General features: G+C 52.3%; 215 protein-coding genes and 1 pseudogene (1 of these 216 cut by a window edge). 103 read left to right on the top strand and 113 right to left on the bottom strand.

Going from position 1 to position 230,686, the window contains the following annotated elements; genetic code table 11:
- Positions 1-230: pseudogene (locus DHN43_RS17630) on the bottom strand (FMN-dependent NADH-azoreductase); the annotation flags it as partial.
- 130 nt (positions 231-360) lie between these two features.
- On the opposite strand from DHN43_RS17630, the gene DHN43_RS17635 reads away from it, so the two are divergent.
- The gene (locus DHN43_RS17635) at positions 361-1,239 is read left to right on the top strand and encodes a LysR family transcriptional regulator (protein ID WP_256387184.1); all 879 of its coding nucleotides are present in this window, start codon (positions 361-363) and stop codon (positions 1,237-1,239) included.
- Between the two features lie 60 nt (positions 1,240-1,299).
- Here the strand turns inward: DHN43_RS17635 and DHN43_RS27085 are convergent, their stop codons facing one another.
- Both DHN43_RS27085 and DHN43_RS17645 read right to left on the bottom strand, forming a co-directional pair.
- A complete protein-coding gene (locus DHN43_RS27085; RefSeq protein ID WP_159096922.1) occupies positions 1,300-1,596 on the bottom strand; it encodes a hypothetical protein in 297 nt (98 codons plus the stop codon).
- A 118-nt stretch (positions 1,597-1,714) separates the two neighbouring features.
- Positions 1,715-2,062, bottom strand: a complete 348-nt coding sequence (locus DHN43_RS17645; RefSeq protein ID WP_208981801.1) for a hypothetical protein — start codon at positions 2,060-2,062, stop codon at positions 1,715-1,717.
- Positions 2,063-2,906: 844 nt separating this feature from the next.
- On the opposite strand from DHN43_RS17645, the gene DHN43_RS17650 reads away from it, so the two are divergent.
- Both DHN43_RS17650 and DHN43_RS17655 read left to right on the top strand, forming a co-directional pair.
- Positions 2,907-4,475: a Re/Si-specific NAD(P)(+) transhydrogenase subunit alpha gene (locus DHN43_RS17650; RefSeq protein ID WP_108819494.1), complete on the top strand. Its 1,569-nt coding sequence runs from the start codon at positions 2,907-2,909 to the stop codon at positions 4,473-4,475.
- 18 nt (positions 4,476-4,493) lie between these two features.
- Positions 4,494-5,882 (top strand): NAD(P)(+) transhydrogenase (Re/Si-specific) subunit beta, encoded by a 1,389-nt coding sequence (locus DHN43_RS17655; RefSeq protein ID WP_108819495.1) that lies wholly within the window; start codon positions 4,494-4,496, stop codon positions 5,880-5,882.
- A 90-nt stretch (positions 5,883-5,972) separates the two neighbouring features.
- Here DHN43_RS17655 and DHN43_RS17660 read toward each other — a convergent pair whose 3' ends face one another.
- The 3 genes from DHN43_RS17660 to DHN43_RS17670 all read right to left on the bottom strand — a co-directional run bounded on the left by DHN43_RS17660 (position 5,973) and on the right by DHN43_RS17670 (position 8,264).
- Positions 5,973-6,368, bottom strand: a complete 396-nt coding sequence (locus DHN43_RS17660; protein ID WP_063306914.1) for a hypothetical protein — start codon at positions 6,366-6,368, stop codon at positions 5,973-5,975.
- Positions 6,369-6,552: 184 nt separating this feature from the next.
- Positions 6,553-7,443 (bottom strand): DUF5666 domain-containing protein, encoded by an 891-nt coding sequence (locus tag DHN43_RS17665; RefSeq protein ID WP_108819496.1) that lies wholly within the window; start codon positions 7,441-7,443, stop codon positions 6,553-6,555.
- A complete protein-coding gene (locus DHN43_RS17670; RefSeq protein ID WP_063287624.1) occupies positions 7,443-8,264 on the bottom strand; it encodes a DUF6502 family protein in 822 nt (273 codons plus the stop codon). The genes DHN43_RS17665 and DHN43_RS17670 overlap by 1 nt, the downstream gene beginning before the upstream one ends.
- A 152-nt stretch (positions 8,265-8,416) precedes the next feature.
- Here DHN43_RS17670 and DHN43_RS17675 point away from each other — a divergent pair, with 152 nt between their 5' ends.
- Genes DHN43_RS17675 through DHN43_RS17685 form a run of 3 tightly spaced genes read left to right on the top strand, consistent with a single transcriptional unit; the run spans position 8,417 to position 12,158 of the window.
- On the top strand, positions 8,417-10,054 hold the full coding sequence (locus DHN43_RS17675) for an amino acid adenylation domain-containing protein (RefSeq protein WP_108819497.1): 1,638 nt from the start codon (positions 8,417-8,419) through the stop codon (positions 10,052-10,054).
- Positions 10,054-11,367 carry a hypothetical protein gene (locus DHN43_RS17680; RefSeq protein ID WP_108819498.1) on the top strand — a complete coding sequence of 438 codons (1,314 nt, stop codon included), beginning with the start codon at positions 10,054-10,056 and terminating at the stop codon, positions 11,365-11,367. The genes DHN43_RS17675 and DHN43_RS17680 overlap by 1 nt, the downstream gene beginning before the upstream one ends.
- 2 nt (positions 11,368-11,369) lie before the next feature.
- Positions 11,370-12,158 (top strand): enoyl-CoA hydratase-related protein, encoded by a 789-nt coding sequence (locus DHN43_RS17685; protein WP_108819499.1) that lies wholly within the window; start codon positions 11,370-11,372, stop codon positions 12,156-12,158.
- Positions 12,159-12,216: 58 nt separating this feature from the next.
- Here the strand turns inward: DHN43_RS17685 and DHN43_RS17690 are convergent, their stop codons facing one another.
- Entirely contained in the window at positions 12,217-13,116 is a 900-nt protein-coding gene (locus DHN43_RS17690) for a LysR family transcriptional regulator (protein ID WP_108819500.1), read from the bottom strand.
- Between the two features lie 130 nt (positions 13,117-13,246).
- On the opposite strand from DHN43_RS17690, the gene DHN43_RS17695 reads away from it, so the two are divergent.
- The 3 genes from DHN43_RS17695 to DHN43_RS17705 are packed head-to-tail and all read left to right on the top strand — an operon-like array spanning position 13,247 to position 14,940.
- Entirely contained in the window at positions 13,247-13,792 is a 546-nt protein-coding gene (locus DHN43_RS17695) for a carboxymuconolactone decarboxylase family protein (protein ID WP_063296063.1), read from the top strand.
- Between the two features lie 51 nt (positions 13,793-13,843).
- Positions 13,844-14,308: a nuclear transport factor 2 family protein gene (locus DHN43_RS17700; protein ID WP_108819711.1), complete on the top strand. Its 465-nt coding sequence runs from the start codon at positions 13,844-13,846 to the stop codon at positions 14,306-14,308.
- Between the two features lie 14 nt (positions 14,309-14,322).
- Positions 14,323-14,940, top strand: a complete 618-nt coding sequence (locus DHN43_RS17705; protein ID WP_108819501.1) for a pyridoxamine 5'-phosphate oxidase family protein — start codon at positions 14,323-14,325, stop codon at positions 14,938-14,940.
- Between the two features lie 95 nt (positions 14,941-15,035).
- On the opposite strand, the gene DHN43_RS17710 is transcribed toward DHN43_RS17705, so the two are convergent.
- Positions 15,036-15,977 (bottom strand): LysR substrate-binding domain-containing protein, encoded by a 942-nt coding sequence (locus DHN43_RS17710; protein ID WP_108819502.1) that lies wholly within the window; start codon positions 15,975-15,977, stop codon positions 15,036-15,038.
- Between the two features lie 143 nt (positions 15,978-16,120).
- Here DHN43_RS17710 and DHN43_RS17715 point away from each other — a divergent pair, with 143 nt between their 5' ends.
- The 7 genes from DHN43_RS17715 to DHN43_RS17745 all read left to right on the top strand — a co-directional run bounded on the left by DHN43_RS17715 (position 16,121) and on the right by DHN43_RS17745 (position 22,419).
- Positions 16,121-16,636, top strand: a complete 516-nt coding sequence (locus DHN43_RS17715) for a TRAP transporter small permease (protein ID WP_108819503.1) — start codon at positions 16,121-16,123, stop codon at positions 16,634-16,636.
- Position 16,637: 1 nt separating this feature from the next.
- The gene (locus DHN43_RS17720) at positions 16,638-17,936 is read left to right on the top strand and encodes a TRAP transporter large permease (protein WP_057461316.1); all 1,299 of its coding nucleotides are present in this window, start codon (positions 16,638-16,640) and stop codon (positions 17,934-17,936) included.
- Between the two features lie 95 nt (positions 17,937-18,031).
- The gene (dctP, locus tag DHN43_RS17725) at positions 18,032-19,036 is read left to right on the top strand and encodes a TRAP transporter substrate-binding protein DctP (protein WP_108819504.1); all 1,005 of its coding nucleotides are present in this window, start codon (positions 18,032-18,034) and stop codon (positions 19,034-19,036) included.
- Between the two features lie 147 nt (positions 19,037-19,183).
- Positions 19,184-19,513, top strand: coding sequence for a (2Fe-2S)-binding protein (locus tag DHN43_RS17730; protein WP_063298897.1), 330 nt, complete (start codon positions 19,184-19,186; stop codon positions 19,511-19,513).
- Positions 19,506-20,921, top strand: a complete 1,416-nt coding sequence (locus tag DHN43_RS27575; RefSeq protein ID WP_108819505.1) for an FAD/NAD(P)-dependent oxidoreductase — start codon at positions 19,506-19,508, stop codon at positions 20,919-20,921. The genes DHN43_RS17730 and DHN43_RS27575 overlap by 8 nt, the downstream gene beginning before the upstream one ends.
- On the top strand, positions 20,918-22,033 hold the full coding sequence (locus DHN43_RS17740) for an NAD(P)/FAD-dependent oxidoreductase (RefSeq protein WP_108819506.1): 1,116 nt from the start codon (positions 20,918-20,920) through the stop codon (positions 22,031-22,033). Before DHN43_RS27575 ends, DHN43_RS17740 begins: the two co-directional genes overlap by 4 nt.
- 35 nt (positions 22,034-22,068) lie before the next feature.
- Positions 22,069-22,419: a RidA family protein gene (locus DHN43_RS17745; RefSeq protein ID WP_063287611.1), complete on the top strand. Its 351-nt coding sequence runs from the start codon at positions 22,069-22,071 to the stop codon at positions 22,417-22,419.
- 44 nt (positions 22,420-22,463) lie between these two features.
- Here the strand turns inward: DHN43_RS17745 and DHN43_RS17750 are convergent, their stop codons facing one another.
- Positions 22,464-23,072, bottom strand: coding sequence for a TetR/AcrR family transcriptional regulator (locus tag DHN43_RS17750; RefSeq protein ID WP_108819507.1), 609 nt, complete (start codon positions 23,070-23,072; stop codon positions 22,464-22,466).
- A 284-nt stretch (positions 23,073-23,356) separates the two neighbouring features.
- On the opposite strand from DHN43_RS17750, the gene DHN43_RS17755 reads away from it, so the two are divergent.
- The 4 genes from DHN43_RS17755 (at position 23,357) to DHN43_RS17770 (ending at position 26,671) form a co-directional block, all read left to right on the top strand.
- Positions 23,357-23,725 carry a hypothetical protein gene (locus tag DHN43_RS17755; protein WP_108819508.1) on the top strand — a complete coding sequence of 123 codons (369 nt, stop codon included), beginning with the start codon at positions 23,357-23,359 and terminating at the stop codon, positions 23,723-23,725.
- A 131-nt stretch (positions 23,726-23,856) separates the two neighbouring features.
- Entirely contained in the window at positions 23,857-24,534 is a 678-nt protein-coding gene (locus DHN43_RS17760; protein WP_108819509.1) for a response regulator transcription factor, read from the top strand.
- The gene (locus DHN43_RS17765; protein WP_108819510.1) at positions 24,527-25,933 is read left to right on the top strand and encodes a sensor histidine kinase; all 1,407 of its coding nucleotides are present in this window, start codon (positions 24,527-24,529) and stop codon (positions 25,931-25,933) included. Before DHN43_RS17760 ends, DHN43_RS17765 begins: the two co-directional genes overlap by 8 nt.
- Positions 25,934-26,026: 93 nt before the next feature.
- Positions 26,027-26,671, top strand: a complete 645-nt coding sequence (locus DHN43_RS17770; RefSeq protein WP_063287606.1) for a DJ-1/PfpI family protein — start codon at positions 26,027-26,029, stop codon at positions 26,669-26,671.
- A 54-nt stretch (positions 26,672-26,725) separates the two neighbouring features.
- On the opposite strand, the gene DHN43_RS17775 is transcribed toward DHN43_RS17770, so the two are convergent.
- From DHN43_RS17775 to DHN43_RS17785, 3 genes are all read right to left on the bottom strand, one after another.
- Positions 26,726-28,717 carry a copper amine oxidase gene (locus DHN43_RS17775; RefSeq protein ID WP_108819511.1) on the bottom strand — a complete coding sequence of 664 codons (1,992 nt, stop codon included), beginning with the start codon at positions 28,715-28,717 and terminating at the stop codon, positions 26,726-26,728.
- A 116-nt stretch (positions 28,718-28,833) separates the two neighbouring features.
- Positions 28,834-29,802, bottom strand: coding sequence for a helix-turn-helix domain-containing protein (locus DHN43_RS17780; RefSeq protein WP_108819512.1), 969 nt, complete (start codon positions 29,800-29,802; stop codon positions 28,834-28,836).
- 274 nt (positions 29,803-30,076) lie between these two features.
- The gene (locus DHN43_RS17785) at positions 30,077-30,970 is read right to left on the bottom strand and encodes a LysR substrate-binding domain-containing protein (RefSeq protein WP_108819513.1); all 894 of its coding nucleotides are present in this window, start codon (positions 30,968-30,970) and stop codon (positions 30,077-30,079) included.
- A 155-nt stretch (positions 30,971-31,125) separates the two neighbouring features.
- Between DHN43_RS17785 and DHN43_RS17790 the strand changes: the two genes are divergently transcribed.
- On the top strand, positions 31,126-32,103 hold the full coding sequence (locus DHN43_RS17790; RefSeq protein WP_108819514.1) for a TDT family transporter: 978 nt from the start codon (positions 31,126-31,128) through the stop codon (positions 32,101-32,103).
- On the opposite strand, the gene DHN43_RS17795 is transcribed toward DHN43_RS17790, so the two are convergent.
- Positions 32,100-32,975, bottom strand: coding sequence for a MurR/RpiR family transcriptional regulator (locus DHN43_RS17795; RefSeq protein WP_063287601.1), 876 nt, complete (start codon positions 32,973-32,975; stop codon positions 32,100-32,102). The two genes, DHN43_RS17790 and DHN43_RS17795, sit on opposite strands and share 4 nt — an antisense overlap.
- A gap of 162 nt (positions 32,976-33,137) precedes the next feature.
- On the opposite strand from DHN43_RS17795, the gene DHN43_RS17800 reads away from it, so the two are divergent.
- The 7 genes from DHN43_RS17800 (at position 33,138) to DHN43_RS17830 (ending at position 41,110) form a co-directional block, all read left to right on the top strand.
- Positions 33,138-33,968: an N-formylglutamate amidohydrolase gene (locus DHN43_RS17800; RefSeq protein WP_108819712.1), complete on the top strand. Its 831-nt coding sequence runs from the start codon at positions 33,138-33,140 to the stop codon at positions 33,966-33,968.
- A complete protein-coding gene (locus DHN43_RS17805; RefSeq protein ID WP_063287600.1) occupies positions 33,968-34,477 on the top strand; it encodes a TRAP transporter small permease subunit in 510 nt (169 codons plus the stop codon). Before DHN43_RS17800 ends, DHN43_RS17805 begins: the two co-directional genes overlap by 1 nt.
- Positions 34,474-35,799, top strand: a complete 1,326-nt coding sequence (locus DHN43_RS17810; RefSeq protein WP_108819515.1) for a TRAP transporter large permease — start codon at positions 34,474-34,476, stop codon at positions 35,797-35,799. Before DHN43_RS17805 ends, DHN43_RS17810 begins: the two co-directional genes overlap by 4 nt.
- A gap of 139 nt (positions 35,800-35,938) precedes the next feature.
- The gene (locus DHN43_RS17815) at positions 35,939-36,994 is read left to right on the top strand and encodes a TRAP transporter substrate-binding protein (protein ID WP_057461334.1); all 1,056 of its coding nucleotides are present in this window, start codon (positions 35,939-35,941) and stop codon (positions 36,992-36,994) included.
- A gap of 131 nt (positions 36,995-37,125) precedes the next feature.
- Positions 37,126-38,523, top strand: coding sequence for a glutamine synthetase family protein (locus DHN43_RS17820; RefSeq protein ID WP_108819516.1), 1,398 nt, complete (start codon positions 37,126-37,128; stop codon positions 38,521-38,523).
- 35 nt (positions 38,524-38,558) lie between these two features.
- On the top strand, positions 38,559-39,941 hold the full coding sequence (locus DHN43_RS17825; RefSeq protein ID WP_108819713.1) for an aldehyde dehydrogenase family protein: 1,383 nt from the start codon (positions 38,559-38,561) through the stop codon (positions 39,939-39,941).
- 5 nt (positions 39,942-39,946) lie between these two features.
- Positions 39,947-41,110 (top strand): iron-containing alcohol dehydrogenase, encoded by a 1,164-nt coding sequence (locus tag DHN43_RS17830; protein WP_108819517.1) that lies wholly within the window; start codon positions 39,947-39,949, stop codon positions 41,108-41,110.
- A gap of 78 nt (positions 41,111-41,188) precedes the next feature.
- On the opposite strand, the gene DHN43_RS17835 is transcribed toward DHN43_RS17830, so the two are convergent.
- The 8 genes from DHN43_RS17835 to DHN43_RS17870 all read right to left on the bottom strand — a co-directional run bounded on the left by DHN43_RS17835 (position 41,189) and on the right by DHN43_RS17870 (position 50,231).
- Entirely contained in the window at positions 41,189-42,994 is a 1,806-nt protein-coding gene (locus tag DHN43_RS17835) for a M24B family metallopeptidase (RefSeq protein WP_108819518.1), read from the bottom strand.
- 26 nt (positions 42,995-43,020) lie between these two features.
- Positions 43,021-44,022: an ABC transporter ATP-binding protein gene (locus DHN43_RS17840; RefSeq protein ID WP_108819519.1), complete on the bottom strand. Its 1,002-nt coding sequence runs from the start codon at positions 44,020-44,022 to the stop codon at positions 43,021-43,023.
- On the bottom strand, positions 44,019-45,014 hold the full coding sequence (locus DHN43_RS17845; protein ID WP_108819520.1) for an ABC transporter ATP-binding protein: 996 nt from the start codon (positions 45,012-45,014) through the stop codon (positions 44,019-44,021). The genes DHN43_RS17840 and DHN43_RS17845 overlap by 4 nt, the downstream gene beginning before the upstream one ends.
- Positions 45,014-45,889 carry an ABC transporter permease gene (locus DHN43_RS17850; protein WP_108819521.1) on the bottom strand — a complete coding sequence of 292 codons (876 nt, stop codon included), beginning with the start codon at positions 45,887-45,889 and terminating at the stop codon, positions 45,014-45,016. Before DHN43_RS17850 ends, DHN43_RS17845 begins: the two co-directional genes overlap by 1 nt.
- Positions 45,886-46,827 carry an ABC transporter permease gene (locus DHN43_RS17855; RefSeq protein ID WP_063297141.1) on the bottom strand — a complete coding sequence of 314 codons (942 nt, stop codon included), beginning with the start codon at positions 46,825-46,827 and terminating at the stop codon, positions 45,886-45,888. The genes DHN43_RS17850 and DHN43_RS17855 overlap by 4 nt, the downstream gene beginning before the upstream one ends.
- A gap of 186 nt (positions 46,828-47,013) precedes the next feature.
- On the bottom strand, positions 47,014-48,591 hold the full coding sequence (locus tag DHN43_RS17860) for an ABC transporter substrate-binding protein (protein WP_108819522.1): 1,578 nt from the start codon (positions 48,589-48,591) through the stop codon (positions 47,014-47,016).
- Between the two features lie 413 nt (positions 48,592-49,004).
- A complete protein-coding gene (gene maiA / locus DHN43_RS17865) occupies positions 49,005-49,640 on the bottom strand; it encodes a maleylacetoacetate isomerase (RefSeq protein WP_063298883.1) in 636 nt (211 codons plus the stop codon).
- Between the two features lie 90 nt (positions 49,641-49,730).
- Positions 49,731-50,231: a MarR family winged helix-turn-helix transcriptional regulator gene (locus DHN43_RS17870; RefSeq protein WP_208995480.1), complete on the bottom strand. Its 501-nt coding sequence runs from the start codon at positions 50,229-50,231 to the stop codon at positions 49,731-49,733.
- A gap of 310 nt (positions 50,232-50,541) precedes the next feature.
- Here DHN43_RS17870 and fahA point away from each other — a divergent pair, with 310 nt between their 5' ends.
- The 12 genes from fahA to map all read left to right on the top strand — a co-directional run bounded on the left by fahA (position 50,542) and on the right by map (position 61,200).
- Positions 50,542-51,810: a fumarylacetoacetase gene (gene fahA / locus DHN43_RS17875; protein WP_108819523.1), complete on the top strand. Its 1,269-nt coding sequence runs from the start codon at positions 50,542-50,544 to the stop codon at positions 51,808-51,810.
- Positions 51,811-51,824: 14 nt separating this feature from the next.
- Positions 51,825-52,775, top strand: a complete 951-nt coding sequence (locus tag DHN43_RS17880) for an MBL fold metallo-hydrolase (RefSeq protein WP_108819524.1) — start codon at positions 51,825-51,827, stop codon at positions 52,773-52,775.
- Positions 52,776-52,802: 27 nt separating this feature from the next.
- Positions 52,803-53,297, top strand: a complete 495-nt coding sequence (locus DHN43_RS17885; protein WP_108819525.1) for a hypothetical protein — start codon at positions 52,803-52,805, stop codon at positions 53,295-53,297.
- A 42-nt stretch (positions 53,298-53,339) separates the two neighbouring features.
- A complete protein-coding gene (locus DHN43_RS17890; RefSeq protein WP_108819526.1) occupies positions 53,340-54,956 on the top strand; it encodes an FAD-dependent oxidoreductase in 1,617 nt (538 codons plus the stop codon).
- Positions 54,953-55,174 carry a DUF2783 domain-containing protein gene (locus tag DHN43_RS17895; RefSeq protein ID WP_063287586.1) on the top strand — a complete coding sequence of 74 codons (222 nt, stop codon included), beginning with the start codon at positions 54,953-54,955 and terminating at the stop codon, positions 55,172-55,174. The genes DHN43_RS17890 and DHN43_RS17895 overlap by 4 nt, the downstream gene beginning before the upstream one ends.
- Positions 55,175-55,193: 19 nt before the next feature.
- Positions 55,194-55,736 carry a VOC family protein gene (locus DHN43_RS17900; RefSeq protein ID WP_057461348.1) on the top strand — a complete coding sequence of 181 codons (543 nt, stop codon included), beginning with the start codon at positions 55,194-55,196 and terminating at the stop codon, positions 55,734-55,736.
- A gap of 88 nt (positions 55,737-55,824) precedes the next feature.
- Positions 55,825-56,874 (top strand): TRAP transporter substrate-binding protein, encoded by a 1,050-nt coding sequence (locus DHN43_RS17905; protein ID WP_063293428.1) that lies wholly within the window; start codon positions 55,825-55,827, stop codon positions 56,872-56,874.
- 35 nt (positions 56,875-56,909) lie between these two features.
- The gene (locus DHN43_RS17910) at positions 56,910-57,383 is read left to right on the top strand and encodes a TRAP transporter small permease (protein WP_057461350.1); all 474 of its coding nucleotides are present in this window, start codon (positions 56,910-56,912) and stop codon (positions 57,381-57,383) included.
- Positions 57,384-57,387: 4 nt separating this feature from the next.
- Positions 57,388-58,704: a TRAP transporter large permease gene (locus DHN43_RS17915; protein ID WP_063287583.1), complete on the top strand. Its 1,317-nt coding sequence runs from the start codon at positions 57,388-57,390 to the stop codon at positions 58,702-58,704.
- 159 nt (positions 58,705-58,863) lie between these two features.
- Positions 58,864-60,114 (top strand): NAD(P)-binding domain-containing protein, encoded by a 1,251-nt coding sequence (locus tag DHN43_RS17920; protein ID WP_108819527.1) that lies wholly within the window; start codon positions 58,864-58,866, stop codon positions 60,112-60,114.
- Positions 60,115-60,217: 103 nt separating this feature from the next.
- Positions 60,218-60,424, top strand: a complete 207-nt coding sequence (locus DHN43_RS17925) for a ParD-like family protein (protein WP_057461352.1) — start codon at positions 60,218-60,220, stop codon at positions 60,422-60,424.
- Positions 60,421-61,200, top strand: coding sequence for a type I methionyl aminopeptidase (map, locus tag DHN43_RS17930; protein ID WP_108819528.1), 780 nt, complete (start codon positions 60,421-60,423; stop codon positions 61,198-61,200). Before DHN43_RS17925 ends, map begins: the two co-directional genes overlap by 4 nt.
- A gap of 114 nt (positions 61,201-61,314) precedes the next feature.
- Here map and DHN43_RS17935 read toward each other — a convergent pair whose 3' ends face one another.
- The 5 genes from DHN43_RS17935 to DHN43_RS17955 form a co-directional block, all read right to left on the bottom strand.
- The gene (locus tag DHN43_RS17935; protein ID WP_063303113.1) at positions 61,315-62,022 is read right to left on the bottom strand and encodes a glycosyltransferase; all 708 of its coding nucleotides are present in this window, start codon (positions 62,020-62,022) and stop codon (positions 61,315-61,317) included.
- A 281-nt stretch (positions 62,023-62,303) separates the two neighbouring features.
- Entirely contained in the window at positions 62,304-63,158 is an 855-nt protein-coding gene (locus DHN43_RS17940; protein ID WP_108819529.1) for an isocitrate lyase/PEP mutase family protein, read from the bottom strand.
- Positions 63,159-63,175: 17 nt separating this feature from the next.
- Positions 63,176-64,447 (bottom strand): TRAP transporter large permease, encoded by a 1,272-nt coding sequence (locus DHN43_RS17945; RefSeq protein ID WP_108819530.1) that lies wholly within the window; start codon positions 64,445-64,447, stop codon positions 63,176-63,178.
- A 9-nt stretch (positions 64,448-64,456) separates the two neighbouring features.
- Positions 64,457-64,963, bottom strand: a complete 507-nt coding sequence (locus DHN43_RS17950) for a TRAP transporter small permease (RefSeq protein WP_108819715.1) — start codon at positions 64,961-64,963, stop codon at positions 64,457-64,459.
- Between the two features lie 178 nt (positions 64,964-65,141).
- Entirely contained in the window at positions 65,142-66,131 is a 990-nt protein-coding gene (locus tag DHN43_RS17955; protein WP_063287577.1) for a TRAP transporter substrate-binding protein, read from the bottom strand.
- Positions 66,132-66,698: 567 nt separating this feature from the next.
- Here DHN43_RS17955 and DHN43_RS17965 point away from each other — a divergent pair.
- Together DHN43_RS17965 and DHN43_RS17970 are read left to right on the top strand one after the other, a co-directional pair.
- The gene (locus DHN43_RS17965; RefSeq protein WP_108819532.1) at positions 66,699-67,844 is read left to right on the top strand and encodes an NAD-dependent epimerase/dehydratase family protein; all 1,146 of its coding nucleotides are present in this window, start codon (positions 66,699-66,701) and stop codon (positions 67,842-67,844) included.
- 18 nt (positions 67,845-67,862) lie between these two features.
- Positions 67,863-68,924 (top strand): glycosyltransferase family 4 protein, encoded by a 1,062-nt coding sequence (locus DHN43_RS17970; protein ID WP_108819533.1) that lies wholly within the window; start codon positions 67,863-67,865, stop codon positions 68,922-68,924.
- Here DHN43_RS17970 and cyoD read toward each other — a convergent pair.
- The 5 genes from cyoD to DHN43_RS17995 form a co-directional block, all read right to left on the bottom strand.
- Positions 68,893-69,192 carry a cytochrome o ubiquinol oxidase subunit IV gene (gene cyoD / locus DHN43_RS17975; protein WP_063287574.1) on the bottom strand — a complete coding sequence of 100 codons (300 nt, stop codon included), beginning with the start codon at positions 69,190-69,192 and terminating at the stop codon, positions 68,893-68,895. The two genes, DHN43_RS17970 and cyoD, sit on opposite strands and share 32 nt — an antisense overlap.
- A 9-nt stretch (positions 69,193-69,201) precedes the next feature.
- Entirely contained in the window at positions 69,202-69,810 is a 609-nt protein-coding gene (gene cyoC, locus DHN43_RS17980; protein ID WP_057461360.1) for a cytochrome o ubiquinol oxidase subunit III, read from the bottom strand.
- Positions 69,807-71,804, bottom strand: coding sequence for a cytochrome o ubiquinol oxidase subunit I (gene cyoB / locus DHN43_RS17985; protein ID WP_108819534.1), 1,998 nt, complete (start codon positions 71,802-71,804; stop codon positions 69,807-69,809). Before cyoB ends, cyoC begins: the two co-directional genes overlap by 4 nt.
- Positions 71,798-72,724, bottom strand: a complete 927-nt coding sequence (cyoA, locus tag DHN43_RS17990; protein ID WP_208995481.1) for a ubiquinol oxidase subunit II — start codon at positions 72,722-72,724, stop codon at positions 71,798-71,800. The genes cyoB and cyoA overlap by 7 nt, the downstream gene beginning before the upstream one ends.
- A gap of 169 nt (positions 72,725-72,893) precedes the next feature.
- Positions 72,894-73,319: a nuclear transport factor 2 family protein gene (locus DHN43_RS17995; protein WP_063319964.1), complete on the bottom strand. Its 426-nt coding sequence runs from the start codon at positions 73,317-73,319 to the stop codon at positions 72,894-72,896.
- 358 nt (positions 73,320-73,677) lie between these two features.
- On the opposite strand from DHN43_RS17995, the gene DHN43_RS18000 reads away from it, so the two are divergent.
- Entirely contained in the window at positions 73,678-75,066 is a 1,389-nt protein-coding gene (locus DHN43_RS18000; protein WP_108819535.1) for a cytochrome P450, read from the top strand.
- 93 nt (positions 75,067-75,159) lie between these two features.
- Positions 75,160-76,881: an amidohydrolase gene (locus DHN43_RS18005; protein ID WP_108819536.1), complete on the top strand. Its 1,722-nt coding sequence runs from the start codon at positions 75,160-75,162 to the stop codon at positions 76,879-76,881.
- A 58-nt stretch (positions 76,882-76,939) separates the two neighbouring features.
- On the opposite strand, the gene DHN43_RS18010 is transcribed toward DHN43_RS18005, so the two are convergent.
- Positions 76,940-77,716, bottom strand: a complete 777-nt coding sequence (locus tag DHN43_RS18010; protein ID WP_108819537.1) for an alpha/beta hydrolase — start codon at positions 77,714-77,716, stop codon at positions 76,940-76,942.
- A gap of 143 nt (positions 77,717-77,859) precedes the next feature.
- The gene (locus tag DHN43_RS18015) at positions 77,860-78,369 is read right to left on the bottom strand and encodes a hypothetical protein (protein WP_108819538.1); all 510 of its coding nucleotides are present in this window, start codon (positions 78,367-78,369) and stop codon (positions 77,860-77,862) included.
- Positions 78,370-78,647: 278 nt separating this feature from the next.
- On the opposite strand from DHN43_RS18015, the gene DHN43_RS18020 reads away from it, so the two are divergent.
- The 4 genes from DHN43_RS18020 to DHN43_RS18035 all read left to right on the top strand — a co-directional run bounded on the left by DHN43_RS18020 (position 78,648) and on the right by DHN43_RS18035 (position 83,468).
- Positions 78,648-79,739, top strand: coding sequence for a patatin-like phospholipase family protein (locus DHN43_RS18020; RefSeq protein ID WP_208995482.1), 1,092 nt, complete (start codon positions 78,648-78,650; stop codon positions 79,737-79,739).
- Complete coding sequence (locus tag DHN43_RS18025; RefSeq protein WP_108819539.1) at positions 79,736-80,635, top strand: alpha/beta fold hydrolase; 900 nt, start codon at positions 79,736-79,738, stop codon at positions 80,633-80,635. Before DHN43_RS18020 ends, DHN43_RS18025 begins: the two co-directional genes overlap by 4 nt.
- Positions 80,636-80,658: 23 nt before the next feature.
- On the top strand, positions 80,659-82,212 hold the full coding sequence (locus tag DHN43_RS18030) for an MFS transporter (protein WP_108819540.1): 1,554 nt from the start codon (positions 80,659-80,661) through the stop codon (positions 82,210-82,212).
- A gap of 299 nt (positions 82,213-82,511) precedes the next feature.
- A complete protein-coding gene (locus tag DHN43_RS18035) occupies positions 82,512-83,468 on the top strand; it encodes a serine hydrolase domain-containing protein (RefSeq protein ID WP_208995483.1) in 957 nt (318 codons plus the stop codon).
- Positions 83,469-83,477: 9 nt separating this feature from the next.
- Here DHN43_RS18035 and DHN43_RS18040 read toward each other — a convergent pair whose 3' ends face one another.
- From DHN43_RS18040 to DHN43_RS18085, 10 genes are all read right to left on the bottom strand, one after another.
- Positions 83,478-84,659: a pyridoxal phosphate-dependent aminotransferase gene (locus DHN43_RS18040; RefSeq protein ID WP_108819542.1), complete on the bottom strand. Its 1,182-nt coding sequence runs from the start codon at positions 84,657-84,659 to the stop codon at positions 83,478-83,480.
- Positions 84,660-85,030: 371 nt separating this feature from the next.
- The gene (locus DHN43_RS18045) at positions 85,031-86,347 is read right to left on the bottom strand and encodes an HlyD family type I secretion periplasmic adaptor subunit (protein WP_108819543.1); all 1,317 of its coding nucleotides are present in this window, start codon (positions 86,345-86,347) and stop codon (positions 85,031-85,033) included.
- Complete coding sequence (locus DHN43_RS18050; protein ID WP_108819717.1) at positions 86,340-88,112, bottom strand: type I secretion system permease/ATPase; 1,773 nt, start codon at positions 88,110-88,112, stop codon at positions 86,340-86,342. The genes DHN43_RS18045 and DHN43_RS18050 overlap by 8 nt, the downstream gene beginning before the upstream one ends.
- Positions 88,113-88,143: 31 nt before the next feature.
- Positions 88,144-88,497 carry a hypothetical protein gene (locus tag DHN43_RS18055; protein ID WP_057461372.1) on the bottom strand — a complete coding sequence of 118 codons (354 nt, stop codon included), beginning with the start codon at positions 88,495-88,497 and terminating at the stop codon, positions 88,144-88,146.
- 1,032 nt (positions 88,498-89,529) lie between these two features.
- Positions 89,530-90,843, bottom strand: coding sequence for a TRAP transporter large permease (locus DHN43_RS18060; protein WP_057461373.1), 1,314 nt, complete (start codon positions 90,841-90,843; stop codon positions 89,530-89,532).
- Positions 90,844-90,848: 5 nt separating this feature from the next.
- Positions 90,849-91,382 carry a TRAP transporter small permease gene (locus DHN43_RS18065; protein WP_057461374.1) on the bottom strand — a complete coding sequence of 178 codons (534 nt, stop codon included), beginning with the start codon at positions 91,380-91,382 and terminating at the stop codon, positions 90,849-90,851.
- A gap of 61 nt (positions 91,383-91,443) precedes the next feature.
- A complete protein-coding gene (locus DHN43_RS18070) occupies positions 91,444-92,424 on the bottom strand; it encodes a TRAP transporter substrate-binding protein (protein ID WP_063287563.1) in 981 nt (326 codons plus the stop codon).
- Positions 92,425-92,457: 33 nt separating this feature from the next.
- The gene (locus DHN43_RS18075) at positions 92,458-93,699 is read right to left on the bottom strand and encodes an NAD(P)/FAD-dependent oxidoreductase (RefSeq protein WP_063287562.1); all 1,242 of its coding nucleotides are present in this window, start codon (positions 93,697-93,699) and stop codon (positions 92,458-92,460) included.
- Positions 93,696-94,835 (bottom strand): enolase C-terminal domain-like protein, encoded by a 1,140-nt coding sequence (locus DHN43_RS18080; RefSeq protein ID WP_063287561.1) that lies wholly within the window; start codon positions 94,833-94,835, stop codon positions 93,696-93,698. The genes DHN43_RS18075 and DHN43_RS18080 overlap by 4 nt, the downstream gene beginning before the upstream one ends.
- 5 nt (positions 94,836-94,840) lie before the next feature.
- The gene (locus DHN43_RS18085) at positions 94,841-96,532 is read right to left on the bottom strand and encodes a thiamine pyrophosphate-binding protein (protein ID WP_063297104.1); all 1,692 of its coding nucleotides are present in this window, start codon (positions 96,530-96,532) and stop codon (positions 94,841-94,843) included.
- Between the two features lie 206 nt (positions 96,533-96,738).
- Here DHN43_RS18085 and DHN43_RS18090 point away from each other — a divergent pair, with 206 nt between their 5' ends.
- From DHN43_RS18090 to DHN43_RS18120, 7 genes are all read left to right on the top strand, one after another.
- A complete protein-coding gene (locus DHN43_RS18090) occupies positions 96,739-97,437 on the top strand; it encodes a GntR family transcriptional regulator (protein ID WP_063303110.1) in 699 nt (232 codons plus the stop codon).
- Positions 97,438-97,522: 85 nt separating this feature from the next.
- The gene (locus DHN43_RS18095; RefSeq protein ID WP_108819544.1) at positions 97,523-98,284 is read left to right on the top strand and encodes an aspartate/glutamate racemase family protein; all 762 of its coding nucleotides are present in this window, start codon (positions 97,523-97,525) and stop codon (positions 98,282-98,284) included.
- A 3-nt stretch (positions 98,285-98,287) separates the two neighbouring features.
- Complete coding sequence (gene proC / locus DHN43_RS18100; RefSeq protein WP_063306952.1) at positions 98,288-99,118, top strand: pyrroline-5-carboxylate reductase; 831 nt, start codon at positions 98,288-98,290, stop codon at positions 99,116-99,118.
- A 126-nt stretch (positions 99,119-99,244) separates the two neighbouring features.
- Positions 99,245-99,619, top strand: coding sequence for an ArsR/SmtB family transcription factor (locus DHN43_RS18105; RefSeq protein WP_108819545.1), 375 nt, complete (start codon positions 99,245-99,247; stop codon positions 99,617-99,619).
- Entirely contained in the window at positions 99,612-100,118 is a 507-nt protein-coding gene (locus DHN43_RS18110) for an SRPBCC family protein (RefSeq protein WP_108819546.1), read from the top strand. The genes DHN43_RS18105 and DHN43_RS18110 overlap by 8 nt, the downstream gene beginning before the upstream one ends.
- A gap of 282 nt (positions 100,119-100,400) precedes the next feature.
- Entirely contained in the window at positions 100,401-102,110 is a 1,710-nt protein-coding gene (locus DHN43_RS18115; RefSeq protein ID WP_108819547.1) for a methyl-accepting chemotaxis protein, read from the top strand.
- Positions 102,111-102,258: 148 nt separating this feature from the next.
- Positions 102,259-103,293 (top strand): agmatine deiminase family protein, encoded by a 1,035-nt coding sequence (locus tag DHN43_RS18120; protein ID WP_108819548.1) that lies wholly within the window; start codon positions 102,259-102,261, stop codon positions 103,291-103,293.
- A 32-nt stretch (positions 103,294-103,325) separates the two neighbouring features.
- Here the strand turns inward: DHN43_RS18120 and DHN43_RS18125 are convergent, their stop codons facing one another.
- The 6 genes from DHN43_RS18125 to DHN43_RS18145 form a co-directional block, all read right to left on the bottom strand.
- A complete protein-coding gene (locus tag DHN43_RS18125; protein ID WP_063287552.1) occupies positions 103,326-103,967 on the bottom strand; it encodes a LysE family translocator in 642 nt (213 codons plus the stop codon).
- Positions 103,968-104,126: a hypothetical protein gene (locus DHN43_RS27090; protein WP_159096924.1), complete on the bottom strand. Its 159-nt coding sequence runs from the start codon at positions 104,124-104,126 to the stop codon at positions 103,968-103,970.
- Between the two features lie 251 nt (positions 104,127-104,377).
- Positions 104,378-105,232 (bottom strand): class I SAM-dependent DNA methyltransferase, encoded by an 855-nt coding sequence (locus tag DHN43_RS18130; RefSeq protein WP_108819549.1) that lies wholly within the window; start codon positions 105,230-105,232, stop codon positions 104,378-104,380.
- Between the two features lie 254 nt (positions 105,233-105,486).
- Complete coding sequence (locus DHN43_RS18135) at positions 105,487-105,777, bottom strand: SCP2 sterol-binding domain-containing protein (RefSeq protein ID WP_063301284.1); 291 nt, start codon at positions 105,775-105,777, stop codon at positions 105,487-105,489.
- A gap of 116 nt (positions 105,778-105,893) precedes the next feature.
- The gene (fghA, locus tag DHN43_RS18140) at positions 105,894-106,730 is read right to left on the bottom strand and encodes an S-formylglutathione hydrolase (RefSeq protein ID WP_108819550.1); all 837 of its coding nucleotides are present in this window, start codon (positions 106,728-106,730) and stop codon (positions 105,894-105,896) included.
- A gap of 129 nt (positions 106,731-106,859) precedes the next feature.
- Positions 106,860-107,969 carry an S-(hydroxymethyl)glutathione dehydrogenase/class III alcohol dehydrogenase gene (locus DHN43_RS18145; RefSeq protein ID WP_108819551.1) on the bottom strand — a complete coding sequence of 370 codons (1,110 nt, stop codon included), beginning with the start codon at positions 107,967-107,969 and terminating at the stop codon, positions 106,860-106,862.
- A gap of 260 nt (positions 107,970-108,229) precedes the next feature.
- On the opposite strand from DHN43_RS18145, the gene DHN43_RS18150 reads away from it, so the two are divergent.
- Positions 108,230-108,676 (top strand): hypothetical protein, encoded by a 447-nt coding sequence (locus DHN43_RS18150; RefSeq protein WP_108819552.1) that lies wholly within the window; start codon positions 108,230-108,232, stop codon positions 108,674-108,676.
- Here DHN43_RS18150 and DHN43_RS18155 read toward each other — a convergent pair.
- From DHN43_RS18155 to DHN43_RS18165, 3 genes are all read right to left on the bottom strand, one after another.
- Positions 108,660-109,724 (bottom strand): YeiH family protein, encoded by a 1,065-nt coding sequence (locus tag DHN43_RS18155; protein ID WP_108819553.1) that lies wholly within the window; start codon positions 109,722-109,724, stop codon positions 108,660-108,662. The genes DHN43_RS18150 and DHN43_RS18155 overlap by 17 nt on opposite strands.
- Positions 109,725-109,885: 161 nt before the next feature.
- Positions 109,886-111,088: an MFS transporter gene (locus DHN43_RS18160; protein ID WP_208995484.1), complete on the bottom strand. Its 1,203-nt coding sequence runs from the start codon at positions 111,086-111,088 to the stop codon at positions 109,886-109,888.
- 133 nt (positions 111,089-111,221) lie between these two features.
- A complete protein-coding gene (locus DHN43_RS18165; protein ID WP_108819554.1) occupies positions 111,222-111,536 on the bottom strand; it encodes an ArsR/SmtB family transcription factor in 315 nt (104 codons plus the stop codon).
- A gap of 143 nt (positions 111,537-111,679) precedes the next feature.
- Here DHN43_RS18165 and DHN43_RS18170 point away from each other — a divergent pair, with 143 nt between their 5' ends.
- The gene (locus tag DHN43_RS18170) at positions 111,680-112,525 is read left to right on the top strand and encodes an alpha/beta fold hydrolase (RefSeq protein WP_108819555.1); all 846 of its coding nucleotides are present in this window, start codon (positions 111,680-111,682) and stop codon (positions 112,523-112,525) included.
- A gap of 226 nt (positions 112,526-112,751) precedes the next feature.
- Positions 112,752-112,982, top strand: coding sequence for a VOC family protein (locus DHN43_RS27450; protein ID WP_244306823.1), 231 nt, complete (start codon positions 112,752-112,754; stop codon positions 112,980-112,982).
- 51 nt (positions 112,983-113,033) lie between these two features.
- Here DHN43_RS27450 and DHN43_RS18180 read toward each other — a convergent pair whose 3' ends face one another.
- The gene (locus tag DHN43_RS18180) at positions 113,034-113,825 is read right to left on the bottom strand and encodes a cyclase family protein (RefSeq protein WP_108819556.1); all 792 of its coding nucleotides are present in this window, start codon (positions 113,823-113,825) and stop codon (positions 113,034-113,036) included.
- Positions 113,826-114,045: 220 nt separating this feature from the next.
- Positions 114,046-114,606, bottom strand: coding sequence for a TetR family transcriptional regulator (locus DHN43_RS18185; protein WP_108819557.1), 561 nt, complete (start codon positions 114,604-114,606; stop codon positions 114,046-114,048).
- A 209-nt stretch (positions 114,607-114,815) separates the two neighbouring features.
- Here DHN43_RS18185 and DHN43_RS18190 point away from each other — a divergent pair, with 209 nt between their 5' ends.
- From DHN43_RS18190 to DHN43_RS18200, 3 genes are all read left to right on the top strand, one after another.
- Positions 114,816-115,280 (top strand): DUF1348 family protein, encoded by a 465-nt coding sequence (locus DHN43_RS18190; RefSeq protein ID WP_063287541.1) that lies wholly within the window; start codon positions 114,816-114,818, stop codon positions 115,278-115,280.
- Between the two features lie 207 nt (positions 115,281-115,487).
- On the top strand, positions 115,488-116,027 hold the full coding sequence (locus DHN43_RS18195) for a pyridoxamine 5'-phosphate oxidase family protein (protein ID WP_108819558.1): 540 nt from the start codon (positions 115,488-115,490) through the stop codon (positions 116,025-116,027).
- A gap of 50 nt (positions 116,028-116,077) precedes the next feature.
- Positions 116,078-116,308, top strand: a complete 231-nt coding sequence (locus DHN43_RS18200) for a tautomerase family protein (RefSeq protein ID WP_057461399.1) — start codon at positions 116,078-116,080, stop codon at positions 116,306-116,308.
- 93 nt (positions 116,309-116,401) lie between these two features.
- On the opposite strand, the gene DHN43_RS18205 is transcribed toward DHN43_RS18200, so the two are convergent.
- From DHN43_RS18205 to DHN43_RS18220, 4 genes are all read right to left on the bottom strand, one after another.
- Positions 116,402-117,613 carry a mandelate racemase/muconate lactonizing enzyme family protein gene (locus DHN43_RS18205; protein ID WP_108819559.1) on the bottom strand — a complete coding sequence of 404 codons (1,212 nt, stop codon included), beginning with the start codon at positions 117,611-117,613 and terminating at the stop codon, positions 116,402-116,404.
- Positions 117,614-117,655: 42 nt separating this feature from the next.
- A complete protein-coding gene (locus DHN43_RS18210; RefSeq protein ID WP_108819560.1) occupies positions 117,656-118,450 on the bottom strand; it encodes a FadR/GntR family transcriptional regulator in 795 nt (264 codons plus the stop codon).
- 306 nt (positions 118,451-118,756) lie between these two features.
- The gene (locus DHN43_RS18215) at positions 118,757-121,240 is read right to left on the bottom strand and encodes a GcvT family protein (RefSeq protein WP_108819561.1); all 2,484 of its coding nucleotides are present in this window, start codon (positions 121,238-121,240) and stop codon (positions 118,757-118,759) included.
- A gap of 105 nt (positions 121,241-121,345) precedes the next feature.
- Complete coding sequence (locus DHN43_RS18220; RefSeq protein ID WP_063306967.1) at positions 121,346-121,903, bottom strand: helix-turn-helix domain-containing protein; 558 nt, start codon at positions 121,901-121,903, stop codon at positions 121,346-121,348.
- Between the two features lie 326 nt (positions 121,904-122,229).
- Here DHN43_RS18220 and DHN43_RS18225 point away from each other — a divergent pair, with 326 nt between their 5' ends.
- On the top strand, positions 122,230-123,291 hold the full coding sequence (locus tag DHN43_RS18225) for an NAD(P)/FAD-dependent oxidoreductase (protein WP_108819562.1): 1,062 nt from the start codon (positions 122,230-122,232) through the stop codon (positions 123,289-123,291).
- Between the two features lie 63 nt (positions 123,292-123,354).
- On the opposite strand, the gene DHN43_RS18230 is transcribed toward DHN43_RS18225, so the two are convergent.
- Positions 123,355-123,810, bottom strand: coding sequence for a type III secretion system chaperone (locus DHN43_RS18230; RefSeq protein ID WP_108819563.1), 456 nt, complete (start codon positions 123,808-123,810; stop codon positions 123,355-123,357).
- Between the two features lie 26 nt (positions 123,811-123,836).
- Positions 123,837-125,870, bottom strand: a complete 2,034-nt coding sequence (locus tag DHN43_RS18235; RefSeq protein WP_108819564.1) for a hypothetical protein — start codon at positions 125,868-125,870, stop codon at positions 123,837-123,839.
- 381 nt (positions 125,871-126,251) lie between these two features.
- Here DHN43_RS18235 and fabI point away from each other — a divergent pair, with 381 nt between their 5' ends.
- From fabI to DHN43_RS18260, 5 genes are all read left to right on the top strand, one after another.
- A complete protein-coding gene (fabI, locus tag DHN43_RS18240; protein WP_057461408.1) occupies positions 126,252-127,016 on the top strand; it encodes an enoyl-ACP reductase FabI in 765 nt (254 codons plus the stop codon).
- Between the two features lie 19 nt (positions 127,017-127,035).
- Positions 127,036-129,315: a DUF3141 domain-containing protein gene (locus DHN43_RS18245; protein WP_108819565.1), complete on the top strand. Its 2,280-nt coding sequence runs from the start codon at positions 127,036-127,038 to the stop codon at positions 129,313-129,315.
- 9 nt (positions 129,316-129,324) lie between these two features.
- Positions 129,325-130,707 carry a bifunctional enoyl-CoA hydratase/phosphate acetyltransferase gene (locus DHN43_RS18250; protein WP_108819566.1) on the top strand — a complete coding sequence of 461 codons (1,383 nt, stop codon included), beginning with the start codon at positions 129,325-129,327 and terminating at the stop codon, positions 130,705-130,707.
- The gene (locus DHN43_RS18255) at positions 130,704-131,867 is read left to right on the top strand and encodes an acetate/propionate family kinase (protein WP_108819567.1); all 1,164 of its coding nucleotides are present in this window, start codon (positions 130,704-130,706) and stop codon (positions 131,865-131,867) included. Before DHN43_RS18250 ends, DHN43_RS18255 begins: the two co-directional genes overlap by 4 nt.
- Before the next feature lie 75 nt (positions 131,868-131,942).
- Positions 131,943-132,425: a GNAT family N-acetyltransferase gene (locus tag DHN43_RS18260; protein WP_108819568.1), complete on the top strand. Its 483-nt coding sequence runs from the start codon at positions 131,943-131,945 to the stop codon at positions 132,423-132,425.
- A gap of 9 nt (positions 132,426-132,434) precedes the next feature.
- Here DHN43_RS18260 and DHN43_RS18265 read toward each other — a convergent pair whose 3' ends face one another.
- Entirely contained in the window at positions 132,435-133,334 is a 900-nt protein-coding gene (locus tag DHN43_RS18265) for a LysR family transcriptional regulator (protein ID WP_108819569.1), read from the bottom strand.
- Positions 133,335-133,437: 103 nt separating this feature from the next.
- Between DHN43_RS18265 and DHN43_RS18270 the strand changes: the two genes are divergently transcribed.
- From DHN43_RS18270 to DHN43_RS18285, 4 genes are all read left to right on the top strand, one after another.
- Positions 133,438-134,043 (top strand): NAD(P)H-dependent oxidoreductase, encoded by a 606-nt coding sequence (locus DHN43_RS18270; protein WP_063293377.1) that lies wholly within the window; start codon positions 133,438-133,440, stop codon positions 134,041-134,043.
- Between the two features lie 681 nt (positions 134,044-134,724).
- A complete protein-coding gene (locus DHN43_RS18275) occupies positions 134,725-135,762 on the top strand; it encodes a helix-turn-helix domain-containing protein (RefSeq protein ID WP_108819570.1) in 1,038 nt (345 codons plus the stop codon).
- A 405-nt stretch (positions 135,763-136,167) separates the two neighbouring features.
- Positions 136,168-137,121 (top strand): N(4)-(beta-N-acetylglucosaminyl)-L-asparaginase, encoded by a 954-nt coding sequence (locus DHN43_RS18280; RefSeq protein ID WP_108819571.1) that lies wholly within the window; start codon positions 136,168-136,170, stop codon positions 137,119-137,121.
- Positions 137,118-137,843 (top strand): copper homeostasis protein CutC, encoded by a 726-nt coding sequence (locus DHN43_RS18285; RefSeq protein ID WP_108819572.1) that lies wholly within the window; start codon positions 137,118-137,120, stop codon positions 137,841-137,843. Before DHN43_RS18280 ends, DHN43_RS18285 begins: the two co-directional genes overlap by 4 nt.
- A gap of 65 nt (positions 137,844-137,908) precedes the next feature.
- On the opposite strand, the gene DHN43_RS18290 is transcribed toward DHN43_RS18285, so the two are convergent.
- The 5 genes from DHN43_RS18290 to DHN43_RS18310 all read right to left on the bottom strand — a co-directional run bounded on the left by DHN43_RS18290 (position 137,909) and on the right by DHN43_RS18310 (position 143,375).
- Entirely contained in the window at positions 137,909-139,030 is a 1,122-nt protein-coding gene (locus DHN43_RS18290) for a polysaccharide biosynthesis/export family protein (RefSeq protein WP_208980577.1), read from the bottom strand.
- Positions 139,031-139,293: 263 nt separating this feature from the next.
- Entirely contained in the window at positions 139,294-139,674 is a 381-nt protein-coding gene (locus DHN43_RS18295) for a RidA family protein (RefSeq protein ID WP_063293372.1), read from the bottom strand.
- Positions 139,675-139,687: 13 nt separating this feature from the next.
- Positions 139,688-140,542 (bottom strand): pyridoxal kinase PdxY, encoded by an 855-nt coding sequence (gene pdxY / locus DHN43_RS18300; RefSeq protein WP_108819573.1) that lies wholly within the window; start codon positions 140,540-140,542, stop codon positions 139,688-139,690.
- A gap of 72 nt (positions 140,543-140,614) precedes the next feature.
- A complete protein-coding gene (gene mtr / locus DHN43_RS18305) occupies positions 140,615-141,892 on the bottom strand; it encodes a tryptophan permease (RefSeq protein ID WP_108819574.1) in 1,278 nt (425 codons plus the stop codon).
- Between the two features lie 82 nt (positions 141,893-141,974).
- A complete protein-coding gene (locus DHN43_RS18310) occupies positions 141,975-143,375 on the bottom strand; it encodes a tryptophanase (RefSeq protein ID WP_057461422.1) in 1,401 nt (466 codons plus the stop codon).
- A 1,245-nt stretch (positions 143,376-144,620) separates the two neighbouring features.
- Here DHN43_RS18310 and DHN43_RS18315 point away from each other — a divergent pair.
- Positions 144,621-147,044, top strand: coding sequence for an AAA family ATPase (locus DHN43_RS18315; protein ID WP_108819575.1), 2,424 nt, complete (start codon positions 144,621-144,623; stop codon positions 147,042-147,044).
- A 479-nt stretch (positions 147,045-147,523) separates the two neighbouring features.
- On the opposite strand, the gene DHN43_RS18320 is transcribed toward DHN43_RS18315, so the two are convergent.
- Positions 147,524-148,627: a helix-turn-helix transcriptional regulator gene (locus tag DHN43_RS18320; RefSeq protein WP_108819576.1), complete on the bottom strand. Its 1,104-nt coding sequence runs from the start codon at positions 148,625-148,627 to the stop codon at positions 147,524-147,526.
- A 761-nt stretch (positions 148,628-149,388) separates the two neighbouring features.
- Here DHN43_RS18320 and DHN43_RS18325 point away from each other — a divergent pair.
- The gene (locus DHN43_RS18325; RefSeq protein WP_108819577.1) at positions 149,389-150,999 is read left to right on the top strand and encodes a virulence protein; all 1,611 of its coding nucleotides are present in this window, start codon (positions 149,389-149,391) and stop codon (positions 150,997-150,999) included.
- Here DHN43_RS18325 and DHN43_RS18330 read toward each other — a convergent pair.
- The 7 genes from DHN43_RS18330 to DHN43_RS18360 all read right to left on the bottom strand — a co-directional run bounded on the left by DHN43_RS18330 (position 150,960) and on the right by DHN43_RS18360 (position 160,644).
- Positions 150,960-152,492, bottom strand: a complete 1,533-nt coding sequence (locus DHN43_RS18330; RefSeq protein WP_159096932.1) for an ArnT family glycosyltransferase — start codon at positions 152,490-152,492, stop codon at positions 150,960-150,962. The two genes, DHN43_RS18325 and DHN43_RS18330, sit on opposite strands and share 40 nt — an antisense overlap.
- Positions 152,493-152,782: 290 nt before the next feature.
- Entirely contained in the window at positions 152,783-154,930 is a 2,148-nt protein-coding gene (locus DHN43_RS18335; RefSeq protein ID WP_108819579.1) for a 3-hydroxyacyl-CoA dehydrogenase NAD-binding domain-containing protein, read from the bottom strand.
- Between the two features lie 11 nt (positions 154,931-154,941).
- Positions 154,942-156,150, bottom strand: coding sequence for an acetyl-CoA C-acetyltransferase (locus tag DHN43_RS18340; RefSeq protein WP_108819580.1), 1,209 nt, complete (start codon positions 156,148-156,150; stop codon positions 154,942-154,944).
- 70 nt (positions 156,151-156,220) lie between these two features.
- Positions 156,221-157,804: an AMP-binding protein gene (locus DHN43_RS18345; protein WP_108819581.1), complete on the bottom strand. Its 1,584-nt coding sequence runs from the start codon at positions 157,802-157,804 to the stop codon at positions 156,221-156,223.
- Positions 157,805-157,900: 96 nt separating this feature from the next.
- Positions 157,901-158,518, bottom strand: coding sequence for a TetR/AcrR family transcriptional regulator (locus DHN43_RS18350; protein WP_208987780.1), 618 nt, complete (start codon positions 158,516-158,518; stop codon positions 157,901-157,903).
- A 137-nt stretch (positions 158,519-158,655) separates the two neighbouring features.
- Positions 158,656-159,183 (bottom strand): hypothetical protein, encoded by a 528-nt coding sequence (locus tag DHN43_RS18355; RefSeq protein ID WP_108819582.1) that lies wholly within the window; start codon positions 159,181-159,183, stop codon positions 158,656-158,658.
- Positions 159,184-159,624: 441 nt separating this feature from the next.
- A complete protein-coding gene (locus DHN43_RS18360) occupies positions 159,625-160,644 on the bottom strand; it encodes a LacI family DNA-binding transcriptional regulator (RefSeq protein ID WP_208995486.1) in 1,020 nt (339 codons plus the stop codon).
- Between the two features lie 263 nt (positions 160,645-160,907).
- Between DHN43_RS18360 and DHN43_RS18365 the strand changes: the two genes are divergently transcribed.
- From DHN43_RS18365 to DHN43_RS18380, 4 genes are all read left to right on the top strand, one after another.
- Entirely contained in the window at positions 160,908-161,711 is an 804-nt protein-coding gene (locus DHN43_RS18365; RefSeq protein WP_108819584.1) for a TIM barrel protein, read from the top strand.
- A gap of 103 nt (positions 161,712-161,814) precedes the next feature.
- On the top strand, positions 161,815-162,732 hold the full coding sequence (locus DHN43_RS18370) for a sugar ABC transporter substrate-binding protein (protein ID WP_063287514.1): 918 nt from the start codon (positions 161,815-161,817) through the stop codon (positions 162,730-162,732).
- Between the two features lie 169 nt (positions 162,733-162,901).
- A complete protein-coding gene (locus tag DHN43_RS18375) occupies positions 162,902-164,440 on the top strand; it encodes a sugar ABC transporter ATP-binding protein (RefSeq protein ID WP_199914833.1) in 1,539 nt (512 codons plus the stop codon).
- Positions 164,441-164,498: 58 nt separating this feature from the next.
- A complete protein-coding gene (locus tag DHN43_RS18380) occupies positions 164,499-165,512 on the top strand; it encodes an ABC transporter permease (protein ID WP_063287512.1) in 1,014 nt (337 codons plus the stop codon).
- A gap of 124 nt (positions 165,513-165,636) precedes the next feature.
- Here the strand turns inward: DHN43_RS18380 and DHN43_RS18385 are convergent, their stop codons facing one another.
- The 15 genes from DHN43_RS18385 to DHN43_RS18455 all read right to left on the bottom strand — a co-directional run bounded on the left by DHN43_RS18385 (position 165,637) and on the right by DHN43_RS18455 (position 182,544).
- The gene (locus tag DHN43_RS18385; protein ID WP_108819586.1) at positions 165,637-166,698 is read right to left on the bottom strand and encodes a Gfo/Idh/MocA family protein; all 1,062 of its coding nucleotides are present in this window, start codon (positions 166,696-166,698) and stop codon (positions 165,637-165,639) included.
- Positions 166,699-166,830: 132 nt separating this feature from the next.
- Positions 166,831-167,916, bottom strand: coding sequence for an ABC transporter ATP-binding protein (locus DHN43_RS18390; protein ID WP_063302868.1), 1,086 nt, complete (start codon positions 167,914-167,916; stop codon positions 166,831-166,833).
- Between the two features lie 11 nt (positions 167,917-167,927).
- Positions 167,928-168,779 (bottom strand): carbohydrate ABC transporter permease, encoded by an 852-nt coding sequence (locus tag DHN43_RS18395; RefSeq protein WP_199914834.1) that lies wholly within the window; start codon positions 168,777-168,779, stop codon positions 167,928-167,930.
- Positions 168,780-168,788: 9 nt separating this feature from the next.
- Complete coding sequence (locus DHN43_RS18400) at positions 168,789-169,727, bottom strand: carbohydrate ABC transporter permease (RefSeq protein ID WP_063293356.1); 939 nt, start codon at positions 169,725-169,727, stop codon at positions 168,789-168,791.
- Complete coding sequence (locus DHN43_RS18405; RefSeq protein WP_208995501.1) at positions 169,727-170,986, bottom strand: ABC transporter substrate-binding protein; 1,260 nt, start codon at positions 170,984-170,986, stop codon at positions 169,727-169,729. Before DHN43_RS18405 ends, DHN43_RS18400 begins: the two co-directional genes overlap by 1 nt.
- 28 nt (positions 170,987-171,014) lie before the next feature.
- The gene (locus DHN43_RS18410; protein WP_108819588.1) at positions 171,015-172,178 is read right to left on the bottom strand and encodes a PLP-dependent transferase; all 1,164 of its coding nucleotides are present in this window, start codon (positions 172,176-172,178) and stop codon (positions 171,015-171,017) included.
- Positions 172,175-172,900 (bottom strand): FadR/GntR family transcriptional regulator, encoded by a 726-nt coding sequence (locus DHN43_RS18415; protein WP_057461439.1) that lies wholly within the window; start codon positions 172,898-172,900, stop codon positions 172,175-172,177. The genes DHN43_RS18410 and DHN43_RS18415 overlap by 4 nt, the downstream gene beginning before the upstream one ends.
- Before the next feature lie 328 nt (positions 172,901-173,228).
- Positions 173,229-173,714: a hypothetical protein gene (locus DHN43_RS18420; protein ID WP_063293354.1), complete on the bottom strand. Its 486-nt coding sequence runs from the start codon at positions 173,712-173,714 to the stop codon at positions 173,229-173,231.
- Between the two features lie 214 nt (positions 173,715-173,928).
- Positions 173,929-174,366 carry a glyoxalase superfamily protein gene (locus tag DHN43_RS18425; RefSeq protein ID WP_108819590.1) on the bottom strand — a complete coding sequence of 146 codons (438 nt, stop codon included), beginning with the start codon at positions 174,364-174,366 and terminating at the stop codon, positions 173,929-173,931.
- 192 nt (positions 174,367-174,558) lie between these two features.
- Positions 174,559-175,710, bottom strand: coding sequence for a DSD1 family PLP-dependent enzyme (locus DHN43_RS18430; protein ID WP_108819591.1), 1,152 nt, complete (start codon positions 175,708-175,710; stop codon positions 174,559-174,561).
- A 97-nt stretch (positions 175,711-175,807) separates the two neighbouring features.
- A complete protein-coding gene (locus tag DHN43_RS18435; RefSeq protein WP_108819592.1) occupies positions 175,808-178,207 on the bottom strand; it encodes a transketolase in 2,400 nt (799 codons plus the stop codon).
- A gap of 192 nt (positions 178,208-178,399) precedes the next feature.
- Positions 178,400-179,455 (bottom strand): AbrB family transcriptional regulator, encoded by a 1,056-nt coding sequence (locus DHN43_RS18440; RefSeq protein ID WP_108819593.1) that lies wholly within the window; start codon positions 179,453-179,455, stop codon positions 178,400-178,402.
- Between the two features lie 26 nt (positions 179,456-179,481).
- Complete coding sequence (locus tag DHN43_RS18445; RefSeq protein WP_063287503.1) at positions 179,482-180,999, bottom strand: tripartite tricarboxylate transporter permease; 1,518 nt, start codon at positions 180,997-180,999, stop codon at positions 179,482-179,484.
- A 9-nt stretch (positions 181,000-181,008) separates the two neighbouring features.
- On the bottom strand, positions 181,009-181,494 hold the full coding sequence (locus DHN43_RS18450) for a tripartite tricarboxylate transporter TctB family protein (RefSeq protein WP_063287502.1): 486 nt from the start codon (positions 181,492-181,494) through the stop codon (positions 181,009-181,011).
- A gap of 66 nt (positions 181,495-181,560) precedes the next feature.
- Complete coding sequence (locus tag DHN43_RS18455; protein WP_057461446.1) at positions 181,561-182,544, bottom strand: tripartite tricarboxylate transporter substrate binding protein; 984 nt, start codon at positions 182,542-182,544, stop codon at positions 181,561-181,563.
- 108 nt (positions 182,545-182,652) lie between these two features.
- Here DHN43_RS18455 and DHN43_RS18460 point away from each other — a divergent pair, with 108 nt between their 5' ends.
- The 9 genes from DHN43_RS18460 to DHN43_RS18500 all read left to right on the top strand — a co-directional run bounded on the left by DHN43_RS18460 (position 182,653) and on the right by DHN43_RS18500 (position 192,459).
- A complete protein-coding gene (locus DHN43_RS18460; protein WP_057461447.1) occupies positions 182,653-183,318 on the top strand; it encodes a response regulator transcription factor in 666 nt (221 codons plus the stop codon).
- Positions 183,315-184,700 (top strand): sensor histidine kinase, encoded by a 1,386-nt coding sequence (locus DHN43_RS18465; RefSeq protein ID WP_108819594.1) that lies wholly within the window; start codon positions 183,315-183,317, stop codon positions 184,698-184,700. The genes DHN43_RS18460 and DHN43_RS18465 overlap by 4 nt, the downstream gene beginning before the upstream one ends.
- Positions 184,670-185,707: an ABC transporter substrate-binding protein gene (locus DHN43_RS18470; RefSeq protein ID WP_108819595.1), complete on the top strand. Its 1,038-nt coding sequence runs from the start codon at positions 184,670-184,672 to the stop codon at positions 185,705-185,707. Before DHN43_RS18465 ends, DHN43_RS18470 begins: the two co-directional genes overlap by 31 nt.
- A gap of 107 nt (positions 185,708-185,814) precedes the next feature.
- Positions 185,815-186,294: a GNAT family N-acetyltransferase gene (locus DHN43_RS18475; protein ID WP_108819596.1), complete on the top strand. Its 480-nt coding sequence runs from the start codon at positions 185,815-185,817 to the stop codon at positions 186,292-186,294.
- Positions 186,295-186,503: 209 nt separating this feature from the next.
- Positions 186,504-187,736 (top strand): MFS transporter, encoded by a 1,233-nt coding sequence (locus DHN43_RS18480; RefSeq protein ID WP_108819597.1) that lies wholly within the window; start codon positions 186,504-186,506, stop codon positions 187,734-187,736.
- Positions 187,737-188,329: 593 nt separating this feature from the next.
- Positions 188,330-189,409 (top strand): glycosyltransferase family 4 protein, encoded by a 1,080-nt coding sequence (locus tag DHN43_RS18485; protein ID WP_108819598.1) that lies wholly within the window; start codon positions 188,330-188,332, stop codon positions 189,407-189,409.
- Positions 189,402-190,541: a capsular polysaccharide export protein, LipB/KpsS family gene (locus tag DHN43_RS18490; RefSeq protein WP_108819599.1), complete on the top strand. Its 1,140-nt coding sequence runs from the start codon at positions 189,402-189,404 to the stop codon at positions 190,539-190,541. Before DHN43_RS18485 ends, DHN43_RS18490 begins: the two co-directional genes overlap by 8 nt.
- Complete coding sequence (locus DHN43_RS18495) at positions 190,541-191,521, top strand: glycosyltransferase family 8 protein (RefSeq protein ID WP_108819600.1); 981 nt, start codon at positions 190,541-190,543, stop codon at positions 191,519-191,521. Before DHN43_RS18490 ends, DHN43_RS18495 begins: the two co-directional genes overlap by 1 nt.
- Positions 191,518-192,459: a glycosyltransferase family 8 protein gene (locus DHN43_RS18500; protein ID WP_108819601.1), complete on the top strand. Its 942-nt coding sequence runs from the start codon at positions 191,518-191,520 to the stop codon at positions 192,457-192,459. The genes DHN43_RS18495 and DHN43_RS18500 overlap by 4 nt, the downstream gene beginning before the upstream one ends.
- Positions 192,460-192,941: 482 nt before the next feature.
- On the opposite strand, the gene DHN43_RS18505 is transcribed toward DHN43_RS18500, so the two are convergent.
- The 5 genes from DHN43_RS18505 to DHN43_RS18525 form a co-directional block, all read right to left on the bottom strand.
- Entirely contained in the window at positions 192,942-193,580 is a 639-nt protein-coding gene (locus tag DHN43_RS18505; RefSeq protein WP_159096934.1) for a TetR/AcrR family transcriptional regulator, read from the bottom strand.
- Between the two features lie 296 nt (positions 193,581-193,876).
- The gene (locus DHN43_RS18510; RefSeq protein WP_108819603.1) at positions 193,877-194,650 is read right to left on the bottom strand and encodes an ABC transporter permease; all 774 of its coding nucleotides are present in this window, start codon (positions 194,648-194,650) and stop codon (positions 193,877-193,879) included.
- Positions 194,643-195,371 carry an ABC transporter permease gene (locus DHN43_RS18515; RefSeq protein WP_108819604.1) on the bottom strand — a complete coding sequence of 243 codons (729 nt, stop codon included), beginning with the start codon at positions 195,369-195,371 and terminating at the stop codon, positions 194,643-194,645. The genes DHN43_RS18510 and DHN43_RS18515 overlap by 8 nt, the downstream gene beginning before the upstream one ends.
- 51 nt (positions 195,372-195,422) lie before the next feature.
- Entirely contained in the window at positions 195,423-196,190 is a 768-nt protein-coding gene (locus DHN43_RS18520) for a transporter substrate-binding domain-containing protein (protein ID WP_108819605.1), read from the bottom strand.
- A gap of 14 nt (positions 196,191-196,204) precedes the next feature.
- On the bottom strand, positions 196,205-196,993 hold the full coding sequence (locus DHN43_RS18525; protein ID WP_108819606.1) for an ABC transporter ATP-binding protein: 789 nt from the start codon (positions 196,991-196,993) through the stop codon (positions 196,205-196,207).
- Positions 196,994-197,102: 109 nt separating this feature from the next.
- Here DHN43_RS18525 and DHN43_RS18530 point away from each other — a divergent pair, with 109 nt between their 5' ends.
- The 6 genes from DHN43_RS18530 to DHN43_RS18555 all read left to right on the top strand — a co-directional run bounded on the left by DHN43_RS18530 (position 197,103) and on the right by DHN43_RS18555 (position 203,974).
- Positions 197,103-197,900, top strand: a complete 798-nt coding sequence (locus tag DHN43_RS18530) for a dimethylarginine dimethylaminohydrolase family protein (RefSeq protein WP_108819607.1) — start codon at positions 197,103-197,105, stop codon at positions 197,898-197,900.
- A 1,165-nt stretch (positions 197,901-199,065) separates the two neighbouring features.
- Positions 199,066-199,974: a glycine betaine ABC transporter substrate-binding protein OsmF gene (osmF, locus tag DHN43_RS18535; RefSeq protein ID WP_108819608.1), complete on the top strand. Its 909-nt coding sequence runs from the start codon at positions 199,066-199,068 to the stop codon at positions 199,972-199,974.
- An 11-nt stretch (positions 199,975-199,985) separates the two neighbouring features.
- Complete coding sequence (locus DHN43_RS18540; protein WP_108819609.1) at positions 199,986-201,155, top strand: ABC transporter permease; 1,170 nt, start codon at positions 199,986-199,988, stop codon at positions 201,153-201,155.
- On the top strand, positions 201,152-202,096 hold the full coding sequence (locus tag DHN43_RS18545) for an ABC transporter ATP-binding protein (RefSeq protein ID WP_108819610.1): 945 nt from the start codon (positions 201,152-201,154) through the stop codon (positions 202,094-202,096). The genes DHN43_RS18540 and DHN43_RS18545 overlap by 4 nt, the downstream gene beginning before the upstream one ends.
- The gene (locus DHN43_RS18550) at positions 202,083-202,820 is read left to right on the top strand and encodes an ABC transporter permease (RefSeq protein ID WP_199914835.1); all 738 of its coding nucleotides are present in this window, start codon (positions 202,083-202,085) and stop codon (positions 202,818-202,820) included. The genes DHN43_RS18545 and DHN43_RS18550 overlap by 14 nt, the downstream gene beginning before the upstream one ends.
- Positions 202,821-203,197: 377 nt before the next feature.
- Positions 203,198-203,974: a cyclase family protein gene (locus DHN43_RS18555; protein WP_208995487.1), complete on the top strand. Its 777-nt coding sequence runs from the start codon at positions 203,198-203,200 to the stop codon at positions 203,972-203,974.
- Positions 203,975-204,022: 48 nt separating this feature from the next.
- On the opposite strand, the gene DHN43_RS18560 is transcribed toward DHN43_RS18555, so the two are convergent.
- Positions 204,023-205,240: an MBL fold metallo-hydrolase gene (locus DHN43_RS18560; RefSeq protein ID WP_108819611.1), complete on the bottom strand. Its 1,218-nt coding sequence runs from the start codon at positions 205,238-205,240 to the stop codon at positions 204,023-204,025.
- Between the two features lie 345 nt (positions 205,241-205,585).
- Between DHN43_RS18560 and DHN43_RS18565 the strand changes: the two genes are divergently transcribed.
- Positions 205,586-207,217, top strand: a complete 1,632-nt coding sequence (locus DHN43_RS18565; protein ID WP_108819612.1) for a hypothetical protein — start codon at positions 205,586-205,588, stop codon at positions 207,215-207,217.
- Positions 207,218-207,233: 16 nt separating this feature from the next.
- Here the strand turns inward: DHN43_RS18565 and DHN43_RS18570 are convergent, their stop codons facing one another.
- Positions 207,234-207,827 (bottom strand): TetR/AcrR family transcriptional regulator, encoded by a 594-nt coding sequence (locus tag DHN43_RS18570; RefSeq protein ID WP_108819613.1) that lies wholly within the window; start codon positions 207,825-207,827, stop codon positions 207,234-207,236.
- Positions 207,828-207,995: 168 nt separating this feature from the next.
- Between DHN43_RS18570 and DHN43_RS18575 the strand changes: the two genes are divergently transcribed.
- From DHN43_RS18575 to DHN43_RS18590, 4 genes are all read left to right on the top strand, one after another.
- Entirely contained in the window at positions 207,996-208,358 is a 363-nt protein-coding gene (locus tag DHN43_RS18575) for a hypothetical protein (RefSeq protein WP_108819614.1), read from the top strand.
- Positions 208,355-209,260: a phytanoyl-CoA dioxygenase family protein gene (locus tag DHN43_RS18580; RefSeq protein ID WP_108819615.1), complete on the top strand. Its 906-nt coding sequence runs from the start codon at positions 208,355-208,357 to the stop codon at positions 209,258-209,260. Before DHN43_RS18575 ends, DHN43_RS18580 begins: the two co-directional genes overlap by 4 nt.
- A 4-nt stretch (positions 209,261-209,264) precedes the next feature.
- A complete protein-coding gene (locus tag DHN43_RS18585) occupies positions 209,265-209,597 on the top strand; it encodes a DUF962 domain-containing protein (RefSeq protein WP_063293560.1) in 333 nt (110 codons plus the stop codon).
- A 167-nt stretch (positions 209,598-209,764) separates the two neighbouring features.
- Complete coding sequence (locus DHN43_RS18590) at positions 209,765-210,139, top strand: hypothetical protein (RefSeq protein WP_108819616.1); 375 nt, start codon at positions 209,765-209,767, stop codon at positions 210,137-210,139.
- A 123-nt stretch (positions 210,140-210,262) separates the two neighbouring features.
- Here the strand turns inward: DHN43_RS18590 and DHN43_RS18595 are convergent, their stop codons facing one another.
- Positions 210,263-211,771, bottom strand: a complete 1,509-nt coding sequence (locus DHN43_RS18595; RefSeq protein WP_108819617.1) for a malonate--CoA ligase — start codon at positions 211,769-211,771, stop codon at positions 210,263-210,265.
- Between the two features lie 203 nt (positions 211,772-211,974).
- Between DHN43_RS18595 and DHN43_RS18600 the strand changes: the two genes are divergently transcribed.
- Positions 211,975-212,715, top strand: coding sequence for a class I SAM-dependent methyltransferase (locus DHN43_RS18600; RefSeq protein WP_108819618.1), 741 nt, complete (start codon positions 211,975-211,977; stop codon positions 212,713-212,715).
- Positions 212,716-212,717: 2 nt separating this feature from the next.
- On the opposite strand, the gene DHN43_RS18605 is transcribed toward DHN43_RS18600, so the two are convergent.
- The 4 genes from DHN43_RS18605 to DHN43_RS18620 form a co-directional block, all read right to left on the bottom strand.
- Positions 212,718-213,332, bottom strand: a complete 615-nt coding sequence (locus tag DHN43_RS18605; RefSeq protein ID WP_108819619.1) for a LysE family translocator — start codon at positions 213,330-213,332, stop codon at positions 212,718-212,720.
- An 83-nt stretch (positions 213,333-213,415) separates the two neighbouring features.
- A complete protein-coding gene (gene sigJ, locus DHN43_RS18610) occupies positions 213,416-214,291 on the bottom strand; it encodes an RNA polymerase sigma factor SigJ (protein ID WP_108819620.1) in 876 nt (291 codons plus the stop codon).
- Entirely contained in the window at positions 214,291-214,722 is a 432-nt protein-coding gene (locus DHN43_RS18615; protein WP_108819621.1) for a carboxymuconolactone decarboxylase family protein, read from the bottom strand. Before DHN43_RS18615 ends, sigJ begins: the two co-directional genes overlap by 1 nt.
- Positions 214,723-214,828: 106 nt before the next feature.
- Entirely contained in the window at positions 214,829-215,332 is a 504-nt protein-coding gene (locus DHN43_RS18620; protein ID WP_108819622.1) for a GNAT family N-acetyltransferase, read from the bottom strand.
- A 269-nt stretch (positions 215,333-215,601) separates the two neighbouring features.
- Here DHN43_RS18620 and yghU point away from each other — a divergent pair, with 269 nt between their 5' ends.
- Positions 215,602-216,468, top strand: a complete 867-nt coding sequence (gene yghU / locus DHN43_RS18630; RefSeq protein ID WP_057460868.1) for a glutathione-dependent disulfide-bond oxidoreductase — start codon at positions 215,602-215,604, stop codon at positions 216,466-216,468.
- Between the two features lie 103 nt (positions 216,469-216,571).
- Here yghU and DHN43_RS18635 read toward each other — a convergent pair whose 3' ends face one another.
- On the bottom strand, positions 216,572-217,036 hold the full coding sequence (locus DHN43_RS18635; RefSeq protein ID WP_159096936.1) for a hypothetical protein: 465 nt from the start codon (positions 217,034-217,036) through the stop codon (positions 216,572-216,574).
- A gap of 214 nt (positions 217,037-217,250) precedes the next feature.
- Between DHN43_RS18635 and DHN43_RS18640 the strand changes: the two genes are divergently transcribed.
- Complete coding sequence (locus DHN43_RS18640; protein WP_108819624.1) at positions 217,251-218,786, top strand: YjjI family glycine radical enzyme; 1,536 nt, start codon at positions 217,251-217,253, stop codon at positions 218,784-218,786.
- Positions 218,758-219,624, top strand: coding sequence for a YjjW family glycine radical enzyme activase (locus DHN43_RS18645; protein ID WP_108819625.1), 867 nt, complete (start codon positions 218,758-218,760; stop codon positions 219,622-219,624). The genes DHN43_RS18640 and DHN43_RS18645 overlap by 29 nt, the downstream gene beginning before the upstream one ends.
- Here the strand turns inward: DHN43_RS18645 and DHN43_RS27635 are convergent.
- Both DHN43_RS27635 and DHN43_RS18655 read right to left on the bottom strand, forming a co-directional pair.
- On the bottom strand, positions 219,615-220,070 hold the full coding sequence (locus DHN43_RS27635; protein ID WP_108819626.1) for a DUF4268 domain-containing protein: 456 nt from the start codon (positions 220,068-220,070) through the stop codon (positions 219,615-219,617). The genes DHN43_RS18645 and DHN43_RS27635 overlap by 10 nt on opposite strands.
- 100 nt (positions 220,071-220,170) lie before the next feature.
- On the bottom strand, positions 220,171-221,079 hold the full coding sequence (locus DHN43_RS18655; RefSeq protein WP_108819721.1) for a helix-turn-helix domain-containing protein: 909 nt from the start codon (positions 221,077-221,079) through the stop codon (positions 220,171-220,173).
- A gap of 125 nt (positions 221,080-221,204) precedes the next feature.
- On the opposite strand from DHN43_RS18655, the gene DHN43_RS18660 reads away from it, so the two are divergent.
- Positions 221,205-222,032, top strand: a complete 828-nt coding sequence (locus tag DHN43_RS18660; protein ID WP_063319869.1) for a cysteine hydrolase — start codon at positions 221,205-221,207, stop codon at positions 222,030-222,032.
- A 110-nt stretch (positions 222,033-222,142) separates the two neighbouring features.
- A complete protein-coding gene (locus DHN43_RS18665; RefSeq protein ID WP_108819627.1) occupies positions 222,143-222,625 on the top strand; it encodes a hypothetical protein in 483 nt (160 codons plus the stop codon).
- A 36-nt stretch (positions 222,626-222,661) separates the two neighbouring features.
- Here the strand turns inward: DHN43_RS18665 and DHN43_RS18670 are convergent, their stop codons facing one another.
- The 9 genes from DHN43_RS18670 to DHN43_RS18710 form a co-directional block, all read right to left on the bottom strand.
- Positions 222,662-223,417, bottom strand: coding sequence for an SDR family oxidoreductase (locus DHN43_RS18670; protein ID WP_108819628.1), 756 nt, complete (start codon positions 223,415-223,417; stop codon positions 222,662-222,664).
- 101 nt (positions 223,418-223,518) lie between these two features.
- A complete protein-coding gene (locus DHN43_RS18675; RefSeq protein WP_108819629.1) occupies positions 223,519-223,998 on the bottom strand; it encodes a type III secretion system chaperone in 480 nt (159 codons plus the stop codon).
- A gap of 166 nt (positions 223,999-224,164) precedes the next feature.
- Positions 224,165-224,803, bottom strand: coding sequence for a hypothetical protein (locus tag DHN43_RS18680; RefSeq protein ID WP_108819630.1), 639 nt, complete (start codon positions 224,801-224,803; stop codon positions 224,165-224,167).
- Positions 224,804-224,899: 96 nt separating this feature from the next.
- Positions 224,900-225,751, bottom strand: a complete 852-nt coding sequence (locus DHN43_RS18685; protein ID WP_208987785.1) for an ABC transporter permease — start codon at positions 225,749-225,751, stop codon at positions 224,900-224,902.
- Positions 225,751-226,671 carry an ABC transporter permease gene (locus tag DHN43_RS18690; protein ID WP_108819631.1) on the bottom strand — a complete coding sequence of 307 codons (921 nt, stop codon included), beginning with the start codon at positions 226,669-226,671 and terminating at the stop codon, positions 225,751-225,753. Before DHN43_RS18690 ends, DHN43_RS18685 begins: the two co-directional genes overlap by 1 nt.
- A 53-nt stretch (positions 226,672-226,724) precedes the next feature.
- A complete protein-coding gene (locus tag DHN43_RS18695; RefSeq protein ID WP_108819632.1) occupies positions 226,725-228,092 on the bottom strand; it encodes an ABC transporter substrate-binding protein in 1,368 nt (455 codons plus the stop codon).
- A 31-nt stretch (positions 228,093-228,123) separates the two neighbouring features.
- Positions 228,124-229,170, bottom strand: coding sequence for an ABC transporter ATP-binding protein (locus DHN43_RS18700; protein WP_108819633.1), 1,047 nt, complete (start codon positions 229,168-229,170; stop codon positions 228,124-228,126).
- Between the two features lie 371 nt (positions 229,171-229,541).
- The gene (locus tag DHN43_RS18705; protein ID WP_063303067.1) at positions 229,542-230,441 is read right to left on the bottom strand and encodes a sulfotransferase domain-containing protein; all 900 of its coding nucleotides are present in this window, start codon (positions 230,439-230,441) and stop codon (positions 229,542-229,544) included.
- Positions 230,442-230,621: 180 nt separating this feature from the next.
- Positions 230,622-230,686, bottom strand: the 3' portion of a protein-coding gene (locus DHN43_RS18710; RefSeq protein ID WP_108819634.1) for a lysozyme inhibitor LprI family protein. Its footprint extends 418 nt past the window's final position; 65 of the gene's 483 nt are visible here — the last part of the coding sequence; the start codon falls outside the window, past its right edge; it ends in the stop codon at positions 230,622-230,624.

Raw genomic sequence — 230,686 nt, forward strand, 5'->3', positions numbered from 1 at the left:
GACAGRGMCAGTCCAGCTTGTTGCGCTGGCGTCTGAGCTGCCTTGGGATCATGGAAGCTTTGGAAAATGCTGTGATCCAGATGGGGGATCGGGTCTTTGCTAAAGTCCCGTTTTATGTGCCGCATTCCCACAAATCTGGAGAGCAGCGCATCGGTCATTGTGTTGGAGAGCTTTGAGGACTGAGCGTCCTGATCTTGCATGCTTGCGTTGATTTGCAAAAGAGTTTTCATGAGCTAATTCTCTTAGAAATAAAGTTGGGTGCCCCCCTGTTGGATGCCGGAGGAGCCCAAGTTGCATAATCGACTTGATGAATGGTACAAAACGAATAACTAACGAATTTATCAATAGATTGGATAGACTGTGCCGAGCCTTGAGCAATTGAAGATGTTCATTGCAGCTGCAGAAACCGGCAGCTTTTCTGCTGCTGGCCGGACGATAGGCAAAGGACAGTCAGCCGTCAGCACCGCCATTGTGAACCTTGAGATTGATCTGGGTTTTGAGCTTTTCGACCGCTCGACCCGCAAGCCTCAACTCACTGAGGATGGTGAGCGTATGCTGACCTACGCCCGTGCCGTGCTGATGCAGCTGGACAACATGACCTGCGCCGCGCACAGCATTTTTGAAGGAGAAGAGGCCAGCGTGAGGCTTATGCTTGACGATGCTCTTATGCTGCCTTCCTTAAGCAAAATCCTGATTGAGTTTGGCAAGAAGTTTCCAGCCACGCGGATTGATTTACTGTCCAGTGTCAGCCCTGAAATTCCGGGAATCATCGTTCAAGGTACAGCTGACATTGGCCTCATGTTTTCCGGCGGGACCGTTCAAAAAGGGGTAGAGCAGATGTTCATCGGCAATCTGCCGTTTGTCTCAGTCAGCCATCCCAGCTATCCGCTTACCCAGCTCGCTACAATCGGCGCAAACGAGTTGCTCTCTCACAGACAGCTTCTCTTACGCAGCCCTCAAGGAAGTGTGCTGGACCAGTTTCCTGCGCTTTCAACACAGCTCTGGTACGCAACAAGCTTTCACACAATTCGCGAGCTCGTTCTCCAGGGTGTTGGTTGGGCCTATCTGCCTGAGCATCTGGTCAGCACATCCATCGCCTCCGGCCAATTGGCCCGACTGAACCTGCGCTTCGAGCACAAACTCTGGAGCCCCCCGGTCGAATGCATCAAACCCAAACACACCCGCATGGGCCCCGCCGCCTCATGGCTGTTTGATAACATCAAGAATGTTTTGTCCTGAGGACTGGGAGTTGGGCTGCTGATGGCATTCACGATAAGAGAACGTTCATATCCACCCCGTCTATAAATGGCCATTAACATAAAGCTCTAAAAGCGCAAGCAATGTTGCATAGAACCAAATCAAAAATAGGATGCCAAGCGTATATAAAATGCCAATTGTTATAAGTTTCGCATAAACGCGCCTATAGGTGAAATCATGCCTGCCCCAGAAAACAAGAGTGAGGGCAGCGAGCTTATGGTCCTTGACGAAAGAGTGCCTTCGCAGCAGGTCATATTCGGGCTCCCGGGTGATCTTGTAAAAGGTGTAGAGGCTACCGATACAGATCAGGAAGATGCCGATATAGAGAGCAGCGTCCATTTCTTGGTTTTCCCCTTGCAGCCGATTGTCTCCGAGAGACTATTCGTCGAACACATTCCGTTCAAACAGAATGCCACGTGCTTGGAGGAGGGGGATTAGTTCTTTCTCAGATCAGAGATTATAAGGGTAATCGGCCAGTCATATAGAAGTAAATGAAATCCAGAAGATAAAAATAGCCCAATATCCCGAACAGGGCGCCAAACGCATGAACAAGACCAATCTTAGCCAGTTTCACATAGGCTGGCTTCAGTGCAGGCTCCTTCTTGTACCAAAATGCGGGCAGCAGGAAGATGAAATTCAGATTGCGCGCGAGGTTGCGCTTTCTCAGCTCTTCGTATTCTGGCCTCTGCCGGATCTTGTGAAACGAGTAGATAGTTCCAGCGAAAATCACGATTAATCCGATGTACCGTAAAGCATCCATCATCTGATTTGTCTTATGCCCCTCAGCAAGCCAACTTATGCCCATGCGGTGAAGCGCCGTAGCGTTGGTCTTTTAATTTGGTGAAGGGCGCCCTTAGCACGTATGCAAAGAACAATCATCAGCAAAGTGTGGCCTGTCAGGGTACAGCGGTGAGAACCTACCGTGATGGAGTGGTACGCCACCTTCCTGAAGACCCATTCCAGCTGGATTTCACATAGCAACGCATAAAAACGCAAAATCGCGCAAAGAAACGCACAGAATAACGCAAAGGCGGAAAGTGGCTTTCGTGAATGGGTGAAGGGGCAGCTTCTATGTCAGGTTGTCACATGCGCCAAAGTGATAAGCTGGTATATCTACCTGTAACTTCAGACTGAGACATAAATATATTTCAGTTAATCTTCCACTTTAGGCATAGTTTTCCTCTGCGCGGCCTAAGAGCAAATGCAAGTATAAACCCCGATAATCTGCATGAAATGCGGTTTATACTCACCTTCGCTCTTATATATGTGAACTATATTGAGATTCATTCAATTTCACTTATCCACCTCGTTCTTTAGTTTGAGCTCAAACACTTGGGTAAAGGTGATCAACTGTCGTTCAGATAGGGCTTTACCCTACTGGGATTTGAACGAGGTCCATTTTAAAGATGAAGGGATTTTCGAAGTTTTTAGGAGAGACTTGCAGTTTACGCAAAGGAGCTTAACCTGCCTTTCGAGCAAGATTGGTCAAAGAGATTCCTTTGGTCGGTTCGGTAAAGTTTAGGGCCTTTGGTGCATTGCACAAAAACGATACCAGCGCCTACGCTGGGAAAGAGAATAAAAAACGATTGGAACAGTTGGTAACGAGCGATTTCTGCTGGAAACCTATTTAACAGGCAAGAGGTTAGAACATGATCATAGGGGCTGCCAAGGAAGTCCTTGACGGGGAACGTCGGGTCGCGTTGACGCCGGACAGCGCCCAACAGCTGCAAAAGCTGGGATATGAGTGCGCTATTGAATCCGGCGCCGGTGAAGCTGCAAACTTCTCTGACACAGATTATAAAGATGCTGGCGTAAAGGTTATCGCAGATGCAAAAACGCTCTGGGAAACCGCTGATATTGTCATCAAGGTCCGCCCGCCCGAAGCGTCTGAACTGGAACTGACACACGAGGGACAAACCCTCATCAGCTTCTTCTGGCCAGCGCAAAATGGTGAGCTTCTTCAGCAGTTTGCCGATAAAAAGGTCAACGTGCTGGCGATGGATATGGTGCCGCGTATCTCGCGCGCACAGAAGATGGATGCTCTGTCATCCATGGCCAACATCGCTGGTTACCGCGCTGTTATGGAAGCTGGCAACAACTTCCCGCGCTTCTTCACCGGCCAGATCACCGCTGCCGGTAAAGTGCCACCAGCCAAAGTGCTCGTCATCGGCGCTGGCGTTGCAGGTCTTGCCGCAATTGGCGCCTCAACCTCTCTTGGCGCGATCACCCTTGCGTTCGACGTTCGCCCGGAAGTGGCTGAGCAGGTCGAATCCATGGGTGCTGAGTTCGTTTATCTGGACTTTGAGGAAGAGCAGCAGGACGGCGCCTCCACTGGCGGCTATGCCTCTGTTTCTTCTCCAGAATTCCGCGAAGCGCAGCTGGCGAAATTCCGCGAATTGGCACCAGATGTTGACATCGTCATCACCACAGCGCTGATCCCAGGCCGCGATGCGCCTGAGCTCTGGACCGAAGACATGGTCCAGTCCATGAAGCCGGGTTCTGTGATTGTTGACCTTGCTGCTGAAAAAGGCGGCAACTGTAAACTGACCAAGATGGACGAGAAGATTGTTACCGAAAACGGCGTCACCGTGATCGGTTATACTGACTTCCCATCCCGCATGGCAACGCAGTCCTCCACGCTGTACGCGACCAACATCCGTCACATGATGTTTGATCTGACCCCTGAGAAGGACGGTCAGGCCAATATCAACATGGAAGACGATGTTATCCGCGGTGCAACGGCAACCAAAGACGGGGAAATCACCTTCCCACCGCCTAAGCCGAAGATCGCTGCAATTGCTGCTCAAAAGCCAAAGGCACCTGAGAAAACCCCAGAGGAACTCGCGCTTGAAGAGGCTGCTGCTGCCAAAGCTGCCGGTCGCAAACAGCTCGGTCTTCTGATTGGCGGTGGTGCTGTTATGGCGTTGATAGGTGCCTATGCGCCTGAAAGCTTTATGCAACACTTCATCGTGTTTGTCCTCGCAGTGTTTGTTGGCTTCCAGGTGATCTGGGGTGTGGCTCACTCCCTGCATACACCGCTTATGGCTGTAACCAACGCAATCTCCGGCATCATCATTTTGGGCGCCGTGTTGCAGCTTGGCTCTGGCAGCTGGATCGTCTGGTTCCTCGCTGGCATCTCGGTGCTGATTGCATCGGTCAACATCGTCGGCGGGTTTATGGTCACGCGCCGTATGCTCCAGATGTTCAACAAGTCTTAAGCGGGGGAGGGAAGCATTATGTCTATTGGACTTCAAACCGCCGCTTATATTGCGGCAACCGTACTCTTCATCCTGTCTCTGGGCGGTCTGTCCAATCAGGAAAGCGCAAAACGCGCTGTTTGGTTTGGCATCGTCGGTATGGCACTGGCTGTTCTTGCAACAGTATTTGGCCCTGGTGTTGATCTTACAAGCCCAGCCGTTTTGATCATGTTGCTTGTGACTGTAACCGTTGGCTCCACTGCTGGCGTGATTGTGGCTCAACGCGTTGAAATGACTGGCATGCCGCAGCTTGTGGCAGCTCTGCACTCCTTCGTGGGTCTGGCTGCTGTGTTCATCGGCATCAACTCAGATATCGCTCCACCAGCAGGTTTGGCAGGCGCGGAGCTGGTTATCCATGAAGCTGAAATCTTCATCGGCGTCTTCATCGGTGCTATCACCTTCACCGGCTCCATTGTCGCTTATGGCAAACTTGCAGGAAAGATCGGCGGTAAGGCACTTCTGCTGCCGGGTCGTCATGCTCTCAACGCAGGCTTGCTCATTCTCGCAGTGATCCTGATGTTCATGTACATGAACCACGCAGGTTCCTGGACGCTCTACCTGATGACCCTGATCGCCTTCTTCATCGGTTGGCACATGGTTATGGCCATCGGCGGCGCTGACATGCCCGTTGTTGTTTCCATGCTGAACTCCTACTCCGGTTGGGCAGCAGCGGCGACAGGTTTCTTACTTGGCAACGACCTGCTGATCGTAACAGGTGCTCTGGTTGGTTCTTCCGGTGCAATCCTCTCTTACATCATGTGTAAGGCGATGAACCGTCACTTCGTCTCCGTTATTCTTGGCGGCTTTGGTACCACGACGGGTCCAGCGCAGGAAATCGAAGGCGAGATGGTTGCAACTGATACGGACTTCGTAGCCGAGACACTCAATGATGCAGATAGTGTCGTTATTGTACCAGGTTACGGCATGGCCGTTGCACAGGCGCAGCAGTCTGTTTCTGAGTTGACCAAGCGTCTGCGTGCCAAAGGCAAAAACGTCCGCTTCGCAATCCACCCGGTTGCCGGCCGTCTGCCAGGCCACATGAACGTGCTGCTCGCTGAAGCGAAAGTGCCTTACGATATCGTTCTGGAAATGGATGAGATCAACGATGACTTCCCTGATACGGATGTTGTCATCATCATTGGCGCCAATGACATCGTGAACCCGGCTGCTCAGGAAGATCCAAACTCACCAATCGCTGGCATGCCAGTTCTGGAAGTTTGGAAAGCCAAGCACGTGTTCATCTCCAAACGTGGTCAGGGTACCGGTTACTCCGGCATCGAGAACCCACTGTTCTACAAAGAGAACTCCCGCATGTACTACGGCGATGCGAAGAGTTCCATGAACAACCTACTGAGCAAAATCAGCTAGTTTGATTTCTTGATAAAAACGATAAACCCCGGAACGTGAGGAACGTTCCGGGGTTTTCTTTTCTTGCAATGCCTCTGCAAATGGCACTACCTATTTTACGTTTATCTTATAGGTATCGGTAAAGTAATTCATCTGGCTACCCTGAACATACTTAGGCATTGAATACCTAGTCTTAAATGTATCCTTGCCGTGATAGCCTTTCTTCGGGGTGTATACAACAACGACAGCGTTAAACTTCTTTCCGTAGCAACGTTGCCCTTTAGGAGGGTTGTACGTTGTTCTGCGGATTTCAACGCTTCCATGCTTGGGCGCAACTTTGACCTTTACTTGAGCAATTGGACCTGAGGTACATTGGTTTTGGTTATAATAGACATGTCCGTTGACAACGGACGCTTTGCGCGCGGCGACATCGCGCGAATGTGTCTCCGCAGCCGCTGTGCTTAGACCAGTAATCAAAAAAACTGCTCCAACAAAATACTTGATCATCTCAGTTCCCACCTAATTCAGTTGTCAATGCTCCAGTTTTCAAGCCTTGTAGGCAGAAGGAACAAAAGAAGCAAAGAGTCTGTAGCTACTTATTAATCAGCTAGAACAGTATGTGGTAGATATACGCAAGTATATAATATTTGTCAGGAACGCGTAGCCGTTTAGCCACGCGTTCCCGAGACGGCTACTGACAGCCAAGCTTCTCCAGTAATTCAGGATCTGCTGCTTTGGTCGGGTCACTTCCAAGCTCGCCATCATACCCACACACAACCACTTTGGCTGTTTCGTCGATCATGTCTGGTTGGTCTGTGAAGGCCACCATGCCGGAGCCGAGCAAGGTGTAAAGACCGGTCGAGTTTGGCGGAGACAAGTAGCCTTCGGCCTGAACCAACCCGACTTTTCCATCAAAGATCCCAGCCTCTAATGACGTCGCGCGGATGCTGCCAGCTTCAGGTATCCCTATGACACGGATAACATCACCGGACTGAACGTGTTGCGGAATAATGCCTGCAATCAACGTGTTACCGATCTGTGGAACATTGCTTGCGCCAACAGAAAGGTTGCTGCCGATGATGACTGCGGACTGGCGGGGTGGAACCACCTCAACGCGTGTTGCAACCACATCTTCATCTTGCCACAGACCGCTGATCGCTACCCAGTCCCCTTGTTTCACCGTGGTCGCGATGGCCACTGGTACGTGAACGAACGTTCCCATAATCTCAAAGGTTCTGCCTGTCTCATCTGACTTCACTTCAGAAACAGGCCCGATGATCGGCACAATTCTGCGGATACTCTTAGCTTCCCAATTTGAGCCAGTCAGAGCAGCAACAACGGCAACCGTATCTCCCGGTACCAATTGCGAGGCCGTCAGAGGGCCAAGTTCATTCTTGACTGGCAGATCCGGAGGGAAGGTGACGCGTTGATCATTTACGATAATGCTGCCGAGACGCGTAATCGTGCCGACAATGCCAGTCCCCAAAATACCGCCTTCACGCTCTTCTTCTGCGTGGCCTGCTGCTGGAGCGATCAGAAAAGTGGATGCTATTAAAGCGGAAAGTGTGTGCCTCCAAACCATTACGCAGCAGCCTCATCTGATTTTGGCTTTTTTTTTGGAAGGACGTAGGCCCCAAAGGCAAAACGGCCATTGGCGGTCTGTTCCGCATCATTCATTTGCATCTCCCGTGCCAGAGCGTTGACTTCTTCCAAAAGCATCTGGGCCTTCTCTTGCGTCAACCTGTTCAGAGTCTCCACTGACTCCTCTGACAAATGCGAATAACGCAGGATTCGATCAAAATTGAGAGCTTCTCCCTGAGGGGCAATTAAGTTGTGGGTAGCGGCCGAAAGGTGCGTCGAAAGTGTCGCCTGATAGGCAGCAACTTGTTCGGCACTTCCAGGTGCGGGCAAAAGGGCGTGAGTCAATAAACGATAAAATCCGTCATCTAATTCCGTAACGACACCTTGCTCAATGAGAGCCTCAAGAACGGTTCCCGGCGCCATATCAGCGCGTGTGAGGCGAACCAGCTCGTCAAAACCAGGCTCCTTTTCGCTGCCTTGCCGCGGCAAATTCCGGGGCGTTCCTTCTGCACTTTGAAACTCTGGAGCCGTTGCCCAATAACTGATTGCAAGGGCCGTCGCATTGACGGATTTCTTGAGAGAACTGCCGTTTTCATCAGATCGTAACCGTTTGACATCCTTACGGTGAATGCCGGTCTTAAGGCTGACGCGGCTATCGGTCGTCTTACCGGGATTTTCCTCAATAGCGGCCTGGAGCAGGGCCCGTTTCAGTGCCTCGGTCGCTGGCCCGATTGTGACGCCACGCGCCACCATCGCTTTTGCCAATGGGGCAAGAAGCGCTGTGAGGGCGGTCTCAAAAGGGTCTGTTTGCTCGGGACTCATTTCCGTTTCCTGTGCTGTCCAGTTCTCTAATCATTACACCAGAATTTTTCATCCTACGAATTCGTTACTGCTTGTTGAACACTTGTTATACTCAAATGGGAATTTTTCCCATTATCTAGAATGAGTGATTATCACCATAAGAGGGACTCGCCATGCGGGATATTGCTGCAGATTATCTAAATGACATTCGGCCAGTGTTTCCGGCCATGCCAAAACTGACAGGAGTTGCGCCACGCAATCCACTTCTGTCGGCATTGAGCGATTTTGATCAGGAACGTTTTCTGGATTTTGGATGGGGACCAGAAAACGCTCCACGCTTTCCAACTATCATTTCCGCAATGAACCACTTTATGGCTGCGCAGCCAAATGCCGTCGCAGCTGAGTATCAAGATCAGGAGATCAGCTACGGTGAGTTGAATGACGCCGCGAACCGGCTCGCTCACACCTTGGCACAGCACGGCGTAAAGAGAGGGGACGCCGTTTGCCTGTACCTGCATCGTTCCATTCCAATGCTGGTCGGCATCGTCGCAGCTCTTCGTGTAGGTGCTGCATATATTCCACAGCATGTGGGCGTCGCTCCTGAAAAGGCATTGAACCACATCGCAGCAGTGACCGGTGCGCAAGTCATTCTAACGCTGCGCAGCCTTAAAGATCAGGTGCCGGTTGCAGAGGGCCAAACTCTTATCGCGATTGAAGATGTAATCGAGGATGAAACTCTGCCGGCCACGCCACTAGAGGGCGAACAACATAAAGCACAGCCGGACGATCTGTGCATGATCCTGTTCACCTCTGGCACTACAGGCGTCCCGAATGGCGTTCAGGTCACCCACAAGAACCTATGCAACATTTTGCAAACCAGCCCTGGTGATCTTGGCATGCGTCCGGGGTTGCGGGTGGGTCAAATTCTTTCGATCGCATTTGATATGGCGGCTTGGGAAACTCTTGGTGCTGTTTCAAACGGCGCTACGCTGGTTATTCGCGGCAAAAGCATTCAGGAAACAGCCGAAAAGGTGGACGTGCTGATTGCAACACCGTCAATCCTGAACTCGCTTGATCACAGCCGTTGCCAGCAGGTGCAAACTGCTGCTGTTGCGGGAGAACCATGCCCAAGACCTCTTGCAGACACTTGGAGTAGCTTCTGCCGCTTCTACAATTCTTGCGGACCAACAGAAACCACCATCATCAATACAGCCGAACCGCATTATCCGGGAAAGGAAATCCTATCCATTGGACGTCCGACGCCTAACAACACGGTTTATGTTCTGGATGAAAACCTGCGCCCCGTTGCCATTGGCGAGAAGGGCGAAATGTGGGCTGGTGGTGATTGTGTAACTGCTGGATACCTTGCCAATCCCGAGCTTACGCTTGACCGTTATCGACCTGACCCATTCCGTCCCGGTCACATGATGTTCCGTACCAAAGACCTTGGTCGCTGGACCAACACAGGTGAGCTGGAGCACTTTGGGCGGGTTGATGATCTGGTGAAAATCCGCGGTTTCCGTGTGGAGCTGGATGGCGTTTCCAACACATTGGAAGCCACGGAAGGCTGTGATCAGGCGGTCACGCTCAAGTTCGACAGCCGTAATCTGGTCGCCTTCATCAGTCCGGCGAATGTGTGCACCAACACTGCGGCCCAGTCCGTGAAAGACAAACTTCCTTATTATTGTAGTCCAACACTGATCCTTTCTATGGAGGAGTTGCCTCGCACACCACGCGGGAAGTTGGACAAGCGCCTGCTTTTGAAGTTGGCACAAGACCATATTGACGCTCAGGGTGTGGAGTTAAATTAATGACTATTGAAGCAACAACTGCCGAAACACGCAGTTACAACTGGCGACGTATTACGCGCCATCCATCCTTGATGGAATACAACCGACTGGTGATGCTGGTCGCCGTGGTTAACATCGCAGTCTTCATCGCTGGTTTACAGGACGGACGCTGGTTTGCTGAAACCGGCTTTGCTCTTGGTGCTATTGCAGACATGGCGTTGATCAACCTGTCACTTGGCATCCTGATCCGTCAGCAAAGGGTGGTCAACGCCTTGTTCTGGATGGCAACCCGCATTCCAACCAGCTGGCCGCTCTGGCTTCGTTGGGGCGCTGGCAAGGTGTTCCACTTTGGAGGGCTTCATTCCAGCAGCACTGTGTCCGGCACAATCTGGTTTGGCTTCCTGCTTTACGCCATGGTGGCGAACCGTATTGAAGGGGCTGCGTTGCCGTCAGACCAAACGCTAGCTCTCAGCGGGGCGATGGTCTCGTTGATGGTCTTGCTGATCGTCACGGCACAAGGAGGTTTCCGCGCGCGCCATCATAACACCTTTGAGAAGGTGCACCGTTTTGTTGGTTGGACAGTGCTTGGCCTGTTTTGGGCACAGACTGTTTCTATCACGCAGGATACTGGTGGCATTCTAATGGAAACTCCAGCGTTCTGGATGCTCTGCCTCATCACACTGTCCATCGTCTCACCATGGCTGTCGTTGAAGCGTGTCAAAGTGGACGTGGTGAAGCCCTCTAACCATGCTGTTTTGGCAAAGTTCGATTATGGCGACACGCCATTCCCGGGCAGCTCAAACGCAATCAGTCACACACCATTTGGCGAGTATCACGCGTTTGCGAACATCCCTTCGCCGAAAGAGACTGGGTATCGTCTCGCTATCAGTCGGGCAGGAGACTGGACAGGAGACTTCATTGAAAACCCGCCAAGCCATGTCTGGGTGAAGGGCATCACCACCTCTGGTGTTGCGCGTATCGAGGTGTTGTTCAAGAAGGTGGTTTACGTCGGCACTGGTTCTGGCATTGGTCCTATTGTACCGCATCTGCTCGCAGGTGACGTGCCGAACAAGGTGATTTGGTCCACACGCAACCCACGTAAAACCTATGGTGATGCTTTCGTTGACGAGATTGAAGCAAGTACCGAGAATCCGGTGATTTGGGATACGGATTCTCAAGGAAAGCCTGATCTGACCGCATTAACTCTGAAAGCGGTTGAAGAGAGCGGTGCAGAGGCTGTTATCGTGATTTCCAACCAGAAACTGACCCGCAAACTCGTTCATGACATGGAAAGCTTCGGCATTCCTGCTTACGGCGCAATTTGGGATAGCTGATCATGTATGAAACCATTGAAACATCTGTCGAAGGTCGCGTTGCAACCATTCGCTTCAATCGGCCAAAAGCGCTGAATGCACTTAACTCCCAGGTTCTGGAAGAGGTGCTGGATGCGGCAACCAAGTATGATGCAGATCCTGCCATCGGGTGCCTAATTCTGACTGGTAATGAGCGAGCCTTTGCAGCTGGTGCTGATATCGCAGAGCTCAACGTGCAGGATTATGCCAGCATGTACGCCAGCAACTTTTTCACCGGATGGGATCGTTTTGCAGCGCTTCGCATCCCGAAGATTGCAGCAGTCTCCGGCTATGCCTTGGGCGGCGGCTGTGAGGTCGCCATGATGTGCGATATCATTTTGGCGTCAGACACGGCTAAGTTTGGCCAGCCGGAAGTGAAGATCGGCTGTATTCCAGGCATTGGTGGGTCTCAGCGTCTGACTAAGTTGGTTGGTAAAGCACGCGCAATGGATCTCATCCTCACGGGCCGCATGATTGATGCGCAAGAGGCTTACGACATGGGTCTCATCAGCAGAAAGATCCCTGCTGATGAACTGATGACCGTTGCGAATGAGACTGCAAAAACCATAGCGGGATATGCGCGGGACATCACTATGATGGCACGGGCCTGCGTAAATGCGGCGGATGAAAACTCGTTGGAAAATGGCATCCGCTTTGAGCGGCAGATGTACCATGCCTTGTTTGGCTCATCTGCCCAGAAAGAGGGTATGGCCGCGTTCCTCGAAAAGCGACCGCCAAACTTCAATGAGCAAGCAGAGCTGGAAGACGCTTAACTAAACGAGAGACGCCCGGATACAACATCAGCTTTCCGGGCGTTTCAGCTCTTAAGCATCAGTCACCGATAAACGGATTGTCTCGCAAGCGCTCAGCAGCGAAGTCCACGAAGGAACGCACTTTTGCGCTGGCACGGCGGCCTTCCATATAAACGATGTGGACTGGAAGCGGCTCAGGCTCATAATCCTCCAGCGCCAGCTGAAGCACACCGTTCGAAACGTCTTTCGCCACCTGATAGGACAGCAATCGGGTAATGCCGGCCCCACCTGTTGCTGCCTGAATAGCTGCGCAATTGTGGTTGCAGCGCAAATGCGGGTTAATCTTCACCACTTCGGCCTTCTCTCCAGCAAACTTCCAATGGTTGCTCGTTTCAACCGATGTCGGCTGGATGATCTTGTGCTCGGCAAGGTCTGACGGTGTTTGCGGGGTGCCGTGCTCGCTAAAATACGTTGGTGAAGCACAAATTACGCGGCGGATGCTGCCCACGCGGGTGGCATAAAGCCCGGAATCCTGCAGATGCCCGATACGGAACGCTACGTCCAGATTATCTTCCACCATATTGACGATACGGTCGTAGAACTCGGCATTGGCAGTCACTTCGGGGTAGAGGTCGAGGTACTCTGTGATCAGAGGGATGATGTACTTCTGCCCAAACAGTATGGGCGCTGTGATGGAAAGCTCTCCGATCGGCTTGGCATAGCTGCCGCTTACAAACGCTTCTGCCTGTTCGACGCTCTCCAGAATGCCTTTTACATCGCAAAGATAGTGCCGGCCCGCATCCGTCAGGCGGACGTGGCGCGTGGTTCGGTTGAATAATCTTGTTCCGAGAGATTGCTCCAGCCGGGCAATGGAGCGAGTGACGGCAGGAGCTGAAAGGCCAAGCTTTTTGCTGGCTTCCACGAAGCTTTCCCGTTCAGCCACTTCTACAAACACCTGCATTGTTTCAAGCTTATCCATTTCAATCCCACAATCACGCTCATTTATTGCGCTGAGTGTAATAGTGAATTGCACAGAAGCCCAATTATTTCCTTTCAAACATTGGTTACATGAAGACCATCATCCGATTTCAAAAAATGGAGATAAAATAATGTCACGCATTCCTACCCCATCTTCCATCGAAGCCGCTCCTCAGGACTCCCAGGCTTCCCTTCAGGCCGTCAACTCTCAGCTCGGCTCCGTGCCAAACCTGTTCCGAATTGTTGCTAATAGCCCGCAGGCGCTGGAAGGTTACCTCGGTTTGAACGGCGCGCTCGGCAAAGGAACACTGCCAGCCGCTACGCGTGAGCGTCTCGCATTGGCCGTTGGCGAGCAGAATGGCTGTAACTACTGCCTCTCCGCGCATACTTACCTTGCATCCAACCTTGCCAAGCTCTCTGCTGATGAAATTGCCAAGAACCGCCGCGGCAGTTCTGAAGATGCGAAAGCAGCGGTTGCTGTCGAGTTTGCTGTCGCAATCGTCAAAAACCGCGGAAAGGTTTCTGATGCGCAGGTGCAGGCTGTACGCGACGCTGGTTATTCTGATGCGGAACTCGTTGAGATTGTTGGACATGTCGCTCTGAACACGCTGACCAACTACATGAACGAAGTATTGGGAACCGAAGTTGACTTCCCTGCTGTTAAAGAACTTGCCTGACACCACGGGCGGGTGGAGCCCAATCCACCTGCCACCCTTCCGGAGATCGTCATGACCAGACCACCACTCCCTCCATTCACACGGGAAACAGCCAGCATCAAAATCCGTGCGGCGGAAGATGGCTGGAACTCTAGAGATCCGCAAAAGGTAGCTCTGGCCTACACGCCAGACTGCCAATGGCGGAACAGAGCAGAATTTGTAACTGGACGCCCTGAGATTGAGCAGTTGCTCACTCGCAAATGGACCCGAGAGCTCGATTACCGCCTTATTAAAGAGCTATGGGCCTTTGAGGGAGACCGGATCGCGGTTCGCTTTGCCTACGAGTATCATGACGACTCCGGACAGTGGTTCAGAGCCTACGGCAATGAAAACTGGGAGTTTGCAGAGGACGGCCTCATGAAGCGCCGGATTGCAAGCATCAACGAGCATCCGATCACACCAGAGGACCGCAAGTTCCATTGGCCGCTGGGTCGCCGCCCTGATGATCATGCAAGCCTGAGTGATCTGGGTCTGTAACTGGAGGAAACCCCATGTATTCCAGTGATATTGCCTTCACTCCCACAGTGAAAGCGATCCAGAGCCGCAAAGGCTCCCGACGCGGCTATGCCAGCATGGAAGAGGGCGGTGGTTGGAAAAACGAAGTAACAGAAGAGTTGGCGCGGTACATCGCCGATCAGCGCAGCATCTTTCTGGCAACGTCCAATGCTGATGGCCAACCCTATATTCAGCATCGCGGAGGACCAACCGGGTTCCTTAAAGTGCTGGACAATCGCCACCTAGGATTTGCGGATTTTCGCGGCAACCGTCAGTACATCAGCCAGGGAAATCTGGAGGATAATTCCAAGGCCTTCATATTTCTAATCGATTACGTGCAGAAGACGCGGATCAAGATCTGGGGCACAGCTAAGGTCATTGAGGATGACCCGGACTTGATTGAACAGCTAATGGACTACGATCAACCCTATCCTGCAGCGCCAGAGCAGGCAATTATCTTCAGTGTTGATGCATGGGATGCCAACTGCCCGCAGCACATTCCAGTGCGCATCGACGCAGATTGGGTCAAATCCGCTCTGGAAGAAAAAGAACAGAAGATCGCTGAACTGCAAGAGCAGATCCAGAAGCTGCAAAGCGCCGTACAAGCGAACTGATTATATCGAATAGCGGGTGAGCAAACTCTCCCGTTACTGCGTATTCCCGAAACTTATCTGGCCCTAATCTCGGGAATACGCACTACCTCTCGCCACTATTGTGGCCCCCTATAAAAATCTCCCCATTGCTTCCTTTCAATCTCCGTAACTGCGCTCAGCAGCTTTTCGCTGAACGCATCTGCCAATGCAGACGCCGGACGTTGGGACGGCAGCAAAATTGAGATCGCCAGCACCACCTTGGGTGCAAACGGGCGGAAAACGAGAGAGCTGTGTTCGCGTGCCGTGTTCAGATAACCGTCCGCCGTCATCGGATCACAAATGCAATAGCACAAGCCATCTTCCACCAGCTTCAGGGCAGGGAGGAAGTTACGCAGCTCGAAGCGTTGGTTGAACTCCGCTTTCTGCTCCTCAAACGCCATGCGCGTGGAAACACAATTGGGGTGCATTTCAGGCAATGTCGCCAACGGCTTGCCCGAAAGGTCCTTTGCTTCAATGACCTCTTTGCGTGCCAACGGATCATCACTCCGTAGAGCACAAATGCAATTGAGCAGGAAATCATGCGTAATCAACGCACTGTTGGGAGCGGGGGTTTCTGCCAGTCCCACATCATATTGCTGAGAGGCGACCCACTCCTCAATCACGTTGGAGCCGCGCATCATCAGCGAGACCTTTACCTCCGGTTTGTCTTGGACAAACTCTGAGATCAGTTGCGGAATAAGCACCTGAGAGGAGGCCGGCATGAACGCCACGTTGAGCCGACCCTGCTGCAAGGAGCCAATCTCGCGCATGGTCCGTGTCGAGCGCGCCAGACGATCCAGAATTGCTTCTGCTTCCCCCAAAAAGAACTGCGCTTCCGGTTTTCGGAGGAGTTTGCCGCGCTGACGTTCAAACAGTTCGATCCCCAGTTCCTGTTCCAGATTGGAAATCAGAGAACTTACCGCAGGTTGCGTCCGACCCAGGATACGTGCCGCCTCAGAGATTGAGCCCGTTCGCATAACTTCACGAAATGCCTGCAACTGTCGAAAACTCAGGTTCATGTAACCGCCTGTTATTGTGAGGCAATTACATGCCCTATAATTTTTTTCTATACCTTAATAGATTAAATCACTTTGATTTTATAGGTCAAAATCGAAATCTTCCCCGAACAGCGCTGCGGACATCTACTTAGGGAGGATTGCTGATGGATCGCTTAATGAGCCTGCTGCTGACGGGGCTGATATGCCTTGTTGCACTGGGCCAATTTGTACAGGTGATCACGCGATACCTGCTTGAAATTCCAGTTCTGGGGCTGGAAGAAAGTCTGCTTTATCCAACAATGTGGCTCTACATGGTGGGTGCGGTCAACGCATCCCGTGAAAACAGCCATATCCGCGCCAACGTTCTGGAAATCTTCCTTAAAACACCCAAGCAAGTGGCCGTGCTCGCTCTCATTGGGGAAGCATTGAGCCTCGCGATTGGTTGTTGGCTCACCTACTGGGCATGGGATTTCACCAAATATTCTATGCGTGTGTGGCGTGAAAGCCCGACCCTCTACATCCCGACTTTTTACGTGGACATATCGCTGATCACCGGCCTTGTCCTGATGATGGTGTTCACCGCAATTCAGCTGGGCCGACACATCCATCAGGTTTTTACAGGGACGTTCGCTGAGCCGCTCCCAACCACCACAGAATCCCCAAAAGAGGAGCTGGCCTGATATGGTTGAGATCGCACTTCTTTCCGTTGCAGTTCTCGTAATTCTGCTCACTCTTGGCGTACCGCTGCCTTACTGCTTTGGCGCGGGCCTGATGACCATGTACTTCGCTGGTGACGTCATCATGAAGGGCAACATGCTCTGGGGCTTCCAGCAACTCGGCAATCCTGTTCTGCTTGCTATTCCGCTGTTTGTTCTGGCAGGCACGATTATGAGCGTCAGCGGTATCGCTGCCAGTTTGCTCAACTTCGTCAACATCTTCATCGGCCATTTACGTGGCGGTCTGGGCGTTGTGGCAACCGTCAGCTGTGCATTGATCGGTGCGATTTCCGGCTCTGGCCTGACTGGCGTGGCCGCTATTGGTCCACTCCTCATTCCTGAGATGGAAAAGCAGGGCTACCCGCGTGCCTATGCAACTGCGCTCATCGCCAACGCATCCTTGCTTGGCCTGCTGATCCCACCAAGCGTGACCATGATCGTCTACGGCTGGGTGACTGACACGTCCATCCTCGCCTGCTTCCTCGCAACGCTTGGCCCAGGCCTCCTGATCATGTCCAGCTTCTCCGTTGTAAACCTGCGTCTGGCCCGCAAGTTTGACCTGAAGTTGGAAGACCGCCCACGCGGCAAAGCATTTGTGCAGGAAGCCAGCCACCGCGGGTTCAAGGCAACTCCAGCACTTCTCATGCCAGTTATCATCCTCGGCGGCATCTACGGCGGCATCATGACCCCGACAGAAGCTGCGGCTGTTGCAGTGATTTACGCGATACCTGTCGGTTTCCTTATCTACCGCGGACTGGATGCCAAAACATTCCTCGGGGCAGGTAAAGAGGCAGCAACCTCCGTTGGCGCGATCATGCTGATGATCCTGTTCTCCATGATCCTCTCCCAGATGTTTGTGCTGGAAAGTGTGCCGCAGGAACTGGTGGAAGCAATCTTCTCCATTACAGAGAACAAGGTCCTGCTGCTAATCCTCATCAACATCCTGCTCTTCCTTGTGGGCATGGTGGTGAATGACGTGACCGCGATCATCCTGATTGCGCCGCTGCTGCTGCCGCTCATGGAAGCCATCGGCATCAGCCCGATCCAGTTTGCAGCGATCATGGGCGTCAACACAGCTATGGGCGGTGTAACCCCACCATACGCTTCGATCCTTTATCTGGGCGCACGCATCGGCAAGGTGCCAGTCACACAAGTGATCCGCCCAGCCATGATCCTCATCCTGTTTGGCTATCTGCCAGTGGTGTTCCTGACCTCCTTCTGGGCAGACCTGTCTCTCTTCATCCCCCGGCTCTTTGGTTACTGACCCCATCACCAGACAAGAGCCCAAAGCGAGCTGTGGGAGCAGCTCCGATAACAGCAACCTCAGTTGCGATTGAAAACAAAACACAGAGGTGAACTATGATTTTGAAGGCATTGAAAACGTCCCTTGCGCTGGCAACCATCATTGGTGGTGTAAGTGCAGCATCCATCGCACACGCCAAAACGCTGAAGATCAGCCACATCCGTCCGCAAGGCGCAACTGTTGATCTGGAAGTGAAAGACCTTGCTGAAGAGTTGAAGAAAGCAACCAATGGCGACCTGAAGATGAAGATCTTCGCAGCAAGCGCACTGGGTGACTACACCACTGTGCAAGAGCGTATTTCCGTTGGTGCGATCGACATGGCCGTACAGCCAGCAGCAACCGCTGTTGAGCGTAAAATGCAGATCAGTGCCTTCCCATATGTTGCTGAAAACTGGGAGCAAGCGCAGAAGATCTACGGTCCGGGCGGCGCAATCCATGACGCGATGAAAGAGCTTTACGCCAAGCAGGACATCACCATGCTGGCAGCGTATCCGGTGTACTTCGGCGGTATTGCGCTGAACCGTGATGCCGTTGCTCCAGGTGATCCAAATGCAGACAAAGGCATCAAGGTTCGTGTGCCTGGCATCAAGAGCTTCCAGCTGACAGCAGATGCTCTGGGTTACATCAGCTCCCCAATCCCATTCTCCGAAGCCTTCACCGCTGTTCAGACCGGTGTTGTTGATGGCGTCGTGGGCTCCGGTGCTGAAGGTTATTACGCTTCTTTCCGCGATGTTGCGAAAACCTACATCCCGGTAAACACACACTTTGAAGTCTGGTACCTGATCATTAACTCCGAGCGTTTTGAAGGTCTTGACGAAAGCTCCCGCAAAGCTCTCGTAAAAGCAGCAAAAGAGTTTGAAGCAAAGCGTTGGGCTAAAGCAGAGTCCGATCAGGGTGCGTTTGAACAGAAACTGGCAGACTACGGTGCAACCATCGTCAATCTCTCTGATGATGAGTTGGCAGCAGCGGCCAAGAAAGTACGCGCAGACGTATGGCCACAGATCCTGAACGATGTTGGTGCTGACTGGGGTCAGTCTATTCTTGAAAAAATCAAGAACTAACAGTCCAGACCGATAGGTCTCCAAAGGATCAGGCAGCTTTGTTCCCTAACCGGATCCCAATCCCGGTTTCACCTGAGCTGCCTGATCCTCCCGGTTTCATTGGGAAACCCACTTGTTTTTAAAGCTTGCCACTAAAGGTCAGGTCCAATGTTCCGCTCACTGCGCAAACCCGAGACCCAAAGCGTCTCCATCAACATCAACGGGCAGATGGTTCAGGTTGCTGAAGGCTCCAGCCTTTGGGCAGCCATGGCGTTGCACGGTGAAACACAAACCCGCCTTGCTTCAGTCTCGGGCCAACAACGCTCCGCCTATTGCGCCATGGGCGTGTGCTTCGAGTGTCTCGTTGAGGTCAATGGCGTGCCAAACCAGCAGGCCTGCCTAACGACGGTAGAAGAGGGCATGCACGTCTGTAGCCAAGACCTGACCGAACAATCCATTGCTGCACTTCATCAAAAAGAGAGTGCTGATCATGAGTGACATTTTCGATATCGCAATCATCGGTGCAGGCCCGGCTGGCATGTCCGCCGCACTAGAGGCAGCACAGCAGGGAGCCTCGGTCGCGGTGCTTGATCGCAAGGCAACTCCCGGCGGGCAGATCTACCGGGATGTGACGCAGAGCCCTTTGTTGGAACCGTCCGTGCTCGGGAGTGAATACACCGAGGGCGCGGAGCTGGTTGAAGCCTTTATGGAGGCAGACATTGACCGTCACCAGAATGCGGATGTCTGGCATATCGGAGAAAACGGCGAGGCCTTGTACTCCCAAGACAATCAGACCCGCCGTCTTGTTGCACGTGAACTCATCATCAGTCCGGGCGCGATGGAACGCCCGTTCCCTATTGAAGGCTGGCATTTGCCAGGTGTTATGACAGCAGGCAGCGCACAGGTGATGCTCAAGTCTGACGGCATGGTCAAAGACGGTGCTATCTTTGCTGGCACCGGACCCTTGCTTTACCTGATCGTAGCTCAGTATCTGCGGCTTGGTGTAACCGTCAACGCTGTAGTGGACACAACGCCAGCAGGCGGTGTTGGCCGCGCGATGCAGTACATTGGTGGTGCGCTCCGCAAACCAGCCTACCTCATCAAAGGTCTGATGCTCCTCAATGAAATTCGCCGTGCTGGGGTTCCCGTCTTCCGCCATGCGTCAAACCTAAGCGTGCTTGGAGAAACCAAGGCCGTTGGCCTTCAGTTTGAACAGGATGGACGAACCCACTCCGTCAACGCAGATCATATCTTCCTGCATCAGGGCGTCATACCCAACCTCAACATGACCCGCGCGCTTGGGATGGAACATCATTGGGCAGAGCAACAACTGTGTTGGACACCGACACTGGACGACTGGGGCCAAAGCTCGATCCCACACATTGCAGTGGTTGGTGATGCAGCTGGTATTCAAGGTGCGGAAGCAGCGCGACATGCCGGACGCCTTGCAGCACTTAAGGCCATGAACAAACTTGGCAAACTCAGCGAGGCAAGTCTGCAGCAACAAAGTTCTGATCATCTGAGAGCCATGAAGTCCTTCAAAGCCTTCCGCAGTTTTCTTGATGCGTATTATGCACCAACACCAGAGCATCGCATCCCTGCGGCGTCCAATACGCTGGTATGCCGCTGTGAAGAGCAAACAATGGGGCAGCTGCGTGCTGGTTTTGAGCAAGGTGCGAAAAACCCGAATGCGCTTAAAGCATTGACCCGCTGTGGAATGGGCCCGTGTCAGGGCCGCCAATGCGGGCATACCGTCAGTGAGTTACTTGCTGTCTGGCAGAACAAGCCTGTTTCCGACATCGGCTATTATCGCCTGCGTTCTCCGCAAAGGTTGCTCAGTGTTGATGAGTTAAGCCAGTTTCAGAACATCAAACCAGCAAAAAAACCTGCTGAGGTGTCCGCATGAATTTTGATGCAATCATCATTGGCGGCGGCATTCACGGCAGCGCAACGGCTTACTATCTGTCCAAGGCTGGTATGAAGACGCTGGTGCTGGAAAAGGGCTATGTTGGCCGTCATGCCTCCGGTGTCAACGCAGGTGGTGTGCGGTTGTTAGGCCGAGATTTTGCTGAGGTGCCACTCTCCAAAGAAGCCATGTCCCGCTGGCAAACACTGGATGATGAGCTTGAGGGCGATACTGGTTTTCGCAGGCGTAGCCTGATCAACATTGCCATTGATGACGCAGACATGAGCACGATCAAGACCCGGATCACTAAGCTCACCGGATTGGGTTACGATCACGAAATACAGATCGACCAGCAGGAACTGCGCGAGCGATTGCCTCATGCGGCGCATAACTGCGTGGGCGGCGTGGTGTCTGAACAAGACGGCTATGCTATCCCTTACAAGGCAACCAGTGCCTTTCGCCGGGCAGCTGAACGATTTGGTGCAACATTTCACGAAGGTGAAGCACTCGTAAACCTGCGCCAGATTGGCGATGCCTGGCAGGTGCGAACCGACAAAGCCAGTTATGACACGGGCACTGTGATCAACTGCTCTGGAGCATGGGCGGACAAAACTGCCATGATGATGGGCGACAACACCCCGCTCTCTTACAGCGCGCCTATGTTGATGATCACCGCCCGAATGCCGCATTTTGCTGGTCCGGTCGTAGGCGCCATCTCTCGTCAGCTGTCGTTCAAGCAGTTCGAAAATGGCACTGTGCTCATCGGTGGTGGCGCCAAAGGTTTTGCGGATCGTGATAATAATCGGACAACGCTGGACTACAAAAAGCTGGCCCTTGCTGCGGAGACAACCAAGACCTTTTTCCCAATCATGAAGACAGCCGTCATCAACCGGATGTGGGCTGGACTGGAAGCCTACATGCCCGACAACCTGCCGGTGATTGGGGCAGGGGTGAATGCGCGCAATGCCTACCATGCCTTCGGCTTTTCGGCCCATGGGTTCCAGCTCGGACCAGTCGTTGGTGATGTACTCGCGCAGCTGATCACCACAGGAAAAACCAGTTTTGACCTGAACCCGTTCCGCATCGACCGCTTTGAACGCAAGGTTCTTTAGCTCCCAAGATTTCCAAGACAACAGGAAAGTAAACCATGACAATTGAACGCGTGGATTCCAACCACCGCATGAGTAAGATCGTGAAGCACAACGGTACAATTTATCTGTGCGGACAGACGGCTGCTGATGATCCAAGCTGGGACATCACCGAACAGACAAAACGCTGTCTGGCCAAAGTTGATGCCCTGCTGGAACAAGCTGGCAGCGACCGCAACAAGATCCTGTCCACCACCATCTATGTGCGCGATATGAAAGATTTCGCTGCGATGAACGCCGTGTGGGATGCTTGGGTTGCAGAGGGTGAAAAGCCAGCACGTGCCTGCGTTGAAGCACGCATGGCCCGTCCGGATATTCTGGTTGAGTTTACTGTGGTTGCAGCTCAGTAAAACATAGAGAGCCCGTGGTTTTTGCGGGCTCTTTCCAACCCCTGTTACTTCTGAATGAGCCCTTCCACCATCACCTCCCAGGAAGCAAGGAAGCGCCGTTCTACTTCGTTGTTGGTGCCTTCCAAACGGCTGAGGATCAAGGTGCCCTCAAACAGCTCGACAATTGCTTCAACGATATGCGTTGCATTTGCTTGCCGGATAACGCCATTTTCCATTCCCTCAATAATCTGCTCACTAATACGCGTGCGAAGCAGACCGAAGAACTTCTTTAAAACCACACGCGCCACATGGTGCTTGTAAAACTCCACCCAAATCGCGGTCAGCTCAGAATGTGTACCAAGATAGATGAGGGTGGTGACACAAATGGACTGAATCCGTTCCAGAACATCCGTATCTGATGCAGTTTCTTCTTTAATTTGCTGTACGATCTCGTCGTCACACATTTGCAGATATTCCGCCAGAATCTCATCCTTACTGGCGAAAATGGATCCGATAGTCTGCTGTGAAAGCCCGGTTTCCTTTGCGATCTCTTTGAATGTGGTGTTGAAATAACCGTTGCGTGCGAAACAACACAACGCCCCATTGAGAATGATCAAACGATCATCCTGCAGAGCAGGAGCGGCATCCTCTCTCCGTTGCTGGGGGTCGTCCATAAACGCTCTCCACACGCTGGTTTGCAAACTCTTTTAGAGCTGAAAGTCAGCTTCCTTCAGGAACTCAGCGGAAAAGCTAGCATGCAATCACGGAGTTGAGGCCGCACGATGTTGAGCAAGGTTGATACGCTTTTCTCCCGTTCACTAAGCTCAAAGCTTCTATTGATTTGAGTTTGACGAATTCGCGTAAGTTTACAAACTTGTAAAGTTCATGTCCGGCAGCTGAAAAACTGAATGGGTACTCCTTGGATGTCCCGGCAATAACGCCCCCAAGGAGATACATTATGAAGACAATTAGTATTTTGATGAGTTCCGTTCTTTTGACCGTTGCTTCAACCGGTTTTGTTGCTGCCGCAGGTTCCTCCAATCTGGAAGAAGGTCTCCAGATCAAAACACCATTTGTTGTTGCCGATGCAGGCTCTGTTCGGGAAGAACACAATACCGAAAAAGCAGGGGCCTGCAAAGATTACGATGAGAGCTCAGAACACGACAACAACCATGACAAAGACCGTCATGACGATCGTGAAGAACATGATGTGCACGACGGAGACAGAGGCTACGACGATGATCGCGATCACAATGACTGTGACGATCACGATGATAAAGTACAGCGCGAACATGAACACGAACGCTCCAACCGCTCTCACAGCTGAGACTTCCCGCGGGTAGTCCCCAACATTACCTGAGGAAGGGCGCATCAACGTTCCTGAGCGTTGGTGCGCTTGCTTGACCGAACCAAACCGTTGGTGCAAACACATCTCAGAGCTATAGCCCAGAGTATCTTATGCGCATTCTTTTGCTTGAAGACGACGTTGAAATCGGAACATGGGTTGAGGATGGTCTTTCCAAAGCCGGCCATGTCATCGACTGGGTCAAAGACGGGCACGATGCCTTCCTGAATGCAACGACACGGGACTACGACGTCATTGTTCTGGATCGAATGACACCAGGCCTTGATGGCCTCTCGGTTCTGAAAGCATTGCGCTCTACCAAAAATGCTGTTCCCGTCCTGTTTCTGACAGCACTAGGTTCGGTCGAAGATCGCGTTGAAGGGCTGGATGCTGGCGGAGATGATTATCTGCCCAAGCCCTTTGCTTTTTCCGAGTTGTTGGCCCGCGTGTCTGCCCTCGGTCGGCGGCCAAGCACCAACTCATCTGAAACGATTAGTTGTCTGGAGGTCGAAAAATTTCAGCTTAACTTGCTCAAACAACAATGCATGCGGGCTGGTCAACCTGTTCCGCTCAATGCCAAAGAATTTCGTCTGTTTGAAACCTTCATTCGCAATAAGGGCCGTGTTCTGACCAAGAACATGTTGCTGGAGAAAGTCTGGGACATGAACTTCGACCCGACCAGCAGTGTTGTGGAGACACACATCAGTCGGCTACGCGCCAAAATCGAAAAGCCGTTTGATATTGAGCTCATTCGAACAATCCGCGGAGCAGGGTATATTCTTGATGACTAGCTCTTTGAAATATCTCTGGCAGATGTCCGCACTGCGTCAGGCATTTGCGCTCACACTGGTGTTTTTGGGAGTCTTGGTTGCAACAGGCTTTCTGGCTGATGTTTCTATTCGCGCCAACCTCAACCAAACCATCGATAACAACCTTCTTACAAAGTTCAATCAGATCAAAGCTGATCTCGCTAAAGGTGTTTCCTACCAATCCATTGCGGGATCCTATCAATCTGAGAGTGAGCACTTCAGCCTTGATGAGTTTGTCAGCTTCAAATCAGATTCTGGCAAGATATATGGATACCCAATCCCAGACGTTTATGGAAAGACAGGCTTTATAAACCTCGCTCCCTATTACTTTCACGAGGAGGACGAGGAGGAAACGGAAGAGCACGCAGAAACTGAGACCAGTTGGCGTGTATATATTGGCACTATTCCGGGAGGCAGGTTAGCTATCGGTTCCAGTCTTCGCGCCCGTAACCAGCTTCTGAATACATTGCCCTATGCATTCCTGTTCAGTGGTGGTGTCATGATGTTCATTACGCTGAGCGGTGGTCTCTGGTTTGGCTGGCGCTCGCAGCGGAGGCTCTCCAAAATAACGCGTGCTTTGGATCAGATCGCAGCGGGCGATTTGACGACCCGCATTGCACCTTCAAGCTGCAGAGACGATCTGGATATTCTTTCCGTTAAACTGGATGAAACCACACAGCGACTTTCAACCACACTTCAGCAAGTTCGCGACTTGTCAGTCAATATCGCACACGATTTGAAGACACCTCTCACTCGTCTCAGAGCGCAACTGGAACAGACACAGGAGCAAAACCAAAAAGGTGTCAGCGATGCAGAAGGCGTTGCCGGAGCACTTAAGAAAACCGATGATCTGCTTGAGGTATTTGACGCCCTGCTGCGAATTTCGCGTGTTCAGTCTGGCGAAAGAAAAAAACAGTTCCAACACATCCAACTGGCTGACCTGATCCATAATGTTGCCGAAATCTATCAAGCTGTGGTTGAAGAAACTGGCCGTTCTTTTTCCGTTGAAATTGAAGAAGCTGGAAGCATATCCGGCGATCAGGTGCTTCTTGTTCAGGCACTTGCTAATCTCATTGAAAATGCCTTACGCCACACACCCAAGGAAGCGGAAGTTACGCTGTTCGTTTCAGGAAACACGATTGGTCTGCGGGACAATGGGCCGGGTATACCCGAGGCGTACTATCCACGCGTTGTCGAACCTATGTATCGAATGGAGCAGAGCAGGAGTACACCAGGTGCCGGGTTAGGGCTTGCTTTGGTGAAAGCCATTGCCAACCTGCATCAAGCCGAACTCGTTTTATCCTCTCCAACTTTGGGTAAAGGCCTCAGTATTCAATTTGTCTTCCATCCACCAATCAGCGAGCAACTCAGCACAAACTAAACTAATCACGGCTCAAAACTGAGTTGATCATCCAACAGTTTGCTCAGCGCACCATGGCATCTTTCACACCAATTATTTTGGAGGGATGTCCTTATGAAGCTCAAGATTCTGCTGATTACCGGTGACTTTGGTGAGGACTATGAAGTCATTGTTCCGTTCATGCTGCTGAAAGCCATCGGTTATGAAGTTCATGTTGCCTGTCCTAAAAAGCGCGAGGGCGAAACGGTTGCCTCGTCCATTCACGATATCAATAAGGACTATCAAACAGTCACTGAATGGGAAGGGCATCGGATCAACATCAACGTGTCTCTTGAGCATCTGAATCCTGCCGATTACATCGCCCTTGTGCTTCCCGGAGGTCGCTCTTGCGAATACTTACGCACGTATCCGATTGTCCGTGATGTAACATCTCATTTCATCAAGGAAAACAAACCGATCGCTTCCATTTGCCGAGGGGTGCAGATCCTGCTTGCCACGGGCCTATTGAAGGGCAAAACCATGACGGGAAACTTTGTGTGCCAGACAGAGGTTCAGATGGCTGGCAACACCTATGAGAAGCTGGGGTATGAAGGCGTCGTGGTTGATGGAAACATCGTTTACGGCGTGGAGTGGCATGGCCTTTGGACGTGGATGCAGGCCTTCATGGAAAAACTCGGAGTGACAATAGATTTACCCCCCAAGGCTGGGCGCGTTAAACCCGTACCCGGTGAGGGGTATACTTACAAAAGCCTCGGTTAGAGCATCATCCGTTTGAAGGCAATCATAGAAGATACTCTAACCAAGGGCTCAGCCTTAGCTGGACTCGTCAGGCAACCGGATTGTGAGAGCCGGGTTGCGGGGGAAGAAGTTCATTGGCTGAATATGGATGGTCTTCCATTCTGTTGACATGACCGGCCAATCTTCCAACCGTGGTACATGGTGGAAGCCAGCAGTGAACCATGTGACCACATCCTTGTTCATGAGTTCGCGGTCCTGTTTGACCCATTCTGCCAGACCATCAGACCCATCAGACCCCATGGCAAGCGCGCCACCTGCATAACGCTCATTTGGATCATAAGCAGTGTTCCAGACGCTGTACTCGATATAGCGGTTACGCACGAATGGAGCATCGTTTTCAAAGTCAAATGGGGCATAGGACACGCTACCGTGGTGGAGCATGTATGCTGGTTTGTGGCCGAGGTAGCCGTCCACATTTCCGTTCATCACCATAAAGGCTTTCGGCTTCATGGAGCTGAGGCGGAAGCGACCTTCCATCTCGCTTTTGACCGGTGTGTTCTTAACCGTCCAGAGTGAGCGGCGTGGCACATTGACCGGAGGTTCACCACCAACGATTTCCTGCACCATCATGGTGTTGTCCGGCCCATCTACGTCAAAGTCCAAGCGGAAGTTGAAGTAGTGGTCGTGGAATGGAGCAACCAGATACGGCGCAATGAGCGAGCCATACTTCGTGTCTTCAGCAGCGGTTGGATCCTGTAAGGTTTTGGACGCAACGCCCTTCACGGCATCCAGACCGGATGCACCGACTTTCAGGTAAATCGTGCCATCCTGCTTGAATCGATAGTCGATAAGGTAGTCGTAGTTGCCAACCTCAGAGGCGGTCCTAATGACCAGTTCTGTTTCTGGCCGCCCTTCAGCAGGCACAAACTCCGTTTCTGACTGGGCAAAGACTTCAAAGTGGCGCCATGCAGGGTTTCCAATATCACGCTCGAAGATGCAAATCGCGTCGGGAATCTCCAGCGGCTGGCCCATATCATCATGGATCAATGCCGGAAGGAAAGTTGCGTAATCCGGACAGTCCACATTCTTGCGCAGAGGTGTCAGGAAGAGGCCAAACCCGTATTCTCCGCTGTCCATATAGGTCCGCCAATACCAGCCAGCGGAGGGGTCCATATACGGCACGAACACTTCAGAAAGAGAGGCTTGATAAAGCACTGAACGCCAATTCGCACCATCATTGGCTTTGACCTGCGACAGAACAAGACCGGGACGCTTGTCGACGCGATACCGCATCTTCCAGATGTCCCAGGTGATCTCACTACCATCAATGGTAAAGTTTGGACCGCCCTCCTGACGCAGGCGTGCCGGATTGGTTTTGGCTCTCAATGCCGTACGTTTGGCGACTTCATCCTCGTTGTAGCCCCAGTCATCTTCTGGAAGAGGGACAGCGCCTTCATCGATAACTTCCAATACTTTACGCTCTGAAAGCTCCACCACAGCCACCAGCCCCTCAACCGGCTTGGCATAGAAGTTGGAGCTTGTCGGGTTCACATAACAAGGCACCTTCATCAGGCGTTTGCCTTTTTCTGCATCTGTAAAGAAGTTACCGGCAGTCAGCGGAAGGCAATAAACATCATCTGGTGTCAGGCCACGCTTGGCGAGCCCGGCAACCATGCGCTCATCTCCCAGCGCGATCTCCATGGCCGACAAAAAGTCCGCCAGCATGATCATGGGCTGGCCTTCAAGGTCTGATCTGCTTTCGACAGTGCCTTTAGTGATGTTCACCACCGCTTGGTGAAATTTGCCATCTTCCTGAAAATGAACAGTCGCTCTGCGATCAAGGCTCCCATCTGTCGCATTGCTCATGACCGCTTTCTTGTGCGGCTCCAAGAGCTCAATCAGCGGATAAAGGGTTTTATCACTGGCAGCATTGGCTTCAATCAAGGTTGCTCGAACCGCATTGAGTTCGTCTCCCGTCAGCCCATCGAGTGGATGAGGGTCTGCAGCATACGCGGCAGACGTGAGCATTGAGGCGGCCACAAGCCCCCCCAGCATCTTTAAAGTCATTGGTTCCCTCCCATCGGAAGGGGAGATGAACCCACCTGTGTCTTCTCCCCCTAAATCCGTCCAATCAAAGCTTAGGCGAGCCCGGATCGCTGTGTCTGCGCATCCTGTGCAATTTACTAGGCATATCGGTTCACAGCTGGCTCGTTCTGCCGTATCTGCTCTGCAAAGGTTCGCGGAGACATACCAACCTGCGCCCGAAACGCCCGGTTGAAGGTCGACAGGTCACGAAAGCCAAACTCAAACGCCAGCTGAGAGATTCTGAAGGCCTGCCGGGAGTGCAGACGGCGCGATAACTCGCGTTTGAACCGCCCGACACGCACCTTGGCGATCTGCTCGTTACAGCTCAATCCGTGCTCTCTGAAAAGACGATAAATGCTACTGCGCGACATGCTGGAAAGCTTTGAAAGCTCATCGATATTGAAGCTCTCTTCCAACGCATTGTCGTGAATAAGAGATAACAGGAACTGCAGCTTGTCATATCCCTCCTGCAAAGCACTGGTGTCTTCCTCAAGAAAGGTCGCACTCACCACATCATTGAAGGCGCCTGAGAGCAAATGTTGTTTCTGGCTTCCCGGCTGCGCTTCAAGCAGCAAATTCAAATGGGCGTTGATCAGCTGGCCAGACCCGGAAAACGCGGAGACCTTGCGACCACAGGCATAAGCAGAATTGAAATGCCGATGCAGCAGATGGCGCGGGATATGAATGGATATCTGGTCAGACCCCAAAGTGCGGTTAGCCCGGAAAATGGAGGATTTGACGGAATCGATCAACGTCATGTCTCCGGGCTTGGAAAGCAGCGCGGTTTGTCCATTCTGTTCCAGCTCCGCTTCTCCCCGAAGCTGCAGAATCAGAAAATAATAGGCCTCGCCGTCCTTGCTGATATCAGCAGGTCCACGGGTGATCTCTCTTGCATTGTGAGTGACGCGGGCGCAATCAACATCGCCAAGCTGGAGTATGGAGGCATTTCCCATGACACTTCCGGCTTCTGTGTTTGTAACAAAGTGACCACAGATTTCAGTCAGCCGTGTGTTCCATTCATCCAGCTCATATCGGCAGGATTGAGTTGAAGGTATCTGAATACACACTGGCGCCTCCCCTAACCAAGGGGAATGCTAGAAAGAATCTAAACAGCAATCAAGCCAGATATATGCATTTTCCTATAAATCGCTTACTTCATGCTCAGACCAAGTCAGTTTCAACTACAAGCTCAACTAAGCACGATTTGGATATATTGTTGTAAAATAATGGTTTTATTTGATAAAATGACCATTAAACCACAGGAGTGAGTGCGATATTCGAAATACATTCAAACGCTGATTAATTGCATTTCCATAAAACTAATATTGCGTAAGCTGCCCGTTACTCCCGACCCAAAGTCCAGCTGTGGGCGAACTCCCGAAAGGATTTGAAGACGGGGCTCTGGTATTTCTCTGTGTTATAGACCAGCGAGAATTGTCGGATCATCTTGTGCTTCAAGGGCACGATCGATAAGCGGCCGTCTTGAACGGCGGCATTGACAGAGCGGCGAGAAAGCACAGTCAGACCGAGCCCTGCGATGACTGAGTTGACGATAGCCGTGGTGCTGTTGAGCTCGAACGCTTCTGTCCACTCCTCCAGGTCCGCGGCAACCTCCGTCAGAAAATATTCTCGTGTGCCAGATCCCGGCTCCCGCAAAACCCAGCTCTTTCCTTCGAGCGCATCTAACTCAAGCGGCTTATCGGAAGCGGGACACTGAGATGGCGCGCAGACGACGACCATTTCGTCCGTCATCCACGGCTCAACCTTGAGACGTTTGTCACTGACTTTTGCCTCAATAAAACCTAGGTCCAACTCAAAATCCAGTAGCATTCTGCAGGTTTTTGTGGAGTTGGATAGGCTCATGGACTGGTGCAAATACCCCGTGTTTTCGCGAAAATCCCCAAGCAAAGTCGGCAGCAAATGGTTGCCGATTGTATAGCTGGACCCAATCCGCAAGTTACCGTTGGTTGCATCATCGCCTTCAAAAAGCTGCGTGATCGCTTCAGATCTATCCAGCAGTTCATCCGCCAGAGGGAGTAAACGGCGGCCTTGCTCGTTTAAGATGAGTTGCTTGTTGGCACGATCAAACATCTTCCATCCCAGCTGGCGTTCCAACTCAGCAAGAGCCATGGAAACAGCTGATTTGGTGAGAAACAGTTTTTCTGCCGCAGCTGTGATCGAGCCTTCCTGCGTAATCGAAACAAACACTTTAAGCTGACGAAACGTTACATTCATTTCTTTTCAAGGCCAATCTGTGGGACAGTATTGTATGAGGTTCAATTTTACTGAACCACCTATTCAATATATTCAGATTTTCAGGACATATCAAATCAGCTAGGAACTTGAGTTGCATACTTTGTCTTCTCACCCTCAGGTTATTGGCATTTCCTATGAACACTCTTCGAAACAAACTGGCTCACGTTCCTGCCCCTCTCGGTGGTCTCGCGCTAGGGATAGCAAGTCTCGGCTGGTCGATGGAAAATGCTGGTAATTTTGGAGGGGCGCTGCAACTCACGGGCGCATTGATTTCGAGCGTTTTGCTCGTGCTACTGCTTGGAAAAATCTTTTTTGCGCACACCGCAGTTTTTGAAGATCTGAGGCATCCAGTAGTTGGCAGTGTGCTCCCGACAACCGCAATGGCGCTTATGATCGTTTCCTATGCCATCGCGCAATACAATTTCGCCATCGGGCAGGTGCTCTGGCTATTGGGCATTGCCCTGCATCTCACGTTCTTGTCTGTGTTCATTTATCATCGTGCAAAAAGCTTCAATCTACAGCACATGGTCCCAAGCTGGTTTGTGCCACCAGTTGGAATCATCGTGGCAGCCGTTGCTTTTCCCGGCGGTGTGTTTGAAGGCTTTGCGAACGCCCTGCTCTGGTTTGGTCTGGTCGCCTATGCGCTGATGTTACCAATGATGCTGTATCGTTTGATTTTTCACGCCGAAGTGCCCGATGCTGCGAAACCAACCATCGCGATCCTCGCCGCACCTGCCAGTCTTTCGCTTGCTGGTTATCTCACTCTGACCAGCAATCCATCTCCAATCATGGTCGCCGTACTTGGCGGAATTGCTGTGGCTATGACGGCGCTGATTTATATCTCATTCCTGCGTTTGTTCCGCCTGCCATTTTCTCCGGGCTTTTCCGCCTTCACATTTCCGCTCGTAATTGGCGCAACAGCGCTCTTTAAAACGGTAACATGGATGGAAAGTCTGGGCGCCAATGCCAGTCTTGTCGCGCAGATCAGAGCCTTGGCGCACATTGAACTTTATGTGGCAACAGCCGTCGTTCTCTATGTCAGCTTCAAATACCTGACATTCTTCGCACCGGCTCTGTTGCCAGCGCGTGCAACGGGACAGCAGACCAACTAACTGGACTTGCTGAACATCTTGGTCTTGTCAAACAGGTTCTCCAGCGTGTTCATCCGCTCCTTGGTCACCTTCCACGTGGAGGTGGTCATGGCTTCAATCATGGCTTCCAGAATAAACATGATGACAACGCTGCTATCCCAGGCCGACGGCGCTTCAATACGGGCGTTGAAAACATATTCCGCATTAACAGCTGCGGGCGACGTCCACTGATCGGTAAAGACGATCACAACCGCCCCGCGTTCGCGCGCCAGATCGACAAAGCGCAGGATATCATGTTCGTATCGACGGATATCGAACACCACCACAACATCACCCGGTTTCATATTCAGGAGATAGTGCGGCCACGTGTTGGAGTTGGAGGCGATGGCAATTACATCGTCACGGATCACCTGCAAATGCGTAAAGAAATAGTCCGATAAAGCGCGTGTAATGCGGCCACCAACAATGTGGACAGCCCGCTCGCGCTCCGTCAACAAACCCACAGCCTGATCGAAATCCTGCGTATCAAGCTGCTGTAAGGTTTGTTTCAGATTGTCGATGACAGCGTCAGCAAATCTGTTCAGAATATGTGCATCGGGTGCATTTCGGGTCCAGCGCTCCTGTTTAGAAATCGGGTTGGAAATTGTTTCTTCCACTTCCAACTTCAAGGCTGATTGCAACTCGGTAAATCCTGCAAAACCAATCTTTTGCGCCATTCTGACCACCGTTGGACCAGAGACATTTGCCGACTTTGCGAGCTCTGAAACGCTGCCTAGTCCGCTGACTGGATAATTTGCAAGCAAGGAGACGGCCAGCTGACGCTCTGCACGAGTTAACCCATTAAAATGTCCGCGTAATTTTTCTGCGACGGTCTGTTCATTTGGGTCTCGCACGTCTCTCACCTACCTGATGTATGTATATTTGCCTAGTTTTTAGGCTTTGTGAAACGTTCCTTTCAGATTAGTCTCCTTGGAAACGTTTCTTTCAGAAACTCTTTTACGAATAAAAAGACTGAAAGTACAAGGAAAAACAAGATGCATTCGGGGGGACTGTTCTTGTCTGAAGTCAAAACTGACCAGATAGAATCTGTTGGCAACGACACTGTTGAAACGATCAATACAGGAGGAACGGCTCCAGTTGTGTTGGTCTGCGAACATGCATCCAAGTTTATTCCTACATACCTAAATGGCCTCGGTCTAAGTGAAGAAGCTGCAAGCAGCCATGCGGCTTGGGATCCAGGAGCATTGGCGATTGCCAAGCTTCTCTCCGCCAAGCTGAACGCACCTTTGGTCGCTCAACGAATTTCGCGCCTCGTTTATGATTGTAACCGCCCACCGGAAGCGCCGAGTGCCATGCCGGAAAAAAGCGAGATCTACGAGGTGCCGGGCAATGTTTCGTTGAATGATGAACAGCGGCAAGACCGGGCCAACAAATTTTATCGTCCCTTCCAGTCAGAATTAAAACAGGTGATCGACGCCAAACACACCGCGGGTCAACTCCCGGTGATGGTCACGATCCACTCGTTCACACCGGTTTACAATGGCAAGAAAAGAGCCGTTGAGGTGGGTGTACTGCATGACAGCGATACCCGCTTTGCTGATGCACTGCTGGAAGCACTGTGCCCGTCAGATCTCTACGACATCCAAAGAAACGAACCATATGGGCCGGAAGACGGGGTTACGCATACCCTCGTTGATCAGGCACAATCCCGCGGCCTGCTAAACGTTATGATTGAAGTGCGCAACGACTTAATCGCAAAGCGAGCAGACCAGAAGAAAATTGCAGACTTGTTAGGAGAGGCAATTCTGCAAGTCCTGCCACAGTTTAGCGCTGAAACAACTGTGAGCGGGCAGGGAGCAACAACAAAAGCAAGGGCAGCAGATTAATGCCAAGGGGAATAGTTGTTTTCGTCAGGTATGTGGACTGGATCAACAAATATGTTGGCCGCTTTGCCATGTACCTCATTTTCGTGATGCTGGGGGTGCTGTTGTACTCCTCAATTGCGAAGACCTTTTTCGCACCGCCGCTCTGGACGCTGGAAACAGCCCAGTTCACCATGGCAGCCTACTACCTTCTGGGTGGCGCCTATTCCATGCAGACACAGTCTCACGTGCGCATGGACCTGTTTTACGGAAGCTGGTCTCCAAGGCGTAAAGCCACCATGGATGTCATGACCATCCTGCTTCTGATTTTGTACCTCATCTTCCTCCTTTACGGCGGTCTTTCCTCATTGGAATACGCAGTCAAATACGGTGAGGAAAGCTACTCGGCTTGGGCACCACCTATGGCGCCGATCAAAGCCATTATGTGTTTTGGAATATTCTTGATGCTGCTTCAGGCAATCGCGACGTTCTTTAAAGACTTGGCCGCAGCCCTTGGGAGGCCGGCGCCATGAGTTATGAACTGATCGCAATTTTGATGTTCTCCAGCATGATGCTGATGCTCCTGACCGGGCAACGTGTTTTTGCTGCAATTGGTTCCGTTGCTGTTATCGCTGCCCTTCTTTTGTGGGGTGATGGTGGCTCCGAAATCGCCTTCTCCGCCAGCATGAAGCTGATGAAGTGGTACCCGCTCCTCACGCTGCCACTGTTCATTTTCATGGGCTATATGCTCTCTGAATCAGGCATTGCCGAAGATCTTTATAAGATGTTCCATGTCTGGACAGGTGGCCTTCATGGTGGATTGGCCATCGGCACAGTCGGCCTCATGGTGATGATTTCAGCCATGAACGGTCTGTCTGTGGCCGGTATGGCCATCGGCGCAACAATCGCTCTGCCTGAGTTGCTGCGTCGTGGCTATGACAAGGTTATGGTGACTGGCGTTATTCAGGCCGGTTCCTCACTGGGCATTCTCGTACCGCCAAGCGTTGTTCTGGTTCTTTACGGCATGATTGCCCGTCAACCTGTCGGTAAGCTTTGGCTCGCAGGTGCTATTCCGGGTCTGCTGCTGGCAGGACTGTTCATTCTTTACATCGTGGTGCGTTGCCGCCTTCAGCCAGAACTGGGTCCAACCCTTTCTGAAGAAGAGCGCAAAGAGATCACGTGGTCTGAAAAAATCCGCCTTTTACAAGCTGGTGTGATCCCGCTGTTCATCTTCTTTGCGATGACAGGCCTGTTCCTGATGGGTGTAACCAGTCTCGTGGAAAGTTCCGCCGTTGGTGCAACAGCTGCCACACTGGCCGCTGCATTCAAACGGCGCCTCACTTTCCGCCTGCTGCACATCACCACTGAAAAGACGCTGCAGATCAGTTGTATGTTCATGTGGATCATTCTTGCAGCTCTTGCGTTTGGCGCTGTGTTTGACGGATTGGGCGCTGTGCGTGCGATTGAAGGTTTCTTCGTGGGTGACCTCGGTCTTGGCCCATGGGAAATCCTTCTACTGATGCAGCTTTCCTACATCGTGATGGGCATGTTCCTGGATGACACCGCGATGCTCGTGATTGTGGCTCCGCTTTACGTGCCATTGGTCAAAGTGCTTGGGTTTGATCTGGTCTGGTACGGCGTGCTGTACACCATCACTTGCCAGATCGCCTATATGACACCACCATTTGGCTACAACCTGTTCCTGATGCGTGCCATGGCGCCGCCGGAGATTTCGCTGACAGACATCTACAAATCCATCATTCCATTCGTTGCAATCATGGTGTTTGGATTGGCTCTGGTCACGGTCTTCCCGCAAATCGCGCTCTGGCTGCCCAACCTTTACTACACGAGGTGACATGACAAGGCATCACAAACGTACCCATTGAAGTAATTAGCGAATTCCGGATGGAGACAGATAAAAATCACACCCCTCGCTATAAAAAGTCCACCGGTTCTGAGGGATCCAGAAATTCATATTCCAAGGGGAATTGAGTATGACGAATAGACGTGATTTTCTTAAGAAAGCTGGTTTAACAACCGTCGCCGCTGCTGGTGCATCTACCCTTGCAGCTCCGGCTGTTCATGCTGCAGGTCGTCCTATCAAATGGCGCCTTCAGACATATGCTGGTGCAGCACTTGCTCAGCACGTGATCAAGCCATCCATTGATGCCTTCAACAAGGCGGCAAATGGTGAGATGGAGATCGAGCTGTACTACGCAGACCAGCTGGTGCCAACTGGTGAACTTTTCCGTGCCATGCAGCGCGGCACCATTGATGCTGTGCAGTCAGATGATGACTCCATTGCAGCACCAGTAGATGTATCTGTTTTCGGTGGCTATTTCCCATTCGCTTCCCGTTACAGCCTTGATGTTCCAGCCCTGTTTAACCACTGGGGTCTGAAAGAGATCTGGGAAGAAGCTTATGACGAAGTAGAAGGCGTTAAGTGGCTTTCCGCTGGTGCATGGGACCCTTGTCACTTTGCGACAAAAGACCCGATCCGCAGCCTTGCTGACCTGAAAGGCAAGCGCGTCTTCACCTTCCCAACCGCTGGCAAGTTCCTGACACGCTTTGGCGTTGTTCCGGTCACCCTGCCATGGGAAGACATTGAAGTTGCAATGCAGACTGGCGAACTGGACGGTATTGCGTGGTCCGGTATCACTGAGGATTACACAGTAGGTTGGGCTGATGTGACCAACTACTTCCTCACCAACAACATCTCCGGTGCATGGGCTGGCTCTTACTTTGCCAACGAAGAGCGCTGGAATGAGCTGCCAGATCACCTGAAGACCCTCTTTAACCTGTGCATGGATAGTTCTCACTACTATCGCCAGCACTGGTACTGGGCAGGCGAAGCCAAGCTGCGCACGCAAGGCGAGAAGATGGAGCTGACCTCCATTCCTGATGAAGAGTGGGCAACTGTTGAAGACGAAGCTCTCAAGTTCTGGGATGAAATTGCAGCCAAGTCCGAGCGTAACGCCCGCGTTGTTAAAATCCTGAAGGAATACAACGCAGCAATGGCAAAAGCTGGTCGTCCTTATCGCTACGGCTAAGCTGTTTTTCCAAGATTGGTCAGCCCGGTTTTCGGGCTGGCCACACCACACAGTAACGAAGCAGTGTCGGTGATGCCATGCGGGAGAGGCACAGGCATCCGCCGCTTTAACAGGGTCCTTGGGGAACAGGTATGTTGCGAGAAGAAACCAAAAAGACACGTAGAACCGGAAAACTGACCCTCGACGAGTTACGCGAGCTGGTCGACACCGGTGAGATAGACACCGTTATTGCCGCACAGGTGGACATGCAGGGCCGCTTGATGGGCAAGCGCTTTCAGGGTGAGTTCTTCGTGAACAGCGCCTGGGAAGAGACCCACAGCTGTAATTATCTGCTTGCAACCGACATGGAGATGGCCACTCCGGATGGCTACAAAGCAACAAGTTGGGAAGCGGGTTATGGCGACTACGTCATGAAGCCAGATCTTGCCACCTTGCGCATTATTCCGTGGCTGGAAGGCACCGCACTGGTATTGTGCGATGTGCTGGACCACCACACCCATAAAGAAGTTCCACATTCTCCGCGTGCCATATTGAAAAGCCAGGTCGACCGCCTCGAAGGCATGGGCATGACCGCTAACATGGCGACTGAGCTGGAGTTCTTCCTGTTCAAAGAGAGTTTTGAAGAAGCCCACGCCAAGGGTTACCGCAATATTTCGCCAGTCTCCGCCTATAATGAGGACTATCACATCTTCCAGACCACCAAGGAAGAGAACGTGATGCGTGCCATTCGTAACGGCCTTAACGGCGCCGATATTCCGGTTGAGTGCTCCAAAGGCGAAGCTGATGCTGGTCAGGAAGAGATCAACGTCCGTTATTCTGATGCACTGAATATGGCAGACCGCCATTCCATCATCAAAAACGGCTGTAAAGAGATCGCATGGCAGAACGGCCAGAGCATCAGCTTTATGGCCAAGTGGCATTATGATGCTTCCGGCAGTTCCTCCCACGTGCACCAGTCTCTTTGGGGCAAGGATGGTGAGTCTCTGTTTTACGATCCATCCGGCGAATACGGCATGTCCAAGATGATGCGCCATTACCTCGCTGGTTTGCTGAAGCACGCAAGTGCGATCACCTATTTCCTTGCGCCAAACATCAACTCCTACAAGCGCTTTGCGGCTGGCACCTTTGCGCCGACCAAAGCAATCTGGAGTATGGACAACCGTACCGCTGGCTATCGCGTATGCGGCGATGGCACCAAGGCTGTGCGTGTTGAGTGCCGTGTTGGTGGCGCAGACCTGAACCCATATCTGGCAATGGCCGCGCTGCTCGCTGCTGGCATTGATGGCATCGAAAACGAACTTGAGCTGGAGCCAGAGTTCAGAGGCGATGCTTACGGAGGTGAGGGCGCTCGCGAAATTCCGACAACTTTGCGCGATGCAGCCACCGAGATGAAGTCTTCCGAGATGCTTCGTGCTGCGTTTGGGGGCGATGTGATTGATCACTACGCACATGCCGCCAAGATCGAGCAGGATGAATATGACCGCCGTGTAACCGACTGGGAAGTTGCGCGCGGGTTTGAACGGGCCTGATTAAATCAGCCCACGCTGTGAATGATGAGTTGACCATGACAAAAACACTAAAATGTATTTCACCGGTTGATGGTTCTGTATTTGCAGAACGTCCGGTGGTAAGCCAGAAAGAAGCAGAAGCCGTCATTGCCAGTGCCAAGAGCGCGCAGAAAGAGTGGGCAGCGCGTCCACTTGCAGAGCGCATCAAACTGGTGATGGCTGGCGTCGCAAAGATTGGTGAACAGAACGACGAAATCGTTCCTGAACTCGCAAAAATGATGGGTCGTCCGGTCCGTTACGGTGGCGAGTTTGGCGGCTTTAACGAGCGCGCCTCGCACATGGCAAAGATCGCGGAAGAGAGCCTTAAGCCGATCATTGCCGAAGAGAGCGACAACTTCGAACGCCGCATCGAGAAGGAACCGCACGGCGTCATCCTCGTGATCGCACCATGGAACTATCCATACATGACTGCGATTAACACCGTTGCTCCGGCCTTGATTGCTGGCAACGCGGTGATCCTGAAGCACGCCACCCAAACGCTTCTGGTTGGTGAGCGTATGGCAAGTGCGTTTGCAGAGGCAGGTGTTCCGGCAGAGGTATTCCTGAACCTCTTCCTAGATCATGACACCACCTCCCACCTGATCGCAGGCCGCAATTTCGGCTTCGTCAACTTTACAGGCTCTGTTGGTGGCGGTCGTGCGATGGAAATCGCGGCGGCGGGCACCTTCACAGGTCTTGGCCTTGAGCTGGGTGGTAAAGATCCAGGTTACGTGATGGACGATGCAGATGTTGAGGCTGCTGCCGAAACACTCATTGACGGTGCTATGTTCAACTCCGGCCAGTGCTGTTGTGGTATCGAGCGCATCTATGTCCATTCTTCCAAGTACGATGCCTTTGTAAAGAAGGCTGTCGAGATCGTTTCCGGTTACAAACTCGGCAACCCGCTGGATGAGACAACCACCATCGGCCCGATGGCGAACGTTCGTTTTGCAGATCTGGTGCGCAAACAGGTGGCAGATGCTGTTGAGCAGGGCGCAAAGCCCATGATCGACGCGGGCCTCTTCCCGGAAGATGATGGTGGCGCTTACCTCGCACCTCAAATCCTCGTGGATGTAAACCACGATATGGAAGTTATGCGCGAAGAGAGCTTCGGTCCTGTGGTCGGCATCATGAAAGTGGAGAGCGACGAAGAAGCAATCCGCTTGATGAACGACAGTCACTACGGCCTGACGGCGTCTCTCTGGACACAGGATCCGGCACGAGCAGCAAAGCTCGGCGCTCAGATCGAGACCGGTACCGTGTTCATGAACCGCGCTGATTATCTGGACCCCGCCCTATGCTGGACAGGCTGCAAAGACACGGGCCGCGGCGGCGCTCTGTCTGAGATCGGCTACCAGAACCTGACCCGTCCAAAATCATATCACCTTAAAAAGGCATAAGAAAAATGACTCTGACAGCAAACTGGAGCTACCCGACCGCCATCCGCTTTGGTGCCGGGCGCATTAAGGAACTGGCCGATGCTTGTGCTGCTGCTGGTATAAAAAAGCCACTGCTTGTCACTGACAAAGGCCTTGCAAACCTGCCTGTCACTGCCAGCACTTTGGATGTGATGGAAGAGGCTGGCCTTGGCCGCGCTATGTTCTTTAAGGTTGATCCGAACCCAACCGAGATCAATCTGGAAGCGGGCGTTGCAGCCTTCAACGCTGGTGGTCATGACGGTGTTATCGCTTTTGGTGGAGGCTCAGGCCTCGACCTTGGCAAGCTGATTGCGTTCATGGCAGGTCAAACCCGTCCAGTCTGGGACTTTGAAGATATCGGCGATTGGTGGACACGGGCTGATGCGGATGCGATTTATCCGAATATCGCAGTTCCAACCACAGCAGGTACCGGATCTGAAGTTGGCCGTGCAAGCGTTATCACCAACTCTGAGAGCCACGTAAAGAAGATCATCTTCCATCCGAAGATACTTCCAAGCGTGGTAATTTGTGATCCAGAGCTGACTGTTGGTATGCCGACGATGATCACAGTTGGTACCGGCATCGATGCATTCGTGCACTGTCTCGAAGCCTACAGCTCTCCGCACTACCACCCGATGTCTCAGGGCATCGCGCTGGAAGGCATGCGTCTTGTGAAGGAGAACCTGCCGAAAGTCTTTGAAAATCCAAATGATATCGAAGCTCGTGGCCACATGATGAGTGCGGCGGCTATGGGGGCAGTGGCTTTCCAGAAAGGCCTTGGCGGTATTCACGCGCTGGCGCATCCGGTTGGGGCGGTTTACAACACCCATCACGGTTTGACCAATGCTGTGATCATGCCAACTGTGCTGAAGTTCAACCGTGGTGCGATTGAAGAGCGTATTGAGAAGCTCGCCGCTTACCTTGATATTCCCGGTGGTTTCGACGGTTTCTTCGATTTCGTTATGAAGATGCGCTCGGATATGGGCGTTCCGAATACTCTGGCCGAACTTGGTGTAGGCACTGACAAGATTGACGTGCTGGCAGAAGAAGCGGTGAAGGATCCAAGTGCTGGCGGCAACCCGGTCGAGTTTACGCTGGAAGTTGCAAAAGCTCTTCTCATTGAGGCGATTGGAGAACAGGTATCTGCCTGATTTCTCGTTAATCTACAAATAATTAGCCCCGCAGAACTTCTGGCTTTGCGGGGCTTTTTCTTATTGCTTCAGCCGTGATTACTCCGGCAACTCACAGCAACTTATCAGGTAGTCATAGGCATCAGGGCTCAGCTCCGGGCCAAGAACCCGCTTCAGATCGGCGTTGTAATCACCAAGCCATTTGATTTCCGCACGGGTCAGATCAACCATGTTGAGCATCTGCGGTTCAATCGGGATGTAAGAAAGGTTCTTGAAAGCGAGGAAACCATCGTCTTCCTCTACAATCTCGAAAAGGTTCTCAATCCGGATACCGTATTGATCTGCAACGTAATATCCCGGTTCAATGGACATCACCATGCCAGCAACAAGGTCCACCGGATTGTATGGCTTACCGATGCGTTGTGGTTGTTCATGAACAGAGAGGAAATGCCCTATACCGTGGCCGGTACCGTGATCATAATCGAGCCCTAAATCCCAAAGTGGTCTGCGGGCAAACCCATCGATGTGATGGCCTTGCGTTCCCTTTGGAAAACGCAGAGAAGCCAATGCCACAAAGCCTTTGAAAACAGCGGTGTAGGCGGCTTTGAACTCATAAGATGTTTCCGAAAATGCAAAGGTACGCGTCGCATCGGTGGTGCCATCCTGATACTGGCCGCCGGAATCCAGCAGATATGTGTGTTCAGGAAGGATCGCAGTATTTGAGGTATCCGTGGCTGCATAATGGCACATTGCAGCATTGCCAGCAGCAGCTGAAATGCTTCTAAAGCTTGGATAAACAAAGTCTTTCTGGCGTTTGCGTTCTGTCAGAATGCGCTCTTCCGCTTCCAGCTCGTACACCGGATCGCCTACCTTGTCTCTTTGCGGAACCTCCCGCTTCAACCACGCAGAAAACTCGGTCCACGCAATGCCGTCACGCACATGACAGTCGCGTAACCCTTTGAGTTCACTACCGTTCTTCTTAGCTTTGGTGAGCGTGATTGCGCCTTGTTCCATGACTGGAACGCCACCAGCAGCCTGAACAGCAAGACGGGTTGCGACGGGGGAGAACATCGGGTCGATCAGAACCTGCGTTCCTTTTCCGGTCATTTTTTCCAATGAGCCGATGAAACTTGCAGGGTCTGCGGTCTCTACATTTTCCAGTTCATACTCACCCAAGCTATTGGAAAGTTTACGAGAATCTACAAACCAACTCGCAGAGCCATCATCTTTCAGCAGCAGGAAGGAATGTGGGATAGGGTTAAATTCCACGTCATCGCCGCGAACATTTAGAAGCCAGGCGATGTTGTCGGGCTGGGTTTCAACCAGCGCCTTTGCGCCTTTGTTCTTCAGTTGCGTTGCAATCTCAGCGCGTTTCTCCAGGCTGGTTTTCCCAGCCTTTTCAAGGGAGTACGGTGTAATGGGTGAGAGTGGTTTGTCTGGTTGATCAGCCCAGACTGCATCGATGATGTTGCCAGGAGTAGCGATCAGTGTAGCGCCTGCTTCGTCTGCGCCACCAGCGAAGCGATCCCACAATGCGGAGGGGATAAGCATCGGATCGACGCCGATTTGCTGTCCTGCCTTTATATTGGCAGAAATCCAGTTTTCCAATGGTTCATCAAAGATATGCTGGTAGGAGAAGAACTCACTGCTACATTGGTTGCGCACCTGAACGGTGTAACGGCCATCAACAAACATAACTGCTTGATCTACCGTGACAATTGCCAGACCAGCGGATCCTGTGAAGCCGGTTGCCCATGCCAGACGCTCATCATGCGGGGCACAATACTCCCCCTGATGCTCGTCAAAACGCGGGATGATAACTGCATCCAGTCCGTTGCGCTTCAGCTCGTCTCGTATGAGGTTCAAGCGGTCTGTGGTTCTTTCAAATTTCTGATTTTCCAACATTTTTTGCTCGATCGTGTGATGGGGTTTTATGCTGATAAAAGAGCTTCGGCATGATGACAAGCCACATTACCGAGCTCGTCTAATGCCCTCAATCGGGGAGTTTCACTTTGGCATCGCCCTGATGCATGGGGACATCTTGCATGGAACGCGCAGCCCTTTGGCACGTTGAGCGGGCTGGGCAGTTCGCCGGAGATTGACGGGCGAGTATGGCGTTTGTCTGGATCAAGAGAAGGGGCCGCTGCCAGAAGAGCCTTGGAGTAGGGGTGTTTTGGGGCGTTAAAGAGCTGTTCTGAATCGCCGATCTCAACAATTGTGCCCAAATAAATCACCGCGACCCTGTGGGAGACATGGCGGACAAGTCTGAGGTCATGCGCTACAAACAGAATGGTCAGATCCAGTTTGTCCTGCAGTTCCAGCAGCAAGTTCACCACCTGTGCCTGTACCGAAACATCCAGCGCCGACACCAGTTCATCCGCAACCAGCACCTCCGGCTCAACCGACAAAGCCCGTGCAATAGCAATGCGTTGGCGTTGCCCGCCAGAAAACTCATGGGGCAACTTATCCGCAGCATCTTGCGGCAGGCGCACCAGATCAAGCAGCTCGGCAATGCGATCATTGATCTGTTCGGGAGGCCGCATGTTATGAACACGCAGAGCTTCCGTGAGCACCTGTCGGACTGTCATGCGGGGATTGAGGGAGGAGTAAGGGTCCTGAAACATCATCTGGACCTTGCGGTTATACTCCCGCAATGCCCCCGCATCTTTGGCGGCAACCTCTTGCCCGTCATAGCGGATGGTGCCTTTGTCAGCCTCATAAAGACGGGCCAGACAACGGGCTAAAGTGGACTTTCCGCAGCCGGATTCGCCAACAATGCCAAGGGTTTCACCCCGTTTCACCTCAAGGCTTACCCCGTTGAGTGCTTTAACGATGCGTTTTTCTTTGCGTTGAATTGCGTCGAAGAGGGTTCTTTTGAGCGGAAAGTGTAAATGAAGGTCTTCAACTTCCAAAACCGGAGCTTCATAGGTCATGCCAACACCTCCTCACGAATGTCTACTGTGAAATGGCAGGCAGATGAAATTCCATCCCCCAACACGGAGAGTGGTGGTTTACTACCAAGGCACACATCCTCCGCTTTGTGGCAGCGCGGCGCAAAGGCGCATCCTTTCGGCAGGGCATCCAGCGCCGGTGGTGTGCCGGGAACAGAGTACAGTGGTGTGCGGGGTGGAATGTTCTCCGGTACCGACTTCAGCAGCCCAAGTGTGTATGGGTGCCGAGGTCGTTTCAGGACATCACGAACTGAACCGGTTTCTACCAGGCGACCAGCGTACATCACCGCCACGCGATCACAGGTTTGTGCAACGACCCCCAGATCATGGGTCACCAGCACAATCGCCATATTGAGGTTTTTGGCCAGCGACAACAGCAGCTGTAGGATCTGATCCTGAATGGTCACGTCCAGCGCCGTGGTTGGTTCATCCGCCAGCAAAAGCTCCGGATTGGATGCCAGTGCGATGGCGATCATCACGCGTTGGCGCATGCCGCCGGAGAACTGGTGCGGGAAGTCTTTGAGGCGGGACGAGGCGCTGGGAATACCAACAGTATCCAGCAGTTCAATAGCGCGGGCTTTGCGGGCACGGCGATCCAGATCGGTGTGGGCTTTCAGGTTCTCCTCAATTTGCAACCCAATAGTGAGCAGCGGGTTGAGCGAGGTCATCGGCTCCTGAAAGATCATGGAGATCTGACTTCCACGAACGCACTGCAATTGCTTGTCTGTGCGGGTGAGCAGATCCTCTCCCTTCCAGTAAACATTGCCTTCTACTGTGCCGTAATCCCGTGCAAGGCCGATGATGGAGCGCAGACTGATGGATTTACCAGAGCCACTTTCGCCCACCAGACCAAGCACTTCGCCAGCGCGCACGTCAAAGGAGATGCCATCAACAGCGCGCAACGCGCGGCCTTTGCTGTGAAAGGTGGTTGTGAGGTCTCGAACCTGTAACAGGCTCTCGTTTTGGTTGGTCATTATGATGCCCCCCGTGGTCTGAGAACATCAGCAAGGCTGTCTCCAACAAGAGAGAAACCAAGCCCAGTCACAACAATCGCAATGCCCGGCATCAGGCTCATCCACCAGGCGGTGGTGATGAAGTTACGCCCTTCTGCGATCAGCACGCCCCATTCTGCCTGCGGTGGCTGTGCGCCAAGGCCGAGATAACCAAGAGAAGACCCAAGCAGGATGGCGAGCGCCATGTCGGTCATCCAATAGGTGATCAGCGGCGTTGTGGCGTTGGGCAACAAATGGCGGAAGATGATGCGGGTAGAGGAGTAGCCCATCACCCGTCCGGCAGAGGCATAATCGCTGGTCATTTGCGTCATGATTTCTGCACGGGTGAGGCGGGCATAGTAGACCCACTGTACAAGCGTCACCGCCACATACATGTTGGTCAGCCCCGGTCCCAAAACTGCAACAACTGCAATGACCAGCACCAGAAACGGGAAGGTGATGGTGACATCCACCAAGCGGCCAAAGAGCACATCGGCAATGCCGCCGTGATAGGCCACCAGCGATCCGACCACAACGCCAATCACCATGGCGAAGAAGGTGGCAAAAAACGCGATTTGCATATCAACCTGATACGCCCAGATCACGCGGGAAAGGGTGTCGCGGCCCAAATTGTCCGTGCCAAACGGATGCGCCCAGCTTGGTGACTTCTGGATCGCATTAAAGTCAAAGGCGTTGGGATCATATGGTGCAAACGCCCATGGGAACACAGCCAGCAGGATGGAAGAGGACAGGATGAAGAAGCCAAGCAGGAAGCCTGGACGAAGCAGAGCTTTGACCCGTGGATGGAGCTTTTTCTTCTGCGGCGTGCTGGCTTGGAGTGTATCGAGCTGGGTCATGACAGGCGTAACCTCGGATCAAGCCATGCCTGCACCATGTCGGTGAACAGAAACACGAGAGAAACCATAACAGCGAAGGTGAGGGTGAGGCCCTGTATCAGCGGGTAGTCACGGGCAAATATCGCCTCCAGCATCAACCGGCCAAGACCGGGAACCGCGAACACCGTCTCCGTCACCAGCGTTCCGCTCATCAAATTGCCGATGGAAAGGCCGAGCAATGTAACGGTGGAAATGAGCGCATTGCGCAGGACATGGCGACCCAGAATAACGCTTCGGGATAACCCCTTGGAGCGGGCAAACTGCACATAGTCGGCATCCAGCACCTCAATCACGGCAGATCGCAAATTCCGCATGATGATGGCGGAGGTGTAAAGCGCAACCGTCAACGCGGGCAACATCAAGTGGTGCAAGTGCTGCAAAAACGTCGTGCCATAACCACCAACCGGAAACAGTCGCAAGGAGGCGGCGAGGAAGGTGAGCAGCAGCAGGCCGATGTAAAACACAGGGGTCGACAAGCCGACCTGAAAACCACTGCGAATGGCAATGTCGAGCCCGCGGTTTTTGTTCAGCGCGGCGACAAAGGCCAATGGACCAGCAATGAGAATGGAAAGACAAACGGCATAAAGGGTGAGGAACGCGGTGACTGGAATGCGTTCTATAATAACGTCCAGAACAGGCGCTTTGAGAAGAATGGATGTGCCCATATCTCCACTCAAAGTGTTCTTTACAAAATAGAAGAACTGCATGACCAGCGGTTCATTTAACCCGAGTTTTTGGCGGATGAGTTCCAGCTGAGCTTCGGTGGCTTTGGCATCGGCCATGGCGATGGCCGGATCCCCTGGCAGCATACGTACCAGCAGAAAGATAACGACCATCACAAGAAGAAAGGTCGGAATAATCTGCAGCAGCCGTGACACCAGATAGGAAAGTGACGACATTCCTGAGTCCTAATAGGGCGTGAGCATTGAGAGCCGAAGCGACAGATAATGGGATTGACGCTTCGGCTTTCCGGATTGCATAGGGCAGACGGTCCGGTCCTGCCGTTTTCTGATCAGACCACCCGCTCCGTTTACTTCACACCCGGCTTACCTGTTGATGCAGGCCGGGTGCACTCAGAGGAGGAGTTATTTTGCAATCCACGCCGAGGAGAACTCATTGTTCCCCAACGGTGTCTGGAGATAACCGTTCACGTTGGCAGACAGAGCAACAGCAAATGGCGTTTCATAGAGGAACAGAAGCGGAGCCGCATCTGCATAGATTTCCTGCATGCGCTTGTACTGCTCACTGCGTTTTTCCGGATCGATCTCGGTGTTGGAGGCCTCAAAAAGGGAGTTGAACTCCGCGTTGTTCCAACCAGTCCCAACAGCTTTACGGGTTGGGTAATAACCCAGCCAACCTGCAACCTGTGCCGGATCATTCACATCATTCACCCAGCCATAGGTGTGAATGTCGAACTCACCGGAGCGGTTCTTCGCGCCGCGGGTCGGGTTATCAACCTGCTCCACTTTCACGTTGACGCCAATGGCGCCCCACATCTGCTGGATGGCAGCAAACAGAGTTGCGTCATCAGAAGAGCCTGCAAGTGTGGTCAGCGTGATTTCAGCCCCTTCAAGACCTGATGCAGCAGCAAGTTCTTTCGCCTTGGCAACATCATATGGGTAAAGCGGACCGCCATCATGTGCCAGCTGGGTTGTCGATGCCATCAGTGGGGATGTCATGGACTTGCCAGTGCCATGCGTGATCAGCTGAACCAGTGCATCCTTGTTGATGGCATAGTTCAGCGCCTGACGCGCCTCTTTGGTTGCCATCGGGTTTGGAGACCCATCGGCGCGGGTTTCACGCGAGTTGATCGGGCTGTAGATGATGCGGGTGGATGGATACAGCTCCATGTTGATCGCAGGGTCTGCCTTCAGCTCAGCCACGCGAGAGAATGGAACAAACTCAGCACCGTTCACTTCACCTGCCTGCAGTTTCAGGATACGGGTTGCATCATCCGGAATCACGACGAAGCTGACCTCATCCAGATACGGCAGTGGTTTACCGTCTTCGCCCTGACGCCAGTAATGCGGGTTGGCGGAAAATGTCATGGTGCTGCCGCGGCTACGATCTTTCAGCGTAAACGGGCCGGAAACAGGCGTACCGGGAGCGAAAAGAGCAGTTGCCTTTTCCTGATCGGTTGCCCCTGGCGCAGCGTCAAACGCGGCCTTGGACACGATCGCGGTGTTGAAAGTTGCCAGAATAGAGATGATGGTCGGGTCAGGGTTCTTCATGGCGAGCGTCACGCCATTGTCGGTCGCAGTGATACTTTCAACAGAGCCAAGAAGGCCAGACCATGGACCGAAATCAGGGTTGGTGGCGCGCTCCAGCGAAAACTTTACATCAGCTGGTGTAATTGCAGAACCATCGGAAAATTTGATGCCGTCGCGCAGGGTGATGGAGATGGTTTTACCATCTGCGGAAACCTCATAACCGGATGCGAGGCCCGGTACGATGGTTTTGCCATCTGCCTTGGTGCGGAGCAGGGTATCATAGAGGTTTGTGACCATCCAGATATCCGGGTTCCGGTCTGCATAGACTGGATCAACCAGATTGGAATCATCATAGCGGGCAAAGGTGAGCGTGCCACCACGTTCTACGGCCTGAGCCGAATTGATGGCGAGCATCGACACGCCTGCAAGCGCGGCAATCAACAAAGTCTTCATGATAGTCCCCTCAATTGATACACGCCGGACCTGCTTATTATTTTATGATGCATGGTGGCGTGCAGGTGGTGGCCTCTCCCAAAAATTCCATTAGCCACCGGTGATATATCAGTATTATCTCTGATATATCTCTGTTGGCAAGAGGCAAAACTCAGTAAAGAAGAATTTTCATGACAACAAATCTATGCGGGGAGATAGTTTAGAAGTGAAATATTGCTAAAATTGCAGTTTCACTGAGAGAAACTTGCGCCCATTCTTCCTAGGAAGCTTAGAGGTATTCTAACAATCTCGGAGCCAAACTATTGATGTATTCTGGAATGATGCTCTTCAAACGCGAAAACGCGGCGCAGGAATATTTTTCCGACACCGCGTTAAAAATGAAGCTCATTCATTGAACTGAGGGATATTTTCCCTCACGCAACCTGTTTTGGGGCAGCCTTTTGAAAGGCTTCAATCTGCTCTGTTTGCTCGAAAATAGCACTGATGCGCGTGAGGTGAGAGCGGTCTACGCCCCAGCGATCCGCATTGTAAACTTGCGGCACAAGGCAGATATCAGCCAGTCCCACCTGATCCCCATGACAGAACGTGCCGCTCTGCCCATCTGCCAGCATCTGCTCAAAAGCATCGAGGCCTTTGGCGATGAACTCACGCATCCAGTCAATTTTGACCTGATCATCTCCGCCAGCCAGCTCTACAATGCGCTGAACCACACCCAAGTTACAAACCGGGTGAATATCCATCGCGATTGCATGAGACAGCGCACGGACGCGGGCCCGTTCGCGGGCGGTGGATGGCAACAGGGCAGGGGATGGGTGCAGCTCATCCAGATATTCGATGATGGCGAGGGACTGGGTCAGCATATCGCCGTCCAGATCCAGCGACGGCACAAAGCCTTGCGGATTGCGGCTCAGGTTTTCATCGGCCTTTTGCTCGCCTTTGAGCAGATTGACCGTGACCATATCGTAGGAGAGCCCTTTCAGGTTCAGTGCGATGCGGACCCGGTAACTCGCGGAAGAACGCCAGTAATCATATAATTTTATGTTGCTCATCGTATTGGCGCCCCCTCCCAGAGCTCAATTCATGATCTTACGCGTATCCTTCCCCGAGAGTCGGTTCCCGACTTTTGAGGGGGATACGCTTTAGGTCCCGTCGGCAGCCTCGGCACTCATTTCCCCAATAAGTCCCTCTGCGTTTTTCTGCACCTTTTCCATCAATGTCAGAAGAACCGCCTGTTCTTCCGCTGAAAGGTTCCCAGTCAGTGCTGCTTCCACATCCCGGACCAACGGAATGACATCGTTGAATACGGCAAGGCCTTTTTCGGTCAGGCGCAGGACGGACTTGCGGCGGTCTTCTCCGTCAATGTCGCGGCGCAGGAACTCTTTCTTACGAAGGGCCTGCACAGCGCGGCTGACATTCACCTTGTCCATACTGGAGCGCTCGACGATCTCAGAGGCGGACAGCGCCTGATTGCGACCCAGAATTGCCATGGTGCGCCACTCAGAGACGCTGAGTCCGTACCGTTCCCGGTAAACACTTGAGACAGCAGTACTAACGGCAGTGCCAAAAACACGGACCTTATAGGGAAAGAACGACCCAAGCTGGAAGTCTTCCTTGTCCATCGTGTTATTCGCAGTCGCCATCATCATGTCTCGTTGGTTTAAAATGAAACTATTGCACACTCATACTTGCACAATCATCCTGATAGTATCAATTGCAACTATATGTCAAGAGCATGATCAACGTCTTTGATATATATCCAAAAGTATAATAATCAGCTATTTTTAGCCATTTTGCAGCATTTTAGCCCGCTTTCTTACGCTTAGGGAATTTGTTTTGGCGGAAAATGTTATTGACAAAGTTACAAGTGAAACTATTCTGAGATTAGATAAATTACAGATTGCCTGAGTCTGGGAGGACTTTGCTGTGATCTTCAATTGCCAAGGATGTGTTATGACGAGTTGGATCGAGAGTGCGAACGCACCGCACTGCCATTTCCCAATCCAGAATCTTCCCTACGGTGTGTTTGCCAAAAATGGAGAAGAGCCACGATGTGGTGTTGCGATCGGTGACATGGTTGTTGACATGGCTGTGCTGGAATCTGCCGGTCTGCTCAAGGCGGGCGGCACCACCACCGTTTTCGATAAGCCAACTCTGAATGACTTCATGGGCCTTGGCAAAACATCCTGGGACAGCATTCGCGAACAGCTGACTTCCCTGTTTGCAAAAGGCGGCAATGACGCGCTTTCCGGCAACGATACGCTGAAAGCAAAAGCGCTGGTGCCTATGAGCGCGGCGCAGATGTTCCTGCCCTTTGCAGTTTCCGAATACACCGACTTTTACGCCGGCAAGCAGCATGCCATGAACATTGGCACCATCTTGCGCGGCGCTGAGAATGCACTACCACCAAACTGGTTGCATATCCCAATCGGATACAATGGCCGCGCCTCAACGGTCATTGTATCCGGTACAGATATCAAGCGCCCATTGGGCCAGACCAAAGCGCCAACCGCTCAGGTCCCATCTTTCAAAGCCTGTGCGCGCCTCGACATTGAGCTGGAAATGGGCGCTGTTGTTGGGACGCCAAGCACCATGGGTCAGCCGATCACCGTGCAGGAAGCCGATGACATGATCTTCGGTTACGTGCTGCTCAACGACTGGTCCGCCCGTGACATTCAGGGCTGGGAATACCAGCCGCTTGGTCCGTTTCAGGCAAAAGCATTCGCAACCTCCATCAGCCCATGGGTTGTAACGAAGGCAGCGCTGGAATCCTTCCGCACCAGCACACCGGAGCGTGAAAAGGAACTTCTGCCTTACCTCAATGAGCCGGGTCCGATGATCTACGACATCGAGCTACAGGCCTACATGCAGCCGGAAGGCGCTGATAAAGCGACACTGCTCTGCCACACCAACTACAACCGCATGTACTACTCTGCGGCACAGCAGCTGACACACCATGCCATTGGCGGCTGTAAAATGAACACGGGCGACTTGCTCGGCTCTGGCACCATTTCCGGTGCAGAAAGGTGCGAGTTTGGCTCCCTGATGGAACTCACATGGGGTGGCAAAGAGCCAATCACTCTGGACAGCGGTGAAAGCCGCACGTTCATCGAGGACGGTGACACCCTGACGCTGACAGGCTGGGCGCAGGGCGATGGCTTCCGCATTGGCTTCGGCGAATGCACCGGCAAAATTCTGCCAGCTCCAGATTTCAAAGCTTAATTAGGATAGTGACGATGGCTAAAGCATTTGCATCCAGTGGCGACATGGAAGCCAAAAAGATCTCCTTCACCGAAGTTGGACGCGATCTGTACGCGTTCACCGCTGAAGGTGATCCAAACACCGGCGTTATCATTGGTGATGACAGCGTCATGGTGGTTGATGCGCAGGCGACCCCTGTCATGGCTCAGCTCGTGGTTGATAAAATCCGCGAAGTGACTGACAAGCCGATCAAATACGTGACCTTGTCGCACTACCACGCTGTGCGCGTGCTGGGAGCATCCGGTTACGGCGCTTCAGAAATCATTGCCTCTGAAAAGTGTGAGGGCATGATCTATGAGCGCGGTCAGGAAGACTGGGACTCCGAGTTCGGTCGCTTCCCACGCCTGTTTGATGCAGCAGACTCCATTCCGGGCCTCACATGGCCAACCATGACCTTCAAAGACCGCATGACCATCAACATGGGCAGCCGCAAGGTTGAGCTGATGCATCTGGGCCGTGCCCACACTGCAGGCGACATTGTTGCATGGGTTCCCGATGAAGGCGTGATGTTCACTGGTGACATTGTTGAGTACTACTCTGCTTGTTACTGCGGCGACGGTCACTTCAAGGACTGGGGCAACACGCTCGACGCAATCAAAGCCTACACTCCAGACGCAATTGCACCGGGTCGCGGTGATGCGCTTGTGGGTCAGGACATGGTCAACAAAGCCATTGAAAACACGCGCGACTTTGTTGAGAGCACCTATAAACCAGCCGCCCGCGTGGCAGTACGAGGCGGCACGCTGAAAGAAGCATGGGACGCAGTGCGCGCAGAATGCGATCCGAAATTCGCTGACTACGCAATCTACGAGCATTGTCTGCCATTCAATGTCGCACGCGCTTTTGACGAAGCTCGCGGCATTGACACCCCCCGTATCTGGACAGCCGAACGCGATCAGGAAATGTGGGCAGCATTGCAGGGCTAACTAAGCGACAGGGATTGGATTTTCGTGATGAAGGTACTTTGGGCAGGACTAGCGCTTCTAATGAGCATCAGCTCTGCTCAGAGCTGCCAGATTGATAGTAAGTTCGATCCTTTTTACTACGCAAATTCAGCGGACACAGTGCTAATTGGTGATATTTCTCAGTACAAGGCGTTCGCGATTGAAAAACACGGCATCAAATTCAAGTTTGCGAAGTTCTTTGTAACACCTAAGCAGCTCTTTTCAGGCGTTCATGAAGACCCGTTTTGGGCAGTATGGTGGTCAACAGTTCGGTTTAGTCCCCCTTCCCAAAGACCTGGGACTTCGCTCATAGCTCTCCGCAGCCAAAGTGACCCACACGGATTTAATGTATCTAAAGAAGTCCTTCAAGACACCGTTGGAAATGACTTCTTAGAGGTCCTCCAAGACCTTTGTTACCCGGAATCAGCGATATTCCACCCTCATTCGCCTGAAGCACAGGCAATCATTGAAGTACTCGGAAAACAAACCGAAGCGGAACAATAATTTCTGAGCGGATACCAAACATCGAAACTGGGAGGTTTTGACTTGAAAAAGATTTTCGAAGTTCCGCTTTATCCATATGTCCGGTCGCCGGATCAGGATGCGGAAAAGGCAGTGCGCCATAAGGTTGTTGTGGTGGGAGCAGGCCCGATTGGTCTAGCCGCAGCAATTGAACTGGCTATGCAGGACGTTGAAGTTGTTGTTGTCGACGACAACGACAAAGTGAGCTGGGGTTCCCGTGCGGTTTGCTATGCAAAGCGTCCGCTGGAAATCCTCGACCGCATTGGCTGTGGTGATCAGTTTGTCGACAAAGGCGTTCAGTGGAACGTGGGCAAGGTGTTCTTTGACGAGCGTCAGGTTTATCAGTTTGACCTGTTGCCAGAAGACGGCCACAAGCGTCCGGCTTTCATCAACCTGCAACAGTATTACTTTGAAGAGTATCTGGTTGACCGGGTCAAAGAGCTGCAAGCACAGGGCAAGCCTATCGAGATCCGGGGCAACAACAAGGTTGTCTCCGTAGATCAGGGCAGTGACTTTGCAACTGTTGAGCTGGAAACACCGGAAGGCAATTACTCCGTTGAAGCCGACTGGGTGATCGCGTGTGATGGCGCAGCCTCTCCAATCCGTGCCATGATGGGTATGGATTTTGTAGGCCGCATCTTTGAAGACAACTTCCTGATTGCTGACGTGGTCATGGAAGCGAACTTCCCGACGGAGCGCTGGTTCTGGTTCGATCCGCCATTCAACCGTGGTCAGTCCGCTCTTCTTCACAAGCAGCCAGACAATGTGTGGCGCATCGATCTCCAGCTTGGCTGGGATGTCGACAAGGAAGAAGAGAAGAAGCCGGAAAACGTCATTCCACGCCTGAAAGCCATGCTGGGCGAGGATGTGAACTTCGAGCTTGAGTGGGTTTCCATCTACACCTTCCAGTGCCGCCGTATGGAACAGTTCCGCAAAGGCCGTGTGATCTTTGCGGGTGACAGTGCTCATCAGGTGTCTCCGTTTGGTGCCCGCGGTGCGAACTCCGGCCTGCAGGACACAGACAACCTGATCTGGAAGCTGAAGCTGGTGATGGACGGTACGGCACCAATGAGCCTGCTGGACACATACGATGAAGAGCGTGTTTTTGCGGCTGAAGAGAACATTTTGAACTCTTCGCGCTCCACCGACTTCATCACGCCGAAATCTGCGATCAGCCGTGTGTTCCGCAATGCTGTGCTGGACCTTTCCGAGGCTGCCGAGTTTGCCCGCCCGCTGGTCAACTCCGGTCGTCTGTCCGTTCCGGCCACTTATGACGGGTCTTCTCTGAACAGTGATGATTGTGCTGGCATGCCAGTGCGCTCCCGTCCGGGCTCTCCGGCAGCAGATGCACCAACGGCGAATGGCTGGTTGCTGGATCAGATGGGCAACAAATTTCAGTTGCTGGCAATCAACACAGATGTGCCAGACACTGTCGATGTTGGCGGTGTAACCATCTCTGCCCTGCACGTGAACGCGACCGACGAGATCAAGGATCGTTATCTGGGAGACAAGTCTTCCGCTGTTTATCTGATGCGCCCGGACCAGCACGTTGCTGCCCGTTGGGAGACCTATGACGGAGCAAACGTCGCACAGGCCCTGAACCGCGCTATCGGCATTTTTGAGCAGGAGGCCGCACAATGAGCCATCTGAATACAAAAGCAAACATCGCCAAACCGGACGAGTTTTATCACGATCTTCTGGTTCTGCATGAAGGACGTTCTGAAGAGGAAAGCGAAGCGCTCAACGCCAAGCTGGTTCTCATTCTTGCCAACCACATCGGGGATGCAAGTGTTCTTCGTGAAGCAATGGACCTGGCTTCCAAAACACAGGCCAGAATACAGGGAGGAGGCGAGGCTTAATCGCCTCGGTTAGAGTCTTATGAAAATTGAGCAAATTCACCACGTTGCCTACCGTTGTAAAGACGCAAAAGAGACCGTTGAGTGGTACACCAAAAACCTCAACATGGACTTCGTACTGGCCATTGCAGAGGACAAGGTTCCTTCCACACACGAGCCTGATCCGTACATGCATCTGTTCCTTGATGCAGGCAACGGCAACGTGCTGGCATTCTTTGAACTGCCAACAAAGCCGGAAATGGGCCGCGACGAGAACACACCAATCTGGGTGCAGCACATTGCCTTCAAAGTGAAGGACCGTGAAACTCTGATCGAGTTTAAAGAGCACCTTGAAGGCAACGGCATTGATGTGCTGGGCGTGACAGATCACTCCATCTTCCACTCCATTTACTTCTTCGATCCAAACGGACACCGCGTCGAGCTGGCATGTCCAGATCCTGCAGAAGAAGAGAAACTCAAGCGTCTCGATGCTGTGAAGTGGGACATGCTGGAAGAGTGGAGCCGCACCAAGAAAGCGCCAAAACACGCTGACTGGCTGCACGCAAAAGAACTCGGCAAAGCCTAGGATCAGGATTGCCTGAAGAATGGGGACTGGGAGGTTCCCGTTCTTCACCCAACAAAATGATTTTATTGGTATCTTTAGGGAGGGAGCCATGGAATTCTTGAAGACGAAAGTTGCCCGCCGCACGCTGCTTGGCATGGCAACAGCTGCCATGTTGGCGCCAACTGCATTTGCAACCGCTGCTTACGCAGAAACCAAGCTGGTTCTTTCCAGCTGGCTGCCACCACGCCACCCGATTGTGGTCAACGCAATCAAGCCCTGGGCAAAGGAAGTTAAGAAGGTTACCGATGGCCGCGTTTCTGTGCGCGTTCTGGCGAAATCTGCTGGCGCTCCACCTGCGCACTTTGACATGGCGGCGGATGGTGTTGTCGACATCACATACGGTCTGCATTCCTTCACCAAAGACAACCGTTTCCAGCGCTCCCGCATCGGCCAGTTCTCCTTCCTTGGAGATGACGCTGTTTCCGGCTCCAAAGCATTTTGGGATGTTTACGCAAACGATCTGGATGCACAGGCAGAGCACAAAGGTACCAAGGTTCTTGGCCTCTTTGTTCACGGTCCGGGCGTGTTCCATAACAACGTGCGCAAGCTGAACACTCCAGCAGACATCGAAGGCCTGAAGATCCGTGTTCCGGGCGGTTACATTGCTGATCTGGCAAGCGATCTTGGCGCGTCTCCGCTGTTCATGCCATCCGGCGAAGTCTATGAGACCCTGTCTCGCGGCATCATCGACGGTGTGACTTTCACCTATGAAGCGTTGACCGCGTTCAAACTGCTGGACCACGTCAAATATTCCATGCGCGTTCCAGGTGGCATCTACAACACCACATGGTTCCTCGTGATGAACGAAGGCAAGTGGGACGGTATTTCTGCTGAAGATCAGGCTGCCATCATGGCAATCTCCGGCGATGCTTTTGCTGAGCGTGTGGGTAAGGCATGGAACGGTGCGGATGAAAAAGCAATCGAACGCATCAACAAAGCTGGCATCGAAATTTATGATGCATCTCCTGAAATGGTTGCGGCCATCAAGGAAAAAGCTGCTGCCTATGAGACCGAATGGGCAAAGGCTGTTGCAGAAGATGGCTTTGACGGCACTGCTGCTCTCAAAAAATTCCGTAAATCTACAGGCGTAGAAAAGTGATCGGGTCTAACAACTCTTCAGGGGGCGCATCGCGGGTGCGCTCCCTCGCCAACCTCATTGAGCTTGGCCTTGGAATATGTTGCGCGTTACTCCTCGCGGGTCTGACTGGCCTTACAGTCGTTGATGTTGTTGGCCGTTACTGGTTCAACGCTCCTGTTCGCGGTGCTTTTGAGATCACCCAGCTGATGCTTGGTGCTCTGGTTTTTACAGCTTTGCCGCTGACAACCTCTCGTAAAGAACATGTTGAAGTGGACATGATCTACGGCATGGTTCCTCCGGTCATGCAGTCTCTGATGAAGGGCATTGCCTGGTCTGTTTCCACTGTCACGCTCCTGATCCTCTCCTGGCGGCTGGCTGCACACGCAGAACGCCTTATGGAAGATGGAGCCGTCACCAATGCTTTGGACATCCCATTGGCACCCCTTGCCTGGATCGCTGCTGTCTCTGCGCTGCTGAGCGCCGGTTACACATTCGTATTCTTCAAAAAAGCATTCCGCAGAGGTTTTTAAAGTCATGTTCGAATCCCTTGTCGGCTTTGCAGCTCTGCTCGTCCTCATTTTCCTGCGCGTGCCAATCGCCTTCGCTATGATCTTTATCGGGGCGGCTGGTTTTGCGTGGCTGCGCGGTTGGTCTGCCACATGGTCTGTTGTCAGCAGCGTAGGTTTTGAAACCAGCCTGTCTTACTCGCTTTCTGTGGTTCCGCTGTTCATCCTCATGGGCAATCTGCTCACTATCTCCGGTGTCAGCCACGGCCTTTATGCTGCTGCAAACCGCCTGCTCGGCGGCGCGCGCGGAGGTCTTGCCATGGCATCAGTTGTGGCGTGCGGCGGGTTCTCAGCTGTTTGCGGATCATCTCTCGCGACAGCGGCCACCATGTCCAAAGTGGCCATGCCGTCCATGCGCAAGTACGGTTATGCAGACAGTCTGGCCTCTGGTTCCATCGCCGCTGGCGGTACGCTTGGGATCCTCATTCCGCCATCTGTTGTGATGATCATCTACGGCCTGCTGACGGAGTCCGACATTGGCAAATTGTTCGTCGCTGGTGTCATTCCGGGTATTCTGGGGCTTCTGCTTTACATCGGCGCCATCTATGTCGCCACTTTGATCAACCCGTCTCTCGCACCCAAAGCTGAAGGTGTTGAACCCTTCACCCGCAAAGAAAAGCTCGGTGTCTTTGCTGTGCTCGGCCTGTTTGCTGTGATCATGGTTGGCATTTATGGCGGGCTCTTCACGCCCACTGAGGCTGCTGGTATCGGCGCTGGAACAGCGTTCCTGATCGCGTTGCTGATGGGTGGCATGACCATTCGAAATCTCTACCAAGCCATGCTGGAGAGTGCCCGCACCACGGCCATGATCTTCATGATCATTATTGGCGCGGAAGTGTTTTCCAACTTCGTGAACTTTGCTGGCCTGCCGGACACACTGGCAGAATGGGTGCTTGAGCTTGAAGTCAACGCCTACATGGTGATCCTCGGCATCGTGCTCATCTACATCGTACTTGGTTGTGTGCTGGAGAGCCTCTCCATGATCCTGCTGACCGTGCCTGTGTTCTACCCGCTCATTCTGGAGTTGGACTTTGGCACAGAAGTACTGAACGATCCGGAAGCCGTGCTCATCTGGTTTGCAGTCATTGTGGTGGTGGTTACCGAGATAAGTCTGATCTCACCACCGGTCGGGCTCAATGTTTTCGTGCTGCGCAACGTCCTGCAGGATGTCAAACTTTCCACGATCTTCAAGGGCGTGTTCCCATTCTGGGTATCCGACCTTGTACGCCTCGCGCTGCTGATCGCGTTCCCGTGGTTCTCTTTGTGGCTCGTTGGAGCCATGTAACCACACCGGATCTGAGATCAACGAAAAAAGGGAGGGCACCAGCTCTCCCTTTTGGCATTTTAGGGCCGCGTACTCATCTCGCATCCTAACAAACGCACGAACCGGCAATTAACCCGCAAGGCCCATAGTAGCTGCAACCATAATAAGGCTGAGGGTTTCATGGCTCCTAACATCGCCATTATCGGGGCTGGCCCAACCGGGCTCACTGCTGCGATTGAGCTCAAGCGTCGCGGCATAATTCCAACTATATTTGAAGCACGCAACTGTCTGGGTGGACAGTGGGCCTATGAGGTTCTCACGGACGAGCCCGTTGATGTACGCGATCCGCAAAGCCAGAGCGTCTATTCCGCAATGTACCCCAAGCTTTGGGCCAACCTGCCCAAACGCGCCATGCAAATCAGCGATTACAAGCTGCCGGAAGACTTACAATTGTTTCCGGGCCGCGTGGATGTGCTGGATTACATTGATGCAACCGCCAGAGAAGCAGGTATCCAGCCGCTCATCGAGTTCAACACACCGGTCAAGCATGTTGCCAAGGCTGGCGATGGTTGGCGTGTGAGCACTGAAGGCACCGAAAAGATCTTCACGCATGTGATTGTCGCAACCGGAAAGGACAGCTACCCCAACATTCCCAAGATCGCAGGACTGGAAAGTTTTGAAGGACCAGTCACTCATTCGCAGTCTTACCGCCTGCCGAACCTTTATGAAGGCAAGCGCGTTGTTTTGATTGGAGCCTGCGTTTCCTCAGAGGACATATCGCTGGACCTGAGCCCACATGCCGAGCAGGTGTATATCTGTGGTACGTTCCCACCAAACGGTCACAAATGCTATGTGCGCGACGGGCTTTACGGGGAGGGGCTCAATATAAGCCAGCATGCACGGCCAGAGCGCATCGAAGGACGTAAAGTCTACCTGCAAAACGGGGAAGTCCTGCACAACGTGGATGATATCATCCTGTGTACGGGATACATCTACAACTTCCCCTTCCTGAAAGGCTCTCTGGATGACATTGAAATAAGCGGGTGCTCCATGGGACCGCTGTATCTGAACATGTTTTACCCACCAGACCCGACCCTTATTTTCCTCGGTCTGCCGCGGTTCACCGTCCACTTCGCCAACATTCATCTGCAAAGCATTTATTGCGCAAAGATCTTAAGCGGAGAATTGGATCTACCACCTACCAATGAGATCAACAGGGAAATCGCCAATGGTGGCTGTGTCCTGCAAAAGAACCCTGCCAATTTGGAAGAGTACCACAACAGCGTGTTCGAGAGCTTTACCAGGCTGAGCGACATGACCGGAGAGCCTGACCTGGATTGGAAGACCTTTTTAAACACGCTCAACGACCATAAACGCCAGTACCAGCAAAACTACCGTCTTCACCCCTTCACCTACGACCTGAAGGAATAGAGCAAAACGGCCGTTCTGATCTGCTGCACCCACTGCAACTCGCCTCTTGCCTTTATGCGATTCGTATACGATATGTATATTAATCATATAAAGGGCCATTTCCATGGGCATTGTAAAAATCTCTGATGACCTGCATGAAGAAATCAGAAAAGCGAGCACAGTCATGTCTCGCTCCATCAACGCGCAAGCAGAATTCTGGATCAAAATGGGTATGCTAGCAGAGTTGAACCCAACACTCAGCTACACAGAACTGGTTCAACAACAGCTCAAAGCTTGTAAGGTCGCTCCCCCAGAGGTGATCGAGACATGAGCGCGATCATCATCAAAAACGCCGATGAAATCACCCTGATGCGCCAGTCCGGCAAGCTTCTCGCGCAAGTCTTCAAAATGCTGGAAGACGTTGTGAAGCCCGGTGTTTCTACGCTTGAGATAAATGATCGGGTAGAAGATTACATCGTCAACCAACTGCAAGCCCGCCCAGCCAGCAAAGGCCAATACGGCTATAAGTTCGCGCTCAACTCCTCCATCAACGAAGTTGTTTGCCACGGCATACCTGATCAAAACCGCAAGCTGACAGCCTCAGATATCATCAATGTAGATATTACATTGGAGAAGGACGGCTTCATCGCAGATTCCAGCACCACCTTTGTGATGCCCGGCGCCTCCCGCAAAACACAAAAGCTGGTCAAGACCACTTACAAGGCCATGTGGGCGGGCATCAAAGAAGTCCGCCCCGGCGCAAGATTGGGCGATGTGGGTGCTGCCATCCAACAACTGGCAGAAAAGGCCGGCTACTCAATCGTGCGTGATTACTGCGGCCACGGCATTGGCCGCGACATGCACGAAGGCCCTTCCGTGATGCACTTTGGCAAACGAGGCACTGGAGTAGTCCTGAAGGAAGGTATGACCTTCACCATCGAGCCCATGGTCAATGCAGGTACAGACCTCACCGTTACCAAAGAAGACGGCTGGACAGTAGAAACTCTCGACCGCAAACCATCAGCCCAATGGGAACACACAGTGCTGGTGACAAACGATGGCTTTGAAGTGCTGACATTGCGAGATGGGGAGAAGGTGCCTGAGTAGGAGGAGCTGGGCTCTCGCATTCTCCCCCTATGGCAGTTCTCAAAAGAAATCTAAACGTCCCTGCAGGCATTGTTCACCTGTGGGGACGTTTTGGAGTGTCAATGAACCGCCAGCCTATGCCAGCTCAGGCTCTGCTTTAGCTCGCTGTGTTGCATGAAGAGTACTGCGTTTGTATTGCTGCCAGTCCTCGGCGTAATCACAGTCCAGATACTCTTCGAAATAAGGGCCACCATAGGTGTAGTGAACAAGGGCAGCCTCTGGGTTGTATGGATAATCCTCGACCAGATGGTTCCAGACAAGCGGCAGAGAACCTATCTGCTTGTCATCTCCAAGCCATTTGAACTGGTGCAGTTCGAGGCCTGACCGAGTGTTTACATATTCTGGCGTTAGCGCTTTGCACTTGGCATTATTGAACATCATAACGCTCGACCAGTTCTTCTTCTCATATTTGGACTGGACGTTATTGAGGAACTTCGTATCACTCACTGGCGTGTAATCATGCTTGCAGCACATCACGGCATAGTCGTCATCACGCATGTTCCAAAGCTCTGCGATATCTTTTCGCACGATCATGTCGCAATCCATAAAGATCGACCAGCCTTCATAATTGGACAAATACGGCGCCAGAAAGCGACTGAATGAGAACTCGGTGGATTGAAGAGGATGCTTCTCACGCTTGAAGATACTGCGTACGTTATTCAGAGCAATGGGCGTGATGGAAAGTGGGAGGGATGAGTTCTCAATTATGCTTTGAACAAGCACATGATAGGCAATCGTTTCATTGGAATCATAACCGATGAATATTCGAACACTCTCTGACATTTTGCGAACCACCGTTCAGCTGAGAAAAAAACTTCACAAACGAGATGGCGCAATTTGAATGGAAAATGTCAGACTAATAAATCCGCAAGTTCATGCTGTGTTTTAATGCCTTGTCATATCCCATAGATCATTGATATATTTTAATAATTCTAAGGTCAGGCATAACTGTAGAGCAATCATTGATCTTTCTGGCTTTGCCAAATTCTTTAGTTTAGTTAATTGTCCGCAGTGCATTGCAAAGTTAGGTTGCTGTCACTGACGCATATCGTCCAAATAAGGACTCAATGCCGATATCGCTCTTCAGCCTCATAATACACATCAAAGCCGACAGCCTTTTGCAGGTCTTCAAAGGTCATGGCAGGGTCAGTGAAGATGCCTCGATTCATCTTATCCAAGGCCTCCTGCTGCGCTTTGATCATGCTCATCAGGCCGGTGAACGGGTAGGTTGAGATGGCGAAACCAAGCTCCTGAAGCTCAGCTGGTTGAAGGAACGGTGTTAGTCCGCCCTCCAGCATGTTTGCCATTTTAGGTCCTTCAACTTCGTCACAGTAGCGTTTCATTTCTTCAATGGTCCGCGGCGCTTCCACAAAGGTCATGTCAGCACCGATTTCGCGGAAGGTTTTGGCGCGCTCTATGGCTTCATCCAGGCCATGCTCGGCGCGGGCATCTGTGCGGGCAAGCACCAGAATATCTGCGCCTTCGTTCTTCGCATCTACAGCCGCCCGAATGCGCATGAAGGCTTCCTCACGATCCACCACGTGTTTGCCTTTCGTGTGACCGCAGCGTTTGGGCGCCAACTGATCTTCAATCATCACGCAGGCCATACCGGCATTGGCATAGCCCTTGACTGTGCGTTTGACGTTGAGAGCGTTTCCATAACCTGTATCACCATCCCCAATCACGGGAATGTCGGTCGCACCGGCAATGTTACGGGCCTGATCAACCATTTCTGCATAGGAGATGAGGCCTGCATCCGGTTGTCCGAGACGAGCCGCGGAAACACCAAATCCGCTCATGAAGGCAAGAGGGAAACCGGCTTGCTCGATCAGGCGAGCGGAGAGGGCATCCCAGCAACAAGGCGTTACATTCAGTTTGCCGCTTTCGAACAGATCTTTAAGCACCTGAGCTTTTGACATTTTTATGAGCCCATTTTCTATGTGTTGTAAGGGATATACAGGGCAAGCCCTTGCCAAAAGTAAAGCAGGGCGGCAGTTGCCAGCATCATGAGTGCAAACGGCCACGCACCTTTGGCGACCTCTGACAATTTCGCCCCGCCAACAGCTTGAATAATAAAGAGGTTCATTCCCACGGGTGGTGTAATCAGCGCAGTCTCGATGAGCACCACGAAAAAGATGCCAAACCAGATCGGATCAATGGACATTCCCACTAGCGCAGGAAACAGGACTGGCACCATGATCAGCAACATGCTGAGAGATTCCAGAAAGAAGCCAACGATCAGCAACACCAGACCAACGGCGAGTATAAACAGGCCCGGCTCGGAGATGTTGGTGGTGAGTAGTGTGGAGATATCCTGCGGCAACCGATAAAGAGTGATGGCGTAGGAGAAGACCTTTGCCCCCGCAATGATGAGGAACACCATGGTGGTGGTCTTCATGGATTTATAGGTGGCTTCCTTCATCTTCTCCCAGTTCATCCGCCCCATGACGAATGTGATGAGAAGCGCCATGACAAAGCCAATGCCAGCACTCTCCGAAGGTGTGGCGATACCCATGTAGATGGACCCGATGATAGATCCAGCCAGCAACACGGTCGGCAGAGCCATGAAGGTCGCGCGTTTGCGTTCCACCCAGCTCGCTTTCTCAATGCGCTCATAATTGCTGTTAAAGCGCGAGTAGAGCATGCCATAGACGATGAACACACTGGCAAGAAACAGGCCGGGCCCAATACCCGCAAGGAACAGCTTCGGGATCGAGCTTTCCGTTACAATGCCGTAAAGGATCAGTGGGATAGACGGCGGAATGAGGATACCCAGCGTTCCACCAGCGGCCAGCATACCCAGCACAAACGGGCGCTCATATCCGCGTGAGGTCATCTCGGGGATCGCCACCGTCGCGATGGTTGCAGCAGTCGCCACGGAAGAGCCTGAAACAGCAGAAAACAGGCCGCAAGACAGAATCGTTGCGACACCAAGTCCACCCGGCCAGTGACCGACCCAGCTTTGCACAGCTGCAAACAAGTCTTTGCCAACCCCGCCTTTCAGCAGCACGTTGGACATGAGCAGGAACATGGGCACGGCTAGCAGCTCAAAACTGTCCATAGAGCCATAAAGGCGCTGGGGGACGGCATTCAGTGGCAACGGGAAATACCAGAGCAAGAAAACGCCTAGTGAGCCTAATGCAAACGCGACCGGGACACGGAGAACAAGAAGCAGCAGCAGGGCTGCGAGAATGAGAAACGCAGTCATGTGTAGCCCCTAAATCTCATGTTGCAAGGTGTCATCAGCAGGCACCCCATCACGCCAAATCTTTACAGCTTCGGCAATGGATTGCAGGCCCAGCAAGGCAAAGCCAACCCAGACTGAGGCATGCGTGAACCACTTGGGTAAAGCCAGATAAGTATCTGTGGTGTGGCCCCGCAAAGTGGACTTAAGCCAGAGACCATAACCGTACCAAACTGCGGTTATGCAGAAGATCAGGATCACCAGAATGGAGAAGGTCTCAACCATCTTACGCAACACCGTATCCGGGCGCCGGAAGGCAACATCGATAACGATCATTTCGCGGTGCTTAAGCGCAAAGGCTGCGGCAAGATAAGCCCCCCAGATCTGACCGATCCGAGAGACTTCATCCACCCACACGGTCGGGCTGTTGAAGACGTACCGGGAGACGACTTCGTAACAGATGAAAAAACCAATTGCGAAAAACACCCAGGCAGCCAACTTGCCGGTGAATTCGGAAATATGATCGATGAGCTTAATCACGGCTGAGCACCAAATGGATTTGCCGGAGAGCAGACACGCACTGTTTGGAGTGATCATTATGTGCAGTCGGCTCCCTCAAAATAAAGGGGATCCTAAAACAGGATGGGAGAAAAGGAGCCGCATGGCTCCCTTTCCATATCAAGTTGAAGACCTGGGCAGGCAAACCTGCCCGTAAATCTTACATGCCTTTTGCAGCATCAATGGCTTGCTGACCAACTGGGCCAGCCGCTTCCACAAAACGGTCCTGAACAGAGGCTGTTGCTTCCACCCATTTGGCGCGTTCTTCATCGCTCAAGCGGATCACGTTGATCTTGTCCTTGACGCTTTCAACCAAAGCATCTTCACCGGAATACACCTGATCACGCAGCTGTTTCTCGACAACAGCTGCTGCATCCAGAATGATCTGCTGGTTTTCAGCTGAAAGGCTCTCAAAGAACTCGTTGTTGATCACGGCAACAAACTCAATGGCGAAATCATAGGAGAGGGTCATGTTCTCCATAACTTCATAGAGCTTGCGGCTGGTTACGCCAGAAGTACCAGTCATGCCCACATCAACTGCACCCTGCTGATAAGCGAGGAACTGCTTGGAACCAGACATCAGAGTTGGTGCACCGCCAAGGGCTTCGACAGTCCAACCAAGGACTTTGCCGTAGGTCCGAACTTTTTCGCCTTTGATGTCTTCAGGGGTTCTGATCGGATCACCGTTGTTGAGGTAGATGTTACGGCCATAGGCCTGCCACCACAAAACGCGGGCACCGGTTTCTTCCAGTACGGCTTTGTCGAGAATCTCACGCATCGGCGAGCCATTGGCAGCAGCTGCTCTCAGGTGGTCTTCATCACGGAAGAAGAACGGCAAGTTGACAATCTCAACAGCAGGAACGGAGCCAGCGAAACGACCAAGAAACGCTGAGCCAGCTTCAATCGCACCGGAACCAACAGCTTCAGGCACCTCTTTGTCCTTAAACAGCTGAGCGGACGGGAACAGCTGAAGACTCAGGTCTCCACCCGATTTCTCCTCAATGATTTCCTTGAAGGCATTCCAGTTCTGGCCAAGGCTATGGCTTTCAGGCAGCTGTAAAGTAACGCGAATTGTATCTGCAGCCATTGCGGTAGCGCATGACAAGGAAAGCGCAGCCGCGCCCAGCATTGAAATTAGTTTTACTCTCATAGGTGTCCCTCTCCCAAAACAAATCTCTTGAAATATGTGGTATATTAGAGAGTGTTTTTTGCGGAAGTACAGGCCGTTATTGCTGAGAAAATGTAATTATATTGTCCAGATCTCTCAATTCCAGCTGGCAAGAAAAGCGCCTCTTGTCTGCGATGCCTTTCGGCGAACTCCCAGTGACCGTTACGTTCCTGTGAAACTTCACAAGGGCTACATCTCACCAACTCCTCTCAAAATTACGTTTCGACGACCGCAAAACATTTCCGCAAATTCAAACGAAAGTTCTCCGAGTTATAAACATGACGTGCGCGGCACAGTTCAGGTTACAGCGTTGCTGCCTGCATATTGAGCGATCTTTGCCCTTGATTTTAGGGAGATGAAGCCAACCCGTACACGTGCTTATCTAGCGTGTGTTTGGACTGCGCATTGTGACCACTTGAAAGAACGTGGGCTAATCATGCAGGATTTTCGCCATCCGCAGAAGGCGAGGTCATCAGTCTGTACCAATCGGATGCTACCTCAGCCAGACGTGGGTGAGTCGGCGGGAAGGGCGATTTCGTGGGTAAAGTTATGGTACTGGGCGGCGACGGTTTTTGCGGCTGGCCCACAAGTCTGTTGTTCTCCAGCCTTGGCCACGATACCGTCATTGTCGATAATCTCTCTCACCGCAAGATCGACGTAGAGCTTGAGGTTTCCTCTCTCACTCCCATTGAGCCGATCAGCGAACGGCTGGCAACATGGGAAGAGCTGACGGGCAACACCATTCGTTTTGCCAATATAACGCTTGGCACAGATTATGACCGCCTGTTGCAGTTGTTGAAGCACGAGAAGCCGGATGCAATCATCCACTTTGCGGAGCAGCGGGCAGCGCCGTACTCCATGAAATCTTCCTGGCACCGGCGCTACACGGTTTCAAACAATCTCAACGCGACCAATGATGTGCTCTCTGCAATTGTTGAAGCGGAGCTGAATACTCACCTTGTGCATCTCGGTACTATGGGGGTTTATGGATACAGCACGGTGGGCTGTGAAATCCCCGAGGGATACTTGCGGGTTCATCTGGATGTGAACGGAGATATGCGCGAGCAGGAGATCCTTTATCCCACAAACCCCGGTTCCATCTACCACATGACCAAGTCGCAGGATCAGCTGTTCTTCCAGTTCTATGCCAAGAATTATGGATTGCGGATAACCGATCTGCATCAGGGTATCGTCTGGGGCACACAGACCGAGCAGACCTCACTGGACGAGCGGCTCATCAATCGTTTTGATTATGACGGCGACTATGGCACCGTACTCAACCGCTTCCTCATGCAAGGCGCAATTGGGTATCCGTTAACCGTGCACGGCACAGGCGGCCAGAAGCGGGCTTTCATCCATATTCAGGACACTGTGCGCTGTGTTCAGCTCGCCGTCGAAAATCCACCAGAGCGTGGAGATCGCGTGAAGATCCTCAACCAGATGACAGAGGTTCACAGGGTTCGTGATCTGGCTGAGATGGTCGCCAAAATGGCAAATGTTGAAATTGCTTATCTGGAAAATCCGCGCAAGGAAGCTGCAGAAAACGATTTGATGGTGGCCAATCATAAATTTCTGGAGATGGGACTGGAGCCAATCACGCTGAGTGATCGGTTACTTGAGGAAGTGACTGATATTGCGAGAAAATACTCTGATCGCTGCGATACGACTAAAATCCCTTGCTTGTCCCTCTGGTAACTTTACGGGGATAGGCCGATGAAAATTGTCATTGTCTCCGACGCCTGGCACCCGCAGATCAACGGGGTGGTTCGTGTTTTAGAGATCACACGCCGCGAGTTATCCGCTCTGGGGCATGAAGTTATCCTCATCACGCCCGATCAGTTTCACCAAATGCCGCTGCCAACCTATCCGGATATCAAGTTGGCGCTGTTTCCCTATTACAAGCTTTCCTGCATGCTGCGCGAGCTGAAACCCGATGCATTGCATGTGGTGACCGAAGGGCCGTTGGGTTGGGCCGCTCGCAAATACTGCCGCCGCCATGCGCATCACTTCACCAGTTCATGGCTCTCCAAGTTCCCGGAGTATGCCTCCATGCGTACGGGACTGCCTGAGGCTTGGTTCTACAAGTGGTTGATTGCCTTTCACAATCAAGCCACCCACACCATGGTCACCACACAGACTATGTTGGAAACGTCCAATCGTATCGGAATTAAGCGTGCCGTGCGTTGGCGGCGGGGAGTTGAGCTGAAGAAATTCCGGCCAGTTCCTTCTGAAATGTTTGCAGACCTTCCCGAACCAATAATGCTCTATGTGGGGAGGATTGCACCCGAGAAGAATCTGGAGGCGTTTTTAGATCTGAACGTGCAGGGAACAAAGATTCTGGTGGGGGATGGGCCCGATCTGGCATCGCTTACAAAGCGCTATCCAGATGCCGTCTTTACTGGGGCAAAAACCGGAGATGATCTGGTCAAGGCTTATTGCGGGGCGGATGTGATGGTGTTTCCATCTAAAACCGATACATTCGGCCTCGTTAATCTGGAGGCGATGGCCTGTGGCATCCCCGTTGCAGCCTATCCGGTGACAGGCCCCAAAGACATCATTGGCGATGCGCCAGTTGGGGCAATGGATGAGGATCTCGCAGTTGCAATCCAACATGCTTTACCAATGAAACCAGAGGATTGCATCGCCCATGCCAAAACATTCTCCTGGGAGCAGGCCACGCAGGACTTTCTGAGTAACCTCGTCAGCTTCTCTACTGAGCAGTCTCAGAAAGCCAAGGATATCCTCACATCATCCGCTCATACAGATCAAACATAATCCAGAGCGTTCCGCCAACCATCAGGAAGATCAGAACGCCTGCAAAACTCATGGCAAGCACGTTTTCTATCGGGGTTCTGCTATCAATGCCAAGGAAGTAATGAAGATGTACGCCAACCTGAACAAGCGCGCATAAAGCGATGATGCCGAAGGTCAGTTCAACCGGAAACGCCATGGTCCAGACAATGGCAAACGGAATGAGTGTGAGCGCCAACGCGAGGATAAACCCTGTGATCAGCCTCTTTGCACTGTGAGATTGCGGGTGCATTTTGCTCTCCTAAATAAGCCAGCCGGGCATGTAGACGATTGAGAAAATGCCGATCCAGACGATGTCGAGGAAATGCCAGAACATGCCGAGGCGATGGAGGCGGGATTTGACCGGAGAGGTCAGCCCTTTGATGAGAATCTGGAAGATCATCACCGTGATCCCAATCATGCCAAGGCTCACATGTGCGCCATGTGTTCCCACCAGCGTGAAGAACGAGGTGAGGAAACCACTGGTCTGCGGTCCGGCCCCAGACTCAATCATGCCAACAAATTCAATCACTTCCAGAGATATGAAGCCCATACCAAGCACGATGGTAACAATCAGCCAGAACACTGCCTGACTTTTATGCTCTCTGACAGAGGCGAGGGACGCGAAGCCAAACGTTACGCTTGAAAAGAGTAGGAACATGGTTTCGGCAAAGACGTGTTTGATGTCGAACACGTCAATCGGCAGTGGTCCGGTAGCAGTGTTCTGGAACATGACCACGTAAGTTGCAAACAGAAGCGAGAAGATAATCGCATCTGTCATCAGGTAGAGCCAGAAGCCCAAGTCTCTGATATCTAACGTTTCTTCTGTCGGTCCGGGAGAACCTGTGGTTTTAGGGCTGTATGTGCTCATGACCAGAAATCCCCCGGTGCTGGTTTGTGGGCTTCCAAGGCTTTGATGCGGGCCTTCTCATGGGCCTCGATCTCAGCAGCGGGGATAATCTCGTAGGTATGATCTTGCGAGCCGCGGGTTATCAAACACGCGAGCACGCCAAGGAACCCGAGGGCGACCAGCCACCAGATGTACCATGTGACCGCAAAGCCGATGAGGAACCCGAGACCACCGAGAAAGACACCAATGCCTGTGTTCCGCGGCAAATGAATGTCCTCATAGTTTTGCGAAGGGGCATAAGCCACGCCGCGCTGCTTCATGTCCCAGAAGGCATCAATGTCCTGCACATCGGGGATCTTGGCAAAGTTATACTCGGCGGGAGGGGAAGAGGTTTGCCATTCCAGTGTCCGGCCATTGTACGGATCGCCCGTCAGATCGCGGTTCTTTTCCCGGTCGCGAATGCTCACATAAAGCTGCATACCCTGACAGAAAATGCCGATCAGAACACTCAAGGCACCAACCGCTGCAACGATCAGATAAGGCTGCCACTCGGCAACATCATAGCGCTCCATCCGGCGAGACATACCCATGAAACCAAGGGCATAGAGCGGCATGAAGGCGAGGTAGAAGCCGATGATCCAGAACCAGAAGGAACGAACACCCCACGCCCTATCCAGCTTGAAGCCGGTTGCTTTTGGGAACCAGTACTGAAAGCCGGCAAAGTACCCAAAGACCGCACCGGGGATCAGCACGTTGTGGAAGTGCGCGACAAGGAACGTGGAGTTATGCATCAAAAAGTCGGCAGGAGGGATCGCTAGCAACACGCCGGAAACGCCACCAAGCACGAAGGTGATCAAAAATCCGATGGTGAATAACATGGCAGGGTGGAAGATGATCCGCCCCTTGTACATGGTGAACACCCAGTCAAAAATCTTCACTCCAGTCGGAACGGCAATGATCATGGTCGCAATGCCGAAGACCGCATTCACATTGGGGCTGGAGCCCATGGTGAAGAAATGGTGCAGCCAGACCGAGAAGGATAAGATGGTAATAGCAGCTGTTGCATAGACCAGTGACTTGTAGCCAAAAAGCCTTTTCTGAGAGAAGGTTGCGACAACTTCTGAGAACACGCCAAACGCTGGTAGAATGAGGATATAAACTTCCGGGTGTCCCCAAATCCAAATCAGATTGGCGTAATTCATCATGTTGCCGCCAGAATCATTGGTGAAGAAGTGAAACCCGAGAATCCGGTCCAATCCGAGCATCGCAGCAACAACTGTCAGTGCTGGAAAAGCGAAAGCCATGAGTAAACTGGTGCATAAAGTGGTCCAGGTGAACAGGGGCATCTGCATCAGGCGCATTTTGGGGGCGCGGCACTTTATGATCGTGACGACAAAATTAATCCCCGTCATGGTGCTGCCCACACCGCTGACCAGCAGCGCCCAGATCCAGTAATCAACGCCCACACCGGGACTATACTCAGCGCCGGAATATGGCGGGTAGCCGGTCCATCCAGCGGTTGAGAACTTGCCGATGACAAGGGAGACCATCACCAGCGCTGCACCTGCCGCCGTCAACCACAAACTGATGGAGTTCATGAACGGGAAGGCCACATCACGGGCACCGAGCTGCTGAGGCACCACAATGTTGATCAGGCCTGTCAGGAACGGCATGGCCATGAAAAAGATCATGATGGTGCCGTGAGAACTGAACACCTGATCGAAATGCTCAGGGGCAAGATATCCATCATTGTTCAAGGAAATGGCCTGCTGGGAGCGCATCATGAGCGCATCCACAAAGCCGCGAACCAGCATCACCATGGCAAGGGCGATGTACATGATGCCGATGCGTTTGTGATCAAGGCTCGTCAGCCATTCATCCCAGAAATACCGCCACTTACCAAAGTAGGTGACCAGCAAAAAGACGGCCAGTCCACCCAGCACGGTGATCGAGGCGCCACCAAAAGCGATAGCACTGTAGAAGGGGAGAGAGTCTAATCCTAATCTTCCTAGCATGGTGTATCCCCCTCACAAGCAGGTTGGGTCGTCACCGGTGCGTGTCGGCGCAAGGTGGTTTCGGGCCGTCGGGCGTACTTCTTTAAAATCTCTGCAAACAAGCCGGGCTTGACCCAGGAGAAATACTCCACGTCGTGCCCGATGGTCGGCTGTGCCAGTTGATCATAGGTCACGGTGGAGAGCGGTCTGGTCTGCGATTTGGCGTTGGCGACCCACGCATCGAACTCGTCCGGTGTCATGGCAACAGCATCAAAAAACTGCATGGCAAACCCGTCACCGCTGTACTGGGTATTGCGGCCACGGAAGCGACCTATCTCATTGGCCTGCAGGTTCAACTCGCTGGTCATCCCCGCCATGGCATAGATTTGTCCCCCCAGTGCGGGTATGAGGAACGAGTTCATCACAGTGTCAGAGGTCAATTGCAGGCTAACTGCCTTATCCACGGGGAAGGCAAGCTCATTGACGGAGGCAATGCCAAGCTCCGGGTAGATGAAGAGCCACTTCCAGTCCTGCGCCACCACCTGCACATTGATGGTATTTTCCGGCGTCGCGATCTTCTTGTAGGGGTCGAGCTTGTAGGAATACGTCCAGACCAGATAGCCAAGCGTGATGATGATAGCCGCTGGAATGGACCAGACGAACACCTCGATAATGGTGGATTTGTGCCAGTCCGGCTTGTATTCACCGCTGCCACCTTTTGCGCGGTAGCGCCAGATGAACCAGAACACCATAAAATAAACGGGAATAACCACGATCAGCATGATGAAGAAGGCGGTGTAAAGCAGATCGCGTTCTATCAGGGCAATCGGGCCCTTGGGGTCGGCAACCGGGGACGTCTGAAGGCCGCATCCAGCTAACACAAGCAGGAGGCCCAGCAGAGTTATTCCCGTTATGAAAGGTTTTGAAATGAAATGTTTCATCGTAATCCCGCGCAGGAGTGGGTGACCTAACGGGGATATTTCAAGGGGGTGGGGATTACAGAATATTTAAGGTCACGGCCCGACGGCCTGAGACCCATGAGATTTCAGGAACCAATTCTTTGAGGGGAGCACAGAGATGGTTATCAATTACTCCCCCGTCTCTTTCAATTTATCCCCCCGCCTTTGCGGGAGCTTTAAGGCCTTCCAGCATTTCTGCCATTTTCGCCTGCACCATGGTCACCGCCTTCAACGGGCGCAGCATGACCTTGAAATCGTCAATCAGGCCCCCCTCGTTCCAATGGATCATATCAACGCCGTTGATGTAGATGCCATCGACCTCTGTTTCGAACTCAAGCACAGCGTTGTCGCCACAATCCAGAATGCGCACATATTTGAAGGTGTTGTTGACGCCCAGCACTTGCGCTGCACCGTAAAGATACATGACCGTCATCTGCTGTCCGCGTTGCGGCGTGTGCACCACGGGGCTGTAAAACACGCAGTCCTTGGCAATCAAAGCGGACAACTTCGCCAGATCTTTGCCGCCCTCCAGCATATCCAGCCACTTTTGCAACTGCTCAGAATATGGTGTCGACATCATCTTATCCTCCCCGGTGTCTCTTTTTGTTCTCCTAAAACACAGGCAGGAGAGTCAGTGTCCTTCCAGTCAAACTTATATTGACGTAATGGTCAAGCTAGTCAGAAGAGACGGGAACAAGTGCACGCTTGCTTGAGGATTTATGAAGAGAAACTCAGATTTTTGCGTGGTTTCCTTAGGGCAGCATTAGCGAGCTAAGTGCTAGAAATATAATAGGAAGTTTTAGTTGCGTGGATTTTGAAAGGTTTATGCGTTTTTTGCGTTATCTGGCGTTTTTTTGTTTTTCATGGTCCAGAGCAGAAAATGAGCAAACACAGTTGTCACGCGATCGATATGTACCGCGGAGAAGCAGCAACACATGCCTGACTCCATCCTCTATCGGCCACCGGCTCCCACGCCTTGCAAGCCACTTCGTGGTCTGCGTCTGTTTCGCGTGTTTTGGGCGCGCAACGTTTTAACGTTGATCCCCGGAGAATTCTTCAACAGCCCGATGGAGAGGATCTATTTTACCAAGCGCCCCTGTTTCCTTGTCAACGCGCCTGATCTGGTCAACGAGGTGCTGGTCGAGAAACGACTGTCCTTTCCCAAATCCGATGTGATGGTGGATACGCTCAAGCCGGTGATTGGTGAGAGCACCATTCTTGTCAGTGGTCCCAAATGGGAAGAGCAGCGGGAAATGATTGCCCCCGTGTTTTCCCATGTCAGCATTCGTGGTGCGTACAAGCATGTTCAAAGTGCCTGCACGCAGTTTCTGTCTTTTCTGGATCAAATGTCACAACTCGGTAAGACCATCAGCTTGCGCGATGAAATGAACCGATTGACCGCAGATATCATCTTCCGCACTATCTTTTCGCATCCGGTTGACAATGATCGGGCACGCATGGTGTTTTCGCTGTCTTCACGTTACCAATCCATCACGACCACATGGGCGCGCAAGATGATTTTGCGCGGCACGCCAGACGCCCCCAAAACTCCTATGCCAAAGGAAGCGGAGCTTCTCCGCAATGAGTTGCGCCTCTTGCTGCGAGATCTGGTGGAGGAACATACCACCAACCGGTTTGGCCAGCACGATGATATGTGCCAGAGACTGCTTGATGCCCGGCACCCACAAACGGGCCAGCCCCTGAGCAAGGAACAGCTGGTCGATCACATTGCAACTTTCTTTCTTGCTGGACATGAGACAACCTCGGCAATCCTCAACTGGGCCTTTTTCATTCTTTCCCAGCGGCCTGATTATTCGGAGCGCATCAGGAGAGAGACCGACAATGTCACCAATGGCGAGAACATCGAGTACCGGCATATCTCCAAACTGAAATTCACACGGGATGTCTTCCGCGAAACCATGCGATTGTATCCACCAATCGCTTTCATGACCCGTATGGCAGAAGAGGACAGCGCCATAGGCGGTCACAAGATTCCGCGCGGGGCTCTTATAATTATATCACCATGGATCGTGCATCGGCACAGGTCCTATTGGAACAATCCGGACCACTTTGACCCGGACCGGTTTGAACGCGCTGACGACCCCATGACCAGCGCTTTCATACCATTTGGTGTTGGCCCCCGCGTGTGTGCAGGCGCCAGTTTTGCAACGGTGCAGGCAATCGTCTTGCTGGCCCGTCTGACACGCTTTTACAGTTTCAAAGTTATGAAGCCTGACGAGGTCTTTCCAGAATCCGGTGTCGCCTTGCGGGCGGGTTCAGAAATCAGATGCAAACTCATAAAACGCCATCATATGGCACAATAGCAGGTCAAAACCTGCGAATAGCCCGAAACTATCGGGTGGCATCACCGCCAATTATATGCATCATTCCGTAAGGGTAAGAACTGGGAGGTTGGTATGCGCTGGATTGCTGGGTTGGTAATTATCATCGTCGGAGCTGCTGCGGGCTACTATTGGTACTCTCTGCCACCGACCTATCCCGGCAAATACATCGTCACCGCAGACCGCGTCTTGACCATGGACCCGGACCTGCCACAGGTGCAGGCCGTACTGGTTGATGACAACGAGATCATGGCCGTTGGTGATGTGCGGGAGTTGGAAGGCCTTGCCGACGTGGAGATCATACGCCTCAAAGGCACATTGATCCCGGGCTTGATTGAACCTCATACCCACCCGATTGCAGCTGCCCTGCTGGGCTCAGCCACGGACATCAGCGCCTTTAAATACGACAACCGCATGCAAATCATGCAGGCCCTGCAGGATTCCGCCGATGAATTCAGCGTCACCCCATGGGTACTGGCCTACGGTTGGGATCCGATTGCGATCAGAGATCTTTCTCCACCAACACTGGCGGAGCTGGACGCCATCTCCCCTGATAAACCCATGCTCGTTCTGACCCAAATGATGCACGAGGCTTACGCCAATACCGCTGCGCTGAAAGAAGCTGGTGTTGACCCGCGCCGCGGCCCAATGCTGAGAGAGCTGGAAGAGATCAACCGTGTTGTCTCTGCCATTCCCGCCCCTTCAGATGAAGCGGTCGAGTTGCTGGTGCGCAAGACCTATATTGACTATGCGAAGGCAGGTTACACCACCATTGGCGTGACGGGCGCTGTCGGTCGCCATCCCAACCCCGTCGGTTTGTTGCAACGCGTTGGGCTGGAAGACAATCCACCAGTGCGAACTTACGTTTATCTGACAGAGGACCAGCTTCCCAACTGGCGCTTTGGCGGGGATGACCGGTTCACCATCCTGGGTGCAAAGTTCTGGCTGGACGGATCACCGTTTACGGGTGGGGCCGCAACCCACGAGCCCTATGAAGATTCCGAATTGGTGCTGGAACGGCTAGGCCTGTCTACGGGTCACCGGGGTGACCTCAGCATGAGTGATACAGACCTGTTGGAGAAACTCCGTGACGTGCACAAACGCAGCGGGCAAGTGGCAATGCATGCGCAGGGAGAGCGCGCCATTGATCAGGCGTTGATGGCGATTGCCGCCATTCAGGCCGAAGACCCGCGCGATGACATTGAACATCGGCTTGAGCACAACGCGCTTATAACCAACGAGCAAATCCAGAGAGCAGCTGATCTGGGCGTATCTCTAGGTTTCTTTGTCGATCATATCAGCCACTACGGTGATCAGCTGGAAAGCTTGTTTGGTAAAGAGCGGCTGGATCGCTACATGCCTGTGCGCGATGCAAAGGATGCCGGTGCTGTCATAACCTTCCATGGGGACCACCCTGCAACGCCTATGAACCCGATGGGAACTGTTGAGACTGCCATGTCCCGCACATCCACCAGTGGCAACACGGTGGTTGGCGCAGATCAGGCTGTTACGCTTGAAGAAGCGTTGCAGGCCATGACAGTCAACGCCGCTCGTCAGCTGGGGCAGGAAGACACGCTCGGAATGATTGCTGTCGGCATGAAGGCCGACTTCACCCTGCTCAACGGCAACCCTCAGGTTATGATGCCGCAGGGCTTGCGCCTGATCCGCCCCGCCATGACGATCCGCAACGGCCAACCCGTAGATACCCGCTTTGTGAGCTGGTTTGACCCGGAACTGGCCATCAAAGCCATCTGGAAAATGATGATGGGTGACGACAGCGAGCCCACCAGCACATAGGAAGCTCGCCGGTTTGGCTATCCTCTGGCATCTGGCCCAGCTGAAACGAGCAGTCCACTCACAGTTTCTGTCTCAACCAGTCGAGCGCCTTGACAGCTGTCTCTGGCCACTGGTCCTCAAACTGGATGTAGTGGCAGGCCCCGTTGACCGCGAGGAAATCCGAGTTTTCGTAGCGCTCCGCCATCAATCGCGCGGTGTTTGGCGTCACAGCTTTGTCCTCGGTTCCTGAAACGAAGAGCAGAGGGCAAGAGACCTTGCTCGGGTCAACAAACGTGGTTTGGCGAACGTCATACATCCAGAAGACAAACTCGAAAAGCACCCGCCCGGATTCGGAGCAGAGACGCGCATGGATGTCCCGTTGCAAAACGGGCGGCAGCGTGTTGAACCCATACTTCGTCAGAAGCTCGAAATCCTGCTCCAGGGCCTGCTCCCAAAATGCGCCAGCCGAAATGAGCAGCTTGCCAAGTTCACGCTCCCCGTCCGTCGTTGGCAAAATGCCATTCACAATGCTGCTGTTGAGAAGAACCCCTGCTTTTATGGCGCCCTCGGCTGCCAAAAGCTGCGCGATAACCCCGCCGATCGAGTGCCCGACAACAACTGGCGCCTCACCAATCTCTGCTATGGCATGCCGGGCATCCTCCACATAATCCGCGATGCTCACCCCGACAAGCTTGGCATCGCGTTCCGGCCCGGGTGGCAGGTCATGATACCGATAGGTGAGGCTGTGACAGACATACCCGGAAGCCTCGAAGGACATACGGACAGTGTCCATCGTCCAGGCCGCAGCGTTGGTACCGGTCAAAAGCAGGACTGGAGGTAAAGAGCTGTTTGGCATCTGAAGCTCCTAAAGAACGGGGCCCCAGACAGAGCCCCACTCTCATCGCTTTATCAGCTCAGGCTCAACGAAGTGTAAGCCCGGAACTCGCAATTTAACAGCAGCATGCCGCTGCAGAGAGCAACGGCAGCCAGATAATGTCGTCAGGGCTTTTTTGTCGCCCGCAAAACCTTCGCCACAACCTGTTCAGCAAACACTTCGTGGTTTGCGACTGCTGTGCCAATCCTTGCGTCTTTGACAATGACTTCTTTTGTCCGCGCATCAATAACCGTCACCATGCCCGACATGGAGGATGCACCTGTCCCGAAGAGGATGTCATAACCCATATTTGAAATGAAGAAGCTCTGAATTTTGACGTCAACGTTGACCCGTCTCGGACCATGCAGGTCTTTCAACTTGGTCTTTAAGGCCTTCTTTGTGACCTTAACGATGATGTCTTTATCGTAGTCCACGCCCAGAACATTGTTCAGCCCTTCATATTTCCAATCGCCCGTCACGGTCACCTTTGAGACCTTTACCTGTGCTTCTTCAATGTCTTTCGCCGTAATGGTCGTTTGGCATGCTGCGAGTGTAAGCCCGAGCAGAGCGAGTACGGCTATGTTCCGCAGGTTCTTCAGCTTTTTTGTGAGGCTATATAAGTATTTGTTTTTCATTGAGTTATGACTTCATTACATCGAGGCAGATTTCGTAAGGAGCCATGGTGTCAGGAGAGGCTTGCGCCTGGGTGATTGCAATCGCCTTTCAAAATCACGATTTTCTGACAGGCTTTATGTTTTCTTTGGAGGTTCGCGCCTAAGCTTCATCCGTGAGGTGGGCTTTTTCGGGCCGCTCATCATCACGTCTGTTCTCTGGTTTGGGTGAGAAAGAGGTCTTTCTCTAACAGCTGGAGTGCGCCGGGGGAATGCAGGAAACCCTGTCGGAAGGACGGTAGATGACACAAGGAGTTGGCCTTGTCATGCAAGGCGGTGGAGCTCTTGGAGCCTATGAGGTTGGTGCGCTCACCCGCATTTATCAGGCAGGCTTCGAGCCGGAAATCATCACTGGCACCTCCATTGGTGCGTTGAATGCGGCTGTCATTGCGGCCCCAAAGCTCGGCGACCCTATCGAGACCCTCCACGCCCTATGGGAGCATCTGAGCCACGCGCCCGGCTTCATATGGCATTCCAGCCAGAAGCTGCTGCGTGCCAGCATGGGCCACCCTCGCTTTTTCAAGCTGCACCCGCCGTCTTTCATGAGTGAAAATCGCCCCAGCATCTACGACATCACCCCTGCGCTTGAGACCATGGAAAAATTCATCGACTTTGAGCGCCTCAACAGCGAGGATGCACCACGGCTGGTGATCACAGCAACCAACGTGGCAACGGGGCAGATTGAGCGGTTCTCCAACCGGGATCACTACCTCACCTCCAAGCACATCATGGCCAGTGGATCTCTGCCTCCGGGCTTCCCACCAATTGAGCTGGACGGTCACTATTACTGGGATGGCGGACTTTACGACAACACGCCGATCCGGTCACTTCTGCGCATACTGGATGACTACCAGGTCTCTCATATGCCAATCTTCCTGATCGAGCTGTTCTGTCCGGAAGGCATCATTCCCACCACGGTAGAAGAAGCGGTCTACCGCATGACGGAGCTCATGTTTGAGGACAAGTTCTGGCTCATGCTGGACGGCGACAAGTGCGCTCAGCATTACTCACATATGCTCTACGATCTGGACAAACTGGTGCCTCAGGATTCTCCCATCAGAGACTGTGATCACTACCGTTCGCTCATGAAAATGCGCGCGATCTCCCACATCATCACCGTAAAGGCTGAGCACAATGCATTGACCGGTGTGGTGGATTTTGAACCCAAGAGCATCAACGAGCGCATCAAGACCGGGTATCTGGCTGCGGATCAGGCGTTGATCAATTACGCCGACCGTATTGAGGCCATCATATCGGCGACGTACGAAGGCCATATGACCGACAACACCCATTCAGAGCACAAACCGCACCCAGACGAAAAGAGGTGCCAATGAGTGAGATTGACGAAAGCAAATATGACAGCGGCGCCTATGAGAGCAAATGGTTCGAGGCTTCCGACGGCATCAAGCTCAATTACCGTGTGTATGGCAATGGCACCTCCCGAAAACCCGCAATCATCGCTTTGCCGGGCCTGACCCGCTGTGCGCGCGATCTCGACCCCATGGCCGTCCAGCTGAGCGAGACCTACAAGATCTACGCGCTGAACCTGCGCGGGCGGGACTTGTCGGAGTATGACCCGGATTACCGCAACTACAACACCACTGTTTACATCCGCGATATCTACGAGTTCTGGCAGTCTATCGGAGAACAGCCCGTAGTGCTGCTCGGCTCCTCCCTTGGCGCTTTGCTTGCCATGCTGATGGTAGAGGATCACCCGGATATGCTGGCTGGCACAGTGCTCAATGACCTTGGCGCCACAATCGAGTTTGCTGGCATGTCGCGCATTTTTGGGTATGCCGGGCAGCTGGAGGACGAAGAAGAGCTGAGTGCGGTGGTCAGCACCATCAAAGAGCACGTAGGCAACCAATTTATAAACTTACCGGAGGACCAGTGGGAGCGCATGGCGCTGTCCATGTATGGTCGCAAAAACGGCAAATGGCACCATCGCTACGACGACAATCTTGGCGTTGCACTCTGCGAGAACAAAGAGGGCTTCCGTGACCTGTGGCAGGCTCACCAACGTGCCGCCGACCTTGAGCTGCCTGTCCTGTCCATTCGCGGTGAGCTGTCGGATGTCACCACTGCCGTTACCATCCGCTCCATGAAGAACATGGCTCCTTACATGCAATCGGTGGATATTCCCAATCGCGGGCACTGCCCCTTATTGGATGAACCGCAATGCATAGAAGCGCTGATGGGCTTCATGGCTCAAATTGAAAACCGTGCCTGAACCGTAAACGAGTGGAGGCAAGCATGGCCCACAAACATCTGGTTTTGCTGAATATGATCGGGGCACTCGCTCTAGTCATGATCGATCAGACTGTGCTGGGCATCATTCTGCCGTCCCTTCAGCGAACCTATGCCTTTGGTCCGGTGCACCTGCAATGGGCGGTCAATGCCTACCTGATCGCGTTGGCCTCCATGTTGATGTGTGGTGGCTGGTTGGGCGATAAATTCGGTTACTTCACCTCCCTTCGCATCGGTGTGGCACTGTTCACAGCCGCCTCGCTCGCTTGTGCCTATGCTCCGACGGGTGACATATTCATAACTTCCCGCGTGTTTCAGGGGCTCGGCGCCGCATTGATGCAGCCTGCGGCGACGGCTCTCGTGTTTTCCTCTTATCCGGCAGATGAAAGGGGCAAGGCTCTGGCACATTATGTCGGCGCTGGCCTGGTCTTTATGGCAGCAGGGCCACTGGTGGGCGGCACGCTGGTACAGCTGTTCTCATGGCAGCTGGTGTTCTTGCTCAACGTACCCATTGGAGCTGCCGTCCTGATCATGGCCTTTGCCATCGGCAAGGGCAAAACCTCCAGAGAAACCGGTAATTTTGATTTTCTGGGTGCAGCTCTTTTTGTCATGGCATTGCTGGTGTTCACTGTCGCAGTTCAACGCTTGGGCGATTATCGCCTCACATTGGGGGAAGGGGTCGTCTCGCTTGGGTTCATAGCTCTGATTTGTTACCTGCTGTTTGCCCGCAGGCACCGTGTCGCGCAGCCATTCATCCAGTTCTCCCTCTTTGAAAACAAGGTCTATCTGGGTTGCTGTCTACTGCTCTTCTGCATTCCGTTTGGCTTGTTGGCACAGGTGGTGTTCGGCGCCGTTTTCCTGCAAAACGTCTTGAGCCTGACACCTTTTCAAGCGGGCCTTTCCATGTTGCCCGTGGTGCTGACAATCATCATTTGCGCTCAGTTCGGGGGGCGTTTGGTGGGCAAAATCAATTTCCGCAATCTTGCAGTTTGCGGCAGTCTGGCCATGGGGGCTGGCTTCTTGATGCAGGCCCTGGTGATCCACTTCAACAATCTCTGGATGCTGTTTCCCGGAATGATGCTGATGGGGGCCGGACTGGGCTTTCTCATCAGCTCCGTTTCTACAGAAGCTCTCTCCCACGTTTCTCTGCTCGCCCGTGCCCGTGCTACGGCCTTGCTGCAAACCTGCCGGCAAGTGGGGGGTGTGTTTGGCATTGCCTGTGTGGGGGCTCTCATAAACTGGCGGGAAAAGACGATGATTTCCGCTGCAGCTGAGCTGATGGAGCCCAATGACAAAGACCGTGAACTGCTACAATTGCTGCTCTACAAGTTCATGGGGGATCAACCCGCCGCTGCCGCCTTGCTGCACGAGCGCTGGCCGCAGTCGCTTTACATCCTCAAAGCAATCAGCAGCCGAGCACTTGCAGATGGTTTTTTCTTCAGCGCACTGGTTTTGGCTGGTGCCGCTGTCATGTCTCTTTGGGCCTTCAAAGGCCACACACCAAGACAAAGACCACCAGTCTCAAAGACACCGGCACCGGAAAAGCCAGCAGATGATTAGTGCTAAAATCCCCGTGCAAGAGCCGTAAGCCACAACCTGACGCATTGGCGCCATTTTGTTTGCTTACAGGTTTGGCCAAAATTAACTGCGCAGACCAATCTCTCCTTCATCTTCTTAGGCGTATGCTCTCAGGGTAACCGGAGCGATGCCCCGGCGATTTGCATAAACACCTTGGCACCACCTGATTCTAAGACGGCTTCTTGATGCATCTACGGACACTAACAGTTTTGGCAGGACTTCTAGCGCTCAGTGGCTGCAATGAGTCCACGCCCCTCCAAAAAACAGCCCCACAAGCAGATATGATTGCAAAGTTGGACGAGCACGCCAAAGGTATCCAGCGCGGCAATCCGGATGCAAGCCTGAGTGTGGCGGTGGTTCGTGAGGGGAAAGTCGAGTTTATCCGTCTCTACGACAAGTCCAGCAGAGGCAAAACTGTGGTTGGGGCGCAAGAACCTATTTTTGAAGTTGCCTCCCTCGGCAAGCCCGTCTTTGCCTATCTGACGCTGAAGCTGGTGGATCTGGATATCCTCTCGCTGGAGCGCCCGCTCTACCAGTACGCCCCGGATCTGTTTGAAGGCTCTGACCCACGCTTGAAGCGCATCACCGCTCGCATGCTGCTCTCTCATACCTCCGGCCTTGCCAACTTTGATGAGAAAGATCCGCTGAAACTGCGGTTTGATCCGGGGACGGAGTTTACCTATTCCGGTTCCGGCTATGCCTTGTTGCAGCAGGTGCTGGAGCGGCGAACGGGACTGAACCTTGAGACGCTGGCGCGCATTCATGTGTTTGAGCCGCTTGGCATGTCGTCCACCAGTTATCTCTGGCAACGCGCCTACGATTATCGCATCCGCTTTGGGTATGATGCAGAGGGGGACCGGATAAAAGAAAAGCGGAAACCCGCCATCGGCAATGCGGCATGGAGCCTGCACACCACGGCTGGAGATTACGCCCGCTTTCTGGTTGCTATGATGGATGAGGCCGCAGAGCCCGAGCTGAAAGAGCGCATGTTGCAAACCCACAAAACTGTGACAGGCAAGATCGGCTGGTCTATTGGGTGGGGCCTTCAGGCCACCAAGCCAAACAGCTCCATCTGGCACTGGGGCAGCAATCCGGGCTATCGCTCCTACACGGTTGGTTATCCGCAGGAGGATATGGGGATTGTGGTGCTTTCCAACAATGAGAAGCTCTTTGAGAAGATTGAACCGCTTATTCTCCATACAATAGGAGGGACACTGCCCTCCTATCATTGGTTCTAACTTACAGGGTCACGCCGTTTCCCGCGCATTGGCAAGGAATGGTGACAGCCGCGCCATGGCTTCGTTGAGCTGCTCATCCGTTTGCGCAAAGCACAGGCGGAACCAACCCGGCTCTCCAACAAGAAATGCATCTCCCGGCGCGAGCCCCACCTTGGCCCGTTCAATCAGCATACGGGCATAAGCGACGGAATCCGTCACGCCCTCCACCTTGAAATAAGCATAAAATGCACTTTCTGGCACCGGACAGGTTACGCCCTCATGGGTGAGCAGGCGCGAGCATACCAGATCGCGTGCGTGCTGGTAGTTCTTTGCCATTTGCGCAACAAACTCCTCGCCCTGCTGAAGTGCAACCACAGCTGCGCGTTGAGAGAACGGCGGGGCACTGGCGATGGAGAACTCGGCTATCTTTTCGACAACAGGCGTCAGGCTTGGTGGCAAGGTGAGCCAGCCTAAACGCCAGCCAGTCATGGCCCACGATTTGGAAAAGGAATTCACCACGATCAAACGATCTTCCGGCTCGGACACCTCAAGAAACGACGGAGCTGCCTTGCCGGAATAAACTGTACGGGCATAAACCTCATCAGAGATCAGCCATGTACCACGTTCGCGCAGAACTTCCATAATCCGCGCAATCTCATGTTTGGTCAGCATAAAGCCCGTCGGGTTGGAAGGTGAGTTGAGCAACACCACCTTTGCGCCCCTGGCGGTTTCCAAAAACCCCTCCACATCCAATGACCACTTGCCGTCCTTCACTTCAAGAGAGTGGGTGACTGTGCGGGCACCTTGCAGCTTGGGAATGGAGAGCAGATTTGGGAAGGCGGGCGTCAGCGTGACAACGGTATCGCCTTCTTCCAGCACACACTGAAAGGCCAGATTGAGCGCGTTGCCGCCGGAGACGGTTACCGCAACACGGTCCACGCCGATGGGCTTGTTGTAAAGCTCGCTCATATAGCCTGAGATCGCCTCTCGCAAATAAGGTCGTCCAAGGCCTTCTGCGTAAAACGTTTCTCCCGCGGACAATGACCGTGCCGCCTCATCACAAATGAATTTGGGGGTAGGGATGTTCGGTTCCCCAAACCACAAAGGAATAAGGCCCTCCACGCTCATGGCAGCATTTGCCAGCTCTCGCGTGATGGATGGAGGAACCTGAATTGCGCGGCTTTCCAGCCCTTGTTTTGCTACACTCGTCAATATGTTGCCCGTCCGCCCGGATTTCAAACAATGATCAACCTCGTGAGCCTTGGGGTCGAAATATGACCCAAAGCACCACCGTCCTGAAGTTTATTCATATATCAGCAAATGGAAATTTCCAGGATAGAGATTTCGTCAAGCGTTTGCGAGGGAAAGAGCCCGTGCAGTGCTCGCACAGGGCGGCGGCATAGCACCACACGGGCCTTCACATACCCGGAATTAGGGTTCCGGGCTCTCGGGAGGAGGTTGCTGAAGCAACAGGAGCGGCCATTGCTTCAACTTCTCACAACACACTGGGGCTATGGCTTTTGGGTATATCTTTGCCTGAAAACCCATCTTTCAGAGATATGCCCGGATCAGCCCCAGGAGCATCAAGTCTCTCTCATCGCATGTGCGATCTGGTCCATCATTGGCTTGATCAGATAAGACAGAACAGACCGGTCTTCTGTCTTGATAAACGCCTCAACCGGCATGCCCGGAATGAGGGATTTGCCGTCCAAACGCTCCAGTTCCTCTTCAGGAATGGCCAGCTCGGCCAGGTAATAGGTGCTGCCTGTGCGCGGGTCCTGCACCAGATCAGGCGAGATGGTTTTCAGCCGCGCCTTGAGTTCCGGGGTGGTGCGCTTGTCAAACGCAGGCAGGCGAATGGTTGCTTCCTGATTGGGGTTGATCTGATCCACATCCACCGGCTGCACTTTAGCTTCCACGATGAGCTGGTCTTCTTCCGGCACGATCTTCATCACCACTTCGCCGCCCATGATGACGCCGCCAATGGTGTGAATGGCCAGATCAAACACCTTGCCGTTTTGAGGAGCACGGATTTCCGTCCGGCGAAGCTCATCCTGCGCTGCAATGCGTCGTTCTTCGAGCTCAGAAATCTGGGCACGGGTCTGTTGCAATTGTTCCAGATTGTTGGAACGCAGTTCCTCATCTGATTGTATGATCATGACCCGGCGTTCGCTGATCGCCTCTCCAGAGCGGGCGATCTGGGCAATTATACCACCAAGCTCGCCTTCCAGAGAGCTGCGCTCACGTTGAAACGCCATGACACGGGACTCGGTCACCAGTTTCTTTTTACGCAAAGATTCCAAGCCACCCAGTTCGGTGTTGATCAGGTCTACTTCGTTCTGTTTTGCATCCCGCTGCAGCTCTAGGCCGTCGATCTGCTTTTCAAACTGACCGATCTGGGTTTCCAGCTGCTCTTTCTTGCTCAGATGATTTTTCTGCCGCGCTTCCATCATGTTGCGCTGGGTTTCTTCAATCATCATCAGATGCGCACGGTGCAAAGGAGATTTCGCCCGTTGCTTGAACGTAATCTCAGTGCGGCCCTGTATCTCAGAGGTTAGCCGGGATTCCTGCGCATAAAGCTCGTCAAGCTGATTGGTCAGCACAGCCAGATTGGAGCGGGTGAGAGTATCATCCAACCGCAGGACAAGTTCTCCGGCCTTCACCGGATCGCCGTTCTTGACGAGGATCTGGTTGACGATACCGCCATCGCGGTGCTGCACGCTCTTGGTGCTGGTTTCAACAACGATGGTTGCCGGCGCAACAACCGCGCCGGAAATTTCCGTCACAACTGTCCAGGTGCCTGCACCGAAGATGAGGAGTGCTGCCAGAGCACCGCCCCATTTGAGATGGCGGGTGATGCTTACGCCGATATCGTAGGAATTGTCGGTATTTCTAGCCATTTAACACCACCTCCTGCGGCTTGCGAAGCGGAGCTATCACCTGCTTCATGATCTTGTCTTTTGCACCAATGGCTTCCGCTTCACCCTCATTCATCACAAGGATCTGATCGACTGCTGACGTCGCTGCCGGACGGTGTGCCACCACGATGACGATGGAACCACGCTCACGCATGTCGTGGATTGCGTTGGTCAACGCTGCTTCGCCTTGCGCATCCAGATTGGAGTTTGGCTCATCCAGCACGATCAGGAAGGGGTTGCCATAAAGCGCACGCGCCAGTGCTATCCGCTGGCGCTGACCACCAGAAAGGCCGTTGCCAGTTGCGCCGATGACGGTGTTGTAGCCTTCCGGCAAGCTCACGATCAGATCGTGTACGTTGGCCATGCGGGCGGCTTCAATCAGCTTGTCGCTGTCTTCATCCGGCTTGAAACGCTGGATGTTCTCGGCGATAGTGCCATCAAAGAGCTGAATGTCCTGTGGCAGATAGCCAATGAAGTCACCACGATCCATCGCGCTCCACTGGTCCAGTTCTGCGCCGTCAAAACGGATCGAGCCCTTCAGCGGATTGGTGATGCCGACCATCGCTCTCGTCAGCGTCGACTTACCTGACCCGGAATGCCCGATAATACCCAGACCATCGCCAGCTTTCAGTTCCAGAGAAACGTTTTTGACGAAGGCTTCTTTGGCTGCGATTGGTCCGCAGGACAAGCCTTCAACAACAACCGACTCCTGCGGGAACGGAATGGACACCCGTTCCTTTGGCTTTGCCTGTGAGGCGAAGATTTCCTGAAGCCGCGAAATGCCAACTCTGGCGGCAACAAACCCACGCCAGTTGACGATTGCCATCTCAACCGGAGCCAGTGCACGGGCCGTCATAATGGAGGACGCGATCATCACGCCTGCAGAGACTTCCTGCTGAATAACCAGCCACGCCCCAAGGGCAAGAATACCGGACTGCAGCATGAACCGCAGGGTCTTGATCATGGTGGTGAAGATGTTGGACCGGTCAGAGGCTGCCCGCTGGCGACCAAGGAAGACATCATTGTTATCCTCCCACCGGTCACGCAAGTGGTCGATCATGCCCATGGCCTCAATGCTCTCGGCATTGCGGCGGCACGCTTCAATCAATGTAGTCCGCTTGTTGGCTTCAACAGCTGTGTTTGCAGCCGGGCGACGAGAGGACAACTCGTTCAGCGCAATCAAGGCACAGATGAACAAGGCGCCAATGAGAGCCGTGGTGCCCAAAAGCGGGTGAAACAGAAACACGATGCCCAAGTAGAGCGGCATCCATGGCATATCGAAGATCGCGGAAGGACCGGAGCCGGACAGGAACTGCCGGATGGAGTCCAGATCGCCGACAGGTCTGGAGCGTTCGCCCTCAGCGCCCATAACCAACGGGACACGGGTCGATGTTTCAAAGGCCAGACCGGTGAGCTGCTCATCCACGTGTTGACCAACACGCAGCAACAGCCGGTTCCGCAGACCATCCAGAATTCCGTAGAAGATATAAAGCACAGCCACAAACAGGCTGAGAACAACAAGCGTTGGCACAGAGCTGCTGGACAAAACGCGATCATAGATCTGCAGCATGAACAAAGGGCCAGTCAGCATAAGCAGGTTGATTAACATGCTGATGCCACCAATGCCCCAAAACGCCCGATAGAGTTTGCGAAAGGCGTTGGAAATGTAGGATGTGTGCTCTTGTAACGGCTTACCCAAAATACCCTCCAGCTTGTTGTTTTTATGCTGGGTTGGTTCGGGCGCCACACCCAAGCTCGTGGCGCCCGAACCGTTCTGATTACATCAACATGTCATCAGAACCGTAGTCTGCATTGCCTTCCAGCACTGGTGCATCTGCTGCAGCAACTTCTACAGTTTCAGATGCAGGGTTGAGAGCGTCATAAACGTCCTTTACCCCTTCAGCGATGTTGGTGATGACGCTGACAACGGCCGTAACTGGGTTTGATGTTGCAACCCCCACGGCTATGTCCACGACAACGTCAACAACAGTGTCGACCACAGCTTCAAATACGCCTGCGATCTTCTGACCAAGCTCATGCTGACCAAATGCATCGGAGACGGTTTCAATCACTGCGCTAACAGCTTTGGTTACGACGTTTGCGATTGCTTTGAATGGATTCCACCAGCCCATGTCTTTATCCCTTTCAGACAAAAGTTAGATAAGTTTCACCGCTCCCGAAGCGCACTCCGAGGTACAGTGATGTTAAATTGTTGGTGTGATACCGCTGGCAAGAGGTCCTTCAGATGGCTACACGTTACGTGTTGGCTTCAAAGGGTCCCAATCCAAGTCGGTTCTCTATTTCGAAGAAGTCCCTGGACGCACCCGAACACTGCTAATGCCGCATTCAGAATGCAAGTCTACACTACGAATATATGTCATAGCCTAGCCTCCCAGCTTCGCTAAATGCTCACAATGAGCATGCCTCATAGCGACAAACGTTTTGAGTAACGTTTAGTGTCACCCAACCAACTTCAGTTACCTGAAGTCCTAATCAAATCCCCTATGCATAACTTGCATTAATCTCATCATACCACTTTGAGTACACATTACAGATACGATGCAATCCGCCAGTTACACATCCCCGTTTTGGGAGGTGACCTGATCTGAGTTCAATATTTGGCCGCAATTAGGGCGGAAATGTGGCGAACAATTTTATACTTTTAGATCTAGAATAAATGTTATCCAAATGTTTAGTGCAAATACAACTCTAGGTATTATTGAAATATCAGTATTTTTATACTTAGGGTATATTAAATTTATCTTACATAAAAATTTATCGATAAAAAGTACCTTACGTTTGAGTAAGTTACCTCGCATGACGTGATGCATGTCACACTCATACGTCTGTCAACACAAAAAATATGAGGGTGACACTCATTTTATAGTGAAAATATATCACCAAGGTGCCGTTTAGGTCATATATTTACCTTAAAAGTGACCACACAACGGCAAATCAGGGCAATCAAAGTGGATAATAGTGTCAGTTGAAGAGGACAAATCCGGAAATTTAGAAATGAGGAATCCAGCGTCTGTGCGCACTTAATGGTTTAATCAAACTAAGCCGATGAACCTCAGATTGCTTACTCTAAGTAAATACCCCGACCTACTTTCGTAGATCGGGGCATTAAGAGATCGGCACTTACGGCAGATGGTTCAGAGGCGCTAACCTCCGGGCCTGCTACGGATGTTCTCAGGCAGCCATGTGGCGATCTCAGGGAACGCGATCAGAACAAAGACCATCGCGACCATGATCAGGAACATCGGGAACGCTGCCCGCGCAATGAACCCCATCTGATAGTTGGTCATCCCTTGCAGCACGAACAGGTTAAACCCGATCGGCGGCGTGATCTGCGCCATCTCAACCACCACCACGATGAAGATACCAAACCAGATCAGGTCAATGCCCGCCTGACGGATCATAGGCTCCACCACAGCCATGGTCAGCACCACAGAAGAAATGCCATCCAGGAACATGCCGAGGATCACATAGAACACCAGCAGCACCATCAGCAGCTCAAAGCGGCTGAGCTCCAGCGTTGCGATCATGTCAGCCAAACCGCGCGGCAGACCTGTAAAGCCCATGGAGAGAGACAGGAATGCAGCACCGGCAAGGATCAGTGCAATCATGGAGGAGGTATAGGTCGCCCCCATCAAACTGCTCGTGAAACTTTTCCAGGACAGTGAGCCCTGAGAAGCTGCAAGGATCAGACTTCCAATCACACCAAAGGCAGCAGCTTCTGTCGCCGTTGCGTAGCCCAGATACATGGAGCCAATCACAACGAGGATCAGCAGGATCACAGGCAGCAGGAAGCGGGTGTTCTTCACCTTCTCAGCAAAGCTCATCTCAGGTTCCGCTTTCGGATCCCATTTAGAAGAGACTTTAGAGGTGATCGCCACATAGGCCATGAACATGCCAGCCAGCACGATGCCCGGCATAATGCCTGCAAAGAACAGCTTGGAGATACTCTCGTTAATGGTCACGCCATAAACGATCAGCGTCAGGGACGGCGGGATCATCAGACCCAGCGTTGCTGCACCAGCCAGCGTGCCAATGATCATCTTTTCGGGATAATCACGTTTACGCAGCTCGGGGATAGACATCTTGCCAACGGTGGTCAATGTCGCGGCAGAAGAACCAGAGACCGCTGCAAAGACTGTACAGCCCACAATATTAGTGTGAACCAGACCACCTGGAAGGCGGGCCATCCAAGGGGCAAGGCCGCGGAACATATCTTCCGATAATCGGGTTCGATACAGGATTTCACCCATCCAGATGAACAGCGGCAGCGCCGTCAGTGTCCAGGAGGAGGATGCCGACCAGATGGTCGTCAACATCACGTCGCCAACAGGGCGGGTGGTGAACAGTTCCATGCCAACCCATGCCACACCCATAAGTGCCAGACCGACCCAGACGCCGGTGCCAAGCAAGGTGAACATGACAAACAGGAACAGAATGATAATGCTTATATTTTCCATTGCTCTTATTCTCCGGCAACTGCTTCTTCAAGTTCAGGCGCAATACGGTGCTTGCCAGTGAATATGAGTTGAAGGAGGTGATCTGTGAGAGCAATCGCAAGGATCAAGGCACCAAGGAACATAAAGCCCTGTGGGATCCAAAGCGGTGTACGGTCCTGTCCCTGACTGATGTCATTGAATTTGTGGGACCAGTAAACGAAACGGTAGGCGTAGTACACAAAGTACCAGATCGTGGCGGAGCCAATGGCAAAACACCAGATTTCCAGAATGCGCTGTGCGGTCTTGCCCAGCATTTGGTGCAGGATGGATACGCGAATATGGATGCCCTTGTTCAAGGCATTGGCAAATGCAAGGAAACTGGCGGCGGCCATGGCATAGCCTGCATATTCTGCGGCGCCCGGAAAGACCTCTCCCGTCCAACGTGCCAGCATCTGCACGACAATCAGTCCGAGGATGGCAATCAGACAAAGCGCGGAAAGAACTCCAGCTGTCTTGTAGATCCCATCCAGCCCTAAGCGCAGTGCGCGTGTCAGCTTCATTGTTCTCCCCCTCGAAAAAAGAAAAGCCGGAGTTCCAAAAGGTTCTCCGGCTTTTGCGTGCTTATTTCATTGCTTTGAAGGTGCTGACAACAGCCTTGCCATCGTCACCAGCAGCTTCAAGCCATTCTGCGGTCATGGTTGCACCAATTTCCTGCAGGTCAGCTTTCATCTGGTCACTACCCTTTTCAACCTTCATGCCGCCTTCACGCAGGCCATCAAGGGTGAAGTTTGTGTAGTCGATGGAACGCTTGAGGCCAGCTGCTTCCGCCGTTGCCGCACAGCCCTGAATGATGCCTTTGTTCTTTTCAGAAACACCAGACCACACATCAGAGTTTACAAGCATGTAGTTGCGTGGCAGCCATGCATCCACTTCGTAGAAGTAGTTGAGGCTTTCCCAAACTTTACGATCGTAACCAGTTGCACCGGAGGAGACCATGGAGTCAGCAACACCGGTTGCAAACGCCTGAGAGATTTCAGCAGCTTCAATGGAAACTGGCAGCATGCCTGTCAGCTCAGCAAGACGCGCAGTTGCGGTGTTGTAAGAGCGGAACTTGATGCCTTCCATGTCAGCAACAGAGTTGACTGCATTTTTAAAGTACAGACCCTGTGGAGGCCATGGCACAGAATACAGCAGGGTCAGGTTCTGTTCGCCAAGAACCTTTTCAAGCGCTGGCTTTGCAGCAGTCCAAAGCTTTGCCGCATCATCAAAAGATGTTGCGAGGAATGGAACGGAATCCACACCGAACAAGGCATTTTCGTTCTGGTGACCGGAAAGCAGACGCTCACCGATTGGCACCTGACCGGTCTGAACTGCGCGCTTGATGTCGCCGCCCTTAAACAGGGAGCCGCCCGGGTGAGTGGTTACTTCGATTTCACCGCCAGTGCCAGACGTAATACAAGCTGCAAATTCAGCGCCCGTTACTGAATGGAAGTTGGACCCTGAGTATGCCATTGGCAGGTCCCACTTTTCCGCAGAAGCAGCAGTTGCCCCCAACGCCATAGCGGAAACACTCAAGGTAACCAGTAGACTAGACTTCTTCATATGTTCTCTCCTCCAAGAAAATTAGTGATGCCCTCAATTAAATCTTTGCGGATCGTAAGGGCTTATATCGTTATTGGGGCGTTTACCGCTGATCAGATCAGAGACCAGCCGCCCGGTTTTTGGACCGCCCGTCAGGCCGATGTGGTGGTGCCCAAACGCTGCATAAACACCGCTTTTGCCCACTTCACCGATGAGGGGGAGACTGTCCGATGGCGCAGGGCGGAAGCCCAACCATTCTTCTTCGCTTGATGCTTCCAGATGCGGGAAGCTCTCGCGAACTTTTTTCCTTAGTAGAGCCAGAGGAGTTTTGGAAGCGCCAGCTTCCAGCCCGCCAAACTCAACAACACCCGCACAGCGCAATCCCTGTGCCATTGGTGTTGCCACGAACTTGCCGGAGGCGACCATGATTGGCTGGCTCGGCTGCTCGCTCGGGTTCTTGAATAAAATATGGTAACCGCGCTCAGCTTCCAGCGGCACGTTGATGCCAAGCTTATTCATCAAAGGCTTGGACCAGACGCCAGTTGCCAGAACGGCACGATCACACTCAAAACGTCCTCTGTCAGTCATGACGGCTGAAATCGAGCCGCCCGACAGATCGAAATCCTTCACTTCGGCCTGCACAAACGTGCCGCCCATCTCTTTGAAAATCTGCACCAGATCCCGAACATATGCACCCGGGTCCTGAATAAACCCGTGATCACGCATCAACGCCAGCAACTTGATGTTTTTGGCAAGGATTGGCTCCATCTCGTGAACGGCGTCACCTTCAATCAATTCCGGCACAAACCCGGCTTTGCGGCGCAGTTCCCAGGTGTATGCGTCTGCTTCAAAGGCGGCTCTGTCGTTGTAGGCAAAGCTGTAGGTGCTTTCCTGCAGCCACTTTGCAGCGCTGGTTCCATCCACCAATGCATGGTGCTGGTCCACGCTGTCACCAACAATCGGCGTCAGCCCCTGCGCAATGCGGCGGGTTTCCTTATCCGTTGCGTGCGACAGATAACGTGCCAGCCAGCCCGCCAGCTTCGGCAGGTAGCTCCAACGCAGGAACAGCGGAAAGTTTGGATCCAGCAGAAGCTTTGGGCCTTTCAGGATCAAACCCGGCGCTGTGACTGGCGCCACAGAGCAGCTGGCCAGAACACATGCATTGCCAAAGGATGCGCCCATGCCGGGCTCACCCTTGTCGATGAGGGTCACATCATGACCCTCACGCTTCAACCATAAAGCTGCTGATACACCAACGATCCCTGCACCGATGACGACGACATTATTTTTATTCATGCAGCCCCCAGCACCGCACTCTTGGAAATCGCATAGTGCTCAACTTTCTCCAGATCCGGCCGGCCTCCCAAGCCTGCCGTTTGCGGAACGATCACATCGCCGCCTCTGGTTTCAAATGGCGTTTCCATAAGGTCTTCTACTAGGAAGTATTTTGCCTGATAAAACTCACAAGCTAAAGTGATTTCTGGCGTTGCAGCAATCATATGCGTTCCGGCAAGGTGGGCGAGGCCGGATTCAAACATGTCGCCGCCATAGGCACTCATACCAGCGGTTGCGGCCATGCGGGCTACAGTTTGGGCCCGAGTCAAGCCTCCACTCTTCATTATTTTGACTGAAACACCGTCAGCTATCCCCATGTTAATCGCGGTCAGCATATCCTCTGGCCCAAAGATGCTTTCGTCCGCAAGAAGCGGCACATCGATGGAATTTCGGATAGTTGCCATAAGTTCCCGAAGGTTATGCGCAACCGGCTGTTCGATAAAATCTGGTTGAAAACTCGCGATATCGCGAACGCACCCTAGGGCACTATCGTGGTGCAGACCCTGATTGTAGTCCACACGAATGGAAAACTCAGGATAGCTCATGCGTAGGCGCTCCATACGCATCATATCAAACTCATGACCTTTGAAGCCTGTTTTGAGCTTGATGATGCGTACGCCATCCTCTTTCAAACGTTCCATCAATGCCAAATCACGATCGAAATCAGGATCAGCAATAGAACAGGAAAGAGGGATCGTATCGCGGCATTTGCCACCCAGCAGCGCCCAGACAGGCAAATCAGAGATTCGGCCCTGCAGGTCGAGCAGTGCTGTTTCCAGAGCTGCTTTCGCCTCGGTACAATGAGCAACCGCCTTTTGGGCGTCCTTCATGATCATGGCGCGTTCACCAATGGTGCGGCCAACAACAAGCGGACGGATGTAGCGGTCGAGCGCCGCAAAGGTGGCTTCTGCTGATCCTGTAAAGACGGACCACGGCGAGGCTTCCCCCCAACCGGTTTCGCCCCCCTCCGCCGTTAAGCGGAGGATGACAATATCAACGGCGTGTTCAACAGAACCAATGCCATGGTCGCGGCGGGCGTTCACTGGCAGCTGTACGTGCCAGACATCCATCCCGGTGATTTTCTGTTCAGCGTTCATGGCTCTTATCCCATCCAGCGACGTACAGGTGCGTTTGCTTCTTCAAGAGGCTGCGTCACAACATCAATCAGCGTTGGGCCGTCATGTTCAATTGCCTCTTTGAGTACACGCTCCAGATCATCAGGATTTTCAACGCGCCAACTCTTCACACCATAAGCAGCGGCAACAGCGGCCTGATCAGTGCGGTTAAAGTCTACATTGTAGTAGCGCGCATCTGTGTCTGCATACTGGCTTGCCTTGATCCAGCCGTAGCTGGAATTTGAGAACACGATGTACGTTATTGGTGCACGGGAACGGCACACAGTCTCCAGCTCACCACAGGTAAAGCCGAAGGAGCCATCACCCATCATGGCAACCACTTTGCTGGTTGGACGGCCATACCATGCACCCAGCGCAGCAGAGAGTGAGTAACCCAATGCGCCATGTGCGCGGTTGGTGATGAAGTAACGACCAGACTGCGGCAGCTGGTAATAAGCAGAGAAGTACGGGCAGGAAGTGCCTGGATCAGAGATCACTGTGGCATCAACCGGCAACACCTTCATCATAGCGTCAATCACGCGTTCAGGACGGATCGGTGCTTCACCGCTTTGGGCCAGCTTGTTGAAGATCTCAAACTTGCGTTTCTTGATGTCTGCAACAGCAGCTGCGCCGCCGAAAGTGTCAGCGCCCTGATCGCGTTTGTCGAGAACAGCGTTGACCTGCGCAAGAGACAGCTTGAGGTCACCAACGACGCCAACTTCCACTTCGTAGTTCGCACCGATCACCATCGGGTCGTTGTCGAAGTGAACCACACGGGTTTTGGCAGATGGCGCTTCCCAGCGGGAGGTGGTGGTGGAGCCGGCACGAGCCCCCATGAACACCACAAGGTCCGCATTGGCCATGGCTTCCCATGTCTCGTCCGTTCCGCCATTGGACCCGACTACACCGACACAGTTTGGATGGGTTTCAGCCAGTGAACCCTGACCGGAGATAGACGTTGCAACCGGAATATCGAGACGGGATGCCAGACGCTCCAGTTCTTCCATAGCACCAGCAATCACAACACCGCCGCCGCACACAATAAGCGGTTTCTTCGCAGAAAGGATCGCATCAACCGCAGCTTCAGCAGCACCTGGAGCAGGGGCCTGAGGGTAAGCCGGATATGACGTCAGCTGCTGATCTGCCCAGATGTCAGAGGCATCCACCGCATCATACTGAATGTCGTAAGGCAGGCCGAGATGAGCAGCACCGGAGCGACCGGTTGTCATGGCACGGAAGGCTTTACGAACCATCCGCGGAATGTGGTCAGCGCGCTTGATCACGGTGTTCCACTTGGTCAGCGGACGCATCAGCGCTTCCTGATCCACTTCAGTCAATGGGTACTTGCCGTAGGACCCAACAGAAATGTCTGTCGTAATGCCAAGCACAGCATAAGAGCTTTCAGAGGCTTCGATCAGACCCGGCAAAATGTAGGTCGCGCCACCACCAGACGGCCCCTCACACACACCCGGACGTCCGGTCACTCGTGAATACGCATCGGCCATGTAAGTGGCGCAGCGCTCATCACGGGTCAAAACGTGGGTCATCTTGTGATCAAGCTTATACATCGCGTCATAAAACGGCAGTGTTGTATCGCCGCAAAGACCGAAAATGTGCTGGACGCCCTGCGCCTCCAGCATTTTTACCATGGCTTCTGCACCATTCATCTTATTCGTCACAGTGTCACCTATCAGACCCGTCCCACCCGTTAAGCAGGCAATTTACTAAACCCGAAGAATGCAGAATCGATTGCACTCAAAATTGTATACAGCACAATATTCAATATTGAGCGCAGGTCAAATGGAATGTACAGTTCACCTATGACATGGTAAGTGCTGAGCCGATTTTTGGGGCCTGCAACGGCAGGATTGAGAGCGATTTTGGAATGACAAAAGCTGATAGCAACGTGGACCGCATCTACGAAAAACTACGGAAAATGGCGGCCGATTTTGAATTTAAGCCGGATGCCCGTATCAACGAGAGCGCATTATCCACAGAGTTGGGCGCAAGCCGCACACCCTTGCGCGAGGCATTGAATCGTCTCGTGGCAGAAGGCTTCCTCACATTCCAGAGTGGCCGCGGCTTCTTTTGCCGCCCTTTGAGCCCGAAACTTATTCTTGATCTGTATGAAGCGCGTGTCGCCATTGAAACGGAGATTGTCCGCCTTGTTTGTCGCCGGGCCAGCGAGGAAGACCTTCAGGATCTTATGGGGTTCCTGAAATCCACGGAGCCGGACTACGACAGCAGCGACGACCCGATGGAGCTTTTGAGCATGGATGAGGCCTATCACATGCGCATCGCCGCCCTGTCTCAAAGCAACGAGCTGGTCCGCATTCTGGAAAACCTGAATGACCGCGTGCGTTACATCCGTCTTGTCGACTTGAAATACCTACGCGGCAAGACACCTGTTTCTACGCAGGAGGAAGCTCAGCTTTCGGCCCACCGTGTGGTGCTGACCGCCCTGATCAACCGGGATGAAGACAAAGCCGTTTCCACCATGCGTCACCATATTGAACGACGCCGCGATGAAGCAACAGAGGCGGTGCGCATCGCCTATTCGCAGCTCTACGTTCCAGCAGATTAACGCGAGTACCAAAAGCAAAGCAGGTCGCAGGTCCCCAACACTTAACCTGCTTTGCCCCCCAATTTTATAGAAGAGGTTTTGAATTATGTCCGTTGAGTATGGAGGCAAGACCGTATTTGGTGCCTCAGTCGGCATTCTCATGCTGGAAACCAAGTTCCCGCGTATTTACGGCGACATCGGCAATGCCCAGACATGGCCGTTTCCAGTGCATTATCGCGTGGTCCGCGGTGCGACCCCAAACAAGGTGGTGCGCAATGATCCCCGTGAGCTGGTGGATCTGTTTGTTGAAGCTGGTCGCGATCTGGTGCGGACCGGCTGTGACGGCATCACCACCAACTGCGGTTTTTTGGCTCTCATTCAGGACGAGGTGAAGGAAGCGCTTGGCGTGCCCGTCGCAACCTCTTCCTTGATGCAGATCCCAAGCGTGCAACAGCTTTTGCCGAAGAACAAGCGCGTCGGCGTCATCACCATTTCCAAAGAAACACTGACTAAAGAGCACCTGAAAGCGGCAGGCGCAGCGGAAGATACGGTGATTGTGGGCACAGATGGCCTGCGTAACTTCACCCGAGAGGTGCTGGATGACTATGACGCCATCAACTTTGAAGATGCCCGTCTGGATCTGTTGGACGCTGCCGCAGAATTGGTGACCAAAAACGAAGGCATTGGTGCGATCGTGCTGGAGTGCACCAATATGGTGCCCTATGCCAACGACATCCGCAAACTCACCGGATTGCCCGTCTATTCCATCTACACGTTCGTGAACTGGTTCCAATCCGGTCTGGTTCCGCGTAAGTTCCCGCTGGAACTGGATGACCCGCGTTTGAATTTAGCGACTTACGGAAATTAATCGATGTCGAAGCCTAGTCAGATTGAACAGATAAACACAAACGGCCTCGTTTTGCTTGGCTGCGGAAAGATGGGCTCAGCCATGCTGAAGGGCTGGCTGGAAGCAGGCGTTCTGCCTTCCAGCACAACTGTGATTGATCCTTATCCATCTGACTGGCTGAGGTCACTGGAAGATCACGGCCTAAGCCTGAACAAGCAACTGCCAGCAGCTCCCGCAGTATGCATTCTGGCTGTGAAGCCACAGATGATGGGCGATGCAACCCCTCAAGTTGTGGCGTTAGGCGGTGGCAGCACCGTTTTCATTTCTGTTGCAGCGGGCACAAACCTGACCACACTTCTTTCTCTGGTGGGTGAGGGCAGCCCGATCATCCGCGCCATGCCAAACACACCGGCAGCTATTGGACGCGGCATCACCGCGCTCATTCCAAACAGCCATTGCTCTGAAGATAATCTGGCTATGGCACAGGAACTGCTCGCCGCTGTCGGGCAGACCGTCGTGCTGGAGAACGAAAGCCAAATGGATGCTGTGACAGCAGTCTCCGGCTCTGGACCAGCCTATGTGTTCCACCTGATCGAGTGCCTCGCCAAAGCAGGCGCAGAGCAAGGGCTGCCGGAAGAACTGGCGATGCAACTGGCTAAAGCCACCGTTGGCGGAGCAGGTCAGCTGGCAGAAGATGCCAGCGACGACCCTACCCAGCTGCGCATCAATGTGACATCTCCAAACGGCACCACAGCCGCGGCGCTTGATGTGCTTATGAACGAAGAGGACGGCATGCCGCCACTCCTTTCGCGCGCTGTTGCTGCTGCCAAAAAACGCAGTGAAGAGCTGGCCTAACCTCCTGCGTCATCACAAGATTTGAAAACCCCGCCTTCCATCAGGACGGCGGGGTTTTCTTTTGCTCTGACACACTCTCAAGACTTTGGGCTTGACCAATTTCAATTATTATATAACCATAAGGTTATGCAACAACTAAACCAGACACTCCAACCAGAAAACCTTGATGCCGTGTTTGCAGCACTGGCCGATCCTACGCGCCGTGCAATCCTGACCCGGCTCGCCAATGGAGACGCATCGGTCAACGAGCTGGCTGAGCCATTTTGCATGAGCCAGCCTGCCGTCTCAAAGCATCTGAAGGTTCTGGAACGGGCAGGGCTGGTTGAACGCGCCATAGACAAGCAACGCCGCCCGGCACGGCTCAAAGCCGAGCCCATGCGTGAGGCGGTTAAATGGCTGGAAGAGTTTAGCAAGTTCTGGTCATCCAGCTTCGATCAGCTGGATGATCTTCTGGAGGAATTGAAGAAATCCGAGAGTTGTGGAGGGAATTGGAATGAGTGAACTACCAACCTATGTACTGGAACGCACCTTTAACGCCTCGCGCGAGCTGGTTTGGCGTACATGGACCGAGCCGGATCTTATTTCGCGCTGGTACGGCCCTAACGTGGAAAGCATCGTCCACCAGCTGGACGTCAAACAAGGCGGCCTTTGGCTGCATGAGATGAAGTGGGGAGACAATTCCAACTTCCAACGCGTTGAATATACAGAGGTCTCGAAACCTTCAAAACTGGTATGGCTGCATGCAACCTCTGACGCTGACTGGAATGTGATAGCCAGCCCGATGATGCAGGACTGGCCTCGTGTATTGCTGACGACCGTTACCTTCGAGCAAGACGGCGACCAGACCAAAATGCGCCTCACATGGGTTCCCCATGACGCCACAGAGGCCGAGATCGCCTGCTTCGAGGCAGCCATCGGCGGCATGAACCAAGGCTGGAATGCCGGTATGGGCCTACTGGAAGAACTGCTCGCCGAGCTTCAGGCAAGTTTGGCGACGTAAGTTGTAGTGGAGACCTCTCCTCAGCCCCGACCTCTCCCTTGGAGGCGGGGTTTTTTCTTGCGCGGATTGTCGCATTCTCCCCCTCAGGCAACAGCTTATGCGCAGAAATGTGCCCTATCGGAAATAATATAAGTATTTGCTCTCATTATATTTTTGCATATTACCGAGCGGAATAGTTCAAAATTTAATTTGTTATTAGTAAGTGCACCATACCCCTAAAACTAACAGTGGTATTCTCAGAAAATACCCGCAGCGGAAAATAAGAATAGCAACGGGGCACTTATGCACTTTTCCGGAATTAACCTGACCACCAAAATAGCTTCAACCGTTTCATTTGCCATTGTCGTAACAATCGGTGTTCTTGTGCTGGCCGCAGACCTGTTACTCTGGGGTACGCTGAGCGATGAGGTGGACAAACGTCACAATATCAATCTTCGCATCGCGGCTGCACAGTTCCAGCAGGAACTCCCATCAGCAACCGTGAAGCTGGATCACAATTCTAATGTTGCCAAAATCATCACAAATGATCCTCTGAGCTTTTCAGGGAACGATCTTGTTGACCAGATTGGGCATCTGACTGGCGAGACCGCAACTGTTTTTGTGTGGGATGACGCGACCCAGGATTACTGGCGCAAAACCACCAACATCAAAAACAAGAAGGGCGAACGCGCCGTCGATACACCACTCGGCAAGACTGGCAGTGTTTATCCAATTATCAAGTCCGGCAAGACCTTCCGCGGTGAAGCCGACATCCTCGGCATGGCCTATTACACCCTGTACCAACCAATCTTTGACAGCAACAATCGCGTGATTGGTATTCTTTATGTAGGCGTTGAAAAATCCCACATTGAAGCGCAGGTTGATAACGTCACCTGGAACCTGCTTTACGCTGCGCTTGGACTGGGGCTTGTTCTTGTTCTGATGGCCTACTTCGGCTTCAAGTTCATGCTGAAGCCGATTCCTGTGATGACAAAGGCCCTTCGTGATTTGTCCGAGAACAAGATGGACATCCAAATTGCGTATTCCACCCGCTCAGATGAGATTGGCGAAATGGCGCAAGCGATCGAAGTTCTGCGCCAGAACAACGTAGAGCGTATTCGCCTGCAAGAGCAAAGCGATGAGGAATCCGGTGCCCGCGAGGAACGTCAGAGCCGCATCGAGAACCTGTTGAGCCAGTTTGGTGCCGAAGTCACGCAAGCACTGCAGAGTGTGGATCAGCGTTCTGCGGAAATGGAACACACCGCCACCCGCCTGACCGGCATTGCAGAGGATTCTGCTCTGCGTTCCAACACCGCTCGTGATGCCTCCGAAGAAGCCTCAGCCAATGTGCAGACGGTTGCGACCGCAGCTGAAGAGCTGAGCGCCTCCATTGAAGAGATCAGCCGCCAGTTGGGTGAGACCAACCGTGTGGTGGGTGCCGCAACCAGTGGCGCAGAAGAAAGCAGCCAAAAGGTTCAGGCGCTTGACAGTGCTGCGCAAAAGATCGGCGAAGTCGTCAACCTCATCCGCGATATTGCGGAGCAGACCAACCTGCTGGCGCTCAACGCAACCATTGAAGCAGCACGTGCTGGTGAGATGGGCAAAGGCTTTGCAGTTGTGGCCTCCGAGGTTAAGGAGCTGGCAACCCAGACCTCCAAGGCAACCGAGGAAATCTCTGCGCAGATCTCAGGCATCCAGAACTCCTCCAAGGAAACCGTGGAAGCCATTGTTGGCATCAGCGACACCATGAGCGAAGTGAACAAACACGCCACCTCCATCGCCAATGCCGTTGAACAGCAGGGATCCGCGACCATGGAAATCAGCGAGAACGTTCAGATGGCAGCACAGGGTACTCGCAGCGCAGCACACAACGTGAGCGAAGTGTCTGTGAAAGTGACGGAAACGCAGGAAGCGGCTTCTCAGGTGCTTGACGCATCGCAGGCAGTTGCATCCAACGCAGCGCTACTGCGCAAAACCATCAACTCCTTTATGGATGATATTCGTGCCGCCTAAGCACTATGCCTCTTAGGAGCGAAATGACTTGAAGAGGCCCTGCATTCCATTGGTGATGCAGGGCCTTTTACATTCAAACGAAATGATCATCGCCCGTTCACTCGCCTGTTTTTACAAGTGAGGCACTGATAGACCAGCTGGAGAACACATGAAAAACCTCAAATCAAAACTCCAGCTTATAGCCTGTATGTTGCTTGCGAGCGTGGGCTTATTACTGACGAGCGGTCATTTCACTGCGGCCTTAGCGTCTGATCAGGACCTGATTCTCATTGCTGCGCCATCAATTGCTGATACCTACGATGATCCCGAGTATGCAGCGCTGTTTCAGGATATCGTGGATTTCGACATCGCCTACGCAAATGCTGTTTATGGCAACGACGAGGTGCGGATCGTTGTAGATGCACAGACTCGGTCTTACTTCAAAGGCAAGGTGCCGGACGAAGTTCTTATCAATGACTATCTCCCGCACATTTGGGCGCGGGATTACACCGTCATCAACCCAGACAAACCGGTTCAGTTCCGTTATACTCCTGTCACCTTTGAAGGTGATCAGGCGGTCGCAGATGAAATGCAGGGCGGCTTCAATGCCTTTGCCAATGCGAAGGGGCTGACGTTTGCTCAAACCGACTACCTGTTGGATGGCGGTAATATCGTTGATAACCACGCAGGCCGGGTGATCACCACAACGCGCTTTCTGGAAGACAATGACCTGTCCTATGAAGACGGTAAGGCAGTTTTGAAGGAGCTGCTGAACGCTAAGGAAGTTGCAATCTTGCCTCCCGATGAAGAGGTGATGGCTCACAGCGATGGCATGGTGATGTTTGCGGAAGACAACACCATCATCCTCAACCGCTATGACGCCCCCATGAGGACCGAGATCACCGAGGAACTGGAGGCATCTTTTCCTGGCATCAAGATTGTTGAAGTGGACGCTATGTGGGATGAAGACGATCTGTCCAGCGCCTGCGGGGTCAACGTCAACGCGACGATGACCAGCCAATTCATCTACATGCCGCATTTTGGCGACCAGAACAGCGATGATGTGCTAGAGACCATCCAAGCCAACACCAGCAAGACGGTTATTCCGGTACCAGCCAACAAAGTGTGTAAGCTGGGCGGCTCAGTGCGTTGCCTCACCCTTCAGCTGAAAGGCAAAGCAGCGCAGGCAATTCTGAAAGATTAGGTCAGCCAACACGGGTCACTGCTCTGCTGCACTCAGAAAATCTGGTTGATTGCATCCAGAAGGCCCAGTGTCGCTGTTAGCAGCAAAAAACCACCCAAGCCCGGCACGATCCAGTTGAACACCTTGCTTTCATCAAAGACCTGAAGCGAGATCTGCCCCAGAAAGCCGTAGGCTAAAAAGCAGATCAGAGCGATCAGCCCAATGGGCAGAAAAACAGAGCTCAACGCCCCAACGCTTGCTACAATTTCGCTGTTAACGAACTGCGGAAACAAAGCCACAAAAAACAGGATCGCTTTTGGGTTGAAGAAGGCAATCAGAAAACCTGTCTGAAATCCCTCTGTCGCTTTGGAAAGCTGTTTTTCCGGTCCTGCAGTATCCAACCGAAAACTGCTGCCGTGGCGGATAAAGATGTAGCCGATATAGGCGATATACAGCGCTCCAACCGCCTGCACTGTGAGCAGAACCCGAGGCTCCAGCGACACCACGGAGCGGAAGGCAAAAAAGGCAATCAGGGCTTGCCCTAAAGAGGCGGTGACATTCCCCAGTGCGGGCGGAACAACACCGTTCACGCCCCCCCGGGCGCCCTCAGCAAATGCAAGCGCCATGCTGGGACCGGGGATGATCGACACAGAGAAAATAGCTATGCAATACAAGATGAGTTGGTCTGCACTCATTTAAATTCTTTCAATAACATTCTGGCGATTGCTCGCGGTGTTGTCGTGACTGATCATACCTGTTTGAATCGCCTTTCCAATTTTAAAACCTTCATGGATGTAGTCATCAATAACTTTCTGGCCTTCTCCCTTTTTCAGGAGCCTGACAATATGGCCCATGAACACGTCCCCCAAAATGGAAAGACACTACTCATGTTCACCCTCAATAATCAGGGCTTCATCGACTAAATCTTGTAATGTCGAAATCTGAGCAGCATCCACGTCTCCTGCGTCGAGCATGGCTTGGAGACGGTCTTTTTTCAAGCCTTCATAGAACAGCGGAAGGGAGGCTTAGATTATCCTTATCTACTCTTGCCCGAATAATACTCTTTTGTTTCTGCACTACTGTTCACGCTAAAGAGTTTTCGCGGCTATTCCGGTTCTTTTTTCTTTGCAATCACCAGCTGACCGGCGATTGGATGTCCTTGTTCCAAACGTAGGACCATTTCAGTGCGATCAAGGAGTTCGAGATTGTTCTGCTTCAGCAGGTTCTGAAGGTAATCCTGCGAGTGGGCATAGCGACAATATTTTCCCATGAGATAAGGCTGGCCGCCAAACGCCTCTTCCGGCTGGGTCTCCGTTGAAAAGAGGAAAATACCACCGGGAGCCATGTTTCGGGCGATATTTAAAAACATCTCATCCAAAGTCCCATTATATGGAATGACATCTGTCGAGATCACAAGGTCCCAGGGCTCATGGCGGCTTTGCTTCAGAAACTGAGTGATCTCGCCTTCATGCAAGACATCATAAATCTCTTTCTCTCTTGCTTTCTCAAGCATCTCTGCAGAAAGGTCTAAACCGATTTTGTGAGTGACCTGATCCTTGAGCACCTCACAGCAAAGTCCTGTTCCACAACCAAGGTCCAGCATTCGCTTGAAAGGCCCAACCTCAAGCGCAGCCATTCTCTCCTTAACTTTTTCGGGGAGGGCGTACTTCAGGCCGTCCAGCAGCCTTTTGTCATAGGTCTCAGACATTTGGCCAAACAGCATCAGTACATGTGCCTCGGGCATGCAGCTGGGTACATTGCCTTTGCCAATAGCTGCCAAATGAAGTGAAGCACCAACACTATCATCTGGATCATTGCGCAGAATGTGCTCAAAAGCCTCTGCTGCTTCATCATACTTGCCTGCAGCTTCCAAGTCCAAAGCGTTGTTCAGCTCAAAAAAACTGGAAAGAATATCTGCAACCGGATCAAACTGATTTTCGTCGTCAATACCATTTTTCATGACTACAGCTCTCTGGTTTTATTAGAGCGAAGTGAGCCATAAAACACTTAATTACCTATCCGCACAGTCCAGTTGATCTTTCGAAAACTGTAATCAGTGCGTGATTGGCTGCCACTATTCCATGCTTTTGATCTCTCAAGGAAACGTGGCGATATCGCAATTTTAAAATGGAATTTGAAGAGGCTCTATGAGCCATGAGGAGGAGGGAATTAAAGGCGTCAGTCCACGGCAACGCGGACTGACGCTATATTTGCTTAGCCGAGGATTTTGCCAAGGCTCATGGCAACCATCTTGTCGCCGCCGATCTTGATTTTACCCATCATCACAGCTGTCATAGGGTTGACGGAACCATCCACCAAGCCTTTGAAGGTCTTCGCAGAGCAAGAGATTGTGCAATCAGCCTCTGCTTCTTCTGCGCGCGCGCCGTTCTCGTCGACAATGATGAAGCCCTCATCCTTGATGTTGAGCGCGATCGACTTTGACATATCGACGCCATCAAGCTTGCCGTTGATTCCGGATACGATCTTCTGGATGAATTCGGACATCTGTTCCTCTGGCTATTTTCTGTTTAGGGAGGGCAGGACCCTCCAAATTATTGCAGCTACCTAACTCTATTGCCCGCAAACTACAAGCGCCTCAATGGTCTAGTATAGGTTAACGCCTAAACCAATTCGTCATAGTGCCAAGCAATATGGTCCTGCATAAAGGACGCAATGCAATAGTAGCTGTGATCGTAGCCACCATGCATGCGCAGGGTCAGATCAACGCCTTCATCGCGGCAAACCTTCTCAAAGACCCAAGGTTTCAGCTGCTCTTCCAGGAAGCTATCAGCAGACCCCTGATCGATCAGGATACGGCCTTTCCAGCCGCGGGACTTGACCAGTTCACAGGCATCATAATTTGCCCAGGTGGAACGGTCTTCACCGAGGTAACCAGAGAAGGCCTTCTCACCCCATGGGCAATTAATTGGGTTCACAATCGGTGCAAACGCGGACACACTTTTGAACAGGCCCGGATTTTTCAGCGCGAGGGTCAATGCCCCATGACCACCCATGGAATGACCAGTCAGGCCCAGAGCGCTCAGGTCGATAGGGAAGTGTTCTTCCAAAATCTCCGGCAGTTCCTGCGTGATGTACTCTTCCATGCGGTAGTGCTTGGCCCACGGCTCCTGTGTGGCGTTCAGGTAGAAGCCGGCGCTTTTGCCCATGTCCCAGCCATCATCATCCGCCACATCGTCGCCACGCGGAGATGTATCCGGTGCAACGATGATCATGCCCATCTCTGCGGCTGCACGCTGGCTGCCTGCTTTGGAGACCATGTTTTCCCAGGTGCAGGTGAGACCGGAGAGGAACATCAGAGTTGGACATTCTTCGCCATTCAGGGCACGGCGCGGCAGAAACACCGCAAATTCCATCGGGGTGCCAGTGGACTTGCTGTCATGGCGATAAACACGCTGCTCGCCATCAAAACAGCGCCAGCTTTGGATCAGCTCAATCATAATAGCTCTCTTACAGCGCATTCCCGAAAAACGGTTCCGGTTTTCAGATAAGAATACGCATTAAAATGAAGGCCTAAGCAGAACAGAAGTCCGCTTAGACCTTATCAATACGAAAACCCAGAGTATGGCTTAAAACGTCACAACCGAACGGATGGACTTGCCTTCATGCATCAGATCAAACGCAGTGTTGATCTCATCCAGTGGCATGGTGTGGGTGATCATGTGGTCAATGTCGATCTTGCCATCCATGTACCAGTCCACGATCTTCGGCACATCCGTACGACCACGCGCGCCGCCGAAGGCAGTGCCTCTCCAGGAACGACCTGTCACCAACTGGAATGGACGGGTGGAGATTTCCTGACCAGCACCAGCAACACCGATAATGATGCTTTCGCCCCAGCCTTTGTGAGAGCACTCAAGTGCCTGACGCATGGTGGTTGGGTGGCCAATACACTCAAAGGTGTAGTCCGCACCGCCGCCTGTCAGGTCAACAAGGTAAGGAACCAGATCGCCTTCAACTTCCTTCGGGTTGACGAAGTCAGTCATGCCATACTGTTCCGCAAGCGCCTTTTTGGCTGGGTTGAGGTCAACACCAACAATCTGGTCAGCACCGATCAGACGCAGGCCCTGCACAACGTTAAGACCAATACCGCCAAGACCGAACACAATCGCCTTACACCCCGGCTCAGCCTTTGCTGTGTTGATCACCGCGCCAACGCCAGTGGTTACACCACAACCAATGTAGCAAACCTTATCAAACGGCGCGTCCTTGCGGATCTTCGCCAGAGAAATTTCAGGCAGAACAGTGAAGTTGGAGAAGGTGCTGGTGCCCATGTAGTGGTGAATCTTCTCACCATTGATGGAGAAGCGGCTGGACCCGTCTGGCATGACGCCTGCACCCTGTGTGGAGCGGATGGACTGACACAGGTTGGTCTTCGGGTTGAGGCAGTACTCACACTCACGGCATTCCGGCGTATAAAGCGGGATCACGTGATCACCCGGCTTCAACGAGGTAACGCCTTTGCCCACTTCGCGCACAATGCCTGCGCCTTCGTGGCCTAAAATGGCTGGGAACAGACCTTCCGGATCATCACCGGACAAGGTGAAGGCGTCTGTATGACAGATACCTGTTGCCATGATTTCAACCAGAACCTCAAAAGGCTTCGGGCCGTCCAGCTGAACTGTCTCGATGGAAAGAGGGGCTCCGGCTTTATAAGCAACAGCGGCGCGTGTATCCATATTGTGAACCTATACGTCTTGTTATAGACCCGCCGGATGTGGCGGGACCTCCCCAAAATTGATTAGAGCGGCGCACACCTCCCGCGTGTCACCCCTAAACTTGCACCAGTAACTTATAACGCGCAGAACCACGAATTGCATCAGCGAATTCAGGAGTTTTGCGTAGAGACTAAAGTTAGTAACAAACAACATATTTGAGTGCACAGAGTGGACGTCATTGCGCTATTCAATCATTGCTTTGTTGTCTTCAGGAGAAAAATATGAGTGGCATGACAAAGAGCAAGATTCTCGAGTTTTCGCGCGGGTATCCGGTTTATCTTTTTGCGCTGACGCTCGCAGGCATCACGGCTTGTCTCACCTTCTACCTGCTTGCTATTTTTCCTCCTGTCGGCTTTGTGATCTTGTATATTCTGCAAGACAGGATCCCGCTCACAACGATCATCCCTTTCATTGCAGGGCCCGCTCTACCGGCTGCCATTGTCTTTCATCTTATTCTCAGAAGAACACGGCTCAGACTCCCCGTTGGCGCCACCCTAATCAGCTATTTGGCTGGCACGAGCACAGCCATTTTGCTCATGCTCGTCATCGCAACGCCGTCAGTTACAATCCTCGAAGGTTTCCTCATCTTCATGGGTATTGCCTGCACAATAGGTTACGCGTTCGTCTATTGGCAGCGCATTCCAAAACGCTCTAAAGCAGATACTTGATCGCCAGAACGATACCGCCAAGCAGCAGTAGTGTTTCCGCTACGATAACAAACAGGTGTTGATGGCCGAGGCTGACGAGGGTTTTCAGGGTGGTCATGACTCCAAGTGCCGAGATCGCAATGACGAGGCACCATGTGGAGGCATCAACGAGGATCAGGCGCGGTGTCTCAGGTATCCAGCCCAGTGAGTTCACCACGACCAGTGCTGCAAACCCGAAGGCGAAGTAAGGAACGGGGGCTTTGGCTTCCAGAGCCGTCGTTGTGGCGTTGCTTTTGGTGTGCAACCACTTGGCGGACCACACTGAGATGATGAAAATCACCGGAAGCAACATCATCACTCGCATCAGCTTGACCACAGTGCCGATTTCACCTGCGCTGTCTGACACCGCAAACCCAGCACCCACCACCTGCGCAACATCATGAATGGTCGCGCCAAAGAAGATGCCGAGCTGCACATCGGTAAGGCCGAACATCTGTCCGATACTGGGGTAAAGGATCATCGCGAGGGTTGAGAGGGCTGTTACGGCAATGACCGTGAACAGCGTGTTTTGCTCGTTTTCCTTGGAGTTTGGCAATACGGAGGAAATCGCCAGCGCTGCGGATGCTCCGCAAATGCCAACAGCGCCTCCCGTCAGCAATCCAAAACTGGCGGAGCGTCCGAGTAAGCGAGCCACTACAAGGCCAACAAACAGCATGGCCAGCACCGAGAGAATCACCAGAGCCAGCGTTTGCCAACCGAGCGCAAGGATCTGTGCAAAGGAGACGCGCAGGCCAAGTAGGATCACGCCCAGTCGCAGCACCTTTTTAGCCGCAAAACTCAGGCCTGCCTGACAGTTTCCATCCTCATAAATAGAATGCACAGCCATACCAATGAGCAGGGCGTAAAGCATCACCGGCCCGCCCTGATGCTCGGAGATATAACGCGCAGCAATGGCGATCACCGTTGCAATGATAAGGCCGGGAATGATCTCACGGCCCTCTTTCATCCACTTGGAGAAGAACGGGCCAGAGCTTTCCGGTTGATCTGGCAGGCTGGAGTCGGCTGGCATAAAATCTCACCCTTGCATGTGCCTTTGATCCCCCAGTGCCTCAGTTAAGAAGCACTTCAGACACCATAAGGATGCTGCATGGTGAAGTGGTTACGCCAGCCAAAGAAACCGCCACACCCCATGGCAATTCAGGGGGCGTGGCCTGACTGTTTGGCGGGAGCCTATTGTGTTTCGCTAACCTTTGCTTGCTGCACAGAGTCGCCAACAAGGCTGAGTGCCAGTCCCGCACACGCAATGAACGCAGTGAGGGCAAGCACCAGCCATCCGGTGTATTCAACCGATGTGACGAAACCAACGAACAAGCCGGAAAGCGGCAGAGTGAAGCTGTTGAACAGGATGATCACACCAACCGTCTTACCATAATCTTCCGGCGGAATGATCTTCTGCCGTGCACTGCGGATGTAGACGTTGAACATGCTGTCAAAGCCAAGGATCACACAATACCCCAACAGGTAAATCCAGTAGTTACTCGTGAACCCGGTGATCACACCGCCAACAACCAACCCGCTGTATGAGATGATGCCGATGTGGGTCAGCTTCAGGCGGCTCGCACCTGTAACCAGCAAAACCGCAAAGGTGACAATCGCCCCAACGGATTGCAGCAGCGCGTAGAACTCCTCGGACTGCTCATAAAGACCAGTGACCATACTGGCGGAGGTTGCCAGTGTGACACCGAAGACCAGATTAACTAGCGCAGTGAGCGCCACAATGCGCTTCAATCCCGGCAGGTAAAACAGATGGTTGAGCGCAATGCGGAATGGCTTGGTCCAATGCCCATCCAGCGGCTTGGCCTCTTTCAACTCCACGTCACTGAGACGGCGCCAGATGGAGATGAGCGCATCGGCACTAACAAACAGTGCACCTGACATCACCACAACAATTTCCCAGCCGAACACGTTGAACAGAGCCGCGGCAATAACCGGCCCCAACACGATACAAATCTGGTCAACACTTTGCGCGTAGGACTGCACTTTGGTGAAGGTCACGTCTTTGAAGATTTGCGGCAGCATCACTTCGCGAGCCATAAACCCTTGCGTGGTAAGCACGCCTGAGAGGGCCGCAATGGCAACAATCCAACCCACGTGAGGCATAAAATATTGGCCAAGGAGACCAAGGGCACAGACCAGTGAGCGGCCTGCCTGAGAAATGCGGATCAATGTGACGGGAGAAAAACGGTCCGCCAGAATTCCGCAGACGGGAAAGCAAAGAATGCGCGGCAGCGTTTCAGCCGCAAAAGCAAGGCCGGAAAGCGACACACTGCCAGTGGTTTGGAAGACAACAAGAGGAACGACGAAAAGCAGCAGTTGGTCTCCTAAACGAGAACCAAACATGGAGCCAAAGAACACAAAAACGGAGCTTTTCACTCTGTATTCCAGTCATAATTGGATGAGGAACGAATAGTAGGGCTCGCGGCACAAGAGCAATCCGCTGAAGATCAGGGGAGGTGGGAGAAGGCCATCAGCCTAGGAGGATCAGCTTGCAGGTTGCGTCGGCGAGTTATTTTTGTGGGGCGATCTTGGTTTGAAGATCATCCAGAAAGAGAGAAACAGTCTCCTTGTTTACGCGGAAATACACCCAGTTGCTGTTGCGTGTGAGCGTCACCAGACCGGCATTTACCAGCACCTTCATATGGTTGGTTGCTGTGGGCTGAGAAATGTCGAGTTTTCGAGCGATTGCTCCCAAACAAACCCCATGCTCAATCAGATCGCCATGCTTCTGCGGCGGAAAATGCGCCTCAGGGTCCTGAAGCCACTCCAGAATGGTCAACCTGTTCTCATTGGCGAGAGTTTTAAGGATTTCAATCAAGCTCATGTAAATAACATATAGGCAGTAAGCTATATAGCAACATTACAATATAGCTTATCAACTATATTCAAGGATCCGCGTTGGAGAGGGACATACACTCTCCTCATCTCAAGCTTTCACAACACCATTGAAACAACCCGGAAAATGCGATGTTATTGGCGTATTGCTCTAAGATTTTTAGTTTCAAGAAAGTTGCTGTTGTGCTGATACTCCGCCAGATACTCTCTTACATCTGCTGCGCTTTCCTCGCGGTTCTCTTCTCAACCGCAGCTTTGTCGGCTCCGTTATGGCTGGAAGCTAAAGGGGAGGGTAGCCCCTCCATCATCTTCATCAGTGGGAATGGAAATGATGCTTCGGTTTGGAAAGGCATTGAACCACATTTGCGCAAGGTGGGTGTTCAAACCGTGGTCTATGACCGCGCCGGTTTAGGCAATAGCCCGTTATGGGAAGGGCCGTACACCGTTGAAGGCGAAGCTGAAGATTTGCAAGCAGCATTGACGGCACACGGTGTAAGCGGCCCTGTAATCCTCGTTGCCCACTCCTATGGCGGCTATATTGCAAGCCTCCTGGCCGAGAATATGGTGCAGGTGACAGGCCTTGTTTTTGTAGATGCAGGCATCCCGGCGGATATGAGCCCGCAGCTGGTCGATTACGTTCTTGCAGAGTACACACCACGCTTCGAGGCACTCGAAAAAGCAGCACCGGAACTGGCAAAAGCAATCATTCCGGTGGTGAAAGCCTATCCCGCCACAGCGAAACGCATGCGCACGGTGAGCATTCCTGAGCATCTGCCTATCATCGACATCCTCGCTGACACGTCATGGGTGCAGGATGAGAAGATCGTCAGCCAAATGCGCAAGGCTCACGCTGATTTCGTCGCCACCTCCCCAAACCGCAGCAGCCAGTTCGCCAAAGGCAGCGGACATAACGTGATGAAAGACAAGCCGCGCTATGTGATCGAGGCCATCACACGCATGGTGGAACAACTACGGTAACTGCGATATGAAACTGACGCACATCAACCTTGTCACAAAAGACGCAAAGGCACTTGCCGCATTTTACCAACGGGTCTTCAACTGCGCGTACCTGCGGCCCCCAAAGGTGTTATCTGGGAAGTAAGTCTCCTGCGGCACCGGGTTGCCAAACTCCGAAATTCTCTCGATATGGCTGAAGTTTCCAGAGTGTGACACGCCTTTTCTGGAACTTCATCAGCATAAGGTCATGCTGGATCGGGACTCACCACAAGTAAACGAACCCGGCTTCGGTCATCTTTCGTTTCAGGTGCCAGACATCCACTCAACTCGCGCTGAAACCATCGCAGCTGGTGGGAACCAGTTGGGCGAGATTACAGATTTCGGCACACCCGACAAACCACACCTGATCATCTACCTGCGAGACCCCGAGGGCAATATTCTCGAGCTGGAACAACCTTTTTCTCAAGATGCAAACTGACCGGCAGCAGCCTTCAAACCACTGCCGATCAGCGCGTTTCAAAGTATTTCGCTAGCTCGCAGAAACCAGTGCGAGTGCACGGATGGGACTGCCGGTTCCATCGGCGATCTTGAGTGGAGCGGCGATCAGGATGGCGCCTTTTGGGGGTAGCTTGTCCAGATTAGCGAGGCTGGCGAGGCCGTAGCGGTTGGCAGCGTGCAGCAAGTTGTGCGCAGGATAGGGTGGCTCCATCCCTCCGGCACATCCCGCATCCGTGCCGATGCATTCGTTGCCCCAACCCAGAATACCTTTGGAGAGGATATACTCAATGCAATCAACGGTTGGCCCCGGTGAGTGCGGCCCATTCTCATCTACATTGAGAAACTTCGCTTCATCGGTGTTGCGATGATACCAATCGCTGCGCATGACAACCCATTCACCAGCATTGATCGATCCATGCTCAGCTTCCCACTCCTTCACACGATCAGCCGTCAGCAGGAAATCCGGGTTTGCAGCAGTCTCGGCGGAGCAATCAATCACGTTGACAGGCGCTACAAAATTCTGCGGTGAGATGGTGTCGGTATATCCATCTGCATAGTCTTTTCCGGTAATCCAGTGATGCGGCGCATCAAAATGTGTGCCGGAGTGTTCACCCAGTTTCATCCAGTTCCACGCAAAGAACGGACCATCCGCATCATACTCACAGATCTTATGAATCTCCACTTTCGGCGTGTTTTTGGCAAAGTCAGGTGGCAGTTGTAAAATGGGAGTTTCTGGCCCTAATCGACCAGAAAGATCAATCACTTCCACATCTCCAGTAATCAGTTTTGTGCCAAGGTCTTCCAATATGCTTTTGGTCAGCATCCCTCTTTCTCCCTCCCAGAAAGTGGACGTTTTTAATATGAGAAACCAACCGTCCCGTAAGATTTCTCAGGGACCACGCTAAACACATTCATATGTATACGCAAATATTTTCCGCAGAGTAAGTCTTGCAGATGTGCAGCCACGCGCATGGGACCGCAAAGTACTCAAACCGTCTTTTGCATCCTGGGAGGAGGCGATTATATTTTGCGGGGCGTAGCTGTCAGGAAGCAGCGTCAATCAACGCCTTGGCCGCAATCTTGGCTTCGCCTGCCGGGTCTTTGCTGTTGCCAAAATGCGCGGTAATGATCGCGCCTTCCTGCAGCATAAGCAGTTGCCGCGCCAACGCTTCCGGATTTTTCAGAGCAGCCGCTTCAACCAGAGTCAGCACACCCTCGTACATGGCATTTCGCTGCTCAACGGTTTGCTGGTGAATGGGGTGGTCAGGTTCCGGGTATTCCGAGCTGGCTTTGATGAACATGCAGCTCTTGAAGGTGTCTTCCTTGAACCATTCATCCAGAACATCAAACAGCGCCAGCAACTGATCTCTGGGTTCGCTCGCCAACTCAGCAACCCGCTGTGCAGACCAGCTGTGAAACTGCTCCTCACGCAGCTTCAGCGCAGCAAGGATCAGTTCATCCTTGCTTTTGAAGTGCTTGTACATGGAGGTTTTGGAGATGCCGGATTCTGCCACCAGCATATCCATGCCCGTTGCGTGAAATCCGTTTCTGTAGAAGGTTTCCATCGCCTGTTGTACGAGTTCATCTCGTTTATTTTTGCGCATACCAACCTCTGGGTTTACTGATCAGTACATATAACGAAAAAAATATGGCCGAACAAGGGAATTCATTTTAGCCGCAAAATCAAAGGGCTTTGCTAAGTCTCGTGACGGGCATCACACACCTCGCGATTTGGTGAATTGACCAAATGAACAGATCGGTACACCTTAGCAATCAGCACTGTACCGATCAGTAAACAATAAGAGGTAACAATATGCTCAACTTATCTATGCGCCCCCTGACGGAAGATGCGGCACTCGCAAAGGTAAGAGCTGCGGAGGATGCGTGGAATTCACGCTGCCCGACTATTGTTATCCGAAACCTGTCTCGCGATTGCATGTGGCATGACCGGAACCAGACGATCGAAGGCCGGCCACAGATTATGGGGTTCCTTTCGGCCAAATGGAAAACCCAGCTCCACTATCGCCACATCAAAGAGCTTTGGAGTTATAACCAAAACCGTTTCTCAATTCGCATTGTCAGCGAATGGCGCACCATACACAACAAGTGGTTCCGCTCCTGCGGCAACGAGAACTGGGAATTTGACACCAAAGGTTTGATGAAAAAACGGATCACCTGCATCACCGACACGGAGATCAACGAAAACGAACGCCTGTTTGCCTGGCCCTTTGGCCGCCGCCCGGATCACCACCCAGGTCTGTCCGAAATGAACTTATAACGAGCTCCACCGGAGGAATGCGTCCATCCGCTTAGAGTGCCAAGCACGGCCCCATCGACTTGGCCTTTTCAGAACACTGCGGACCTATCCCAGTTCCTCCCGCTCCCCCCAGAGCAATGCGACGGCTCCTTCTACCCAAAGGACCGTCGCATTTTCTGTTCCAGCTCCCATATTCAGAGATATTCATCAGATATCTCGGGAGTTTTCATGCCCAAAGCCTTTGCCCAGATTGCCTTTACGCCTGCTGCTCAATCTTTTCAGGACCGCTATGGCACCAAAGAAGCCTACGCTACATTGCTGGAAGGGGAGGAGTTGACGGGCCATCAAATTGAGCCAGACCACGCCGCATTCATCAGTCGTATGGATGGCTTCTACCTCTCAACACTCTCACAGACTGGTTGGCCGTATGTGCAGTTTAAAGGCGGGCCAAGAGGTTTTCTGAGGGTGCTGGATGACCAGCATTTTGCGTATGCCGACAATCGCGGCAACCGGCAATATCTCAGTGCTGGAAACATCTCTCAAAACGCCCGCGTGTCTCTCATACTGGTGAACTATGAAACACAACAGAGGCTCAAAATCTGGGGTGAGGCGCAGATAACTTCCCTGGAGGAAGACCGGGAGTTTGTCATGGATCTCATGCCTGAAAGCTATAAGGCTGATCCTGAGCGCGCTATTACTATTAAAACAAAAGCACTTGAGTGGGATTGCCCAAGACATATTCCCAAGCGTGCTTCTGTAGCACTTTAGAATCAGCTGCCTTATACTTCAAAGTGCCTTGATTTTAAGGAGTACAAGCCATGCCTCATATTGTTGTTTATTCCCCTCGTCTTAGCCGTGAAAAGAAAGCTGCCTGTGTTGCAGCTTTAACCGAAGCATTTTGCACCACAACAGGTTTAGCCAGAGACCACCTCGTGATTCATCTTGAGGAACATTCATATGATAATATTGCAGTGGCTGGAAAACTGCTGACAGATACTATGCCTGAGATTGCAGTGGGTGAGAAACCGCTTCAGGAAGTCAACGAGTAAGCTCACAGACCATCGTGTAACAAGCACAACGGGTGAAAGCCCGCAGGATAGAGCTCATATCCAGCGGGCGCCCACAGTCATGCCATGCGCAATCTAACTGTTCTTTGAGCCCGTCATCCGGATGGTTGCGTCGCTGCGTTCAAAGACCTTTGGGGAGAGCGCGATGCCCAAACCCGGTGCGGTGGGGGCGAGCAGGTAGCCATTTTCGAATACTGGCAGGCCTTCCATCAACTCGCTGTACCAACCGAAGTAAAACGCCCGCACCATCTCCTGAACCAGCGCATTGGGCAGGTTGATGGACAGGTGCACAGCTGCGGTCAAAAGCCCCGGCCCGGTGCAGTCGTGTGGCGCGACGGGCAACTCGTAGGTTTCTGCCATGGTGGCGATCTTCTTGGCTTCTGTCAGGCCACCACACCAGCCGATATCCAGCATGCAGACATCCGTGGCCCGCTTTTCAAACAGCTCGCGGAAAGACCAGCGGGTGGCAAGGTTCTCGCTGGCGGTGACCCAAGTCTCAGCGCGGCGGGCGTATTCTGCCAGTGCGTCCACGTTGGTCATCTTGATCGGGTCTTCCAGCCAGAACACGTTGTAAGGCTTCAGCGCACGAGCAATCTTTTCGGCCATGGGCAGGTTCCACACGCTGTGCAGCTCCACATGGATGTCCATGGCATCCCCAACAGCCTCACGAATTTGCTTGAACGGGCGCAGACCGGCCTCCAGATCTTCCGGCGAGATGTAGGTGCCGTTGGTTTTGACTGCGAACTGATCAAACGGCCAGATCTTCATGCCGCGAAAGCCCATATCCAGCAGGCTCTTTGCCAAAGTGCCGGCATCGGAGAGGAAAGCCTCCAGATCCTCATAGGGGCCTTGAGCGACAGAGTCCGTGCTCCAGTCTTCTGTGGTGTTGACCTGCTTGTCCTTCACATACTCATAACCTGCACAGGTGTTATAAGCGCGGATCTTGTCTCGGCTTCTGCCACCCAGCAGCTGATGCACGGGTGCGCCAAGTGTCTTGCCCGCAAGGTCCCACAGCGCGATATCAATGGCGGAGGCGGCCCGCATTTCAGCTCCCGTGGAGTTGAAACCGCAGATGGGGTTGAGCAACAGGCGGGAGATGGCATCAATCTGGGTTGGATCACGGCCAATCAGTTCCTGACCCAGTGTTTCGTGGATGAACCCGCAAACCGCATCTGAGCCATAAAAGGTCTCGCCCAGACCAAAGCTGCCCGCATCCGTATGCACGCGCACCCAGGTTACATTGCGAAATTCTTTGAGATTGATGGTTTCAATACCGGTGATTTTCATGTTGTGTCTCGGAGAAAGGAGTTGGGGAGAGGGGATGACAGCTCAGTCAGAGGCGAGGCGGTCACGCTCATTCTGCATCACGACGTTGGCCAGTGAATTCTCGCGGATCTCTTCGTTCAGTTCATCCAGATCAAGATCATAGGCCGCGCGGTCAATAATGCGGACAGACGCTTTACGAGCCGCCTCCGCATCCCGCAGACGAATGGCTTCTAGAAGGTGGCGGTGCCGTTCCAGGCTGTCATTGAGCTCGCTGGCAGCTTCCGTGGTTTTCTTGATCAGGACAAACACCGCAGGCATGGTGCTGCGCCCAATCTGCACCCAGACCAGATTATGGGTCGCCTGATAGATCGCCTCGTGAAACTGAATGTCATACTGCTGGAAGTGCTTGCCGCGATAGGTCAGGTCGTCCTTCTGCATGGCCGCATACATGCCGTTCCAAGCCGCTTCTATCTTCATAAGATCCTTCGCCGTGGCCCGACGGGCGGCTTCCATGGCGATGAACGGTTCAACAGACGTGCGGAAACGGAAGATCTCCCGCGCGAAAATCAACGTGTTGCCGCCATACTGCGCGATCCACGTGGCCACTTGCGGGGAGAGGATGTTCCATTCCTGATAGTCTTTGACGCGTGTGCCAAAGCCGGAAATGCGCTCAATGATGCCGTGATTGGTGAAAGTTGCCAGAGCGCTGCGCATGGTGGCGCGGCTCACACCAAACTGATCCGTGAGCTCAAGTTCCTTGGGCAGAAAGTCGCCGGGCTTGAGCTCAGCAGAGAACAACTGCCGAGCCAGTTCCTCGGTGATCTGATCTCGCAGATCCTGAGTGTATGTCGATACCATCACGCATCAGCCTCATCAAAAGAGCAGAAAGATAAGACGAGCCTATCCATGTCTGACATACAATTAAATATGACCGACTACTTAGATGTCAACATGCAAACATCGCGCGTAAACTCATCACGCAATGCTATATTATGTCACAATACGAAGTACACACAAATACAAGTAGATATTAATCAATACATGAGCTTGGCGAATTATAAGTATAGATCGCACACCCAACTATTACGGCACCCATATTTTTCTGCTTCAGTTATGTGGAGCAGGAGAGATATGGATGCCGCAGATCATGTCAGATGAACGGGGTTACACTGCGTGCCCTTCCAAAACGACACTCTCAGACATGCTTTGATCTTTGAGGCGCTCATTCTCCGGGTCCCAAAGTGGTGCATCCGGCTGTACGATTGCTTTGTAAAGCTTACCGTAGATTTTGATGGTCAGCTCAGTTCCCGGTTTTGCCAGATCAGCCTGCACGGCACCAAGCGCGATGGAGGCATTGACGCGGTAGCCCCACCCGCCGGAGGTGACTTCCCCCACCATGTGATCCCCATGCCAAATGGTGGACATGTAAGGAGCGTCATACTCGCCAGCCTCCACGATCATCGTCACAAACCGACGCTTCGCACCTTCTGCATGTTCTTTCAGCAGCGCAGCTTTGCCGGGGAAGTTCTGCGGCTTATCAAGCTTCACGAACCGGTCCAGACCTGCCTCCAGCAAGGTGTAGCCGGTCGAGAGGTCTCCCTTCCAGCTGCGATAGCCTTTCTCCAACCGCAAGGCATTGAGCGCATACATGCCAAACGGTTTGGCCCCAGCTGCAAGGACCGCCTGATAAATCTCCGGCATATCCTCATTGCTCGCATGGATTTCCCAGCCCAGCTCACCCGTAAAAGAGACGCGCACCAACAGCACAGCCTTACCAAGCATGGTGGCTTGTTGCAGGCTCAGCCAACTGAGAGACAGGTCCGCTTTGAGCATGGGAGCAAGCAGTTGACGGGCCTTTGGGCCGGTGACGATCAGTGTTGTTGTGTCCGTTGTCTGGTCTTCCAGAACCAATCCTTCTGGCAGGCAGGCTTTGAGCAGCTCAAAGTCATGCCACTGGGCCAACGCGGCGGTGATCAGCGTGAACTCGTCTGCACCATGACGCAGAACCGACATTTCCGTAAGGACGCGGCCACGATTATCGGGGAAGTAGCCAAGGGTCATGCGGCCAACTTTGGGGAGACCTCCCGCGATCTGTCCTCGCAGCCAGTCAGCAGCGCCTGTACCCGAGAGTTTGAACCGCGAAAAGCCGGAGAGGTCCAGCACGCCAACATGGTCACGCACGGCCTCGCATTCCTCCCGCACCCGCTGTTGCCATGGACCGGAGCGGCTCCATGTTTGCGTGGCCTCGTGAGAGGTATCGTCGCCCGTTTGCGCAAACCAATTGGCCCGTTCCCAACCATTGTGAGCCCCCATCTGTCCACCCAGTTCCAGTAGCTTGGTGTGGTTGGGGGAGAGCTTGCGGTCCCGACCAGCTGGCCATTCGTGATGGGGAAAGTGCATGGCGTATTCGTGACCGTAGACTTCCTTCGCTTTATCGATGCAGTACTGCTTGTCAGTGTAATCGGTGTAGCGTCTTGGATCGACAGCCCACATGTCCCACTCGGTCTGGCCGTGTACAATCCATTCTGCGGCCACCTTGCCAGCGCCGCCGCCCTGCGCAATGCCAAAGGTGAAGGAGTGCGCCTCAAATGCATTGGGCACGCCGGGCATAGGGCCAATCATGGGCAGGCCATCAGGTGCGTAGGGAATAGGCCCGTTGATGTTGCGCTTCACCCCTTGCGTTCCGAGCAAGGGCACGCGGGCCATTGCGTCTTCAATGTAAAACTCCAGCCGCTCCAGATCATCCGGATAAAGCTGGAAACTGAAGTCATCCGGCATCGGGTCATCTGATGAGGTCCATGCGGTTCGGCAGGCTCGTTCATAGGGGCCCAGGTTGAACCCACCCGTTTCCTGCCGCAGGTAATAGGAGGTATCAGGATCACGCAGCATGGGCAGCTTGCGGCCCTGTGCCTTGGTCCATGCCTCCACCTCTGGAACAGCCTCAGTCATGAAATACTGATGGCTCATGGTAACGGAAGGCACAGCACGCCCACCATACGGCTCAAACCATTCGCCAACGCGCGCAGCATAGTAGCCAGCCGCATTCACCACATACTCGCAGCGGATTTCACCTGTCTCAGTACAGATAATCCATTCCCTGCCTTCACGGCGCACGCCTGTGGCTGGTGTAAACCGCAGGATGCGGGCACCCAGCTCCCGCGCGCCTTTCGCCAGCGCTTGTGTCACCTGCGCCGGATCGATATCGCCATCCAGCGGATCCCAGAGGCCACCTTCCAGATCGTGTGTTTCCATAAAGGGGAAGTGTTTTTGCAGCTGGTCTGGCGTGCACATATCCATAGTCAGGCCCATATGCTCAGCCATGGCGGCCACATGCTCAAACTCCATCATCCGGCTGTGGCTGTGTGCCAGTCGGACCGCGCCAGTGACATGGTAGTTGATGGGGTAATCCACCTCATCAGCCAACCTGCGATACAGCTCCAAGCCGTAGCGCTGCATGTTCATTACGGCATAGCTGGTGGCAAAGTTGGGGCAGTTGCCTGCCGCATGCCATGTGGAGCCTGCCGTCAGCTCATTCTTTTCCAGAAGCACGCAGTCGCTCCAGCCCAGCTTTGCCAGATGGTATAGCGTGGAAACGCCGACAACGCCGCCGCCGATAATGACAACCCGCGCGGTGGTTGGGATAGACATGCGCACCTCCTCCAAAATCTATTCGTTTGTCATGTAGTCCTCTCCCGCTTTTCTCTGTGAGACGGGTATCATTCTTGTCTGCAAACATTTCTTTGAGCGGGTGCCCTAATAAACCGGCGGTGAGATCACCCAGATAGCAATGGCAGGTTCAGCATATGGGTTGGACCAGCGGTAAGACGCCTCCTTGATGCGGAAACTGTCGCCTGCCTCCACCGTGAACATCTCTTCCCCAATCCACACATCCAGCTTGCCCGAGACCATGTAGGCCACCTCTTGCGTCGGGCGCGTAATCGCCGCGCTGCGGTGAGAGCCAGGTTGAAAGGTGGAGTGGATCATCTCAAAGCTGTCGGTCAGATCTGGTGACACCAATGTTTCAAGCAGGCCCTTATCCCGCTCTCCAATCACGCGGCGGTTGCCATCGCGCACCACGCGGCCTCTCTCATTTTCCGGCGCCTCTGCATTACCGAAGAACAGCGAGAGCTGGACGCCGAACACCTCGGCAAAGTGCTTCAAGTCTGTATGGCGCGGCGTGGATTTATCCCGCTCTACCTGAGAGAGCCACCCCACTGAGCGGCCGAGTTGTTTTGCCAGATCTTCCAGCGTCATACCGCGCGCGATGCGAAGCGCCTTCAGATCTTCTCCCAATGTGCTTGTGATAGTCATGTGACGTGATTCCGTGAAATATTTTGCGATATTTTCACTAATCTACGTGAAAATTTCAAGGATTATTTCACGTAGATCCTACAATCCAGGCGATCAAAAGCCATGAGATCGGTTGTTTATCTCGCTGTATCAATTGGTTAACGAAATTATCCCGCTAACTATATTAGTCGCGACAAATATATCACTACCCTCTTATTTTTCAGGATGCCGGTTCCACCGTGCAGGAGGGTTCGTTAGGGTCTGCGCATAGCCATTCCTTTGAATTCTTCAGCTGATCAGCGATGTTCGTCGCTGGCCGGTATCTTTTTCTTTGAACTGAGGCATCTATGCAGAATTTAAGCGTTAACGTGATCGGGGCCGGAATTACGGGAGCCATGATTGCGTATAAGCTCGCGCGTCAAGGTTTCAAAGTCACCCTGTTTGATGCAAACCACAGTGTGGGCGGAGATGTCTCACGTGTTTCCTTCGGCTGGATCTGCCATATCGCCAATGATCCGATTGACCAACCGGATTTGTTCCCGTTGTTGGTTGATGGCATCCAGCGTTATAAAGCCCTGAACGCGGAGTTTGACGGCACACTGTTTGATGCAGAAGGCGGCGCTATTGTTTGGCGCGCCACACCGTGCGAGACCCAGCACCTGATCGACCGGCAGCAACAGGCGGGCACACAAACCCGCACCATGAGCAAACAGGAACTTCAGCAGCATCTGCCAGCTCTCGCCAACCCGCCAGAGTTTGCAGCTCATTCGACGCAGGATGTCTCGTGGTACCCGCCCAAAGTCATCGGCAAACTGGTCAACGCCTTTGAGCGCCTTGGCGGCAGGGTGGTTTTGAACAGCACCGCCAGCGGGCTGGACGCTTCTGACCACCATTGTAAAGGGGTCATGATGGGAGGGGAGCTGCAAGCCAGCGACTTTACCGTGCTTGCTTCCGGTGGTGGCAATGGCGCGTTGATCGCTCCATTTGAGCCGGAGCACGATCTTTACACCTCGCCCTGCACCTACATCGAAGTGAGTGCAGAGGTGCCGGACTTCCTTCCGGTGCTGCAAACACCGGATGTGGAGATGCGTAGTCTGGGAACGGGCAATTTTGCCATTGCTGAAGACCCGCCAAAGACCGAAGACCCGGCAGAGCTGGCGCGCATCGGAGAAACAGCTGTGCAGGCAGTCAAAGATACGTTTGCCAATGCGGGCCGTGTGGAGCTGCTTTCCATTCAGGTCGGCCAACGCCCGGCAACCAGATCAACCAAACCTCTCGCCCGCCCCATCAACGGTTTCACCAACGCTTTCGTGGCAGGCAGCCACCCCGGCGTCATCCTTGCCCCGTTGATCGCCGAGCGGATCAGCAACCAGATCTGCGAGCAAGCTCTGTCTGCCCCTACGCTTTAGGACGCTGGCAAAGGACCGTTGGGCTGCCTGCAAACAGCCCAACAGGATGACAAGCGCCCAAGCTTAAGCGCGAAGCCACTCATCGTTTGTGGGATGAAGCTGCGTTGTGCCCTCATTTTGTGAGGCATTGAGGGACTGGATGGTCACGCGCCACAGTTTGACGAGCTTGATGAATTTATCCAGCTTCTCTTCAAGCTGCGCGATACCAAGGCTCTTGGCAGAAAACCTTGAGTTCAGCGCTGGCTGGTTGTCGCCTTCCGTCATGGCAAGAACTGCATCTCCGGTGCCTTTGCCAAGCAGGTTGGCTTGCAGCAACAGCTGGTATCCTGCCTGACGTTTGTCTTTCTCAATATCAGGCAGCAGGGCGAACAGGATCACCTCATCCTGATTGTTCGCACCCAAGGTGAGCGTAAACTCCTCCTCAACGTCAAAAGTGCAGAGCCCTTCCTCGTCCAGTTGAAGGTTTGGCAGCCCGATTTTCTCGCCAAGCTCGGCAATGAGTGTTTCAGCGTGTTTCATTTTCTATTTCCAAATTGGCTTGAGGCTCAGGTGTCGCTCACGGTTTTACCGGCGGCGTAGCTGTGCTCATCAAAGTAATCCAGTGTCGCATCCCAGGCGTTTTCCTTGGCTCGTGCCAAAGCGTCACCAGTCTCCGTGCCATCGTAAAGGTCGATGAACTCATTGAGATCAGAGACATAGCTTGAAGACTCAATCTGAGTTCCATCTGGCTTCCCTTGCGCCAAACCAAGATCCAGCCCCAGCGTACCGTCCAGCTCCTGCCCGACCCAAAGCGCCTCGTGGATTGAGTGACCGCCGTCGTAGTTCAGGAACATGGTGTTTGCGACCATGTAATCTTTTGAATCCGGAATCTGGTCCGGGTTAGGGGAGGTGTGCCTCAGATAATGCAGGAAATGCAGGTTGAGGTTGGTTGAACCGGAAACACCAGAGGCAAACGGCATACCACGAGATAGCGCTTCAACCTGAGACTTGCTCGGTTCCTGCAGCTTTGGCAGGTTCACATCCGCAGGGTGCGTGCTCGGGATCTTGCCTGCATCTCCTTCAAACGTCACACTGCCGGGCTGGTAGCCAAGGGTGATCCCGGCATGCGCACTCTTTGGCGTATCCGTACGCCCAACTTTGGATCTGTCTGCTTTTTGCAAATCAGGATCTTCCGGAGCATTCGTTCGATTGGCTTCCTGACAGATCCCCTGATAGGCCTTGTTTGCAACCTTTACATAAGCAGGTAAGTCAGCGACCTTCTTGCCGTTGACGACCAGTGGCTGGCGGTCTGCAGGCACCGTCTTGGTCAGCAAAGCATGCAAGGCAACAGTGGACTTCACAACCAGCATGGGAACTGCAATAGCGTCATATCCATTGCGGGTTGGTGCGGACAAAAACTTGTCCAGATTCAAAAGCGCATCGTCACGCGGGCCTTGCACAAACTCCATCAGCTCCGGGCATTCCGGCATCCAGAACCGTTCGTTGCCCGCCATCATCCTGTGCATGGTCATGGCTGTCTGGTTTTGGACCCGCGGGGTCTGGATGGAAATCACATCGCGGATGCCATCTTTCACCAGCTGTGCGGAGTTCATCACGGACTGCGGCGTGTCGTGAACCATATCCGCAATAAAGGTACTGTCGAGCACGCGGGAGTAGATCGCATCGTGCAGGCGCGTCAGCGGTGGGTTGTCACTCTTGCCCAGCTGTCCCAGCAGCGTTTTGGTCTCATCGGCAAGGCCATTCAGGCCGATTTCCTCAAATCGCTCCGCAACAGCAGTCAACAGCTCACGGGTTTCCGGCACGGAGATCTTATGGCCCAGAACCTGATCCTTCACATACCCGTCAACCTCAGCCAAATTGCCAGCTGTTTCCGGGTCCAGACCCGGGGTTTGCGCTTCATTTCTGATGAGTGCAAGCAGATGGGTTGTCACCTCACCCGGCACGCGGGCAACGTCTCCCCCCTGCGCTGCATTTTGTGTCCGGACACTCTCGGGATAGACAAGCGTGGAATGGACGGCCTTCAGTGCAATCGGCACGGCCTCTTTCAACACTGCATTGTCTGAGCCGCCAAGAAAGCTCAGCGACCGCGTGATGCTGGAAATACCATCCGCATCTGCTGTTTTTGCCAGTTCAACAATGCGGGCCGTTAGAACTTCAGCCGCCTTTTTTGGATCATCCGGAATTGCGGCGCCTTCAAAAAAGGTTTCCATCGTCAGCCTACTGCCATAGGCATGGGCCTCTTCAAAGAGCGCTGTCACTTTTTCCTGCGCTTGCTGCGAAGCTTTGCTTGGCACATGAAGGAGCATGGCGAGCACGCTGGACTTTGGCAGATGTGGCTTTGTGGAGAGGAAGTGATCAACCACCTTCTCCGTGACTTCAGTGCTGAAATAAGAATTGAGCTCGCGCTTTATTTCACCCAGAACCGCTTCATGCTGCGCCGTTTTCTTTGTCACATAGTTGAGCGAATACTCAACAATCCGCTCACTTGGCTTAGGAGGAACCACATCCTGATACTGCGCAAGATCGGGTTGAGGGACAGTTGGCTGAGTGGTTGAAACAGATAAAGTTGATCCGGTCATGAAAGCACCATCGCTTGGTAATATCTTCTTTCCCGAAAACTACAGAAACACTCCGGGATCACGTTTTAATCAAACTATTAGAATCTCCTGCCGGGCGCGTCTGTGCTGACAGGCACTCAGCTCCGGTCGCCAACCGAAAAAAGTAAACGACGGACATATTTGTCTTGGAAAACTAGGTTACTCAACGCTCACCGAGAAACGACTTAAATTTAATTACAAAATTACTTAGTTACATAAATAGTCACTCTTTGAATATTTCAACCGCCCAATTCATTTACTAGATTTCGCACCTTGGTTTTCCTTATTTCTCCTGTATAGCTATTTCTAGTCTTGTTGTTTTCCTTCCAAATGACAGGTTTCAACCAACAGGGTAATGACCGCATGTTTTCATTGAAGGGCAAGAAAGCCCTTATTGTTGGGGTGGCGAACAGCCAGTCCATTGCATGGGGATGCGCAAAAGCCATGAAGGCACAAGGCGCAGAACTGGCTCTTACATACCTGAATGACAAAGCGAAAAAGCATGTGGCCCCACTGGCAGAAGAAGCCGATGCAGCCATTTTTGCACCGCTGGATGTGACGAAACCTGACGAGGTGGATGCTCTTTACCAGCAAATCGAGCAGGTCTGGGGGTCGCTGGACATTCTGCTGCATTCCATCGCCTTTTGCCCGCAGGCTGACCTGCATGGCCGCGTGGTGGATTGCTCGGCAGAGGGGTTTGGCGTGGCCATGGACATCTCCGTACACTCCTTCCTGCGCCTCATCCGCAAATCAGAACCCCTGATGCCCTCCGGATCCAGCGTCATGACCGTGACGTTCCATGGCTCGGAAAAGGTGATCAGCCACTACAACATCATGGGTCCGGTGAAAGCCGCGCTGGAAAGCACCACGCGCTATGTGGCTGCCGAACTGGGCCAAAAGGGCATCTCTGTCAACGCGCTGTCCCCCGGCCCGCTGGCAACACGCGCCGCCAGCGGCATTGCCAGCTTTGACGAGATGCTGGCCGACGCGACCGAGCGTGCTCCCACCCGAAAACTCGCAAGTATTGAAGACATTGGCGCATATGCCGCCTTTCTGGCCAGTGATGAAGCCCGAAACATCACCGGCGTGGTTCACCCAATTGACGGTGGTTACCGCATCATTGGTTAGGCCGGCACCGAGGTAGATTATGCAAGTAGAACTCTTTAGCAAGCGAACCGCCCAGTACTTTGAGGCCCTCGCTGAACAAAACCAGTTTTTGCAGGTCGCCAACTCACGACGCTCCACGCGCCTGATGAACGACTTTCAAAAGAAACAGGCCAAATCAAAAACCAAAAGCGACGCACTGGCCGCCTCCTGGAGCCCGTACGACACGCCCAAGAAGCTGCTGGATGCCTGGTCGCATTATCTCAAAGAATCCAGCGAACGCGCCATCCTGACCATGGATGCCCTGCGCGAAGCCAGTGACACATACTTTGACCACATGGCCAAGGGCTGTCCTCCGGTTCTCATTTATGATTACGAGGTGGTTGTTGAGGGCCGCAACCTGCCACGCCCCTGCAACTACATGCTTTTGAAGGTCATTCCACCTGAGGGCGTGGAGGTGCTGGACTGGAAGCGCCCCTATGTGATCATCGATCCACGTGCTGGCCACGGTGCAGGCATTGGCGGGTTCAAGAATGACAGTCAGGTGGGGGTTGCCCTGCGTGACGGGCACCCCGTGTACTTTGTCGCCTTTCACCCCATGCCAGAACCCAATCAGGAGCTGTCGCACGTCACCCATGCCGAAGCGGCCTTCCTGCGCGAGATCATCTCACGCCACCCGGACAGCCCCAAACCCATTGTGGTCGGCAACTGTCAGGGCGGGTGGGCCACTGCTATTCTGGCAGCGGTCTATCCGGATCTGGTGGGACCGATTGTGCTCAACGGTGCGCCCATGTCTTATTGGAGCGGCAAGATGGGGCAGGACCCCATGCGCTACTCCGCAGGCCTGACAGGCGGCATCGTACCTGCCTTGCTCTCGGCAGATCTGGGCAACGGCGTCTTTGATGGTGCCAATCTGGTGCAGAACTTCGAGATGCTGAACCCGGGCCGCAACTGGTTCCGCAAGTACTATGACCTTTACACCAACATCGACAAGGACGAAGAGCGCTATCTGGAATTCCAGAAATGGTGGAGCGGCTTCTACTACATGACAGAGGAAGAATTCCGCTGGATTCTGGACAACCTTTTCATCGGCAACAAGCTGGCGAAGAATGAAGCCTTTCTGGAACCGGGACGTCCCATTGACCTGAAGACCATCAAGTCTCCGATCATCGTGTTTTCCTCCTACGGCGATAACATCACCCCGCCCGATCAGGCACTCAACTGGATTGCCGACACCTACACGGATGAAGCGGAAATCGAGATCCTCGGTCAGCGTATCCTCTATATGCTTCATGATCAGGTCGGGCATCTGGGCATCTTCGTGTCTTCCAGCGTGGCCAAGCGCGAACATACGCAGGTGGCCTCCACGCTGAAGACCATCGAGGCCATGCCTCCCGGGCTCTACAAATTGCAGATTGAAGAGCAGAAGGGCAAAGGCTGTGATGCCAAATTCAAGGTGAGCTTCGCCCGTAAGACCATTGATGAAATGCTGCTGGAAACTGGTGAACGCGACGAGGAAAAAGCATTTGCCGGTGTCGCCCGCTTTTCCGAGAGCTGGGAGGACGTGTATGACAGCACCATTGGCCCTGTTCTGAAAACCATGAACAGCACGCAGGCAGCGGATGCAACGCGCGATATGCACCCCATGCGGCTGGCAAACGGCGCCTTTGCCTCCACCAATCCCTTGATGTTCTGGCCCACCATGGCCGCCGCAGCGGTGAAGGAAAACCACACACCCAACATGGCCAAAACGCCCTTCCATTACTGGGAGGAGCTGATGGCAGACAGCATTGAATATGGCTGGGATGCGCTGAAGGACATGCGCGAAGCCTTCATAGAAAACAGCTTCCTCACCTTCTGGGCCTCACCGCCCGCCGTGGAATACGGCAAGGCCTTGTCCTTCCGCCGGCCAAAGGTGCCAATGCAGGACCTGCACAGTCTGACCAGCATCCAGAACGCGCTCAAGAAGATCGAGAAGGGCGGGGCAGCCGCAGCCATCGTACGTATTGTGCTGATGATTGCCGACACCCGTACCGAAGTGCGCGGCGAAAAGCTGGAGCGGTTCAACGAAGTGTTGACCACATGGGCACCGTTCAAATCCATGGATCCGAAAGAGCGCAACTTCCTCATTCACGATCAGACTCTCATTTCCCGTTTCGAAATGGAAGCAGGTTACAATGCCCTGCCGGGCTTGCTGAAAAGCGAGAAGGACAAGACCTTTGCGTATAAGGCCGTGTCCTACATTATTGGCAAGGAAGAGAATATGGCGCCCAATTCTCTGGAACTGTGGCACTGTCTGAAGAAGTCGCTCAAATGGGGTTAGGAAGGTTTGATGACAACAACCTACAAGAATACTCCGTACGATCAGATCGAAGTTGGCATGGAAGCCATTTACGAGCGGACCTGCTCTGCGGATGATTTTTACGTCTCCGCCCATGCCTCCGGCGACCTCAACCCCATCCACCTGCCCAAGGAAGATCGCGAGGGCGAAGGCGACTTTGAAGGCGTCGCCCCCTCGCTGTGGGTCGCCAGTCTGATCTCTGCCGTGCTGGGCAACCAAATGCCCGGGCCGGGCACGCTCTACAAAAGCCAGAGCCTGCGCTTTCTGGGCCGTGCCTATGAAGGGGACCATCTGACAGCCCGCGTAAAAGTAACGGAAAAGCTGCCCGATTACGTCGTGACACTGCAAACCACCGTGGAACGTGCGGACGGTCAGGTGATCGTAGAAGGCGAGGCCGAGGTTATCGCCCCGCGTACCAGCAAAATCGCCAAGGCTGTCAGCTTGCCGGGTCTGACCGTGCGAAGTCATGAGCACTTCGATAGACTGCTGGATCAGGCCCGTCCACTTCCACCTCTCATCACCGCCGTTGTGGCGCCAGAAGACCGCAAGTCACTGGGCGGCGCTTTGCTGGCTGCCGAAAACACGCTGATTGAGCCGGTCCTGATTGGCTCGCGAGAAAAGATCGAGGATGCCGCAGAGCGTCTTGGCAAAGATCTGGCTCACTGCGATATCATTGACGTTGCAAGCCACAGTCAGGCGGCAGCACAGGCCGTGGCCATGGTGCGCGAAGGTAAGGCGCAGGCCATCATGAAAGGCCAGCTCCACACCGACGTGTTGTTGGCGGAGATCGTGAAACGGGATGTGGGCCTGCGCACTGACAATCGTCTCAGCCATGTGTTTGTGATGGATGTGCCGGGACTGGATCACCTCCTGTTCATCAGTGATGCGGCCATCAACATTTCACCGGATCTGGAAGCCAAGGTGGATATTGTCCAAAACGCCATCAATCTGGCACTGGCGCTTGGGCAGCAGCAACCCAAGGTGGGCATCCTTTCAGCCGTGGAAACGGTGAACACCAAAATCCCCTCCACCATGGATGCAGCGATCCTTTCCAAAATGGCAGAACGCGGCCAGATCAAGGGTGGCATCGTGGATGGCCCGCTGGCCATGGACAACGCCATTGACATTGATGCCGCGGTAACAAAAGGCATCACCTCCTTGGTTGCTGGTAGGGCAGATGTACTGGTTGTGCCCAATCTGGAATCTGGCAATATGCTAGCCAAGGAATTGGCCTTTGTTGCCCATGCAGAAGTGTGCGGAGTGGTTATGGGCGCCCGGTGTCCGGTGATCCTCACCAGCCGAGCAGATGACGACAAGGCCCGGTTAATGTCTTGCGCTGTTGCGCTTCTTTACGCTGCGAGCCAGAAAGCATGAGTTTTTATTTTACGCTCAATACCGGATCGTCCTCCGTCAAGTTCGCGCTTTACAAAGCGCAGGCAGAGCCTGACCTTTTCATCTCCGGCATCATAGAGCGTCTGGGCCCCAACGCCCGCCTGAAAATGCAGGCCCCCAACGCTGACATCGTGGAAGAGCTGGGCCACGTCGATCATGCCGGAGCTGTCGTCTCCATCTTCACAAGGGTAGAGCCCTACCTGCAAGGTAAATCTGTGGTGGGCATCGGTCACCGCATCGTCCATGGCGGCAATGCATTTTACAAGCCGACAGAGCTGACCTCCGAGGTGGTGCAGGAGCTGGAGCAGCTCGTTCCACTGGCACCGCTGCACCAACCCTATAGTCTGGCAACCATCCGCGCGGCCAAGCAGGTGTTTCCGGGTGTGCTGCAGATCGGGTGTTTTGATACGGCCTTCCATGCCGGTCACACCTTCCCCAATGACGCGTTCGCCATTCCGCGGCATTTTTATGAGGAAGGCGTGCGCCGCTATGGCTTCCACGGGCTTTCCTTTGATTACATCTGCAGCGAAATGCGCCGCGAATATCCGGATGTGGCACGCGGGCGTCTCGTGATCGCCCATCTGGGCAATGGCGCTTCCATGTGCGCCGTAGAAGATGGCCGTTCCATCAACGCCAGCACCAGCTTTTCTGCCGTAGATGGCCTGCCCATGGGCACACGGTGCGGACGGCTGGACCCGGGCGTCATGCTCTACCTGATGCAGGAAAAGGAACTGTCGGCAGCAGAAATCGAGAGCATCATCTACCGCCGCAGCGGGCTCTTGGGATTGTCGGAGGAATCTTCTGACATGCGCGTACTGGAACATTCAGAAGAGCTTTTTTCCAAGCAAGCCATCAACTACTATTGCTACCAGATCCGCCGCGAAGTGGGCGCCATGGCGGCCAGTCTGGAAGGCATCGACGCCCTGATCTTCAGCGCTGGCATTGGCGAGAACTCAGCTCGGGTGCGCTCCAGCGTGTGCGAACCACTGGAGTTTTTGGGCATCACCATCGATCAGGAGAAAAACAAGGCCAACGCCCCGGAAATCGGAACCGGACCAGTCCGCGTTTTCATCATGCCCACCAACGAAGAACAGGTGATAGCACGGGCCGTCGCAAAAGCTGCCATGAAAACTCAACAGTGAGCAACTGGGCTTCAGAACAACTTCGCGGTAAACTTGCTGCGTAATCAATGCTGCACGTTTTCAGTGAGTCCCGTTATGCCCGTCCTCTCGCCAACCGTCACCGTCCGCCGCCTTTCCATTGATGATTACAAGGATGTCGTCATGCTCCTGAATGAGCTGACAGATGGCATTCCGCTTGTTTATGGCAAAGACGGGCCAGCGCAATTCGCCAAGCTTTTGCAACATGACGGCACCTCTCTGTTCGGTGTGGAGATTTACGACCAGATCGTCTCCTGCGCCACGCTCCATATTCTACCCAACATGACGTATGGTGGCCGCTCGTATTGCCTTGTCGAGAACGTGGTGACGCTGAAAGCTTATCGGGGCAGAGGCTTTGGCCGCATGGTCATGGATGCTCTGCGAGATGCCGCCTGGCAAGCCAACGCCTACAAAATCATGCTGCTGACCGGACAAGACCGCGGCGCAAGAGGCTTTTACGAAAGCCTCGGTTACAAAGCCGACCAAAAACACGGCATGGTCCTGCGGCAAGTGCCACCGTATAAAGCGCCTGCTGCTTAACCCTGCCCGTTACACCAACTGCCGGTGGGCCTTGATGTGGTCGATGAACAGGCGCAGGGCCTGCAGGTTTTTGTATTCACGCGGGTAAAACAGATAGATCGGCTCTGTTGGTTTCAGGTAGTCCTCCAGCAGGCATTGCACCTTTGTCAGGTCGCATTGCATCAGCGCGTATTCGCGGAAGGTCAGCACCAATCCCATGCCTTGCTCCATCAGCTGCAACTGAGAGGGCAGGGTGTTGAGGATCAGCCCTCCTTTGATATCAATCTCCACGGTGTTGCCATCCACCTCAAACACCCACGGCGCCAACCGACCTGATGTCTGAAACCGATAGTGAAGGCAGTTGTGCGCGAGGAGGTCTTCAGGTTTTTCCGGTGTACCATGCTCAGCCAGATATGCCTTGCTGCCAAGGACGGTCAGGGGTTGCGGGTCAGAGATACGGATCGCAATCATATCCTGCGCAATCTTTCCCCCCAGACGAAGCCCACCGTGTAAGCCATCTGCAACGATGTCGACAATGGCGTCCGTTAGAGAAAGTTCCAGCTGTATCTCCGGATAAGCTGCCTGAAAGCTGGGCAGAAGATCTGCAAGGAAGGAGTGAAACACAAACTCAGGCAAGGTCAGTTTTAAACTGCCACGGGCGCTGCTGCTATGTTCCTTTGCATCATTTACCGCTTGCCCCAGCAGGTCAAACGCCGCGCCCGCCCCACTTTGCAACGCATGGCCTGCATCCGTCAGGGTTACCGATCGGGTGGTGCGCACAAACAGAGCCGTCCCGAGCTGCTCTTCCAGCGATTTTAACTGATGAGACACCGTGGACGGTTTGATGCCAAGCGCCTGAGCGGCTCCTTTGAGACTGCCGTTCTGTGCAATGGCGTTAAACACTTCCAGCATGGCAAGAGGCAAACGCATTATTTGATACCATACATCTATTGGATTGATATGGAGGCAATTAATAGCATGTATGCATCCTGTTATAAAGCAGAGATCAGATATTCTAAGAGGCCTTCCTGCGATGAAAACCCTTGTGCTCACTGCCCATCCTGACCTTTCAAAGTCCCGTATCAACCGCTCCTGGTTTGAAGCATTTGCCGCAACAGATGACATCACCGTGCTTGATCTGGCCCGTGTTGGTGGCCCGACTCTGAGCTTTAACGTTGAAGAACAACAGCAACTCCTGCTCTCTCACGATCGCATCGTCTTCCAGTTTCCGTTTTATTGGTATTCCGCCCCGCCAGCGCTGAAAGCATGGCAAGATCAGGTCCTGACCTACGGCTTTGCCTATGGCCCGGGTGGCACCAAACTGGCTGGCCGGGAACTGCTGCTGGCTATCTCTACCGGCGGACCGGAGGACAGCTATCACGCAGGCGGCTACAACAATTTCAGCATGGATGAGTTGCTCAAACCCTTTCAACAGACTGCCCTGCTGACTGGAATGGTTTACCTGCGCCCCTTCGTCTTGCACGGCCTTGCTGTAGTTGATGACGCCGCGATCGAAGCTTCCAATACAGCATTGCTCGCACATGTTCTGGACCCTGAGCTCAACCCAGTCATCAAAAAAGCGCGGCTGGACAAGCTGCTGGAAAACAACGCCAAGCTCGCTGCCCGCGTCAGCGCCTGACCTCTTTCAACGTTCCATTTTTCAAAAAGGCGGGCCCTTGTGCTCGCCTTTTTTTGCTCATCCAAAACTGTAGATTATGGGCAAACCGAGAACTCAAACAGTTCATTCATTAAAAATCGATTCGATCTTTATCAACCATATCTTCTTCCCGCTGCCCAGGTCTCTTAGCCTGTCGTTTCAAAGCACAGCTTTGTTTTAGCAATTTGTTTCACGCCCTTGTTTTCATTGCGATCCTTTAGAAGAATAAACCCACTGTGGCATTATGGATGGGCGACATGGTGGTGACTTTGTTTTCGGTGCCTTGATCTGTTGGTCAGCACTGCATTCATTTTCAGAATTCTTGTTTTATGGCCGAAGCTCGGGGGTCGCTTCCTGAAATTTGGTCATCTGAAGGCTGGAGGGACACCATTCCTGTCAGACTTAGCGTAGGACACATTGCTCAACACCGCCTTGCCTCCAACCATAAGCAGGACCACGGTATCAATGCCCGTTTTGAATCTTTTTCAACGGGAGGGGACGCAAAACTGACAGAACGATGTGGCCTCGCAGGTCCCTTTCTCAATCGGGACTGTAGCTCCTTCGTTCTCCAGCCTTCAGGAATATTTTAAGCGCAGATTGGAATTACCACGCACAAGTTGCAGTATAGTACCGGGTAGAATGTCTGTTGAATCGAACAACTCAATGAATGAGCCGAGACCTGAGGTGATTTACCGGCCCAGCATCAACTGGGATGAATGGCGCGAGGGGGTCGCCGAAGCGACGGGAGAGGCTTGTCTGGCTTCCAACACCGCTTCACCAGATGCCTTTGGTGCGGGCGTGCGCGGATTTCGTTATAAAAGTGGCTTTGTGGCAACCATCAACGCGACCCCGCACAGGTTCATCCGCTCCAGCCAACGCATTGCCCGCGATGGCATGGATGCTGTGTTTGTGCAATTTTATGATCACACCCACAATTGCGTCACCCACATGGGCCAGGAGAGCGTGGAACTCCAGCCCGGTCATCTGATAGTGCAGGATATGGCCGAGCCGTTTATGGTAGACCACAGCTCTTACAAGCTGATGACACTGGCTTTGCCGCGAACGGCACTGGCACCGTTCCTCCATGGCGATCGCACCTACCCAACCTTATGCCTTCCCGCAACAGGCGGCTCGACCAATGCAGTGATCAGCATGATGCAGCTGCTTCGCGGTCAACTGGGTTACCTGTCAGATGAGGATGTCACCTCAATCGTGGAATGCATCGCCAAGCTGGTCGCTAACCAGATGAACAACGGCCCGAGAATCCCATTTGCACTGGATGAAAACAATCAGACTGCAGCGCGGTTCTTACAAGCCGCCGAGTACATCAGCCGGACCTATACCAACCCACGCCTGAACAGCACGGAAGTGGCGCATCACCTCAACGTGTCGCGCACTACTCTCTACCGCCTGTTTGAGCCCATGGGCGGCTTCATGGCCTTCCTGCGTTACATCCGCATGAAACACGCCATGCGCAAGCTGCTGCGCTCCGGAAGCCATACAGTCAAAATCCAGCAGATCGCCGAGAGCTGTGGTTTCTCGCACGCTTCCAGCTTCACCCGCAGCTTCAAAGAACACTACGGCGTTTCTCCCCGCGACATCCTGATGGACATCGCCGCCGGGCAAGACCACAAAACCCGCATCTCCAGCGGCATCTTCTCCAACTGGCTCACCTCGCTAAAAGAGGCGAAGCTGAACTGAGGGTAGCTTGATCCTCTGAGTTCAAGTTGACTCCGGGTATCACAGCGACACAGTACCTGCGTACATTCACAAATTGCCCGATACTCATTTCGTAAAGCGGTCTAAAGTGACCAACCGAGAGGTCCGTATCGTTAGGATCTGGCGTGATTTGTGAGTGAAAACATAGCAACGCAGGAAAACGCAAAAGCTTTCAAAGGAACGCACAAAACAACGCAAACGCTCACAGCTTTTGGATGCTACCAATTTTCAACGTGAATATCATCGATATTTCAGCACGTTAGATCACCGCCGTTGAAGGCAAAGACACGACATTTCCCGCTAAAGCCGGATTGGTAGCATTGACAGGGCGAAGGCATCATCAAAGAGTTACTGTGATTTATTCTCTGATAAGTTTTGAGCGGCGCAATGATCGTACTTGGTAATTCTGAAAGCTGGCCCGGCATTGGCACCACCGCCAGTCACCTGCAAAACGGAGCACATGGGCTTGATGCCTTGGTGCCAGGACTATCTTTGGTGGAAGCTGAAACCAAGGTTCGCAGTGTAGGCTATGGCGGCTGGCCGAACCTGTTGGGAAACATGGAGTTTGACGCCAGTGTGATGGACGGAACTACCCGTGATTACGGCGCGGTTGCAGGCGTTCCAATGACGCTGGAGGTCACCCGTCTGGCAAAGGCGGTGCTGGATAACCTGCCACACACCATGCTTGTGGGTGAAGGGGCCCGCCGTTACGCAGATGAGCTTGGGTTTGCAAAGGATCCCGCCTTGCTGGAGCACAGCAAACAGGTGTGGTGGCGCAAGCTGGATGAGGTGATGAGCGACGAGCAGAAAGCCGCCTTTCCCAACACGGAACTGGCACCGTTGACCAAAGCAATCACCGACCCTGAAAAGGTGCGCGACACCACCGTATTCCTTTGTAAAGACAGCAAAAAAAACATCTGCACCGCCACCTCTACATCAGGTTGGGCCTGGAAATATCCGGGGCGTGTAGGCGACTCGCCCATCCCCGGTGCGGGTTTTTATGCTGACAGCCGATATGGCGCGGCCGCATGCACTCATACAGGTGAAATGACCATGCGCTGCGGCACCGCCCGCACCGTTGTGCTGGCCATGAAGCTCGGCATTTCGCTGGATGATGCGTTGCGGCTGGCGATCTCTGAGTTGCAGGAGCTGGAGAGCGGTTACATCGGCGGTGTTGTGATCCATGCCATTGATGCAGCAGGCAAACACCGCGTGGTCAATGTGGGGTGTGACGAGGAGATTGTCTATTGGGTCTGGACGCCAGAGCTCGGCCAACCTGAAAAACGCAAGGCCATTCGGGCAGAGGATTTGATGGCGGGTCAAATGGAGGTTCAGTCATGAAGCTGGAAGTGTGTGTTGACACCGTCGCTGGATTGAATGCTGCTGTTGCTGGCGGAGCTGACCGGATTGAGCTGTGTTCCTGCCTCGCCATGGGCGGCCTGACGCCGTCCGTTGGCCTGATGGAACTGGCAGCCAAAGCACCCATCCCGGTCTACGCCATGATCCGTCCGCGCGGGGGTAACTTCATCTTCTCCCCACAAGAGGTGGACCAGATGAAGCGAGAAATTGAAGCTGCCCGTAATACCAATTTGGCCGGTGTTGTTCTGGGCGCAAGCCAACATAACACCGCACTCGACACTAACCTATTGAATACACTAGTGGATCATACTGGCGATCTTGGTGTAACGCTCCACCGGGTCATTGACCTTGCCCCAGATCTGATCGAGGCCACCCACGCTGCTGCCGAACTCGGCTTCGAACGCATCCTCAGTTCCGGCGGCGCTTACAAAGCAATTGATGGGATTGAGAACCTAGCCGCCATGCACAAAGCCGCAGCTGGCAGGCTCTCTGTGATGCCGGGGTCAGGTGTTAACACTCAGACGGCGCCCGATATCCTGCAAGCTGCTGATTTCACTGAGATTCATGCAGGCTGCGGTAAAACTTATCCGCAAGACCAGCGTCTGCTGGATTTTGGTTTTGAAAGCGCCGGAGAAAAACGGACCGATGAAGAATTGGTGAGATCACTCAAAGAAGTAATTCAGGGAAATGCATACAACAAATAACACCGCAAGCCATTTTACAAAATATTACTTATCTTTATTTCTCAACTACAAGCAAACTAAGTAAATCAAGGAACTCCCGCAAGTGCAACACCAGACCGCAGCGTCCCCGTCACAGGAGAAATGAGGATGCTGATGAACTTGTTGACCTCAGAGACTGATGAATTCGCCACATAGATCACATCTTTATCTCTGATTTCAAAGGCTTGCGTCAAAAACATGCCACTTGGCTCTCTCAAATTGAGACGGTAGACAACAGGCACTGTCCCGAATTCCTCATGTTGCTCATGCGGAGGAAGCAACGGCATCATCTTTTGCCGGTCCTCAAACCGGAACAGGAAAACCCCCGTCGCATCCGCAGTCCCATCATGTAAACCACCTGACATTCCAATAGCTTCCGAGAGATTCACCCGCGAGGAAGGGAAGTCATATTTGCGCCGGGCAACAACTGCACCAAACACGGTGAAGGATTTAGGCTGGTGCGTAATGGAGACAATGTCCTTCGGTCGAAGCCAGATATTGTTAGCTGGTTGCTCAGAAATATCGTCCAGACTAAACCGGAACTTCTTGTCATCTCTCATGACAGTAACAAATGACTCATAGTCTGGATTCCGCGTTCCGCCAGCTTCTGAGATTGCCTCAACCAGACTCAGACCATCTTCATGCACACGAAATTGCCCCGGACGCATCACATCACCAATAACAATGACCTTGTGCGATCCATTTGCCTGAAGGTTTACAACCACTTGTGGATCGACAGCCTTACCTTCCAACCCACTGAGAATCTGTTCGCGAACCTCGGAGATACTCTTGTTCTCGACTTTGAGTTCCCCAACATAAGGCACGTAAATATTGCCTTGGTCGTCAACCACAAGGCCAAGCTCAGTCCGTTTTTGACCTTGTGTTGAGAAAAGCCCGTTTGGAATGGACTCCCAAATTCCAACAGAGAGCTGATCGCCAACACCGACGCGGATCGTGCTTCTCTTGCCCTTGCCAACGCGGAATTCTTTGGGAGGTAAGTTACTGGCGTAATTGGATAAATGCTGAACTGTCGGAACATCAACATCTAGCATGACATAGCTCAGCGACTGCGCATTACGTTGAGAAGTTGCATTCTCCACCTGATAAGCGCTTGGGCCATGTCCTGGAATTTCCGAGCACCCAACCACTGCAAGCAGCAGCGCAGGCACAACGAGCAACTCCAACCAGCGAGATATGTGCAAACATGTTTTCACATGCGGACACTGACCTATTCGCAGGCCTTCGAGTAGCCGCTGGATTTGGCCATTGCCTGTTTAACGCACTTCAATTTCGGGGTTTTTTCATGCATTTGTCAGCTGCTCTGATCAGACGAGAACGCCCTAACGCGCTGCAAACAAACGACTTTGTAGTCATGCGTATTGAGGGCAATGCTCGTGTTGGACCACGAGCATTGCAGGGGAAATCCTACCCGTTATGGGCAGGCAATCACTTCAATCTCGACGAGAGCGTCTTTTGGCAGACGCGCAACTTCCACACAGGACCGTGCTGGGAACGGCGCATCGTTGTCTTCAAAGAACTTGCCGTAAACTTCGTTCACGCGGGCGAAGTCATTGAGGTCCTTCACGAAAACCGTTGTCTTCTTAATGTTCTTTGCTGCAAGACCTGCTTCTTCAACAATCGCCAGACCGTTCTTCAAAGACTGAAGGGTCTGCTCAGCAACATCTGCAGGCATCTCACCAGTTTCCGGATTGATCGGCAACTGACCGGACGTGATGATCATCTGACCAAGGTTCACGCCCTGAACATACGGGCCAATTGCTGCAGGAGCTTTGGAGGTATCGATAGCTGTCATTGTTTTTCCAGTTTTATAGGCTTGTTAAGTGGAACTGTTCAGATGGTGAGACGAATTCCTGTTGTGCCGCAATAGTTTGCAGTTCCCATTCGTCTTTTTCCTGCGTGGTTTTAAGCACGCCATACACCGCGTTATTACAGTGTTGGAATGCTTCTACTTCAGAAAGACCATTCATATAACCAGCGGCAAATACAGATGTGATTAGATCTCCGACGCCAACCGGTTGGCGCTCAAACGGCAAGTGCGGGCGCTGTGCCAGATGACTGCCTTGCTCGCTTGCAAACATCATGGTGAAGGCATCATCAGAAACACTGTGCAAGTGCTTGGCCAGAACCATTTTAGGTCCAATTTCCATAGCCTTAGCGCATGCTTGTTTGGCCTGTTCCAGTGTTTCAATCGGTTCACCAATGAACTGTGAAAGCTCAAACTGGTTGGGCACGATCACATCCGCAATCGGCATCACCTTGCTCACCAGCAACTCAGCAACACCTTCACTGACAATGCAGCCTTTGTCAGGCGCACCCATCACCGGATCACAGAAATAGAGACACTCAGGATTGTGCCGCCGAACTTCCTTCACGATGTCAACAATGACGTCACAGTGAGAAGGGCCACCAAGGTAACCTGTTACAATACCTTTGATTTGAGAGAGGACATTCAGTTTTGCCAGACCCTCAAAGATTTCAGAGATCTGCTTGGCATCATGGGCCTGTCCGGTCCAACCTTGCGGATGCTGGGTGTGATTTGAAAACTGGACGGTGTTGATAGCCCAGACCTCATGCCCCATACGTTGCATTGGAAATACAGCGCAGCCGTTGCCAGCATGGCCATATGTCACGTGGGATTGGATGGAGAGTATGCCTTTCATTTCAAATACCTCGTTTCGGAACTGAGGCTCACAACCGCGAGCCCCAGCAGAGCGTCATGCCATTCTCGGCGCTTATGGATAGACTGGAAGTGCGTTGAACATCCCCAGAATGTGACTGACGGCGACCAAAATGCCGAAGCCAAAGACCACCCAGACAAGAGCCTCGCCGCCCCAAACGCGGAACTGAGGATTGCCGAATTTCTTGCGGCTGACACGCACCATCAGAGCAGGGACGATCGCCGTCCAGACTGTTGCTGCAAGGCCAGCGTAGCCAATCGCGATGATGAAACCATCTGGAAAGAAGATGCCACCGATCAACGGAGGAACGAAGGTCACAGCTGCGGTTTTCGCACGACCTGCAGGGCTGTCATCAAACTTCAGGAAGTCTGCCAAAAAGTCGAACAAACCAAGAGCGACGCCCAGGAAGGAGCTGGCCACAGCCATGTTACCAAATGCGGACAACATGTTGGATGCAGAGGTGTTTTCTACTGCACGGCCAAGAGCTTCCACCAGTACGCCGATGTTACCGCCCTGTTCGATGATTGGGCCAAAATCAGCTCGTGAGATGTTGCCCAATGTGGCAAACAGCCAGACAATGTAAAGTACCAGTGCAAGGAAAGTACCTGTACCAAGGCAGAGTAAGATCTTCTTTGGCTCCTTGCCATAGTACTTCATCAGGCTTGGTACGTTGTGGTGATACCCGAAGGAAGCCAGGCAGAACGGCATTGCTGCGAACAAATACGGGAAGTAACTCCCCATTCCCATACCATTATCGCTATCAAAGAAGACTGCGGCCTTCATGTTGAAGGTGTAACCAGTCACAGACATGAAGAACGTGATGATCATGCCGCCAAGAAGGATGGTTGTGATGCGATCAACTGCCTTGGTAGACCACCAAACGAAGAACGCCAGACCCAGCGCAAAGATCAGACCAGCCAACATCTGCGGAGGTGCAACACCCAATGTTGCATCCAGTGTGTGAACCACAATAGACCCGCCACCGGAGATGTAAGCGTAGCAGAGAATGTAGCCGACAAATGCAACGGCAATGTTGTTTACGGTGTTCCATCCAGTCCCAAGGGTGTCTTTCACCATGGTATCGAAACTGGAACCCACCGGATAATTCAGGTTTGTTTCCAATATCATAAGGCCGGAATGCAGCATGCAGAACCAGGTAAAGGCCAGAGCCAAAATAGCCCAAATGCTCCACATACCAGCACTAACGGTTGGAACGGAAAACATACCAGCGCCGACTGCTGTGCCGGCGATGATCATAGCCCCGCCTAGGAAGGATGGACTGACTGTTGCAGTGGATTTTCCCAAACCACCGACTTGTGTGCCCTCAGACATTTACTTCTCTCCCGTGAAGTAGTTTTGTTATATCCGTGAGGAAAGAAGGGAGGCACAGAGCAGCGCCTCCCAAGTTGCCAAATTATTTGATTGGCTTCAAACGTGCAGTGAAGTGACGAAGCACAGGTGGCTCGTATTCAAAGTCGAAGCCTTTGATGTCCTTCGCGTTTTTCGCAACGTTGATCAAAGCATCCGCGATGTAATCCATGTGGTCATTGGTGTACACACGACGCGGGATTGTTAGGCGCATGAGTTCCAGTGGGGACTCTTTTTGCAGGCCGGTGGCTGGATCGCGGCCAAGTAAGAATGAGCCAATTTCAACTGGGCGTACACCGGATTCCAGATAGAGTGCGTTACACAAAGCCTGCGCAGGGAACTGGTCTCCCGGGATGTGCGGAACGATCTTCTTCGCGTCTACGAACACCGCATGACCACCGGTTGGGTACTGAATTGGCACGCCGCCTTCGACGAGACGATCGCCTAAATACTTAACCTGGCCAATACGATAGTGCAGGAAGCTCTCGTCCGCACCTTCATGCATACCCCGTGCCAGCGCTTCCATGTCGCGACCGGCTAATCCCCCGTATGTTACGAAGCCTTCCATTGGGACGCAGAGGGTCTGGACGGCCTGGAACAGCTCTTTCTTCTCCCGGATGGCGCACATGCCGCCGATGTTGACCAGCGGGTCTTTCTTGGCGGACATGGTGAGCATATCGCCGTAGGAGTACATTTCGCGGATGATGTCGGTGATGGACTTATCCGCATAGCCTTCCTCGCGCTGCTTGATGAAATACGCGTTTTCGCAATAGCGGGCGGAGTCAATCACAACCGGGATGTCGTATTTCTGGCCGATCTCGTAAACAGCCCGCATGTTGGCCATGGAAACTGGCTGACCGCCGGAGCTGTTACAGGTCACTGTGGTGATGATCGCGGTGATGTTCTTCGCACCATTTTCCTTGATCGACGCTTCCAGCTTCTCAAGATCGAAGTCACCCTTCCAGTCGTAGTAAGTGGTTGTGTCATAAGCCCGTTCATCCACCACATTGACGACTTCGCCGCCGTTCAGCTCTACGTGCGCGGCCGTGGTGTCGAAGTGGTAGTTGGAGATGAACACGTGCTTGTCTGCATCACGCACTTCCTTGGCGCGGCGGATCAGCGCCGGGAACAGGATTTGCTCTGCACCACGCCCCTGGTGAGTTGGCACCATATATTCATAACGGAAGAAGTGATGGACAGCTTCTTTGAGGTTGTAGAAGTTGCGGGATCCGGCATAGGCTTCATCGCCCATCATCATGCCCGCCCACTGGTAGTCCGACATGGCGCCCGTGCCGGAGTCTGTCAGCAGATCGATGTAAACGTCATCACTTGCGAGCAGGAATGGGTTGTAACCTGCTTCAGCCAATGCCTTTTCGCGGTCTGCGAAAGTGGTCATCTTGATTGGCTCAACCATTTTGATGCGGAACGGCTCAGGGATACGTTTCATTGTTCTAGTCCTTACGTCATGTTTTTACTGCGCATTCTTTATCCAAATACTGGCTCCCACCTTTGGGAACACGCAGCGGCGCACGAGTTGGGTCGCTCTCCAACCATTGGGCGCGAAAGTTTTCAAGCACCTGAAATTACAGGCGTCTATCTTGGAATTTGTGTTTTGCGGCAGCAGTCACCAGATTTGAAAGTAAGACGCAGCTAACCCGTTCACTGTCAGAGACGATGTGAGTAGTTTTGCCCGATAAAGCGCAAGGGTAGATGTAGTTTTCCCGTTGCTCCAAGTAGATTGGGCGTCAAACATTCAAATTTTTAAAGGGACTGATGGGCCTGTAGGCTTATACGCACACATTTGGGAAGTCATAGGCAAGACGAACATCTTGCGTAAACCATGCCAAACTCTTTTTATTGCGATACTGAAGAACCAGTACTGACCGGCTCATGGCCTATTCCTCATCTTTACTGCATATCATGTGATAGCAAAGGCATATGAAACCACATTTACCCATGTGTCAAGCAGCTATTCTACGTCTTTCCTACGGGGTTGCCCCTAGAACAAGTATAAAGGTCAGTATAGACTTCATGAGGCATTAACAGGCGCTGTAATATTCGACGTCACACAGTAAATAATTTTGTAAATTCTTATATTCCCCTTCAAAGCAAGATTTTTTGCGGGGCTTTAAGGCAAAACCGCCTGAAGACGCCCAAGAGTGAAGCGCATAAATCAATAGCAGATACACGGACACCGCCACGAACTCATGATATCTCAGAGATTTCTTTCCTGTTAAATTTCACAGAGGGCAATTATTCCAAGTTATTTGCAGTGGAACCTCTCTTTGCGACACTTTTTGGCGGACACCACGTTATCCCCGTAAGAAAATTGCGCGGTCTCGCACTTATCCTCCCAACCGCGTTTTTCTGCCCTGCACAGAGGCAGTTGATAACTTTTCCGCGCACCGGGCATAAACCTCTTCCGACGCTTAAAACCAGAACACCACCTTTCATGAAACCCGCTCAGCTATCCCACTCACATAGCAACGCGTTCGTTTGCGTTCTTTCGTGTTTTCTTGCGTTTTTAAGGATTTTGTTGTGCGGTGCGGGATTGTGAGTGGTTATTGCATCTTTATGCCGATAGTCACTTGAGAAGCTCTCCACAAATGCAAAAATCTAAGCAATACAAATCTATAAAAACTAAATAAAATCAAAGTCAGTTTTGAGCATTAACTTCAGGCGCACATCATAGATGTACAGAAAAATCGATAAAGTTGAAAAGTTTGGTGTTTTCAAGAATTTCTCATGGGATGATTCAGTCATTGCAAAAGGCACAGAACCTGATGAGTTCAAGAAGTTAAATGTCATTTATGGACGGAATTACTCTGGCAAAACAACATTATCCCGTATGTTCAGGGCAATAGAGCTTGGAAACTGGCCTGAGAAATATGACGAGGCTTCTTTTGCGATAATAGATGACGGTGGTATACACCATCAGTATTCCAAACAAGCTGTCATCCAGAATGAAAACGTGCGCGTTTACAACAAAGACTTTGTATCTGACAATTTGGGTTTCCTCACATCAGAAGACTCTGACATTCAATCCTTTGCTGTACTAGGGGCGACAAATACGAAGATTGCTATACAAGAACGTGACTTACAATCACAATTGGGCTCAGAAGAAGACCAGTCAGGGTTAAGGTGGGAGAGAAAGCTCAACACTGACAAGCTTTTGAGTGTATCTCAAAAATATAGCAGTTCAGAACGTTTCTTGGATAAGAAACTGGTTAACTTCGCCAATAATACAATTAAAACTCACCCCACAATTGGTGATTATAAATACAACGTAACAAAACTACGGGACGACATTTCTGAAGTTCGTAAACTTGATAGAATTGAACTTGTTGATGACATCACAGAGCAAACTTTAACTGAATTAATAAATGAGTCTATCAAAACAATAAAGTATTCAAACCCACCCAATCTAGAAGAGTTAGAGAACTTCATTGAAAGTTCCAACAAAGCGCTAACTTCTTCTTTAAAACCCAACCAACCTATTTTGGAGTTATTGCACGACAGCGCGCTCTCAAAATGGGTAGAAGACGGAGTTAAACATCACAAACATAAACGAAAAAAGTGCGGCTTCTGCGGTTCAAACCTACCGGACGATCTTTGGGCCAAACTTGATGCTCATTTCGATCAGGAATCAAGAGATCAAAAAGAAGCTATAGAACTTCTTATCAAGCAGTCCGATAACCTCCATCTGAAAATAAGCAACATAATCAATTACTCGATAGAAGATACTTATGTAGCATATAGAAAAGAAATCGAAGAGAGCCGAACTGAGATAGAGCGAGCTATCGAAGACGTAAACCACTATATTGACGTCGCAGTAGCAGCGCTAAAAGCTAAAAAAGATGACATTTTCAATGTTCACGATGAGTTGCCCAGTTTCTCTACTTCGTTAACAAGCATCATCGATACATTACGCACAATTGAAGATGAGCATAATAGCTACTCCAAGCAACTTTCCGATGATCAAAGCCAAGCAAAACTCCAGATAAAACAAGACTTAATTTTTAGATTCATCACCGAAAAGGAAATTGTCGAAACTGAGAATAAAAAACTCCTTGCCGGGGAGCAAAAGGAAATAGCGACGACTGAACTATCAGCGACATCGAAAAAGATAGACGAAGTCTTAGTCAGTTTGGAGAAGCTCGTCTCAGAACGCGTGGATGAAAGAGGCGGCGCCAAGATTGTAAGCGATTATCTGAAAGGTTTCTTTGGCCATGAGGCATTAGAGTTGAAAGCTATTAAATCTGATAATGGTTATAAATTTCAAATATATAGAGGTGATAATCCAGCATATAACTTGAGCGAAGGTGAGTGTAGTCTGATCGCATTTTGCTATTTCATGGCTAAGCTAAAAGATATCAACTCAGCAAACAAAGACCTCATTATCTGGATAGATGATCCAATATCTAGCTTAGATAGCAATCATGTTTTCTTTGTTTATAGCCTGATCGAAGCAGAACTTGCTCGACCAATATCGAAATTCAACTATTTGTATAGGCAGCTCTATATATCTACGCACAATCTTGAGTTTTTGAAGTTCCTAAAGCGGCTTAGCTTTCCGCTAGTTAAGATCGATGATCCAGGAAAATCCAGGGTAAAAAAAGACAATAATTTTTTCTTAATTGAAAGAGAAGGAAAAAGCAGCGCAATAAAGAAAATGCCGCGTTATCTCTCTGAGTACATTACTGAATTTAACTACCTATTTCATCAGATATACAAATGTGCTTCACAGCCACAAACTGATAAAAATCACGATAGTTTCTATAACTTTGGAAACAACCTGCGAAAGTTTTTAGAAGCATATCTTTTCTTCAAGTATCCATCAATTGATATGTCAGCAGATGAGCGAGTGCGCCAATTTTTCGCTCCAGACACTGCCGCAGCTGCGTTTACAGGTCGTATCTCCAACGAACTTTCTCATCTAGAAGAAATCTTTGATCGAAGCATGGTTCCGATTGAATATCCGGAAATAGGAAAACTGGCACGTTATGTCCTCGAACGAATAAACACCTCTGATCCGGAGCAATATAAGGCCCTTTTAATAAGCGTTGGCATCAAACCGGATGAAGATATTCTGAAGAATGCTCTAGAAGAAGCTTAATGATCATCTCGATATCGGATGAAAAGCTTGCCTAACATCTGCATTCACATGCGCAGTGAATGTATTGCTCCAGCTCTCTGAGAATAAAGAGCTGGGGCTAGCAGTCACTACTCATCTCTCAATCACCTCCACCGCACTTTGGCGCTGAGTGTCCGGATGTTGGCGTGATGTGTCCTTCCGGGTGCTCGTGTTTTATGGGGTCAGGAGGGCTGCCCGTCGGTGGTGAGGGGTGTTCTCCGTTCCCTGAAGCAACATGCCATTCATGAAACCTTAGTTTCTTTTCAAAAGCATCGCGGCCCTACTGGCTGTGGGAGAGGCTTTTGCATTGTCGATTGGTGTGTTTTTGTGAGACCAGCCGAGACACTGTTTTTTTGTCGGCGCCCCCAGTTCTCCTAAGAAACAGCAGGTTGGAGTTTGCCTATGGGTGGCACTGGGAAGCACCTATCCCAAGTAATGGAGCGGTCTCATTGAAACTCAACTCACCGCGAGAACGAGCGAAACACTTCGTAGAGCTGGAAGAGTTGTTTTTGGGAGTTGATGTTCATTTTGTAAAGGGCGCTTCTGAGTTGTTTGCGGACGGTGTCGAGCCGGACGGAGCGGCTGGTTGAATAGGCTTGCAGGGACAGGTTGGAGAGGACGGCGCAGATCACATTTGTCTCAGCTTTTGAGAGCCGGAAGGCATCTGCCATGTTCTCCAGCACAGCACGATCTGCCTGCTCCGTGGTACCTGTCATCATGATCTTCACCGCCAGATACTGCGCGGCCTCTACAGCTCCGCCTGCCGCCTGTGGTTTTGGGTTAAACATCTGGATCAGATAGGTTATGCCGGATCGCTCATCCGTCAGCTTCAACAGGGGCAGGCCCCCGTGAAGGGCGCTGACATGCGCCTCTGCCAGTTTTCTGTTGTGCTTACGCTCAGCACAGGCAAGGCCTGCTTTCTTCAGCTTCAAAAACCCGTGCTCCAGAATCTCAAGAGCCTCTGGATTGATGGAACTGATGGTATGCTGCGAAAAGACGATGAGGCCAAATGGCAGCTCTGCGGCAACGCGGTCTTGCAACGACAGCTTCATCTCAAGGCTCTTGACCCTTTGCCGATAATGCAGAGCCCGGCTGGCATGCGGTATCATGCGCTCAAACATCTTCCGTTGCAAAGGTGTGAAGCCATCTCCGGCCCTGAGGGAAGACACACCAAACCAGCCGAAGTTATCGCCCTTGGTCAGGTTCGTCCCCATAAGGTCATAAACCTCATATTTGGGGAGCAACTGGTGGACCGGGTTGGTTTTCAACCCATGCTCCGTCGTTATCTCCGCATCGGTTATCACCTGTCCATAGGGAGATTTGTGAACCCGCTCTATTCGGTAATCATGGGGGAAGTAGTCTGTGGTGTATTCAAGCTCGAATGCGGTATCAATCCGCGCCACATAGTTGAGACGCTCCTCAGGTTTTGCAGCATCATACGTATAAAGGTGAACGCCAGATGTTCCCAGCATGTCACTGGCCGTGGTGAGGGCGTCCTCAAACAGATCAGGGTGCTCTACAGACTCATATAACTGAGTGAGAAAGAGTTCAAAATTCTTTTCCATGCCTCTAAATGTGTAAACAGCAATGATTCCTTAAATATTCGATACAGTTACCGTAGCGTAGTGCCAATAAATATCAAACAGGATTTAGGTGGTAGATAGCTTTTGCAGAGTAACACAGGTGAGGCGGGCCTATTAATCGACGGATCAGAACACGCTGAGTATCTGTCGGAGGGGTGCTCTTTTTCTTCTGCAAGCCCCCATTTGGGGAATGGTTGGAGGCCCGCGTTTCTCTTAATCTTGCAGGTAAGCTGATCGCATTTCAAAACAAACACTGTGTTTTTCGTGGCCCCATGGCGAGATTATTTATCTCAGCTGACGGGTCATTGAGCAGATGGTTTGAGCAAGCCGAAATGAGATCCTGCTATGTTTTAACTGTTATGGGGGGAAGAGAATATTAGAATGGATATTGCATAACTTATTGTATTTATACTTGAAATCTATATCAAGCAGAGATGAACCTTAGACTGGACTATATTCTAAGTCACTTGCTTCAAAACAGCTCGCCAAGCCTCCAGCGCGGGCTGTTTTTTTTGCTGTTCTGCCGGGGTTTGCCTAGGGCACACATCACGGCCAGAGCCTGGACCGATGAGCTAAAGCCGTGTGTAAGCAGGAATTGCCAACTCAATTCAGACAATCAGATACCCCAATATTTTATCGGTTCCATTGACTTTTCGTTCGCTCTGAAACCACTGCGATAGTTGGCTTACCTGCGGGATACTCCAAAATAGCGGCGTTCTCCCGGTGCAAAACGGAGCCTATGGATGCCCAAAAACAACCCTGAAACGGACAACACTGCCGGTGATCAGAAAGCAGAGGAGTGGATCCATTCTGTCTCTGAAATTCTTCGTATCAACATGGATGGTGTGCAGGGCACCACGGTTGAAGAGCCCAGCCCGCAAGGCGTTCCCAATGAGGAGCCGACAGAGCACGTTGACGGCCCGGCCGGGAACCATATGCCGCCAGAGCCCCAAATCCCGGACCTGTCGCCGGAAATCAAAAAAGTCCGTGCCAAGTTTGAGGCCTACAAGAAGCGCCGGAATATCTTCAAGGATGTCCGTGATCTTGAAATCTTCGACAATTACGTAAAGAAAACAGCGGGTCTTCTGGACAAAGCGACTGATCTGAACAAGCTGCAGAATGTCGATGCTGCAGAGGATGTGTTGGACAATGCAAACCTCACTCTGCAGGAGATCGAGGAGACTTATGCCCGCGGTGTTGATTCCGCGTGTGTGCTGCTGCATCGCAAGCAAGAACTGGCAGATATCAGAGCCCGTTTGAAGTTCCTTGCAAGTTTTGACCTGGAGGGCTTCTCACAGGGCCGTCAGGAGGAGGCTCCTCGACTGGCCGGGCTCATCAAAACCAATGCAGATAAAGCAGAGGCACAGCTGAAAGCTGGCGAAATCAAAGACAGCCGGGATACCTTTCTAGCATTGCAAACCTATCTGGAAATGCTGGAGCTGACGCTCAAGGAAGTACCGTCAAAGGAAACTCAAAAACCGCGCAAAGAAACTTCCGTACGGGCTTATACCGGCGGCAACTCAGTGGCTGCGGCTCAGGAAGTACTCACTGAACTGAATAGATTGTATGAAGAGCAGCGCAAGATCCCATTCACGGATAGAGAAGAATACGCACGGAGCAGGGAAAAGATATCGGCCCAAAGAGAGTTGCTCAAAAACCCCGATCACCGGATCAATAATGCTGACCGAGATGGCATCTTTACTCAGTTTGAGCCTCTGGGTGAGGATGGCAGGCCCGTGCTTGATAGCGGCGAATACGAGAAAGCCGGAAACAAGATCCATTTGAGTGTCCAGATGGATCAACTGGCACAAGCTGGAAACATCCTGACGCCACTTTTGCTCTCACCGGATAACCCCTTCCTTTCGTTCAAAGTCACCAATATGGACGGAGCGGTGGCAGCGATTAAAGATGATCAGGAGAAGTATTCCGCTGACACGCCTGAGGCCAAAGCAAAAATAGCAGAGCAAAAAGCATATTTTGATCGTATCACCCAAGGTGCGCAGATCACGCTTTATCCTTATGCTAAGGACACCAACTATCCTGATGGCGCTGAGGACTTTGGCTTTTTCCTGAAACTGCTGGAACAGGAACTGGCAGCCGCTGGAATTCATCCGGGCAAGAACCCGGATTCCGATGCCGGCCTCGAAGGCTTAAGCTTTGCAACCTTCCGCAATGAAGAAGGCTCGCGCGGTGTTGGTGTGGACGACGAAGACCAGCTCGAAGAGAACCGAAAGATGCTGAGGAGCAAGCCGTTTTATCAAGCTCTCACCAACAAGGATTACAAACCAGAGGCCCCTGAAAAGAGCCCAGCCTCTCAGCAAGAAGAGGCTGAGAGCAAGAAGAGTGCCCGATAGGGTAAGCCACCCCGGTTAATCGTAATCGGCTCATCGGGGGTGATCGAGCAATACGATCCGGCCAGTGCTGCATGAACTCTGCGCAGTCTCTCTTCCCAATCGTCAGAGGGGAGAAGCCCCGCGACGAGCACTTTGCGCTCCAGATCACTTGTTAGCTCTGGCAGCAGGCCGAAATGACGCTGATCACTGCCCAGTACTCTGACATGCGCTTGATCGCCAAGTGCATAAGCTATCTTGGCGCCGTCAATCCAGTTCAACGTATAAATCAGCCTAGGCTCATCAGCCTGAAAGAAACCGCGGTGGCGGAGAGCATCCTTCACATCAAACCAGTCCATTGCGCGGATGGTATCATCCCAACGGGCAGCAGACGCCAGCGGACGCGTCAGAATTCCCGTTTTAAAATGCAGTCCGCCCAGCACCACGACAGTGAAGATCACCCCTGCGGATACCGCAAACGCACGTTTTGCGGTCGCTGCACCAGCTGGTTTGAGGCTGGCGAACCAACTCCCCAAAAGAGGGAAGAGGAACAGATATCCAGCCATAGGCCAATGGGGAAGCGTATTTCTGGAAAGCAAAGCCACCGCGTTGAAAACCACGATCGGAACAATCGCAAGGCACAGGAGATATCGATCAGCTTTTGTTCTCTCAGCTGATCTGAAATGCCTCAGCAGGAGCCATAGGAACACAACCAGCGTAACCGGTTGAAGATAGACCAGTTGTCCCAACAGCATGCGTCCGGAATTGATGAGATGCACCACAGGTTCAAAATCGCTGGAAGAGACTGAACGTGAGAGCTGAAATCCGAAGGATTGCCAGCCGTTCACTGCATTCCAGTAGATGACCGGGCTGAAGACCAGCAGTGCGATCATGACGGCAATGTATAGGCCTGAGCTGCGGAGCAGGGGCCGTGTTGTTCTGTTGGAAAGCAGGAAAAGCAAGACACCAAGCCCGCTCAAAACCGCCATGTATTTAGAAAGCAGCGCCAACCCGAATGCCAGTCCGGCAATTCCCCAACGCGTCTTGCTTATGTGCGATCTGTCAGGGTTTACCAGCGGAACCAGAAGATTGGCCGCAACCAACAAGAAGAGCATCATGGGCCCATCCGGTACGATCCAGCTTCCAGCCGACAGAAGGAAAAACGGGGAGATGGAGAACCATGCAATCGCCCATGCCCCCGCCTTCGCACCGTAGAAGCGGGCGGTCAGCTGGTACAACAGCAGCGTGGAGACAACCGACATGGCGATGAAGGGCGTGCGGAGCACATAGCCTGCCTCAGAGCCTGTCAGCCAAGCGGTCACATGGACAATCCAGAAGGTCAGCGGAGGATGGTCAAAATAGCTGAGAGACAGATCTCGGGCCATGACGACCATATAGCTTTCATCAACGCCCAGACCCAACATGGCAACCCCGTAAAATCGGGCGAGCACTGCAGAAAAAATTATAATGAAAACAACAATGGCAACACGGGCTGGTGTGACGGTTCTGTCAATCATCAGCTGCCTCATGATCAGGTTACATCGCTTATTCTTAGGATCGGGAACAGAGGGTCGGGCACAGTCAGGTCAACCGGAATGCCAACAGGCAGTCTCACGGCAACTCAACAACACTCAGACAATCTCTCCACCTCCAATGCCCTTCTTCCTTGCGAGCCTGAAACTAACCTGAAGAGTATGTCGTATTTTTATCAGTGCAGAGATGAAGTGTGGTGCAACGGCAGGCAACCGCACACAAAAAAGCCCGCGAAACGATGGCTTCGCGGGCTTGTTGTTAAGTCGGCTTAAGCTCAAGCAGTTGCGAGTTTTTCGCTGCGCAGTTTATCAAGAGCCGTTTCTGTGACTTTAAAGCGTGGGCCATAAGCTGCTGCCAGCTCGTCAGCACGTTTTTTGAAGGCCTCAAGGCCGATGCCGTGGATGAATTGGAGAGCACCGCCAGTGTGTGCCGGGAAGCCGATGGCGAAGATAGAGCCGATGTTGGCTTCCACCTCTGTGCGTAGCACGCCTTCATCCAGACAGCGCAGGGTCTCAATGGCCTGACGGTACATCATGCGATCTTCCGCATCCTGCATGGAAACATTCAGATCACGCTCTTTGAACTGGGAAAGACCATCCCACAGTTTCTTGGAACCATCGCCAGCGTACTCGTAGAAACCACCGCCGTAATGACGGCCACCACGACCCATGTTCACCATAGACTGGCCAACCTTTACGTTGGAGCTGTCATCTGCCGGGAAGCCGTCTTCAACACCAAGGCGTTTATCCAGCGCGATATGGGTCTCATGGATCTTCTTGGTGAGAACCATGGAGACTTCATCATGCACGGCCAGCGGACCAACCGGCATGCCGATTTTCCACGCAGCACGCTCAATGGCAACCGGGCTCATGCCATCACGCATCAGAGCCAGACCTTCATCCAGATAAGTGCCGAACACACGGCTGGTGAAGAAACCACGCTTGTCGTTGACCACGATTGGCAGGTAGCCGATCTGCTGCACGTAATCATAGGCTTTGCGCAGGGTATCAATGCTGGTTTTGTCGCCAACAATGATCTCGACGATCTTCATTTTATCAACCGGCGAGAAGAAGTGCAGGCCGATAAAACGGGTCGGATCAGGACAACTTTCCGCCAGAATGGAGATCGGCAGGGTCGAGGTGTTCGAGCCATAGATACCGGTATCAGAAAGCTGCTTGTAAGTTTCAGGGATAACCTTCTCTTTCAGAGAGATATCCTCAAAGACCGCCTCGATGATGATGTCGGTGCCTGCAAAGGTGTCATCGCTATCTGTCGGAGTGATGCAGCCAAGAAGGGCTTCCTTTTTCGCCTCATCCATGCGGCCCCGTTTGATGGCTTTGTCTGCCAGTTTTACGGAGTAGCCTTTGCCTTTTTCAGCATTCTCTAAGCTCATGTCCTTGAGTGTGGTTGGCAGACCACGGCTTGCATGTGCCCATGCGATGCCAGAACCCATCATGCCAGCGCCGAGGATTGCTGAGCTGCTTGCCTTCCAGGCATCCCCTTGCGGGCGGACTTTGCCGGACTTGATGGCCTGCATGCCGAAGAAGAACGTGGTGATCGCTGCACGGGCTTCAGTGGAGCGCAGCAGAGCAGCAAAGCCACGGCTTTCATTGCGCAGCGCGCTGTCAAAGCCCATGCGCATGGAATTGACGGCAATGTCCATCACCTTTTCAGGTGCGGGCATCAGACCGCGGGTTTTGTTGTAAAGCATGGTCGGTGCCATCGCGGCCACCATGCGCACATTGGCGCTTTCCGCATTGCCACCTGGATAGCGGAAGCCTTTTTGATCCCACGGCTGAACAGCAGCCTCAGGGTTGGCTTTGATCCATGCCTTTGCAGCCGGGATCAGCTTTTCCGGCATATCAACCAGCTCGTCCACCAAACCGGCCTTCAGCGCCTTTTCCTGACGCAGTTGCTTGCCTTCTGCCAGCAGTGGCAGGGCTGCTTCCAGTCCCAGCTTTGCGGTGAGGCGGACAACGCCGCCAGCACCCGGCAACAGACCGAGTGTCGCCTCTGGCAGGCCAACAACGGCCTTTGGAGAGTTGAGCAAAATGCGGTGGTTACAGGCAAGGCAAATCTCGAAGCCCCCACCAAGCGCGGCACCGTTGATGGCCGCAACCACTGGCACTGGCAGCTTTTCCAGCTGGCGCAGCGGGGCTTTCATCTCTTCCACGTAGGCGAAGATGTCTTCCGGGTCCATACTACCGTGGAGCATCTCTTCCAGATCACCACCTGCAAAGAAGGTCTTTTTAGCAGAGGCGATGATGACACCGGAAAGGCCCTCTTCAGCAGACAGCTTGGCCATCAGCTCTTTCATGCCTTCAAACCAGGCACGGGTCATGGTGTTTGCGGACTTGCCAGCTGAGTCAAACGTGATTGTAACAATGCCGCTGGCGTCTTTTTCGTAAGTGTATTCAGACATGGTCTTCCCCGTTATACGCGCTCAACGATGGACGCGATGCCCATGCCGCCGCCAACACACATGGTGATCAAGGCACGCTTCTGGTTCCGTCGTTCCAGCTCATCAATCATGGTGGACACTAGCATGCCGCCGGTTGCGCCCAGTGGGTGACCCATGGCGATCGCACCGCCAACCACGTTCAGCTTCTCGTCCGGTACATTGAGGTCCTTCTGCAGACGCATCATGACAGAGGCAAAAGCCTCATTGATCTCAACCAGATCAATATCGTCAATGGTCAAGCCAGCCTTGGCGAGTGCCTTCTTGGAAGCTGGTCCCGGTCCGGTGAGCATGATGGTTGGGTCAGATGCCGTCACAGCAACTGAGAGCACGCGGGCGCGAGGTGTCAGACCCATGTCCTTACCGGCCTGTTCGCTGCCGAGCAGGATCAAGGACGCTCCATCCACGATGCCGGAGGAGTTGCCCGGAGTGTGGACGTGGTTGATTTTTTCAACTTCCGGATAGCGCACCAGTGCAACAGCATCAAAGCCCATGGCCCCGTGCTTTTCAAAGCTTGCACGCAGGGAGCCGAGGGTCTGCATGTCTGTTTTCGGTTTGATGAAGTCGTCTTTTTCTAAAACAATGATGCCGTTCTCGTCTTTGACCGGCACAACGGACTTGTCAAACCAACCGTTATCGCGTGCGTGCGCTGCCCGCTGCTGGCTGGCAACGGCTGTTGCGTCCACATCATCACGGCTCCAGCCCTCAATAGTGGCAATCAGGTCTGCACCAATGCCTTGCGGTACGAAGCCAGTAGCGAGCACGGTTTCAGGGTCTTCGCTGAACGGTCCGCCATCAGTGCCCATAGGCACACGGCTCATACTTTCATATCCGCCCGCGCAGATCATATCTTCCCAGCCGGATGCAATACGCGCTGCGGCGGTGTTGAAGGTATCCAAGCCAGAGGCGCAGAAACGGTTGACCTGAGCGCCAGCCACGGTCTGGTCCCAGCCCGCTTTCTGCAGGGCGATCTTCGGCAGAACAGCGCCCTGTTCACGTACCGGGGTTACGCAGCCCATCACGACATCATCCACCCGGGAAGTATCGAGGTCGTGTCGGCCCTGCATCTCGGAGAGCAGGGTGGTCACCAGATTGATTGGTTTGACTTCGTTGAGGGATCCATCCGGCTTTCCTTTGGAACGCGGAGTGCGGATCGCATCGTAAACGTATGCTGTCGTCGCCATGTGTTTCTACCGTGTCTTGTGATCTTCAAACAGATTAAGGACCGGGGCAACCAGGTCGCCCCGATTGAACTCATGCAATTTCGCGGTTTTGATCTTCCCAGAACGGTTCGCGAAGTTTGTTCTTCAAAACTTTGTTCATGGCAGAGAGTGGCAGTTCCTCTACCAGCGACATGGAGCGCGGGCATTTGTAGCCAGCAATGCGCTCTTTTGTGTGGGCGCGGATCTCTTCAAAAGTCGGGGTTTTGCCTTCCTTTGGTACAATCACCGCATGAACAGCCTCACCGTAGGTCTCGTCAGGAATGCCGATCACCGCCACCATGGACACATCCGGATGCGTGGAGATCGCGCTTTCCACCTCGGCGGTGTACACATTCTCTGCACCTGTAATGATCATGTCCTTGAGCCGGTCTTTCAGCGAGAGGATACCCATGTCATCCACCATGCCGACATCACCTGTGCGGTAACCGCCATTGCGCAGCACTGCTGCTGTCTGGTCCGGAGCATTGTAGTAGCGTTTCATGACAGCTGGAGAATACAGCACCACCTCACCAATTGTGTTGGTTGGCAGTTCATTGCCGTCCTCATCTTCAATGCGCAGTTGGATGAGCGGCGAGGCGGCCTGCCCGGCTGCACCAAAGCGCATGAGTTCGCCTTCGTGAAATTGCCTTGCAAGGAACGTCGCCGCCCCAGCTTCTGTCATGCCGTAAACCTGCATGAGATCGGTCTTTGGGAATTTCTCCTGAATCAGCTTCAGCAGAGCCTCAGAAATAGGCGAGGCGCCGTAATAAAGCTGTGACACACGCAAGAAGTCTTCAGAGTTAAACTCCGGAGCGTGCATCAGCATCTGGAACATGGCCGGTGCCATGAGGAAGGACGAAACGTCGAAGTTCTTAACCGCAGCCACCACAATATCCGGACGGAACATCGGCACGATCAGCGACGGCTTGTTCTGGATGAGGCGAGCCAGCAGCAGGCCATAACCAGAAAGATGGAACAGCGGCATGACCAGAAGCGCAGGCCGGTCATGGTAAGGAACGCCGTTGGCAGCAACAATGTTGGCACTGGCGAGCATGGAACTATGGGTGTGGACGACACCTTTCGGGAAACCGGTGGTGCCGCCGGTGTAGCTCATGAAGCATTCGGTCTCGACATCACGGCCCAGCTCCAGCGCAATCGGCTCACTCAGGCAGTCTGCATAGGCTTTGGTGCCTTCAGGTTGCTCTTTCTCTCCCACATGGATGAAATGCTTCAGGCTATCTGCGCGCTCTTTGATGGCCGCCACCATAGGCGAGAACGTATCGTCATAAACGATGGCCTCCATGCTGGAGTGACCGATGGCGTAAAGCATCTCTTCCGCAGACCAGCGGATGTTGAGCGGAACGGAGATCATGCCCGCAATCATGGTGCCGATCATCGCCTCCACATACTCAGCGGAGTTGAGGCTGAGAATGGCAACGCGGGCGCCCGGCTCAAGGCCAAGGTCTTGCAGACCTTTTGCAAACTGGCGAGTGCGCTTCGCAAACTGCGGATTGCTGAAGGCACGACCACCAAGGTCTTTAAACAACGGAATACCGGTGTCCACCTTCTGCAGATGGTTCACGAGCATATCAAAATTCATGGCACCTGCCGGTACCCCAGTATGTGTTCCAACCATAATCCCCTCCCAAGTCATAGGTTGAACAGCGCAGATGTGCGCTGTGCGTTTTAAAATGTGACGCCTGTTCTCCTCGTGGTGCGCTGATTTTGGCGCTTATTGTTTTTCAGGCAATGATGGTATCAATGAATACGCTGCCGGTTTCAGCAGAGTGATATCGAGGCTTGGATGCAGTTTTTGCTGCAGTGCTACCCCAAGCAAATAACTTCCGATGGAAACGGCCTGAATGGCTGAATCCAGATCCTGCGGGAACACGCCCTCCGCTTTGCCGCGCTCCAGATAAGAGACAAGCAGCCGCTTTACGAACTCGTGCGCGCGTTTCACCGCATCTCCTAAAAGAGCATAATCTGTAACGCTGCCCGCCATCAGTGCGAAATAGGCCTGATAGCTGGGCTTGTTCTGCAAATCCTCGAAGTGAATGTCGATATACTGCCGGATCGCCTCCCTCGCGTTTGTCTCCGGCGGAATCTGCCGGGTAACGTGTGCCTCGGTCTCGCTCACCATGCGGTCGATCAGCTTGACGAACATCTCGTCTTTTTTGCCAAGCCGTTGAATGGTGAGACCGCGGCTGTACCCCGCTTTCAGGCCGATGCTCTCACAGGTCGCCATCTGAACACCTTCTGCGTTGATAATGCTCACCAGCGCGTCAAAAAGCTTGCGTTCAGATTCCTCCCGCCGTTCTGCCTGTGTCTTCTTTTTTTCCAAATCAGCCAACATTCACTCAATTTAATTGTTGAACGTTTAGCAAATAAACTGAGGTGAGTCCATGACGCAAACGTCAGATCATCAATGAATGAGCCTAAGGAATAAGAGGAGGCGATTGCAACTGACAGGAAATATAACTCGCGCGTTTATTTGCTCGCTGTCTTTAACGGGCGTGTCTTGTGTGCAAAGAGCGTTTGCATCCGCCAGCTAATGCGAGACCGCACCTTAAAGCACATCTGTTGTAATCGCTTTGCATCTTTGATTGATATTCGACGGAAGGGCTCAGTTGTTATTACTGTATCAATGGCAGGTGTGCTAATCGGTTGGAATTCAAACTTGCAACTATCGCTATGGGCATAAAACTGATTTCGCATAGTGAGTAATTCTGAATGCAGCTCGTTTTCCTCATCATCATATTGAAGCAGCTCTTCAGGAAAAGAGGGCCAACCGTAACTTTTTGTAAATGGTCGGCAATAAGACACAACTAAAGAAGTTGTGTAAACAGTCTGCTGATTATAAATAGATCCACGGCGCGACCAGGGAAAGCCGTGCCATTTCTTCTTCAGGATCATTTCTACGCAATATAAAGCGATCCCGATGTCTGCTGCGCTAGCATAAAGCTTTCCATAGAGTTTAAGGTTATCAGCACCAATATCTACTTTTACATCATGCATAGCTGGCAAACATCCATATTCTGCAGGAAATGAGATCAAATTCGTAGAAAATCAGGTCTTACTACAAAGTGCAAACCATCTTAAATTAGAGTATTCTGGATAGCTTTGGCTAATTCGGTAGGTTTCTATGCCCCAGTATCGATAGTTAAAACTAAACAGAGTAGGCTATAACAGTATGAAATCTAGTTTTTGCGTATCTAACCTCAATTTTGATGTGAATAACATCAGAACTAGTACGTATAGAGATACTACGGATCGAACTTTCCCGATCGCCCTGCCATGATACCGACCGAACTAGCACTACGGAACAAGCAAAACATGCCCACTTTCGTGGATTTTTCGCAGGATTCCGGCATTTCTATGAGTCGCGTTTTGTGGAAAATATATTCCATATTCTAAAATTGCGGTTCAGTTAGTCCAAATACCTGCATCATAAATACATCAGATGTTGAAGCGCGTCTTCAAAACGGGCGGTAAAGCCCTGTATTCTGGTTGAATCCCATCAGGAAAATCCTTTTGCCACCTAATGAGTTTGATGCACCGTTTCAGCTCGGTTTCCATGTCGTGTGTAATTACGAAATCCATCTGATCATTCTCAAGCAGCTTGCGTGAGTTTTCGTTCAACTCATGGCCGACAAAGGTGATCGGCGAACCCAGCTCACCAATTGCTTTTGCGATGCCCGTATTTCCGCCTGCAACATTGTAAATACCAAGTGGCCTTGCGCCTTCATCCAATCGCTTTTTGAACAACTGATAGACGGTCTCCGCATCATCGTTAGAGTTGATGATCTCGGAAATGGTGATATTGGGGTAATCCTTGCGCAGCAACCGCCGGAAACCAGTCTCCCGCCCTTCCTGACAGTGGTAATGCGCACTGGTTGCAAGGAAGACTTCACCTGTCTTCCCGCCAGAGAGTTTCCCCAGCAACTGGGCAGCACACAGGCCTGCTGCGATTTGATCCATCCCAACGTAACCAAGGTGTTTCGGGCTTTGCTGGTCTGTTGTCAGGCAGATCACCGGCGTTCCGGTTTCGCTGATTTCTTCAATAGCGCGGGTGATAGCAGGATGTTCACGCACAGCAATAATAATGCCGTCATATTTGCTTACCCAGGAGATCATCCGCTCTGAAAACACACTCGGCTCAAAGTCTTTGGTGTGCGAAGAAAAGCACTTGAACCGCACATTGGGATCATCCCCGTAGCGCTGATCAACCAGTCCCATAAGCTCTTCAATGAAACTCGTTCCAGAATCCACCAGCAACCCAACGGTTATTGGAGAAACTTTTTCTAAGGTAACCTCTTCGGGTTCTTTCAGCTCCACCAGTGCCTTGTGAACCAGCCCCACTTTGACCTTGGAAACACCACCCCGTTTATTGAGGACACGGTCAACTGTAGCGGTCGAAACACCTGCCTTGTTTGCAATGTCCAACACACTCGGATTCTGCCAGCTGCCACGCCTCATATATATCACCTTTGATTGTTAAGCCATCAAAACGATCAATCTTGACACCGAAATTCACATTTTGACTTCACGGGAGCAAACCTTCCAAAATATTGAAATGATGGAATATTCGTTCTCTCATCCCGATTTTACATGTAATTTCAGACTCTAAATTGACAGGTACCAGTACTTACATATGATCTTTAGCAGATCAAATTGATGTTTATACATCGGACATTGGGAGAAGTCGTTTGTCGGGAAACATCAACTTCGCGTTGAACCATATGCTTGCACCTCAAATGACGCTGGACGCGTTTTTTGGCATGGCTGCCTCCATGGGGATCAATGCCGTAGAAATCCGCAATGACATTGCTGGCAATCCGTTTGAGCAGAAAACACCAGCAGAAGACGTCAAAGCACTCGCTGAAAAGCATAGCGTCGAAATCATCAGCATCAATGCCCTTCAGCGTTTTAACGAGTGGTCAGATACTCGTCTTGCTGAGGCAAACGAACTCATCGGCTTTGCTGAGCGGTGTGGTTCCAAAGCTCTCGTCATGTGCCCGGTCAATGACCATGACTATGGCAAGAGCGATGATGAGCTGGCAGCGAACCTGCGTCAGTCTCTGAAAGAACTCAAGCCTCTGCTGGAAACCGCCGGTGTCACCGGTCTGGTTGAGCCTCTCGGCTTCCCGCAGTGCTCCTTGCGCCTCAAGGCAGACGCCGTTGCCGCAATCCGCGATGTGGACGGTGAGGGCGTGTTCAAGCTGGTGCATGATACGTTCCATCATCACCTGGCTGAAGAAACCGAGTTCTTTGCGGACCAGACAGGTCTCATGCACATTTCCGGCGTGGAAGATCCAGACCTTTCCATCGCGCAAATGTTGGATGATCACCGCCTGTTGGTGAGTAAAGCCGACCGTTTGGGCAACGCAGCGCAGATCAAAACCATGCTTGCCAACGGGTACACAGGTCACGTGTCTCTGGAGCCATTTTCTCCAGTTGTGCATGCTCTTGAAAACGTGGTGGACGCCACGCAGGCAAGCTTTGATTTCCTGAAAAAAGAATTACAGGCGGCAACCGCCGCCTGATCATACCAGGCGACTGATTTCGCTAAATAATTTGGCGTAGATGGGGATCTGCGCCAGCATAATCTTGGGAGAAGTGCCAAATTTCGGCACGGAGGAGGAACTAATGAAACGTACTCTATTGGCTCTAGCTGCATCGGCAATGATGACAACCAGCGTCATGGCTGAGAACATCGGCGTTTCAATGGCTTATTTTGATGATAACTTCTTGACCATCCTGCGCAACGCGATGGGCGACGAAGCAGCCAAAGCTGACGGCGTTGAAATTCAGTTTGAAGACGCACGCGGCGACATCGGTAAGCAGATCGACCAGGTACAAAACTTTGTTGCACAGGGCGTTGACGCAATCATCGTGAACCCGGCTGATACATCCGCAACACCGCGCATCACCAAACTGGCCAACAGTGCCGGCATTCCACTTGTTTACGTAAACCGTAAGCCAGAAGACAAAGAACTGCCTGAAAAGGTTGTGTTCGTGGGCTCTGACGAAGTTGTTGCTGGTCGCTTGCAGATGGAAGAACTGGCCAAGCAGATGGGTGGCAAGGGTAACGTTGCTATCATGCTCGGCGAACTGGCGTCCAACGGCACACGTGGCCGTACACAGGGCGTTAAAGAAGTTCTTGGCAGCTACCCAGACATCAAGGTTGTTGAAGAGCAGACCGCTGACTTCCAGCGTTCTGAAGCAATCGACCTGATGAACAACTGGATTGTTTCCGGCACCAAAATCGACGCTGTTGCTGCAAACAATGACGAAATGGCTCTGGGCGCTCTGATCGCCATGAAGCAGGCTGGCATTGCGTCCAGCGACATCGCAGTTGCTGGTGTTGATGCTACTCCAGATGCACTCGTTTCCATGGACCGTGGCGAAATGTTCGCAACTGTATTCCAGGACGCGAAAGGCCAGGGCGCAGGCTCTGTGAAAGCTGCTCTGAAGCTGGCTCGCGGCGAAAAAGTGGACACCATCGTTTGGATCCCATTCAAGCTGGTAAACAAAGCAAACCTTGGCGAGTTCCTCAACAAGTAAGCAGCTGAGCGGAAGGCTTTGCAGCCTTTCGCCTTGCTCTGGCGCGCGTTTCCTTCTCTCGGCTTTTGTCTCATGAGAAGAATGCGCCCAGCCTCCAAGTGATCAAGCTTCCGGGCCAGGCACCCGGAAGCCCCTCACACTGCCAGCAGAAAAATGGAGTTCACGGACTGTGAGTTTAAGCACACAAGAGGCGGTACGTGAGAATAAGGGTGCCGCAGCCCCACAAAAATACCTGCTAGAAGTCGATAGTGTGCGCAAGGAGTTCCCCGGTGTTGTTGCACTGGATGATGTGAACCTGCGCATCCGACCCGGCACAGTTCATGCCCTCATGGGAGAAAACGGGGCGGGCAAATCCACCCTGATGAAGATTATTGCAGGCATCTATCAACCAGACCGCGGAGAAGTTCGTCTGAGTGGCAAACAGGTCCACATGACCACGCCGCTGGATGCGCTGGAACAGGGCGTTGCCATGATCCATCAGGAACTCAACCTGATGCCGTTCATGACAATTGCCGAAAACATCTGGATCCGCAGAGAACCGCTGACGAAGCTCGGGTTTGTTGATCATAAAGCGCTGCGTGACAATACAAAAAAGCTGTTCGACCGGCTGAACATCAATCTGGATCCGGAAACTGAAGTTCGTGACCTGTCCATCGCCAACCGTCAGATGGTCGAGATTGCAAAAGCGATTTCCTATGAATCTGATGTGCTGATCATGGACGAGCCAACCTCGGCTCTGACAGACCGCGAAGTTGAGCACCTGTTCCAGATCATCGCGAGCCTGAAGGCAGAGGGAAAAGGCATCGTCTACATCACTCATAAGATGGACGAGGTTTTCGAGATCGCTGATGATGTCTCCGTTTTCCGCGATGGTAAATACATCGGCACCGATCTCGCCAGCAACTTGGACAGTGATCAGCTCATCCGCATGATGGTGGGCCGCGAGATCACCCAGATGTTTCCGAAAGAGGAAGTGCCAATCGGCGATGTGGTCCTTTCCGTGAAGGATCTGTGTCTGGACGGCGTGTTCGAGAACGTGAACTTCGATCTGCGTGCAGGTGAAATTCTCGGCGTTGCAGGTCTGGTGGGCTCAGGCCGCACCAACGTGGCAGAGACCATCTACGGCGTGACCCCGGCAACGGGGGGCAGCATCAGCGTGTTCGGCGAGACGGTTGAGATCAAAACGCCAGCAGAGGCCATGGGCCACGGTATGGCGTTGCTAACCGAGGACCGCAAGGACACCGGTCTGTTCATGATGCTCGACATTCAGGAAAACATGCAGATCGCGCTTCTCAGTCAGGATCATGTGAAAGCCGGGTTTGTGGCCGAAAGCGCTGTCTCCAAGCTGTGCACGGAAATGAGCGAAGCCCTTCGCGTTAAAACACCGGGTATGAACGAGCGCATCGAGAACCTGTCTGGGGGCAACCAGCAGAAGGTTCTGATCGGTCGCTGGCTGCTGACCAAACCTCGCATCCTCATTCTGGATGAGCCAACCCGCGGCATCGACGTGGGCGCAAAGGCTGAAATCCATAAGCTCATTACCAAACTGGCCGGTGAGGGCGTTGCTGTTCTCATGATCTCATCCGAGATGCCTGAGGTGCTGGGCATGAGTGACCGCGTGATGGTGATGCATGAAGGACATGTCACCGGAATTCTGGATCGAGCTGAAGCAGATCAGGTCAGCGTTATGCGCCTTGCTTCCAACTAAGAGTTTTCATGCGCGGCAGCTTTAAGCGCCCGACGCAGAGATTGAAAGGACTTGCCAGATGGCAAATGCAACTGATGTAGCTGAGACAAATGCTCCAGCTCGAAAACTGCCGGTAGAGGCCAACATCTTCCTCGTACTGATCGGCATTGCAGTCTTTTTTGAAATTCTGGGCTGGATTGTGAAGGGTGACACCTTCCTGTTTAACCCACAGCGCTTGCTGATTATGGTTCTGCAGGTTTCCATCATCGGCCTTCTGGCTATTGGCGTGACGCAGGTGATCATCACCGGCGGTATTGACCTGTCCTCAGGCTCAGTGCTTGCTCTATCGGCCATGGTTGCCGCCAGTTTCGCGCAAACCTCTGACTATACCCGTGCTGTCTTTCCAATGTTCACGGACATGCCGTTCCTCGTACCAGTATTGGCTGGTATCGCCGTCGGGGCCTTAGCCGGGTTCATAAACGGGTCGTTGATAGCCTACACGGCCATCCCTCCGTTTATCGCAACTCTGGGCATGATGGTAACAGCACGCGGTCTGGCACGTTACTACACCAAAGGTCAGCCGATCAGCCTGCTTTCTGAAGAGTACATGTGGCTCGGTTCCGGCACCATTCCGGTGATCATCTTCCTGATGGCTGCGTTTATCTTCCACATTGCCCTGCGTTTCACCCGCTATGGCAAGTTCACCTATGCAACTGGTGCAAATGTTCAGGCGGCAAAAGTCTCCGGCATCAACGTTGGCCGTCACTTGATCAAAGTGTACACCCTTGCTGGTTTGCTGGCTGGTCTTGGCGGTGTGGTTGCCGCAGCGCGAGCTGGCAGTGGACAGGCAGGTATGGGCCTTGCATATGAGCTTGACGCCATCGCTGCAGCTGTTATTGGCGGAACAAGTCTTGCAGGCGGCGTTGGTCGCATCACAGGCACCGTCATCGGAACCATTATTCTGGGTACAATGATGAGTGGTTTCACGTTCCTTGGTATTGATGCTTACATCCAGGACATCGTGAAAGGTGGTATCATTGTAGCTGCAGTGGTTGCGGATCAGTATCGCCAGCGCAAGCGGGCCAAGGTCTGATCAAACCGCGAAAGAATTTAGGCTAAAACCTCCCACGGATGATGCCTAATACCCGAGCAGGAGAGCCCTCGTCCGGCCTCCTGCTCATTTTTTATCTGCAAAGTTTTGGGCAGCGAACCACCTGTTAGATATAGGCCTTCGACAGCTCCGCCTCGCGCACATCAACCTTTGATCCGGTGCGGGAAGAGCTCTCAACCGCCTCAATGAGCGCATGCACCATCAACGCATCATGGCCAGTTACTTTCGGGTCGCGGTGCTCAATGATGCTGAGGGCGAAATCGTCAATAAGATCCCGGTGCCAGTCGCATGGAAACGCCATTGGGTTAGCCCCGCCGCCCGTTCCATCCTTGGTTCCGCTGCGTTCACCAAACACATCGATAGATCCGTCACGATACGTCACCGTCAGCTTGCTGCCTTCCAGATGGGCAGAGGCCTTTGAGCCATCCAGCACCAGCGTTTCTTTTGCATCGGGAAAGGTGGCTGTGGTCGCCATGATGGACCCGACAGCCCCGCTGTGAAACTCAATACCAGCCGTGGCGAAATCTTCTGCTTCCATCTTATGTGCCGAGGTCGTTGCACACATGGCCTGCACGGACTTTGCCGGGCCAGTCAGGCTCAACATCAGGTCCAGCACATGAATGGCCTGCGTGATCAGCACACCGCCGCCATCGCGTGCATAGGTGCCCCGGCCTGACTGATCATAATAGGCCTGATCTCGCCACCACGGGATGTTCGCCCGCACCAGGTGAATATCGCCCAAAGCCCCCTCTGAAAGCAACGTCCTCAGCTGCTTTGCACCTTCGCGGAAGCGGTGTTGAAACACGACACCGTATTTGACGCCTGCATAGTCGCAAAGCTCAACCAGTTCAGCCGCAGCATCATAGGTCCGTTCCAGCGGCTTTTCTGTCAGGATGTGTTTGCCTGCACCGGAGAACAGCTCAACCAGTTCATGACGTTGATCGGGTGGGGTCAGCAGAAGAACCGCATCAATCTCCGGATCACCGGCAATCTGCTCGGGGCTGTCAAAGCATGGCCAGCCATATTGCTCAGAGACAGCCTCTGCCCTAACCTTTGTTCGGGTATAGAGACCTGCGACTTCAATGTGATTTCTCAGCAGGTCAAGCGCTTCCAGATGTGGTTTTGCGGCCATTCCCAAACCAACGACGGCCAGACTGATCGAGGGCATTCAGAGGAATTCCTTCTGCGGTACATATATCAGGCAGTATTTATACCAGTTTAGGTTGCCCCAGAAGAACGTGGAAACCCTGAGTCCAGAAAAACGGTTCGTTGCCGCAGCAACGAACCAGTTCAGGGGAACTTATACAGGAGACTCCAGCCGCATTTCCGTCCGAGCATCAAACATATGCAGCTTTTCTTTAATGTAAGACACATGAACCTGAGTGCCTTCAGCGATATCAGGCCGGTCGAGTGTGAAGATTTTAAGGCTGTCTTGTCCAACACGCACATGAACCAGCGTGGAAAGGCCCATGGGTTCAATCAGATCCACAGTTGCCGGCAGACTTGCAGGCCCTTCCTCTACAATCATTAGATGTTCTGGTCTTACGCCCAGAATGACGTCCATCCGATCCTTCAAACCCGAGCTTTCCGGCAGAATAATCTGGTGTCCCTGATCTGTCTGAAGGTGATACCCGTCACCAGATGCCGAGGCTGTGCCCTTAATAAAGTTCATGGCTGGAGAGCCGATAAACGAGGCCACAAAAACATTGGCTGGCTTGTCGTAGATTTCCAGCGGCGTACCAACCTGCTGAATATATCCATCATGCATGGCTACGATTCTGTCGGCCATGGTCATCGCTTCAATCTGATCGTGCGTCACATAAATAGACGTGGCATTGAGCTTGCGATGCAGCTTGCGGATTTCCGAGCGCATTTGCTCGCGAAGGCGCGCATCCAGATTGGAGAGCGGCTCATCGAACAAAAACGCTTGCGGATCACGCACAATCGCCCGCCCCATTGCAACGCGCTGACGTTGACCGCCGGAGAGGGCTTTAGGACGCCGTTCCAGAAGGCCGTTCAGACCAAGAATGCTGGAGACACCATTGACGGCGCTGGCGATCTTTTCCTTCGGTGATTTGCGAAGGGTCATCGCATAGCTGATGTTCTCCTCCACACTCATATGCGGATAGAGCGCATAAGACTGGAACACCATGGCAATGTCCCGATCCCGCGGTGGTAGATCATTAATGATCCGCTCGTTGATCGAGATCGAGCCGGATGTCACTTCCTCCAGCCCCGCAATCATACGCAGCAAGGTGGATTTGCCACAGCCGGACGGGCCAACCAGCACAATAAACTCACCATCCTGAATGTTCAGGTCAATACCGTGCAGAACTGCGGTGTTTCCGTAGGATTTGGTTGCCTCGGTGATTTGAATAGAAGCCATAGGGTACCTCGTTATCCTTTGACCGCACCGGCGGTAAGACCCTGCACCAGATAACGCTGGATGAGGAAGAAGAAGATTGCTGCTGGAATGAGAGCCAGGAAACCCGCCGCCATCATCTGCCCGAAATCGACAGAGAACTTGGAGACGAACGTGAGCAAACCAACCGGGAAGGTGACTGCATCCGGACTGCTGACCAACATGAGCGCAAAGAGCAGCTCGCTCCACGCTGCGGTGAACACAAAGCCAAGCGTGGCTGCAATGCCCGGCAGGGTGAGCGGGAAGATGATCTTCACCAGCGCCCCAAAGCGGGTATTGCCGTCAATCATGGCTGCTTCTTCAAGGTCTTTGGGAATGCCATCAAAAAACGACTGCATCAGAAAGGTCGCAAACGGAACGTTGAAGGCCGTGTAGACCACCACAAGTCCAAGCAGACTGTCCGTCAGCCCCAGCGGCGTGAGAATGCGGAAGATCGGCGCAATCAGCATGACCAGTGGGAACATTTGGGTGATCAGCATCAACACGATGATGACCGCCTTGCCCCGGTAGTGAAACCGCGAAAACGAATAGCCCGCCGCCGCTGCAATCAGCGTGGAAATGAAAGCGGTTGAGCCTGACACGATAGCCGAGTTGATAAAGAACTGCGGAAAGTCCGTATCTGTCATCACCTGCGTGAAGTTGGTCCACGTCATTTCCGAGGGCCACATGCGGATGCCCTCTGAGTAAAGCAGTTTAGTCGGTGTCACCGCGACCTTGAACAGCCAAAAAAGCGGAAACAGCGCAAAGAACAGATAGCAGGCGAGCAGGCCGTAATGGACACTCCAGTCCACCACCCGTTGGCCCTTTGATTTTGCATAGTATGCCATAACAGAGCCTCAGGTTTCGCGCAGCAGACTGCGTCTGATGAAGATGATGGAGACGGCATAGGCCATCAACAGAACCAGCAGCACAGCCGCAATTGCGGAGGCATAGCCAAAGTCCAGACGACGGAAAGCCTGCGTGAAAATATAACTGGAAACGATCTGCGTTGAATCTGCCGGTCCGCCATTGGTCATGACGATGATGAGATCCGCAAAGTTGGCGATCCAGATGGTGCGCAGCATCAGCGTAATCGCAATAGTCGGCGCCAGAAACGGCAGTGTGATACTGACAAACTGCTGCTTGCGGCTCGCGCCATCGATGGATGCGGCCTCGTAAATCTCACCTGGAATGGATTGAAGCGCAGCCAGCAAAGTGATCGCAAAAAACGGGATTCCGAACCAGATGTTGGCAACGATGGGTCCCCACATGGCGAGGTCAGGATCTGACAGAATATTGGTTGGTTCGCTCAGGATGCCGAGCGCAAACAGCCATTGGGGCAGGGGGCTGATGACTGGATTGAACATCCATGCCCAGTTGAGGCCAGACAGGAATGCAGGCACCGCCCATGGCAGAAAAACAAGCGACTGGATGATACGCCGTCCCGGAAAAGTGCGGTTGAGCAGCAGAGCGAGCGTTAAACCCAGAAAGAACTGAAAGAACAGTGAGCTGACTGTCCACCAGAAGGTATTGTAAAGGGCGTTATGGAAGTTTTGGTCATGCCAGACCGCCTCAAAATGCGCAAAGCCCACATAACCGCCACTGAACGGATTGAGGATGCGGATGTCTCTGACTGTGTAGGTCAGGCCAACCACCAGCGGCACCATCATCACAGTCACCAAAAGCACAATGGCAGGGGCTGCGTAAAAGTAGGGCTCAAATCGGGATAGGAATCTGCGGGAAGTCACACCCTGCCGACTGGCAGGGTGTGTTCCAAGGTCTGTGGCAGCTGTCATCACTGTTTAGCCAGCCACTTTTTCTGTGCTGTTGTGAGGTAATCCCCCCACTCCTTGCCAAGCTCTTCCGCAGACTTGCGGCCAAGCAGAGCCTCCTGACTGGTGCGGATGGAGATGGAATCTTTGAAGAACGCAAACTCTTCAAGATGTGTTGGCATTGTCAGCGGGTGGACGTCCGGATCGGACAGCTCTTCAAACCAGCCAGCAAACTGCGGCGTGTTGTAGTGCGGATCACTTTCTGCATCTTTGTAGATCGGCAGAGTTCCCACACGCTTGGACCACTCAAGGTTCGCATCACGGCTTTGAAGCTTCGCAATCAGCTTCCAGGAGGCGTCTTTGTCTTCGCTGTCAGCAAACATGGACCAGCCCGCATACCCGATGGTTGGGTAGGCCTTGCCATTTGGACCTTTTGGCATGGTGGTCACACCAAAATCATTCGGGTCCATGCGCTGCGAAATGCCAATGAGTGCATCCGGATCCTGATCAAGCATGGCACATGTGCCGGAGTAGAAGCCTGCCACAATCTCGTTGAAGCCCCAATTCAGGCTGTCTTTTGGTGCAAGACCATCCTGATAGAGGTCCACCATGAACTGTGCACCCTTGATCCACGCATCTGTGGACATGATGCTGTTGCCTTCCTCATCAAAGAACTGATCTGTGCCAGCTGCCGTTGCCCCAAACACGGCCCAGCCATTCAAACCGCCAGAGCCACCGCGCAGACAGAAGCCGTACTTGCCGGGAAGAGCCGATACTTTTTCAGCTGCATCACGGAAGTCATCCAATGTCACAGGTGGTTTTTCAACACCCGCTTCCTTGAAGAGCTTCTTGTTGTAGAACATGGCGCGCAGATAGAAGCCGTAGGGCAGCATGTAAGCTGTACCAGAACCACTGCGTGCCATCTCAATGGTGCGGGCATTCAGCTTGTCGGTGCCATCCCAGCTCTTCAGGTAGGGCTCAAGGCTTTCCAAAGCGCCGTTATTGGCATAAAGCGCAGCCCATGTGTCTGGCATTTCAACCACATCCGGTGTTTGACCAGCAGAAACCATGGTCGCGAATTTCTCGAAAGCCTGTCCCCAAGGCAACGAGATGATTTCGACATTGGTGCCCGGGTTTTCCGCTTCAAACTCCGAAACAATACTCTGCAAAACCTTGGTACGTTCCGGGCTTGTGATCACTTCCACCAGTCGAAGATTGGTTTCAGCAGCTGCCGGACCTGCAATAGCTGTTGCCACAAGACTTGCGGCCAATAATTTCTTCAAACTCATAATTGCCTCTCCTCTAGCAATGTTATTCTGATGCTGCCCCTAACGCTTCTTCGAGGTCCCCCCAGAGATCCTCAGGGTCTTCAAGGCCAACATTCAGGCGAACGACGTGCGGTGACACGCCAAAGAATGCGGTTGAGTTTGGTCCTCCCGATTGAATGAGAGAGGCCTGCGCAGGGCAAATCAGGCTTTCATGCCCGCCCCAACTCACACCCATTTTGAAAATTTTCAGGTGGTTACACAGTGCTTCGACGCTGACATTGTCTGCCAGTTCAATTGAAAAGAGACCGGAGGTTCCACGCAAACCCGGATGGGCCTTATTCTGGAACGCCGGATGAAAAACAGTTTTCACGCATGGATGTTCAGCCAGTCGCTTGGCAATCTCCATCCCAGCCTGCTCATGGGCTTTCATACGGATTGGCAATGTGCGCAGGCCGCGCAACAACAGCCACGCCTCAAACGGTGCGATCTTGCTGCCCAGATACTGGGTCACTTCCCCGCGGATTTGCGCCACACGCGCAGCAGACGTGGCGATCACCCCCGCAACCACATCACTGTGGCCGCTGATGTACTTGGATGCCGAATGGACCACAATATCGCAGCCCAGCTTGATCGGGTTCTGGAAGATGGGCGAGGCCCAACTGTTGTCGATGATCGTTGTGACACCGGCTTCTCTGGCTCGGGCGCACAACGCTTTCACATCATGGGCCTCCATGATCCAGCTGGTCGGGCTTTCCAGATAAAACAGAGCATGCCCGGGCAAGGCAGCTTCAACCGTCGCCAGATTGCCGCCATCGATGTAATCAACGCTCACACCAAACTTGCGCAGGAAGATTTCAAAGAAACGGAAAGTGTCCGGATAAACATGTTTGACGGACAGGATCCGGTCACCGGGCTTCACCACAGACAGGATGGCTGATGAAATAGCGGCCATACCACTGGAAAGCGCCAGTGCATCTTCAGCACCCTCCAGCTTGGCAATCTTCTCCTCAAACGCACGGACGGTTGGATTAATGCCGCGCGTATACACCGGGCGGTTGATCTTGCCCGCGAAGGTTTCACACATCTCCTGATAGGACGAGAACGTGAAAAGCGAGTTTTGAAAAATCGGTGGCACGACTGCATCCGCAAAGGATGTTTCATCATGCGCCACGATTGTTGCTGTGTCCTCCCCCCACAGGTCGATCATACTGCGTCCGTTTCCTGTGCCATTTGCACAATATCTTCTTCAACCACGCTCAAAATTTCCAAGGTATGTTTGCGGGCCATCTCCGTGTCTCCAGCGGCAATGGCGTCAAATAATTGTCGGTGAAAAGGAAAAGACCGTCCGGCAAAATCTTTGCGATCGAACGGCATATCAAAAAAGCTCTCAAAAGATTCCCGCATCTGCTGCAACAACTGCTCAAACAGCGGATTGCCTGCAGCGCGGTAAATAGACAGGTGAAACTCAAGGTCTTCCGGGCCAGCCGTCCCATTGAGGTGATGGACCGACTCCATGTGCTCTAACTTGGTGCGCATCTCGTCAATCTCTTCCGGTGTCGCCCGCTTGGCTGCCAGAATAGAGGCTTCAACTTCAAGCGCCCGGCGCACTTCCAGCGTTTGCAACAGGCCATCGCGCTTGGTTGCAATGGACAGCGGCAGGTAAACGGTTTTCTCGGAGAGCGGGCGCTTCAAGTATGTCCCCGACCCCCGACGGATCTCCACTATCCCCAACGCTTGCAAATGGCGGATCACCTCACGAATGGACGAGCGGCCAACCTTTAGGCCGTTCATCAGCTCTCGTTCCGTGGGCAATCTGTCACCGGGCTGCAAGCCTTCCTCCACGATGAAATCTGTCAGCGACTGCAGAATTGCGTCGCTTCTGTCCTCGGTCTTGATTGGCCGAATTTTATTATTGGATGGGCTTGGCACATTAGGCTCCGCACAGATGTCTATTTGATTTCGTCTGCCATCAGACGTCAGACCAATTTTAGAAACAGGAATCTGCGCTTGTAAATACCTACTGTGTACAACCACTGATCTACCGCAGTGCACCCAGGGGGAATGCCGTGAGATATCAGAGAGCTGCGGCAGATATATTAATGTGGCAGGAGGCGGCTGATTTGGAGGGAGTTTTAGAAAAGATTGGCCTGCACGGACACAGACTCGTCCATTGCAATTGATAATAAAATCAATCTGAAGGCTTCAGCTCACAAACACGAGCCGCACAATATTTTAAGAAGCGCTTTCTATTTCAAGCCTAATGCATGCTTCCGCCTGAGCTCTTTTTCAGAATATCAGTCAGCACATGAGACGGTACAGGCAGCATGACCTGACCGAGGGATTTGAGGGTCTCGGCGAAGTTCGCAGCGGCCTGTTCTACTTCTTCGCATCTTTGCGGACAGGTAATGTGCTGCAGGCAAAGCTCAACAGTGTCGACATCATGTTGCAAGCCAGCAATCAGGCCCATAGTCAGGCATTCTTCAACACAAAGATGCTGAGAATCATAAGGGTAGGAGCGTAGCGGGCAGGCTGCGCAGCGCTTTAGTGTGCGTACGTATTGAGACAGACTGGCGAGCGCTACTCCTGCATTTTGATGCCCGAGAACTTCGCTATAAAGGTCCCATGCCATTTCCCAGGGCGTGATGGAACCTGTCTCGAAGCCGGATGACCAGCGGCGATACCCTTCCAGAACCAGTCGTTCCGGTTGGCGTTCCAGGTAAACATCATTTGCCCCAACATCCATGGCCAGCGCCTCTTTCGTGCATCTGGCGATTGCATCACACCGCCAGCAATTTAAATATGAGTATCACAGTATAGTTTAATTGAGCATGGATGTTCAAGCAACAGTTTCACCTCACCAAGCATTTTGCGGTTGAGATCGCTTTGATGCACAGGAAGGTTGTGTCCACTGACAAACCGGGAGGCGTCACGTCTCCCGGTTCTTTTGTGAGGTAAGATCAGAGCCCTGTTAGAACCATGTGCGGTTCGCCATCAGAGGTCTTTTCGCTCGTCATGCCATCCGCATTTACGGTACAGGTCACTCGTTGCCGATAAGCGGAAAAGCTCTTGAAACTCACCACATCAACTGGCTCATCAAAGTGCAGTGTCAGCCGCACCCGGTGGGCTGCGACGGAGCTTTGAACGCCTAGAACTTCGGCAGCAAACCGACGTCCAAGATACTTACCGGCAACCCTGTCACCGGGCCGCAGAAACGACACAGGTGGACGGTTGCCAACGGCAGCATAAAGGGTGTTCCAGTCCTTATAGCCTTGTTGGCGAGCAATAAGCTCCAGTGTCTGGGAGTGCGAAATTGTTTCGCCGCGTTTTTCCAGCGCAGCACGCAGTTGCTTCGCTTGCGTTTTTAACGCGGAAAGGGAAGGAAGAGATCCGGTCATTTCATAGCCTCAAACTATGCGGGATCAACTTGATGGAGCTCGCATTGCCACCAACCCGCTTGTCTGGGCTGAAGTCGCATCTTTTGTTTCAGGCTTCACCATGAGCATAGCTCTGCGAGCGGCAGGAGCCTGACCCCTTGCCGCGCAACCTACAGAGGATGGGTGTTGCTGTCAAACCAAGGTTCAGTACATCTAGTAAAACTTACCACGGGCTGTCACCTGCCAAAGCGTTTCCACGACACCGTCACGTACACCCACATACCAGTCATGAAGGTTACAGGTCGGGTCACAATGCCCCGGAACCAGCTTGATCTTATCGTTGATCCTCAACGAGTTTTGCGGATCCTTAAGGACGCCATGCTCATCTGAATAGTCGAGGCTTTGCAGATCAGGTCGCTCAAACACAGTTGGTGGCCCGGAATCGATGCTGTGTGCCTTCAGCCCTGCATCGCAAACGGCTTGCCCATCTATGTCAATGGACATGATCGAAGTCAGCAGGAACAGGGCATGCTCAAAAGCAGGTAAGTGCTTGCCATCTTTGTCTTTCACTTTGCGGTAGTCCGCATCCATGAAGAGATAGGACCCGCATTGCAACTCGTTGAACACACCGGAGGCTGCTTCAAACGGGTATGAGCCAGTCCCTGCACCACCTACGATATCACAGTGGATCTCTTTGCTTTCCAGCAGGTCTACAGCATCCTTGGTGATCGTGATTGCCGTATCCAGCAGCGCTTTTCGATCAGCGTAATCATAGGCATGTTGCGCAGCGCCCTGATAGGACTGAATGCCCGCAAACCGTAAGTTGGAGGCTGCAATGATTGCAGTTGCCAGCTCCAACACAGCAGCACTATCTGCCACACCACACCGGGTACCTCCGCAATCCAGTTCCACCAGAACTTCCAGCTGTGTTGTGTGTTTGACTGCGGCTTGAGAGAGATCTTCAATATTTGCCAGATTGTCGGTGCAGACTAGGATACGCGCTCCAAGTTTAGGGAGCTGTGCCAAACGATCAATCTTGTATGGATCACACACCTCGTTGGACACCATAATATCCGTGAGGCCCGCTCTCACCAGAGCCTCTGCTTCGCTCACCTTTTGGCAGCACACGCCGCAAGCATTGCCTCGCTCTATCTGTAGTTTTGCAACTTCAGCAGACTTATGCATTTTGCAGTGAGCGCGATGGCGAACACCATACTTGGCAATCTCATCACGCATTTTCAGCAGGTTATGATCAAAGGCATCAAGATCAACAATCAAAGCAGGCGTTTGCACATCATCCAGCTTCATTCCCGGTAGGGCAGGGATGTCATAGCCAAGCGTGTACTGGGAAAGATCAGAGGTCACGGCGAAGTCCTTGCAGCAGGCGTGAGTTCAGTAAGAACGAAACTGAACAGTTAGAACGGCAGAAGCAATGCACCACACACCGCTTCCGCCTGCAAGTCTAGCTCGCCTTGATGTAGCGAATCTTGCCACCTGTCGAAATCGTTTCAGCCGCCCGCAAAATGGATTGGGTGTCGATGCCGTAATGAGCATAAAGATCGGCAATGGTGCCAGTCTGACCAAAGTGCTCTACGCCAAGAGTGCGGATTGTGTTGCCTTTCACCGCACCAAGCCATGCAAGGGTAGCAGGGTGCCCATCCAGCACTGTAATGAGCGAGCAATTGTCCGGCACATCATCAAACAAGCGCTCAATGTGGCTGCGCGCATGCATTGCCCCACGGTCCCGAGCGCGCTGTGCAGCTGTCCACCCTGCATTGAGGCGGTCAGCAGACGTGATTGCCAGCAGACCAACATCACGGCGGTCTTCCGCCATCATCCCAACAGCGTTGATTGCCTCCGGTGCGACGGCACCGGTGTACGCGATCACAACTTCTGCATTCGGTCCCGGCTTGCGCAGCCAATAGGCGCCATCGACAATGTCCTGTTCGTCTTCAGGTGAGATCGTCCGTTGAGGCTGCTCCAGCGGGCGTGTGGACAGGCGCAGGTAGATGGAGCCTCCTGTCTGATCCCGCAACCATGTGCGCTCATCAGGGTCTCCCTCTCCATCGCGCTGCATGTAATCAAACCCAAAGCGCATGATGGTTGCCAACTCATCGACGAAGGCAGGCTCAAACGCGGCAAGCCCGTCCTGAGCCATACCAATCAACGGTGTGCTGATGGACTGGTGGGCCCCGCCTTCCGGTGCCAACGTCACACCGGATGGTGTTGCCACCAACATAAAGCGGGCATCCTGATAACAGGCGTAGTTGAGCTGGTCAGCCGCACGAAGAATGAACGGATCGTAAACTGTGCCAATGGGCAGCAAGCGCTGACCGTTGATGCTGTGAGACAACCCAAGTGCAGAAAGGAGGAGGAACAGGTTGGATTCTGCAATGCCCAGCTCAATGTGTTGGCCTTGCGGAGAAAACGCCCATTTAAAGGTGGAGGGTATCCGTTCAGCCTTAAACGTATCCGCCAGTTCTTCCTTGGCAAACAATCCACGTTGGTTGACCCATGGGCCAAGATTGGTGGAGACCGTCACATCTGGCGCAGTCGTCACAATATGCTTGGCAAGCTCTTCATCCTGCTTGGAAATTTCATGCAGAATCTGACCAAACCCCATCTGCGTGGATAGCATCTTTTCTGCTGCATTGGGTGCCGGCAATTTTGCCGGTACAGGCACCGTTCTCGCAGAATAGCGACGGCTGCCTTTTGAGAAGAACGGTGCTTCAGTCACGAAAGTCTGAAGGTCTTGCGGGTCAGATGTGCTTTCCCACTTGTCCCACTCATGCCCTTCGCGAATGCCTTCCAGCTTGCGGTATTCTTCCATCTGCCTGGAGGTCATCAGGCCTGCATGGTTGTCTTTGTGCCCTGCCAGCGGCAAGCCAAAGCCTTTCACGGTGTAGCACAGGAACAAGACAGGGCGATCATGGGTCTTGGCACTCTCAAATGCCTCAATCAGGGACGGCAAATCATGGCCACCCAGATTGCACATGAGCTTGGACAGCTCAGCATCACTGCGCCGATTAATCAGCTCGTTGACCTCGCCCTGATCTCCCAAATCATCCAGCAGTCGCTTACGCCATGCTGCCCCACCTTGATAGGCAAGGGCACAATAAAGCTGATTGGGGCACAGATCGATCCAATCGCGCAGTTTGCTGCCACCTGGTTCTTTGAAGGCTTCTTCCTGTAGGCTCCCGTATTTGAGCGTGACGACTTCCCACCCGAAATTGCGGAAGATGCTCTCAAACTTCTCCCAAAGGCCTTCGCGGATCACAGCATCCAATGACTGACGGTTATAATCCACGATCCACCAGCAATTGCGCAGGCCATGTTTCCAGCCTTCCAGCAATGCCTCATAGATGTTCCCCTCATCCATTTCCGCATCGCCAACCAGCGAGATCATACGACCTTCCGGCGCTTTATTGAGCCCCCCATGCGCTTTCACATAGTCTTGCACCAGTGATGAAAACAGCGTCTGCGCGACCCCAAGGCCTACGGAGCCGGTTGAGAAGTCAACATCATCGACATCTTTGGTACGAGATGGATAGGATTGAGCGCCATGAAACCCACGAAAGTTCTGCAGCTTCTCCAGCGACTGGTTCCCGGCCAGATACTGGATCGCGTGGAAGATAGGCCCGGCATGCGGCTTCACCGCCACCCGGTCTTGCGGGCTCAAACTATGGAAATAGAGCGCAGTCATGATGGTGCTGATAGAAGCACAAGATGCCTGATGGCCGCCAACTTTCACATCACCAGCGTCAGAACCGCGGAGATGGTTGGCATTGTGAATGGTCCAGGAGGCAAGCCATCGCACTCGGCTTTCCAGCGTACCCAAAGTATCCAGTGAAGCTGCGCTCATTAAACTCCCCGTCGGTTTCATTGGAATATTTTTATTCCGCGAGGCTATCAGATTGCCTTGAGAATTAATCTCTTGAGCCAACTGATATACCTTCATGAATAAGGGAAATTTTTGAGCTTTGATCGAATTTAAGGAAAATACTTCCGCCTAACCTATTCGTAATGCACTTTTCAGCTCATATGCTACGTAGATTCACGGCTGGCCTTTTGCGGGGAGTGCGGTCTTTGAACGCCTCAACAACAAAGGCACAACGAAGGTCAGCAGCAGCAGGCGGAAGACGTGGTGAGCCGCGACGAAGGTGGGGTCGAGACCGCTTTGCACGGCAATGGCAGCCATAGCTTCAACACCGCCGGGAGCGAACGCGACGAACAACAGGCTTGGGTCCAGTCCAACCAGTGGCATCACCAGCACAACCCCAAGGATTGCCATGCCAACAGTGATGAGCGTAACCACAACGCCCGCGCCTATGGCTTTGGCGAAAAGGTCAAGACTGACACCTTTGAAGCGGGTTCCAATCAAAGCCCCCATCACCAGAAATGAGCTGAGCGTCGCCCAATCCGGCATTTTGCCGGGTGTCAGTGTACTTACGTGCCCCAAAGACGACACCAGCATCCCACCGAGCAGATAGGCGGCGGGGAGTTTCATCTTCAGGAAGATGATTCCAACGACAGCCGCCCCGAGCAACAGATAGACAGCTGAGAGTAGACTGATGTTTTGCACGGGCAGGAAGGAAGCGCCTGTTTCCTCAAAAAGCAGCGAGACAAAGAGCGGAACACAGATGGTGAGGAACAAGACCCGCGTGCTTTGTGCAAGCCCGATGCGGGTGACGTCCGCTTTGCTATCTGCCGCCATGCTGAGGATGTAGCTCAAGTGCCCCGGTGAAGATGCAAGTGAGGCGTTATAGGCATCAAACCCGAAAAACCTTACCAGGATCGCACGGCTGATCAGCATGCTCAGGATAAGACTGATCCCCAGTACCAAGAAGCTCGCAGGCCATGTAATCGCGGCATCGATAACGGCAGGCGACACACCAGAGCCAATGCTCGTACCCAGCACAATAAAGCAGAGCGTGCGCAGCCAGAGCGGAACGATGACGGGCGCGCCCAGCAAGCCACCGAGCGAAACAGCAAGAGCTGAGCCGGTGAGGGGGGCTGCCGGGAACCCGAGGAGGGAAAAAAGACCAGCCCCTGCGCCTGCAATGGCAAGCGTAATGGACAGATTGGACCAGTCTTTCTTCTCAATTGCCAAAACTCAGTTTCCCAGCTGCGGTTTGATCAGTCGCTTTCAGCGGCTTCCAATTCCTGCTTGCGCACACGACGTGCACGGATGGTTGGCAAAACGACCAGAATAACCGCCAGAGCCAGCAAGCCCATGGTCATCGGGCGTTCCATGATAAAGCTAATCCCATCATAAAGCTGCATAGACCGGGAGAAATTATCTTCCAGCATGCTGCCCAGAATGAACCCAATCAGCAGTGGCGCGAGCGGATAGTTGGCAAAGCGCAGGAGCGTTGCACATACACCAAAGCCTACGAGCATCAGCAGTTCCGTTGCATTGTTTTGTCCAATATAGGCACCCATGAGGGTGAAGAACAGAATGAACGGAATGAGATAGTTGCGCGGCACAGCCAGCACTTTGGCGATGTAAGGGATGAGCGGCAGGTTCAGGATCAGCAGGATCACATTGCCCACATACATGGAGATGATCACGGACCAGAAAATCTCTGGCTGATCGATCATCAGGCGTGGCCCCGGTGAAACGTTCAAAGCGATCAGGGCACCGAGCAGGATCGCCGTTGTCCCGGAGCCCGGGATGCCAAGGGTCAACAGAGGAACGAAGGAACCAGTACATGCTGCATTATTCGCAGACTCTGGTGCTGCGAGGCCTTTGACAGAGCCCTTGCCGAACTCAGCCTGTTCTTCTTTCGGCGCGATGTTGCGTTCTACCGCGTAGCCGAGGAAGGACGCGATTGTTGCGCCAGCTCCCGGAAGAACCCCAATCAGGAAGCCTTGGATAGACTGGCGACCAATCACTGGTGCAATTTTCTTGGCCTCTGCTTTTGTGATGCGCAGATCCTTGATGTCTCCACTACTTCCACCAGAATTAGAGCGGGATGGATCCAACACAAGGAACAAAGCTTCGGGCAAAGCAAACATGGCCATAGCAAGCGTGATGAACCCGAAGCCGGATTGCAGATCTAGTATACCCATGGTGAAGCGTGGTTGGTTGAACAATGCCCCTTCACCAACGGTTGCCATCATCAGGCCTACCAGCGTCATGAGCAGGGCTTTGCCCACCTGGCCGCTGCCAGCGAAAGCAGCGATTGCGGAAAGGCCGACCACCATCAATGCGAAGTATTCAGCAGAGTGGAAGAGCAGCGCCACGGATGCGAGCGCAGGCGCAAATATCATCAGCAAGATAGCTCCGATACTGCCACCCGCGAATGAAGCAATCGCCGCAACTGTCAGCGCTTTGCCAGCCTTGCCCTGGCGTGCCAGCGGATAACCATCAAAGCTTGTTGCAACAGTGGATGCGACACCCGGTGCGTTGATGAGGATGGAGGACGTGGAGCCACCAAAAATCGCGCCATAATAAACGCCTGCAAGCAGGATCAAGGCCGCGGAAGGATCACCGATGGAGATCGCAACAGGGATCATGATGGCAATGATGGACATAGGCCCAAGACCCGGCAACATGCCGATAAACGTGCCAATCAGACAACCGCCAATCACCATCAAAAGATTAGAAAACGAGAAGGCCGTCGAGAGGCCAACCCAAATACCGTCTAACATCGTGGCCTCCTAGTTGAAAAATGTTGGAAGAGGGCTGAGGTAAATGCCCAGTGTTTGCTGAACCAGATACCAGACACCACCAGCAGCAATGGCTGCAACAGGCACAAGGATCACAAAACGCCGCTCTCCAAGCAGAGCTGCCGAGATCACCAGAAAGAGCAGTGTGGAGAGCAGGAAGCCAGCAGGACGCAGCAACAGAGCGTAGCCTGCCATCAGAACCAGCAGGAACACGGCCTGACCAATGTTGTAGTCCCATAATCTGCTGAAATCGATCTCGTCTGTATCTGAATCTGCAGGCTTTTTCTCAAACCCGAGCAAAATGGCGAGGCTTGTGATTGCAGCCAGCACCGCAATGACTTTTGGAAACGTGCTCGGCCAGATTGGGTTAAACCGCATAAACGGTGGCAAACCAGCGTCCATCAAAAAAAACGCGGTGTATCCGTAGCTTAAACTCACTGCCAGAATGACAAGTGCAATCCATCGGTCCAGTGCCATCATCCCCTCCCGTTGGCGTGACAAGTGGATGCGCTGCCAAGAGCGCATCCACTTATTCTTATTGATTTAAAGGAAGCCCAGCTTCTTCATGAGATCGCCGATGGTCTTTTCCTGACCTTCAAGGAACGCGTGGAAGTCTTCACCAGAGTTATGGATGTTGACCCAACCGTTGCGCGCGCGCACTTCTTCCCACTCAGGGGTGTCGTACATCTTCGCAAGAGCTTCCTGGTAAGCAGCCACCTGTGCCTCTGGCAGGCCCGGTGCGCCGAAGAAACCACGCCAGTTGACGAACGTGGTGTCGATGCCCTGTTCCTTCATGGTTGGCGCATCTTTGTAGGCTGCAACGCGCTCATCAGCAGTGACGCCAATGATTTTCACTTCACCCGCATTGGCAAGATCAATCGCCTCGGAGAAGCCGGTAGAAAGTGCGGAGATTTCGCCTGAAAGCAGCGCCGCCATGGCCTTACCACCCGCATCATACGGAATGTACTTCACCATGGTCGCATCTTCGCCAGCTGCTTCCATCACCATGGCTGCAACAAGGTGATCCATGCCGCCAGGGACAGAACCGCCACCAATTGCAGTGCCGCGCTTGTCAGCTTTGTAGGCTGCCAGCAGATCACTCATGGAGTTGATTGGGCTATCCTTGCCCACCACGATGGCTGCATAATCGCCAATGGTGCCTGCAACCAATGTCAGATCGCGGAAGTTGTGCGGGAATACGCCAGTCAGCGAGCGGATCACGATTGGCGTGGAGTTTACCATCAGCGTGCCGTGCTGGCTTGCTGCGTTCTCGATGAGATACCCAATGGCCTTACCGCCGCCGCCACCGGACATGTTTTCAAAAGAGGCCGTGCCTGCAAGTCCGGACTTGGTCAGTGCTTCGCCTGTACCGCGTGCAGTGCCGTCCCAGCCTCCACCAGCACCACCTGGAATGAGGAAGTGAATGCTATCAACCACTGGCTCTGCAAATGAGGCCGTTGGCATGGAAAATGTCATCGCAGCCAAAGCCGCTGCCGCAACCACGCGGCGCGCCCGAATAAAACTCATTGTGTCCTCCCATTTGACAAGGGCAGCATTTGTCACCCATGACTTACGTGAAAACACGGAAACCTGACACAAACCTGTCACCTCCTTGATTTTTTGGGGAAGCAAAAGATGAGATTTCTTCTCGTTGAAGATAACGCCAAGCTGGCGACATCCATTGTCGAAAGATTGACACTGGATGGTCATGTCGTTGATCACGCTGCTGAAATTTCTACTGCCGAGGACTACATCTCGACAGCAGATTACGACATGATTTTGCTCGACATCATGCTTCCGGATGGTGATGGGCGAGATTTTCTAAATGAACATCGAGGCCGTCAGGATGACACTCCGGTGATCGTTTTGACAGCACGTTCAGAGGTCTCAGACAGGGTAGGGGTGCTCGATCTCGGGGCTGATGATTACATCACAAAACCCTTTGATTTCTCAGAGTTAGAGGCAAGATGCCGTGCTGTCATAAGGCGTAGATCCGGCGGAGTGACAAATGCCAAGCGATTCGGCGATCTGGTGTTTGATTCACTGGCTGGCACACTCAAAATTGGCAGCAAAACAGTCAGCCTGCGTAACAAAGAGCTGCGTCTTTTGGAGATTTTTTTCGGTGCACCGGACGTTATTTTCTCAAAAACCAAGCTTGTAGACAGATTATTTTCTTACGACGAAGACGTCTCGGAAAATGCCATTGAGGTCTATGTTGCACGTTTACGCAGGCATATTTCCTCCTCCTCGGTCCAGATCATCACCGTGCGTGGACTGGGGTATCGGTTAAGCCTGACATGAATTCTGGTGCCAACATATCCGGCTCGATCCGTCGCCGCCTGACCTTGCAGCTCCTCGGCATTGCTGCCGTCCTTGCAGCCCTGCTGTTTGTGATGGTAATGACTTATGCCAAGCAAGTCGCAGAAGAGTCTCAGGACAACATCCTGTCAGCCTCCGCCACGTCCATTTTGGACAGCGCTGCAATTCAGAGCGGGGAGGTGACGGTCGATATTCCGTATTCCGCCCTTTCCATGCTTGGCAATGTCAGCGATGATCGCGTGTTTTACCGTGTTGTCGTCAATGGAAAGTACCTCACCGGGTATGAAAGCTTGCCCATTGCCAAGGCATCAAAAGGGCAGGACAGTCACAGGTTCATCACCTCTCATTATCTGGGTGAGAGCATTCGTATGGTCTCCGCCACACGCCGTCTTTCCAACGCATCCGGCCCTGTTGAAGTCACCGTATCTGTGGCTCAAACACTGAAGCGTCAGCGAGAGACACTGGAGCGCATCTCCGCGAATGCTGCCTATCTCGGTTTCGGGTTCTTTATTGCAGCTGCCGTGCTAGGTATTTTGACAGCTCAATCAGCCGTGCGCCCTGTCCAGACACTGGCAAACTCTGTCTCAAAAAGAGGTCCGCAGGATCTGAGGACAGTACAAGCTCCTGTGCCGGGTGAGATGGCACCGCTTGTGGTGGCGCTCAACCGGTTCATGGCACGGCTTAAGAAGTCACTCACACGCTCCGAAGAGTTCATCGCAGAAGCTGCTCACCGCATCCGCACGCCGCTTGCAGTGCTGCGAACGCAAGCGGAAATTGCCTTACGCCGCGTGGAGCGACCAGAAAACAGAGCGGCTTTGAAAGAGATGATCCGGGCCATTGACGAGAGTTCACGCGCAGCAGGCCAGTTGCTGGATCACGCCATGGTTTCCTTCCGCACGGACCATCTGGAGGTCAAGGACATCAACCTGCTGGATCTGGCAGAGGAAACCCTTGAACGGCTGCGCCCACTGGCAGAGATGCAAGACAAAACCCTGAGCTCGCATGGTGAGGAAACGACGCTGATCTCCGGAGATGCGATCCTTATCCAAAACGCGCTGAGCAACATTTTAGACAATGCGATCAAGTACGCCCCGCAGGGCGAGGACGTACAGGTTGTCGTTACCTCCGAAGACAATTGGGTTGTGTTATCGGTTTATGACCAAGGCCCAGGCTTTGCTCCGGAAGACATAGACCAGTTGACGGAACGGTTCTCACGCGGCAAAAACGCCGAAGACACGGTCGGTTCCGGGCTTGGGCTTACAATCGCCGAAGAGGTGACACAAGCTCATGGCGGACACCTGAAACTTTCGAACAGAACAAATGTCAGAGGCGCATGCGTATCCTTCTATTTCCCTCAGTCCTGATCGTGTTGCTGGCCTCATTGCTTTCCGCAGGTGCCTACGAGATTGAACAGCACAAAGTTTTTCCCGCTCCGCAAGAGGGCGCGAACTTGCGTATTATCTCCAACTCAGACATCGACATTTTCTCGCCCATGGTGGTAGCGTTTCAACGCAAATACCCGAGTGTTTCTATAGACTATACTGTTGTCAGTAGCACCGAGTTGATGACAGCCCTTTATGACGAGAAGCAGGTTTTTGACGTTGCCATCTCATCTGCCATGGACCTGCAGGTGAAGTTGGCGAACGACGGGTTCACCCTACCGCACAACTCCTCAGTCGCCGGCCTGATGCCGGACTGGGCCCGCTGGCGCAATCATGTATTCGCCTTCACGCAGGAACCAGCTTCGGTGGTCTATTCCAAATCCGCCTTTGCAGGATTGGAAGTTCCAACATCACGGCAAAATTTGATTTCAACTCTGCGCAACAATCCGGAACGCTTCCTCAACAAAGTCGGCACCTATGACATCCGCCAGAGCGGCCTTGGCTTTCTGTTTGCCACGCAAGATGCCCGTACATCCGACACGTTCTGGCGTCTGAACGAGGTAATGGGCTCACTGAACGCCCGTCTCTACTGTTGCTCTGCTGATATGATTTCTGACATCACAAAAGGCGATCTGGCCGTTGCCTACAACGTGCTCGGCTCCTATGCCTCTGCACGGGCCGCCAGTGATCCTGATATCGGCATTCTGGAACTGGAAGATTTCACCACACTCATGCTGCGCTCTGCCATCATTCCAGCGGGGGCCGAACAACCCGAAATCGCGGGCGCTTTCATAGATCATCTGATCACTGCATCCTGGAGCGAGGAGGGGGCTGACTACTACCCCTATCCAAAACTCAACCGCAACGAGATTGCCCCAAACCTATCTCTGCGAGCCATCCGCCTTGGACCAGGTCTGTTGGTTTATCAGGACAACCTGAAACGGCAACGTTTCCTTCAGGAATGGCAAAACGCGATCATTCAGCAGTGAGATAAGCTAAATCAGAAGACGGAGGACTTTGTCGCTCAATCCTCTTTCACCTTGTCAGAGTTTGTGGCAAGAGGCTGCCTCCAAACCCAGCTGAGTGAAAGCCACCAATGCCTGTAGAGATCCGCCCACTGAAGAATTCAGATGCCCCAGACTGCGCACGCGTGTTTTATGATGCCGTCACGATCGGAGCAAAGGAGCATTACTCCGAGGAGCAACTCGCTGCATGGGCTGGGCCTGCACCCGCACCTGAGCGTTGGTCTGCCAAACTCCACGATATGGCTGGCTTTGTTGCTGTCAAAGACAACTCTGTAATCGGTTTCATGACCATCGACGCAAAAGGCTATGTGGAGTTCGCCTTCACCAGCCCCTATCACACCCGCCAAGGTGTCGGTACCGCCATCTATGACCAGCTGCAAAACTGGGCAGAGCAGCGCAACATCTCCACCCTCTCAGCAGATATAAGCATAGCTGCAAAAGCCTTCTTCCTTCACCACGGCTGGCAGGTTGAGCGCGAGCAAGCACCCGTTATTCGAGGTGTCGCGCTCACAAACTTTCTCATGACAAAGACCTTGGCGCCTAAAGCCTAACGATACCCACCAGAGTTCCTGCGATATTCACGTGGTGTCATGTCTGCAGCAGGCTCAAAATCGAATAACTGACCGGCTTTGAGTTGCACTCCCAAGCACTCGCTTTTATCAGTATAAGATAAGAATGATATTTGAATTTTTTCCGATACCCATGATTGCGCGCACTCAAGCCATTGAATTTATGCTGTATTTCGCAGAGTGAGGTTGTTTTGTCTGATACTACCTTGAAGGCTAAATGGGGACAAATCAGCCTCCTGTTTTCAGCCAACTTTCTGTCTTTGTTGGGAAATGGCCTGTCTGCCATCGCAATACCGTGGTTTGTCTATGACCTGACGGGCAACGCTGTCATCACAGCAACAATCGCCATTGCCGGACAGCTTCCAAACATCGTTGTCGGTCTCTTCAGCGGGCCGTTGATCGACAAGTTCTCTGCCAGAACCACCAGTATTTTCTGCGATACTGTGAACGCCTTCGCCGTACTTTTGATACCGCTGCTATACGCTGTTGATCTGCTGGATCTTGCCCTCCTTGGATTTCTCGTCTTCCTCTCGCAGGTCATCGATGTTCCCGGACAAACCGCAAAAAGCGTCATGATCCCAGCGTTGATTGATCGGGAAGGGTTGCCTCGCGAACGGGTGAACGGAATGAACTCGCTTATTGAGACTGTGGCTGACCTTCTAACCCCATCGATGGCTGGCATCCTGATCGCCGCCTTTGGCGCGACCACAGTCCTGATCTTAGACTCACTGAGTTTCCTGATGGCGCTTATGATTGTATCCATAGGCATCAAAGCCACTTGTCAGCAAGATGCAGCTAATACAAATAAACAACCAGTGAAAGAAGTCTGGAAATGGATACTCTCAACTCCGGGCATCTTAAAGCTCGGCCTTTATGACTTGATCATCAATACAGTGGCGGTCTCCTTGCTTTCATTGACCTTGCCAGTTCTGGCAAATTCAAATGACAAGCAAGCAGTCTGGCTTGGAATCTGGCTCACATGCTTTGCCTGCGGAACCACACTCACAACACTGGCCTACACGTTTCTGGGCCACCGAGTGTCCTCACTCCGGCTCCTGCAACTCACACCCATCGGACAAGCACTCGGCCTAGCCTTGCTGCTCTGGATGTTCAGTACGGGTTGGACAAGCGGCAATATCGAGACCGCGGCAATCATCATTTCACTGGGAATGTTTGTGTACGGTGTGAACCTGGGAGTTGGTAGCGTCGTGGATGCGACTGTGCTTCAAAAGCTCGTCCCAGAAGACAAACGCGGCACAGTCTTCTCCGCCTTCTCCTCCCTACGCTACACCGGCGTCCCCCTAGGCCTCTTCCTCACCGGAATCCTCTTGGAACAAAACAACCCCACCCTCCTCTTCACCACCTTCATCGCCCTCCTAGCAATAAACTCACTGCTTTGGTTAAGAGGGACACGCGAGATTTGAAGCACAGCCATTAGGTTTCATAATAGTACTTATGCGATATATTACTATTGCATAAGTACTAAATTGTCTCCCTCCCACAAAGTAATATGTCATGTTCCCTTTACGCTTGGTTATGCTGGGGAGCTTGGCATGGATTGGGTGGTTGTCAGCCTTTTCGTAATAACTGGAATAAGAGAAAGAAAAGCGCTGCAGCTAAAGATCGACGAGATTGCTTGTATTTTTCACTTCTAAAATAGTGTGTGTGTTAGAAACATCCATGCCTGCGACGAACACTTTCTGTTGGACTATCTCCTTCCTGATCTTTGATGTTTTCAATGAGCGGTTCTTTAGTAAACCAAGAAAACTTCATTTTCGACCCAATGCTTGGCAGGGTCATATCACAAGATAGAAGATCTATTCTTGGATAACTCCGCCCGAAAGCTCTATTAATATGCTTTATCATTGTGTCCAGATTCTACGTTCATTTTTTACCCATACTCTGAGGATGTCGGTTGTTTTAATAAGCAAAATCTGCAATATCCTGTGCTAACAACTTGGTCTTTGCCACTCTTAAAACTAAAGGTGTCAAACGACTCAACGGAACAGCAGAACTTATGAAAATCGCCGTTATTCTTCCCCCCAAGTTTGTCTTTGATCGCAATAAGCCGAATTCTATCGAAACGGTTGTCAGGACTCTGAATGAACAAAGCAGCGATGATGTTATAGTTATCTGTGAGGAGGGAGCGGCTACCCCGGAAGTCATGAATGTAAGGAGAGTTCCTCGCTACAAATGGAACGTCTTACGCGCACGCCATATTGCAAAAATTATTGCAGAATTTCAGCCAGATTTTATTGAGGTGCATCAACACGCACCGAGCGGAAAATCCATAACCCGTAAATTCAAGAATATACCTTCAGCGCTTTATCGCCATAACTTAGTAAAAGAAAACGATAATTTTTTCACAAAATTAAGACATGAGAGACGATACAGTTTATTTTCTTCTCATATCTTTGTTAGCCGAGCTGCACGTGATCAATTTATCAAAGCATTCCCGAAATTTCAGGATTGTAGTTACGTCGTTGCAAATCCGATCAACTTTGAGAACTGGTATGCACCAATCGAAGGTCGGGAGAATATAATTTCATTTGCTGGCCGGGCCGCTCCAGAAAAAGGTATTCAGCATCTAGTTCCTGCTCTGGTTCAAATTTTGACAGAACATGTTAATTGGAAAGCGACCCTATGTCTAGGAGACTGGCAAACGCATGAGGAATGGGCCACGCAGGTTATTACACCTCTCTTACAATTTAATGATCGCTGTCGGATAAATAAAAACATGCCACTTGATGAGGTCAAAAAGGTATTCAGATCCACCAAAATTGCAGTCGTGCCCTCTGTTTGGAAAGAACCGTTCGGCCTGGTCGCTATTGAAGCACAGGCTGCAGGCGCAGCTGTTATTTCATCTGGAACCGGCGGCCTGCTAGAAGCAAGCGGTGACAGCGCCCTTTACTTGGATAAAGTCACCAGTGACGACATTCATGCAAAACTTGAATTTCTGATCAATAGTGAGGCGTCTAGAGCCGGGCTTGCCACCAAGGGGCAGAATTTTGTGCGCCTACACCACGATATCAAGATACGCATGAACGATCTGCAAAACGTTAGAAAAAAAATAGCGGGCACGAGACACAATGATTAAACGGTACTTTAAGAAGAAAAAAAAGATCGCGCCAAGCTACCCTGCGATGGACCTGGCTGTTCACCTTGGCATCTATGAGAAAATCATGGCACAAAACAAACGCGTCAATGAGACTCTGGTGCAACAATTGACCAGTTCTGATACACTACTTTCGTTCGGAGTAGAGCAAAATGCTCAGATCTATAAACTTCTTGATCAGGCCTTTAATAACCGTCAAACTGCTGCATTTGGAACCCCGCAATGGGCGCTTGGCCAAGAACACATTGTGCTTGGCCTTGGCCAAGGCAGAACAGAAATGTTGCAAAAACTTTTGTTTTTGCAAGCTGATGCAATTTGCATTGAAGAAGGGTTTATCCGCAGCATAGTGCCAGAAGTTTTTGCACAGCGCGACAAGTCCCTCAGAGCATATGCAAACCCAATTTCATTCCGTCTGGACGCTGTTGGCCCTCATTTTTGGCCAAAGCCAGAAATCTGCATTCGTACCTTTTTGAGCACTCATCAGTTTACTCAGGAAGAACGTAGCCTTGGAGCAGATATTAGGCACCTAATCGTGAAAGAAGATATCAGCAAGTATAACTTCTGCGTATCTCAAACAGCTCGCAACCTACCCAATGTCCTGGTCATCGACCAAGCCTACAACGATTTATCTGTCGTACTGCAAGGTGGCGAGGAAGGCATATTCAAGCAAATGCTGATCAGTGCGATTGAGAGCAATCCAGGTAAGCAAATCGGCGTCAAGATCCATCCGGAATACAAGTACCGAAAGACTTACCTTTCTGAGTTAACCAATGAGTTTGCAGATCAAATTACTGTCTACGCGGATGATTTCGACATCAATGTTTTGCTTTCCGGTTGTGAAACCATCTATACCTACTCCTCGACAACAGGCCTCGAAGGCTTATTAAGAAAAAAAAACGTGGTCACTTTCGGGCACCCTGTCTATGCAGGGTACGGCGCGACTGACGATCGCAGAATTGGCCTTTCAGCCAGTCGAAATCTATCAGTAGATGAAATTGTCTTTGCGCTCTATGCGCAGAATATCATTTATCTCAGCCCGAGCACAGGAAAACGCACATCTGCAACCAAGGCTTTGGAAGAGCTGATCTGGCTAAAAAAGGAATACAATCAATAATGCAAATTCAGAGTAAAGATATATGCGTGTGTTACTGCCTCGATAAAAATTTCTGGGCACCTACTGCTGTATCGTTTTACAGCCTTTTATCGAATCTCCCAAAAAATTCACAAATTTCATTCCTCTTCGTACATGATGACTTGAGTAAACAACAAATAAGCTTCTTACAGGATATGGCGCACAAAGCAGGTGTTACTGCTGATTTCAAGGCACCTAAATCGTTTTCAAATAATGCCCACACAACGAAGAAACTCTCCAGAGCCATGTATCACCGGCTGTTCCTACATCAGCTAACAGATCGCAAACGGATCCTCTATCTGGATGGCGATACTATTATCACAACAGATATTACAGGATTTGCCACACAGTGCCTTGATAGCATGCCCGTTGCTGCGGTTTGCTCACCAGGCGCCTATCGAGGTCGCACGGTCAAACACCCTAAAACTGGCAAGGAAGAACTCTTCCTAAACTATTTGGTCCGTATGGGCGCAGACACAGGCATTCAGAACAGATACATCAACTCTGGTGTACTCTTGATCGATGCTGATTACTGGCGCGCCCATGACGTCCACTTAGATTACACAAAAATGATCGACTCTGGTGAGTTTGTTTATGCGCCTGATCAAGATCTCCTGAACGTCTACTTCAACGATAAAATCAAGCTACTCACCCCGACCTGGAATTTCCAGACGAGTCTGTTCCATTCAATCAAGAGCAAGAATGTCCAACTCTGGATGAAGGACAACATCGCATACTACAACGATATCCAAGCATGTAAACATAGCCCGGCGATCATTCATTACGTCTACTTCAAGCCTTGGCAAAAAAAGGGAAAGAAAACTACCTTTGACAAAATTTATCTAGTTAGTTGCTTTAAGTGCTTCGGGCTCTCTTCGTTTTCCTTAAGAACTCTTGGCATTTATCTACGCAAGTCTCTCCGCAAACGGAGCTCTGTTTCAACGGTTCTGGCTCTGAAATGAATCAAAATGCCGTCTATTTTGTTACCGATGATAAGTTTCTTGGGTTAACGCTTGTAAATGCTCGAAAGTTAAGCGCAATGAGAGACTGCACCTTCGATGTGCATGTTTTTTATCAAGGAACAAAGGCTCTGGATGACCTCCGCCAGGGCATGGACATTTACTTTCACCGGTACGAACTTAAACTCCCATCAGAGGTCAAAAGCAGCGCTTTATGGCCCAATATCGTCTATGGTCGCATTTTCGTACCGCAGATGCTGGAACAACACTATGATCGCCTGCTTTATCTGGATGCTGATGTATTCTTTTGGAGGAGCCCACAGTCGCTATTTGATGCGGATCTTGGTACGTCTGCGCTCGGTGCGGTGCAAGATTTCAACATAGCAAGTGGGGGTTACCCTCGCCAATTTCCTAGTAAGGCAACTTGGATGGAAGCCATTGGGATTAACGGCAACCAGTACTTCAATTCTGGTGTTCTTCTAATTGATACTAACCGTTGGAATAAAATAGATTTCCATCAGAAGCTCGTAACATTTATGCAGTACTTTGGCTCTTCTGCTAGCATGTGGGATCAAGATTTCCTCAACCACGTCTTTCAAAGTGCATGGCAGCCCTTATCCCCCCTTGCCAACTGGCAGTATGGAGCTGTGCCAAAAAACAAACTGGAACCTTTTAACCCGATCATCACCCATTTTGTTGGAGAACGTAAACCGTGGCATCCCGATTGGCCTTTTGACAAGTCCTACCAGGCTTACTTTCTAGAAGGTCAAAGCGCTGAAATAGAATTCCCTCAGATACATTTAAGACCGACTAAGACTTTGAAGCTTAAACTTGAGAAGTTATTGCGTTCTAATAAGATGAAGAGAAAAAACAAAAAAATAGAACATTCGCAGATTGAGTATCTACAAAATCTTTTTAAATACGATCGTCTCAAGCAATAGTAAAGAGGCATCAAGTCCCGCACCGTTGATTTTACAGTATGGCCGACAAACTTGCTCTCCTTTCCAACCTGCCTTTCAAAGTGAGACAAACAATTATCAGACCGATAAGGGGGCCCTACTGTAGTTGCATGTCATAGTCTCTTTGATGTGCGTTAGATTTGAAGGCGCCCTCACATCTTGTTTTGAGGAACAACCTTACCGCTGGTCTCTGGCGGACTCTTGATCAACACAGATCTTGACACTATTCAAACCGCAAAGGTTATTTGCGCCATACTATTTTCATCTTTAATCGTACTGTCAGGTTTATCGGTAGTCAAATAGTCGCCTACGAAACGTGGCATGCAAAATTAGTTGATAAAAGCTCGGATCAAATTTATGAAAATAATCGAGGTTATCTATTGACTGTTGCATTGCCTGCTAGGAAAGATGCCTAAATATTCGACTGATCAAGTGAAGATCTATATTCAAATCATAAGTAGCTTCTAATTTATCAGCTCAAGCAGGTCGATCCGCAACAAAGAACTGAAGCACTCCAGGCCGACTTGCACCAGTTCGCCCTGTTCAAAAACGTGAGGTAAGGCACCGCCTTCCAACCATAAACCGTCCAGGATCGCATTTCCAGCTATGCTAAGGCGTCTGAGTTCTTGTTCACTCACTATCCTGCCTGCTTCAAGCAAAACATCAGAAATCAATTTTTTCAGGTGCAAGCGAAGCAGGTTGTAGCTTCGTTCGTGGCTTTCTGTCATGTCCTTGTTGTGAAGTAAGGTTTCGAAGAAGCCAGCCCATATGGCAATCGAGTCATGGCTTGTAACTGGCGCTTCCAGAGAGACCTTAATAAAGTTGGACATGCGCTCAGCGGCAGTCTCTTCACCGCGAGATGCTTCATCTGCAATGTGGACCAGATTGCCCATGTAGGCTTCATAGGCAGCTGCAATGAGCTCGTCTTTCTTTGCAAAGTAGTACCTGATAAGCCCTTGGGTGACGTTTGCTTCTCTTGCTATTTCTCGCACGGTGGCCGACTGAACACCTCCACGCGCGATAACCCGCAAAGTTGCAGAAATAAGATCAGCTCGCCTCGTATCTGTGTTTTCCTGACGGATTTTTCCAGATTTATCCTGCATTTCTGTAAGCACATCCAAGAGTAAAAACCAGCAACTTGTACTCATGGGAAAGAGACAAGTGGCCGTGAAGTTAAATTTATTACCAGGCCGTGCACCCATCAGACGCATCTATCATGACTGACTAAGCCTTGATGAAAACTTGGCTCATATGAAACCGCAATAAGTTCAAAGATATCAAAATGATCTTTTGCTTTCAACTTATCCTGGTAAAGAGGAGTGGCACCAAATCCTTAGATTTCAACTTTTCTTTGGTGAATTTAGTTGTGGTCATCCATGTTTGAGCACATTTTCCATTATCACCCTCTTGCAGGAAGCTTGTTTTCCAAAAGTCGGAATGCAAATGCAATGCCGCCGGCAAGTATGAGGTAGATCAGCGCGAGCATCAGCAGCGGTTCATAGATGATGAACGTCTCTTGGCGAATACGCCCAAAGATCGCATAAACGTCCACAACAGCAATGGTTGCAACCAACGGCGTCGCTTTGAGTTGCAATATAAGTTCCCCACCCAAGGTTGGTAGTACACGTTGAACTGCCCTTGGCAACCAGATGCGACGTAAAATTGTAAATGGATGCATTCCGATGGCATGCGCTGCTTCTAGCTCTCCGCGAGGAACGCCCTTAAAAGCACCTCGCATTACTTCACCTTCATAGCCTGCAAACGACAATGTAAGAGCGACAAACGCATAAGGCCACGCCTCAATCAAGTAAGGCCAAAGCCAGCTTTGTCGTAATCCGGGCATGTAGGGGAATAATGATCCCAGACCGTAATAGAGAACCCACATCTGCAACAAGATTGGCGTTCCGCGGATCAGCGTGCAAAAGCTCATCGCGAGCCAAGCCAGCGGGCGAGGTCCAGTGACTTGCACAAGCCCAATCGGCACAGCAAGCAAAAAGCCAGCAACGATCGAGCTCACCAGCAACGCAATGGTGATCCAAAGCGCATCAAAGATCTCAGAACTATATTTAGGCAGCCAAGCCCAATCCATCATAAATGCGAAGGTCAACACAAGCACTGCAGCGACGAGAACCATAATCAAGCGATGAGGCTTCATAAGAGTTTGCTCAGGCATAACGCGTTCCCCGGCTCACGCGATTTTCCAACCATTTAAAAAGCTGTGCGGAGACCAATGTCACCATAAGGTACAATCCACCAGCTGCAAGCAGGAACAGGAAATAATGCTTTGTTGCACCAGATGCCTGACGCGCCGCCAAGGTCAATTCTGTAAAGCCAACAACCGCTAGCAATGCAGTGTCTTTGGTTGCGATCAGCCATAAATTTGAGAGGCCCGGAATTGCAGCAGGAAGCATTTCAGGAATTGTAATTCGGTGAAATATGCGTAGCGGATGCATACCAAAGCTGTGCGCAGCTTCGATGTGCCCAACCGGTACAGAGGCTATGGCACCACGAAAAACCTCGGTTGCATAAGCGCCTTGAACAAACCCTATAACAAGCACACCTGCAGCAAAACCGTTGATTTCGATCCTGCCAAACCCAGCGACTGAGAGCACATTGTTGAGCAACTCAGGTAGTGCGAAGTAGGCCAACAAGATTAAGACCAGCTCAGGGATGGCACGAACAAAGGTAGTGTAAACGGACATGAGATCCCGAGCGACTGGACCACCGGACCGCTTCAGTGTTGCACCCCCAAGACCGATCACGATACCAATCGCATACCCAAGCAAGGCAACTTGCAAAGATACGACGAGTCCATCCAACAAAGCTCCCCCCCAACCCGGAGGTTCCAAAGAGAGCAGTTCGGCAGCACTCATTTCCCGATAGTTAGTTGCCATACAGTTCTCCCAAGCCAGCAGAGGGAGGCCCCTCTACTGGCAATCCGATACTTATTCGCCGAAGATATTGAAGTTGAAGTAGTTGGCAGTGATTTTATCGTAGGTGCCATTTGCGCGGATTGCATCAATGGCATTATTGAGCTGAGATTTCAGCTCGTCATTGCCTTTGCGAAGACCAAAACCAACTCCCTGGCCATGAATGGAAACGTCAGCTGCAACCAAGCCAGCGTCGTTACAGCAAATCTCACCTTCAGAAGATTTCAGGAATTCGTCGAGAACTAAAACATCGGCCAAGGTGCCATCAATCCGACCTGCAAAAAGGTCTTGATTAGCTTCGTCTTGAGTTTGATATTCACGGATCTTGGCATCTGGGAAATGTCTTAAAGCGTATGCTTGGTGGATAGACCCAGACTGTACACCGATGATTTTGCCTGAAACCCCCTCGGGAGTTGGAGTAACACCACTGCCTTTACCAATCGCGATAGATGCGCCGGTCTGATAATACTTATTGGAGAAATCAATGACCTTAAGGCGTTCTTCATTGATGCTCAAAGATGCGCCAATAATATCAATGGATTCGGCAGTTAAAGATGGAATGATACTATCCCACGCGGATGCAACAATTTTACAATCCAGTTTGGCCTCTTCACAAACTGCATTGATGATATCAATCTCCCAGCCGGTGTAGTTCCCGGTTGCATCCGGCGTGGAGAATGGCGGGTAAGCCTCTGTTGCGATGCCAACGCGAACAGGCTCTGCAGCTGCCGCTGTTGCATACCCAGCAACAGCAAGCGCGAATAGAGTTGATTTGATCTTCATTTTTCCTCCCAGTATTAATTGATAGATTGAATAAACTGCTTTAAACGCTCGGACTTTGGGGCCTTAAAGATCTCTTCAGGTGTTCCCTGTTCTTCAATTTGCCCCTGATTGAGGAAAATCACTTTATCGGCAACTTCTGCAGCAAACTTCATTTCGTGCGTGACGATGATCATGGTTCGGCCTTCCTCAGCGAGGCCTTGCATTACAGTCAAAACTTCACCCACCAGCTCAGGATCAAGGGCGGATGTTGGTTCATCAAAGAGCATGACCTCCGGATCGACGGCCAACGCACGCGCAATAGCGCCGCGTTGTTGCTGACCACCTGACAGATACGCGGGATACATCTCACGGCGTTCAGTGAGGCCAACACGCTCAAGTAAGTGATGTGCAATTTCGCGTGCTTCATTTTTGGGCCGTCCCAGCACCTGCACCTGAGCTTCCATTACATTTTGCTCAAGTGTCATATGCGGCCACAGATTAAAGCTCTGAAACACCATCCCTAAGCGACTGCGTAACCGGCGCAGCTGGCGTCTATCAGAAACTTCTGGGTTTCCTTGCTTGTCAAATTTTAAGTGGACTTCTTCGCCAAGCAACTTGAGTAGACCAGCACTGCTTGGTGTCTCAAGTAGGTTGAGGCAACGAAGAGTAGTCGATTTACCTGAGCCACTCCCCCCAATCAGCGAAATCACTTCACCAGGTCGAGCGATGAGATCAATTCCCCGCAGGACTTCGAGCTGCCCAAAGGATTTATGCAGATCATTCACTTCAATGACTGGTGATGGTTGTTTATCGCGGCCCGGCAATGCACCTCTCCCAATTTATACGATTGAATAAATTTATGCATGCGCATAAACTAGGTGTCAATACTAATATTGATTCAGTCTGAAATTGGCGTAAAACAGGGAGAAAATCTTGACTAAGCGTTCTTACACATTCACCCACGCGATCACTCGCACACCGGGTCAGTCCATCACACAGGGCCTTCGCGCGGTGGATGTTGGCGCACCTGATCATGAAGTTTTCCTCAAGCATCACGATGACTATGTGGCCGCATTAGAATCCACCGGAGCGACAATCATTACGCTTGATGCAATTGAAGAATTTCCTGATTCTGTCTTTGTTGAAGATGCTGCGCTTTGCCTGCCAGAGGTTGCTATCGCAATGCGCCCCGGTGCTTCAAGCCGTTTAGGAGAAGCTGCAGCTATGATCCCAAGCCTTGAAAAACTGTATGATACAGTGCTCACCATTCAAGGCGAAGGGTTTATCGATGGCGGGGACATCCTCACTACCGAACGTGAAATTCTCATCGGCACATCGGCACGAACCGACACGGCAGGGATCGAAGAACTGCGCAAAATAGTTGCCCCGTGGAACTACAAGGTTCGTGAGTTACAAACTCCAGAGGGTGTTCTCCACTTCAAAACCGATTGTTCCTTACTTGATGAGGAAACCATCCTTTCCACGAAGCGTTTGGATGCATCTGGTTGCTTTGAAGGTTATCGTGTCTTGCACACCGCAGAAGGTGAAGAAGCCTGCGCAAACTCCATTCGATTTAACGATCTTGTACTGATGCCAGATGGCTTCCCGAAAACCGAAGAACTTCTGGTAAAAGAAGGCTACAACATCCGCAAGATTGGCAATACCGAAGCTGCAAAACTAGACGGCGGCATGTCATGCCTATCACTACGTTTCTCACCGCCAATGATGTAAAATACAGTAATTTCATTCTCTGCGTCATTTAGGGAATGGCGCAGAAAATGACGCAACTTTTGCTTCTGTCAGCACATACTGACTAGGATCACACAAAAAATGGATTGGTCTCAAGCCCAGGAAGCAGAAGTGACCGCATTTGGATAAATGGTTTGAGTTGTTGCTCTCAATCACGCAAGCTGCACTCGACTCGCTCTAAGAACTGAATGTCGTTGCATTGGCATACCATTAGAAAATAACCTCAATTGGACTTCCTGTCGTGGCGCAATCTCTCAGCCACTAGCAAGTAAGGTTTTCGCTTTCGTAGACCTTACAACACCTAGTTTAGCTTGCGTGCATATGGACAATACTGAGCGTACAACTTAGTATTGTCTAATATCGCTGCAATTAACTCATGAACATGCAAACACGAACTCACTGATGCTTTTCCTGTTATGTAACGAGTTGAGAACACCATAATGGCGTTCAAACGTTGATCCAATCGTGAATCTCTGGCCTCACTCTCGTTAACACAAACATCCAAAAGCATATCTTAGCTCACATCTAAGTAACTCTCCACCCAACAACGCTACACTAAATGCAAATTTAAAATTTATGACTATAAATACACTAACTTCACACGATATATATAATATAAAACACTTACACTCAAACAACTAAACTTATTATTAATTTTATCAATACTCATCAAAAAGACTTAGTCGCGAGCTTTTATTCAATCAAATTATCTTTTGCTAGGACATTAACTTTCTTTTTGAAGCATATGCCAATCCCACATCGTCTCGAGACACCGTATTTCAACAAAACCTTGCAGCCAGAACTTCTCTGGGCATATCCTTGGGAATTAAGGGACGGAATGAACGCTGGATAAAGTTCCGTTTGGAGACCCGAGGCGGGTTGCGAAGGAACAGGTGGCGACCTATATGAGCGGTGCCTTTGGTACAACTCTGGATTACTTATGGTTTTTACAAGAGTGTTTGAGGCTGAGGGGGAAGTCGAGTGAGGGGAAATCTCAGATGATATTCGACAGAATTGGCAAAATCGATTCCGTGCTAAACTCGCAAGTTTAGGACAATAGCCCTTTTAGGGATGCCACATTCTTCCCATAATAGAAATTTCACAATGCAGTGCTGAAAAATAGAGAGCTTTGAGGAGCATACTTCGCATGACATTTAACCGAATTCTTGCTGCGATCGGCATGACCGGAGCCTTAACAGTTGCAGCTCATGCTGAAATTGTTGTTTCTTCCAAAATTGATACTGAAGGTGGTCTCCTCGGAAACGTTATTGCACTTGCGTTGGAAGATGCTGGCTTGCCAGTAGAACGCCGTCTGCAGCTTGGCGGCACTCAGGTGGTTCGCGAAGCACAACTTGCAGAGCAAATCGACATCTATCCTGAATATACGGGCAATGCAGCCTACTTCCACAATGAGGCAGACAGCGAAGTCTGGAAAGACGCCAAAGCCGGATACGCCCGCGCAGCTGAGCTGGATGGTGAGAAGAACGGACTGGTATGGCTTCAACCCGCACCAGCCAACAACACCTGGGCCATTGCTGTAACAGGCGCATTGGCCTCCCAGAACAATCTTGCCACTATGTCTGACTTCGGCGCCTGGGTGGCAAACGGAGGCGAAGTGAAACTGGCGGCCTCTACGGAGTTTGTTTCTTCTCCCGCCGTTCTTCCTGCCATGCAGGAAACCTATGGCTTTAAACTGTCTCCGGATCAGACCGTCGTGCTTTCTGGCGGTGACACAGCCGCGACAATTCAGGCCGCAGCTCGTGGCACCTCTGGCGTCAACGCAGCTATGGCATACGGCACAGATGGCGGAGTAGCTGCAACAGGCCTTGTTGTTATGACGGATGATAAGGGCGTACAGCCAGTCTACGAGCCAGCTCCGGTTATCCGAGCTGCTGTGTTAAAACAGTATCCAGAAGTTGCATCAGTCTTGAACCCGATCTTTGCAGGTCTGGATCTGGCGACACTACAGGAGCTCAACGGTCGCATTCAGGTTGGCGGCGAACCAGCAGCTGCGGTTGCAAAAGACTATCTGACCAAGATCGGTGTTTTGGACTAACTGCGCGCGTTATGCCTGGCAGGATTAAATCAGTCGTCTCCGGACCCGGTCTTTTGTTTGTAAGCCTGAGTCTGGTTGCCTTATACGCCCCTTTTATGACGCTTGCCGCCAATCGTATTGTCGCGGGTGAGGGTATCCCTGTGTGGGACGTGGCCGGACCAGAAGCCGTCATTCCCGGCTTTGCTGGCTTGCTGGCTGGACTTGTCCTTGGTTTGCCAGCGGCTTGGCAAGTTTTGCGTTTGACGGGTGCAATGATCGGAATAGCAGCGTTAATTTGGCTGTTGATGGAGGGCAGCACCTCACTTCTTGAAGGCGCTGGAACTTATGCCAGAGTATCCCTGGGCAGTGGTTTCTGGTGTTTGCTCGCAATCCTGTTACTGCTGGCGGCGGATGCTCTGTCCTCTCTTTCTCCTGGCCCCAAAATGCGCGGCGCCTTGTTGGCCGTCGCGATTGTGGTGTCGGCGTTGGTCTTGTGGTCAGGAGCCTTGACCGATCTGTCAATCTTCAGAGAGTACGCCAGCAGACAGGATGCCTTCTTCAACGCAGCATGGCGGCACCTCGGCCTTGCTTTTGGCTCGCTTGTTGTGGCCGCAGCTATAGGTTTCCCTCTTGGCGTGTATTGCCACCGGAACGAAGGGTTGCGTAGCGCAGTCCTGCCTGTGCTCAGCTTTCTGCAAACAATCCCGTCACTTGCCATGTTCGGCATCATGATCCCGCTTCTTGCCTGGGTCAGCAGCACAATCCCAGGCGCCAAGGAATTGGGTGTCGTCGGCATCGGCTTTTTGCCCGCATTTCTGGCACTGGTTATCTATTCCCTGTTGCCGGTGGTGGCAAACACTGTGGCCGGTTTGGAAGCCACTCCAATCGTGACGCTGGATGCAGCGCGCGGTATGGGAATGACCCGCCATCAACGCCTCATACAGATTCAATTGCCGCTCGGGCTTCCGGTTATGCTGGCTGGGCTGCGGATTGTTCTGGTGCAGAATATTGGCCTCGCGGTGATCGCCGGATTGATTGGCGGTGGTGGTTTTGGAACCTTTGTCTTTCAGGGGCTCAATCAGACTGCAACAGATTTAATCCTGCTTGGAGCCCTGCCAACAGTCATTCTTGCTCTTATCTCAGCAATTACAATGGATATTCTGGTCGAACTGGCCCGCCCTAATCAGATGAGGCATAGATGATTGAGATCGACAACATAACCAAGGTTTACGACGGGCGGCCTGCTGTCGATTCCGTATCTATGACGATTGAGAGCGCAACAATCACCGCAATCGTCGGCACATCCGGCTCTGGAAAAAGTACATTACTGCGTATGGTCAACCGGCTTGTAGAGCCCACGTCTGGTCAAGTTCGGATCAATGGTGAACCAACTGCAGGATTGCCGAAGAACGCCCTGCGCCGCCGCATTGGGTATGCAATTCAGGGCCATGGTCTCTTCCCGCATCACACAGTTGCCAGAAACATCGGCGCCGTGCCGCGGCTACTCGGTTGGGACAATGACAAGATCCATACGCGTGTGAATGAGCTGTTGGACCTATTCTCCATGCCGCCAGATGAGTTTCGCGATCGCTATCCTGCTGAGCTCTCAGGCGGTCAGCAACAACGGGTAGGCGTGGCACGAGCTTTGGCATCACGGCCCGACCTGTTGCTCATGGATGAGCCCTTCGGGGCACTGGACCCCATCATTCGAACACGCGCGCAGACAGACTTGCACCGGATTCAACGAACACTCGGCTCCACAATCCTTCTCGTCACGCATGATATGGAGGAAGCCATACAGCTTGGTGATCAGGTAGCAGTGATGGATCAGGGACAGTTGGTTCAGCACGGCACGCCAGCAGAGATCATCACCAACCCTGCCACAGAGTTCGTTGCAGAAATGGTTGGTGGTGTCGATCGGCCGCTTCGCCTGCTATCGCTGCTTTCGGTCTCCCAGATACTTGAAGAGGGAGCTGCAGAAGGGGAGCCAATTGACGAGAAATCCAGCCTGCGAGAGGCTCTTTCTGTTTGCCTTTGGAGCGGGCGAAATGCTGTGCCTGTAGAACGCAACGGTAACCCTATTGGCCGTGTAACACTGGAAGCGATCCGCTCCAGAGCCGAGGGGACACATGAGCCGGGCTAATTTCCTGAGGATGATCGTTGTTTTGCTGCTGCTCGCTCTTGTCCTTCAGCCTGAGTGGTTTGCACCTATATTTGCACCCTTCACACCGCCCGGTGCCGCCGTGATCTACGATCGTACCTCGTTATTGTCGCTTTCTCTGAGTCATCTGGGTATCGTTGCCTTAGCCTCAGTCGCCGCAATCGTTGTTGCGGTGTTACTGGCGATCCTCGTCACTCGCCCACAAGGGAAGGCATTTTTGCCGCTGTCTCGCACCATTGCGAATATGGGACAGACGTTTCCACCTGTTGCCGTTCTGGCTTTGGCAGTACCGATGCTCGGTTTTGGAGCCGGACCAACGCTTGTTGCGCTGTTTTTGTACGGTATCTTGCCAATCTTCGAAAACACGATGACCGGTCTTTCAACCTTACCACCTGCAACCATGGAAGCAGCCCGGGGTATAGGGCTTAGCCGCTGGCAACGTTTGCTACAAGTCGAGCTTCCACTGGCACTTCCTTTGATCCTGACAGGTGTTCGGCTCTCTGTCGTCATTGCCATCGGTACAGCAACAATCGGCTCGACCGTCGCCGCCCACACGCTTGGCGAAGTCATCATCGCAGGCCTGCTGACCAACAACACCTCCTACGTCTTACAAGGCGGCCTCATAGTCGGCCTGTTCGCAGTCCTGATCTACGACGCCCTGACCCAACTCGAAGCCAGCATCCGAAAACGCCTTGGTGTGGCCTGAGTAAAAATGTAAGTCAAACCTTCCATAACTCGGTTCAGAAATCTTGCACTTTGTTCAAAGATAGCAACGGATTGCACTTGCTGCTCTCCACGTAACTCAACTTCCCTCACCAGCACCAGCCCCTCCTATTGTTACATTTCACACCATTTTTTCGCCATAGAATTTGCGGTTTCTGAAAGTTTCACTTTCTTCATTCATAAACTAATGAACAGAAACATTTGGCCCTTTCGCTCCACGTCCTTCCGGGTACATCCCCTAGCGTATTGCTCTCCTTAACCCTTCTCACATACGCTTTTGAGCTGAACCACTGAGGAACGGATATGTGTGATGCGTGTGTTGTGCGGATGGTGAAGGAGCGGTTGTCCCGGAGAGGGTTTATGTGTGGGGCAGTTGCCTCGGTTGCGGGTGGGGCTGTGCTGAGTGCATCTGCTTTGGCGGCGACGGCAAATGTTCTACCGGAGAGTGTTTCGTTTTCAAACGTGATTGACCTCACCCAGACACTGACACCTGATTTCCCGACGTTTGAGGGTGGTCCTGCATTTGAAGAGAGCTACGAATATACCTTTGCCAAGGATGGGTTGAACCTGAAGACTCTCCACTATCACGAACATGTGGGAACTCATTTCGATGCTCCGATCCATTTCAGCAAAGACGGGCAGTCAATTGATGAAATTCCGGTCGAGAAGTTCGTCTGTCCGTTAGCTGTGATCGATGTGCGTGATCAAGCGGCGGATAATCCTGATTACCGTGTCATGCCAGAAGATATTCTGAAGTACGAACAGCAGCATGGGCGTATCCCGGACAGGGCCTGTGTCGCAATGCTTTCTGGCTGGCCGCAATATGTGGGCACCGATAAATACCGCGGGGAAGACAGCAAGGGCGTTCTCCACTTCCCCAGTTTCCATGAGGATACGGCGAAGTTCTTAATCAACGAGCGCAGTGTTTACGGACTTGGTGTGGACACGCTCTCCATCGATTACGGGCCAACAAAAGACTTTCCCGTGCACTATCTGTGGCTGGGGTCTGGGCGCTATGGCATCGAGAACCTGACCAATCTGGATCAGGTACCGTTGGCAGGGGCAACAATCATCGCTGGAGCCCCAAAGTTCAAAGGTGGAACCGGCGGGCCAGGACGCGTCCTCGCGGTTTATTAAAGATGTGAAGGAGAGCCGAGTTCAACGGCTCTCCCTGTCGTCCACTCGTTAGCTGGAAGGTGTTGCAACGCCATGAGGGGGATTACCCTTCATCTCCTTGGCGCGCTTTACCGCATCTTCCACCTGCGTTGCCCAGATCGGACGTTCCTCGGCGTTTTTCCAAGGCACTTTGGGCCACCAGGCTTTTGTAGAGATAACCTGTCCCGGTTCAACAGAACCACCCGGCAGCGGAATGGCTAAATCCACGCCGTATTTTTCTGCGGCAACCTTGACGCGTTCCACAGGCTCGGTCCAGTTGTGAGAGGATAGATCAAACAGCCCCCAATGGACCGGGAGCATTGTTTTGCCCTTCACCAGTTTGTGCACCAAAACGGCCTGCTCTGGTCCTAAATGGGTGTCTTTCCAGAGCGGATTGTAAGCCCCTGTTTCAATCACGGTCAGATCGAACGGACCAAGGCGGTCGCCAATCTCCTCAAAACGATCATGCATGCCAGTGTCACCGGAGTAGTATACTGAATGCTCTGGGCCGTTAAAGGCCCAACCAGCCCAAAGAGTTGCATTCACATCACTAAAGGTGACGGAGCGGCCTGACCTATGTCGTGATGGGGTGGCCGTAACCGTCGTTTCCTCAACTTGCGTTGATTGCCACCAGTCGAGTTCAGTAATGCTGGACTTGGAAACACCCCAATATTCCAGATGTGACCCAACTCCGAGTGGAACGATCCATTGAACCTGCTGTTGAGCCAGTCTCTGAACCGTTTCCATATCCAGGTGGTCATAATGGTCATGAGAGATCACAATGGCATCAAGCTCAGGGAGTTCTTCCAATGCAATTACTGGATCATAGAAGCGCTCAACGCCTGCCCATGGCAAAGGCGAAGCGCGTTTGCTCCAGACCGGATCAATCAGAATACGCGTTTCATCCATCTCAACCAAAAGCGTGGAATGTCCGAACCATGTAACGCGAGCTCCAGATTCCGGTAGTTTGTTGAGCCGGTCACCAATCGTTTCGACAGGAATGTCTTGCTGCGGCCTGTTGTGGTCGGTCGGCTCCAGAACAAACTGACGGAAAATCTCACTTAGCGGGCCGCGCACCATTGGCAGCTCGTTTACAAAACTATCCTCGCCCCATTGGTTGGATTGCGTCAGCTGCGCTTTGTGCTCATCATTCGGCTTTTGCCCCATGTTCGTATAGGCGCTGGCGTAAATCGCACCAACTCCGATCACCACAACACCCAGCACGCCACCCGCGATCTTCTTAATCATTCTTTTTTGCAATCTCTTAGTTGCGAGTTTGAAGAACCTAGCCTGCTCGCCTTGCCCATTTCTCGCTGCTTAAACTAGGAACCAGTGAGTGTACATACCAGACGCAAGCTGTAAATTATGTGCGCGAGCCACAGTTCTGTGACGACTATCACATTTTCAGGCGCTCCAAAGATCAGCACGCGCCTCTCCTCTCTTCCCTGCAAATTGCTATAAAATATTTTGCCTCCTTCAATCTTCGATTAACTCAACGACGCAATTCACGTCATCTCCCTTAAGATTGCTCAGTATTTTGGTCTTATAGGTAAGCAAGAACCAAAAATATGTGCATTCGATTGGAGCATCTCGATGCCGAAGTCAGACCTCACCCCCGAGCAGGAAAAATGGACTGAGAAGGTCCTTAAGCACTTGAATTTAAAGAATGTGGATGAGGTGCAACTGGACGAGATGCAGTCGGATACTACCGAACACAGCAATCGTCCCAATGAAGTGAATCCAGGACGGCCTGCAACGCGGCGATCACGCGTGCTGGTTTCCAAAGACAGCCCGGCTGCACATCAGCAGCAGGCAGCGCAAGCGGCAGAACAGTTCAAGGCCGAGATCACTCAGCTCTCCAACAGGTATCAAACACTGGCCACGAACGCCCAGAAGCTGGATGCGCAGGCTCGCAAACAGCTCGTGACAAAAGAGCATATTGAAGCCTTCAAGGTGCAAGTCGAAAAGATCAGCAACACCTTCAAACAGTTTAACAAGAACTTTTCTGGCCAACAGCGGCCTGATGCCGGAACCATAAGCCTACTCAAAACATTGCTGGATAAAGTTCAGTATCATATCGGTGAAGGAAAGAAGGTTCTGCAGCAGGGATGCAAGCACGCGGATGCGATGATTGCCAAGGAGATGCCTGCTGTTGAGGCTTACCAAAACACCGTTGAAGACACTTACAAGCACCGCGATGAGTTAACGCAATGGGGCGTTGATACGGCTGACTTCGATAAGGCTCACCGCATCGCAAATCTGCCACTCCTGCGCATGCAAAAGGCGATTGCAGATCACAGCTATCCGGGCCTGAAGTTCATGCTGGGTAAGATTGCAGGCAAGAAGGAAGCCTTCGTCAAAGCCTATGATGACGCTAAGGAGCAGATTGATAGGAACCGGGAGGATACGCAACAGCGGCTGGACAAAACTCTTGCCAATGCAACTGCCTTAAACAAACGCTCATCAGAACTGGAACACGCCCCCGATGCGCTTACACAGTTTACAGCTTCTTTTGAGAAGGTTGCTGCTGCGACGCCAAAAGGAGAGCAGGCTTTAGGCCGTGGTGATTATCAGGGTGCGACAGCCATATTGCACGACAACGAAGGCGCCTTGTTTCAGATGCAACAGCTATGGTTTAGCAATGCGACTGCGGCAGATGACCAAACAGATGAGCCCATCGAAAAAGGCAAACCAATCCTAACGCACAAAAAGATACAAAACCTGCGCCGTGCATTGGAACAAGCCTATGAACGGCTTCCCTTCATCAAGGCCAGCTTGCCGAATGCCCATCAGTATGAAGCTGAATGCAAGTCACTAAAGACATTGCTTACATCAGCTCAATCAGATCTGATTTCTGGCAAGGTTGAAGACGCCGAAGAAAAGGTTCTGCCACTCCGGAAAATCCGCTTCCAGCTTTACAGTCTGACCCATAAGGCAAAAGAACAGGTTGAGTGGGTTGAAAAGCAACTTGTTCAGCTGCAAAGCGATGCCAAATCCTGGCTTGATCGCCACAAAGATCTTAAGCTCATAAGCCAATCAGACGAAGACGCCAAACAAAGCTTTGACGCCTATGAAAAAGAAGCGGAGAACGTGAAAAGCCACTTCGACAGCGCAGCAAGCCATATTGAAAACGGCAAAGCGATTCAGGCTCAAAAATCAGTCGATGAAGGCATGCACAGCCTTAAACGGCTGATTGCCCATGCTTCAGATATTGAACTGGACTAGCCCCCTGCTCCGCATTTTAAGGCTGCAACAGCTTTCTGATGCTCTTCGTCAGCGCTTGTTTCGTTTCCGCGCTGTCCGCATTTTCCGTCATCAGCCAGCGGGTCAGCAGCCGATGCGCCATACCCATAATCGCCTGCCCCAACAATTCGGCAGATGCCTCCTCCCAGACTAAACCTTCGCTTTGGCCATGTGCTATTGTACGGGTGGTTTCATCATGCAATGCGACGTGTGTGAACTGGGTTTGTCCCAACCAATAAGCTTGCGGGATGTTCAGAAATACAATGCGCGCTATGCTTGGATTGGCGAAATAAAACTCGCACCAGATATCCAGGAAAACGAGGCATTTATCGACCGTGTTATCAGCAGCACGCGCTGCTTGCATCGCTTCTGCATAGAGGTTTTCGAGATCCCCTTTGATGCAGGCATAGAGCATCTCTTCTTTATTGCCAAAGTACTTGTAGACTGTTTGCGGACTCACCCGCGCCTGCTGGCAGATCTGCCGTATCCCCACATCCTGATACATCCCGGAGGAGAAGATCTCCAGAATGGTTCTGCGAAGTGTTTCAAGTGCTTCCGGCTTTATTGTTCTGCGGTCTACATCCACGGTCATTCCGATTGGCTCCCCCAATTTCCACCATTGTATCCGTTTTTTTAGTGTCTCCTAGCCGCCTTGTTTGAACATGTACCGAAAAACACTCCAGATTTGATCAAGATCAATTAACTTGACACATCAACAAGATTCGGTAACGCTGTTTCCATATATTCGGGAGGGAGAACTTTGGGGGAGTTTCAAACTTATCTGCCAATTTATGCAATGGTTCTCGCCGTTATACTCATTGTCGGCGAAACACTCATTTTGATAAGAACCGATAAATATTGGCCGTTATCTGTAGATGACTATCTTGCATCCGGCTTACTTATCTTTTCTGCTTTGATTTTTGAAAGCGCAGTGGGTGTCGCTCTTATGCTTTGTGCCTGGGCATTCATGTCTGGTAATCTTTACGCAATGCTGTTTACACGGCTCGACCCACAAACGGGAACACGCGAACGCATACCTGCTCTTTCAATTTTACTAGGCGCAGCCTCAATCGGTCTTGTTGCAACCTTCGCAACGCTCATTTCAAGGATGGTTTCAGCATGACATTGATAGATACCGCCAACTCAATAAACACAGGAACCTACCAGAAGGATGGCTTCCTGTGTCCAATCAAAGTGCTCGAAAAAGACGATGCCATCCGTATGCGCGCAGAACTTGAGGCTATTGAGAAGCTTCAGGGACATCCCATGGACAAAGCACAGTGCAATAAGTCGTACCTTCTGTATGACTGGGCAGATGAACTTGTCCATCACCCCGTTATTCTTGACGCAGTCGAACAACTGATCGGCCCGGATATCCTATGTCTGATGACCAACCTGTTCACCAAGGAAGCAGGCAGCAAATCCTACGTTTCCATGCATCAGGACGCTGCTTACTGGGGGGTGGATGCCGATGATGTGGTCACCGCATGGGTCGCATTAAGTCCAGCCACGGCTCAATCAGGCGTTATGAAGGTGGAGCCGGGCAGTCACAAAACCATCCGCACGCAAGTCAACACCTACGCTAAGGACAACCTCCTCACCCGCGGACAAGAAATCCCAGAGGAAGAGCTGGAACCGGAAAACCAGATCTACATGGAACTGAAGCCCGGTGAGATGTCGCTACATCATTTCAAATTAGTGCATGGGTCTGATGCAAACACCACCAATGATCGCCGCATTGGCTTTGCAATCCGGTATGTGGCTGCAAAGAGCAATGTGAGTGCTGATAACCAATCCGCGCTCCTGGTGCGCGGGCAAAACCATACGAGCATCAGTATGGAGCAGCGTGCAAAGGACTTAAACCCAACACAGCGCTATCGCGAACACGCCCGCGCCATGCGCAATTTGGTCAGGTCTATGCTTCTTCCGGAAAAAGGGGCAGGATTGGGAGAACGCGCAAGACTGTTCATCACGCGTCAAGCCGGAGTGCTGCTAACGTATTACCGGCAAATCAAGGGGGGATAATGCAATGAGTGAAGCCAACAATAGCCATAACCAGCAGTTTGGTAGTTTCAAAGAATTCTATCCATTTTATCTGGCAGAACATGGGAATGTCGTCAGCCGCCGATTGCATTTTATTGGAACGGCGCTGGTGCTTACACTTCTCACTTACATCATCACGTTCGGTCTTTGGGCTTTACTGCTCGCAGTTCCAGTCGTCGGCTACGGCTTTGCGTGGATTGGGCATTTTTTCTTTGAAAAGAACAAGCCAGCCACGTTCAAGTTTCCATTGTATAGCCTGCTTGGTGACTTTGTGATGTTCTTCGATATTCTGCGCGGTAAGGTTTCTATCCTGAAATAAGTCGATCGAACTGACTTGCAAGGACGGGCAAGCAGGGCAGAATTTCGGAACAATAGAAGCGCAAAGATGTTCGAACGCTGAAGGTAAAGCCCACAGATCTTGGTGCTTGTATTGGTCATGGCAGCAACTCACAATGCTTATGTGACCAATACAAATCTGAGTGTCCCATGAAAAGCCTCAGCCTGGCAGTTTTATTTCTCATTGCTTCATCCAGCCTCACTTCCGCCGGGATGAACGCCAATCTTAACTCTGCCATTGCTAATATGTGCGAGAAACTAAAAACCTGCGCATTCCAGCAAATGGGCATCAACGCGTCTTCAAAACAAACCCCGACAGCAACCGTCATCAACAACAGCGTCAATCAGGCCTGTGCGCTGATCAAAGCAGATTTCACCAATGCGGCGACAACGAACACCCAGAAAAGAAAGGCGATTGCCTGCGTATCCTCAGTCACAAAAAAGACCTGTAGCGAACTCAGCCAACCCAACGCCCCAAGCCCACCAGCCTGCAAAGGCTTCCAAAGCTTCAAACGCACAAAATAAGCAAGTTTCAGAACCCTTTCACGATTCCTATGGTACTTACTCAGAAGCCTTCTTTAGCTATCACCATACGCCTACCTAATATCGCATTGAATGCCTGAGCTTTAGCCTCTGAAACGGCTCTACCTAACCAGCTTCACCATACTTATCACGCAGGATGTTTTTTTGGACTTTGCCCATGGTGTTGCGGGGGAGTTCGTTGATGATTAGGAGTTTTTGTGGGTGTTTGAAGCGGGCGAGGTGTTTTTTGACGGTGGTCATGATCTGCTCGAGGTCAGGGGTCTCACCCTTTTCGGCCACAATTAATCCAAGCGGGGCTTCACCGAAGTCAGCATGGGGTATGCCGATCACAGCACTTTCATGAACACCCGGTTGCTCATCCAACAGGAGTTCAATCTCTTTTGGGTAGATATTGAAGCCGCCTGAAATGATGAGGTCTTTGTTGCGTCCAACAATGTGGACGTAACCATCCGTATCGATCTTCCCCATGTCACCGGTGATAAAGAAGCCATCCGCACGCAGTTCCGCAGCTGTCTTCTCAGGCATCTGCCAGTAGCCTTTGAACACGTTGCGGCCACGAACTTCGATGACGCCGATGCTGTCCTGGGGTAGTTCAGCACCCGTTTCAGGATTGGTGATCTTGAGTTCAACGCCGGGAAGCGGAAAGCCTACAGTGCCTGCACGCCGCTCTCCCTCGTAAGGGTTCGACGTGCTCATGTTGGTCTCAGTCATGCCGTAACGTTCCAAAATGCGGTGTCCCGTACACTCTTCAAACTGGCGATGAGTTTCCGCCAGCAACGGTGCACTGCCGGAGGTGAACAGGCGCATATGCTCTGTCAGTTCCTTGGTAAAACGCTGATCACCCAACAGCCGGGTATAGAACGTTGGCACCCCCATCATGGAAGTGGCCTGCGGCAGAAACTGCACGATGGCATCCTGATTGAACTTTGGCAGGAAGATCATGGAGCCACCAACAGCAAGGATAACATTGGTTGCTACAAACAGGCCATGCGTATGAAAGATCGGCAGCGCATGTAGCAGAACATCGTCTTTTGTGAAGCGCCAGTAATCAACCAGAACATCTGCATTAGACAGCAAATTGTCCTGTGTCAGCATCGCGCCTTTGGAGCGGCCTGTTGTGCCTGATGTGTAAAGAAACGCTGCCAGATCCTGCAGATCTCGTTCTACAGTCTCAAAAGCAGTTGGGTGAGTTTTGGCTTCTGCCATCAAAGACCCGGAACCGTCTCCATTCAAGATTTTGAGGAGGACACCTAGCTGATCAGCTAAGGGCTGCAATGTCTCTGCCTTTGCACCATCACAGGCAAGAAGAGATGCTCCGCTATTGTCGAGAAAGTAAGAGAGTTCATCACTGGTGTAGGCCGTATTCAAAGGCAGGAAGATGAGGCCTGCCTGAACGCAAGCGGCGTAAAGAGCCAGCGATTCTGGCGATTTTTCAACCTGTGCAGCAACACGATCGCCCGGGTTCAAGCCATTCGCGACCAGCGTATGCGCCAGCTGCGCGGTTGTCGCCAAAAACTGCGCATATGAGATGGAGGTTCCATCATGAAGAAACAGGAACGGCTTGGTTTTGGACGCATGGATCCCAAATAAGCGATCATAAAGCGGGTTTGCCATGAGACTGCCTTTCACTGTTGCAACAGACGTTCACCCGCATCTCAATGTGAGCGTGTCGGGACTGATTCATCCAGACAAGACTAGTGCGAACCCGAGGCTCTGAACAGCCACGTCTTCCTCGGTTTTAGCAAGCAAAGCGCGGAATTGTCCAAAAGGCTTTGACGTTCTATGCTGCAAGAATTGACCAAGGAAGCAATTTTCAAATGACTCATCGCACAATTTTTACTGATCCCGATCTGGCACAATTTTATGAGCTGACACCACGAGATCGCGCGGATCACACATATTGCAAAGTGCTTGCACGCGAGGCACGCTCTGTCCTCGACCTGGGGTGCGGTACGGGAGAGCTTACGGTTCAATTGGCTGAGGGTCGCCGTGTGGTTGGTTTGGACCCGGCTGAAGCTATGCTGGAGATTGCACGCAAGCGCCCCAATGGAGAACAAGTTAGCTGGGTACAGGCGGATGCCCGTTCATTTGATCTGGGAGAGACGTTTGACCTGGTCTGCCTGACAGGACATTCCTTTCAGTTTTTCCTGACGGAAGAGGACCAGCTTGCAGCTCTGAAAATGATCGCAGCGCATCTAAGCCCCAAAGGCCTGTTTGTCTTTGATACCCGCAACCCGAATTTTCCGGGCCAGAAGACGCGTCGCAAAGAAGAAACACTGAGCCAGACGCAGCACCCTGCCCTCGGTGCAATTGAGAGCTGGAACATTTCAGAATATGACGAGACCACTCAAACACTGAGTTTCATCAATGCTTACAGGCAGCTTGAGACTGGTGAGATTTTCAGCGCACCTTCTGAGATTAAATATACGGCACAAGACAAAGTCGACCAGCTCCTAGAAGAAGCTGGCTTATGTGCTCAAACATGGCTGGGTGAATGGACAGGTGAACCTTATCACGCAACCTCACGCGAGATCATTCCCATAGGCAAAAGGGCCTGAAGCTATCGCTCAAAACGCGCCAGAGCGAGACCAATGCCAGAACCAATGAAGAGCGTACCAGTGAGTTTATGTCGCAAATGACCTATGCTCTTGAAGAACGGAGTTGCAGAACGAGCAAGAGCCGCCCAACACAGATCTCCACATAGAATGACGAGAAGGTAGATCAGCGCTGGCTGGGCAAGAGCGTAACTCGTGCTTTGATCCCCAACGAACTGAGGTAGGAAAGCAGCGCTGAACACCAGCGTTTTCGGGTTGATCATAGCAAGCAACATGCCCTGCCAGAAAAGCTTGCGCAAAGGGATGTTACTGGCTTCAGCGTTTTCCAACATATCCGTCCGCTCCCGCCAGGATTTGATGCCGAGATAGATCAGATAGGCCGCACCAACCCACTTCACCCACAGGAAGGCATCGGCAACGAGTGCCAGCAATGCTGAAAATCCAAGCACCACAATGCTGAGCTGGATGGCAACGCCAAGCGTTGTTCCCAGTACCGTAGCGGCTCCAAAGCGGAAGCCATGGCTGATGGTATTGGCTGCGATGAGCGCAACGTTGGGGCCTGGAATAGCCACCAGAGCCGTCGTCGCAATCACAAGCGCTAATATCATCTCAACGGACATGAGTTCCCCTCCCAAACATCAGAGGATAGTTTGGGAGGTTCTTTGTCACATTGCAAGCTATGCCTTTGATTGGACTGCAAGGCCTAGTGGAAGGCAGCGAGCTTGTCCGGGTTTCGCTGCGCATAAATCGCGTCGACATTCATGTTATCATCATAACCAAAGGTGAAAGTCGTCGTGATCCCGCTTCCGTCGACCGTGACGAGAGACAGGCAGGAGTTGAGTTCTTCAACCCAAGCTTTGCCACTGTTCGCGGCTGGGGAGATCGCCTTTTCGATAAAGCCAAGCACATGCTCCAGACCAACAAGTGGTTTTGGAACGGCATTGACCTTGCCGCCGCCGTCGGAAATAAGCGCAACGTCAGCTGCCAGAAGCTTGGAGAGCTCAGCTGTTTCTCCGGTTTCCAGCGCGCTTTGGAATACACTCACCATCGCCTGCTGTTTTTCTGGCGGAGCGACAAAGCGTTGAGATTTCTGCTGAATATTGGCCTTTGCCCTTGAGACCAGCTTGCGGCAACTGGTCGGAGTGACCTCCAATATATCTGCAACGTCTTCATAGCTGGAGGAAAACACTTCGTGCAGCAAAAACGCAGCCCGCTCTTTTGGAGCAAGGCGTTCCATCACCAAAAGGAATGCCATTGTGAGGCTTTCGGAAAGCTCAACTCTGTCTTCCGGTGTGTCCTGTGTGGTGGTGTGAAGCGGCTCAGGCAACCACATACCAACGTAATTTTCGCGTTTTTTGCGTGCTGATTTGAGCTGATCGAGTGCTTTGCGGGTGCAAACCGTCGTCAGCCAGGCATCAGGGTTGGCAATGTCGTCTTGTGCGGCAGCTGACCAGCTGAGATAGGTTTCCTGCACCACATCTTCAGCCTCGGCCGTTGTGCCCAGCAAACGATAAGCCAGCCCCATCAACATGGGTCTGGCCTGTTCAAATACACGAAGTGATTTGTCTGAGTTCTTCATCAATGGTTCGATATCGCAATCCGGTTCCAAAGGTTGATCATACCAACCATCGCCGTCAGGGTGGAAATTTCCTGATCACTGTAGTGCTTTTTCAGTTCCTGGCGAAGACGTGACAACTGATCCTCCTTGTTGAGTTCTGTCAGTGCTTCGGTCCATTCAAATGCCAGCTTCTCTTTTTCCGAAAAGTCATCGCAATGGCGCCAGATGATGAGGTGATCCAGACGTTCGTTGGTTTCACCAGCTTTGCGAGCGTCGCGGGTATGCATCTTCACACAAAACCCGCAGCCGTTGATCTGCGATGCCCGCAGCAAAATGAGGTGATGCAGCTTTTCGTCAAACCCAGTCGCAGCGATGGTTGCTTCCACGCCCTGAAGGGCTGCCATGATCTGCGCACCGCTATCGTAGTGATTGATGGTGGTGTGAACGTTCATCGTTATCTCCAGTGATTGTTTTGTTGCGTTCACAGGGTCGACGAGACAGCTCTCTCAGATGTGACGTGGTACCGATGAAAAACTAAAAACGCCCCCTCATCTTGGTTCAGGAGGCTGGATGACGATAGACATGATCAACCGGATCATGGCGCGGTGCATTCGTGTCGATCTCAGCTCCCATTCGTTCAGCAAGAACACGAGACCGTTCGTTGTTCGGGTCGATATAGCTGACGAGTGTTCTTAAACCCAGCTCCTCAAAGGCCCATTTACGCATCCTCAATGCCGCTTCCAAAGCATATCCGTGTCCTTCAAAGCCCTCATAGAGGAACCAGCCCAACTCGTGCTCTGGAAAAAGCGGCCCGTGATTAAGGCCCACCTGACCAACGGTTTTGCCCGTGGTCTTGTCATCAATCATCAATGCACCGTGGCCAAACAAGGTCCAATGCGCGATGTCATGACTGAAAATGCCCCAGGTCACATGCTTGGGGGTTGGCCCGCCCATAAACTGTGAGCGTTCGGACTTCATCAACTGCTCATAAGCAGGCCAATCTTCAATTGTCATCGGCCTTAAGCGTAATCTTTCCGTTTCAAGTGTCGGTATCACAGTCATTTGATCAGTCCAGCAATGAAAAAAGGAATCTCTGAGCGTAATGTCAGCGGCGAACATTATTCCGGCAGATGCTTTGTAAAAAGCAATTTTTAATCTGGCGCACAGGGAACTTTCAATATCGACTAAGCACTCAGGAGTGACATCCAAGATCTTGCTTTTGATTGCACACTTGATTTTGTTAAGGATTCACCCATCTGTTGAAATGAAAAAGGCAGCCCGAAAAACTGCTCGTTCCCATTTGCACATAATCAATACGGAGCCACAATTTTATGAGTGATAAACAAGAATATACCCCACCAAAGGTTTGGGTGTGGGAACAGGAAAACGGCGGCCAGTTCGCAAACATCAACCGTCCTATTGCTGGTTCTACTCATGACAAAGACCTGCAGGTGGGCAAGCATCCGCTGCAGCTTTACTCGCTGGCAACGCCAAATGGTGTAAAAGTCACCATCATGCTGGAAGAGCTTCTGGCAGCAGGTTTCAGCGAAGCAGAGTATGACGCATGGTTGATCAAGATTGGTGAAGGCGACCAGTTCTCCAGCGGTTTTGTTGGCGCAAACCCTAACTCCAAAATCCCGGCACTGGTGGATCACAGCACCGAGACACCAACCCGTGTATTCGAATCTGGCTCTATCCTGCTGTATCTGGCAGAAAAGTTCGGCGCCTTCCTGCCGAAAGATCCGGCAGCACGCACAGAAGCCATGAACTGGCTGTTCTGGCAAATGGGGTCTGCCCCATATCTGGGTGGTGGTTTCGGTCATTTCTACGCTTATGCGCCAGAGAAGTTTGAATACCCGATCAACCGTTTCGCCATGGAAGCAAAACGCCAGCTCGACGTTCTGGACCGCAATCTGGCCGAGCGCCGCTTTATGGCTGGTGATGAGTACTCCATCGCAGACATCGCGATCTTCCCATGGTACGGCGCGCTGGTGCTTGGTTCGCTCTACAGCGCAGCCGAGTTCCTCTCCGTTGACGATTACAAAAACGTCAAGCGTTGGGCAGAAGAAATCGCAGAGCGCCCTGCCGTGAAACGCGGCAAACGCGTAAACCGCACATGGGGTGATGAGGACCAGCAAGTCCCAGAACGCCACGACGCCAGCGACCTGGACCCAAAACCGGCCTCTGAAAAAGCGTAGAGCGTTTATCATAACACAAAAAAACACAAACCCGGCTTCATTGAAGCCGGGTTTGTCAATTGTCTAAACAACAAGAATTTCTTTAGGCGCCAAGTTGGGCTAGTTATCTGACTTTAAAAACTTTTTGCTTAAATCGCTTTACCAATCTTTCGGCAAACCGGTTAAAGACTTTCTCTTTCTCAAAAAAAGTTCCAAACTCGGTCGTATATGCAGCCAAGTTCCCTCTCCCGGGATCTGCAGGGAGATTGAAGTAGAAAACAATTGGCTTATCCTCAGGACCATATTTGATGTAGCCAGCCAATCGACTTTGGCTCATTTCAAAGAGACCAGCGACGGGAGGATTATACTCAATTTCAGTAACTTTAATGGCCAAATCATAGGCAGCAGTATCAACTGGCACCCACTCAGAGCTATCTTCAGCAACTTTTTCAAACTTCTCTTTCAATATCCGGGGTGCAATCTCACCATATTCGGAAGCAGGAACAGAGACACTCACTTTATCAATACGATAAGCTAAGTGTTCCTCCCCCGACTTATTTCTTGAGGCACAAGCGCTTAGAACAAGCACGGAACAGATCACCAACAAAAGCCTGAGCATTTTGCCTAACCATATATACTAATTTTTGATTTGTGCTGAATACACAATCATTGATTGAATAAAAAGGGTAATATCGGTTCTCTTGTGCACCATCCCTCTTTTCCAATCGGAAATTGCGGTAGTTCAATTCCTCGCCTGTCTCCCGGGTTTAAGATTTGTTCCAAAGAGCAAAAAGGAACGAACCATGTCGGAGCTTCTCAAACGGTTTAAGGGCATTACGGAAGACCCAGCCCTCTCCTTTACGCAAAAGGCGCGTTATCTCTCACTGGAGGCGGAAAACTCTCTGCCCTACCCTGAGCTTGATGAGGAAACCGCCAAGGCACTGGAAGAGCGTGTCATCTGCGACATGTATGAGGGGCATGCGCCGTTCAAGCCGCGCTATGTGATGCCCGACTACTCCGTGGTTCTGGAAAAGGGGAGTACCTTCCTTGAGTTGGAACCGGCAACCACCTTGGATGAAGCTATCAACTCCCTCATGATTGCTTATCATCACGTGCCGTCTGTCACCAACATGCCGGTGTTCATTGGTCGCCTCGACAATCTCTTGCTGCCGTATTGCGATGAGGTCAGCGATGAAGATCTTTACAAGAAGCTGAAGCTGTTCTGGCGCTATCTGGACCGTGTGCTGCCGGATGCCTTCATGCACGCCAACGTGGGGCCAACCGACAACCGCGTTGCCCGTACCATCATGCGCATTGATGCGGAGCTGAAGCAGATTGCTCCGAACCTTACGTTCGTCTGGGATCCTGATATCAGCTCTGATGCGATCTTTTCACAGGCTTGCGAAAGCATCATTGAATGTTCCAAACCACACATCGCGAACAACCCACTGCATCAGCCTCTGTTTGATGACTACGGCTATGGTGTCGCCAGTTGTTACAACGTGCTGCCTCTATGCGGTGGCGCGTCTACCCTGACCCGCATCAATCTGCGAGAAGTAGCGCGTCGCTCCAAAGATACTGCAGACTTCTTCGAGAACGTTCTGCCGAAATACATTGACCTCAACTTCCGCCTGACTGAAACGCGGATTGATCATCTCTTCAACAAATCCGGCTTCTTTGAAAGCTTCCTCGTGAAGGAAGGCTGGATCAGCCGAGACCGCTTCACGGCCATGTATGGCATCTTTGCCATGGCGCAGTGCGTGGATGAGTTGCAGGCCAAGGAAGGCCGCGCTGGCAAGTACGGACACGATGAGACCGCCAACCAGCTTGGTCACCGCATCTCCAAAGTGCTGTATGAGGCTGTTGAAACGCGTCCCATGGAACACTGTTGGCGAGGTAAGGCTATGCTGCATTCACAAGCAGGCCTCAGCGATGATGATGGCTGTACGCCGGGTGTTCGCATCCCTTATGGCAGTGAGCCCGATCCGGTCACGCACGTTCAGGCATTGGCAGAGCACCATGCGTTCTATCCATCCGGTGTCTCTGAAATTCTAACACTGGATGAAACCATCGAGAACAATCCAGTCGCGCTGGAGCAGCTTGTGAAAGGTGCGTTCCAACTGGGCTTCCGGGAGTTTTCCGCCAACGTCTCCAACAATGATCTGGTGCGCATCACCGGTTACATGGTGCGCTTGTCAGACATTGCGAAGTTCAAAGAATGCGGTGGGTCTCGCATCAACACAACTGTGCTGGGTGCAGAAGCTGCTGAGACTGGTAAAATACTGGAGCGCACACCACGGGTGATGAGCCATGAACTTGCCCCTCGCTACAGTCAGTAAGGTTTTAAAGTTCTCTTGCGTGGATGGGCCGGGCAACCGGCTTGTCCTGTTTCTGCAAGGCTGCAACTTTGCCTGCCCGACCTGCCACAACCCGCACACCATGAAGCTGTGCAACGATTGCGGCGACTGCGTGCCAGAGTGCCCGACCGGTGCTCTGACCATCGTGCAAGGCAAAGTGGTGCACGACGCGAGTATTTGCGACCAATGCGATAAGTGTCTGGACGTCTGCCCCATCAACGCCAACCCCAAGGTCACGCAATACAGCGTTGATGATGTTCTGGTGCTTTTGTACCAGAACAAACCATTCCTGAACGGCATTACAATTTCAGGTGGGGAAGCTACAACGCAGCTGAAATTCATCATCGCTTTGTTCACAGCGATCAAAACGGATGAAAAGCTGAAGGATCTCACCTGCTTCATCGATAGCAACGGCTATTTGCCCGAACCTGCGTGGAAGACCATTCTGCCCGTGACCGACGGTGTGATGCTGGACATCAAAGCCTTCAACAACACCCTACATCGCCTACTCACCACCCGCAGTAATGAACGCGTTCTGGCCACCGCTAAGCTGCTCTTTGACTCCGGAAAGCTGCATGAACTGCGCTATCTGCTCATCCCGGGCCGCACAGACAGCGATGAGGAAATCGAAGACCTCGCTAACTTCGTTCGTGCACTGGATACAGATACGCCCTTACGCCTCAACACCTTCCAACACCACGGCGTCAAAGGCGAAGCCCTCAACTGGCCCACCATGAAAGAACCAGACGTGGAACGCATCGCAGAGGAGCTGCGATCAGCAGGGCTAACGAATGTAGTGGTGCCAGCGGTTTACATCTGAGAAGCCGCATGATGACCCATAATCGACGAAACACGCGGTTCAAAACAGTTATGCAATTTCTCTAAGTTCTCTTGCATCCATTCAAATGCTCTAAATCGGTCACGTGAGCATAGCGGATCTATCCCACTCAACTCCAAAACAATTCGCGCTTTTTGCTTATCAGGGAGCCGCTGCCAATCTAGGTCCACGCCAATGTCGTCTTTGATTTCACTTTTCTGTAAATACAATTCCTCAAAAAGATCCGAGCAATTTGGAATAAATACCTCTACTCCGATACATTTTCTTCGCGCCACAATTGTCGCGCTTAGATTACATTTTCTACCAAGGTGAAAATGCCCATCGTATCTAACTAGCTTCCTTCGCTTGGGCACTATCGAGCTGTTTTTAACGGCTAAGAAGTTATGAAAATCAGTCCAATACAACCGATAAAGATCCTCTCTCCTCATCGATATAAACACTCCTCAACTAATGTTTTGCCGACTGTAGGTTACGATCGAAAAATGACTTTCTCAACTCTCGAAATCTCTCAATAGCAGGCACCGCCCATTAGCCCTTCCGCTCCATACGAAACTTCTGCGGTGAAACGCCGATGGCGGCTTCAAAGGCGCGGGAGAAGGCGCTGCGGCTGCGGAAGCCGATGAGGTGGGAAACGCGTTCAATCGGGTGGTCAGTTTCCAGCAACATGGTGGCTGCACGGCGCATGCGCACGTCGCGCAGAAGTTCCATTGGGCCACTTCCGTACGCTTCCTGAAAGCGTTTGGCGAAGCCGCTGCGGCTCATGCCAGCGAGGGAGGCAAGGCTCTCGACAGAGTGCGGTTCGCCCGGTGTATCGAGGATGTGCCGAAGCACCGGCCACATGCGCGGATCGCGCAGCGCGGCCATCCATTCCAACCCGCCGCGCTGATCGTTGAAGCGGCGGCGCATCAGTTCGATCATGCATTGCATCAGGAGTGCGCGCACCATGGCGAGGCTTCCGGGCGCAGGGTTGGCAAGCTCCAACAGCAAGCGCCGGATTGGCGCTTCACAGGCATCTTCGCCAGCCTGATTTTCGACAATCGGTTCCTGCACCAGATCAATCAGGTTCTCCATCTGCCGCAAGCTGAGCGAGATACGAGAGCAGATCGCGATGAGCTGGCCTTTGTCCTGTGTGTCACTGTTATGGATCAGGTGTGCCATTTTCAGCTTGTCAGGATTGCAGCTGGGGATTGGATCATGAACCTGCCCGAAGCTACGCAGAACGTGCTTTTTGAGCGCAGGTACGAGGATCAACGACCCTTTGCTGACCGGAATGGCAGGACGTCCCGGCAGCACAAGCTCGCCTTCTCCGGCAAGCACATAGTGCAGCGTTGCCAAAGGGTCTTTGTCCAGATCAAGATCGCAGGCGCCATTCAGCTCGCACAAAGCAAACGGATGCGCCTGTATCTCCATTTCATCGAGAATAAAATGAATATCCATGCTGATCTCTATACGCGTCCAATCGATGAAATGATACATATCAGGACGAAAAGGTACCAATTCTGGACCATAAAGCACATAGCCTATTCCATCCTCTCTTCACCGAACAAGAGAAGGAACAGACGATGTGTAATGATCATGATCACAAGAAAACACTCAGCCGCCGCGATGCTCTGCGAGGTGGTCTGACAGCTGCAGCAGCTGTTGGTGGTGCAGCGATTGCAGGTTCAGCGCACGCCAAAGCGCAGGACAAAGTGAAAGATCCATATGCCCCACCAGCAAAGTCCGTTCTGCCTCCAAGCAACATGAAGCTAGACCTGAGCCGCGCCGCTCTTGTGGTAACAGATCCGCAGAATGACTTCCTGTCTCCTGATGGTGTGACCTGGGGTGTTGTGGGCGAAAGCGTAACCCGCAACAACACAGTCAACAACATCGAGCGCCTGTTCAAAGCCGCAAAAGCAGCAGACATCACCGTGGCCGTTTCTCCTCACTACTACTACCCAACCGACCACGGCTGGAAGTTTGAAGGCGCGCTGGAAAAGCTGATGCACAACATCGGTATGTTTGACCGCAAAGGCGCACTCAACGTGGATGGCTTTGAAGGATCAGGTGCGGACTGGCTGGACGTTTACAAGCCATACATCAACGACGGCAAAACCATCGTCACTTCTCCGCACAAGGTCTACGGCAACGACACCAATGATCTGTCTCTTCAGCTGCGCAAGCAGGGTGTCGATCAGGTTATTCTGGCAGGTATGTCTGCTAACCTTTGCACCGAGAGCCATATGCGCGAGTTGATCGAGCAAGGCTTTGAGGTTGCTGTGGTGAGTGATGGCACAGCTGCTGCTATTATTCCGGATGGTGATGGTTATCTGGCCGCTCTGACCAACTTCCGCTTCATCGCAAACGCGGTCTGGACAACAGACGAAGCTGTTAAGCTGCTTCAGGCTTAACCACCTAGCGCACCGCCTTATTCTTTAAGGTGGTGCGTTCTTTATCTCTCCGTTTCGCTAACACCTCAATTTGAACTGCATGTGCAACCAGTTTCGGTTAGAGAAGAGCTATGGCTCATAAGACGAAAATTGGCCGCCGTGTGGGTGGTTGGCTCTATCTACATCGCTCTGGCGTTGATTTCCTCCCTGCGGAGGAGGCTGAACGGCTGGCTCAGGTCGTGGCGCAGCATCCGGACACCCCATGGAACCTGTGCAAAATCAGCAAGGACAAAGTCTCGCTGCTGCATTACGAGGACTTTGAGATCTCCGGCTTCCCGGCTTTGCTCCACTCCATCACGTTTGATCTTGCAACCCAAACAAGCAAGGCCATCGACTACTCTAAGCGTGAGAACCCGCCAATCCTGCATCGCAAAGAACTGCTCCTGCCGGAAGACGCCCCCAACATCCCAATGTATGCCGCTTTAACGAAGGCCGCCGAAGATGCAGGTCTGTTTGCAAAGCCCGCAGGCATTGGAACGCGCAAGGCGTGGAACAAACGCATTGCTGATGCCGGGTTGAAGTTGGAAGGTCATCAACTGCTGACAAGCAGGTAAGAAGGGAGGCCGCGCCTCCCTCTGTTTCACATGGATTTAAACCAGCCGGATTGAAACACCACCGTCAGCAGTCATCGCACTTCCCGTCACAAAGCTGGATCGGTCCGAAAGCAGAAACAGCGCTGCTTGGGCAATCTCCTTCGGGCTTGCCATGCGTTTGAGTGGATGCAAGCCAGAAATGAAGGCATGTCCCTCCGGGTCATCCCCTGCCATTGCTGTCTTGGTTCCACCGGGGAGCAGCGCGTTGATGCGGATGCCATCTGGTCCATGGTCTGCAGCCAGCGATTTCACCAGCCCAACCAGCCCCGCCTTGCTGGCAGCATAAGCTCCCATACCCGGCATGCCGCTGTTGCAGTGCCCCACAAAGGAGGATGTAAACACAATCGCCCCCTTTGTGCGTTTTTTCAAAGCCGGAATCTGCGTTTTGGCCGCATAAAATGCGCTGGTGAGATTGGTTTGCAGTACATTTTCCCAGTTCGCGCTGTCCATCTCTGGGACCGGCTCCATGTTCCCCACAGTGCCAGCATTGTTGAAGGCCCCATGCAGCACACCATAGGTGTTGAGTGCATGTTCCACCAATGCGGAGGCATAGGCCTCATCAGTCACATCTCCTGCAAGATAAGTGGCTGAACCGCCTTGTTTCGTGATTTTGTCTGCCAGAGCTGCCAGCTCTGCTTCACGTCTGGCCCCAAGCACCACGTTAGCGCCTTCATCGACGAACAGCTCGGCTGCTGCCGCGCCAATTCCGCTGCTTGCACCCGTGATGATGATCGTTTGTCCGTGTAACTCCATGTTTTCCTCCAGTGGTTGACTAGAGGCACTATTGGCGTCTGTGCGGACAAAACCCACCCGATTTGCGAGGTCCCAGATCTTTGAGAACTCGCCTTCATCGCCTAAGGCATCAGATACTGCATTTGAGAGTTTAAGCTATCGACTGGCATATCCTGCACAGGCACAGGCTCATCAGAGGGGAACTTTGCCAGTTCCACCAGTTCATGCACCCAGAAACTGGTGTACTTCACGAACAGTTTGACGGTTTCTGCAAACTCTTCAACTGACAGATTGTCGACTTTAATTGCCTGAGTCAAAAGTACTTCAGAGCTGCGCTGGTTGATTGAAAGCGCAGCGTGGCCGGTGCCCATACCGTTGTAATTGGCTTCCAGAAGGTGCAGGTAGAGGGACTTGGGGACGTTGTTCAGGCTTGCCAAACGGCTGTTGAGCCGGACCACGTTTGCGTTGAAATCCAAGACCTGAAAAAACACCTCAATCTCACCATCAACCGTCAATGAGCAAATATTCTCTGCGTCTAGTTTCAGGTCCGGCAACCCTATCGTCTCGCCGAATTGCCTGAGTGTGTTTTCAACCATTTCCATTTGTCGCCCCTTAATTTGTAAGTGATCTGCTTTTCCTACCCGCAGACCGCGCGAAACCCGGTATTTCCAGAGCCTTCACGAAAAGACGCCGCAAACACCAAGTGCTTTAAAATGTGAGAGGATGCCCTGGCAATCTGCGTTGCCTTTCCTCTCATGCGTGATCAGATTACAGAGTGAGTTCTGTCTTGACGCCCCTCAGCGCAGATGGAATTTCACTCATGATGTCATCAATAAAGTGGATTTCTGAACTCAGGTCCCCAACGGACATGAGGCCGCCTTTCACAAGTCCCTCAAAGACATGAAGCGCACGCTCGGCATGGGCAGAATGGCCGCGCACCAGCCGATCACCATCACCTTTGAAATCATGCAGGCGAATTGCATCACGCTCTTGCGCCGAAAATTGAGAGGCCGCATTTTGCAGCTGTTTTGAAACAAACCCACGTGGGTTATTGGGTTCCAATTTTTCTGCGGCGTGGTGCAACTTCGTAAAGCTCTGATAAGCCTCAGCTAACCTGCCGTCTTTCAAATTGGAGAAAACGGCGGAAACAGCTGAACTTGCAGCTTCTTGCCGGCGGTCTGCCGCTGCATCTGCGTCGGTTTGGCTCCACACAATCTGCTTGGTTGCCATGCCCTCAAAAAATTCTAAAATCTTGCTCGTGGTGCTGTTCGAGCTTTCGCTAATACGCGTTTCGTTGGATTTAGAAACAGTGTGAACACCCAGCTCTGCCGCTTGAAGAGCTGCCGGTGCATTCACCTCCAGCGGGGCATGGTACGAGGACGCTCCGCCAACTGAAATACCCGTCATAATCTAATGCCTAAAGTTCTTCCCATGACTTCAACGTACCCAAAGGCTCACACTTCAGGTGTGTTGAACGAGACAGATCTCTAATTATTTTAGGGATTACTCAGCTAACGGATAGCTGCGAATAAAGCGATCTGTGAAAATCAGCAGGATGATACCGGGAACAGACGCGATGAGGGCAATGCCTGCTCCTGTTGCATCCAGTGCACCGCCGGATATTTTTGCAAACAGCAATGTCGGCAGAGTAATGATTTGCCCCTGCCCGATGAAAAACGTAAGCAAAAACAGGTTAGTTGAGACCAAGAAGGTGAACAGGCAACCTGCAATCACTCCGGGAAGGATCATAGGCAACGTCACGCGGAAGAAAATCTGTCGGCGATTGGCACCAAGAACACGTGCGTGGTCTTCTGCGTCCGTTCCATGCCCCTGATAAACCGCTGTCAGCATACGCACCATGTAGGGAATGGTTGGGATCAGATGTACCACAATGACGCCTGCATAGGTGCCAGCAAAGCCGAGCGCAATAAAGATCATCAGCAGTGCAATACCAATGGCAGCTTCAGGTATGAGAAGCGGCAAAGCGATCAGAAACTCAAGTTGGTTTTTACCGCGAAAGTTCCGCTGTGCCAGCACGCGAGCAGCAGGCAGACAGATGAGCAGGCACAACAGCGTCACTGCAATGCCGATACCAAGCGTGTTGATGGTCGCTTCTGCAACGCGAGAACTTGGCGAGAACACATAGTCCCATGCCAGTGGAAACGGAGAGCGCTCCCGTTGCTCATGCCACCAGACAGTTGGCAAAATGTTCGGCCACGCCCAACGGAAGGCCAAAGACTGGATGATCAGCGGGGCAAACGGTGCGATGGTAAAAGTTGCCATGGCCAACACCAGCAGGCGCTGCCATGGACTGATGGACTTAATGTCCCGGAGGCTGGAGCTCGAACCGATCATCAGACGCGCCCCCTTGCCCGCTCATATCTGCGGTAACCCAACAGGTAAACTGCGAGGAAGATGCCGGAAACCAATGCCAGTGAAACGACCACGGCCATGCCCTGCAACTGGAACGCATAGTTGGCATCCTGAAAATACCGCCAAGCCAACACAGGCAGAGTATCCGGATAACCACCACCCAGAATAAGCGGTGCTTCAAATGCACCGATGTTGAACGCAAAGCAAATCAGCGAGGCAGAGACAATGCCCGGCATGATTTGTGGCAGCGTGACACGCCAGAAAATTTGTCTGGAATTGGCACCCAGCACCATGGCTGCTTCAACCGTATCTTCGCCTTTTCGAGCCAGAACGGCGGAAAGGGTGAGCGTCATAAACGGCACCTGCTTCCAGACATAAACAGCGATAATCCCGCAGCCTCCATGGGTTTTGAGGATCTGTACAAACTGAGCCGGATCATCAATCAACCCAAGACTTGCAGAGATGCGCGAGAGCAGCCCGCCATTGCCCAGCATCACCAGCGCCAGTGCAATACCAACGGTGTAAGGCACCATAAGCGGCAAGCGGATGAGTGCCCCGAAAACTCGCGAGGCTCTGAACTTCTTGGACAGAGCTATGCTGAGAGGGATCGAAATGACGAGGCCAATCAGTGTTGCTGCAAACCCGTAATAGAGCGTCAGGCCCAATGACGCCCAAAAATCAACGGAGAGCCAGAGGCGTTCAAAATACCGAGTTGTTGGAAACTCATTGATACCAAACCACGGCGCATAGCCAAAGCTTTGCAGAATGCCCAGCACGATTGCTCCGCCAAACAACCCCAGCAAAATCACAAGCAAAGGCATCACCTCAGCAACATCACGCAGGTTCTGCATGAGCGCGGGAGATGCGGCCGTTTTGGAGTTTACTGGAAGTGCCTTGGGCATCAGTTTTCGTTTCATAAAAAGCGGATGGCAGAAAGCCGCCATCCGCAAAAATGTTAGTTGTTCAGTTCGCCGGAGACCTGCGCAACGATATCTGCCAGAGGCTTATCGTCTTTGCGCTCGATAACCGCCAGCCAGGTGGCTTCGATCACATCAACAAGACTGGCGTTGGTGTCTGGCGCGATGTTGTCGTCCAACTGCTGTTGAGTCACGCCGTAATGTGGAGGCGCGGAGGCTTCAACTTCTGCCGTTTCTTCCTCACTCAAGCGCCACAGATCCAGACCAACAGGCATGCCTGCGGTTTTCAGCTTGGAGGCCTGCGCTTCCGCCGAAGAGAAGTAGTTGATGGCCACAAGAGCTGCTGCCGGATGTGGGCTGTTGAGTGGAACGGCAAGGTAGTTCTTGTTCTTGATCATGTTGCCAGCCGGGAAGATCATCTCTTCCGCCTGTTCCGGATAGGCACCGGTGATTAGGCCGTTATGGTTGCCAAACACACCAAACTTGCAATTGAAGTGCACTTCAGAATTGAGGAAGAGATTATCGAGTTCACCAGAATTTTCAGCATAACGTGGCTTGCCGGAAGCTCCGCCTAATAGCAATGGTTCGATGCTTTTCAGGTACTCAATACCCGGCTTCATCAGGCGTGCCAGCTCTTCGCCGCCCATCTCTTCAAAACTCTGCTGGTAAGGCGCAGCCCCGGTGCCGTCCGGATTGTGCGCATAAAGGACAGACTGCACAAAGGTGTTGCCCAGATAATGCGGAGGCTTCACATAAGTGAACTTGCCCGGATTGGCTTCCAGATAGGTCTTCAGCTGAGCAAAGGTCGCTGGTGTGTTTTCTGCAGAGACGTGGGCGCGGTTGACGGAGCACACATACTGCTCACCAGACCAGGGCATTTCCTGAAAACCGGTTTCAACGCCAAAATCACGCAGGTTGAGAAGTGAACGCGGATCGCTCTCATCCCACTCAAAATTCACAGAGTTGGGCAGGCGATTGGCAAAAGCACCCCACAACGCATTTTGCTGCTTGAGAGAGTAAAAATTTTCGCCGTTGACCCAGACCAGATCCACACTGCCCTGTTCTTCGCCGCGGCCTGCTGCCAGCTCAGCGATCACCACATCAACCGTGTCTTTGGTCGCCGTGATCCGCACAGGGTTCAGCTTCACTCCTTCTGCGGCCAGTGCTGGTGTTGCAACCTGATCGACCCAAAGGTTGATGATGTCAGACCCGCCCCAGTAATAAAAGTTGACGGTGCCTTCATCACGCGCTTTTGCGGTGACATCTTCCCACCCCAGATTGCCCTTCAGAAACTCACTGCGGAACATGCCCGGAGCATCTTCTGCCTGCACAGCGCTGCTCCAGCTGACAACAGCGAGCGTGCTTGCAAGTAGCATCTGTTTGGTGCGTGACTTTGTGTTCTTCATAAATTGCCCCCAACCGGTTCTTCAGCCGCTTTTACTGCAGCAGCCAAATTTGCTCTGGCGGTAAGGTCACAGTGACCGCATCGCCTGTTTTTCTTTTGATTGTAGATGCTTCCTCAACGGTCAGAGATCCTTCTCCCACCTGAAGCGTGTAGCGCATCATCGCGCCAAGAAACTCTGCTCGAGTGATTGTGCCGGAGAACGCATTTTTCTGCGATGCTTCGCGGCACTCTTCAATCTGTATGCTTTCAAATCGCAGCATAGCCTTTGATGGTTGTTTAGTGCCAAGGCCTGATCCAGCTCCCAGTATGAGCTGGCCATAAGGGCTCTCGATATGCCCATCACATGTTGGTGTGCATGCAAAGATATTGGAATGCCCCATAAAACGGGCAGTCTGTTCATTAGCTGGACGCTGGTAGATCTCATCAGGAGCTGCAAGGTGGGCAATTTTACCGTCAAACATCACCGCAATCCGGTCCGCCAGATCCATCGCCTCAATCTGGTCATGGGTCACCAGCAGCGTCGTCATGCCATACTCATCATGCAGATCGCGAATAAACTGGCGCATCTCAGTACGCAGCAGCGTATCAAGGCTCGCCATTGGCTCATCCAGCAACAGCACTTCAGGCTTGGTCACCAACGTACGTGCAATCGCAACGCGCTGCATTTGCCCACCGGACAGCTGTGCAGGAAAGCGCTTGGCAAACGCCGAGAGACGGACAGTCTCCAGCATCTCGCCCACCTGCCGCATCTGCTCATCTGCTGAAAGGCCGCGCACAGACAGACCAAAGGCCACGTTCTGCTCAACTGTCATATGTGGGAACAGGCCGAAGCGCTGAGAAACAAGGCCGACTTTTCGCTTCTGAACAGGCAGAGTGGTCACATCCCACCCATTGAACCAGATGGAACCGGAGGTCGGTTGCTCCAAACCACAGACCATACGCAGGCTCGTGGTTTTACCGCAGCCAGATGGGCCCAACAGCACCAGAAACTCGCCGCACGCCACATCAAGATCAATGGCATCAACCGCTGGCGTTCCTGAGAACACTTTTGAGAGGTTTTTCAGCTGAACCTGCGTCACATGGCGCCTCTTCACTCATCTTGATCGGGACGTTTGCGTCCATCTGTTATTATTGTTGCTTTCAAGCTGCAGCGAAACCTGCGCAATGGCACAAGCCTACCCTATAAATCGGAGGAGGTCAGGTTTCTCTTGTCAGTTGAGTGATTTGCACACTATGCCAGTGCGTTACTGACGGTACAGTAAAACCGGCGTGAGTTTAACGTTATGAGGGCTACCATACAGGATATCAGCGACTTGCCCTCACCCAAAGCGCTCAGTTCGCACAGATATGCCGTCAGCAAGCGCACTGCTCGCCACAGGTATCCTCATTCAACTATTGGATAAAAGGAAAATTGAGAGCCCGACAATCCCGAAGCGATACACCAAGATGTTCAAGCATCAGATTTATCAAAAGCAAACCAGAACTGTTCCGCCACTGGTTTTGTCTGTGAATAGATTTTTCGGAAAGGCGCTGGAAAGTTTGCCTTAGCAAAAGAAATGTCTCCATCCAGAAAATGCTTGCGATAAATCCTCTCAACATCTTTGGAAAGAACTGTTGCTCGTTCACCTTGTTTGCAATAATCAAGCGCGCATTTGAGCAGCACACCACGAAGCCCTGCGTCCTCGATTGCAGAAAGCTGCGGAATAATCGATAGTCCAAGTTCACTCAGGCCTGAATTCGCTCGATGGCTGATATCATCGGGCTCCAGAAGTTTTTTCTCGTAGAACTTGTTTATGAAGTCAACATACTCAACCGGATATTTCTCCATCGCCTCCTGGGGCAGGTATATAACAGAAACCTTCTCAAGTTGCTCTGCAACGCTTTGCCATGCGAATGAGGGCGTGACCACCTTATTTGCAAATTCATGAAAGGTTTTTGGAGTCCCTTGCCACGACAGGCAATGAAGGAAAAACGAGACCAGAAAATCAGTGCGGTTTCGCACCGTGACCAATGTTTTAACTTGCACACCTCGTCGCTCCAGTTCTTTCACAAGCTGAGAGTAACGCTTGACGTTAGGATAGAACTGCTTGTGAACAAACGCCTTCCCCATGAGCCTTTCGTGAGAGATCCTATACGTGTCTGTCTCTGGCTTAGCAATTGCTTCCTGAAACAGATCCGCTAGTTCCTCTGCTTTAGGTTTGATCATACGATTTTCATAGAGCTGCAAAAATGGGCTAGTTTTGAAATCTGTTCGATCATCAAATAAATCGGGATGTTTAGAATAGAGCTGCTTTTGCAGCGCGGTTGTGCCAGTTTTATGTGCACCAATATGAACAAGAACTTTTTTCATGATAAAAACCTTAATGCAATTCTTTACGAAGCAGACATTCATATTGAAAAACAGAAACTGCAATAGATTGTTAATCCAGCATCCGTTCAGCCTAACCACATTGGCCTGTACTGCTATTCCCGAAAATTAGCCCCTTTAAAGGGAGAGGCCATGTTCATCAGTGAGCCCTCTCAATCCTGATTAGTGCGGGCCGGCTTCGACAAGAAATTGCTGGAGCTGTAGGCTGCGCACCGCAGTCTGGTCTC

This window comes from Pseudovibrio sp. Alg231-02 (genome assembly GCF_900143565.1).
Lineage (GTDB): Bacteria > Pseudomonadota > Alphaproteobacteria > Rhizobiales > Stappiaceae > Pseudovibrio.

What these genes read in the sequence shown, in the direction of transcription:
- DHN43_RS18570 (WP_108819613.1), bottom strand. Translation starts at nt 207,827, where the DNA reads ATGACCGTGGATGTAGACCGCAGAACAATAAAGCCGGAAGCACTTGAA.
- DHN43_RS17700 (WP_108819711.1), top strand. Translation starts at nt 13,844, where the DNA reads ATGACCAGACCACCACTCCCTCCATTCACACGGGAAACAGCCAGCATC.
- DHN43_RS17855 (WP_063297141.1), bottom strand. Translation starts at nt 46,827, where the DNA reads ATGTCGTCACTTTCCTATCTGGTGTCACGGCTGCTGCAGATTATTCCG.
- DHN43_RS18195 (WP_108819558.1), top strand. Translation starts at nt 115,488, where the DNA reads ATGCCCAAAGCCTTTGCCCAGATTGCCTTTACGCCTGCTGCTCAATCT.
- DHN43_RS17650 (WP_108819494.1), top strand. Translation starts at nt 2,907, where the DNA reads ATGATCATAGGGGCTGCCAAGGAAGTCCTTGACGGGGAACGTCGGGTC.
- DHN43_RS18080 (WP_063287561.1), bottom strand. Translation starts at nt 94,835, where the DNA reads ATGAACGCTGAACAGAAAATCACCGGGATGGATGTCTGGCACGTACAG.
- DHN43_RS18055 (WP_057461372.1), bottom strand. Translation starts at nt 88,497, where the DNA reads ATGGGCTGGTGGAATCCATTCAAAGCAATCGCAAACGTCGTAACCAAA.
- DHN43_RS17660 (WP_063306914.1), bottom strand. Translation starts at nt 6,368, where the DNA reads ATGATCAAGTATTTTGTTGGAGCAGTTTTTTTGATTACTGGTCTAAGC.
- cyoC (WP_057461360.1), bottom strand. Translation starts at nt 69,810, where the DNA reads ATGAGCACATACAGCCCTAAAACCACAGGTTCTCCCGGACCGACAGAA.
- DHN43_RS18580 (WP_108819615.1), top strand. Translation starts at nt 208,355, where the DNA reads ATGACATTGATAGATACCGCCAACTCAATAAACACAGGAACCTACCAG.
- DHN43_RS18595 (WP_108819617.1), bottom strand. Translation starts at nt 211,771, where the DNA reads ATGGCAAACCCGCTTTATGATCGCTTATTTGGGATCCATGCGTCCAAA.
- DHN43_RS18155 (WP_108819553.1), bottom strand. Translation starts at nt 109,724, where the DNA reads ATGCCAGCCGACTCCAGCCTGCCAGATCAACCGGAAAGCTCTGGCCCG.
- DHN43_RS17860 (WP_108819522.1), bottom strand. Translation starts at nt 48,591, where the DNA reads ATGAAGACTTTGTTGATTGCCGCGCTTGCAGGCGTGTCGATGCTCGCC.
- map (WP_108819528.1), top strand. Translation starts at nt 60,421, where the DNA reads ATGAGCGCGATCATCATCAAAAACGCCGATGAAATCACCCTGATGCGC.
- DHN43_RS18520 (WP_108819605.1), bottom strand. Translation starts at nt 196,190, where the DNA reads ATGAAGATCAAATCAACTCTATTCGCGCTTGCTGTTGCTGGGTATGCA.
- DHN43_RS27575 (WP_108819505.1), top strand. Translation starts at nt 19,506, where the DNA reads ATGAGTGACATTTTCGATATCGCAATCATCGGTGCAGGCCCGGCTGGC.
- DHN43_RS18550 (WP_199914835.1), top strand. Translation starts at nt 202,083, where the DNA reads ATGAGCCGGGCTAATTTCCTGAGGATGATCGTTGTTTTGCTGCTGCTC.
- DHN43_RS18270 (WP_063293377.1), top strand. Translation starts at nt 133,438, where the DNA reads ATGAAAACCCTTGTGCTCACTGCCCATCCTGACCTTTCAAAGTCCCGT.
- DHN43_RS18115 (WP_108819547.1), top strand. Translation starts at nt 100,401, where the DNA reads ATGCACTTTTCCGGAATTAACCTGACCACCAAAATAGCTTCAACCGTT.
- DHN43_RS18075 (WP_063287562.1), bottom strand. Translation starts at nt 93,699, where the DNA reads ATGAATAAAAATAATGTCGTCGTCATCGGTGCAGGGATCGTTGGTGTA.
- DHN43_RS18150 (WP_108819552.1), top strand. Translation starts at nt 108,230, where the DNA reads ATGAGTGGCATGACAAAGAGCAAGATTCTCGAGTTTTCGCGCGGGTAT.
- DHN43_RS18245 (WP_108819565.1), top strand. Translation starts at nt 127,036, where the DNA reads ATGCAAGTAGAACTCTTTAGCAAGCGAACCGCCCAGTACTTTGAGGCC.
- pdxY (WP_108819573.1), bottom strand. Translation starts at nt 140,542, where the DNA reads ATGAAAGGCATACTCTCCATCCAATCCCACGTGACATATGGCCATGCT.
- DHN43_RS18165 (WP_108819554.1), bottom strand. Translation starts at nt 111,536, where the DNA reads ATGAGCTTGATTGAAATCCTTAAAACTCTCGCCAATGAGAACAGGTTG.
- DHN43_RS18510 (WP_108819603.1), bottom strand. Translation starts at nt 194,650, where the DNA reads ATGCCTGAGCAAACTCTTATGAAGCCTCATCGCTTGATTATGGTTCTC.
- DHN43_RS18690 (WP_108819631.1), bottom strand. Translation starts at nt 226,671, where the DNA reads ATGCCCAAGGCACTTCCAGTAAACTCCAAAACGGCCGCATCTCCCGCG.
- DHN43_RS18495 (WP_108819600.1), top strand. Translation starts at nt 190,541, where the DNA reads ATGCAAATTCAGAGTAAAGATATATGCGTGTGTTACTGCCTCGATAAA.
- maiA (WP_063298883.1), bottom strand. Translation starts at nt 49,640, where the DNA reads ATGAGCAACATAAAATTATATGATTACTGGCGTTCTTCCGCGAGTTAC.
- DHN43_RS18215 (WP_108819561.1), bottom strand. Translation starts at nt 121,240, where the DNA reads ATGTCTATCCCAACCACCGCGCGGGTTGTCATTATCGGCGGCGGCGTT.
- DHN43_RS18280 (WP_108819571.1), top strand. Translation starts at nt 136,168, where the DNA reads ATGATCGTACTTGGTAATTCTGAAAGCTGGCCCGGCATTGGCACCACC.
- DHN43_RS17760 (WP_108819509.1), top strand. Translation starts at nt 23,857, where the DNA reads ATGCGCATTCTTTTGCTTGAAGACGACGTTGAAATCGGAACATGGGTT.
- DHN43_RS18670 (WP_108819628.1), bottom strand. Translation starts at nt 223,417, where the DNA reads ATGGAGTTACACGGACAAACGATCATCATCACGGGTGCAAGCAGCGGA.
- DHN43_RS18385 (WP_108819586.1), bottom strand. Translation starts at nt 166,698, where the DNA reads ATGCCCTCGATCAGTCTGGCCGTCGTTGGTTTGGGAATGGCCGCAAAA.
- yghU (WP_057460868.1), top strand. Translation starts at nt 215,602, where the DNA reads ATGAGTGATAAACAAGAATATACCCCACCAAAGGTTTGGGTGTGGGAA.
- DHN43_RS17945 (WP_108819530.1), bottom strand. Translation starts at nt 64,447, where the DNA reads ATGACTGCGTTTCTCATTCTCGCAGCCCTGCTGCTGCTTCTTGTTCTC.
- DHN43_RS17695 (WP_063296063.1), top strand. Translation starts at nt 13,247, where the DNA reads ATGTCACGCATTCCTACCCCATCTTCCATCGAAGCCGCTCCTCAGGAC.
- DHN43_RS18435 (WP_108819592.1), bottom strand. Translation starts at nt 178,207, where the DNA reads ATGAGCGCAGCTTCACTGGATACTTTGGGTACGCTGGAAAGCCGAGTG.
- DHN43_RS18315 (WP_108819575.1), top strand. Translation starts at nt 144,621, where the DNA reads ATGTACAGAAAAATCGATAAAGTTGAAAAGTTTGGTGTTTTCAAGAAT.
- DHN43_RS18370 (WP_063287514.1), top strand. Translation starts at nt 161,815, where the DNA reads ATGAAACGTACTCTATTGGCTCTAGCTGCATCGGCAATGATGACAACC.
- DHN43_RS18295 (WP_063293372.1), bottom strand. Translation starts at nt 139,674, where the DNA reads ATGACAGCTATCGATACCTCCAAAGCTCCTGCAGCAATTGGCCCGTAT.
- DHN43_RS17920 (WP_108819527.1), top strand. Translation starts at nt 58,864, where the DNA reads ATGGCTCCTAACATCGCCATTATCGGGGCTGGCCCAACCGGGCTCACT.
- DHN43_RS17775 (WP_108819511.1), bottom strand. Translation starts at nt 28,717, where the DNA reads ATGACTTTAAAGATGCTGGGGGGGCTTGTGGCCGCCTCAATGCTCACG.
- DHN43_RS18695 (WP_108819632.1), bottom strand. Translation starts at nt 228,092, where the DNA reads ATGAAGAACACAAAGTCACGCACCAAACAGATGCTACTTGCAAGCACG.
- DHN43_RS17685 (WP_108819499.1), top strand. Translation starts at nt 11,370, where the DNA reads ATGTATGAAACCATTGAAACATCTGTCGAAGGTCGCGTTGCAACCATT.
- DHN43_RS17940 (WP_108819529.1), bottom strand. Translation starts at nt 63,158, where the DNA reads ATGTCAAAAGCTCAGGTGCTTAAAGATCTGTTCGAAAGCGGCAAACTG.
- DHN43_RS17880 (WP_108819524.1), top strand. Translation starts at nt 51,825, where the DNA reads ATGGCTAAAGCATTTGCATCCAGTGGCGACATGGAAGCCAAAAAGATC.
- DHN43_RS18500 (WP_108819601.1), top strand. Translation starts at nt 191,518, where the DNA reads ATGAATCAAAATGCCGTCTATTTTGTTACCGATGATAAGTTTCTTGGG.
- DHN43_RS17670 (WP_063287624.1), bottom strand. Translation starts at nt 8,264, where the DNA reads ATGAGTCCCGAGCAAACAGACCCTTTTGAGACCGCCCTCACAGCGCTT.
- DHN43_RS18460 (WP_057461447.1), top strand. Translation starts at nt 182,653, where the DNA reads ATGAGATTTCTTCTCGTTGAAGATAACGCCAAGCTGGCGACATCCATT.
- DHN43_RS18275 (WP_108819570.1), top strand. Translation starts at nt 134,725, where the DNA reads ATGAATGAGCCGAGACCTGAGGTGATTTACCGGCCCAGCATCAACTGG.
- DHN43_RS17895 (WP_063287586.1), top strand. Translation starts at nt 54,953, where the DNA reads ATGAGCCATCTGAATACAAAAGCAAACATCGCCAAACCGGACGAGTTT.
- osmF (WP_108819608.1), top strand. Translation starts at nt 199,066, where the DNA reads ATGACATTTAACCGAATTCTTGCTGCGATCGGCATGACCGGAGCCTTA.
- DHN43_RS18590 (WP_108819616.1), top strand. Translation starts at nt 209,765, where the DNA reads ATGAAAAGCCTCAGCCTGGCAGTTTTATTTCTCATTGCTTCATCCAGC.
- DHN43_RS18000 (WP_108819535.1), top strand. Translation starts at nt 73,678, where the DNA reads ATGCCTGACTCCATCCTCTATCGGCCACCGGCTCCCACGCCTTGCAAG.
- DHN43_RS18025 (WP_108819539.1), top strand. Translation starts at nt 79,736, where the DNA reads ATGAGTGAGATTGACGAAAGCAAATATGACAGCGGCGCCTATGAGAGC.
- DHN43_RS18390 (WP_063302868.1), bottom strand. Translation starts at nt 167,916, where the DNA reads ATGGCTTCTATTCAAATCACCGAGGCAACCAAATCCTACGGAAACACC.
- DHN43_RS27090 (WP_159096924.1), bottom strand. Translation starts at nt 104,126, where the DNA reads ATGGGCCATATTGTCAGGCTCCTGAAAAAGGGAGAAGGCCAGAAAGTT.
- cyoA (WP_208995481.1), bottom strand. Translation starts at nt 72,724, where the DNA reads ATGAAACATTTCATTTCAAAACCTTTCATAACGGGAATAACTCTGCTG.
- fghA (WP_108819550.1), bottom strand. Translation starts at nt 106,730, where the DNA reads ATGATTGAGCTGATCCAAAGCTGGCGCTGTTTTGATGGCGAGCAGCGT.
- DHN43_RS18560 (WP_108819611.1), bottom strand. Translation starts at nt 205,240, where the DNA reads ATGATTAAGAAGATCGCGGGTGGCGTGCTGGGTGTTGTGGTGATCGGA.
- dctP (WP_108819504.1), top strand. Translation starts at nt 18,032, where the DNA reads ATGATTTTGAAGGCATTGAAAACGTCCCTTGCGCTGGCAACCATCATT.
- DHN43_RS18220 (WP_063306967.1), bottom strand. Translation starts at nt 121,903, where the DNA reads ATGACTATCACAAGCACATTGGGAGAAGATCTGAAGGCGCTTCGCATC.
- DHN43_RS17730 (WP_063298897.1), top strand. Translation starts at nt 19,184, where the DNA reads ATGTTCCGCTCACTGCGCAAACCCGAGACCCAAAGCGTCTCCATCAAC.
- DHN43_RS17690 (WP_108819500.1), bottom strand. Translation starts at nt 13,116, where the DNA reads ATGGATAAGCTTGAAACAATGCAGGTGTTTGTAGAAGTGGCTGAACGG.
- DHN43_RS17830 (WP_108819517.1), top strand. Translation starts at nt 39,947, where the DNA reads ATGACTCTGACAGCAAACTGGAGCTACCCGACCGCCATCCGCTTTGGT.
- DHN43_RS17765 (WP_108819510.1), top strand. Translation starts at nt 24,527, where the DNA reads ATGACTAGCTCTTTGAAATATCTCTGGCAGATGTCCGCACTGCGTCAG.
- DHN43_RS18675 (WP_108819629.1), bottom strand. Translation starts at nt 223,998, where the DNA reads ATGGAAATGGTTGAAAACACACTCAGGCAATTCGGCGAGACGATAGGG.
- DHN43_RS18685 (WP_208987785.1), bottom strand. Translation starts at nt 225,751, where the DNA reads ATGATCGGTTCGAGCTCCAGCCTCCGGGACATTAAGTCCATCAGTCCA.
- DHN43_RS18465 (WP_108819594.1), top strand. Translation starts at nt 183,315, where the DNA reads ATGAATTCTGGTGCCAACATATCCGGCTCGATCCGTCGCCGCCTGACC.
- DHN43_RS18360 (WP_208995486.1), bottom strand. Translation starts at nt 160,644, where the DNA reads ATGAGGCGTGGCAGCTGGCAGAATCCGAGTGTGTTGGACATTGCAAAC.
- DHN43_RS17770 (WP_063287606.1), top strand. Translation starts at nt 26,027, where the DNA reads ATGAAGCTCAAGATTCTGCTGATTACCGGTGACTTTGGTGAGGACTAT.
- DHN43_RS18060 (WP_057461373.1), bottom strand. Translation starts at nt 90,843, where the DNA reads ATGGAAAATATAAGCATTATCATTCTGTTCCTGTTTGTCATGTTCACC.
- DHN43_RS18600 (WP_108819618.1), top strand. Translation starts at nt 211,975, where the DNA reads ATGACTCATCGCACAATTTTTACTGATCCCGATCTGGCACAATTTTAT.
- DHN43_RS27450 (WP_244306823.1), top strand. Translation starts at nt 112,752, where the DNA reads ATGCTGGATCGGGACTCACCACAAGTAAACGAACCCGGCTTCGGTCAT.
- DHN43_RS17935 (WP_063303113.1), bottom strand. Translation starts at nt 62,022, where the DNA reads ATGTCAGAGAGTGTTCGAATATTCATCGGTTATGATTCCAATGAAACG.
- DHN43_RS17750 (WP_108819507.1), bottom strand. Translation starts at nt 23,072, where the DNA reads ATGGACGACCCCCAGCAACGGAGAGAGGATGCCGCTCCTGCTCTGCAG.
- DHN43_RS18145 (WP_108819551.1), bottom strand. Translation starts at nt 107,969, where the DNA reads ATGGATACACGCGCCGCTGTTGCTTATAAAGCCGGAGCCCCTCTTTCC.
- DHN43_RS17995 (WP_063319964.1), bottom strand. Translation starts at nt 73,319, where the DNA reads ATGTCGACACCATATTCTGAGCAGTTGCAAAAGTGGCTGGATATGCTG.
- DHN43_RS18400 (WP_063293356.1), bottom strand. Translation starts at nt 169,727, where the DNA reads ATGACAGCTGCCACAGACCTTGGAACACACCCTGCCAGTCGGCAGGGT.
- DHN43_RS18355 (WP_108819582.1), bottom strand. Translation starts at nt 159,183, where the DNA reads ATGCATGATGTAAAAGTAGATATTGGTGCTGATAACCTTAAACTCTAT.
- DHN43_RS18680 (WP_108819630.1), bottom strand. Translation starts at nt 224,803, where the DNA reads ATGACGGGTATTTCAGTTGGCGGAGCGTCCTCGTACCATGCCCCGCTG.
- DHN43_RS18265 (WP_108819569.1), bottom strand. Translation starts at nt 133,334, where the DNA reads ATGCGTTTGCCTCTTGCCATGCTGGAAGTGTTTAACGCCATTGCACAG.
- DHN43_RS17905 (WP_063293428.1), top strand. Translation starts at nt 55,825, where the DNA reads ATGGAATTCTTGAAGACGAAAGTTGCCCGCCGCACGCTGCTTGGCATG.
- DHN43_RS18205 (WP_108819559.1), bottom strand. Translation starts at nt 117,613, where the DNA reads ATGAAAATCACCGGTATTGAAACCATCAATCTCAAAGAATTTCGCAAT.
- DHN43_RS17675 (WP_108819497.1), top strand. Translation starts at nt 8,417, where the DNA reads ATGCGGGATATTGCTGCAGATTATCTAAATGACATTCGGCCAGTGTTT.
- DHN43_RS17755 (WP_108819508.1), top strand. Translation starts at nt 23,357, where the DNA reads ATGAAGACAATTAGTATTTTGATGAGTTCCGTTCTTTTGACCGTTGCT.
- DHN43_RS17955 (WP_063287577.1), bottom strand. Translation starts at nt 66,131, where the DNA reads ATGAGAGTAAAACTAATTTCAATGCTGGGCGCGGCTGCGCTTTCCTTG.
- DHN43_RS17785 (WP_108819513.1), bottom strand. Translation starts at nt 30,970, where the DNA reads ATGAATGTAACGTTTCGTCAGCTTAAAGTGTTTGTTTCGATTACGCAG.
- DHN43_RS18330 (WP_159096932.1), bottom strand. Translation starts at nt 152,492, where the DNA reads ATGATTGACAGAACCGTCACACCAGCCCGTGTTGCCATTGTTGTTTTC.
- DHN43_RS18655 (WP_108819721.1), bottom strand. Translation starts at nt 221,079, where the DNA reads ATGGATATTCATTTTATTCTCGATGAAATGGAGATACAGGCGCATCCG.
- DHN43_RS18125 (WP_063287552.1), bottom strand. Translation starts at nt 103,967, where the DNA reads ATGAGTGCAGACCAACTCATCTTGTATTGCATAGCTATTTTCTCTGTG.
- DHN43_RS18120 (WP_108819548.1), top strand. Translation starts at nt 102,259, where the DNA reads ATGAAAAACCTCAAATCAAAACTCCAGCTTATAGCCTGTATGTTGCTT.
- DHN43_RS18395 (WP_199914834.1), bottom strand. Translation starts at nt 168,779, where the DNA reads ATGGCATACTATGCAAAATCAAAGGGCCAACGGGTGGTGGACTGGAGT.
- DHN43_RS17680 (WP_108819498.1), top strand. Translation starts at nt 10,054, where the DNA reads ATGACTATTGAAGCAACAACTGCCGAAACACGCAGTTACAACTGGCGA.
- cyoD (WP_063287574.1), bottom strand. Translation starts at nt 69,192, where the DNA reads ATGCACCCGCAATCTCACAGTGCAAAGAGGCTGATCACAGGGTTTATC.
- DHN43_RS18425 (WP_108819590.1), bottom strand. Translation starts at nt 174,366, where the DNA reads ATGACCGGATCTCTTCCTTCCCTTTCCGCGTTAAAAACGCAAGCGAAG.
- DHN43_RS17655 (WP_108819495.1), top strand. Translation starts at nt 4,494, where the DNA reads ATGTCTATTGGACTTCAAACCGCCGCTTATATTGCGGCAACCGTACTC.
- DHN43_RS18645 (WP_108819625.1), top strand. Translation starts at nt 218,758, where the DNA reads ATGAACTTGCCCCTCGCTACAGTCAGTAAGGTTTTAAAGTTCTCTTGC.
- DHN43_RS17885 (WP_108819525.1), top strand. Translation starts at nt 52,803, where the DNA reads ATGAAGGTACTTTGGGCAGGACTAGCGCTTCTAATGAGCATCAGCTCT.
- DHN43_RS17740 (WP_108819506.1), top strand. Translation starts at nt 20,918, where the DNA reads ATGAATTTTGATGCAATCATCATTGGCGGCGGCATTCACGGCAGCGCA.
- DHN43_RS18250 (WP_108819566.1), top strand. Translation starts at nt 129,325, where the DNA reads ATGACAACAACCTACAAGAATACTCCGTACGATCAGATCGAAGTTGGC.
- DHN43_RS18490 (WP_108819599.1), top strand. Translation starts at nt 189,402, where the DNA reads ATGATTAAACGGTACTTTAAGAAGAAAAAAAAGATCGCGCCAAGCTAC.
- DHN43_RS18015 (WP_108819538.1), bottom strand. Translation starts at nt 78,369, where the DNA reads ATGAAAAACAAATACTTATATAGCCTCACAAAAAAGCTGAAGAACCTG.
- DHN43_RS18335 (WP_108819579.1), bottom strand. Translation starts at nt 154,930, where the DNA reads ATGTCTGAATACACTTACGAAAAAGACGCCAGCGGCATTGTTACAATC.
- DHN43_RS17665 (WP_108819496.1), bottom strand. Translation starts at nt 7,443, where the DNA reads ATGGTTTGGAGGCACACACTTTCCGCTTTAATAGCATCCACTTTTCTG.
- DHN43_RS18485 (WP_108819598.1), top strand. Translation starts at nt 188,330, where the DNA reads ATGAAAATCGCCGTTATTCTTCCCCCCAAGTTTGTCTTTGATCGCAAT.
- DHN43_RS18615 (WP_108819621.1), bottom strand. Translation starts at nt 214,722, where the DNA reads ATGAACGTTCACACCACCATCAATCACTACGATAGCGGTGCGCAGATC.
- DHN43_RS18515 (WP_108819604.1), bottom strand. Translation starts at nt 195,371, where the DNA reads ATGGCAACTAACTATCGGGAAATGAGTGCTGCCGAACTGCTCTCTTTG.
- DHN43_RS18445 (WP_063287503.1), bottom strand. Translation starts at nt 180,999, where the DNA reads ATGTTAGACGGTATTTGGGTTGGCCTCTCGACGGCCTTCTCGTTTTCT.
- DHN43_RS18010 (WP_108819537.1), bottom strand. Translation starts at nt 77,716, where the DNA reads ATGCCAAACAGCTCTTTACCTCCAGTCCTGCTTTTGACCGGTACCAAC.
- DHN43_RS18455 (WP_057461446.1), bottom strand. Translation starts at nt 182,544, where the DNA reads ATGAGTTTTATTCGGGCGCGCCGCGTGGTTGCGGCAGCGGCTTTGGCT.
- DHN43_RS18545 (WP_108819610.1), top strand. Translation starts at nt 201,152, where the DNA reads ATGATTGAGATCGACAACATAACCAAGGTTTACGACGGGCGGCCTGCT.
- fahA (WP_108819523.1), top strand. Translation starts at nt 50,542, where the DNA reads ATGACGAGTTGGATCGAGAGTGCGAACGCACCGCACTGCCATTTCCCA.
- DHN43_RS18420 (WP_063293354.1), bottom strand. Translation starts at nt 173,714, where the DNA reads ATGGATGTTGGGGCAAATGATGTTTACCTGGAACGCCAACCGGAACGA.
- DHN43_RS18200 (WP_057461399.1), top strand. Translation starts at nt 116,078, where the DNA reads ATGCCTCATATTGTTGTTTATTCCCCTCGTCTTAGCCGTGAAAAGAAA.
- DHN43_RS18185 (WP_108819557.1), bottom strand. Translation starts at nt 114,606, where the DNA reads ATGCGCAAAAATAAACGAGATGAACTCGTACAACAGGCGATGGAAACC.
- DHN43_RS18045 (WP_108819543.1), bottom strand. Translation starts at nt 86,347, where the DNA reads ATGGCTAGAAATACCGACAATTCCTACGATATCGGCGTAAGCATCACC.
- DHN43_RS17835 (WP_108819518.1), bottom strand. Translation starts at nt 42,994, where the DNA reads ATGTTGGAAAATCAGAAATTTGAAAGAACCACAGACCGCTTGAACCTC.
- DHN43_RS18035 (WP_208995483.1), top strand. Translation starts at nt 82,512, where the DNA reads ATGATTGCAAAGTTGGACGAGCACGCCAAAGGTATCCAGCGCGGCAAT.
- DHN43_RS27085 (WP_159096922.1), bottom strand. Translation starts at nt 1,596, where the DNA reads ATGGACGCTGCTCTCTATATCGGCATCTTCCTGATCTGTATCGGTAGC.
- DHN43_RS27635 (WP_108819626.1), bottom strand. Translation starts at nt 220,070, where the DNA reads ATGAGGAGAGAGGATCTTTATCGGTTGTATTGGACTGATTTTCATAAC.
- DHN43_RS17825 (WP_108819713.1), top strand. Translation starts at nt 38,559, where the DNA reads ATGACAAAAACACTAAAATGTATTTCACCGGTTGATGGTTCTGTATTT.
- DHN43_RS18540 (WP_108819609.1), top strand. Translation starts at nt 199,986, where the DNA reads ATGCCTGGCAGGATTAAATCAGTCGTCTCCGGACCCGGTCTTTTGTTT.
- DHN43_RS17645 (WP_208981801.1), bottom strand. Translation starts at nt 2,062, where the DNA reads ATGGGCATAAGTTGGCTTGCTGAGGGGCATAAGACAAATCAGATGATG.
- DHN43_RS17915 (WP_063287583.1), top strand. Translation starts at nt 57,388, where the DNA reads ATGTTCGAATCCCTTGTCGGCTTTGCAGCTCTGCTCGTCCTCATTTTC.
- cyoB (WP_108819534.1), bottom strand. Translation starts at nt 71,804, where the DNA reads ATGCTAGGAAGATTAGGATTAGACTCTCTCCCCTTCTACAGTGCTATC.
- DHN43_RS18225 (WP_108819562.1), top strand. Translation starts at nt 122,230, where the DNA reads ATGCAGAATTTAAGCGTTAACGTGATCGGGGCCGGAATTACGGGAGCC.
- DHN43_RS18110 (WP_108819546.1), top strand. Translation starts at nt 99,612, where the DNA reads ATGAGTGAACTACCAACCTATGTACTGGAACGCACCTTTAACGCCTCG.
- DHN43_RS18380 (WP_063287512.1), top strand. Translation starts at nt 164,499, where the DNA reads ATGGCAAATGCAACTGATGTAGCTGAGACAAATGCTCCAGCTCGAAAA.
- DHN43_RS18345 (WP_108819581.1), bottom strand. Translation starts at nt 157,804, where the DNA reads ATGGTTGGAACACATACTGGGGTACCGGCAGGTGCCATGAATTTTGAT.
- DHN43_RS17900 (WP_057461348.1), top strand. Translation starts at nt 55,194, where the DNA reads ATGAAAATTGAGCAAATTCACCACGTTGCCTACCGTTGTAAAGACGCA.
- DHN43_RS18255 (WP_108819567.1), top strand. Translation starts at nt 130,704, where the DNA reads ATGAGTTTTTATTTTACGCTCAATACCGGATCGTCCTCCGTCAAGTTC.
- mtr (WP_108819574.1), bottom strand. Translation starts at nt 141,892, where the DNA reads ATGTCTGAGGGCACACAAGTCGGTGGTTTGGGAAAATCCACTGCAACA.
- DHN43_RS17745 (WP_063287611.1), top strand. Translation starts at nt 22,069, where the DNA reads ATGACAATTGAACGCGTGGATTCCAACCACCGCATGAGTAAGATCGTG.
- DHN43_RS18170 (WP_108819555.1), top strand. Translation starts at nt 111,680, where the DNA reads ATGTTATTGGCGTATTGCTCTAAGATTTTTAGTTTCAAGAAAGTTGCT.
- DHN43_RS18620 (WP_108819622.1), bottom strand. Translation starts at nt 215,332, where the DNA reads ATGACTGTGATACCGACACTTGAAACGGAAAGATTACGCTTAAGGCCG.
- DHN43_RS18030 (WP_108819540.1), top strand. Translation starts at nt 80,659, where the DNA reads ATGGCCCACAAACATCTGGTTTTGCTGAATATGATCGGGGCACTCGCT.
- DHN43_RS18105 (WP_108819545.1), top strand. Translation starts at nt 99,245, where the DNA reads ATGCAACAACTAAACCAGACACTCCAACCAGAAAACCTTGATGCCGTG.
- DHN43_RS18555 (WP_208995487.1), top strand. Translation starts at nt 203,198, where the DNA reads ATGTGTGGGGCAGTTGCCTCGGTTGCGGGTGGGGCTGTGCTGAGTGCA.
- DHN43_RS18450 (WP_063287502.1), bottom strand. Translation starts at nt 181,494, where the DNA reads ATGGCACTGGACCGATGGATTGCACTTGTCATTCTGGCAGTGAGTTTA.
- DHN43_RS17710 (WP_108819502.1), bottom strand. Translation starts at nt 15,977, where the DNA reads ATGAACCTGAGTTTTCGACAGTTGCAGGCATTTCGTGAAGTTATGCGA.
- DHN43_RS17705 (WP_108819501.1), top strand. Translation starts at nt 14,323, where the DNA reads ATGTATTCCAGTGATATTGCCTTCACTCCCACAGTGAAAGCGATCCAG.
- DHN43_RS17965 (WP_108819532.1), top strand. Translation starts at nt 66,699, where the DNA reads ATGGTACTGGGCGGCGACGGTTTTTGCGGCTGGCCCACAAGTCTGTTG.
- DHN43_RS18585 (WP_063293560.1), top strand. Translation starts at nt 209,265, where the DNA reads ATGAGTGAAGCCAACAATAGCCATAACCAGCAGTTTGGTAGTTTCAAA.
- DHN43_RS18470 (WP_108819595.1), top strand. Translation starts at nt 184,670, where the DNA reads ATGCGTATCCTTCTATTTCCCTCAGTCCTGATCGTGTTGCTGGCCTCA.
- DHN43_RS17720 (WP_057461316.1), top strand. Translation starts at nt 16,638, where the DNA reads ATGGTTGAGATCGCACTTCTTTCCGTTGCAGTTCTCGTAATTCTGCTC.
- DHN43_RS18090 (WP_063303110.1), top strand. Translation starts at nt 96,739, where the DNA reads ATGACAAAAGCTGATAGCAACGTGGACCGCATCTACGAAAAACTACGG.
- DHN43_RS18190 (WP_063287541.1), top strand. Translation starts at nt 114,816, where the DNA reads ATGCTCAACTTATCTATGCGCCCCCTGACGGAAGATGCGGCACTCGCA.
- DHN43_RS18310 (WP_057461422.1), bottom strand. Translation starts at nt 143,375, where the DNA reads ATGAAACGTATCCCTGAGCCGTTCCGCATCAAAATGGTTGAGCCAATC.
- DHN43_RS18210 (WP_108819560.1), bottom strand. Translation starts at nt 118,450, where the DNA reads ATGGTATCGACATACACTCAGGATCTGCGAGATCAGATCACCGAGGAA.
- DHN43_RS18340 (WP_108819580.1), bottom strand. Translation starts at nt 156,150, where the DNA reads ATGGCGACGACAGCATACGTTTACGATGCGATCCGCACTCCGCGTTCC.
- DHN43_RS17790 (WP_108819514.1), top strand. Translation starts at nt 31,126, where the DNA reads ATGAACACTCTTCGAAACAAACTGGCTCACGTTCCTGCCCCTCTCGGT.
- DHN43_RS17925 (WP_057461352.1), top strand. Translation starts at nt 60,218, where the DNA reads ATGGGCATTGTAAAAATCTCTGATGACCTGCATGAAGAAATCAGAAAA.
- DHN43_RS18320 (WP_108819576.1), bottom strand. Translation starts at nt 148,627, where the DNA reads ATGGAAAAGAATTTTGAACTCTTTCTCACTCAGTTATATGAGTCTGTA.
- DHN43_RS17805 (WP_063287600.1), top strand. Translation starts at nt 33,968, where the DNA reads ATGCCAAGGGGAATAGTTGTTTTCGTCAGGTATGTGGACTGGATCAAC.
- DHN43_RS18665 (WP_108819627.1), top strand. Translation starts at nt 222,143, where the DNA reads ATGGCTCATAAGACGAAAATTGGCCGCCGTGTGGGTGGTTGGCTCTAT.
- DHN43_RS18095 (WP_108819544.1), top strand. Translation starts at nt 97,523, where the DNA reads ATGTCCGTTGAGTATGGAGGCAAGACCGTATTTGGTGCCTCAGTCGGC.
- DHN43_RS18230 (WP_108819563.1), bottom strand. Translation starts at nt 123,810, where the DNA reads ATGAAACACGCTGAAACACTCATTGCCGAGCTTGGCGAGAAAATCGGG.
- fabI (WP_057461408.1), top strand. Translation starts at nt 126,252, where the DNA reads ATGTTTTCATTGAAGGGCAAGAAAGCCCTTATTGTTGGGGTGGCGAAC.
- DHN43_RS18640 (WP_108819624.1), top strand. Translation starts at nt 217,251, where the DNA reads ATGTCGGAGCTTCTCAAACGGTTTAAGGGCATTACGGAAGACCCAGCC.
- DHN43_RS18325 (WP_108819577.1), top strand. Translation starts at nt 149,389, where the DNA reads ATGCCCAAAAACAACCCTGAAACGGACAACACTGCCGGTGATCAGAAA.
- DHN43_RS17870 (WP_208995480.1), bottom strand. Translation starts at nt 50,231, where the DNA reads ATGGCGACTGCGAATAACACGATGGACAAGGAAGACTTCCAGCTTGGG.
- DHN43_RS18070 (WP_063287563.1), bottom strand. Translation starts at nt 92,424, where the DNA reads ATGAAGAAGTCTAGTCTACTGGTTACCTTGAGTGTTTCCGCTATGGCG.
- DHN43_RS18235 (WP_108819564.1), bottom strand. Translation starts at nt 125,870, where the DNA reads ATGACCGGATCAACTTTATCTGTTTCAACCACTCAGCCAACTGTCCCT.
- DHN43_RS17715 (WP_108819503.1), top strand. Translation starts at nt 16,121, where the DNA reads ATGGATCGCTTAATGAGCCTGCTGCTGACGGGGCTGATATGCCTTGTT.
- DHN43_RS17810 (WP_108819515.1), top strand. Translation starts at nt 34,474, where the DNA reads ATGAGTTATGAACTGATCGCAATTTTGATGTTCTCCAGCATGATGCTG.
- DHN43_RS17820 (WP_108819516.1), top strand. Translation starts at nt 37,126, where the DNA reads ATGTTGCGAGAAGAAACCAAAAAGACACGTAGAACCGGAAAACTGACC.
- DHN43_RS18505 (WP_159096934.1), bottom strand. Translation starts at nt 193,580, where the DNA reads ATGCAGGATAAATCTGGAAAAATCCGTCAGGAAAACACAGATACGAGG.
- sigJ (WP_108819620.1), bottom strand. Translation starts at nt 214,291, where the DNA reads ATGAAGAACTCAGACAAATCACTTCGTGTATTTGAACAGGCCAGACCC.
- DHN43_RS18410 (WP_108819588.1), bottom strand. Translation starts at nt 172,178, where the DNA reads ATGATCGACCTGTGGGGGGAGGACACAGCAACAATCGTGGCGCATGAT.
- DHN43_RS17840 (WP_108819519.1), bottom strand. Translation starts at nt 44,022, where the DNA reads ATGACCTATGAAGCTCCGGTTTTGGAAGTTGAAGACCTTCATTTACAC.
- DHN43_RS18285 (WP_108819572.1), top strand. Translation starts at nt 137,118, where the DNA reads ATGAAGCTGGAAGTGTGTGTTGACACCGTCGCTGGATTGAATGCTGCT.
- DHN43_RS18065 (WP_057461374.1), bottom strand. Translation starts at nt 91,382, where the DNA reads ATGAAGCTGACACGCGCACTGCGCTTAGGGCTGGATGGGATCTACAAG.
- DHN43_RS17815 (WP_057461334.1), top strand. Translation starts at nt 35,939, where the DNA reads ATGACGAATAGACGTGATTTTCTTAAGAAAGCTGGTTTAACAACCGTC.
- DHN43_RS18475 (WP_108819596.1), top strand. Translation starts at nt 185,815, where the DNA reads ATGCCTGTAGAGATCCGCCCACTGAAGAATTCAGATGCCCCAGACTGC.
- DHN43_RS18705 (WP_063303067.1), bottom strand. Translation starts at nt 230,441, where the DNA reads ATGAAAAAAGTTCTTGTTCATATTGGTGCACATAAAACTGGCACAACC.
- DHN43_RS18605 (WP_108819619.1), bottom strand. Translation starts at nt 213,332, where the DNA reads ATGTCCGTTGAGATGATATTAGCGCTTGTGATTGCGACGACGGCTCTG.
- DHN43_RS18020 (WP_208995482.1), top strand. Translation starts at nt 78,648, where the DNA reads ATGACACAAGGAGTTGGCCTTGTCATGCAAGGCGGTGGAGCTCTTGGA.
- proC (WP_063306952.1), top strand. Translation starts at nt 98,288, where the DNA reads ATGTCGAAGCCTAGTCAGATTGAACAGATAAACACAAACGGCCTCGTT.
- DHN43_RS18180 (WP_108819556.1), bottom strand. Translation starts at nt 113,825, where the DNA reads ATGCTGACCAAAAGCATATTGGAAGACCTTGGCACAAAACTGATTACT.
- DHN43_RS18130 (WP_108819549.1), bottom strand. Translation starts at nt 105,232, where the DNA reads ATGAAAAATGGTATTGACGACGAAAATCAGTTTGATCCGGTTGCAGAT.
- DHN43_RS18365 (WP_108819584.1), top strand. Translation starts at nt 160,908, where the DNA reads ATGCTTGCACCTCAAATGACGCTGGACGCGTTTTTTGGCATGGCTGCC.
- DHN43_RS17850 (WP_108819521.1), bottom strand. Translation starts at nt 45,889, where the DNA reads ATGACCCAGCTCGATACACTCCAAGCCAGCACGCCGCAGAAGAAAAAG.
- DHN43_RS18660 (WP_063319869.1), top strand. Translation starts at nt 221,205, where the DNA reads ATGTGTAATGATCATGATCACAAGAAAACACTCAGCCGCCGCGATGCT.
- DHN43_RS18005 (WP_108819536.1), top strand. Translation starts at nt 75,160, where the DNA reads ATGCGCTGGATTGCTGGGTTGGTAATTATCATCGTCGGAGCTGCTGCG.
- DHN43_RS17845 (WP_108819520.1), bottom strand. Translation starts at nt 45,014, where the DNA reads ATGACCAACCAAAACGAGAGCCTGTTACAGGTTCGAGACCTCACAACC.
- DHN43_RS17970 (WP_108819533.1), top strand. Translation starts at nt 67,863, where the DNA reads ATGAAAATTGTCATTGTCTCCGACGCCTGGCACCCGCAGATCAACGGG.
- DHN43_RS18135 (WP_063301284.1), bottom strand. Translation starts at nt 105,777, where the DNA reads ATGTCCGAATTCATCCAGAAGATCGTATCCGGAATCAACGGCAAGCTT.
- DHN43_RS18260 (WP_108819568.1), top strand. Translation starts at nt 131,943, where the DNA reads ATGCCCGTCCTCTCGCCAACCGTCACCGTCCGCCGCCTTTCCATTGAT.
- DHN43_RS18565 (WP_108819612.1), top strand. Translation starts at nt 205,586, where the DNA reads ATGCCGAAGTCAGACCTCACCCCCGAGCAGGAAAAATGGACTGAGAAG.